The organism is Enterococcus mundtii, assembly GCF_003957375.1.
In the GTDB taxonomy this organism is placed as follows: Bacteria; Bacillota; Bacilli; order Lactobacillales; family Enterococcaceae; genus Enterococcus_B; species Enterococcus_B spodopteracolus.
In genome coordinates this window covers 1-230,686 of record NZ_CP025473.1, presented here as the reverse complement: position 1 = coordinate 230,686, position 230,686 = coordinate 1, and the positions used below count along the sequence as shown (strand labels likewise).

At 39.0% G+C, this 230,686-nt stretch carries 214 protein-coding genes, 9 pseudogenes and 1 riboswitch; of the genes and pseudogenes, 49 read left to right on the top strand and 174 right to left on the bottom strand.

Translation table 11 applies throughout. The features are described from left to right. The first annotated feature begins 811 nt into the window (after positions 1–811). The gene (locus tag CYK55_RS01450) at positions 812–2,173 is read left to right on the top strand and encodes a lytic polysaccharide monooxygenase (protein ID WP_034689167.1); all 1,362 of its coding nucleotides are present in this window, start codon (positions 812–814) and stop codon (positions 2,171–2,173) included. A gap of 132 nt (positions 2,174–2,305) precedes the next feature. Here the strand turns inward: CYK55_RS01450 and CYK55_RS01445 are convergent, their stop codons facing one another. Further along, on the bottom strand, positions 2,306–2,962 hold the full coding sequence (locus CYK55_RS01445) for a deoxynucleoside kinase (protein ID WP_126133824.1): 657 nt from the start codon (positions 2,960–2,962) through the stop codon (positions 2,306–2,308). A 296-nt stretch (positions 2,963–3,258) separates the two neighbouring features. On the opposite strand from CYK55_RS01445, the gene mvk reads away from it, so the two are divergent. Genes mvk through fni form a run of 4 tightly spaced genes read left to right on the top strand, consistent with a single transcriptional unit; the run spans position 3,259 to position 7,314 of the window. Next, positions 3,259–4,206: a mevalonate kinase gene (gene mvk, locus CYK55_RS01440; protein WP_034689171.1), complete on the top strand. Its 948-nt coding sequence runs from the start codon at positions 3,259–3,261 to the stop codon at positions 4,204–4,206. Next, on the top strand, positions 4,199–5,176 hold the full coding sequence (gene mvaD, locus CYK55_RS01435) for a diphosphomevalonate decarboxylase (RefSeq protein WP_034689174.1): 978 nt from the start codon (positions 4,199–4,201) through the stop codon (positions 5,174–5,176). Before mvk ends, mvaD begins: the two co-directional genes overlap by 8 nt. Before the next feature lie 12 nt (positions 5,177–5,188). Further along, positions 5,189–6,274 (top strand): phosphomevalonate kinase, encoded by a 1,086-nt coding sequence (locus CYK55_RS01430; RefSeq protein WP_034689176.1) that lies wholly within the window; start codon positions 5,189–5,191, stop codon positions 6,272–6,274. Further along, on the top strand, positions 6,271–7,314 hold the full coding sequence (gene fni / locus CYK55_RS01425; RefSeq protein ID WP_034689178.1) for a type 2 isopentenyl-diphosphate Delta-isomerase: 1,044 nt from the start codon (positions 6,271–6,273) through the stop codon (positions 7,312–7,314). Before CYK55_RS01430 ends, fni begins: the two co-directional genes overlap by 4 nt. Before the next feature lie 41 nt (positions 7,315–7,355). Here the strand turns inward: fni and CYK55_RS01420 are convergent, their stop codons facing one another. The 15 genes from CYK55_RS01420 to tgt form a co-directional block, all read right to left on the bottom strand. Next, positions 7,356–8,159 (bottom strand): gluconate 5-dehydrogenase, encoded by an 804-nt coding sequence (locus CYK55_RS01420; protein ID WP_034689180.1) that lies wholly within the window; start codon positions 8,157–8,159, stop codon positions 7,356–7,358. 15 nt (positions 8,160–8,174) lie between these two features. Continuing rightward, positions 8,175–9,017: a 5-dehydro-4-deoxy-D-glucuronate isomerase gene (gene kduI / locus CYK55_RS01415; protein ID WP_164546234.1), complete on the bottom strand. Its 843-nt coding sequence runs from the start codon at positions 9,015–9,017 to the stop codon at positions 8,175–8,177. Positions 9,018–9,033: 16 nt separating this feature from the next. Beyond that, positions 9,034–10,041, bottom strand: coding sequence for a sugar kinase (locus CYK55_RS01410; protein WP_126133823.1), 1,008 nt, complete (start codon positions 10,039–10,041; stop codon positions 9,034–9,036). Positions 10,042–10,047: 6 nt separating this feature from the next. After that, the gene (locus CYK55_RS01405) at positions 10,048–10,692 is read right to left on the bottom strand and encodes a bifunctional 4-hydroxy-2-oxoglutarate aldolase/2-dehydro-3-deoxy-phosphogluconate aldolase (protein WP_034689186.1); all 645 of its coding nucleotides are present in this window, start codon (positions 10,690–10,692) and stop codon (positions 10,048–10,050) included. A gap of 93 nt (positions 10,693–10,785) precedes the next feature. After that, the gene (locus CYK55_RS01400) at positions 10,786–11,547 is read right to left on the bottom strand and encodes an IclR family transcriptional regulator (RefSeq protein WP_034689189.1); all 762 of its coding nucleotides are present in this window, start codon (positions 11,545–11,547) and stop codon (positions 10,786–10,788) included. Positions 11,548–11,598: 51 nt separating this feature from the next. Continuing rightward, the gene (locus CYK55_RS01395; protein WP_034689190.1) at positions 11,599–12,510 is read right to left on the bottom strand and encodes an AraC family transcriptional regulator; all 912 of its coding nucleotides are present in this window, start codon (positions 12,508–12,510) and stop codon (positions 11,599–11,601) included. A 56-nt stretch (positions 12,511–12,566) separates the two neighbouring features. Further along, on the bottom strand, positions 12,567–13,409 hold the full coding sequence (locus CYK55_RS01390; protein ID WP_080693160.1) for a sugar phosphate isomerase/epimerase family protein: 843 nt from the start codon (positions 13,407–13,409) through the stop codon (positions 12,567–12,569). Between the two features lie 10 nt (positions 13,410–13,419). Then, positions 13,420–14,715, bottom strand: coding sequence for a TRAP transporter large permease (locus CYK55_RS01385; protein WP_034689193.1), 1,296 nt, complete (start codon positions 14,713–14,715; stop codon positions 13,420–13,422). Between the two features lie 10 nt (positions 14,716–14,725). After that, positions 14,726–15,205 (bottom strand): TRAP transporter small permease, encoded by a 480-nt coding sequence (locus tag CYK55_RS01380; protein ID WP_034689194.1) that lies wholly within the window; start codon positions 15,203–15,205, stop codon positions 14,726–14,728. Between the two features lie 3 nt (positions 15,206–15,208). Then, a complete protein-coding gene (locus CYK55_RS01375) occupies positions 15,209–16,228 on the bottom strand; it encodes a TRAP transporter substrate-binding protein (RefSeq protein ID WP_126133822.1) in 1,020 nt (339 codons plus the stop codon). 16 nt (positions 16,229–16,244) lie between these two features. Continuing rightward, positions 16,245–17,351, bottom strand: a complete 1,107-nt coding sequence (locus CYK55_RS01370; RefSeq protein WP_126133821.1) for a glycoside hydrolase family 88/105 protein — start codon at positions 17,349–17,351, stop codon at positions 16,245–16,247. Between the two features lie 199 nt (positions 17,352–17,550). Beyond that, complete coding sequence (locus CYK55_RS01365; RefSeq protein WP_034689198.1) at positions 17,551–17,805, bottom strand: hypothetical protein; 255 nt, start codon at positions 17,803–17,805, stop codon at positions 17,551–17,553. 277 nt (positions 17,806–18,082) lie between these two features. Continuing rightward, positions 18,083–20,680, bottom strand: coding sequence for a bifunctional acetaldehyde-CoA/alcohol dehydrogenase (gene adhE / locus CYK55_RS01360; RefSeq protein ID WP_019722420.1), 2,598 nt, complete (start codon positions 20,678–20,680; stop codon positions 18,083–18,085). Positions 20,681–20,994: 314 nt separating this feature from the next. Continuing rightward, on the bottom strand, positions 20,995–21,372 hold the full coding sequence (yajC, locus tag CYK55_RS01355; protein ID WP_010736590.1) for a preprotein translocase subunit YajC: 378 nt from the start codon (positions 21,370–21,372) through the stop codon (positions 20,995–20,997). A 93-nt stretch (positions 21,373–21,465) separates the two neighbouring features. Next, positions 21,466–22,611, bottom strand: coding sequence for a tRNA guanosine(34) transglycosylase Tgt (gene tgt / locus CYK55_RS01350; RefSeq protein WP_010736591.1), 1,146 nt, complete (start codon positions 22,609–22,611; stop codon positions 21,466–21,468). 206 nt (positions 22,612–22,817) lie between these two features. On the opposite strand from tgt, the gene CYK55_RS01345 reads away from it, so the two are divergent. After that, the gene (locus tag CYK55_RS01345) at positions 22,818–23,510 is read left to right on the top strand and encodes a DUF975 family protein (RefSeq protein WP_023518956.1); all 693 of its coding nucleotides are present in this window, start codon (positions 22,818–22,820) and stop codon (positions 23,508–23,510) included. Positions 23,511–23,574: 64 nt separating this feature from the next. Here the strand turns inward: CYK55_RS01345 and CYK55_RS01340 are convergent, their stop codons facing one another. After that, on the bottom strand, positions 23,575–26,235 hold the full coding sequence (locus CYK55_RS01340) for a calcium-translocating P-type ATPase, PMCA-type (protein WP_034689200.1): 2,661 nt from the start codon (positions 26,233–26,235) through the stop codon (positions 23,575–23,577). Positions 26,236–26,804: 569 nt separating this feature from the next. Further along, positions 26,805–27,836, bottom strand: coding sequence for a tRNA preQ1(34) S-adenosylmethionine ribosyltransferase-isomerase QueA (gene queA, locus CYK55_RS01335; protein ID WP_034689201.1), 1,032 nt, complete (start codon positions 27,834–27,836; stop codon positions 26,805–26,807). Between the two features lie 261 nt (positions 27,837–28,097). Between queA and CYK55_RS01330 the strand changes: the two genes are divergently transcribed. The 4 genes from CYK55_RS01330 to CYK55_RS01315 are packed head-to-tail and all read left to right on the top strand — an operon-like array spanning position 28,098 to position 31,494. Further along, a complete protein-coding gene (locus tag CYK55_RS01330; RefSeq protein WP_034689202.1) occupies positions 28,098–29,267 on the top strand; it encodes a betaine/proline/choline family ABC transporter ATP-binding protein in 1,170 nt (389 codons plus the stop codon). Between the two features lie 3 nt (positions 29,268–29,270). Continuing rightward, positions 29,271–29,912, top strand: coding sequence for an ABC transporter permease (locus CYK55_RS01325; RefSeq protein ID WP_034689203.1), 642 nt, complete (start codon positions 29,271–29,273; stop codon positions 29,910–29,912). Next, positions 29,909–30,826, top strand: coding sequence for an osmoprotectant ABC transporter substrate-binding protein (locus CYK55_RS01320; RefSeq protein ID WP_034689204.1), 918 nt, complete (start codon positions 29,909–29,911; stop codon positions 30,824–30,826). Before CYK55_RS01325 ends, CYK55_RS01320 begins: the two co-directional genes overlap by 4 nt. Before the next feature lie 5 nt (positions 30,827–30,831). Then, positions 30,832–31,494, top strand: a complete 663-nt coding sequence (locus CYK55_RS01315; RefSeq protein ID WP_034689246.1) for an ABC transporter permease — start codon at positions 30,832–30,834, stop codon at positions 31,492–31,494. 419 nt (positions 31,495–31,913) lie between these two features. Here the strand turns inward: CYK55_RS01315 and CYK55_RS13985 are convergent, their stop codons facing one another. From CYK55_RS13985 to CYK55_RS01265, 10 genes and pseudogenes are all read right to left on the bottom strand, one after another. Further along, complete coding sequence (locus CYK55_RS13985; RefSeq protein WP_318036064.1) at positions 31,914–32,048, bottom strand: hypothetical protein; 135 nt, start codon at positions 32,046–32,048, stop codon at positions 31,914–31,916. Further along, positions 32,048–32,266: pseudogene (gene mazE, locus CYK55_RS01305) on the bottom strand (type II toxin-antitoxin system PemI/MazE family antitoxin); the annotation flags it as partial. The gene CYK55_RS13985 and the pseudogene mazE, both read right to left, overlap by 1 nt. Before the next feature lie 284 nt (positions 32,267–32,550). After that, positions 32,551–34,374 (bottom strand): APC family permease, encoded by a 1,824-nt coding sequence (locus CYK55_RS01300; protein WP_010736602.1) that lies wholly within the window; start codon positions 34,372–34,374, stop codon positions 32,551–32,553. Positions 34,375–34,674: 300 nt separating this feature from the next. Further along, entirely contained in the window at positions 34,675–37,380 is a 2,706-nt protein-coding gene (locus CYK55_RS01295) for a YhgE/Pip domain-containing protein (protein WP_126133820.1), read from the bottom strand. 651 nt (positions 37,381–38,031) lie between these two features. After that, positions 38,032–38,394: a type II toxin-antitoxin system PemK/MazF family toxin gene (locus CYK55_RS01290; RefSeq protein ID WP_019722700.1), complete on the bottom strand. Its 363-nt coding sequence runs from the start codon at positions 38,392–38,394 to the stop codon at positions 38,032–38,034. Between the two features lie 10 nt (positions 38,395–38,404). Continuing rightward, positions 38,405–39,523 carry an alanine racemase gene (gene alr / locus CYK55_RS01285; RefSeq protein ID WP_034689207.1) on the bottom strand — a complete coding sequence of 373 codons (1,119 nt, stop codon included), beginning with the start codon at positions 39,521–39,523 and terminating at the stop codon, positions 38,405–38,407. A gap of 15 nt (positions 39,524–39,538) precedes the next feature. Beyond that, positions 39,539–39,889, bottom strand: a complete 351-nt coding sequence (acpS, locus tag CYK55_RS01280) for a holo-ACP synthase (RefSeq protein WP_034689208.1) — start codon at positions 39,887–39,889, stop codon at positions 39,539–39,541. A gap of 612 nt (positions 39,890–40,501) precedes the next feature. Beyond that, a complete protein-coding gene (cshA, locus tag CYK55_RS01275; protein ID WP_164546233.1) occupies positions 40,502–42,037 on the bottom strand; it encodes a degradosome RNA helicase CshA in 1,536 nt (511 codons plus the stop codon). 311 nt (positions 42,038–42,348) lie between these two features. Continuing rightward, the gene (locus CYK55_RS01270) at positions 42,349–43,701 is read right to left on the bottom strand and encodes a UDP-N-acetylmuramoyl-tripeptide--D-alanyl-D-alanine ligase (RefSeq protein ID WP_034689210.1); all 1,353 of its coding nucleotides are present in this window, start codon (positions 43,699–43,701) and stop codon (positions 42,349–42,351) included. A gap of 197 nt (positions 43,702–43,898) precedes the next feature. Beyond that, positions 43,899–44,966, bottom strand: a complete 1,068-nt coding sequence (locus CYK55_RS01265) for a D-alanine--D-alanine ligase (protein ID WP_034689211.1) — start codon at positions 44,964–44,966, stop codon at positions 43,899–43,901. Between the two features lie 179 nt (positions 44,967–45,145). Between CYK55_RS01265 and CYK55_RS01260 the strand changes: the two genes are divergently transcribed. Continuing rightward, positions 45,146–46,891: an ABC1 kinase family protein gene (locus CYK55_RS01260; RefSeq protein WP_126133818.1), complete on the top strand. Its 1,746-nt coding sequence runs from the start codon at positions 45,146–45,148 to the stop codon at positions 46,889–46,891. A 180-nt stretch (positions 46,892–47,071) separates the two neighbouring features. Here the strand turns inward: CYK55_RS01260 and CYK55_RS01255 are convergent, their stop codons facing one another. The 8 genes from CYK55_RS01255 to CYK55_RS01220 all read right to left on the bottom strand — a co-directional run bounded on the left by CYK55_RS01255 (position 47,072) and on the right by CYK55_RS01220 (position 53,439). Beyond that, positions 47,072–47,437 (bottom strand): DUF2512 family protein, encoded by a 366-nt coding sequence (locus CYK55_RS01255; RefSeq protein ID WP_034689215.1) that lies wholly within the window; start codon positions 47,435–47,437, stop codon positions 47,072–47,074. Positions 47,438–47,612: 175 nt separating this feature from the next. Next, the gene (locus CYK55_RS01250) at positions 47,613–48,059 is read right to left on the bottom strand and encodes a YaiI/YqxD family protein (RefSeq protein WP_034689216.1); all 447 of its coding nucleotides are present in this window, start codon (positions 48,057–48,059) and stop codon (positions 47,613–47,615) included. Further along, on the bottom strand, positions 48,040–49,413 hold the full coding sequence (locus tag CYK55_RS01245) for a hypothetical protein (RefSeq protein ID WP_034689218.1): 1,374 nt from the start codon (positions 49,411–49,413) through the stop codon (positions 48,040–48,042). Before CYK55_RS01245 ends, CYK55_RS01250 begins: the two co-directional genes overlap by 20 nt. Before the next feature lie 433 nt (positions 49,414–49,846). Continuing rightward, a complete protein-coding gene (locus tag CYK55_RS01240; protein ID WP_200868967.1) occupies positions 49,847–50,335 on the bottom strand; it encodes a GNAT family N-acetyltransferase in 489 nt (162 codons plus the stop codon). Positions 50,336–50,360: 25 nt separating this feature from the next. Further along, positions 50,361–50,963: a TVP38/TMEM64 family protein gene (locus CYK55_RS01235; RefSeq protein ID WP_034689220.1), complete on the bottom strand. Its 603-nt coding sequence runs from the start codon at positions 50,961–50,963 to the stop codon at positions 50,361–50,363. A 331-nt stretch (positions 50,964–51,294) separates the two neighbouring features. Then, the gene (udk, locus tag CYK55_RS01230; RefSeq protein ID WP_010734363.1) at positions 51,295–51,924 is read right to left on the bottom strand and encodes a uridine kinase; all 630 of its coding nucleotides are present in this window, start codon (positions 51,922–51,924) and stop codon (positions 51,295–51,297) included. Between the two features lie 83 nt (positions 51,925–52,007). Next, a complete protein-coding gene (locus tag CYK55_RS01225) occupies positions 52,008–52,703 on the bottom strand; it encodes a YjjG family noncanonical pyrimidine nucleotidase (protein ID WP_010734364.1) in 696 nt (231 codons plus the stop codon). A gap of 19 nt (positions 52,704–52,722) precedes the next feature. Continuing rightward, on the bottom strand, positions 52,723–53,439 hold the full coding sequence (locus CYK55_RS01220) for a 16S rRNA pseudouridine(516) synthase (protein WP_034689222.1): 717 nt from the start codon (positions 53,437–53,439) through the stop codon (positions 52,723–52,725). A gap of 321 nt (positions 53,440–53,760) precedes the next feature. On the opposite strand from CYK55_RS01220, the gene CYK55_RS01215 reads away from it, so the two are divergent. From CYK55_RS01215 to CYK55_RS01205, 3 genes are all read left to right on the top strand, one after another. Further along, a complete protein-coding gene (locus CYK55_RS01215) occupies positions 53,761–54,369 on the top strand; it encodes a 50S ribosomal protein L25/general stress protein Ctc (RefSeq protein ID WP_034689223.1) in 609 nt (202 codons plus the stop codon). 325 nt (positions 54,370–54,694) lie between these two features. Further along, the gene (locus CYK55_RS01210) at positions 54,695–55,018 is read left to right on the top strand and encodes a DUF960 domain-containing protein (protein WP_034689224.1); all 324 of its coding nucleotides are present in this window, start codon (positions 54,695–54,697) and stop codon (positions 55,016–55,018) included. Between the two features lie 217 nt (positions 55,019–55,235). After that, on the top strand, positions 55,236–56,612 hold the full coding sequence (locus CYK55_RS01205; RefSeq protein ID WP_034689225.1) for an MATE family efflux transporter: 1,377 nt from the start codon (positions 55,236–55,238) through the stop codon (positions 56,610–56,612). 47 nt (positions 56,613–56,659) lie between these two features. On the opposite strand, the gene CYK55_RS01200 is transcribed toward CYK55_RS01205, so the two are convergent. Further along, on the bottom strand, positions 56,660–57,958 hold the full coding sequence (locus tag CYK55_RS01200; protein ID WP_034689247.1) for a hemolysin family protein: 1,299 nt from the start codon (positions 57,956–57,958) through the stop codon (positions 56,660–56,662). Between the two features lie 260 nt (positions 57,959–58,218). Between CYK55_RS01200 and pepG1 the strand changes: the two genes are divergently transcribed. Next, positions 58,219–58,362 (top strand): type I toxin-antitoxin system toxin PepG1, encoded by a 144-nt coding sequence (gene pepG1, locus CYK55_RS01195; protein WP_126134420.1) that lies wholly within the window; start codon positions 58,219–58,221, stop codon positions 58,360–58,362. A 142-nt stretch (positions 58,363–58,504) separates the two neighbouring features. Here pepG1 and CYK55_RS01190 read toward each other — a convergent pair whose 3' ends face one another. The 4 genes and pseudogenes from CYK55_RS01190 to rpsO all read right to left on the bottom strand — a co-directional run bounded on the left by CYK55_RS01190 (position 58,505) and on the right by rpsO (position 63,588). Beyond that, positions 58,505–60,499: a KUP/HAK/KT family potassium transporter gene (locus CYK55_RS01190; protein WP_126133817.1), complete on the bottom strand. Its 1,995-nt coding sequence runs from the start codon at positions 60,497–60,499 to the stop codon at positions 58,505–58,507. Between the two features lie 100 nt (positions 60,500–60,599). Beyond that, the gene (locus CYK55_RS01185) at positions 60,600–60,857 is read right to left on the bottom strand and encodes a GlsB/YeaQ/YmgE family stress response membrane protein (protein WP_010734373.1); all 258 of its coding nucleotides are present in this window, start codon (positions 60,855–60,857) and stop codon (positions 60,600–60,602) included. A gap of 173 nt (positions 60,858–61,030) precedes the next feature. Further along, positions 61,031–63,141 (bottom strand): annotated as a pseudogene (gene pnp, locus CYK55_RS01180) (polyribonucleotide nucleotidyltransferase). A 177-nt stretch (positions 63,142–63,318) separates the two neighbouring features. Further along, positions 63,319–63,588 (bottom strand): 30S ribosomal protein S15, encoded by a 270-nt coding sequence (rpsO, locus tag CYK55_RS01175; protein ID WP_010734375.1) that lies wholly within the window; start codon positions 63,586–63,588, stop codon positions 63,319–63,321. Positions 63,589–63,830: 242 nt separating this feature from the next. Here rpsO and def point away from each other — a divergent pair, with 242 nt between their 5' ends. Further along, complete coding sequence (gene def / locus CYK55_RS01170) at positions 63,831–64,394, top strand: peptide deformylase (RefSeq protein ID WP_034689228.1); 564 nt, start codon at positions 63,831–63,833, stop codon at positions 64,392–64,394. Between the two features lie 876 nt (positions 64,395–65,270). On the opposite strand, the gene CYK55_RS01165 is transcribed toward def, so the two are convergent. The 5 genes from CYK55_RS01165 to CYK55_RS01145 form a co-directional block, all read right to left on the bottom strand. Beyond that, entirely contained in the window at positions 65,271–67,712 is a 2,442-nt protein-coding gene (locus CYK55_RS01165) for a hypothetical protein (RefSeq protein WP_126133816.1), read from the bottom strand. Positions 67,713–67,806: 94 nt separating this feature from the next. After that, positions 67,807–68,037 carry a hypothetical protein gene (locus tag CYK55_RS01160; RefSeq protein ID WP_241234783.1) on the bottom strand — a complete coding sequence of 77 codons (231 nt, stop codon included), beginning with the start codon at positions 68,035–68,037 and terminating at the stop codon, positions 67,807–67,809. A 206-nt stretch (positions 68,038–68,243) separates the two neighbouring features. Further along, positions 68,244–68,771, bottom strand: a complete 528-nt coding sequence (locus CYK55_RS01155; protein ID WP_034689232.1) for a transcription repressor NadR — start codon at positions 68,769–68,771, stop codon at positions 68,244–68,246. A gap of 4 nt (positions 68,772–68,775) precedes the next feature. Then, positions 68,776–69,612, bottom strand: coding sequence for a chorismate mutase (locus CYK55_RS01150; protein ID WP_034689233.1), 837 nt, complete (start codon positions 69,610–69,612; stop codon positions 68,776–68,778). After that, entirely contained in the window at positions 69,609–70,325 is a 717-nt protein-coding gene (locus CYK55_RS01145) for an NAD-dependent protein deacylase (RefSeq protein WP_034689234.1), read from the bottom strand. Before CYK55_RS01145 ends, CYK55_RS01150 begins: the two co-directional genes overlap by 4 nt. 176 nt (positions 70,326–70,501) lie before the next feature. Here CYK55_RS01145 and CYK55_RS01140 point away from each other — a divergent pair, with 176 nt between their 5' ends. The 4 genes from CYK55_RS01140 (at position 70,502) to brnQ (ending at position 75,549) form a co-directional block, all read left to right on the top strand. Beyond that, positions 70,502–70,798: a hypothetical protein gene (locus CYK55_RS01140; RefSeq protein WP_010734383.1), complete on the top strand. Its 297-nt coding sequence runs from the start codon at positions 70,502–70,504 to the stop codon at positions 70,796–70,798. Between the two features lie 269 nt (positions 70,799–71,067). Then, positions 71,068–71,242, top strand: a riboswitch (Lysine riboswitch). Between the two features lie 212 nt (positions 71,243–71,454). Then, a complete protein-coding gene (locus CYK55_RS01135) occupies positions 71,455–73,050 on the top strand; it encodes an ABC transporter permease subunit (RefSeq protein ID WP_034689235.1) in 1,596 nt (531 codons plus the stop codon). A 12-nt stretch (positions 73,051–73,062) separates the two neighbouring features. Further along, positions 73,063–73,806 carry an amino acid ABC transporter ATP-binding protein gene (locus tag CYK55_RS01130; protein ID WP_034689236.1) on the top strand — a complete coding sequence of 248 codons (744 nt, stop codon included), beginning with the start codon at positions 73,063–73,065 and terminating at the stop codon, positions 73,804–73,806. A 378-nt stretch (positions 73,807–74,184) separates the two neighbouring features. Next, a complete protein-coding gene (gene brnQ, locus CYK55_RS01125; protein WP_034689237.1) occupies positions 74,185–75,549 on the top strand; it encodes a branched-chain amino acid transport system II carrier protein in 1,365 nt (454 codons plus the stop codon). 295 nt (positions 75,550–75,844) lie between these two features. On the opposite strand, the gene CYK55_RS01120 is transcribed toward brnQ, so the two are convergent. The 6 genes from CYK55_RS01120 to treP form a co-directional block, all read right to left on the bottom strand. Continuing rightward, entirely contained in the window at positions 75,845–76,219 is a 375-nt protein-coding gene (locus CYK55_RS01120) for a hypothetical protein (protein ID WP_034689238.1), read from the bottom strand. Between the two features lie 136 nt (positions 76,220–76,355). Further along, positions 76,356–76,820, bottom strand: a complete 465-nt coding sequence (locus CYK55_RS01115; protein WP_034689239.1) for a low molecular weight protein-tyrosine-phosphatase — start codon at positions 76,818–76,820, stop codon at positions 76,356–76,358. Between the two features lie 47 nt (positions 76,821–76,867). After that, the gene (locus CYK55_RS01110) at positions 76,868–77,470 is read right to left on the bottom strand and encodes a TetR/AcrR family transcriptional regulator (RefSeq protein WP_404830918.1); all 603 of its coding nucleotides are present in this window, start codon (positions 77,468–77,470) and stop codon (positions 76,868–76,870) included. A gap of 48 nt (positions 77,471–77,518) precedes the next feature. Continuing rightward, complete coding sequence (ruvB, locus tag CYK55_RS01105; protein ID WP_034689241.1) at positions 77,519–78,520, bottom strand: Holliday junction branch migration DNA helicase RuvB; 1,002 nt, start codon at positions 78,518–78,520, stop codon at positions 77,519–77,521. Between the two features lie 12 nt (positions 78,521–78,532). Beyond that, a complete protein-coding gene (gene ruvA / locus CYK55_RS01100) occupies positions 78,533–79,135 on the bottom strand; it encodes a Holliday junction branch migration protein RuvA (RefSeq protein ID WP_034689243.1) in 603 nt (200 codons plus the stop codon). A gap of 151 nt (positions 79,136–79,286) precedes the next feature. Further along, complete coding sequence (gene treP, locus CYK55_RS01095) at positions 79,287–81,266, bottom strand: PTS system trehalose-specific EIIBC component (protein WP_034689244.1); 1,980 nt, start codon at positions 81,264–81,266, stop codon at positions 79,287–79,289. Positions 81,267–81,498: 232 nt separating this feature from the next. Here treP and treR point away from each other — a divergent pair, with 232 nt between their 5' ends. Together treR and msrB are read left to right on the top strand one after the other, a co-directional pair. Next, positions 81,499–82,212, top strand: a complete 714-nt coding sequence (treR, locus tag CYK55_RS01090) for a trehalose operon repressor (RefSeq protein WP_034689245.1) — start codon at positions 81,499–81,501, stop codon at positions 82,210–82,212. Between the two features lie 385 nt (positions 82,213–82,597). After that, positions 82,598–83,044, top strand: a complete 447-nt coding sequence (msrB, locus tag CYK55_RS01085; protein ID WP_126133815.1) for a peptide-methionine (R)-S-oxide reductase MsrB — start codon at positions 82,598–82,600, stop codon at positions 83,042–83,044. A gap of 138 nt (positions 83,045–83,182) precedes the next feature. Here msrB and CYK55_RS01080 read toward each other — a convergent pair whose 3' ends face one another. The 6 genes from CYK55_RS01080 to CYK55_RS01055 all read right to left on the bottom strand — a co-directional run bounded on the left by CYK55_RS01080 (position 83,183) and on the right by CYK55_RS01055 (position 90,812). Continuing rightward, positions 83,183–84,127, bottom strand: a complete 945-nt coding sequence (locus tag CYK55_RS01080) for a tocopherol cyclase family protein (RefSeq protein ID WP_126133814.1) — start codon at positions 84,125–84,127, stop codon at positions 83,183–83,185. Between the two features lie 174 nt (positions 84,128–84,301). Further along, positions 84,302–84,868 carry a Maf family protein gene (locus CYK55_RS01075; protein ID WP_034689351.1) on the bottom strand — a complete coding sequence of 189 codons (567 nt, stop codon included), beginning with the start codon at positions 84,866–84,868 and terminating at the stop codon, positions 84,302–84,304. A gap of 28 nt (positions 84,869–84,896) precedes the next feature. After that, entirely contained in the window at positions 84,897–87,005 is a 2,109-nt protein-coding gene (gene mutL, locus CYK55_RS01070; RefSeq protein ID WP_126133813.1) for a DNA mismatch repair endonuclease MutL, read from the bottom strand. 17 nt (positions 87,006–87,022) lie between these two features. Beyond that, positions 87,023–89,611, bottom strand: a complete 2,589-nt coding sequence (gene mutS / locus CYK55_RS01065; RefSeq protein ID WP_404830917.1) for a DNA mismatch repair protein MutS — start codon at positions 89,609–89,611, stop codon at positions 87,023–87,025. Positions 89,612–89,624: 13 nt separating this feature from the next. Continuing rightward, complete coding sequence (locus tag CYK55_RS01060; RefSeq protein ID WP_034689355.1) at positions 89,625–89,999, bottom strand: YlbF family regulator; 375 nt, start codon at positions 89,997–89,999, stop codon at positions 89,625–89,627. Positions 90,000–90,014: 15 nt separating this feature from the next. Next, on the bottom strand, positions 90,015–90,812 hold the full coding sequence (locus CYK55_RS01055; protein WP_034689357.1) for a TIGR00282 family metallophosphoesterase: 798 nt from the start codon (positions 90,810–90,812) through the stop codon (positions 90,015–90,017). 450 nt (positions 90,813–91,262) lie between these two features. On the opposite strand from CYK55_RS01055, the gene CYK55_RS01050 reads away from it, so the two are divergent. Further along, on the top strand, positions 91,263–91,919 hold the full coding sequence (locus tag CYK55_RS01050; protein ID WP_126133812.1) for a hypothetical protein: 657 nt from the start codon (positions 91,263–91,265) through the stop codon (positions 91,917–91,919). A 157-nt stretch (positions 91,920–92,076) separates the two neighbouring features. Here the strand turns inward: CYK55_RS01050 and CYK55_RS01045 are convergent, their stop codons facing one another. The 3 genes from CYK55_RS01045 to CYK55_RS01035 are packed head-to-tail and all read right to left on the bottom strand — an operon-like array spanning position 92,077 to position 94,328. Beyond that, positions 92,077–92,850 carry an HAD family hydrolase gene (locus CYK55_RS01045; RefSeq protein ID WP_034689358.1) on the bottom strand — a complete coding sequence of 258 codons (774 nt, stop codon included), beginning with the start codon at positions 92,848–92,850 and terminating at the stop codon, positions 92,077–92,079. A 14-nt stretch (positions 92,851–92,864) separates the two neighbouring features. Further along, complete coding sequence (locus tag CYK55_RS01040) at positions 92,865–93,497, bottom strand: DNA alkylation repair protein (RefSeq protein ID WP_034689361.1); 633 nt, start codon at positions 93,495–93,497, stop codon at positions 92,865–92,867. Positions 93,498–93,530: 33 nt separating this feature from the next. Beyond that, positions 93,531–94,328: a formate/nitrite transporter family protein gene (locus CYK55_RS01035; protein WP_010734405.1), complete on the bottom strand. Its 798-nt coding sequence runs from the start codon at positions 94,326–94,328 to the stop codon at positions 93,531–93,533. Positions 94,329–94,651: 323 nt separating this feature from the next. Between CYK55_RS01035 and rpsD the strand changes: the two genes are divergently transcribed. Both rpsD and CYK55_RS01025 read left to right on the top strand, forming a co-directional pair. Further along, the gene (gene rpsD / locus CYK55_RS01030; RefSeq protein WP_010734406.1) at positions 94,652–95,263 is read left to right on the top strand and encodes a 30S ribosomal protein S4; all 612 of its coding nucleotides are present in this window, start codon (positions 94,652–94,654) and stop codon (positions 95,261–95,263) included. A gap of 879 nt (positions 95,264–96,142) precedes the next feature. Further along, positions 96,143–96,685: a biotin transporter BioY gene (locus CYK55_RS01025; protein WP_034689363.1), complete on the top strand. Its 543-nt coding sequence runs from the start codon at positions 96,143–96,145 to the stop codon at positions 96,683–96,685. A gap of 128 nt (positions 96,686–96,813) precedes the next feature. On the opposite strand, the gene CYK55_RS01020 is transcribed toward CYK55_RS01025, so the two are convergent. From CYK55_RS01020 to CYK55_RS01005, 4 genes are read right to left on the bottom strand one after another with little or no spacing between them, the layout of a single operon-like run. Continuing rightward, entirely contained in the window at positions 96,814–97,452 is a 639-nt protein-coding gene (locus CYK55_RS01020) for a DUF998 domain-containing protein (RefSeq protein WP_034689365.1), read from the bottom strand. A 28-nt stretch (positions 97,453–97,480) separates the two neighbouring features. After that, a complete protein-coding gene (locus tag CYK55_RS01015) occupies positions 97,481–98,242 on the bottom strand; it encodes a 3-oxoacyl-ACP reductase (protein WP_034689367.1) in 762 nt (253 codons plus the stop codon). After that, on the bottom strand, positions 98,239–98,460 hold the full coding sequence (locus tag CYK55_RS01010; protein ID WP_010734410.1) for a DUF2829 domain-containing protein: 222 nt from the start codon (positions 98,458–98,460) through the stop codon (positions 98,239–98,241). The genes CYK55_RS01015 and CYK55_RS01010 overlap by 4 nt, the downstream gene beginning before the upstream one ends. Then, positions 98,450–99,979: a helix-turn-helix domain-containing protein gene (locus CYK55_RS01005; protein ID WP_034689369.1), complete on the bottom strand. Its 1,530-nt coding sequence runs from the start codon at positions 99,977–99,979 to the stop codon at positions 98,450–98,452. The genes CYK55_RS01010 and CYK55_RS01005 overlap by 11 nt, the downstream gene beginning before the upstream one ends. Positions 99,980–100,412: 433 nt before the next feature. Between CYK55_RS01005 and CYK55_RS01000 the strand changes: the two genes are divergently transcribed. Beyond that, positions 100,413–101,147, top strand: coding sequence for an MIP/aquaporin family protein (locus CYK55_RS01000; protein WP_019723412.1), 735 nt, complete (start codon positions 100,413–100,415; stop codon positions 101,145–101,147). Positions 101,148–101,556: 409 nt separating this feature from the next. Here the strand turns inward: CYK55_RS01000 and CYK55_RS00995 are convergent. The 5 genes and pseudogenes from CYK55_RS00995 to CYK55_RS00975 form a co-directional block, all read right to left on the bottom strand. After that, positions 101,557–101,799, bottom strand: a pseudogene (locus tag CYK55_RS00995) (type II toxin-antitoxin system RelE family toxin); the annotation flags it as partial. Between the two features lie 19 nt (positions 101,800–101,818). Then, on the bottom strand, positions 101,819–102,052 hold the full coding sequence (gene relB / locus CYK55_RS00990) for a type II toxin-antitoxin system RelB family antitoxin (protein WP_034689371.1): 234 nt from the start codon (positions 102,050–102,052) through the stop codon (positions 101,819–101,821). Between the two features lie 312 nt (positions 102,053–102,364). Beyond that, positions 102,365–103,261, bottom strand: a complete 897-nt coding sequence (locus tag CYK55_RS00985; RefSeq protein ID WP_034689372.1) for a metallophosphoesterase — start codon at positions 103,259–103,261, stop codon at positions 102,365–102,367. An 18-nt stretch (positions 103,262–103,279) separates the two neighbouring features. Beyond that, positions 103,280–103,639, bottom strand: a complete 360-nt coding sequence (locus CYK55_RS00980; protein ID WP_010734414.1) for an iron-sulfur cluster biosynthesis family protein — start codon at positions 103,637–103,639, stop codon at positions 103,280–103,282. 47 nt (positions 103,640–103,686) lie between these two features. Further along, positions 103,687–104,265 (bottom strand): GNAT family N-acetyltransferase, encoded by a 579-nt coding sequence (locus tag CYK55_RS00975; protein ID WP_034689374.1) that lies wholly within the window; start codon positions 104,263–104,265, stop codon positions 103,687–103,689. Between the two features lie 219 nt (positions 104,266–104,484). Here CYK55_RS00975 and CYK55_RS00970 point away from each other — a divergent pair, with 219 nt between their 5' ends. Together CYK55_RS00970 and CYK55_RS13920 are read left to right on the top strand one after the other, a co-directional pair. Further along, complete coding sequence (locus tag CYK55_RS00970) at positions 104,485–104,781, top strand: hypothetical protein (protein WP_034689375.1); 297 nt, start codon at positions 104,485–104,487, stop codon at positions 104,779–104,781. A gap of 67 nt (positions 104,782–104,848) precedes the next feature. Continuing rightward, complete coding sequence (locus CYK55_RS13920; protein ID WP_268745025.1) at positions 104,849–104,971, top strand: hypothetical protein; 123 nt, start codon at positions 104,849–104,851, stop codon at positions 104,969–104,971. Between the two features lie 68 nt (positions 104,972–105,039). Here the strand turns inward: CYK55_RS13920 and CYK55_RS00965 are convergent, their stop codons facing one another. The 4 genes and pseudogenes from CYK55_RS00965 to CYK55_RS00950 form a co-directional block, all read right to left on the bottom strand. Then, positions 105,040–105,993, bottom strand: a complete 954-nt coding sequence (locus tag CYK55_RS00965; RefSeq protein WP_034689376.1) for a siderophore ABC transporter substrate-binding protein — start codon at positions 105,991–105,993, stop codon at positions 105,040–105,042. Between the two features lie 21 nt (positions 105,994–106,014). Next, positions 106,015–106,769, bottom strand: a pseudogene (locus tag CYK55_RS00960) (ABC transporter ATP-binding protein). Further along, a complete protein-coding gene (locus CYK55_RS00955; protein WP_126133811.1) occupies positions 106,766–107,725 on the bottom strand; it encodes an iron chelate uptake ABC transporter family permease subunit in 960 nt (319 codons plus the stop codon). Before CYK55_RS00955 ends, CYK55_RS00960 begins: the two are co-directional and overlap by 4 nt. Beyond that, on the bottom strand, positions 107,718–108,668 hold the full coding sequence (locus CYK55_RS00950) for an ABC transporter permease (protein WP_126133810.1): 951 nt from the start codon (positions 108,666–108,668) through the stop codon (positions 107,718–107,720). The genes CYK55_RS00955 and CYK55_RS00950 overlap by 8 nt, the downstream gene beginning before the upstream one ends. 383 nt (positions 108,669–109,051) lie before the next feature. Between CYK55_RS00950 and CYK55_RS00945 the strand changes: the two genes are divergently transcribed. Next, positions 109,052–109,492, top strand: coding sequence for a YueI family protein (locus CYK55_RS00945; protein WP_034689381.1), 441 nt, complete (start codon positions 109,052–109,054; stop codon positions 109,490–109,492). A gap of 141 nt (positions 109,493–109,633) precedes the next feature. Here CYK55_RS00945 and gshAB read toward each other — a convergent pair whose 3' ends face one another. From gshAB to CYK55_RS00865, 16 genes are all read right to left on the bottom strand, one after another. Further along, complete coding sequence (gene gshAB / locus CYK55_RS00940) at positions 109,634–111,919, bottom strand: bifunctional glutamate--cysteine ligase GshA/glutathione synthetase GshB (protein ID WP_034689383.1); 2,286 nt, start codon at positions 111,917–111,919, stop codon at positions 109,634–109,636. Positions 111,920–112,316: 397 nt separating this feature from the next. Beyond that, positions 112,317–113,315, bottom strand: coding sequence for a signal recognition particle-docking protein FtsY (ftsY, locus tag CYK55_RS00935; RefSeq protein ID WP_034689385.1), 999 nt, complete (start codon positions 113,313–113,315; stop codon positions 112,317–112,319). Positions 113,316–113,327: 12 nt separating this feature from the next. Continuing rightward, a complete protein-coding gene (locus tag CYK55_RS00930) occupies positions 113,328–114,137 on the bottom strand; it encodes a Cof-type HAD-IIB family hydrolase (protein ID WP_034689386.1) in 810 nt (269 codons plus the stop codon). An 8-nt stretch (positions 114,138–114,145) separates the two neighbouring features. Next, a complete protein-coding gene (smc, locus tag CYK55_RS00925; protein WP_034689387.1) occupies positions 114,146–117,727 on the bottom strand; it encodes a chromosome segregation protein SMC in 3,582 nt (1,193 codons plus the stop codon). A 12-nt stretch (positions 117,728–117,739) separates the two neighbouring features. After that, positions 117,740–118,432 (bottom strand): ribonuclease III, encoded by a 693-nt coding sequence (gene rnc, locus CYK55_RS00920; protein WP_034689388.1) that lies wholly within the window; start codon positions 118,430–118,432, stop codon positions 117,740–117,742. 818 nt (positions 118,433–119,250) lie between these two features. Further along, on the bottom strand, positions 119,251–119,451 hold the full coding sequence (locus tag CYK55_RS13650; RefSeq protein WP_241234781.1) for a hypothetical protein: 201 nt from the start codon (positions 119,449–119,451) through the stop codon (positions 119,251–119,253). Positions 119,452–119,943: 492 nt separating this feature from the next. Further along, a complete protein-coding gene (locus tag CYK55_RS00910; RefSeq protein WP_034689389.1) occupies positions 119,944–121,725 on the bottom strand; it encodes an oligopeptide ABC transporter substrate-binding protein in 1,782 nt (593 codons plus the stop codon). Between the two features lie 25 nt (positions 121,726–121,750). Then, positions 121,751–122,665: an ABC transporter permease gene (locus CYK55_RS00905; RefSeq protein WP_010734434.1), complete on the bottom strand. Its 915-nt coding sequence runs from the start codon at positions 122,663–122,665 to the stop codon at positions 121,751–121,753. 28 nt (positions 122,666–122,693) lie between these two features. Next, positions 122,694–123,656, bottom strand: a complete 963-nt coding sequence (gene opp4B / locus CYK55_RS00900; RefSeq protein ID WP_010734435.1) for an oligopeptide ABC transporter permease — start codon at positions 123,654–123,656, stop codon at positions 122,694–122,696. Beyond that, positions 123,656–124,600, bottom strand: a complete 945-nt coding sequence (locus CYK55_RS00895; RefSeq protein ID WP_010734436.1) for an ABC transporter ATP-binding protein — start codon at positions 124,598–124,600, stop codon at positions 123,656–123,658. The genes opp4B and CYK55_RS00895 overlap by 1 nt, the downstream gene beginning before the upstream one ends. Next, positions 124,601–125,605, bottom strand: coding sequence for an ABC transporter ATP-binding protein (locus CYK55_RS00890; RefSeq protein WP_034689391.1), 1,005 nt, complete (start codon positions 125,603–125,605; stop codon positions 124,601–124,603). Positions 125,606–126,192: 587 nt separating this feature from the next. Then, positions 126,193–126,435, bottom strand: coding sequence for an acyl carrier protein (acpP, locus tag CYK55_RS00885; protein ID WP_023518907.1), 243 nt, complete (start codon positions 126,433–126,435; stop codon positions 126,193–126,195). Between the two features lie 119 nt (positions 126,436–126,554). Further along, positions 126,555–127,556: a phosphate acyltransferase PlsX gene (gene plsX / locus CYK55_RS00880; RefSeq protein WP_034689393.1), complete on the bottom strand. Its 1,002-nt coding sequence runs from the start codon at positions 127,554–127,556 to the stop codon at positions 126,555–126,557. A gap of 46 nt (positions 127,557–127,602) precedes the next feature. Next, positions 127,603–129,639: an ATP-dependent DNA helicase RecG gene (gene recG, locus CYK55_RS00875; RefSeq protein ID WP_126133808.1), complete on the bottom strand. Its 2,037-nt coding sequence runs from the start codon at positions 129,637–129,639 to the stop codon at positions 127,603–127,605. A gap of 109 nt (positions 129,640–129,748) precedes the next feature. Continuing rightward, positions 129,749–131,431: a DAK2 domain-containing protein gene (locus tag CYK55_RS00870; RefSeq protein WP_034689397.1), complete on the bottom strand. Its 1,683-nt coding sequence runs from the start codon at positions 131,429–131,431 to the stop codon at positions 129,749–129,751. 51 nt (positions 131,432–131,482) lie between these two features. Continuing rightward, positions 131,483–131,845 (bottom strand): Asp23/Gls24 family envelope stress response protein, encoded by a 363-nt coding sequence (locus tag CYK55_RS00865; RefSeq protein WP_010720424.1) that lies wholly within the window; start codon positions 131,843–131,845, stop codon positions 131,483–131,485. A gap of 271 nt (positions 131,846–132,116) precedes the next feature. Here CYK55_RS00865 and rpmB point away from each other — a divergent pair, with 271 nt between their 5' ends. Both rpmB and CYK55_RS00850 read left to right on the top strand, forming a co-directional pair. After that, a complete protein-coding gene (gene rpmB / locus CYK55_RS00855) occupies positions 132,117–132,305 on the top strand; it encodes a 50S ribosomal protein L28 (RefSeq protein ID WP_010734442.1) in 189 nt (62 codons plus the stop codon). Positions 132,306–132,751: 446 nt separating this feature from the next. Further along, on the top strand, positions 132,752–135,424 hold the full coding sequence (locus tag CYK55_RS00850) for a YfhO family protein (protein ID WP_034689398.1): 2,673 nt from the start codon (positions 132,752–132,754) through the stop codon (positions 135,422–135,424). A gap of 43 nt (positions 135,425–135,467) precedes the next feature. Here the strand turns inward: CYK55_RS00850 and truA are convergent, their stop codons facing one another. The 37 genes from truA to rpsL all read right to left on the bottom strand — a co-directional run bounded on the left by truA (position 135,468) and on the right by rpsL (position 158,084). Continuing rightward, a complete protein-coding gene (gene truA, locus CYK55_RS00845; RefSeq protein WP_126133807.1) occupies positions 135,468–136,214 on the bottom strand; it encodes a tRNA pseudouridine(38-40) synthase TruA in 747 nt (248 codons plus the stop codon). 35 nt (positions 136,215–136,249) lie between these two features. After that, complete coding sequence (locus CYK55_RS00840) at positions 136,250–137,047, bottom strand: energy-coupling factor transporter transmembrane component T family protein (protein WP_034689400.1); 798 nt, start codon at positions 137,045–137,047, stop codon at positions 136,250–136,252. Further along, the gene (locus CYK55_RS00835) at positions 137,037–137,906 is read right to left on the bottom strand and encodes an energy-coupling factor ABC transporter ATP-binding protein (RefSeq protein WP_034689401.1); all 870 of its coding nucleotides are present in this window, start codon (positions 137,904–137,906) and stop codon (positions 137,037–137,039) included. The genes CYK55_RS00840 and CYK55_RS00835 overlap by 11 nt, the downstream gene beginning before the upstream one ends. Then, positions 137,882–138,721: an energy-coupling factor ABC transporter ATP-binding protein gene (locus tag CYK55_RS00830; RefSeq protein WP_034689402.1), complete on the bottom strand. Its 840-nt coding sequence runs from the start codon at positions 138,719–138,721 to the stop codon at positions 137,882–137,884. Before CYK55_RS00830 ends, CYK55_RS00835 begins: the two co-directional genes overlap by 25 nt. A 268-nt stretch (positions 138,722–138,989) precedes the next feature. Then, on the bottom strand, positions 138,990–139,370 hold the full coding sequence (rplQ, locus tag CYK55_RS00825) for a 50S ribosomal protein L17 (protein WP_010734449.1): 381 nt from the start codon (positions 139,368–139,370) through the stop codon (positions 138,990–138,992). Positions 139,371–139,396: 26 nt separating this feature from the next. After that, on the bottom strand, positions 139,397–140,335 hold the full coding sequence (locus CYK55_RS00820) for a DNA-directed RNA polymerase subunit alpha (protein WP_005880735.1): 939 nt from the start codon (positions 140,333–140,335) through the stop codon (positions 139,397–139,399). Positions 140,336–140,414: 79 nt separating this feature from the next. Then, complete coding sequence (gene rpsK / locus CYK55_RS00815; protein WP_010734450.1) at positions 140,415–140,804, bottom strand: 30S ribosomal protein S11; 390 nt, start codon at positions 140,802–140,804, stop codon at positions 140,415–140,417. A gap of 27 nt (positions 140,805–140,831) precedes the next feature. Further along, positions 140,832–141,197, bottom strand: coding sequence for a 30S ribosomal protein S13 (gene rpsM, locus CYK55_RS00810; RefSeq protein ID WP_010734451.1), 366 nt, complete (start codon positions 141,195–141,197; stop codon positions 140,832–140,834). A 17-nt stretch (positions 141,198–141,214) separates the two neighbouring features. Next, a complete protein-coding gene (gene rpmJ / locus CYK55_RS00805) occupies positions 141,215–141,331 on the bottom strand; it encodes a 50S ribosomal protein L36 (protein WP_002288710.1) in 117 nt (38 codons plus the stop codon). A gap of 32 nt (positions 141,332–141,363) precedes the next feature. Next, positions 141,364–141,582 carry a translation initiation factor IF-1 gene (gene infA, locus CYK55_RS00800; RefSeq protein WP_002288695.1) on the bottom strand — a complete coding sequence of 73 codons (219 nt, stop codon included), beginning with the start codon at positions 141,580–141,582 and terminating at the stop codon, positions 141,364–141,366. A 190-nt stretch (positions 141,583–141,772) separates the two neighbouring features. Continuing rightward, positions 141,773–142,420, bottom strand: coding sequence for an adenylate kinase (locus CYK55_RS00795; protein WP_010734452.1), 648 nt, complete (start codon positions 142,418–142,420; stop codon positions 141,773–141,775). Between the two features lie 59 nt (positions 142,421–142,479). Then, on the bottom strand, positions 142,480–143,775 hold the full coding sequence (secY, locus tag CYK55_RS00790) for a preprotein translocase subunit SecY (protein ID WP_126133806.1): 1,296 nt from the start codon (positions 143,773–143,775) through the stop codon (positions 142,480–142,482). Continuing rightward, the gene (rplO, locus tag CYK55_RS00785; protein WP_010734454.1) at positions 143,775–144,215 is read right to left on the bottom strand and encodes a 50S ribosomal protein L15; all 441 of its coding nucleotides are present in this window, start codon (positions 144,213–144,215) and stop codon (positions 143,775–143,777) included. The genes secY and rplO overlap by 1 nt, the downstream gene beginning before the upstream one ends. 48 nt (positions 144,216–144,263) lie before the next feature. Continuing rightward, positions 144,264–144,443: a 50S ribosomal protein L30 gene (rpmD, locus tag CYK55_RS00780; protein ID WP_010734455.1), complete on the bottom strand. Its 180-nt coding sequence runs from the start codon at positions 144,441–144,443 to the stop codon at positions 144,264–144,266. Between the two features lie 14 nt (positions 144,444–144,457). Then, complete coding sequence (rpsE, locus tag CYK55_RS00775; RefSeq protein ID WP_034689405.1) at positions 144,458–144,958, bottom strand: 30S ribosomal protein S5; 501 nt, start codon at positions 144,956–144,958, stop codon at positions 144,458–144,460. Between the two features lie 20 nt (positions 144,959–144,978). Next, entirely contained in the window at positions 144,979–145,335 is a 357-nt protein-coding gene (rplR, locus tag CYK55_RS00770; protein WP_034689408.1) for a 50S ribosomal protein L18, read from the bottom strand. A 163-nt stretch (positions 145,336–145,498) separates the two neighbouring features. Continuing rightward, positions 145,499–146,035, bottom strand: coding sequence for a 50S ribosomal protein L6 (rplF, locus tag CYK55_RS00765; protein ID WP_034689409.1), 537 nt, complete (start codon positions 146,033–146,035; stop codon positions 145,499–145,501). Positions 146,036–146,066: 31 nt separating this feature from the next. Continuing rightward, positions 146,067–146,465, bottom strand: coding sequence for a 30S ribosomal protein S8 (gene rpsH, locus CYK55_RS00760; RefSeq protein ID WP_010734459.1), 399 nt, complete (start codon positions 146,463–146,465; stop codon positions 146,067–146,069). A gap of 36 nt (positions 146,466–146,501) precedes the next feature. Then, entirely contained in the window at positions 146,502–146,687 is a 186-nt protein-coding gene (locus CYK55_RS00755) for a type Z 30S ribosomal protein S14 (protein WP_002356214.1), read from the bottom strand. An 18-nt stretch (positions 146,688–146,705) separates the two neighbouring features. Next, the gene (rplE, locus tag CYK55_RS00750; RefSeq protein ID WP_034689410.1) at positions 146,706–147,245 is read right to left on the bottom strand and encodes a 50S ribosomal protein L5; all 540 of its coding nucleotides are present in this window, start codon (positions 147,243–147,245) and stop codon (positions 146,706–146,708) included. Positions 147,246–147,273: 28 nt separating this feature from the next. Next, positions 147,274–147,582, bottom strand: a complete 309-nt coding sequence (gene rplX / locus CYK55_RS00745) for a 50S ribosomal protein L24 (protein WP_010734461.1) — start codon at positions 147,580–147,582, stop codon at positions 147,274–147,276. 36 nt (positions 147,583–147,618) lie between these two features. Then, on the bottom strand, positions 147,619–147,987 hold the full coding sequence (rplN, locus tag CYK55_RS00740) for a 50S ribosomal protein L14 (protein WP_010734462.1): 369 nt from the start codon (positions 147,985–147,987) through the stop codon (positions 147,619–147,621). 57 nt (positions 147,988–148,044) lie between these two features. Then, on the bottom strand, positions 148,045–148,311 hold the full coding sequence (rpsQ, locus tag CYK55_RS00735) for a 30S ribosomal protein S17 (protein ID WP_010734463.1): 267 nt from the start codon (positions 148,309–148,311) through the stop codon (positions 148,045–148,047). Between the two features lie 24 nt (positions 148,312–148,335). Next, complete coding sequence (rpmC, locus tag CYK55_RS00730) at positions 148,336–148,524, bottom strand: 50S ribosomal protein L29 (protein WP_002288664.1); 189 nt, start codon at positions 148,522–148,524, stop codon at positions 148,336–148,338. Then, positions 148,514–148,948: a 50S ribosomal protein L16 gene (gene rplP / locus CYK55_RS00725; protein ID WP_010734464.1), complete on the bottom strand. Its 435-nt coding sequence runs from the start codon at positions 148,946–148,948 to the stop codon at positions 148,514–148,516. The genes rpmC and rplP overlap by 11 nt, the downstream gene beginning before the upstream one ends. A gap of 2 nt (positions 148,949–148,950) precedes the next feature. Further along, complete coding sequence (gene rpsC / locus CYK55_RS00720; RefSeq protein WP_010734465.1) at positions 148,951–149,607, bottom strand: 30S ribosomal protein S3; 657 nt, start codon at positions 149,605–149,607, stop codon at positions 148,951–148,953. A 13-nt stretch (positions 149,608–149,620) separates the two neighbouring features. Then, complete coding sequence (gene rplV, locus CYK55_RS00715; RefSeq protein ID WP_010734466.1) at positions 149,621–149,968, bottom strand: 50S ribosomal protein L22; 348 nt, start codon at positions 149,966–149,968, stop codon at positions 149,621–149,623. Positions 149,969–149,990: 22 nt separating this feature from the next. Beyond that, positions 149,991–150,269 (bottom strand): 30S ribosomal protein S19, encoded by a 279-nt coding sequence (rpsS, locus tag CYK55_RS00710; RefSeq protein WP_034689411.1) that lies wholly within the window; start codon positions 150,267–150,269, stop codon positions 149,991–149,993. Positions 150,270–150,311: 42 nt separating this feature from the next. Further along, positions 150,312–151,142: a 50S ribosomal protein L2 gene (gene rplB, locus CYK55_RS00705; RefSeq protein ID WP_010734468.1), complete on the bottom strand. Its 831-nt coding sequence runs from the start codon at positions 151,140–151,142 to the stop codon at positions 150,312–150,314. A 38-nt stretch (positions 151,143–151,180) separates the two neighbouring features. Beyond that, positions 151,181–151,471, bottom strand: a complete 291-nt coding sequence (gene rplW, locus CYK55_RS00700; protein WP_034689412.1) for a 50S ribosomal protein L23 — start codon at positions 151,469–151,471, stop codon at positions 151,181–151,183. Then, positions 151,471–152,094: a 50S ribosomal protein L4 gene (gene rplD, locus CYK55_RS00695; protein WP_034689413.1), complete on the bottom strand. Its 624-nt coding sequence runs from the start codon at positions 152,092–152,094 to the stop codon at positions 151,471–151,473. The genes rplW and rplD overlap by 1 nt, the downstream gene beginning before the upstream one ends. A 27-nt stretch (positions 152,095–152,121) precedes the next feature. Then, a complete protein-coding gene (rplC, locus tag CYK55_RS00690) occupies positions 152,122–152,751 on the bottom strand; it encodes a 50S ribosomal protein L3 (RefSeq protein WP_010734470.1) in 630 nt (209 codons plus the stop codon). 31 nt (positions 152,752–152,782) lie between these two features. Further along, the gene (gene rpsJ, locus CYK55_RS00685) at positions 152,783–153,091 is read right to left on the bottom strand and encodes a 30S ribosomal protein S10 (RefSeq protein ID WP_010734471.1); all 309 of its coding nucleotides are present in this window, start codon (positions 153,089–153,091) and stop codon (positions 152,783–152,785) included. A 494-nt stretch (positions 153,092–153,585) separates the two neighbouring features. Beyond that, positions 153,586–154,773 carry an elongation factor Tu gene (gene tuf / locus CYK55_RS00680; RefSeq protein WP_034689414.1) on the bottom strand — a complete coding sequence of 396 codons (1,188 nt, stop codon included), beginning with the start codon at positions 154,771–154,773 and terminating at the stop codon, positions 153,586–153,588. 172 nt (positions 154,774–154,945) lie between these two features. Beyond that, positions 154,946–157,030: an elongation factor G gene (fusA, locus tag CYK55_RS00675; RefSeq protein ID WP_010734473.1), complete on the bottom strand. Its 2,085-nt coding sequence runs from the start codon at positions 157,028–157,030 to the stop codon at positions 154,946–154,948. A 78-nt stretch (positions 157,031–157,108) separates the two neighbouring features. After that, a complete protein-coding gene (gene rpsG / locus CYK55_RS00670) occupies positions 157,109–157,579 on the bottom strand; it encodes a 30S ribosomal protein S7 (RefSeq protein ID WP_010734474.1) in 471 nt (156 codons plus the stop codon). 91 nt (positions 157,580–157,670) lie between these two features. Further along, positions 157,671–158,084: a 30S ribosomal protein S12 gene (gene rpsL, locus CYK55_RS00665; protein WP_010734475.1), complete on the bottom strand. Its 414-nt coding sequence runs from the start codon at positions 158,082–158,084 to the stop codon at positions 157,671–157,673. A gap of 305 nt (positions 158,085–158,389) precedes the next feature. Here rpsL and rpiA point away from each other — a divergent pair, with 305 nt between their 5' ends. The 3 genes from rpiA to CYK55_RS00650 all read left to right on the top strand — a co-directional run bounded on the left by rpiA (position 158,390) and on the right by CYK55_RS00650 (position 160,732). Then, on the top strand, positions 158,390–159,073 hold the full coding sequence (gene rpiA, locus CYK55_RS00660) for a ribose-5-phosphate isomerase RpiA (RefSeq protein ID WP_034689415.1): 684 nt from the start codon (positions 158,390–158,392) through the stop codon (positions 159,071–159,073). A gap of 111 nt (positions 159,074–159,184) precedes the next feature. After that, positions 159,185–159,769: a recombinase family protein gene (locus tag CYK55_RS00655; RefSeq protein ID WP_019723066.1), complete on the top strand. Its 585-nt coding sequence runs from the start codon at positions 159,185–159,187 to the stop codon at positions 159,767–159,769. 276 nt (positions 159,770–160,045) lie between these two features. Next, positions 160,046–160,732, top strand: a complete 687-nt coding sequence (locus CYK55_RS00650; RefSeq protein ID WP_010734478.1) for a 2,3-diphosphoglycerate-dependent phosphoglycerate mutase — start codon at positions 160,046–160,048, stop codon at positions 160,730–160,732. A 346-nt stretch (positions 160,733–161,078) separates the two neighbouring features. On the opposite strand, the gene CYK55_RS14045 is transcribed toward CYK55_RS00650, so the two are convergent. From CYK55_RS14045 to CYK55_RS00585, 13 genes are all read right to left on the bottom strand, one after another. Continuing rightward, positions 161,079–161,333 (bottom strand): CPBP family glutamic-type intramembrane protease, encoded by a 255-nt coding sequence (locus CYK55_RS14045; protein WP_418922059.1) that lies wholly within the window; start codon positions 161,331–161,333, stop codon positions 161,079–161,081. Between the two features lie 816 nt (positions 161,334–162,149). Beyond that, on the bottom strand, positions 162,150–162,857 hold the full coding sequence (gene deoD / locus CYK55_RS00640) for a purine-nucleoside phosphorylase (protein ID WP_019723069.1): 708 nt from the start codon (positions 162,855–162,857) through the stop codon (positions 162,150–162,152). Between the two features lie 23 nt (positions 162,858–162,880). Next, positions 162,881–163,696 (bottom strand): purine-nucleoside phosphorylase, encoded by an 816-nt coding sequence (locus CYK55_RS00635; RefSeq protein ID WP_010734482.1) that lies wholly within the window; start codon positions 163,694–163,696, stop codon positions 162,881–162,883. A gap of 85 nt (positions 163,697–163,781) precedes the next feature. Beyond that, positions 163,782–164,948: a phosphopentomutase gene (gene deoB, locus CYK55_RS00630; RefSeq protein ID WP_034689417.1), complete on the bottom strand. Its 1,167-nt coding sequence runs from the start codon at positions 164,946–164,948 to the stop codon at positions 163,782–163,784. 94 nt (positions 164,949–165,042) lie between these two features. Then, positions 165,043–165,999, bottom strand: coding sequence for an ABC transporter permease (locus CYK55_RS00625; RefSeq protein ID WP_034689418.1), 957 nt, complete (start codon positions 165,997–165,999; stop codon positions 165,043–165,045). Further along, positions 165,999–167,132, bottom strand: a complete 1,134-nt coding sequence (locus tag CYK55_RS00620; RefSeq protein ID WP_034689419.1) for an ABC transporter permease — start codon at positions 167,130–167,132, stop codon at positions 165,999–166,001. Before CYK55_RS00620 ends, CYK55_RS00625 begins: the two co-directional genes overlap by 1 nt. Continuing rightward, positions 167,125–168,687 (bottom strand): ABC transporter ATP-binding protein, encoded by a 1,563-nt coding sequence (locus CYK55_RS00615; protein ID WP_034689421.1) that lies wholly within the window; start codon positions 168,685–168,687, stop codon positions 167,125–167,127. The genes CYK55_RS00620 and CYK55_RS00615 overlap by 8 nt, the downstream gene beginning before the upstream one ends. Before the next feature lie 249 nt (positions 168,688–168,936). Beyond that, the gene (locus CYK55_RS00610; RefSeq protein WP_034689422.1) at positions 168,937–170,022 is read right to left on the bottom strand and encodes a BMP family lipoprotein; all 1,086 of its coding nucleotides are present in this window, start codon (positions 170,020–170,022) and stop codon (positions 168,937–168,939) included. A gap of 63 nt (positions 170,023–170,085) precedes the next feature. Then, complete coding sequence (locus tag CYK55_RS00605; RefSeq protein ID WP_019724046.1) at positions 170,086–170,484, bottom strand: cytidine deaminase; 399 nt, start codon at positions 170,482–170,484, stop codon at positions 170,086–170,088. A 17-nt stretch (positions 170,485–170,501) separates the two neighbouring features. Continuing rightward, on the bottom strand, positions 170,502–171,164 hold the full coding sequence (gene deoC, locus CYK55_RS00600) for a deoxyribose-phosphate aldolase (RefSeq protein ID WP_126133804.1): 663 nt from the start codon (positions 171,162–171,164) through the stop codon (positions 170,502–170,504). Between the two features lie 13 nt (positions 171,165–171,177). Further along, positions 171,178–172,479 carry a pyrimidine-nucleoside phosphorylase gene (locus CYK55_RS00595; protein ID WP_034689424.1) on the bottom strand — a complete coding sequence of 434 codons (1,302 nt, stop codon included), beginning with the start codon at positions 172,477–172,479 and terminating at the stop codon, positions 171,178–171,180. A 140-nt stretch (positions 172,480–172,619) separates the two neighbouring features. Then, entirely contained in the window at positions 172,620–173,636 is a 1,017-nt protein-coding gene (locus CYK55_RS00590) for a LacI family DNA-binding transcriptional regulator (protein ID WP_034689425.1), read from the bottom strand. A gap of 501 nt (positions 173,637–174,137) precedes the next feature. Further along, positions 174,138–174,743: a class I SAM-dependent methyltransferase gene (locus tag CYK55_RS00585; protein ID WP_034689427.1), complete on the bottom strand. Its 606-nt coding sequence runs from the start codon at positions 174,741–174,743 to the stop codon at positions 174,138–174,140. Positions 174,744–175,032: 289 nt separating this feature from the next. On the opposite strand from CYK55_RS00585, the gene coaA reads away from it, so the two are divergent. Together coaA and guaA are read left to right on the top strand one after the other, a co-directional pair. Next, complete coding sequence (coaA, locus tag CYK55_RS00580) at positions 175,033–175,956, top strand: type I pantothenate kinase (RefSeq protein WP_019723173.1); 924 nt, start codon at positions 175,033–175,035, stop codon at positions 175,954–175,956. 58 nt (positions 175,957–176,014) lie between these two features. Next, the gene (guaA, locus tag CYK55_RS00575; RefSeq protein WP_034689428.1) at positions 176,015–177,580 is read left to right on the top strand and encodes a glutamine-hydrolyzing GMP synthase; all 1,566 of its coding nucleotides are present in this window, start codon (positions 176,015–176,017) and stop codon (positions 177,578–177,580) included. Positions 177,581–178,054: 474 nt separating this feature from the next. Here guaA and yicI read toward each other — a convergent pair whose 3' ends face one another. The 4 genes from yicI to CYK55_RS00550 are packed head-to-tail and all read right to left on the bottom strand — an operon-like array spanning position 178,055 to position 183,356. Further along, positions 178,055–180,313: an alpha-xylosidase gene (gene yicI / locus CYK55_RS00565; RefSeq protein WP_126133803.1), complete on the bottom strand. Its 2,259-nt coding sequence runs from the start codon at positions 180,311–180,313 to the stop codon at positions 178,055–178,057. 11 nt (positions 180,314–180,324) lie between these two features. After that, positions 180,325–181,164, bottom strand: a complete 840-nt coding sequence (locus CYK55_RS00560; protein WP_034689639.1) for a carbohydrate ABC transporter permease — start codon at positions 181,162–181,164, stop codon at positions 180,325–180,327. After that, the gene (locus CYK55_RS00555) at positions 181,161–182,027 is read right to left on the bottom strand and encodes a carbohydrate ABC transporter permease (RefSeq protein ID WP_126133802.1); all 867 of its coding nucleotides are present in this window, start codon (positions 182,025–182,027) and stop codon (positions 181,161–181,163) included. Before CYK55_RS00555 ends, CYK55_RS00560 begins: the two co-directional genes overlap by 4 nt. A 48-nt stretch (positions 182,028–182,075) precedes the next feature. Continuing rightward, positions 182,076–183,356, bottom strand: coding sequence for an ABC transporter substrate-binding protein (locus tag CYK55_RS00550; RefSeq protein ID WP_126133801.1), 1,281 nt, complete (start codon positions 183,354–183,356; stop codon positions 182,076–182,078). Positions 183,357–183,469: 113 nt separating this feature from the next. On the opposite strand from CYK55_RS00550, the gene CYK55_RS00545 reads away from it, so the two are divergent. The 5 genes and pseudogenes from CYK55_RS00545 to CYK55_RS00525 all read left to right on the top strand — a co-directional run bounded on the left by CYK55_RS00545 (position 183,470) and on the right by CYK55_RS00525 (position 186,315). Continuing rightward, positions 183,470–184,408 (top strand): AraC family transcriptional regulator, encoded by a 939-nt coding sequence (locus tag CYK55_RS00545; protein ID WP_126133800.1) that lies wholly within the window; start codon positions 183,470–183,472, stop codon positions 184,406–184,408. 339 nt (positions 184,409–184,747) lie between these two features. Then, positions 184,748–184,981: an addiction module antitoxin gene (locus CYK55_RS00540; RefSeq protein ID WP_034689648.1), complete on the top strand. Its 234-nt coding sequence runs from the start codon at positions 184,748–184,750 to the stop codon at positions 184,979–184,981. Further along, positions 184,978–185,384 (top strand): annotated as a pseudogene (locus CYK55_RS00535) (type II toxin-antitoxin system death-on-curing family toxin). Before CYK55_RS00540 ends, CYK55_RS00535 begins: the two are co-directional and overlap by 4 nt. A 94-nt stretch (positions 185,385–185,478) precedes the next feature. Next, positions 185,479–185,931 (top strand): annotated as a pseudogene (locus tag CYK55_RS00530) (GHKL domain-containing protein); the annotation flags it as partial. Positions 185,932–185,944: 13 nt separating this feature from the next. Continuing rightward, a pseudogene (locus CYK55_RS00525) lies at positions 185,945–186,315 on the top strand (LytTR family transcriptional regulator DNA-binding domain-containing protein). A 150-nt stretch (positions 186,316–186,465) separates the two neighbouring features. Here the strand turns inward: CYK55_RS00525 and CYK55_RS00520 are convergent. From CYK55_RS00520 to CYK55_RS00475, 11 genes are all read right to left on the bottom strand, one after another. Beyond that, complete coding sequence (locus CYK55_RS00520) at positions 186,466–186,936, bottom strand: TspO/MBR family protein (protein WP_126133799.1); 471 nt, start codon at positions 186,934–186,936, stop codon at positions 186,466–186,468. Positions 186,937–187,312: 376 nt separating this feature from the next. Continuing rightward, on the bottom strand, positions 187,313–190,315 hold the full coding sequence (locus CYK55_RS00515) for a WxL domain-containing protein (protein ID WP_126133798.1): 3,003 nt from the start codon (positions 190,313–190,315) through the stop codon (positions 187,313–187,315). Between the two features lies 1 nt (position 190,316). Continuing rightward, the gene (locus CYK55_RS00510; protein ID WP_062805918.1) at positions 190,317–191,372 is read right to left on the bottom strand and encodes a DUF916 and DUF3324 domain-containing protein; all 1,056 of its coding nucleotides are present in this window, start codon (positions 191,370–191,372) and stop codon (positions 190,317–190,319) included. Between the two features lie 112 nt (positions 191,373–191,484). Continuing rightward, positions 191,485–192,276: a WxL domain-containing protein gene (locus CYK55_RS00505; RefSeq protein ID WP_062805919.1), complete on the bottom strand. Its 792-nt coding sequence runs from the start codon at positions 192,274–192,276 to the stop codon at positions 191,485–191,487. Between the two features lie 11 nt (positions 192,277–192,287). Next, on the bottom strand, positions 192,288–192,650 hold the full coding sequence (locus CYK55_RS00500) for an LPXTG cell wall anchor domain-containing protein (RefSeq protein ID WP_126133797.1): 363 nt from the start codon (positions 192,648–192,650) through the stop codon (positions 192,288–192,290). Positions 192,651–192,939: 289 nt separating this feature from the next. Further along, entirely contained in the window at positions 192,940–193,518 is a 579-nt protein-coding gene (locus CYK55_RS00495; protein ID WP_010734523.1) for a recombinase family protein, read from the bottom strand. A 565-nt stretch (positions 193,519–194,083) separates the two neighbouring features. Next, positions 194,084–194,257, bottom strand: coding sequence for a hypothetical protein (locus CYK55_RS13405; protein WP_153830001.1), 174 nt, complete (start codon positions 194,255–194,257; stop codon positions 194,084–194,086). Positions 194,258–194,812: 555 nt separating this feature from the next. Next, positions 194,813–195,979 (bottom strand): carbohydrate binding domain-containing protein, encoded by a 1,167-nt coding sequence (locus tag CYK55_RS00490; RefSeq protein ID WP_126133796.1) that lies wholly within the window; start codon positions 195,977–195,979, stop codon positions 194,813–194,815. 393 nt (positions 195,980–196,372) lie between these two features. Next, complete coding sequence (locus CYK55_RS00485; protein ID WP_034689658.1) at positions 196,373–197,188, bottom strand: MetQ/NlpA family ABC transporter substrate-binding protein; 816 nt, start codon at positions 197,186–197,188, stop codon at positions 196,373–196,375. 10 nt (positions 197,189–197,198) lie between these two features. Beyond that, on the bottom strand, positions 197,199–197,870 hold the full coding sequence (locus CYK55_RS00480; protein ID WP_126133795.1) for a methionine ABC transporter permease: 672 nt from the start codon (positions 197,868–197,870) through the stop codon (positions 197,199–197,201). After that, a complete protein-coding gene (locus CYK55_RS00475) occupies positions 197,845–198,588 on the bottom strand; it encodes an ATP-binding cassette domain-containing protein (protein WP_126133794.1) in 744 nt (247 codons plus the stop codon). The genes CYK55_RS00480 and CYK55_RS00475 overlap by 26 nt, the downstream gene beginning before the upstream one ends. 560 nt (positions 198,589–199,148) lie before the next feature. Here CYK55_RS00475 and CYK55_RS00470 point away from each other — a divergent pair. The 4 genes from CYK55_RS00470 to CYK55_RS00455 all read left to right on the top strand — a co-directional run bounded on the left by CYK55_RS00470 (position 199,149) and on the right by CYK55_RS00455 (position 203,499). Next, the gene (locus tag CYK55_RS00470) at positions 199,149–199,409 is read left to right on the top strand and encodes an ATP-binding cassette domain-containing protein (protein ID WP_268745030.1); all 261 of its coding nucleotides are present in this window, start codon (positions 199,149–199,151) and stop codon (positions 199,407–199,409) included. Between the two features lie 414 nt (positions 199,410–199,823). Beyond that, positions 199,824–200,570: a MurR/RpiR family transcriptional regulator gene (locus CYK55_RS00465; RefSeq protein WP_034689665.1), complete on the top strand. Its 747-nt coding sequence runs from the start codon at positions 199,824–199,826 to the stop codon at positions 200,568–200,570. Positions 200,571–200,715: 145 nt separating this feature from the next. Beyond that, positions 200,716–202,026, top strand: a complete 1,311-nt coding sequence (locus tag CYK55_RS00460; protein ID WP_034689667.1) for a PTS sugar transporter subunit IIC — start codon at positions 200,716–200,718, stop codon at positions 202,024–202,026. Between the two features lie 33 nt (positions 202,027–202,059). Beyond that, positions 202,060–203,499: a 6-phospho-beta-glucosidase gene (locus CYK55_RS00455; RefSeq protein ID WP_034689670.1), complete on the top strand. Its 1,440-nt coding sequence runs from the start codon at positions 202,060–202,062 to the stop codon at positions 203,497–203,499. Between the two features lie 52 nt (positions 203,500–203,551). Here the strand turns inward: CYK55_RS00455 and CYK55_RS00450 are convergent, their stop codons facing one another. Next, positions 203,552–204,580 (bottom strand): FUSC family protein, encoded by a 1,029-nt coding sequence (locus CYK55_RS00450; RefSeq protein ID WP_034689673.1) that lies wholly within the window; start codon positions 204,578–204,580, stop codon positions 203,552–203,554. A 471-nt stretch (positions 204,581–205,051) separates the two neighbouring features. On the opposite strand from CYK55_RS00450, the gene CYK55_RS00445 reads away from it, so the two are divergent. Beyond that, the gene (locus CYK55_RS00445) at positions 205,052–205,501 is read left to right on the top strand and encodes a hypothetical protein (protein WP_034689676.1); all 450 of its coding nucleotides are present in this window, start codon (positions 205,052–205,054) and stop codon (positions 205,499–205,501) included. 637 nt (positions 205,502–206,138) lie between these two features. Here the strand turns inward: CYK55_RS00445 and CYK55_RS00440 are convergent. Then, positions 206,139–206,717, bottom strand: coding sequence for a TMEM175 family protein (locus CYK55_RS00440; RefSeq protein ID WP_126133793.1), 579 nt, complete (start codon positions 206,715–206,717; stop codon positions 206,139–206,141). Between the two features lie 194 nt (positions 206,718–206,911). Here CYK55_RS00440 and CYK55_RS00435 point away from each other — a divergent pair, with 194 nt between their 5' ends. Next, the gene (locus CYK55_RS00435) at positions 206,912–207,109 is read left to right on the top strand and encodes a hypothetical protein (protein ID WP_034689681.1); all 198 of its coding nucleotides are present in this window, start codon (positions 206,912–206,914) and stop codon (positions 207,107–207,109) included. Positions 207,110–207,188: 79 nt separating this feature from the next. On the opposite strand, the gene CYK55_RS00430 is transcribed toward CYK55_RS00435, so the two are convergent. Together CYK55_RS00430 and CYK55_RS00425 are read right to left on the bottom strand one after the other, a co-directional pair. Then, the gene (locus CYK55_RS00430) at positions 207,189–208,007 is read right to left on the bottom strand and encodes a ZIP family metal transporter (protein ID WP_034689684.1); all 819 of its coding nucleotides are present in this window, start codon (positions 208,005–208,007) and stop codon (positions 207,189–207,191) included. A gap of 97 nt (positions 208,008–208,104) precedes the next feature. Then, entirely contained in the window at positions 208,105–209,082 is a 978-nt protein-coding gene (locus CYK55_RS00425; protein ID WP_034689687.1) for a Gfo/Idh/MocA family protein, read from the bottom strand. A 159-nt stretch (positions 209,083–209,241) separates the two neighbouring features. Between CYK55_RS00425 and spxB the strand changes: the two are divergent. Then, a pseudogene (gene spxB / locus CYK55_RS00420) lies at positions 209,242–210,984 on the top strand (pyruvate oxidase). A gap of 169 nt (positions 210,985–211,153) precedes the next feature. Here spxB and CYK55_RS00415 read toward each other — a convergent pair. After that, positions 211,154–211,675, bottom strand: coding sequence for an HdeD family acid-resistance protein (locus CYK55_RS00415; RefSeq protein ID WP_126133792.1), 522 nt, complete (start codon positions 211,673–211,675; stop codon positions 211,154–211,156). Between the two features lie 235 nt (positions 211,676–211,910). Here CYK55_RS00415 and CYK55_RS00410 point away from each other — a divergent pair, with 235 nt between their 5' ends. Next, positions 211,911–213,533: an ABC-F family ATP-binding cassette domain-containing protein gene (locus CYK55_RS00410; RefSeq protein ID WP_029594258.1), complete on the top strand. Its 1,623-nt coding sequence runs from the start codon at positions 211,911–211,913 to the stop codon at positions 213,531–213,533. Positions 213,534–213,605: 72 nt separating this feature from the next. Here CYK55_RS00410 and CYK55_RS00405 read toward each other — a convergent pair whose 3' ends face one another. The 14 genes and pseudogenes from CYK55_RS00405 to dnaA form a co-directional block, all read right to left on the bottom strand. Continuing rightward, positions 213,606–214,469, bottom strand: a complete 864-nt coding sequence (locus CYK55_RS00405) for a DegV family protein (RefSeq protein ID WP_034689724.1) — start codon at positions 214,467–214,469, stop codon at positions 213,606–213,608. Positions 214,470–214,811: 342 nt separating this feature from the next. Further along, on the bottom strand, positions 214,812–216,104 hold the full coding sequence (locus tag CYK55_RS00400; protein ID WP_034689693.1) for an adenylosuccinate synthase: 1,293 nt from the start codon (positions 216,102–216,104) through the stop codon (positions 214,812–214,814). 376 nt (positions 216,105–216,480) lie between these two features. Then, a complete protein-coding gene (dnaB, locus tag CYK55_RS00395; protein ID WP_126133791.1) occupies positions 216,481–217,848 on the bottom strand; it encodes a replicative DNA helicase in 1,368 nt (455 codons plus the stop codon). A gap of 189 nt (positions 217,849–218,037) precedes the next feature. Further along, on the bottom strand, positions 218,038–218,490 hold the full coding sequence (gene rplI, locus CYK55_RS00390) for a 50S ribosomal protein L9 (protein ID WP_010734553.1): 453 nt from the start codon (positions 218,488–218,490) through the stop codon (positions 218,038–218,040). A 5-nt stretch (positions 218,491–218,495) separates the two neighbouring features. Beyond that, positions 218,496–220,468 (bottom strand): annotated as a pseudogene (locus CYK55_RS00385) (DHH family phosphoesterase). Between the two features lie 166 nt (positions 220,469–220,634). Beyond that, positions 220,635–220,871: a 30S ribosomal protein S18 gene (rpsR, locus tag CYK55_RS00380; RefSeq protein ID WP_010734555.1), complete on the bottom strand. Its 237-nt coding sequence runs from the start codon at positions 220,869–220,871 to the stop codon at positions 220,635–220,637. Positions 220,872–220,896: 25 nt separating this feature from the next. After that, a complete protein-coding gene (gene ssb, locus CYK55_RS00375; RefSeq protein ID WP_010734556.1) occupies positions 220,897–221,418 on the bottom strand; it encodes a single-stranded DNA-binding protein in 522 nt (173 codons plus the stop codon). A 47-nt stretch (positions 221,419–221,465) separates the two neighbouring features. Beyond that, positions 221,466–221,765: a 30S ribosomal protein S6 gene (gene rpsF / locus CYK55_RS00370; protein WP_019723039.1), complete on the bottom strand. Its 300-nt coding sequence runs from the start codon at positions 221,763–221,765 to the stop codon at positions 221,466–221,468. Positions 221,766–222,003: 238 nt separating this feature from the next. Then, positions 222,004–224,499 carry a DNA gyrase subunit A gene (gyrA, locus tag CYK55_RS00365; RefSeq protein ID WP_034689696.1) on the bottom strand — a complete coding sequence of 832 codons (2,496 nt, stop codon included), beginning with the start codon at positions 224,497–224,499 and terminating at the stop codon, positions 222,004–222,006. Positions 224,500–224,518: 19 nt separating this feature from the next. Next, a complete protein-coding gene (gene gyrB, locus CYK55_RS00360) occupies positions 224,519–226,465 on the bottom strand; it encodes a DNA topoisomerase (ATP-hydrolyzing) subunit B (RefSeq protein ID WP_034689697.1) in 1,947 nt (648 codons plus the stop codon). A gap of 6 nt (positions 226,466–226,471) precedes the next feature. Next, positions 226,472–227,587 carry a DNA replication/repair protein RecF gene (recF, locus tag CYK55_RS00355; protein ID WP_034689700.1) on the bottom strand — a complete coding sequence of 372 codons (1,116 nt, stop codon included), beginning with the start codon at positions 227,585–227,587 and terminating at the stop codon, positions 226,472–226,474. Further along, positions 227,574–227,816 carry a S4 domain-containing protein YaaA gene (gene yaaA, locus CYK55_RS00350; RefSeq protein WP_019723041.1) on the bottom strand — a complete coding sequence of 81 codons (243 nt, stop codon included), beginning with the start codon at positions 227,814–227,816 and terminating at the stop codon, positions 227,574–227,576. The genes recF and yaaA overlap by 14 nt, the downstream gene beginning before the upstream one ends. 207 nt (positions 227,817–228,023) lie before the next feature. Further along, a complete protein-coding gene (dnaN, locus tag CYK55_RS00345; protein WP_034689702.1) occupies positions 228,024–229,154 on the bottom strand; it encodes a DNA polymerase III subunit beta in 1,131 nt (376 codons plus the stop codon). A gap of 197 nt (positions 229,155–229,351) precedes the next feature. Then, complete coding sequence (gene dnaA, locus CYK55_RS00340) at positions 229,352–230,686, bottom strand: chromosomal replication initiator protein DnaA (RefSeq protein WP_034689704.1); 1,335 nt, start codon at positions 230,684–230,686, stop codon at positions 229,352–229,354.

The following is a 230,686-nucleotide window of genomic DNA, read 5'->3' as shown; positions in this document are numbered from 1 at the left end:
TGCCTCCTTTGCTACTACCTCATTTACGTTTTATATCGTTTTGTTTCTTTCGTTTTAAAAGAATAAAAATAAAATCTGATCAAATCATTCATTTCTTCATTCCAAAAAAGTTGCTGAAAACCTTAAAAACAACGTTACAGCACATCTTATTTTCTATGTTCCTACTATGTTTTCACCTGCACATCGTTATAAACTAATTCGTAACTCTTCTTTTTTTAACCTTAATTTCAGATAACACTAATTACGAAACTCATCTTTTGATATACGTTGCCTAAATCTTATTTACATAAAAATAGAGAGAATTGCTTGAGATATTTATTTAACAACCTCGAAATTCTTGTATCTAAATTAACGAGATTCTAAATCGTTTTTTTCGATAATTAGGTGAAACACGCCTAACATAATCTAAGCGCAAAAAATTGCTGGTTGCATCCATAAAAAGAGATTAAAACAATCAACGAAAAGGTATATATGTGAATAACCATGAAAAAACAACTATGAATGATCAGCTAAGCTTCCTCATTTAGAAAAAAATTGTTTGTTATTTTTTATATACAGAATAAAAAAACAAATAATCAATAAAAAACACAACAAAAACATCTCTAAAAGCAATATTTATTCATATTTCCAATAATTATTTTCCAATTTGGTGTCAAGTCCCAAATTTACCTAATATCTGGTATAAACAGATTATTCAATAGTAAAATTCTCTGATAGTATTACATAAAGATAACAACGAAGCACATCGAACGAGTCATACTCATCGACCTTATTAGTTATCTAAATTATCATTTTATCTATGGAGGGAAACATGAAAAAACAAATTTTAGCAACAGTTCTATGCTCTAGCGTTTTAGTAGGAGTAGGTTTATCTATTGGAGGACAAGACACTTCAGCTCACGGTTATGTACAATCACCGATCAGTCGTTCATACCAAGGAAGCCGCGATCGCTCAATCAATCATGATGCAGCATTAGCAAAATACGGTCCTGTGATTTATGAACCACAATCTTTAGAAGCGCCAAAAGGATTTCCATCAGCAGGTCCTGCTGACGGACAAATCGCTTCTGCAGGCGGTGCTGTTGGAAACAACTTCAACTTGGACCGTCAAACTGCGACAATGTGGACAAAACAAGACTTAAACACAGGTCCTAACACATTCACTTGGCGCTATACCGCAACTCACCCTACAACTAAATGGCATTACTACATCACAAAAGCTGATTGGAATCCAAATGATCAATTAAATCGTAGCGATTTTGAATTGTTAACAACGATCAACCATGGTGGCGCTCAAGCTGCAACCAACCCATCACACTCAGTGAATATTCCTAGCGACCGTCTTGGTTACCATGTTGTTTTAGCTGTTTGGGATGTCCACGATACAGCAATGGCATTCTATCAAGTAATCGACGTAAACTTGAAAGGTGACTCGGTAATTCCAGTAGCACCTACAGCACCACGTAATGTTCGTGCAACTGACGTGACTTCTTCAACTGTTCAATTGACTTGGGATGGACAAGCAAATGCTTCATCATTCAACGTTTACCGTGACGGTCAATTATTAGGAAATACAGCTTCACCAGATTTCAGCGATCAAAACTTAACTGCGGAAACTACATACACATACGAAATCGAGGCAGTAGGCCAAACAGGATTAGTTTCTGAAAGAACATCTTTATCTGTAACAACTTTATCTGAAACGGCAGAAGAAAAACCGACTGCACCTAGAAACTTACATTCAATGGGTCAAACAAGCTCAAGCGTTTCATTGATGTGGGGAGCTTCAACACACTCGAAAGGAATCAAACAGTATGATATCTTCCGTAATGGCGAGTTGATTGGTTCAACTGCTGAAACTGTTTTTGAAGTAGAAGGTCTAACTCCTGAAACGCAATACTCATTTGTCATTCGCGCAATCAGCAATGAAGGCGATGTTTCAGATGCAAGTAACACATTAACAATCACAACTGATCGCGATGAAAACGGTGGCGGTGAAGTCGTTACTGGACGTCAATGGACAGTAGGAAGCTTCTTCTCACCTGTGTCTTATACAGCCGGTGAAGAAGTTGTACACAACGGTGTGACTTACATTACTTGGCAGTCTCACTTGAACTACGGTGATACAAACTGGGCACCAGGAATTGCTCACTCATTATTCTATCCTAAATAAATCACTCACTCCCCTTTGTTCGACTAAACAGCGATTGAAATAAGCAAGAGGCAATCACTCATTTGTGGTTGCCTCTTTTTTGTGATTTTTTATTTGGACAATTCAAAGTTCCATTTAAGTCAGAACATTTTTTTATACGCTGATTTCTTCGCGGATCTCCGTTAGTTTTTCTTCAATCATTTGTAACACTTGCACTCTAGCTGCTTCATCTTCCACAAAGTTCAAGCAGTCCCCGTCGATTTGAAGCTTAGGACTTTCACTATAAGCTTCATACCATTCATCATAACGGCGATTCAATTCTTGATAATACTCATAGAGACTAGGATCAAAAGAAAGTTGCTCATATGCCCGTCCTCTTTTTTCGATCCGTTCTAACATGGTTGAAAAAGATACGCGAATATGAACCAATAGATCGGGATGTTTTTTCGATGCCGCATAGGGCAATTCTTCCATCATGTTCGTCAATAATTCATCGTAGACTTGGACTTCTGTTGCTGTCGCTCGACCAAGATCTGCATTTAAATGAAATAATAATGAATCTTCATAGATCGAACGATCTAACACATTGTTATCCTCTTGCATCGCTTGCTTGATGCTTGCAAATCGCTTATTCAAAAAATAAATTTGCAATAAAAACGCATATTGTTCAGGGTTTGCATAAAACAAAGGCAATACTTCGTTGTCATCGATTGATTCGTAAAATGCCTGACTCTTAAAATGGTCAGCAATCATTTTTGTTAAGCTTGATTTCCCTGCTCCTATCGTTCCTGCTAAAACAATCACACTCATTTCCCTCCAGCTCACTTCTCCCACTAAATACAGTGTTTTTTTCTCATATTTCTAAATATAACCCCAATATCTTGTGGTGTCAAACGAAATCAACAAGATTCTTTCCTATGAAAAATCAAAATTTTATTAAGAAAATCACGTTTTTTATCGAGAAATCGTATTCTTTATTTTACTTCTTGACTGGTTTTAGTAAAATAAAGAAGGACTGTTTTTTTGGACAAACATTGCGCACATAGTAATAGGCGCTTTATTTTTTGTTAAAAAGCTACTCTTAGAGGAAAAGAAGGAGTTGTATTATGGCAATTCATGGCCAAGGGGAATCGAGTGGAAAACTGATTTTAATGGGTGAGCATGCTGTCGTTTACGGCGAGCCTGCCATTGCCTTTCCGTTTTATGCAACAAAAGTAACAGCTACACTTGAAGCACTCCAATCATTCAATAAAGATCAACTTATTTCTTCCTACTATATAGGAAATTTACATGATGCACCACATGCGTTGAATAATATCAAACAGCTGATTGCTGGTCTGAAAACTCACTACCATGTGCAAGACACCTTGCGTTTAACGATTGACAGCACCATCCCTGCAGAACGTGGGATGGGTTCCAGTGCAGCCGTAGCCACTGCGATCACACGAGCTTTTTATTCCGCCTATGAGTTGCCATTATCACGAGAACAATTATTGGCACATGTGCAAGTTTCTGAAAAAATCGCACATGGAAACCCCAGTGGAATCGATGCTGCCGCAACAAGTGGATTCGAACCGATTTATTTTACAAAAGGCCATCCTTTTGATTATTTTGCGTTGAATGTCGATGCTTTCTTGATTGTCGCTGATACGGGAATCAAAGGACAAACACGTGCAGCGGTGAAAGATGTCGCACACCTTTTTGAGAAAGATGCGCAGAAAACTGGACAAAAAATCCAACAACTAGGATACTTGACGAAACAAGCTAAAAAAGCAATTATCGACAATTCACCAGAAAAACTAGCTGAAGCAATGAATGATGCCCAGCGCATTCTAAAAAGTTTGACGATCAGTAATGACTTTTTAGATACTCTGATCGCTACCGCACTTGCTGCTGGCGCTTTAGGTGCAAAATTGACCGGTGGCGGACGTGGTGGATGTATGATTGCCTTAGCACAAACAAAAACAGAAGCTCAAGAAATCAGCCACGCACTAATACAAGCAGGCGCAGCTGAAACTTGGATTCAAGGATTAGGAGTACATACCTATGCTTAGTAGTAAAGCCCGTGCTTATACAAATATCGCCTTGATCAAATATTGGGGCAAAAAAAATGAAGAATTGATTCTTCCGATGAACAACAGTTTATCTCTCACACTCGATGCTTTCTATACAGAAACCGAAGTGATTTTTTCAGATTCGTTCACAGATGATCTGTTTTATTTAGATCATGAATTACAAACAGAAGCAGCCACCAAAAAAATCAGTCACTTCCTTGATCTTGTACGCATACAAGCGAATACCAACAAACGCGCAAAAGTGATCAGCCATAACTTTGTTCCAACAGCCGCAGGGTTAGCTTCCTCTGCAAGCGGTCTAGCTGCGTTAGCTGGCGCCTGTAATGAAGCCCTAGGACTCGAATTGGATAAACAAGCCTTGTCCAGATTGGCTCGTCGCGGCTCTGGCTCTGCTTGTCGTAGTATTTTTGGTGGCTTCGTGGAATGGGAAAAAGGGCATGATGACCAAACTTCATATGCGCAACAAATCTCTTCTAATGGATTTGAAGACGAACTCGCCATGGTATTTGTATTGATCAATGATCAACAAAAAGATGTATCTAGTCGTGATGGGATGCGTCGAACAGTGGAAACTTCGCATTTTTATCAAGGGTGGCTTGATTCAGTCGAAACAGATCTACGGGAGCTGAAACAAGCAATCGCTGAAAAATCGTTCCAAAGAATGGGTGAAATCATGGAGCGAAATGGGTTAAAAATGCACGGCACCACGTTAGCGGCTAATCCACCCTTCACCTACTGGTCTCCGGATAGTCTGAAGGCGATGCAAGCAGTTCGTGAACTACGTGCTTCAGGAATCCCTTGCTATTTCACCATGGATGCGGGGCCAAATGTCAAAGTGTTAGTTGAAAAGAAAAATCAAACGGCAGTTCAAGAAAAATTCATTGAATTATTTAGCCGTCAGCAAGTGATTCTTGCTCATGCTGGGCAAGGAATCACGATTATTGAATAAAGGGAGATTGTTATGGTTGAAGTATCTGCACCTGGAAAACTTTATATCGCTGGAGAATACGCAGTTGTCGAAACGGGGCATCCTGCAATTATCGTGGCAGTCGATCAATTCGTCACAGTAACAGTAGAAGCTGCTCGGAAAGTAGGGAGTATCCAATCTGCACAATATAGCGAGATGCCTGTGCGTTGGACAAGACGAAAAGGCGAACTCGTTCTAGATATCCGTGAAAACCCGTTCCATTATATCCTTGCTGCTATACGTTTAACTGAGAAATATGCACAGGAAAAAAATATTCTTCTTTCATTTTATGATTTGAAGGTAACCAGTGAATTAGATAGCTCAAATGGCAGAAAGTATGGACTAGGTTCTAGTGGCGCAGTAGCGGTAGCGACTGTTCGAGCATTGAACCAATTTTACGCACTGCATTTATCTCAGCTTGAGATATTTAAAATTGCAGCTTTAGCTAATCTAGCTGTCCAAGACAATGGTTCTTGTGGCGATATTGCGGCTAGCTGTTATAGTGGTTGGATCGCCTTCTCCACTTTTGACCACCAATGGCTCAAAGAACAAGAATCAAGTAAAACGATCAGTGAATTATTAGCGCTCGATTGGCCTGGTTTATCTATTGAATCCTTACACACTCCGGAAGATCTCCGTTTATTGATTGGTTGGACTGGTAGTCCTGCCTCTACTTCCGACTTAGTGGACCAAGTACATCGCTCTCGTGAAGATAAAATGGCGGCGTATCAACAATTCCTTGAAGATAGTACGCTTTGCGTCAACACGATGATCAAAGGTTTTAAAGAAAACGACGTGGCTTTGATCCAAGAAATGATTCGTAAAAATCGTGAATTATTGCGTGATCTGTCTGCCATCACTGGCGTGTTGATTGAAACACCGGCATTAAATAAACTATGTTGTTTAGCTGAACAATTCGAAGGCGCGGCGAAATCTTCTGGCGCTGGGGGTGGGGATTGTGGCATCGTGATCGTCGACCAAAAATCAGGTATCCTTCCATTAATGAGTGCTTGGGAAGAAGCTGAGATCACCCCGCTTCCATTACATGTCTACCATCAACAGAAAGAGGCCAAATTATGAATCGAAAAGATGAACATGTATCATTAGCCAAAGCATTTCACAACAAACAGCTAAATGAATTTGACTTCGTTCGACTTGTCCATCGGCCACTTCCACAAAGCAAGGTTGATGAAGTGTCTTTGCAGACTGAAGTTGCAGGTTTTACTCTTTCTAGTCCTTTCTATATCAATGCCATGACTGGCGGTAGCGAAAAAACAAAAAAGATCAATCATGACCTTGCACAGATTGCTAAAAGTGCTGGATTGATGGTTGCTACCGGTTCTGTCAGTGCTGCCTTGAAAGATCCTTCCTTGTCAGATTCTTATACGGTGATGCGCGATGTCTATCCCGAAGGGAAGATTTTAGCGAATGTTGGTGCTGGCACCTCCGTCTCACGTGCCCAAGAAGCCGTACAGCTCTTCCAAGCGGATGCGTTACAGATCCATTTAAATGCACCACAAGAATTAGTCATGCCTGAAGGAGATCGCGATTTTTCGCAATGGAAAGAACTGATTACAGAAATCCAACAAACCCTTGATGTACCAGTAATCGTAAAAGAAGTGGGCTTTGGGATGACAAGGGAGACCATCATTGAATTATCTGAACTAGGTATCAAGACGATTGATATCAGCGGGCGTAGCGGTACGAGCTTCACACAAATCGAAAATGCTCGCCGTAAAAAACGTGAATTGGCGTATTTGACGGATTGGGGGCAATCCACTGTGTCCTCCTTACTTGAAGCAAATGAAGCAAATACAGCTGCCGAAATCATCGCTTCGGGTGGCATACGAAATGCTTATGATATCTTTAAAGCGTTGTGCCTTGGTGCGAATGCTGTAGGGATTTCCGGAACAATCTTGACGCACTACATGACACACGGGATCGAGGAGACGATTGCTCTTATGGCACAGTGGCAAGAAGAACTACGAATGCTCTATGCCATGGTCGGTGCAACAAAAACAAGTGATTTAACAAAACAATCCTTGATTTTGTCTGGCCCTGTCAAAGAATGGTGTGAAGCCAGAGACATCCCAATATCAAAATATGGTCGACGCAAATAAAAATGACGAGTGCATCGTATGCACTCGCCATTTTTTGTTTATTATGGTTGTTTTCCAATATAAGCTAAGATACCGCCATCTACATACAAGATATGTCCGTTAACAAAATCAGAGGCACGTGATGCTAGGAAGACAGATGGGCCAGCTAAGTCGATCGGGGCGCCCCAACGAGCGGCTGGTGTACGCCCAACGATAAATTGGTCAAATGGATGACGCTCCCCGTTTCCTTGTGTTTCTCTTAAAGGTGCTGTTTGCGGAGTCGCAATGTAACCTGGTCCGATCCCATTACATTGGATGTTGTATTGTCCATATTCTGAAGCAATGTTTTTCGTCAACATTTTCAATCCGCCTTTAGCAGCAGCATAGGCACTTACTGTCTCACGGCCAAGCTCACTCATCATTGAACAAATATTGATGATTTTCCCGCCACCTTTTTCAATCATATCAGGGATAACTGCTTTCGACATGATAAACGGTGCATTTAGGTCCACGTCGATAACTTGACGGAAATCTGCCGCATCCATTTCGATCATCGGTGTCCGTTTGATGATTCCTGCATTGTTGACCAAAATATCGATTGGACCAACTTCTGATTTGATTTGTTTGACCATTGCTTGTACTGCTGACTCATCCGTCACGTCACAAACATAGCCTTTTGCTTCGATGCCAATTTCTTTGTAGTTGGCAATTCCTTCATCTACTGATTCCTGAGTTAAATTATTGAAGACGATCGTTGCTCCAGCTTCTGCTAATGAGCGAGCGATCTCAAAACCGATTCCGTATACCGCACCGGTGATTAAAGCGACTTTATTGTCTAAGCGAAACATATCCATCTTGAATGACATTTTTATCTTCCTTTCTTATTTCAATTGATCCATTGCTACCATGTCCATATCTGTGTACGTGATATTTTCACCGCACATTGCCCAGATAAAGGAATAGTTACTTGTACCAACACCTGAGTGGATCGACCAACTCGGTGAAATCACGGCTTGTTCATTATCTACAACTAAATGTTTTGTTTCATCTGGTTTACCCATCATATGGAACACCCGAGTATCTTCATTTGCATAATCAAAATAAACATAAGCTTCCATCCGGCGTTCATGTGTATGACAAGGCATCGTGTTCCAAGAACTACCCGGTTCTAAAATGGTATAACCCATCTGCAATTGACAGCTTTCACATACGTTTGGATGGATATATTGGTAGATTTTACGCTCATTCAATGTGACACCTTCGCCGGTTTCCATTGGCTTCACTTGATCGATGCTGATTTTTACATTTGGATATTTATGATGTGCTGGCACAGAACTAATATAAAATTTTGCAGGATTTTCTGGATCTACAGAGGAAAAGACTACATGCTCCGTTTCTTTACCGATGTAATAGCCATCTTGTTTCTTCATTTCTTCTTTTTTGCCATCGATTTCAATCAATCCAGGTCCGCCAATGTTGATAACACCAAGCTCGCGACGTTCTAAGAAATAAGTAACACCTAGTTCTTTATCTAGTTTGATTTCTAATGGACTAGTGGTTGGTGTTACGCCGCCGAAGATCATACGATCATTGTGTGTATAAGTAAGACTGATTTTTCCTGGAACAAATACTTTCTCTACTAAAAATTCATTTCTCAATTGTTCTGTTGAATAATGACGAATATCCTCTGGGCTATGTGTATAACGTGTTTCCATTTCTTGCATGTTGATAGATTCTCCTTTATCGAATGATTTTTCCAGAATCGCTAGTAATAAAACTAGCAACTTCTGCTTGATTGAATTGATTGCAATCTCCATGGATCGTGTGTTTCAACACAGAGGCTGCTGTCGCAAAATCAATGATTGTTTGTGGTTCCATCTCTGCTAAAATTCCATGAAGCAATCCTCCAGCAAATGCATCTCCTCCACCCACACGATCAACGATCGAAGTGATTTGGTGAACTGGTGATTCAAAATATTGACCATTCATCCATAAGGTACCTTGTAGATCATTTTCACTTGCTGAATGCACCGTACGTTTGGTTGAGTAAAACGTTTGGATGTTGGGAAATCTTTCTTGCATTTTTTCGTAATAATAGATAAGTGGATTTACTGTCGTTTCAGGTGCTTTTGCTATCCCTAACAAATAAAGCGCATCCATCTCACCCGCTGAACAAATATCCACGAGTGGTAATAATTGTTCTAACACTTTACCCGCTTCTTGTTGTGTCCACAGCTTGCCCCGATAATTGATATCAAAACTGATTTGACAGCCTGCTTGTTTGGCTGCTTCCATAAGTTCTTTTGTCAGCCATCGCCAATTTTCTGTTAATGCCGGCGTGATTCCTGAAACATGGAAGAGATCGACTCCCTTGAAACAGTCCTCTAATGACCATTCCAAGCCATCCATCACCGCGAAACTGGAACCGGCACGATCATAAATGACTGAAGCCGCACGTTCGCCGATGCCTGTTTCCATATAATATGTGCCGAGCCGAGGGCCGCCTTTTAGCAGTAGACGAGTATCTACTCCATAGCTTCGTAAATGTTTTTCGACTGCCAGACCCAGTGAATGTTCTGGGACTTTTGACATGAACGAAACCGTATGTCCATAATTGGCTAATGAGATCGCGACATTCGCTTCCCCACCGCCATAATGCGCGCAAAAATGATCACTGTCTTGTAACCGATATCCTTGTTGTGTCGATAAACGTAACATGATTTCTCCAAGTGTCACTACTCTTCCCATCAGCGGTTACCTCGTAATTTCTTTCATTTTTGCCGCATATTTTTGTGCGACTTTTGTCACTTCCTCAAAATCTCCATGAGCTGCTGGTGCCAACAAGTTCCCACCAATACCAACAGTGATCACGCCTGCCTCAAACCATTCTTGCATGTTTTCTAAACTGACCCCACCAGTAGGCATGATATTGACATGGGGCATCGGCGCTTTGAATGCAGAGATGATACTTGGACCGAAAGCACTTCCAGGAAATAGTTTGACGATGTCTACGCCACTTTTTAGCGCTGTTTTGATTTCATCGATCGTCATACATCCTGGCAAATAAGGGATTTGGTATAAATTGCATAGTTCTGCGGTTTCCTGATCAAAACAGGGGCTGACGATATACTCAGCACCTGCTAAAATCGCTAAACGCGCAGTAATAGCATCCAACACGGTCCCTGCACCGATTACCACATCCTGTTGGTCTTTGTAGGTTTCTACTAGTTCTTTGATTACTCGATCTGCTTGTGGCACGGTAAAGGTCAATTCAATGCCTGTTAGTCCGCCTTTGATAATCGCGTGACAAGCATTCAGCGCTTCTTCATTTGTTGCTCCTCGTACGACTGCAATAACTCCCGCTTGTTTCAAACGAGATAAGATATCCATTTTTTTCATCTTCCCACCCATTTCTCATTTGGAAATTATATTTTACAATAAAGAAATTTATATCTTCATTATACGGCAGGAAGAAAATATTGCAAACGCTTTTTAGCTTTTTTCAAAAGTTTTTTCGATTTCTTCTTTCGTTTGCAGGATCGTTTGAATGATTTGATTCTTGATTTCTTCACTCAATCGATACTTCGGCATACTGACACTGAATGCTCCAACCACTTGGTTCTCATGAACTAAAGAGGTACCGATGCAAAAGATATCTTTTTCGACTTCTTCATCATCGAAAGCAACTTTTGTTTGTTTGACTTGCTGGATCTCTTTTTTTAGTTTTAATGGATTGGTAATCGTATATTCAGTAAATGGAATCAGAGGACATTGTTCGATATACTGTTGATATTGCTCTTCCGTAAAATGCGCTAAGACGGCTTTTCCCATTGCTGAACTATATAAAGGTCTGGTAATACCGATTTTTGAAGACATGCGGATCGTTTGATTTTTAGGGTCCAACTTATTGACATAGAGAATCTCGTTGTTGTCTAAAATACCTAGATGAATCGTTTCATCAATTATTTGCTGTAATTTTTCCAAGAATGGTAAAGTACGCTCCACCAAATCGATTTGATCAATATTTTTGTTTGCATATCGGACCAGTTTCCCACCTAAACGATAATTTTTTTCTTGATTTTTATTTACATAACCAATCATGGATAACGTATCTAAAATTTTTAATGTAGTAGATGACGTCATGTCGATCCCTTTTGCAATTTCTTGTAATGAAGCGTCTGGATGTTCTGCTAGATAATCTAAAATACGCGAAGCTTTGATTAAAACGGTCCCATAAGGTTTTTTATTTTCCATATTCCACTCTCCTATTTCTATATAGGAAATTATATCTGAAAGAACGATAATTTAAAAGGAATCTTTGTTTTCTTCTTCATAATGCGTATAATGAACAAACTCTCCTGCCAGATCTTTTTTCAAAAATTCTTTGGGAGTTACGCCAAATTCGGTTTTGAATGCACGTAAATAATGAGGATAAGAAGCGAAACCACATTTACTATAAACGGAACTTGAGCTGCCATACTCTCTTAATAATTGTTTTGAATAAAGTAGTTTTTTCTTCATCACGTATTGATGAAAGGTAAAACCAGTATGTTTTTTGAATTCGCGAGTCACGTGATATTTACTGATGAAAAATTCTTTTTCCATTTGTTTGAGGGAGAGGGGCTCACTCAAATTCTTTGCGACAAATTGGAGCATTTTTTCTAACCGTTCATTCGGCACAGTGAAATGTTCTTCCGAAATATGTTCTTCGACCTGTACCATACGATTGAGAAAAATCAAATATTCGACTAGCGCTTGTTCATAACGAATATCTGTCCCATAATCTTTACGATCCAACGTTTGATCGATAAAAGAAAGTTTTTCTTTTAATACTTGTGGTTCGATATGTAATATCCGGCTTCGGCGTTCACCGATCGGCCAAAAACAGGCGGATAGATTGGACCATTTAGTGGAACGACTTTCCAAGAAGGCTGGAGTGATAAACATGTAGACCCGCTCAAATATGTCGGTTGATTGTCGGACGATCCGATGAAGATCTCTAGAGTGGATCAATAAGACATTTCCTGATTCGATCGTAAATTGGCGACCATCTAAATAAAAAATGGCTTCTCCTTCTAAAGTAGCATGAATCTCATAGAAGTCATGATGATGATAAACCGTTTTATTTTGGCTAACGATATCTTTCACGTGATAAATCTCATATTGATCAGAGATCATCGTGTTGACTTCTTTTCCATTGATGTGTTTTTTCTCCATCCTATCTCCCCTTTCGCATTGATCAATAGTGAGCAAATGCACATTCCTTCGTTTTCTTATCTAATAACGTGATTCAGTATCGAGACAGCGTGCTTTAGCGCATCGTCTTTTGTTTCTTCTAAAACGATATAAAGATACGGACGATGCTTCTGCGCGATGTTTACGATTGCTTCATAATCAATCAGTCCCGTACCTAAATCAGCCGGGATAATCTTCCCTTCATCAGAAAAGAGGTAGTCTTTTAGATGTAATCCGCAAATTTTTTCTCCAAAACGTTCAAAGGCTTCTTCAACTAATCCGACTTGTTGGTGATGACTTTCTGCAGTGATCAAATTGGTCGGGTCTAAAATGATGCCTAGATAATCCGAATCGATTGTTACAACTAACTCTGCTACACGATCAACTGAATACAACGGATGATTCAATCCTGGTTCGATCCCTACCATCATTCGATGCTTTTCTCCAGCCCGCACTAATTGGTCAATAGCTTCAACGATCTGTAAGAAGGCTTCATCTGAAAAGTTCTCTTCTGTATAACCCGCTTCACTCACGCTCCCCGTCTCGGTTGCGACCATCGTCGCCCCAAAACTAGCAGCATATTGGAGATACCGTTCAAATTGTCTCAGTACTGTTTTCCGAACAGATAGATCAGGATGGATCATGTTGATATAACAGCTCAAGATACCGACGCTTACTCCTTCTTTTGCTAAAGACTGTTTTATATAATGCCCCATGCCGGGATTGATTGCATGTCCATTAGACGCGAGAACAGGAAAAGATCGACTTAATGCTAATTGTAGCGTAGAAATTTCTTGTCCGCTTGCTTTTTTTGCTAGGTCATCTACGTTTCGTACATGGGTCAAATCATGTCCTCTAGCAACTAGATTTAGTTTCATCATCGATTCTCCTTTATCCTAAAAGATCCGGTAACCACATCACGATTTGTGGAAAATACGTAATCAAAAACAAAACAGCTAATATGATGCCATAAAATGGTAACAACGGCTTCAACATCGATTCTGCTTTCACGCCACCGACACTTGCGCCTACATAAAGACCTGTGCCAACCGGTGGAGTAATGGATCCGACACAAAGATTCATGATTGAAAATAACCCATAATGCACAGGATCGACTCCAACACTTGTTGCGATAGGTAAGAATATCGGAGTAAAAATCAAAATAGCCGGAGCGACATCCATAAACATCCCAACAAGTAGCAAAATAATATTTATCAATAATAAAATAATGAAGCGATTATCAGTGACCCCAATGATCAGACTGCTGATTGCTTGCGGTATCCCTGTAAATGCCATAGCAAACGACATCATGGAAGAAGTCGCCAGTAAAAACATGATCGTCCCCGACATCGCGACGGATTGGATCAACATTTTTGGTATGTCTTTCAGTTTCACTGTCTTATAGTAGAACAAAGAAATCAACAAGGAATACAAAACTGCAATCGCTGATGCTTCGATAGCTGTAAAGACCCCAGTCAAAATACCACCGATGATGATTACGATCAAAGCTAAGCTTGGGACTGCTTCTTTTAACACTTTACCAACTTGCTTCCCTTGCCCTTTCTGTACTGTCGGGTACTTATTTTTTTTCGCAACCACAAATGCAACCGCCATGATCCCTAACGACCAAAGGGCACCGACTAAATAGCCCCCCATGAATAATGCGGAGATTGAAGCACCTCCAGCAACTAAAGAGTACATGATGAACGCAGTACTTGGTGGAATCACCATTCCTGTAGGTGCCGAAGCAATGTTGACTGCTGTCGCAAATTTACGATCATAACCTTCCTCTACTTGTTGTGGGATCAATACTCCACCAATCGCTGTTGAAGCAGCAATCGCCGAACTAGAGATCGAACCGAACAACGCATTTCCTAAAACATTCGTATGTGCTAAAGAGCCTGGAATCCGTCCAACAAACAACATGGCAAAATCAACTAACTTCTTGGCGATCCCTCCATGGTTCATGATAATTCCTGAAAAGACGAAAAACGGAATAGCAATCAGTGAGAAACTGTTGATACTACCGACCATTTTTTGTGCGGAACTAAATGCTGCTACATCAAAAGGTATCACTAATAACAACGTGAGCATCGATGAAAAAGCGATGCTAATTGCAATTGGCATGCCAACAAACAACAAAAAGACAAAAACAAAAAATAAAATTGCACCTGCTTCTAAAACCATCAAATTCCTCCTATCCCTTTTCCTGAACGACAGACTTCCTATTCATTGCTTCAATCAAATTGATCAAACTGTAGATAATGAGCAAAATACCTGAGACCGGCACCGATAAATAGACATAGCCCATCGGAATCCCTAACGAAGGTGAGAGTTGGCCCATTGTCAAGGTGACAGCATTCCAACCACCATAAACCATGATCGTTACGGCAAAAGCTAAAAATAGACACTGAACGATGATCTCCAATATATTGGCTTTCTTACCAGTTAATTTTTCACTTAGTAAAGTGACCGCTAAATGACCTTTTTGTCCAACGACATAAGCAGAAGATAGCATCGCAAACCAGACTAATCCAAAACGCACTAATTCTTCTGTTACAGTATTTGGATTACCCAAAATCGTTCGCGAGAATATTTGCCACAAGACAATGATGATCATACCAATCAACAGACATGCTCCTAGAAATTCTAACAGCCGACTGATTCCTTTTTTCATCGTTTACACCCCTTCTTCTTGGATCATTCGGTACAGCGTTTGAAAATCTGGATGATTTTTGAATTCATCATGCAACGGTGCGACTGCTTCACGAAATGGCGTATTGTCCACTTCATTGAACTGGACGCTATATTCTTCCGTTGCCACTCTTTTTTCTTCTTCGATTGCTTGAGCGAATACTTCGATTTCAAAAATCGTTGATTCTTTTGCTGCTTCTTCGATTGCTTGTTGTTGTTCCGCAGTCAAACGTTCTTTGATCGCATCGTTCATGATGATGATATCTGGTACTCGTGTATGTTCATCATAGGAATAATACTTTGCGACACCGCCATGCCCGGCTGTATACAAAACAAATTCATTGTTCTCTGATCCGTTGATCAAGTTTGACTGTAGCGAAGTATATACTTCGTCACTGCCCATCGGTACAGGTGATCCACCTAGTAGTTCCACCATTCGAATGGCCGTTTCACTTTGCATCACGCGGATTTTTTTCCCTTTTAGATCATCCAGTAGATGGATCGGTCCATCGACCATGTAAAAACTACGTTGACCTGAATCATAATAGGCGAGTCCAGAAAAACCTAAATCCGTTGTCGATTGATAGATTGGTTGCATGATTGCTTCATTCTCCATAACATCGAAGAAATGTTGCTCACCATTGAACAAGTAAGGAACTGAAAAAATCGAATAGACTTTAGAGAAACTTTCTAACGCAGAAGCACTGACTTTCGTAAAATCAATCGCCCCTGATTGCGTCAGTTCGATCAATTCACGTTCTCCTCCCAATTGACCATCAGGAAAATATTTTACTTTGACTGAGCCAGCTGTTTTTTCTTCTACTAACTCTCCAAATTTGTTCATTGCATCAATGACTGGCTGACTATTGCTGGCATAAGCAAAACGTAAAGTGATCGTTGCTTCTTCCTCTGCATTTGCGACAACACCAACACTTGACTGACTACTACAACCACTCAAACCGATGATTCCCAGTAAACAAAAAGCAAAAGCAAGTGTTTTTTTCATTTTTTTCTCCTTTCGATTAACAATATGACACAAGTAATTCTGTCAGACATAATACAAGTAACGATTGGCCATAAGGCATCGCTGTCTTGCCAATCGTACGGTAAAACTCTAAATCATCGCCCATCCCCGTACCTACCGAAACATTTTGAACTTCGCCAGTTTCATCTACTTGCTCAAGCAACCCTTGGATCGCACGATAGGCGGTTTCTAAATATTTCTTTGGTAAATAGCGCTCATGCACTGCTTTTAAAATACCGTAAGCAAAACCTGCTGTAGCAGATGACTCTAAGTAAGAAGTTGGATCATCAATCAAGGTATGCCATAAACCGCTTTCTGATTGATATTCTGCTAAGGTTTGCACTTGTGCTTCTAACGTTTCGATCAACAATTTACGGAAAGCATCACCTTCTTTCAGTTCCAGAATCGCGATGATTTCAGGAATCGCAATCGTCAGCCAACAATTTCCACGCCCCCAAAATGCTTCCGCATAATTATGATTCCCTTCAAAGGTCCATCCATGGTACCAAAGGCCTGTACGTTTATCCAGCAAATATTTGATATGGATCATAAATTGGTATCTGGCTTCTTCTAGGTATTCTGGACGATTTAGGAGCTTGCCGATTTTGGCTAATGGTAGTACAGTCATCATCAAGGTGTCATCCCACAATTGATTCTTATTTTCTGGTCCATATGTCGCGTGCTGTAATCCGTCTTCCTCTGTCCGCGGCATATCATTTATGACCCATTCCGCCCATTGCTTCAAGTAAGGCAAGTAGCGTGAATCTTGCGTCTCCTCATATAAATACGCCATCGTGAGGATTGGTGCCATCGTATTGACGTTCTTCGGCGGTGCACCTTCTTGCATCCTTTCTTCAAACCATTCTTTCACCACTTCCGCCGCACGAGGATTTTTAGTCAACTGATAATTTTTGTAGATACCGTATAGACCTATACCTTGTGGCCAATTCCAAATAGACCAACTTTTGTCATCCACCTTTAACCCCTCAAAATCCAATAAAAATTCCCCTGAATCATCGTTGATCGTCGTCAAATTCTCCACTAATCGATCGATTGTTTCTTCCACAACTTCTTTCTGTACAAATAGTTCCTCTTTAATAATCAATTTTCCCTCTCCTTTTTAAACGCTCTCATTCTATGCTGTTAATATATCAGTAAACGCTTTCTCAAAAAATAGCATCATTTGAACAAAAACTATCTAAAATTGACATAACGAGATTATTTATGGGGTTCCTGTAAAAAATAGCCCTATCAAAAGAAAAACCATGACGTTTACCACTCGTCATGGTTTCAAAATCCACAGTTCATAAAAATGTATACACCATAAAAAATGGCAAACAAGCAATTAATGGAAACAAAAAGTAGTTCTTACGAAAACCCAACTCACTATTTTCCTGATTCACTCGCATTCGATCCCCTGAAACTGCTGTTCCGGAAAGCGCAATACCGGTCAAAAGTAAGCCGATGCCAATGTTCCGTAAGATTTCTCGTTCCAAAAGAAAGGATAATCCAAGAGAAACGACACATACAATCAACAAAGTAACAATATATTTCTTCAAGATCTCATCTCCTTTTTTATAGAAAAATAGTAGCATAGCATATTCATCAAAATACCTATTATTCGAGTTATCTAATACTTCTTTTTTAGATATTAGAAAAAAAAGCTACGACATTTTTCTCTTCTAACAACATGTTGAGCGATTCTACAAAAATTATTTCCGGAAATTCTTCTGGTGTATCGCTTGATAGACATTATCTTAAAAAGAAAAAACAACGAACCAAGTGAGAAGCTTCTCTCATGCTTGATTCGTTGTTGGGACAACTTTTAGTTATGACTTACGCATTATATGCGTCGATAATGATTTGTTTCAATTCACTGATCAATGGTTCTTTTGGATTGGCTGTTGTACATTGATCTTCATACGCTAATTCAGCCATGCGATCAACTGTTGTGTCTAATGTTTCTTGCGTCACGCCTTGCGCTCTCAAGCTCATGTCGATGCCTACAGATTTTCCTAAGTCGCTAACAGCTGTTGCTAATGCTTCTACAAGCTCTGCTGTTGTTTTCCCTTTCAAACCTAAGAACTTCGCGATATCCGCGTAGTCTGTATCTGCACGGAAGTAGTCATATTTAGGGAACATCGCATGTTTTTGTGGATCTTTCGCATTATAGCGGATGATATGCGGCAATAGGATCGCATTTGTACGTCCATGAGGGATACCGTATTCTCCACCGATTTTATGCGCAACTGAGTGACAAATTCCTAAGAAGGCATTTGCAAAGGCCATACCAGCCATTGTTGACGCATTATGCATTTTTTCGCGTGATTCCATATCTGGTGTTTTCACTGATTTTTCCAAGTAGTCAAAGACTAATTTGATGGCTTGTAAACTCAACCCACGAGTGTAATCAGAGGCCATAACAGAGACATAAGATTCGATAGCATGTGTCAAGACGTCCATACCTGTATCCGCTGTAACAGAAGCGGGAACTGACATCACAAATTGTGGATCAACGATTGCCACATCTGGTGTCAATGCGTAGTCAGCTAATGGATATTTCACATGTGTTTCGCTATCTGTGATTACTGCGAATGGTGTCACTTCTGAACCAGTTCCTGATGTTGTTGGGATACATACAAACTGTGTTTTTTCAGGTTTGTCGATCTTATACGTACGTTTACGGATATCTAAGAATTTTTGTTTTGCGCCAAAGAATGAAGTATCTGGGTGCTCATAGAACATCCACATGCCTTTCGCCGCATCCATTGCTGATCCACCACCAAGAGCGATCACTGTATCTGGTTTGAAGTCCGCCATCATTTTTGTACCAGCGTAAACTGTGTTTGTTGAAGGGTTTGGTTCAACATCTGAAAAGATCTCGATTTTCACATCATTTTTACGACGTGCTAATACTTCTCTTACAGTGTCACAGTAGCCGAATTGAACCATACCTGGGTCACAAACGATCATGACACGTTCAACGTTTTCCATTTTTTCCAAGTAAAGCAAAGAATTCTTTTCAAAGAAGATTTTTGGTGGTAATTTGAACCATTGCATGTTATTTCTCCGTTTCGCTACAGTTTTGACGTTGATTAAGTTGACTGCTGATACGTTTCTTGAAACAGAATTCTTTCCGTATGAACCACAACCTAGTGTCAATGATGGAATCATTTCGTTGTAGATATTTCCGATTCCGCCTTCTGCTGATGGTGTGTTGACTAAGATACGGCAAGCTTTCATGCGTAGTCCAAATTGAACATGCAACTCTTCGTTTTCTGAATGGATGACAGCTGTATGCCCTAATCCACCAAGGTTCAACATTCCTTCACATAATTCGAAAGCATGTTCTGTACTGTTTGATTTGACCATTGCTAAAACCGGTGAAAGTTTCTCACGTGAAAGTGGATAATCAGGCCCTACGCCTTCTAATTCTGCCACTAATAATTTGGTTCCTTCTGGTACATTGATCCCTGCTAATTTTGCAATATCCATTGCTGAATGTCCCACGATTGCAGGATTTACAGCGTATTTACCTTCATTCATGACAGCATCTTCTAATTTTGAAAGCTCTGCTGGTTTGACGAAGTACACTTGGTGCGCTTGGAATTCTGCTTTTACGGCTGCATAGATTTCTTTATCTACGATAACTGCTTGCTCAGAAGCACAAATCATGCCGTTATCGAATGTTTTTGATACGATCAAGTCATTCACTGCACGTTTTACTTTTGCTGTTTTTTCGATATATGCAGGAACGTTACCCGGTCCAACACCTAAAGCTGGTTTACCAGTTGAATAAGCGGATTTTACCATGCCTGCGCCACCAGTTGCTAATACGATTGCAATTCCTGGGTGGTTCATCAACATTGAAGTCGCATCGATCGATGGATGCTCGATCCATTGGATACAGTTTTCTGGCGCACCTGCTGCGATGGCTGCATCACGAACGACTCTTGCTGCCTCAGCGGAACATTTTTGAGCGCTTGGATGGAAAGCAAAAACGATTGGGTTTCTGGTTTTCAAAGCGATCATTGATTTAAAGATCGTTGTTGAAGTTGGGTTTGTTGTTGGTGTTACGCCACAAACGACGCCGACTGGTTCAGCAATCTCAATCAATCCTTTTTGAGTGTCTTCATTGATTACTCCGACAGTTTTGTCATATTTGATACTGTTCCAAATATATTCTGAAGCATACATATTTTTGATTGCTTTATCTTCATAGATTCCACGGCCAGTTTCTTCGACAGCCATTTTTGCTAGAGGCATGTGCTGATCTAATGCAGCCATTGCCATTTCATGCACAATGTGATCTACTTTTTCTTGATCAAAACTTTCCATTTCTTTCAACGCAACATTTGCTTTTGTCGCTAAATCGTCGATCATCGCTTGTACATCAACAGTTTTTGTCTCTTCTTTTTCCATTATTTTAGCCATTATGTTCCTCCTACTGAGTCATGGTTATTTGTTAATTATTTCACATACACATCATACAACACTTTTTTTTCGATGTAAATACTTTTTTTGTGATTTTTTTCACAGTTATATTTTTCTTTAGAAACAGAGCGTTCCACAAGAGAGATTATCGAGTAACCGCTCCATAATGGCAGATGTGATTTATTTAGCAAAGTCACAAAAAAAGACTGATCGCCTTCTTATCTCTATACGAGATAGGAATGACAACAGTCTTTTTGATAAAGAATGATCGAACTCCGTATACATTTAGCCAACGCGTGGCAAACAACCGGTGTCTATAATTCTTTTTCTTCTTTTTTCTCTTCAGGTGTTTCTGGAACTTCAACAGTTTCAATTACTTCTGGTTCTGTCGGTTCTTCTACTGGTGCGATTGGTGTGCTTGTCATCGCGCCTGTACCTGGTTTTACCGTTTTGATGGCTGCTCGATCGTATTCTAAAAAGATCCCTTCGCAGTCTAAAACAACTGTACGATTTGTCTCGTCGATTTCTGAGACTACGCCATGAAGTCCACCGATCGTGACTACTTCATCGCCAGCTTTCATACTATCAAGCAAGTTTTGACGTTCTTGTTGTTGTTTCTTTTGTGTACGTGACATAAAGAACCACATCCCTAATAGGGCAACGAACATCACTAACATTGGTAATGAACCCATTTTTTTCACCTCACTAACTAAATATCTACACTAAACACTTTAGCAGAAAAAGGCGCTAGAAACTAGTTTTTTAACTAAATTTCACAAATCCTGCTAGAAACTTTTTGCGTTTTCTTTATTGAACCCATACTCTTCGAAAAAGGCTGCACGAAACTCTAATAAGTTATCATCCATAATCGCTTGTCGAACTTGTTTCATCAAGTTTAATAAGAAGTATAGATTGTGATAAGACGTTAAACGGATGCCAAATGTTTCATCACATTTGATCAAGTGACGAATATATGCTCTCGTATAATTTTTACAAGTATAGCAATCACATTTTTCATCGATTGGACGGAAGTCCCGGGCATATTGCGCATTTTTTACGACTAATCGTCCTTGCGATGTCATACATGTTCCGTTACGAGCGATTCGGGTTGGTAGAACACAGTCGAACATATCGACTCCACGAATCACGCCATCAATCAATGAATCCGCAGCTCCTACCCCCATCAAATAACGTGGCTTATGATCTGGGATCAATGGCGTCGTAAATTCTAAGACACGGTTCATCTCAGCTTTTGGTTCACCGACAGATAAACCTCCGATGGAATACCCAGGGAAATCCATACTGATTAAGTCTTTCGCACTTTGTTTACGTAAATCTTCAAAACCAGCTCCTTGGATGATACCAAATAATCCTTGACGATCTGGATTCGCATGAGCTTTCAATCCACGTTCTGCCCAACGAGAAGTTCGTTCAACTGATTTTTTCACATAATCATAGCTCTCATCAAATGGAGGACATTCATCAAAACTCATCATGATATCAGAACCTAATTTATTTTGGATGTTGATGGCTTTTTCAGGAGACAAGAACATTTTTGAGCCGTTCAAATGGTTTTTGAAATGCACACCTTCTTCAACGATGTTACGCATATCACTTAATGAGAAGACTTGGAAACCACCAGAATCAGTCAAGATTGGCTGGTCCCAATTCATAAATTTATGCAAGCCACCTGCTTCTTCGACCAAATCTTCTCCAGGACGAAGCCATAAATGATAGGTATTACTCAAAATCACGCCTGCACCCATTTCTTTTAGTTCTTCAGGCGACATAGTTTTAACGGTAGCTAGTGTACCCACAGGCATAAACATCGGCGTTGGAAAAGTTCCATGGGGAGTAATCAATTCACCAAGGCGGGCGCCTGTATGTTTTTCTTTTTTTATTAAACGATAACGAATGGCAGGTTCTGTCATTCAATTCCCTACTTTCTTTTATAGAATCGCGTTTGCAACTCCCACCATCATAATCTTTTCAACTACTTTTTGCAAGAGCTTCTCTTTTTTTATAGTTCTTTTTAACCTGCTTTTTTTGCGAACCTTTCAATAATGAAAGAGTAATCCCTGAGCTAATTCGGCCCTTCTTTGATATACTAAGGGTATCAAAAAAAGGAGTGGAGTGTATGGTATCTTCTGGGGAACTAAAAAAACAAGCAAAGGATAGCTTAAAGGGGCGCTGGGGGCAAGCAATTTTGTTGAATCTGATTCCAACATTGATCACAATTGCTATTATTCTTATTTTAGCTTTGCCTACCGCTTTACTGATTGCATCGATGCAAGACAGTAGTTCAATACAAGAAATGGTGAATGGCTCAAGTAGCAGTAGTTCAGGTGGAGGGATCGTTTCTACGATCATCAGTGCATTATTCATGAGTGGGATTTCTTGGACCTATTTAGACATTATCCGTGGGAAACGAACAACGATCGAACCATTCAAAGATGCTTTCCGAGGTTTTTCAGGCGTATTCTTCGGTGGCGTTCTATTGTTAGCACTAGTGACAACAATTTTCACTACGTTATGGGCATTGCTTTTAGTCATTCCTGGGATCATCAAAGGGTATGCCTATTCTCAAAGTTATTTCATCTACTATGATGTCGTAACAGAAACAGGTGAAAAACCAAAAATCCTTGATACGATCACTGCAAGCCGTAAATTGATGGATGGCTACAAAGGAAAATTATTCTGGTTAGACTTATCGTTTATCGGATGGCACATCTTAGCAATTGCCACAGTCGGTATCGGTTATCTATGGTTGAATCCATACATCACTGCAACTAAAGCTGCTTTTTACGAACAATTACCAAAACAAGTTTAATCAGCTTTTTCACCATAATAAAAAGGATTGGAAAATCTCCAATCCTTTTTTGGTGTTTATTTTTTTACATTTCAGATTCTGGTTCTTCTACTGTCTCTTCCTCATCTGGCAATTGGTGGAACTTGATCAATTCATTGACCCCAATCGGTATGAGCGACAAGATTCCTACTAAGAACCAATGATTCAAACTAATATGAACTAACCCAAATAATTCTTGCGTGAATGGTAATAAAGCGACTGCTGACGTGATAAGAAGGGAAAGGATCGCCATTTCCACTAACGATTTATTCGTTGCTAAGTTCACTTTGAAAATCGATTGACTGCTACGAACATTAAAGACATGGATGATCGAAGAGTAAGCCAATACTAGGAATGCGACGGTTTGGCCAACTTCTTGACTAGCATCAACCCATGGGCTGATCGTATCGACGAAGCTTCCTAAGTAATAACCAAATAAAGTAACTACCGTAAATATCCCTGCATTGATGGCAATTTTCTTCATTAGACCACGAGCGAAAATCCCTTCATTTTTAGGAATTGGCGCTTCATTCATGATCCCTTCCTCTGCTGGTTCTCTTCCTAAAGCAAATCCAGGTAGTCCATCAGCGACAACGTTTACGAACAACAGTTGAACGGCTGTAAATGGTGCCCCCCAACCAACTAACATCGCAATCAATACGATAAAAATCTCAGAGATATTACAGCTCAATAAGAAGTTAATTGCTTTTCGAATATTTTGATAAACGGAACGTCCTTGGCTAACTGCATCTACGATCGTAGCGAAATTATCATCGGTCAAAATCATGTCAGCGGCACTTTGCGCCACATCTGTACCGGTGATCCCCATCGCACATCCAACGTCACTCGCTTTCAATGCTGGCGCATCGTTCACACCATCACCTGTCATTGCGACCACGGCACCTGTTCGTTGCCATGATTTGACGATTCGGATTTTATCTTCTGGGGTTACGCGAGCATAAACGGATAAATCTTTTACTCGATCATCTAATTCTTCATCAGATAACGCACGGAGTTCCGCACCTGAAAGAGCTTCGTTACTATTGGTCAAAATTCCCAATTCTTTGGCAATCGCACTGGCAGTGACGACATGGTCCCCAGTGATCATCACTGTTTTGATACCAGCTTTTTTCGCACGCTTGATTGCACCTTTACTTTCAGGACGTGGCGGATCGATCATACCAATCAAGCCAATCAAACGCAGATCTTTTTCTAAAGCTTCTGAAGTGATTTCTTGTGGTTTTTCGTCATACGTTCGATAACCTACTGCAATTACACGCAAGGCACGTTTCCCAAAACGATCGTTGACCACTTCTGCTTGTTCAACATCTCCAGACGTAAATTTTGGTGCTAAAACATCAAATGCGCCTTTTGTGATAGAGATATACTTATCACCCATTTTATGGACAGTCGTCATCATTTTTCGATCAGAGTCGAATGGAAGTTCGTCAACCCTTGGGTATTTTTCTTCTAATTCTTCTTTTGTATGATAGTTTTCCTCAACTGCACGTACAATTGCTGCTTCCGTTGGATTACCTTTGACGATCAATTCATCGTCCTCTTTTTCAACCGTCACATCTGTACATAATGCAGCCATTTTTAAAATTTCCATAGCACTATTTGTCATTGAATCTTCGACATCTGTTACTTCATCTTCTTTACTCCACACACGACGGACGCGCATCCGGTTTTGTGTCAGTGTACCGGTTTTATCCGAACAGATGACATTCGCAGTACCGAGCGTTTCAACAGCTGGCAGCTGACGAATAATCGCATGTTTTTTCGCCATTTTCTGCACACCATAAGCAAGTGTCAACGTAACGATAACCGTTAATGTTTCTGGTACTGCGGCAACAGCTAAGGAAATCGAAGTCATGAACATTTCAAGTAACGGTTCCCCTTGAAGTTCACCAATCAAAAAGACTAAGGCAGCAGCTGCTAATGCAATCACACTGATTCGCTTCCCTAATTGATTCAAACGGACTTGCAGTGGTGTTTTCTGCATTGTATGGTCATTTAATAATCCGGCGATTTTTCCCATTTCGGTCTGCATACCAATCGCTGTGACGATCGCTTTCCCACGACCAGCAGCAACGGTACAACCTTTAAAGACCATGTTCAATTGGTCACCGAGAGAGTCATCTTCTTGACTTATGTAACCTGCGTCTTTTTCGACAGCCTCACTTTCACCGGTTAGAGCTGATTCTTCTACACGTAATTGTGATGTTTCAACTAAGCGAGCATCTGCAGCAATTGCTGATCCTGCTTCTAATACCAGCACATCCCCGACAACTAGATTCTCAGCATCTACTTTTTCTACTTTACCATCTCTGAGGACCGTAGCGGTCTGTTTATTCATATCTTGTAGGGATTCTAATGCTTTTTCTGCATTTCCTTCTTGAACAATCGCTAGAACTGAATTGATGATAACAATCGCAATGATCAAGAGTCCTTCGAAAAGGTCTCCATGTTCAGTTGCAAATGCGGTGTAAAATGAAATGACTGCGGCAACTAACAAAACAATCGTGGTGAAATCTGAAAGACTTCGTATAAATTTTTTGAAGAGTGATTCTTTGGGGGCTTCTTCGAATTGATTTTTTCCTTGTTGTTGACTTCTTTTTTTTGCTTCAGTCATCGACAAGCCTTGATCTATATCTACTTTTGTTTCTTCTGCTATTTCTTCTATTGTTTTTTTGTAACTATCCATCCTATACCTCCTTCAAAAATCATACGTTATGTATAACGCACTATTTTAGTATAACATCATTTTTTTAATTAATTCAACTATATCGCATATATATATGAAGAGAAATATTTTAAAATAATCAATACATATTGATTGCAAACGTTACCAAAATGTGGTAAGATTTAACCATAAGGAAGGAGGAAAAGACAAATAGATAGAAGAATTTCTCGATAGAGTAGTATAAGCAAATAAAGTTGTTAGAAGTACAAGTTTCACCTTAACGAGCATGTGAAGTAACCATTATAAATAGTGAATGCGTATGACTGTTTGAAACGAAAATCGTTCAAAAAAAGAAGTAGTGGGATACGTAACAATTAAATAACATGAACATCTGAAAATTGAATAGGAACAAGAGATGATTCAACTGTTGAAGATGTAAAGAAAACAAGATTTTTTGTTTATCAAGAAGAAATTCAACACCGTACTTTGCATGTTCTATGGAAAGTTACACTAATTCTATTTATTTGTTTCCTTCCGAAGCACAAAAGCCCCGACTAATCGAGAGTCGGGGCCTTTTTTATCTTAAAAAGTTACTTTACAAACATCGCATCTCCAAAACTGAAGAAACGGTAACGTTCCTCAATGGCATGCTGATAAGCTGATAATGTTAATTCTCTACCAGCAAACGCACTGACTAGCATCACTAAAGTGGATTTCGGCAAGTGGAAATTCGTAGAAAAAGCTTCAACTATCTTAAAATCATACCCTGGCGTAATAAAGATATCGGTCCAACCACTATCTGCTTTGATCTCACCAGCAAATTTCGTACCGATCGTTTCTAACGTGCGGATCGAAGTCGTTCCTACTGCTACGATTTTTCCGCCGTTTTGGCGAACTTGATTCAAACGAGCAGCAGCTTCTTCGGTCAAACGATAAAATTCACTGTGCATTTCGTGCTCTTCGATTTTATCGACACTCACTGGACGGAAGGTTCCTAGCCCAACATGAAGTGTCAAATACACAAGCTCCACGCCTTTTGCTTTGATTTCATCTAATAATTCTGTCGTGAAGTGTAAGCCAGCAGTTGGTGCAGCTGCTGAGCCATTCTCTTCTGCATAGACAGTTTGATAGCGATCTGGATCTTCTAAACGTTCTTTGATATAAGGAGGTAAAGGCATTTCACCAAGCGCTTCTAGATTCTCTAAGAAAATCCCCTCATAGGCAAATTCAATGATTCGTCCACCATGATCTAGCTCTTCTTTCACAACTGCTTTTAAACGGCCGTCACCAAAAATGATTTTTGTTCCTACTTTGGCACGTTTGGCTGGTTTAATCAGTGTTTCCCATGTGTCACCTTCCGTATTGGTCAAAAGCAATACTTCTAAATGGGCACCCGTCTCTACTTTTTCACCGTATAAACGCGCAGGTAGTACGCGTGTATTATTCATCACTAACGCATCACCAGGGTTTAATTCCTCAATGATTTCATGGAAATGTTTATCCATCATCTCACCCGTTTTACGGTCAACTACAAGCAATCGGGAATGATCCCGGTCTTTTAATGGTGTTTGGGCAATCAGTTCTTCGGGTAACTCAAAATCGAAATCTTCTGTTGTTAACATATCGTCACTCACTTTCTCTCTTTGGCCCTTTTATTTTACCATTTTATGCTGACAATGCCAAAAAGCAAAAATCTTATCCTTCCATTCATTTATGATTAGTTACGTTATCTTTTCAGCTATATTTTATTTATAATCTCAAAAAACGCCTACTAGTCTAGTTATTAGTATAGTAAATAAATCATCAAATTTGTATTCCTTAGTTATTTTAGGCATACTATTATAAGAACATTCTTTATGGAAAAGAAAAGAAGAGGTGCAAATATGATCGAATTTCAGAATGTATCAAAAATTTATAAAGGCGGAAAAGTCGCGGTCGAGAACGTCAATATTTCTTTTGAAAAAGGCGAATTCATCTGTTTTATCGGTACAAGTGGTAGCGGAAAAACCACTACGATGCGGATGCTTAACCGCATGACGGATCCGACAGAAGGTCAGATTTTGATTGATGGAAAGTCGATCCAAGAAATCAACCCCGTTGAACTCCGACGACAAATCGGCTATGTGATCCAAAGTATCGGTTTGATGCCTCACATGACGATTCGGGAAAATATCACTCTTGTCCAAAAATTATTAAAGGTCAGCCAAGAAGAACGAAACAAAACAGCAGAGAAAATGATCGACCTGGTGGAACTTCCTCGTGAAATGCTTGATCGTTACCCACATGAATTATCTGGTGGTCAACAGCAGCGTATCGGTGTCGTTCGCGCATTAGCGGCAAATCAAGACATCATTTTGATGGATGAACCTTTTGGAGCATTAGACCCTATCACAAGAGATTCCTTACAAGATTTAGTCAAGGATCTACAAGAACGTCTAGGAAAAACCATCGTCTTCGTGACACATGATATGGATGAAGCAATCAAATTATCCAGTCGTATCGCGATCATGAGTGAAGGTAAAGTCATTCAATTTGATACGCCACAAAATATTTTACGCCACCCTGCCAATGAATTTGTCGAAGAATTGATCGGTGAAGATCGCTTACTTCAAGCCAAACCAGATACCACAAAAGTAGGCGAAGTCATGCTGAACCAAGCCATCACGATCACGCCAGAGAAATCATTGCAAGAAGCCATCAAATTGATGCGTGAAAAACGCGTCGATACGCTTTTAGTGACTGATAATTCAAATACCTTAAAAGGATTTATCGATGTTGAAACAATCGATAAGAAACGTGGAAAAGTCTCGAGTGTTGGCGATATCTTGAACAAGGATGTTTTTTATGTAAAACAATCTGCTTATTTACGTGATACCTTACAACGAATCTTAAAACGTGGTTTAAAATATGTGCCAGTAGTTGATGAACAAAACAAAGTCGTTGGTATTTTAACTCGAGCATCTCTTGTCGACATCGTCTATGACGTGATCTGGGGCGAAGAACCATCGCTTACTGATGCAATTGGTACGCCAGCTGAAACAAAGGAGGTTTAACCAATGGCCGAATTTTTTCAACAACATGGCGCTGAGATCCTCTCAAAAAGTCTCGAACATCTCTATATTTCAGCAATTGCATTGATCATCGGGATTGCCGTTGCTGTTCCTTTAGGCGTTCTTTTGACGCGTTTTCCTAAAGTCGCAACGATTGTCATTGGACTGTCCAGTGCGTTACAAACGGTCCCTTCTCTTGCCCTATTAGCACTTATGATTCCTTTATTCGGTGTCGGTAAATTGCCTGCAATCATTGCCCTATTTATCTATTCCCTTTTACCTATTTTAAGAAATACCTATATTGGGATGAAAAATGTGGATTGGAATTACCGCGATGTCGCAAAAGGCATGGGGATGACAAATAGCCAATCGATTTTTTCTGTCGAATTGCCGATCGCTATGCCGACGATCATGGCAGGTATCCGCTTAGCAGCAGTCTATGTGATTGCATGGGCAACCCTTGCCTCTTATATCGGCGCAGGCGGGCTAGGCGATTTGATTTTTAGCGGTTTGAATAATTATCAACCCGATTTGATTTTCGCTGGAACGATCCCTGTAACGATCTTAGCATTGCTTGCAGATTTCTTATTAGGACTATTGGAGAATCGGTTAACTCCGATCGCATTGAGGGAGGAGAATGACGAATGAAACGAATCAGAAATAGTGTCGTTCTCGTATTGACCGTCTTATTACTTGCAAGTTGCTCCTTCCCAGGATTGGCAAGTAATACGGATGAAGATACGATTTCTATCACGGGTGGAATCACTTCTGAAGCTCAGATCATTGCCAGTATCGTTGCTGGGATGATTGAACACTATACGGAAAAAAATACAACGATCATCAATAACTTAGCAACGACGACGATCAATCATCAAGCGATGATGAACGGCGACGCGTCTATTTCTGCCGCTCGCTATACAGGAACAGATTTGACTACTACCCTTAATTTACCGCCTGAGAAAGATCCTGAAAAAGCATTTGATATCGTAAAACGTGAATTTGAAAAAAGGTATGATCAAACCTGGTTCCCTTCTTATGGTTTCGAGAACACCTACGTTTTTCTTGTCCGCAAAGATACTGCGGAAAAATACAATCTAAAAAAAGTCAGTGACTTGAAAAATGTCGCCGATGAACTTGTTGCTGGTGTGGATACTTCCTGGATCAATCGTAAAGGAGATGGCTATGACGGCTTCAAAGAAACATATGGCTTTTCATTTGATTCCATCTTGCCTATGCAGATTGGACTAGTCTATGACGCTGTAGAAGCTGGGAGAATGGATATCGTTTTAGGTTATTCGACAGACGGACGTATTGCTAGTTATGATCTAGTCATGCTAGAAGATGACTTGAGTTTTTTCCCACCTTATGACGCTGCACCGGTTGTAGATAATCAACTATTAAAAGATACGCCAGGTTTAGCAGAAGCACTAACAAAATTAAGCAACACGATCAGCACAGAAAAAATGCAACAATTAAACTATGAAGCAGACAATAATCTGGTTGAGCCTTCTGTCGTCGCAGAACGCTTTTTAAAAGAAAACCAATACTTTGGAGGGGAGTGACGATGATGGAAAACATGAATTGGCTTGAACAATTTATTTATTATTTTCAAGAGAATGGTACGTATGTCTTTTCACAGTTTCTACGTCACTTTCTCATTTCGATCTATGGCGTACTTTTTGCAGCAATCGTCGGTATCCCCGTTGGTATTCTCATTTCACGAAAACGTAAGTTAGCCAATTGGGTGATCCGTTTTGCAAATATCATCCAAACGATTCCTTCTTTAGCGATGATTTCGATTTTGATGATTGGTTTAGGTTTAGGGGTCAATGTCGTGATCGTCACGGTGTTCTTGTATTCGCTGTTGCCGATCATCAAGAACACGTACACTGGGATGATCCAAGTCGATAAAAATATCCTTGATGTCGGCAAAGGCATGGGAATGACAACCAGCCAACGTCTCTTTATGGTGGAACTACCGCTGTCTGTGTCAGTCATTATGGCAGGCATTAGAAATGCTTTGGTCGTTGCTATCGGGATCACCGCCATTGGTGCCTTCGTCGGAGCTGGCGGATTAGGAGATATCATCATTCGTGGGACCAATGCCACAGATGGTACATCGATCATCTTAGCTGGAGCCTTACCAACAGCCTTCATGGCAATCATCACCGACTGGGTCTTAGGAATCATCGAACGCCGTTTAGACCCTGCGGCAAAGCATTCAAGATGACGAACAGCGAGAATTCAGATTGAACCCAATGGATTTCTATTTTTAAATAGTTGAAAACACCGCCAGTTCAAGAGATAAACTCTTGATTCGGTGGTGTTTTTTTATTTAAAATTCTGATAAATAATCATTGACTGAATCTTCTGGTATGTACAGTTCTATATAAACTATAAATAAATGAGTTGCTCCTTACTCTGACAATCATGACGAAAAATCAAATCCCATATCAATGATTTGCGCCACTTCACCTAATTCAGCCAGAGTGGCTTTCTCTACAAAGCGTATATTTCTCTGCTTTTCCATCAAATCAAATGTTTTGCTTTGAAAGTGATTGATCTATCCTTGTAGTTTATGCCTCCTATCTAATGCAAAATGTTTTTTATATTTCGTATCAGTAAATGGACAAACCGCACACATTCCTGTTACTGCATTAAAATGGTTCGCACTGCCAACAATTGCAGGCCTTCTTTTTTAATCTCTCTACCTCTACTGGGATTGAAATTAATAATCACAAAATCTCCTTGTTTAGGCGTATAGCCATTAATATCAAATGCCATTAAATAATTTCCTTTCCCACAAGTGAATCCTTAGGAAATCCAGCACTCACATCAATTGTTTCATCATTTTCAAAGGCTTCATCAAAAATATTTTTTTTTTTTATCAATGTGATTGTATTGTCTTCTCCCTTAATAGCAATGTACTCAACATTTTCTTCTATGCCAAATTTAGTAGGTACAGTTAAAACAATCACATCCCCTTGTTTCCTAGTCTTCGCCCACCATTCTAACTATTATCATCATACTATAAATACAACGTGAATACATTTGTCGTAAAATTGAATACCCAACCCAATTTCACATAACTATAAAAAAGGGAGTAGAACATCATTTCTCTACCATCACCTAAAACCGAATAAACGGCAGGAACAGAAGTAATCTCTTCGGAAATAAGGCGCCACCCACAAAAAATTGGAAAACAATTTTCGTGGATGGCGCCTTATTTCTCGAGGCTGAACACTTCTGTCCCGACCTTTAAAAGTTGTTACTCACTATCATATGCTTATTTTTTCAAATGATAACTATACGTACTTACGACGATATTTTCACGCCAAGAAAGGCGTAAACGCAATCTCAGACTTGTCTGATTATGCAAGATATTCTGCCATCTGCGATTTGGGACAAATTGTGGAATCAATACGGTCGTCGTATAATTTTGTTTTGCAGCATTTTTGCTGACTATGTCCACATAACGCAAAATCGGATTTTGGATCGACCGATAAGAAGAATGCACGATTGAAAGACGAACATCTGGAAAATGCTTTTTAAATTCTGCTTGGATCTCTTTTTCCTTTTCGATATCCTCATCTAATGAAACATGCATAGCAACAACATAATCACCGATCGAACGCGCATAATTCAACGCTCCGGTATTTACCCGCGTAACGTTCCCTACAAGTACCAAAACCGTATTTCCTTCATACTCATGTAAGTTTACTTCGTCTTCTAATCGAAGTTGTTCTGCTACTTTTTTATAATGATCATGGATTTTATAGAAGACGAACATGACGATTGGCATGATGATGAAGAACGGCCAAATATCCCCTAAGCGGTAAACAAATAAAATTGCGATGATAGCATAAGAGATAAATGCACCCGTAATATTCGCAATTGATTTCGTCCACCACTTTTTGCCTTCTTTTTTCCATTTGATGACCATTCCTGTTTGCGATAATGCAAATGGGATAAATACACCAATGGAATACAATGGAATCAATCGTTCAGTAGAGCCATTGAAAATAAACAATAGCACAATCGACCCTAATGCAAGCGTGATGATCCCATTTGAGTACCCTAAACGATCACCACGATCTTGGTACATATGAGGCATAAATTTATCTTTTGCTAAGTTATAGGCTAATACTGGAAAGGCAGAAAACCCTGTATTTGCTGCCACTGCCAAAATCAAGGCTGTCGCAAATTGCAAGATATAATACAAGATCCCATGTCCAAAAACAGCTTGTCCGATTTGTGAAAGAACAGTTACTTCTTTTTCAGGAACGATTCCATACCAATAGTTGATAAACGTGATCCCTACAAAAAAGAACCCTAAAATCAATGCCATCATCGTCAAGGTCATCGCTGCATTTTTCGCCCGTGGCTTTTTGAAGAACGGGACCGCATTACTGATTGCCTCTACACCTGTCAATGAAGAAGAACCAGAAGAAAAAGCCCGTAAGATCAATGCGACAGAAACCCCAGGAACAACTGCACCAGGCAATGCTGTTGCTTGTAATGGTACTGCCCCAGTCACGATATTAAACAAACCAACGACAATCAATAAGGAGATGACGAGAATAAATGTATAGACTGGGAATAGTAAAAACGAAGCTGACTCTCTCAGTCCACGTAAGTTCAACATCATCAACAAGAGGACGATAGTCACTGAAATCGCTACTTGATGCCCATATAGAGCTGGTATAGCAGAAGTAATCGCCTCTGCACCGGCTGAGACGGAAACCGCAACAGTCAGCATATAATCGATTAATAAAGACCCGCCCGAAATCAGTCCAGCATTTTTACCGAGGTTCTCACTACTAACAACGTAAGCCCCACCCCCGTGTGGATATGCGTGAATGATCTGCCGATAAGAAAGAGTTAATGAAATCAATAAAATAATAACAAATGCAGCAATTGGCAATGAATACCAGATCGCAGCAGCAGACAACGCCACTAATACCACAACGATTTGTTCTGTTCCGTACGCAATCGATGACAACGCATCGGAAGATAGTAGTGCTAACGCAGCAAACCTTGTTAATTTATGCTCGTCGTTTTCCGCCGACTTCAACGGCTTCCCTACTAACAACCTTTTTAAGTAATCCAATTTCTATGCTCCTTTACACACCTTTTCCCCTACGAATTACAGGTGTCATTTTTTATAGTAAACAAGATGTTATAGTACGCCCTTGACCTTTAAATGTCAACAAAATTCAGAAAAAATATCGATAGAAAATCCCCATATTTTTTTAATTCATTTTTAGAGTGATTTCCATAATTAAACCACTTGCTTTCTCTGGTATAGAAAAAAGACGAGTTTAGGAAAATAACGTTATCCTAAGCTCGTCTTCACTTAAAAACTGAGACTTAAAATCTTTACGAGAAACAAATAGATGGTATCACGTTTCTAGTGGAAGATTCGACTTTCATGCGCAGCTTCTTTGAATTTCTTCATTTTTTCACTCACAAATGGATAGGATACTGTACCAACGATCCCTACGACAATAAATATGCCGACTAATATCAAAATCGCATGTAGCGCATTTGGCCAATAGATACCACCAGCTGATTCACGTAAGAGGTTGACTGCATGAGTGAATGGCAAGAAAGGATTGATCATTTGGAAAAATTTCCCTGAAACTTGAATTGGATAGTTCCCACCACCACCAGATATGGACAAGACAAGAATAATGATGGCTATCCCTTTGCCGACATTGTCAAACAGTGCTGCTAAAACATAGACGATCATCATAAATGACAAAGCAATCAAAACAGCAAACAGTACACTGTAGACTGGATTCACTACATACACACCAAGCAAGAACATGTTCCCTAAAGTAACGATCAAGCTTTGAGCGATTGCCATCGTCAAGAAGGTCAACATGCGGGCGCCAAACTGTTCCCGTTTTGTATAGTTTTTACGCGCTTTTTTATCTAAATAATAATCTGTTGTAGCGACACTTGAAAGTAAGACCGCACCTACCCACAAACATAGCGCAGTATAGAACGGTGTACTTGCTGATCCATTATTAGGGATTGGATACAACGAATTAGTTTGCAGTTCCACAGGCATCGTAAAGAATTCACTTTCCTTTGTCGCATCTAATTTCAAGAGTTTGATGACTTCCCCAAGATCAACCTCTTCTTCTCCTTTACGGATCGCGTCTGCGGCTTTTTGGATACCAGCTTTGATGTTTGGCCAGTCGTTCGTGATCAAGTCTGCCGCAGCATTCACTGCTGTTTCGACTTCTGGCATTTTATCGTTGACGGTGGTCATTGTGGTATTGATTTCATTTTTGATCGTTGGCCAATCATTTTGGATAAAATCAGCAGCTAAACCAAGTTTCTCTTCTAATACAGGTAAGTCGTTATTGTATAGGTCAGCTCCCTTATTGATTCCATTTACGATCGTTTCCATATTACCATTTAGCATCGTATTTGCATCATGGACCTCTTGACCGATTGCAGGCATTTCTTTTTGATATTTCTCTAAGATCGCCACCGCATTTGTCACGGTTGCTTTGGTTGAATTTAATAGCGAATCAAAGTCGATTTGATCTGCTTTACTCAACGCACCTTGCGCCGTACTGATCGTATCGATCACTTGAGTCAAGATTGATTCAACGGTGGTGCTGACTTCATTTACATTGATACTACTGATCAATCTGTTGACAGAATTAGCAGCAGCTTGTACTTCTTCTAAAAGGCTAGTAACTTGAGAAATATCTCCTGCTTGAACAGCTTCATTTAATCGTGTTAAACGATTTTGTAAATCAGTTAATACTGGTTTAACACTCTTCAATGTATCAATAATAGGTTGTAGTTTTGTATTACCAGCGTTGGCTTGTAAATCTTCCAAAAATGAAATCAACTTGCCAGTTGCTTGTTGTTGCTCATTAATACTGTTGATAAAATTAGTTAACAAGTTATTGATATTCGTTTTTTCATCATCTGTCAATTGCCCATCTTTGACAGCATTTTCGATTGTTTTCGCTAATGAACCTGTTGTGGTCGCTACTTGCCCAATCGAATCTAACGTCGTCTTCACGCTTGTCGTGATACCTGGTACTGCTTCTTTTAATTGTTCAGCGCCCGTTTTGGTATCCTCTGCGAGATTCTTCGCTTGTGATTCTAAATTTTTCACATCAGGTAAGATGTCTTGGACTTGTTGGATGATGGTCAATCCTTGTTTTGCTTCCTCGATTCCTTGATTCATCGTTTCTTCGATTGATGAAAAATCGTTGTCGATTTCAGCAATTTGTCGTCCAGCATCTTGGATCTCTGGGATTTTTTGTTGAAGGTCAAGAATGATTTTGGCTTGTTCCTTTAATTCTGGCATTTTATCGTTCAATTCAACGACCTTTTGTCCCATCTCATCCACTTCTGGGAGATAATCAACAAATTCATTTGCTTTCGCTAATTTGTCTTTGATATCTGGTAGTTGTTTTTGTAGATCAAGTACTTGTTGGGTATAGCCATCGATCGTATCTAAGTTTTCATCTGTTGATAAAATCATTGATTTTACTTTATTGATACTTACCAGATTTGTATCGATATCGTACCCAATTTCATTAAAGACTTTTAGTAAAGTTTCGCTCGCCGTCCGAATAAATTCACTGGAGATTTGTGATTGGATCGTAGATGCACCTTTATCTGTGATTTTTGGTGCAATGGCATTGATTTTTTCATTGACTGTATATTCAATTTCCGGCTTTTTGATATCACCACTCGTAAAGCTTAATAAATCCTCCGAGAAATTCTCTGGCAAATAGATACCAGCATAATATTCCCGAGACCGTACACCGTCTTCTAATTCTTTTTTAGAGTCAACAAACTGCCAACCTAAATCTTTATTTTCATGTAATGAGTTCAGTACTTCTTTTCCGATGGCAACTTCTTGTCCTTCAAACTCAGCCGGCTTGTCTGCACTATAAACAGCAATCGGTAATTCCCCTGTATTGCCATAAGGGTCCCATAATGCTTTGATATTGAACCAAGCATATAATGAAGGAATGATCATAATTGCGATGATCAAAAGAGTCGCAACAGGATTTTTAAAAATTCGTTTCCAATCAAGTAAATATAAGTTTATTGTATTTTTTATTGATTTCATATTCATCACCTTTTTTTGTTTCAGCTGCATCACTTTATCATGAAAACCATACGATTTTCAATCCTATTTTCAATCCAGCAACTAATTTTTTGACAGTTAAATCAAACTGTCCGAATGTTGTCATCTTTTGCTTAATAAATAATTAATCTTCTTTTATCCACTAGTCCACTACCAAATGTAGCATCCCGATAATTTTTTTATGTGTAGTCAAATAAATCTGTTATAAAAAGCTTACCATAGTTTCTAAAAAAATGTCTAAATTGGTTACTCATAAAAATATAATCTTATTTCCAATATATATATATCGTTATTTTATAAACTAAATCTTCCAATAGAACTGGAAAACCCGGCAAAACTGAACCACACAAACAAAAAAAGGCACGACAGCCCGAGGTCGGGATAGAAATGTTTAGCTTCGAGAAATAAGGCACCATCCACGAAAATTATTTTTCAAATTTTTGTGGATGGCGCCTAATTTTCGAAGAGGTTACTTCTGTTCCCGCCGTTTATTCGGTTTTAGGTGGTGCGATAGGACGAATGTCCCAGACCGTTGAAGTTCCTCTTTTTTGTTGTTGCCAAGCGCTGAATCGCGCAATGATTGACTAAACACACGGTGCTATTTTTTATGTATAAACGTGCTGTTTTTGTCTTTTATTTTGACACTGGGACAAGCGCTTCGATACCAACACTGATTTTCAATGCACGATCGACATCTAACATGATCGATCGTTCCAAATGACAGACTTTTTCTTTTAATCTGGACTTATCAATCGTTCTGATTTGTTCAAGTAAAATGACTGAGTCTCTTTCGATCCCTGTTCCGGTCGCTTTGATTCCTATATGTGTGGGCAATTTAGGTTTCGCCATTTTCGCAGTAATTGCTGCTACGATGACCGTTGGACTAAAATGATTACCTAAATTGTTCTGAATCACTAAGACCGGTCTTGTCCCACCTTGTTCTGATCCTACCACCGGAGAAAGATCAGCAAAATAAATATCTCCTCTTTTTACCATACGCCTCTCCTCACTCTTGATATTCTCTAGGTATACGGGGCCCTAGCACACATGCGACTTCGTAATGGATCGTACCCAATTGATCTGCTACATCTTGCATCGTGATTTTAGCCTGTTGATTTTTCCCTATCAATGTAACTTTAGTTCCTACTGGCATTTGATAGGGTAGACGGATCATCAATTGATCCATGCATACACGACCAATGATCTCACAATAATTTCCCTCCACTAGTAATGAGAAACCTTGCATTTTTCGTAACCAACCATCTGCGTAGCCGATTGGTACAGTTCCGATCCATTCTGAAGCTGAAGTCGTATAGGTTTTCCCATAACCTACACCTTCTCCTGTTGATAACTCTTTCACTTGGATCAATTCAGATACAAGTTCAAGCGCTGGCTGTAGGGGATACACTTCCGCTAACGCGTGACCGGATGGATTCAAGCCATACATCGCTACCCCATAGCGGATCATATTGCCTATAGCTTTTTCGTGCCATAATGCAGTAGCACTATTACTGCTGTGGACATATCTTGGTAAAGTAGGTAGACCTTCAATGATCTCACTGAATTTTTGGTTCTGATGTTCCCAATAGGTAGTATCTGCTTGATCTGCTGTAGAAAAATGAGTATAGATCCCTTCCCATTCTAAATTGGGACTATCCTTGATGATTTCCACTGCCTCATTCACTTCCGCACTATTGAGAAAGCCAATTCTTCCCATTCCGGTATCGACTTTCAAATGCAATTTCAATAAATATTCTAAATGTCGTTCTGCTATATAAGTAGCCGCAGCTTCCAACCATTCTTTTGTTCCCGCGGTAATGGATAAATCGTGGATGACTGCAAGTGTTAACGCATCGATCGGAACCATATTCAATACAAGAATAGGTTGTGTGAAACCTGCCTCTCTCAGCTCGATTCCCTCATCTAAAGTAGCTACGCAAAAACCAGAAGCTCCACCTTTTTTTGCAGCTTCTGCTGTTTCGATTGCTCCATGACCATAACCATCTGCTTTGACAACAGCAAACAATTCTTTCCCATTCAATCGAGCTATTTCATTTGCTACATTTTCTGTAATTGCCTTTTTATGTACAATTGCTTTTGTCGGACGATGCCAAGCAATAACCATTGTTCTTCCTTCTTTCTAGTCTTCTAAAATAATCTGTGCAAAAGCTAACTCGTCTGTATGTGTGATGCTGACCCAGACTGCTCCTTCATGTGGAGATTTCGTTACAATTGGTTGTCCTGATCCATTTTTTAAAATTTCGATCTCTTGAAAGGTAACTTTACCGATCCCTGTTCCCCAAGCCTTTGAAAAAGCTTCTTTACATGCATAACGACCGCCTAAAAACTCGACCTGACGATGAAATGGCAGCAAACGAAATATTTCGATTTCACTTGGTGTCAGTACACGATCAATAAAGTTTTGCTTTTCTTTAATGATCTTAGCAATCCTCGACAGTTCAACTGCATCAATCCCAATCCCTTTTATCATACACGATTCTCTTTTCAAAAAATTTTAGAACACTCTAATTCTACCAAATTTTAAACAATTTACCACCAATAAGTCTAGAAATAACAAAAATGAAAGTTGTTTCTTAGTGAAAAACCATCTCTTCCTTTTCTCCAATTAAAAACCATTGAGAATTGACTGATAAAAATCTCTGATACAAAGAAAACTGTCCAAGTCACTTCATTTTTTTTACGAATGTTTTTCAAAAAAAATAAGACTTACAATTCGAAAAAACAGCTGATATCTAAATAATTTTTTCCCTTGTTTGTTTGTAAAATCATTTTATTGGTATTAATCCTAATTTACCATGGAACACAAACAAAAAAAGAAATTATTTTTACTTTATAAACAAAAAAAACAATAATTTGCTTCTAACTACTTAAAAAACCAAATATTTTATTTTTTTAAATAACATTTCCAATAAAGTTATCTAAAGGGCCCGCTAAAGAGAGGCTATGTCTGTTTTTTATTATCTATCAATTCCAAATAAACAATTCAAAATAAGCCCGTCAAGGCCAAAAAATAGGTAAGCTATTTTTTGATTTGACGGGCTTATTCGGATAGTCCTTCTAAGACCACCACTTTACATGTGGATTAGTCGTTGTTCGTGCGGATCACGAAACCACGTTTTTTGTCATTTGTACGTTTTCCACCGTTGTCTTTTTGCTTGTTATGGTTTTTGCTGTAGCTACCGCTACCTTTCGAATTTTTGTTACCTCGGTAGTTGCCATTGTCATGGCGATTGCGGTTGTTTCCGCCACCACTTCCGCCACCACGTTTACCATTTTTGTTGTAGCCTTTTTTCTGCATTGGTAATGGACGTTCTGGTGTGATTTTCACTGGTGTCGCATCTGATGGATCTTTGGCTGTTGTCTTTAATAATAAAGCGACTAAATCTTGAGCAGAGTATTCTTCTAATAATTTATCCGCAGTTTGCAAATATTTATCTAAGCCATTCTCTTCAAGTTTTTCTTCGATTTGTTCAACGGCAGCGCCTAGTTGTCCTTTGAATGCTTCTTTTTCAGTTGGTGGACGTAATGTCGTCATGCGTTTTTTCGTTAAGTTTTCGATGACATGCAAGTAACCCATTTCGTTTGGTGTAACAAAAGTGACTGACATACCGCCTTTACCTGCACGGCCTGTACGACCGATACGGTGAACATAGCTTTCTGGATCTTGAGGGATATCGTAGTTGTATACGTGCGTTACTCCTGAGATATCTAATCCACGAGCGGCTACGTCTGTAGCAACTAAAATATCTAAATGACCACTCTTGAATGAACGTAACACACTCATACGTTTTTGTTGAGAAAGGTCACCATGGATACCTTCTGCACGATAACCGCGAGCTTCTAGTCCACGTGCTAATTCATCCACACGGCGTTTTGTACGACCAAAAACGATTGTTAACTCTGGTGTTTGTACGTCTAATAAGCGAGTCATGATATCGAATTTTTCATATTCTTTTGCACGAACGTAGTACTGATCGATCAAGTCAGCAGTCATTTCTTTGGTTTTGATTTTCACGTGTGTGGGATCTTTCATAAATTTCACACCGATATTTTTGATTGCTGGTGGCATTGTTGCTGAGAACAATAGTGTTTGACGTTGGTCTGGTACTTTAGAGATAATACTTTCGATATCTTCTAAGAAGCCCATGTTCAACATTTCGTCTGCTTCATCTAATACTAATGTTTCAACAGTTCCAAGTTTCAATGTGTGACGGTTGATATGGTCTAACATACGACCTGGTGTACCAACAACGATATGTGGACGATCTTTCAATCCCCGGATTTGGCGACCAATATCGGCACCACCATAGACAGCTTGGACACGGACACGTTTGTCACGTCCTAAACGATAAAGTTCTTCTTGTGTTTGGATTGCTAATTCACGTGTTGGTGCAATAACTAATCCTTGTAATTCTTGGCGACTTGCATCGATTTTTTCTAACATCGGTAAGCCAAACGCAGCAGTTTTACCTGTTCCTGTTTGTGCTTGTCCAATCACATCTTTACCTTCTAATGCAAGTGGGATCGTTTCTGATTGGATCGGTGTCGCTTCTTCAAATCCTGCACGCTCTACTGATTTTAATAATTCTGGTGATAATTCTAGTTCTTTAAATTTCAAATGAATCCTCCTATATGGTTGTTAACTGAGGATGTAGCGATAAATTGCTACCCCGTCTCTTGTTCGGTCAAAGTGTCTGTTTCTTTTGACAGTGGCCACGCACGTTTTCCATCCATTCCTAGCCCTGTGGCACCACCGAAAAATCACTTTGCGAAGTTTAGGCATTAGAAAAGCCAAACGGGTCGCGTTCAGCTTTATCATTGTTATGACATCTGGCTTCACATTCATCTTCAAGCCAGTCCAATTTCTCTTCATCTTTCGGCAATAGGTTATTCTAGCATAATTTATTGTTTTCTGCAAGTTTACAGTTTTTATTTCATTTCTTGTAGTCGTTCGACTACTTCAATCAAGCCCATACTATTACTACCTTTTAATACAATCGTGTCATCTGGCTGGATCTCAGCAATCACCGCTGCAATCAATTGCTCTTTATTTTCTTCGATATAATAAACTGGCAAATCAGGATATTTCTGAGCCAAGGCATCTTTTAACGCCTGCATCTCTTTTCCATACAAAAAGATCATTGAAAACACTTCTGGAGAAATATGTTCACTCATTGAAGCGTGCATGTTGGATGAATCTGCGCCTAGCTCCAACATATCAGCTAAAACGGCAAGTTTTCGTCCCGTTGCTGGGAGGCTTGCTACAGTATCTAAGACTAATCCCATAGCTGTAGGATTGGCATTATAAACATCACTTAAGATCGCTGCCCCGTTTCCAGCTGTCAACCATTCTGTTCGGTTTTGTGTCACGGAAACAGTTGCTAGACCTCGTCGGATTTCCGACAGAGACAACTCGAAAAACTGCCCGATCGCATAAGCAATCAGTGCATTCGTTACATTATACTTACCAGGTAAAGGGATCGTGAATGATTTGCCTTCAACGATAAATGTCGTTTGTTGCTTTTCTTCGATGATTTGTTGTGCAGAAATATCGCCTTGTTCGATTCCAAACGTCTTGATTTTTTGAGACAACGGAGCAACCAACGGTTCTAATAATGGTTCATTATTCGGTACGATCAATAATCCGTCTGGTACCAACCCGTCAGCAATTTCCATTTTTGCTTTGGCGATGCCTTCTCGTGAACCTAAATTCTCGATATGAGCCTCACCGATCATCGTGATTGCTGCAACTTTTGGTTGTGCCAGTAACGAGAGTTCCGTAATTTCATTGGCATGATCCATTCCCATTTCTAAAACGATTATTTCAGTATCTTGAGGCATATGCAAGATCGTATAAGGCATGCCAATATTATTATTGTAATTTCCTTGTGTTTTATAAGTTTTATATCCTTGCGCTAAGACAGAAGCTGTTAGATCCTTTGTGGTCGTCTTCCCATTACTACCGGTAACAGCCACCACATCCGCCCCAACTTTTTTCAAATAGTATTGTGCGAACTCTTGCATTGCTTTTAAAGGATCAGAAACTGGTATGATCTCGATCCCCTCTGGTGCCTTTTCGGCTGCCCAACTCCAAAAAGAAGCAACTGCTCCATTTGCGATAGCTTGTTCAATAAATTCATGCCCATCTCTTGCGCCAGCTAAAGGAACGAATAAATCGCCTTCTTTGATTTTGCGGCTATCAAATTCTACCCCTGTGATTGATTGAGTTGACTCATGATGACTTCCAACTGCTTGAGCAATTTCTTGTATTGTTATGTTCATCCATTCTCTGTCCTTTCGATTTAGACCAGTAGTCCTATAGGAATAGGAACAAAAAAGGTGGTGGAAATCGCCAATACTGATAGCGTCGAATAGTAAAAATCTTTCGCTTTCAATCAGTACCAGATGATCATCCACAACCTTTATTTTGATATACATACTACTTCGACACATTCATACTTGTGCTGATTATGTTTCAATTAGTCAAAGAAACTTTGTCTTTGATTATAACGGTTCAAGCCTAATTGGATCAACTCTTCAATCAAGTCACCGTATTTCAAGCCCATATTTTCCCATAGCAATGGGTACATGCTGAATGCTGTAAAGCCAGGCATTGAATTTAATTCATTAAGGAATAATTCATTTTTATTCGTCAAGAAGAAATCACAACGGCTCAAGCCACTTCCACCTAACATCGTATACGCTAATTTTGCGTACTCTTGTGCTTTTTGATGGACTTCTGCTGGTACTTCTGCTGGAATCTGCATCTCGATGCGATTATTGATGTACTTCGCATCATAATCGTAAAATGCCACGTCTTTTACCACTTCACCAGGCAAGGTCGTGCGGACGTCTTCATTTCCTAAAACAGCGACTTCGATCTCCCGTGCTTCAATTCCTTGTTCAACGATGGCACGTGAATCGTATTGGTAAGCTGTTGCTAAGGCATTCTGTAATTCTTCTCGATTTTCAGCCTTAGTGATCCCTACGCTTGACCCCATGTTTGCTGGTTTCACGAACATCGGATAAAGCAATGAGCCTTCACATTGGTCAAATACCTTTTTAGGATTTTCTTTCCATTGATTCTTCAAAACTGGAACATAAGGTACTTGCGGTACACCGGCTGCTTGTAAAATATATTTTGTCATGATCTTATCCATGGCACAAGCACTCGTCAATACACCCGCACCAACATAAGGCATATTCAAGGTTTCCAAGAATCCTTGGATCGTGCCATCCTCGCCATTTGGACCGTGAAGAACTGGGAAGACGATGGTTCCTTCTTCTTTGATCTCTCCTGGATTGATGACAGTGCCGGTAAATCCTTCTGTCATTTTCCCACTTGGGTCCCACGTCAAGTGCAATTCTTCTTCACTTGTAGGTTTTTCAGTCAACAACGGGCCTTTGACCCATTGGCCGTCTTTACTAATAAATACGAGCTGTACTTGATAATAAGCATAATAAATAGCATTTAAAACGGAAAACGCTGAAAGAATCGAAACTTCGTGTTCCGCACTGCGTCCACCATATAATAAAGTAATCTTCAAAAGATTTTCCTCCTGTATTCGATATCATTCATTTTTACTTCATATTTTAGCACAAAAACAAAAGATGCAAACAGCTTATTTGAAAAAAGGTGAAGTACATGTCATTTTATTCAAAAAAACAGCGGAATAGTTGTCGCTTTTTTTCTTTATCGTTATGATAAGAGAAAGGAGGCATAGTTATGACCAAAACTACTTCTCGAAGCCGCTTAGCAGAAATCATTCACGTATTCATCAAAGAAAATGTTCTGCCAAATCTGATCCAACAAAAAAATCCTGAACAAGTAAAAAAAGCCTTTGAAGAACTTGGCTCAACCTTTATAAAAATTGGGCAAATGCTTTCTGTACGTGATGACTTACTCTCTGCTGAGTTTACTAAGACATTCAAAACATTGCAAGACAATGTACCAAGCGATCCCTTTGTCACGACGAAAAAAACGATTGAACAGGAATTAGACGCATCCTTAGAAACGATTTTTACTAGCTTCAATAAAGCACCTTTCGCTTCTGCCTCTATGGGTCAAGCCCATCGTGCAACGTTAAAGAATGGTGATGCAGTCGTTGTAAAAGTCCAACATCCAAATATTGCGAAGGAAATCATGATGGATTTACAGTTATTCGAACGGGCGATTCCTTTGATCAAATATATTCCTGAAACAAGCGTCATCGATTTAAAAGGTGTGTTGCAAGAAGTCAAACGTTCATTGACAAACGAATTGGACTTCTACAAAGAAAGTCAAAATGGCGCACGTTTCTATGACCTAAACAACCATTGGTATGAAATTAGATCCCCTAAAATCTATGAGGCACTTTGCACAAAAAAAGTCATTGTGATGGAAGAAATGTCTGGAAAGAACTTCAACCAATTGATGAATCTTGAAGAAACAGATGAACGTCTCATTGAGAGACTTACGAATACTCAATTGAAACAACAAGTGGCTAAACGATTGATCGAACATTTTATGAAGCAAATCTTTGACGATGGCTTTTTCCATGCCGATCCACATCCTGGGAATTTATTGTTCCGTCCTTTAAGCGTTGAAGAACTTTCAGAAAATGTAACGACAGACACAAAAGAACACCAAAAACAACTAGGCTCGATTTCTTTCAAAACGACTGCTACTGTCACTGAACCATTGCAACCATATACAATCAGTTATATTGATTTCGGTATGATGGGTAGTCTCTCCGCTTCGCTAAGACAAAAGCTGATGGAAATCGTTTTAGCGATTTATACACGAGATATTTACCGTATTGAAAAAGCCGTCATCAACTTATGTCAACAAGAAGGGCCTTTTGATGAAGGTGAATTCCATCAACAACTCGCTAACTTTTTGACGCAATATTTAGACCTCTCCCTTGAAGAAATCGACTTGCAAGAAGTCTTTGCGCAGATCGTCTCGATTTGCCACCAGAACAACTTACAAATCGATCGTGATATCACGTTATTGCTTAAAGCGTTTAGCACATTAGAAGGAGTGATTCGTGTCCTTGATCCTGAAGTTTCTTTGATGGAAGTCGCCACGCCCATTGCACAACGTTATTTCTTGGCACATCTCTCTGTCGAAGAAACCTTGAAGCAAGCGGGCTTAGATATACTCGATGGTATCAAAACCGTACCGAAAATCCCGCAGCAAGTCTATCACCTTCTAGAAAATTGGCGTTCTGGACAAGGAAAAATCAATTTGGAACTAAAAAAGCAAGACCAACTGATGAACCGGATCGAAAGTATGGTGAACCGTTTAGTATTTGGTGTGATACTCGCCGCATTGATCGTCGGCTCTTCGTTGCTTGTCCAAGCTGCACCAGACGATCAAATCAATTTTATTACACTATTAGGTATATTCACGTATACGATCGCAGCTGTGGTCATTCTCTTTTTAGCCATTGATACACTGATCAACTATTATAAAAAAAGACGAAAATAAGCGAAAACATCCCAAAATATGAAACTATTTTCGGATGTTCTCGTTTATTTTTTAAGCTGTGTACTTTTGACACAACCTCATTGCTGGATGATTAGAGTTAAGGATACGCACTATTCCTGTTTTTTAGTCTGTAGCCTTTTGCTCGCTATCTATTTGATAATGTTAGTTTTTTTTGTTTGATTATTTCATTTTTCGTTCATCTGGTACGATTCTTTGTGAGAGCAACCACTTATGGAAGAACCATTCAGCAATCCCGATCAATACCGCCGGTACTAAAGCCTTCATCCAAATATCCGTCATATCGTTCATAAAATAAAGATATAACCATAGAATGGCTGCAGCTGAACCAGCATCTGCAATTGTAGCCGCGATATTTCCTACTTTTCGTAAAATCAACAAATCACCTACTACATAGATCATGACAACAATGATTACTCCGACAATCGTTGAATCCATGAAACTAACACCATACAGTCCCGTTAAAACGATCCACAAAATCGCCCAGATCATGATTGCTTTTACCACCAACGCCTTCACATGTTTCATTTTCTGCACTCCCTTCTTTTTGGTTAAAAATATATGATTATATAATTAAATAATCTTCATAATTATATCTTTTGTTATAGAATCAATCAAAGATATCGTACTTATTTTAGCAATAAAAAAGATGAACTCCGCTTCTGTTTAGTTAGAAACAATGTTCACCTATTTTATATTCTATTCAAATTTCTTCAAGCGCTCGGATCAACACTTCTTTAAACCTTTGGTGATCTTCATGAGTGAAAGGCTTCGGCCCTTTCGTCCGAATGCCCGCTTTTCTCAACTTACTGCTCTGATAACGTTGTTCTAATAATCCATCAATGTTCGTGGCATCAAATTCCTTTCCCGATTGATGAAAGACTCGAACACCTTTAGGTAAGACCAATGAAGCTAAGCCATAATCTTGAGTGATCAAAAAATCACCTTTTTTGATCAGTCCGACGATTTTATAATCTGCACTATCTGCCCCTTTATCGACGTATACAAACTGTACATCGCTTGGATACTCTTTATTGGTATAGTGATCGACACTTGTCACGATCATCACCTCTAATTGAAAAGATGCCGCAATTTCAATCACGTCATTTTTCACTGGGGAGCCGTCACCATCAATGAATATTTTTTGCATGTTCTTTCCTCCATAAAAGATAAACAGTGATTACTCCAAGGATCAATACACTGACATTTATCCATTTTACGTAAACTAACAATTGGAGCATCGCATTTGGTACGCTCAGACTCCCAGTCAATTGGAGCAATACACTCACAGGTTCGTCCAACCATCGTGCCATCACTAACAGCAATGACATCAATAAAAATTGATGGGTCACACTTCCTTTATTTTGTGTCGTAAACTTTTTGATCACACGATTATCCATCGGTATTTCTGTATCGATCTCATAATACGTACGATTCAACCAACTGCCTACTACCGCGTGCCAAAAACTTAATAAGAATAAGCCAACCACAAAGCCGATTTGCGGAAGTAACAGAACCATCAACGAACTAAATAATCCAGCTAATTGAATGAGGACTGGTTCGATCGTGGGAATCTGGATTGCTTGATTGCCAATGATTTTGGCTAACACCATGCCTGCAATATAAGGTAAATACATATATACGCCTAAATAGTCGAAACCATAGACGCGGCCGATATAAAGTGTCCCGAATAAAAAAAGAAAATTACCTAACATGCCATTCAGAAAAGTAAAACTATTTAACCAAGTGGGTAATTTCCACTGCTTTCTAGCCCTTCCCAGATAAAAAGCTGCAAATAGAAACAACAGCATAAATCCATAGATTGCTACATCAAATAATGCAGGATCAATCAACAAACGAGCATTTCTCAAAAGAAACAATAAAACGAAAAAGCCAATAAATAAAAGCAACTCTTTGGTAGCTACCACATTCGACTTCATCTCTTTAAAATCCAATTCATAGCGAGGATAATGACTGATCGTATGGTATGCCATAATGTAGAACAATGTATATAACGCTAATGTCATCACGACTTGTGTCGGCCCGGGAAGCTCGATCACCCGAAACAAAACAAGCAACAACAGGATCGCAAATGGAAATTTATTTGCTGACATGTTCGTGAATCCCTGTTGTTTTTCATGGTAATTCACTGTGATATTTGTGGGGATCAGCCATGCCGCACTTAGTCCTAAAAGTACACTTGACAGATAATACAACGGGAAATAAAGGACGCCAAAAATCCCGATCAACGAACCTGCGCCACCCATCAATAAAGAAATCATCAACAAGGTATAACTATCCAAACCAAAGCGAATACTACTAACTAAAAACAGACCTGTCATCCGAAAGGTATAGAACAAAGTGAAGGGTAAAATCGATAACCATTGGTTCCCATCACTCAAACTTAAAAATAACAGATACGGCACCAAGATAACCGTATTACTCAAAATAAAAGGTGTCGTCTGGGTAAAGTTCCGCCCAAATCGTTTGATTTTATCAATCATATAAAAACTCCTTACGTGTTAAACATGAGTTACTTGTCATGTCAACGTATCATCTCTATAGGCATACTCACATGTCTGTAGGTACAAAACTGATTATACCATAGGAGCAAAGCAGCCAACACCCTATAGAGGTTGTGGAAGCAGCACACTGATCCGCAGCCAACCGATAGACAAAAAAGCAGGAACTCCACAAAATTTGACTAGCAAATTTGGGAATCCCTGCTTTTTTTGAGTGCTGAACATTTCTGTTCGCCACTCACTGGTGCCTGAAAGAATCAGACAGACAAGTCCTTCTCCACAAAAGTCTTGTCCAGCACGCCTACATCCGGTAGGTGATCCGTGGATCATGTGCCGCCAAAATCAATTAGACCTCTAACGTTCAGAGATCTTCTCGACCCGTCGCATAACGTATACTTTAACACAAGCAACCATTTTATGCGAGTCTTTTTTTCATTTTATAATCAACCATTTGAAATCCTTCGCCAATATCGCTGATCAATTCTCCCTCAATGACAAATCCCTGATGTTGATAGACTGCGATTGCTTGTTGATTTCCTTGATTGACACGCAAGAAAATCTCCTGTGCTTCTGTTTCTTTTGCTAGTTGTTCGTACCAATGAAAGACTTCAGAGGTCAAACCTTTCCCTCGTACTTCTCGAAGAATATAGAGTTTACTTAAATAGATCGAAGAACCCATTTTTTCATAAGCAGTATAGCCAATCGTTCTCCCCTCTAGCTTCAATAAGAAATAGTTGACCCCTGCTGCACATTCTTTTCCGATCTGTTTTTTCGATTGATACGTCTCCAACATATAAGCGACTTGCTTTTGACCGATAATCGGCGTAAAGGCTTCGGGCCATATTTCATGGATCACTGTCACGAGTTCATCGAGTTCTTTTTCAGTTACTACTACTTTCTCCAACATTTTACTTCCTCCATTCAATGAACTAAAAATGCCCTTGTGCTTGCTGGAATAAAAACAACATGATCATACTATATACAGCGACCGACCAAGGTTTTAAAAGAATAACAATTTGCATGTATTCTCTAAATGAAAGCTTCGTCAATCCAGCAACGAGACAAATCAAATCATCTGGCGCAAAAGGTAAAAGTAAGGTAACGATCAATACCTTTTTGATATTGTTTGTTTTTTCAATGACTAGCTGTTCAAATTTCCGGAATTTTTTTGGTGATAAGATAAAACGGACAAAACTCGTACCATAATAACGCACAAATAAAAAGCCGATTGCTTCACCAATAATCAAGCCAATACAACTATACAGCAACCCAAAGACATTTCCAAACATCAACATCCCTGCAACAGAAGAAATCCCTCCTGGCAGAATCGGAATGATCACTTGGATGATTTGGATAAGAATAAATAAAATGATCGCATAGCTCCCAAACTGTTGCATGAATTGTTGCAAAGAATCTGCTGATTGAAAGATGCCATGTCGATAGCCATACATGATCAATATGAAAAAAATACTTAATCCAACGAGTGGTGCGACTTGGATGGTTCTATGTACCCATGTTTTCTTCTCAGCCATATGCTTCTCCTACACTTTTCATTTTTCTATGTTTTATAAAAGAACAAGTAACGAACAACTACAAAATTGTCGTATGTAACTTCGAGCAACAGAAGCTTGATCCTCTGGTGCCTCCTAATCCCGAATAAACAACGTGAAGTAGCTCCTTCAGAAATAAGCGTAAAACCCCAAAAATTCAAAGGAAATTTTCGGTTTTTCACGCTTATTTCTCGGATTTGAGCACTTCCTTTATGGCTTGTTACCCACAGAAGTTACTTATAAAACACCGTTTATTTGGTTTTAGAAGATAGGCATAACAGCTACTTCAGTTCTAACATCTGTTCTCATCTTTTTACTGATGATTCAAAAAACTAGCAACTTTCGTTGTGATCAAGTCGATAGCTACGTGATTTTCGCCACCTTCTGGGACGATAATATCAGCGTAACGTTTTGTTGGTTCAATAAACTGATGATACATCGGCTTAACGACTGTTAAATATTGTTCGATCACAGAATCTAAGGTACGGCCGCGCTCTTCCATATCACGTTTGATCCGGCGAATGATCCGAATGTCATCGTCTGTATCTACATAGATCTTGATATCCATCAAATCACGTAAACGCTCGTCTTCTAAAATCAAGATACCTTCCAAAATAATCACTTCTTTTGGTTCTTGGATGATTGTTGCTTGACTTCTCGTATGGGCAACATAATCATAGACTGGTTTTTCAATGGCTTCATAGTTCAGTAGTTTTTCAACGTGCTGGATCAGCAGTTCATTATCAAAGGCAAAAGGATGATCGTAGTTTGTATTCAACCGTTCTTCAAAGCTAAGATGACTTTGATCTTTATAGTAAGAATCTTGTTCAAGCATCATGATGGAGTGGTCTGGAAAGTGACTAAAAATCCCTCGGCTGACGCTTGTCTTTCCGCTTCCCGATCCGCCCGTCACACCAATGATAATTGGCTTGCTTTTTGTCATTGACTAAAACCTCTTTCATATCCGTTTTTTCATTCTAATCTATTATAGCGAAAAAAAAGGAAAATGCACTATTTTTCTGAAAATTAATGAGGTGAGATTTCCAAGAGCGGGTAAAGTTCTTCTAAAGAATCAATCCGATAGGTTGGTTGGATCTCTGGTATTTCAGGCAACTTATTTTTATTGAACCAGATCGTATCGATCCCTGCTTCATTTCCACCTTTGATATCAGAAGTCAGTGAATCACCGATAATAACCGTTCGTTCTTTGTCCAACTCAGGAATATTAGCAAACACGTGATCAAAAAAAGCCTTCATTGGCTTTTGTGCGCCAATCGCTTCTGAGACAAAAATTTCTCGAAAATAATGAATCATCCGAGCATCTGTTAATCGTTGATGTTGGGTTTGAGAAACTCCATTCGTCACTATATAAAGTTCTGCTTCACTTGACACTGCTTCCAGTAATTCATGGCTTCCAGGAATCCAATGATGGCCCTGATTCAAATAATGTCGATACCGTTGATCCATCGCTTGGCTATCTACGGTCTTGCCGAACTGTTGGAACAACAGACCAAAGCGGTTGCCTGTCACTTCATCTCTTGTCATCTGCCCCTTTTCAAATTCTCGCCATAAATGATGATTCAATGCTTTATAACTTGTTCTGATCTCTGGTGTCAGTTCAATGCCTTGTTCCGCAAAGAGTTGGTGCAAGGCTTCTGTTTCTGTTTGTTGAAAATCTAACAACGTATCGTCTACGTCAAATAATAATGTATGATATTTCATCTGATTCTCCTATTTTCTTCTATTTAAAATATTTTTTCAGTTTTTTTAGTTCGTCTAACGTCAATGAACGATATGAACCTTCAGCTAAATGTGGATCTAACTGTAATGGGCCCATGCTGATACGTTGTAACGCAGTCACTTTTTTTCCATAAGCCAAAAACATTTTTTTCACTTGGTGGAATTTTCCTTCTTGGATCGTCAGGCGTACGATACTTTGACCTTGTTGGATATCCAAGACTTCTAGATGGGCTGGCAAACACTGATAGCCACTATCAAAGATGATCCCTTTTTCAAAAGCAACTTGATCATCTTCTGTCACTTGTTCATTGACGACTGCTACGTATGTTTTCTTCACTTTCTTCTCAGGCAGTAACATTTCATAGCCTAATTGTCCATTTGAAGTGATTAGCGATAACCCTGTTGTATCACGATCTAATCGCCCCACTGGATACAAAGGCTGGGTGCGGTCGGCTGAAGCCAACAAATCGATAACAGTCGTTTTGTGCATGTCTGTCACCGCTGTTACTGCTCTTTTCGGTTTATTCAGCATAAAGTATACTTCATTTGTATGTAGCTTTACGCCATCCACTTCGATACAGTGAAGCAAACTATCCACATTACGATTCTGTTTCTGTTCCACTTTACCATCGATACGTACGAGTTTCATCGCAAAAAGTCGTTTCATTTCTTTACGTGACGTTTCTAATTCTTTTTCTATTAATTTATCTAACCGCATAACTGCTTCCTCTCCTAGCTACATACGCATTATAACCTTAAACTTACACCTTGCAAAATGGAAACGCTAAGTTGTTTCCTTGACTTACTTAGAAATTCGCGTTACGGTTAAAGAGTAAAGTGAATTGGATTTCTCATACACAGCGTAATGACCTGGTGGAGAAAAGTTGAATTCTGACTTTTTAAGGGCAGATGCGCGCATCTGCCTTTTTGCGTTTTTTCGCGCTACCTGATAATGTGCAAGAGACCATGTGACATTCACTTAAATAAAATCTGTCTGACACCAAAGCAGACAGTCACATTTTAAGGAGGAATTTTGGTTATGTCAGTATCATTAGAAGTAAGTAAAAGAGAAGTACGTCCCCGTTCGTTGAGAAACAAATTGCGTCATGAAGGAAAAGTTCCTGCAATCGTTTATGGCTACAATGTAGAAAGCACGCCAATCTCATTTGATAGTGCGACATTTAGTAAAGTATTGCGTGAGAATGCCGCAAACACAGTTATCACAATGAACATTGAAGGAAAAAAAGTCAACACACTTGTTCATAAAATCCAATCAAACACATTTACCAACCAATTAGAACACGTGGAATTCCTATCTGTTAATATGACAGAAGAAACAGAAGTCGAAACAGAAGTTGTCCTTGTCGGTGAATCTACTGGTGTGAAATCTGGTGGTGTATTGGCTCAAAACCTATATACTGTGATTGTTTCTGCTACACCAGATCAATTACCAGAAAACATCGAAGTGGATATCACTGATTTAGCATTAGGTGATTCGATCACTGTAGCGGATCTACCGAAAAATGACGCATACACGATCATTACTGATGGAGAAGAACAAATCGCCGCAGTTGTTGCACCAACAGAAGAAGAAGAACCAACTGGTGAAGCAGCTGAACCAGAAGTGATTGGTTCAACTGAAGAATAAACGTCTTTTGATCAACGAAGCGATGACTAGTGTCATTGCTTCGTTTTTTATTTCTCTCTTAAAAAAGTATTTCAAAGACCAGTAGTTTCCTATTTATTACCCCTTATTTGTATTTCCCTACAAGCTTAAAAAACCTTATATAATAAGGTTTTTGCATGACCTCTTAAAAAATTCTTATACTTTAAAAAAAAGTATGCAAATATTGTTGCATTTTGTATAAATGTTTATTAGAATGAACCAACGTTAAAAAAGTATAACTCGTTTATCCTGATAATAATATGTTGTTCTCGTCATTTCGGTTTTTTAGACAAAGGAGGCTAAGCCGATGTTTGAAAGTTTTGATAATAACCGTAATCGATACGCATCATTAGGTGTGGTATCAAGTTTACCAGATGAACTGATCGATAGTATTTGGTTCATTATTGATTTAGACCTTAAGGGTGTTATTCCATTAGATAATATTTTAGCTTTTGATTTAATTAATAATCATGGGAAAGTAACCTTGCATTTTTCTCAAGCAGGCAGTACCGTTGAGATGGGGATCGATTTGCCATTCCCTTATTCTCCACAGTATCCGGCGCAAGTATTTGCCTATGATGATGGGACCAGAGAAACCATTCTTCTCCCAAGTGAAATTAAACAGTACTAAAATAAACCCTTTGTTTTGCACGATAGCCAAGTAGTTGACTCTTTGATTTTCATCGCAGACTCACTTCTTGGCTACTTTTATGATGACCTTCTCTGAAAATTTCCAGAAAACATAAAGCATTTTAGCTATTTATTTATCATGAGATTCTAATTGGTATTCCAAGGGTAAACACTATATACTACTAACTAAATTTTAAAAGAAATAAGGAGTTTACAAGATGCGCGATTTAACAAAAGGAAGCCCAGCCAAACTGATTTTGCTATTTACTGTCCCTTTATTGATAGGCAATGTTTTTCAGCAGTTTTACAACATGGTTGATATGATCATCGTTGGGCAGACATTAGGGAAAAACTCACTAGCTGCTGTAGGAGCTACCGGTGGATTAACTTTCTTGATTATTGGCTTTGCTCAAGGTCTAACCGCTGGTTTAGCCATTATTACCGCACAACGATATGGTGCGAAAGACTTCCGTGGTTTGAAAAAAAGTTTTGCTACAAGTGTCATGATTAGTGTCATTATTACTGTGATTTTAACCGTCCTTAGCTTAGTATTTATTCGTCCGATGCTTCAGTTGATGCAAACACCTGCAGATATCATTGATGAAGCACAAACATTCATCGTGATCATCCTATGGGGAATCTTTGCTGCCGTCAGCTTCAATTTATTGTCAAATGTTATTCGCGCACTTGGTGATAGTCGAACGCCTTTACTCTTTTTGATCGTTGCGGTAATTATCAACGTTGTCTTGGATTTGATCTTTATTATCAACTTCGGTATGGGAGTAGAAGGTGCTGCTATTGCAACAGTGATTGCGCAAATTGCTTCTAGTCTATTATGTATCGTCTATATCAAGAAAAAGATTCCGATGCTTCAGTTACGTAAAAAAGATTTTTCGTTCGATAAACAAGAGATCCGCACACATTTAAATGTTGCTTTACCAATGGCTTTCCAATCTTCGATCATTGCGATTGGTGCAATCGTCCTGCAATCTGCATTAAACAGCTTAGGTACAGATGTCGTCGCTGCCCAAGCCGCAGCTGGTCGAATCGATCAATTTGCTGTTCAACCTATGATGTCCTTTGGGATTGCGATGGCGACTTTTACAGCACAAAACTATGGAGCGAAACAATATGGACGTATCTTAAAAGGCGTTCGTCAAACATTAGTCATGAGTATTGGCTTTAGTTTCTTAGCCGGAGCAATTGTTATTTTCCTTGGCCGACCATTGGTAAGCTTGTTTGTCAGCGCAAATGAAACTGTCGTTTTTGATTTGGCGCAAACGTATTTCAACATCAATGGCTCTCTTTACTGGATCTTAGCTATCCTATTCATCTTACGTTACACTTTACAAGGACTTGGTCAAAGTAAAGTACCGACGATTGCAGGGATGATGGAACTGATCATGCGTTCTTTTGCTGCAATTATTCTGACTGGAATCTGGGGCTATCCAGGAGCCGCTCTCGCTTCACCACTTGCTTGGGCTGGTTCTGTAATCGTCTTGCTCTACTCTTATATCCGCGCTGTAAAACATTTGAAACAGTTAGATGCCGAACAACAGCAATTTTCAATTGAAGATGCTGAAATCAGTTATTAGATTCAGAAAAAGTGTTCCTCCTATACTTATTGGAAGAACACTTTTTTTTATGGATTCATTGGTAAAATAATCAAGCTGAAATAGTCGATATGCGCATGATCATATTCCAAAACGGTGAATTGAAATTGACCGATCGTAATCACTGTACCTGCCTCGATATCTTTTTGATAGCTCGACATAAAACCAGCGAGAGTGATGAAATTCGTCTCTTCAAATTCTGGAACATCCTCATTGAAGTAGCGCTCAAAATCATCTAAGGTCAATTTTCCTGAAACAATATAGCTACCATCTTCTTGTTTCGCAATCAAAGCTTGATCCACGTCTGTTTCGTCTCGAATTTCGCCGACGATTTCCTCTAAAATATCTTCAATCGTAACAAGACCGCTTGTTCCACCATATTCATCCTTTAAGATCGCTATATGTTTTCCTTTTCTTCGCATGATCGTCAATAGTTTTTTGATGGGGATAGTTTCTGCTGTCACGATTGGTTCTTCAATCAGAGACTCCACCGTTATCTGGTCATCCTCTAAAGATTGTTTGATCAACGCAGGTAATGTAACGTATCCTAACACATTATCTTTGGATTCCAGTATGACAGGATATCTCGTATGCCCGCGTTCAATCGATTCCTTGATGGCTTGTTTGACTGTATCTGACGCATCAAATACTTGCATCGATGTCCGATCGACTTGAATGTCTTTTGCCAGCGTGTCATCAAACTCAAAGACATTTTCTAAGTACTGGTATTCATCCTTTGTCAACTCACCTTGCTGGTAAGAGTTGAGGGCAACTAAAGTCAATTCTTCTTGTGAGAGTGTTTCTTCACCTTCTGATACTAGCTTCACGCCTAGCAATTTACCTAAGCTTGCTGCCGAATGATTCAATACCCAGATGAAAGGAAACATCGCCAGATAAAAATAATGCAAGGGTCTGACTACGAATAACACAACTTGTTCCGTATTGACGATACTATAACTTTTCGGCAAAAGTTCTCCCACCACAACGTCGACATATGTCACCAGAATGAACCCTAATGCGACAGAGATCGTTGCACTTATTCCCCGTCCAATCGGAAGTTGACCGATCCAGGGTTCCAATAATGCTGCCACAGAACCTTCGCCAACCCAACCAATGATCAAGCCTGTTAATGTGATACCCAACTGACTTGCAGATAAATAATCGTCTAAATGGTGGGTCACATGTAACGCTAGTTTAGCGTTCTTCACGTCGTCTTTTTCCAATTGCTCTAAACGGGAACGTCTGATTTTTACTAAAGCAAATTCACTCGCAACAAAAAAAGCAGTGATTGCTATCATCAAAAATAATATGACAAAATTTACTACCATTTGTTTCGCCTCACTTTTCCATTTTAATTGTACAACTTTTCGTAAAAAGAGTATAACTAGGAGGCTTTTGATTTCTGCTTCTCCCACTAGATCACTCTAAATAATGGAAGGATTTATTCACTTGTGTCACTAACATTCAACAGCTATTCAATAACAAGAAATTTATTAATTAAGGTTTAAAATGTGCGCATGTGCTATGCTATTATGTGACAGTACAGTTCAATGAAAATGGCTATCCTTCCGCAAGTGAGGTGGTGCGTATGCCCATACTTTCTAACTCTTATGAAAGGAGACGCCTTTTGTCGGCACTCGATACAGTCCAATTGATGCTCAGCTTTGGTATGTTTACCGTCGCTCTGGTCACGTTGGTTGTAGCATTGCTTAACAACGACAAAAAGAAATAACCGTCCTCGGCTTAAGACGGTTATTTTTACAACAATTAACTAAACCTATGCCGCTGTTTTTTAAACAACGCTATCAAAAGAGAGTTGTTATTGCAACCCCTCTTTTCAGTTTTAGTATAGCATAATCTAACGCTTTATCTACTTATTTTTTCCGTTCTTTCAACCATGTTTTTCTTGTTCCACCAATCAGCAAAGGTACTGTTTCATGTTTGACTTCACTGTATTCTAAACCAAACCATGTTTCTGGCGTCGTAGCGATTTTCTTGATGGCAAGTTTAGCTTGCATGATTTGTCGTTCCCATTTCCCAAGAGTTGTTACATTGGAAACTACTTCGTCGATCAAGATGAATTGGAAATCGCCGACTTCTCTTCCTGGAGTCAATGAATACGTCTGTGGTTGTTTTGGTAGACGTCCTTGTTTCATTAAATCGTGGATGATTTGTCGAACGTAGACATTGATTTCTTGTTGCACGCGGAATCCTAAGAATAGGTTCACTTGAATAACGAAATCGGTCCCCATCATATCCACTTGATATTCTTTCGTATAGGGTTCATCGGTTACTTCTACATGGACAAACCAATAGGCCTTCGCCCGCTTTGGTCGTTTATCTAAAATGGAATACACAAACTGGCGACCGACCTTCCCATCTGCCATATCCGGCACTAAGAAAACCACATTAGTTTGATACATTGGTAAGGTCTTGTCCTCTTTCAATGCTTGAAGTTGTGGAATATATTCTTTTAATGCCACTTCTTCTGCGACCGATTCACGAATGATATTTCCTTGTTCCCAAACAAACATGACTGCTAGAATGACTAAAGCAATCAACACAGCGACAAAACCGCCATGGAAGAACTTCACGATACTTGAAATAAAGAAGACGACTTCGATTGCCCCAAAGAAAAAGGTAATTGTATGAGCCAACCACTTCGGATAGCCAGTTTGGAGCAAATAGAAATAAAGTAAGGCAGTCGTCATCAACATCGTTACGGTAATGGACAGTCCGTACGCAGCTTCCATATGATGTGAGGTTCTAAAGGTAACGACAACCAGTGAACAAGCAATCCATAGAATCAAATTCACTGCCGGAATGTACATTTGTCCGATGCTGCTTCCAGGATACATGATTTTCAATCGAGGCAATAATTTCAATTTGATTGCTTCTGAAACTAGAGTAAATGATCCAGTAATTAGTGCTTGCGAAGCGATAACAGCTGCAATCGTTGCAAATCCTACTCCGATGACTGTAAAACTAGCCGGCATCATTTTGAAAAATGGATTCAAGTTTTCGATTGCTTGTGTTTCTGGATTTTGATAGACATTCAACAGCCATGCTGCCTGCCCAAAATAATTCAAGACCAAACATACTTTGACATACGGCCAGCTTAAACGGATGTTTCGTTTTCCGACATGTCCTAGGTCAGAATAAAGCGCCTCCGCCCCAGTAGTAGCCAAAAAGATATTTCCTAGAATGAATAAACCTAGCTTATTATCAGGACTAAATAGCAACTGGATTGCATAATAAGGATTTAAGGCACGGATCACTGTCCAGTCTTGACTGAAATTAAACATGCCCATAGCACCTAAAAAGGTGAACCATAAAAACATAATCGGTCCAAATGCTTTCCCAACGACTTCTGTGCCAAATCGTTGGACCATGAATAAAACAAAAATAATAACTAAAGTAATAATAACGATGATGTTCTGGTCATTGCCGAAACGGTCAAAGAATTGTGGAATCCCACGTAATCCTTCAATAGCGGTCGTAACCGTTACAGCAGGTGTCAGTACGCCATCTGCTAACAATGCTGCGCCACCGATCATTGCAGGTATGATCAGATATTTACCGCCTTTTCTAACCAAAGTATATAAAGAAAAGATACCACCTTCCCCATGGTTATCTGCATTTAATGCAATCACGACATATTTGATCGTTGTTAATAATGTCAAAGTCCAAAAAATCAAGGAGACTGCTCCGATAACAAAATCTGGGTTGATCCCTCGCAAGCCGCCATTGTCTTCTACGATTGCTTTCATTACATAAAGCGGACTTGTACCAATATCTCCATAAACAACTCCCATGGCTACTAGTAACCCTGCCATCGAGATTTTTTTTGTGTTATGCTTTGTTGTCACTGTTCCCCCTCATTTCTCCAATCCTATGATTGACCTAAATTTCACCTAATTATCCAAGGATTCAACCTTGGTGTCAATCAATTCGATAAAAATAACTAAGTCAACGATGCCTTCTTAAATAATCAGCAGTAAATGAGTAGAGAGCTAAACAAACGAGTGCCCCGATCAAGGATGGGATAAGATAAAAGCCACTGATAGATGGACCTAGATCGCCTAACACAAATTCACCTAACCAACTTCCAAAGAAACCAATAATAATATTTCCAGTGACGCCTCCTGGTACATCTTCATTAAGAACAGCTCCAGCAACGAATCCTAATATGCCACCTACTATTAATGAGAATAAAAAATGGATCATTTCCATTCCTCCTTTTGCACTTTAAATAACTAAGTGTTTTTTAAGAAAATTTAAATTGACCCTCTATGCCTTTTCTTTAACGATTAAAAAAATAAGCGTACTACTTTTGAAAATATAAAATTATTTTCGTAGTAGTACGCTTATTAAAAAACTTTTATCTTAAAATGATAGAATTACTTCTTGTCCTCTTCGTTCAACATTGCTTTTCTTGAAAGATTCACCCGGCCTTGTTTGTCGATCTCTGTCACTTTCACCAACACTTCATCGCCTAGTTTTACAACGTCTTCTACATTGTTTACACGTTCATTCGCTAATTGAGAAATATGGACTAAGCCGTCTTTCCCTTTGATCAAGTTGACAAATGCACCGAATTTTTCGATACGAACAACTTTACCAAGGTAGACTTCGCCAACTTTGACTTCTTTTGTCAAATCTTCGATGATCTTGATTGCTTTTTGGATCATTTCTTTATCAGAAGAAGCAATACTTACTTTACCGTCTTGATCGATATCAATCTTCACGCCTGTTTCATCAATGATTCCATTGATCGTATCGCCACCTTTACCGATGACATCTTTGATTTTCGCAGGATCGATTTGGATCATTTCGATTTTCGGTGCATATTGGCTAAGCTCTTCACGTGGTGTAGCAATCGTTGAAGTCAATTCTTCTAAGATTTCCATACGTGCTTGTTTTGCTTGTGCCAATGCTTCTTTTAAGATTTGTTCCGTGATACCTTGGATCTTGATATCCATTTGTAGTGCTGTGATCCCATCTTTTGTTCCGGCAACTTTGAAGTCCATGTCGCCTAAATGGTCTTCTAGACCTTGGATGTCTGTTAAAATCGTATAGTTTTCACCATCAGATACTAATCCCATAGCAATACCAGCTACAGGTGCTTTGATTGGCACACCTGCGTCCATCAATGCTAAAGTACCTGCACAGATACTTGCTTGAGAAGATGAACCATTCGATTCAAGTACTTCTGCCACTAGACGGATCGTGTAAGGAAACTCTTCTTCTGAAGGAATCACTTGTGCTAATGCACGTTCACCTAATGCACCATGACCGATTTCACGACGACCTGGTGATCCGGCACGACCAGTTGAACCCACAGAAAATTGTGGGAAGTTATAGTGATGGATGAATCGTTTGCTGACTTCTACACCTAAGCCATCAATGATTTGGTGTTCCCCTAAAGGTGCCAATGTACATGATGATAGTGCTTGTGTTTGTCCACGAGTAAATAATCCAGAACCATGAACACGTGGCAACAAGCCAACTTCTGATGCTAAAGGACGGATCTCATCTAATTTACGACCATCAGGACGGATTTTGTCAATCGTGATCAACTCACGAACGACGTCTTTTTCAAGATCTTCCGTAATTTGTTTTACTTCTTTTAGTAATTGCGCTTCCTCTTCATGACCCGCAAATTTCTCTGCATAAGCTTCGCGAATATCGACTTTTACTTGGGCGATATTCTCTTCACGAGCTAATTTTTCTTCTGTCATGACCGCTTCTTTCATCGTGCCATACGATGCATCAAAAATTTCTTTTTTCAAATCAGCATCGACTTGTAATAAAGAAACTTCCATTTTTTCTTTGCCGACAGCTTGAACGATTTCTTCTTGGAATGCGACTAATTCTTTGATTGCGTCAAATCCAAATAATAATGCGCCCAGCATATCTTCTTCAGAAACTTCTTTCGCGCCACTTTCAACCATGTTGATTGCTTGTTTTGTACCAGCTACGCTTAATTCGATATCGGTAGTCTCTGCTTGTTCAACTGTTGGGTTCAAGACGTATTCACCATTGACACGACCAACTTCAACACCTGCGATCGGTCCATCGAAGGGATATCTGAAATCGATAAAGCTAGGGAAGAACCTAACATTGCTGCCATTGCTGGGGAACAATCTGTTTCTACACTCATCACGATATTTGTGACTTGGACTTCATTACGGAAACCTTCTGCAAACATTGGACGGATCGGACGGTCGATCAAACGAGCAGTCAGGGTTGCTTCCGTACTTGGACGACCTTCACGTTTGATAAATCCTCCTGGGATCTTACCAGCTGCATACATTTTTTCTTCATAATTGATCGTCAATGGGAAGAAATCTGTATCTTTCGCTTCTTTTGAAGCAACTGCCGCACTTAATACGACCGTATCCCCATAACGAACTAATACTGCTCCATTGGCTTGTTTGGCTAATTGGCCAACTTCGATCTCTAAGGGACGTCCGCCCCATGTCGTTTTAAAAACTTGTTTTTCTGACATAAATACTCCTTTTCTTTCTCGTGAACGCTAGACGCTACTAAACAAACGAAAACCGCGAAAGCGAGCTTTTGCACCTTTCATTTGGTTAGTAGGAGTCCATCGAGCTGATTCACAGAAATGTTTGATAGTTTAAAGTAAAAAAGTGAGATTCACGCGAACCCCACTTTCTGTTAAAAATTAACGGCGTAAGCCTAGACGTTGGATCAATTCACGGTAACGTTGAACGTCAGTTTTACGTAAGTAAGCTAACAAGTTACGACGATGACCAACTTTTTTCATCAAACCACGGTATGAATGATGATCTTTTTTGTGAACACGTGCATGTTCGTTCAAGTGGTTGATTTCTTCAGTTAATACAGCGATTTGTACTTCTGGAGAACCAGTATCTCCTTCATGACGTGCGTAATCTTTGATGATTTCGTTTTTACGTTCTTTTGAAATTGCCATTTCTTTCACCTCGTTTAATTATTCCCCTGTGACTGAGTAAAACGTTGGTGATTCGTTTAACCAAGTAACAGGACATATGCTTTAAACATACAGCTATACTTTACCTGAATCTTTCTAATAAATCAAGTGTAGAATCCTTAAGAAAATCTAGTTGATTAAACAATCAGGCTACTACTTTTTCAAATTTATGGTAAACTATTAACCGAAAAGAGAGTGTTTGATAAGAAAGGGGTACATATTCCATGATCACAATGGATGATATTATTCGAGAAGGCAATCCAACATTACGTGAAGTCGCGCAAGAAGTCACTCTTCCACTCAGTGAGGAAGATCTTTTATTAGGAGAAGAAATGTTGGAATTTCTTAAAAATAGTCAAGATCCAATCAAAGCAGAAGAATTAAATTTACGTGGTGGTGTCGGCCTAGCTGCGCCCCAGCTTGATATTTCAAAACGGATCATTGCGGTCCACGTACCAAATCCAGATCCAGAAATCACAAAACCGACGTTGAGTACGGTCATGTATAACCCAAAAATCTTGAGCCATTCCGTCCAGAATGCTTGCTTGGGTGAAGGTGAAGGCTGTTTATCAGTCGATCGTGAAGTTCCTGGGTATGTTGTGCGCCATGCAAAAATCACGCTTTCGTATTATGACAAAAATGGGGAGAAACAAAAAATCCGTTTAAAGAATTACGAATCAATCGTGGTGCAACATGAAATTGACCATATCAATGGCGTAATGTTCTATGACCATATCAACGACCAAAATCCTTTTGCCTTAAAAGAAGGCGTCTTGGTGATCGAGTAATAATGGATAATCACAAAAATGAACAGAGAAAAGCAACTTCATTTGCTTTTCTCTGTTCATTTTTTCTACCGTAAAAGATCATCTCTGATTCCAGCATTTTACGTCCGTGGATATCAATCATTTATAGTCAGCTATCTGGACAAACTCTTTGTCCTTTGTCTCTAAAGTTAACAATAATGCGAGCATAGTCACTCTTTTTTCAAACTCAAGCTTCTTTTGTTTGTCTAACATCTTCTGTTTTATTCTCTCTACAAGAGGGATTTCGCTTATGTTCGTAGAAGTTATTTATCTTGTTGAAGAAGAACTTGATTACACGTTTTTAGTTGTGCGCTCACCTCAGCTACATTAAGTTTTCCATCGATAATTGACTGTTTCGGGATTTCCTACTTGTTCAATTCTCATTTTCAAAAAACCTTGCATTGGCACAGACATCAGCGTTGCTCGATCTTTCTTGCTTTGCTTATCTTATTGTTGTCTTATAAACTTTTTACTATAGTCTTCATAGTCTTTTATTCTTTTTCTAAAGAAAAAAACAATGCAAGCATCTCTGCTTATTTGTTGAAATCATTACCACTTTCAGTCATCTTGTCCTTCGGATTTTGGTTACTCAACGTTCCGACATTGTTTTTTGTTGGTATGTTTTTTTCTGGGGTATCCCGAAATTCTTTCCAAATTTAGTTGGTCGGAAATCAGTTAACAATGTAGCCATCCTAACGTTTTCTGGATTGGTTTGTTTGGTTGTCTCATTTTCTGCTGGAATGCTTCTCCCTTTTTTAAATAGATTATTGAACCGAGTCACAATACTACTAAAGCAATGGGATTTACTTTTAGCTTTCTTTCTAGTGTTCGTGCTTCGATCATTCGTTTCTACCATTCTTATTTGATACGTTTGACTTTTTTTTGAATTGATTGATCAGTCGCTTGATCAACCACTCGTTTTATTGGTTTTTGTAGTGGCTCTAGCTTCATTTTGCCTCTGGTTTCAGGCACTATCTGTTCAAATAGCGTACTTACATTTTTGCACAGCTTAAGCTCATCTAAGGATTCCTTTATAACCCCTTCCTTATTTTGTGAAGTTTCTTTTCCAAATAAGCATCTTTTAAGATTGTCCAATTCACTCTTCTGTTCATTTGAACGAATTTTGGCCACTATAACTTGGTCTTCTTTTACTATCGTGCTTAATTGGGTAACGACACTCTTGAAATCCTTAAGGTTATCATTGACTACTACCTTAGCTTTTTGTGGTTCGATCGTATCTAGCGAAGTGAATGTCCGTTCATATTTCTTTGTCTCTTCATTTAACGGTGGAAGCACATCGATAGTTGCTTTTTTGGTTACCTCTATAGGAAAGGTGTTATTTTTGATAACTGATTTTGGCACACGATTTGCCCATAATTCTGGCTCACGCTCCCATGGCGCAACTACTCTTTGCTCATTTTTCCAAAAAACAAGTCTACCTTGTAGTTGATTTCTTTGAAGATACAAAACTCGCAGAGCATGATCAAACACATCATTTCTAAAACCGTCCATTATTTGATCCATTTGCTGATGAAGCGAATCTAATGGTACCCATATCTCAACCTCTTCTCTTTTTTTTACCGCTTCAATCAGGATCAATTCAGAATGATGGAGCAATAGGTTTTGGATCCCCGCATCTGCAATCTCTTCAAGGATTTGATTATCAGGTTCCATTGTTTGTGCATATTTTTGGCTCTCTTCCAATAATTGCATTGGATAAACAGCATTTAAGTTCAAATCTGTACTTTCTCTTATTACGTGAATGATTTCTTTAAGTAGAGGATTGTCTTGTATTGCTCTTTCTAAATCCATGGAATTAAATGAACGCTTTTTTAAGGCATGAAAAATCATTTCTATGTAGACTTTCGGATCATAGGGTATCTTTTTTTGTCTATGATCTAAATGATCCAATTTTTCAATTAAGCCTTTTCTATTCTTATCTTCACCAAAAATCAATATGTGTTTTAAGTTCTCGACATTTTTTTCTATTGGAGAAATCATTTTCTGCGGGTCATGGATCGATACAGGTTCGCTCAGTTTCTGTTCTATCTTTCTTTCTTTTGATACTTTGCGTTGGTGTAATTCCCCTTGTACTTCCTGTTTTTTCTTTTCTAAACTAGCTATCATTCGTTGGATCATTTCCTTAGCTATCGGAACCTGGATAAATGGTAAACGACCATTGATTATATTGGTTATGTACTTTTTTCGATTAAGATATTCTATTAAATCATCAGCAGAAAACTCTGCAAGCTTACTCGTAGAATGAATGCCCAGTGACTTAATGATATTGTTGGATTTTTCTTGGATCAGGTTCTCATCTATAGTTGGGAGTTGTCCAGGATTATTGAATATTGCTGAAATATATGGATCTTCCTTAAAAAGAAACTGAATTTGTAGATGCCATCGACGATTTTTAGTATAAATATTTTTTAAAAATTCACTTTTGAGCTGCCCTTTTTTACATAAATAATAAAGGTATATATAATCCAACTGCCGATTTAGCTCTGGATTCTTTCCTTTTAAAGCAATCAGAAATCGATTACGCATTTCCAAAATTGATTCAGCATGTTCTGAATGCCATTTAGGCGTCACTTGCTCACTCGTATCTAAAGAAAAGAGATCTTTTCTACAATTATATAAAATTGTTTTTAAAGAAGCATCGACTTCGCTAACGGAACAATTTCCACTCTTTTGTCCTTTCATCGTGATGGCCGGTATACCGATCGATTCGTTTTGGATGGAAAGAGTTGCTAATCTGTTCAATACAAAATAGGGTTTTCGAACTTCATGAAATCGCTCATCAAGAAATAGTTGACTTAATTTCAAAATATTTGTTGGAGGAATCTCAAAATAAGAAACAGTTTGATCATCGAATCCTTTCTCTTTATCCACCTTCATAATTACAAAAGAGTTATTCTTTTTATAGACTGTTAATCCACATGTATGCGACGAAATCTCTCCATACTCCCCTGGATAAAATGAAGAGGGAATAAGTATGAAATCTGTTGGATCATTATTTCTCAATTTTTCCAAGATCATTTGAACTTGTTCTATTTTCTCAAAATCATAAAAATCTATTGTCCGATTTAGCGATTCAATGATATTTTCTTTTTGTCTCTTTTCAATAAAAAAATCATCTTGATCATCACGAATCATTTGAATATACGTTGAGAATAATAATTGATAATCTTTATTTAAACCAAAATTATTGATATTTTCTTGTAGTGATAAAGACAAAGCTAATATATCCAATTTTTTTCTAAATTCATTCGTTGAGTCAGTTGTTGTTTGATCTAACATCGTTGACCTCCAAATAATTATTATTTTTTATCCATTCGTTTTCGAATACGTATTTTTAACTTAGTCAGCGAGAAGGCTCCTTGACACGGACCGTTTACTTGCTTTGCAATTGAAACCTTGGGTCCTCCATCATGATGGCTTGAATCTCTTCCCATAGTGGATATTTGCTACCTGCTTTTATTTGGTCAATCAACTCTTTAGGTTGAAGAGAGAAATTCTCAAAAGGTTGTTGAATGAGATCGTCGACTAACCCGTCCATATAAACCAATGGGTCATATGGATTTGTTTTTTTCCTGAGTTCTCTATCATTCAACTGTTGTTCCAAATTGCTTTCAGCTACTCCAAAGCAAAGAATTTTTTTGATTTGTTCCTCGAAGCATTTTTCTCCCTCTTTCAATAAAAGTATTTGTAGCATTTCTGTTCAGTATAGTTAAAGTTTTGCCATAGCATAAATCAATTATTTTATAAATAAAGAAAAAATGAGATTGAGATAGAAGTAAAAACACTCCTATCTCAATCTCATAAAGTAAATTATTGATTCCCTTCGAACAAGATACCTGCTTCTGCCAAGCCTTGTTTGATTTGTTGCAATACTTCCTTATGTGAGTAACGGATCGTATGCAGATGGATCCCATCCGTTAATTCAGACAATAACGAAGCCTGACTTTTCCGATAACGTTTCATAAATGAACGAATATCTTCTGCTGTCTTGATATGAAGCATTCCTGTCAGTTCGCCATACAAGGGATGCTCAACGATAACGTCTAGTATCTCGCCACCATGAGCAACGATCAACTGTAATTCTTCCTCTGTTTGTTCTCTCTGATGTTGTACTGCGATTTTACTGATGAACCCATTTTTGGCTTGTTCATCTTCCAAAAGATATCCTCTGGCCGTCGCCACGATCGCTTCTCCTGCCGCTCGTAGCAACGCAATGTCTCCTACAATGATTTGGCGGCTGACACCAAAACGAGTAGCAAACTTACTGGCACTGACAGGTTTCTCTGCATCAACTAGCGTTTCAATAATTTCTTTTCGGCGAGTTTCTCCTTCAATCATTTATCTACTCCATTCGTTTCTTTTGATAGTTTCGTGAGTGCTTCATGATATCTGCATAAGTAGCTAAGATCGTCTCACTGTATTCTGGTGTTTTCAACCAACTAGCAACTTTATCCAACACTTGTTGTTCTCTTTTTTTATCATAAACCGCTTGGTTAGTTGCTTGTTTGACGTCACCGATCTTCGTGACGGTAGTCATTCTTTTTTCAAGTAGTTCTACTAATTGGTGATCGATTTGATCAATCGATTGTCTCAACTCTTCCAATGCCTCTTCAGGCATTGGTTCATCGATGCGTTTGATGATCCGTGCCGGATTCCCTGCGATTACTACATTATCTGGGAACGATTTGGTCACGACTGCTCCCGCCCCGACCACGACATTGTCTCCTAAAGTCACTCCAGGTGTGATGATCACTCCACCACCTAGCCACACATTATTGCCGATCTCGATTGGTTTAGCAAATTCTAACCCACTATTTCGCTTCACTGGATGTAGTGGATGTGTGGCAGTATAAAGCTGAACATTAGGGGCAAACATGCAGTTATCACCAATTTTGATCGTACTGACATCTAAGAATGTACAATTAAAGTTCGCATAAAAATTCTCACCTACATAAATATTATAGCCGTAATCAAAATTGATTGTCGGTTCCATATAAATCTTCTCGCCGGTAGCACCAAATGTCTCTTTAAGTAATTGACTGCGAAGTTCACTTGTTTCCGCTTGGTTGATGATCTGGCTTTGACTTCGAGCAAATTTTCTATCGGCTGATAATTCTGGATCACCCGCAAAATAAAGTTCGCCTGCAATCATTTTTTCTTTTTCTGTTTTAGCTGTCATTTTACACTCTCCTGTACTTTTTTGAACACCTTCGTTCCATCTGTTTGGACAAATCGGTACGCCTCTGATAGATAGACAGGGGTCTGATTGATGACTAATAGTTTCGCTTGTGGTGAGCGAAACTGGATCAAATCACAAAAAGGATGGACTTGGAAACTTGTCCCTACAATCACAATCAAGTCGGCCTGACTGACAGCAAAAGCTGCTTGCTCTAATACTTCATCCTGGAACCCTTCTCCATATAACACAATATCTGGGCGAATTTGGCCACCACACAGTTGATGCTTATCACTGGTAAGATAATCTTGCCAGTCAACAGGTTGATGGCAGTTTCGACAATAACAATGATACAGATTCCCATGAAAATTAACTAGTTTTTTACTTCCAGCTTTCTCATGTAACCCATCGATATTTTGCGAAACGACCCATACCTCTTTTTCTTTAGCCAACTCTACGATTTCTCGATGGATGATATTCGGGCGTGCTTCGGGATGATAAAGATGTTTGAGAAACGAATAAAATTTTTGTGGTTCTTCATCCATCGCTTGATGACTCAATAAATATTCTGGACGATCCAGCCCTTGATAAACACCTGTTAGTGAACGGTAATCAGGTATTCCAGAAGGTGTGGACACACCTGCCCCTGTTAGAAAGGTCAGTTTTTGACTTTCAATTATCGCTGTCGCTGCTTCTTCAATTGTTTGTTCCAACATTTATCACTCACCTCTCTTCTATTATAATCGAAATAAAATGAAACATACCCTCAATCGAATGAAAATTCAGAGATTTTTTTTGAGAAAATACTCACAAACATCACTGACAAAACAATGAAAACGTGCTACAATACCAATGATCTGTATATTTTTAGTATGAAATGAGGTGAATCAATATGGTTGCATTCTTAATTTATTGGGGCGTTATTTTAGCATGTATCGCTTGGTTAGCATTAAGTATTTATTTCTCTATCTTCTATTTAGTACGTAAAGAAAATGGAAATCTATGGGCGTTTGCCTTTTTCAATGTATTGGCAGCAATTGTTCTAGCAATTACATTAGTTGTTTATCGCACATGGGGCTGGGGGATCACACAATACTCTAGTTTGATCTATCTCGTTTTAGCTATTTATGGGGTAACAGTTATTTTACAAGCCATTCTTGGTCGTGAACCTAAGAAAGCTACAGCTTAAAATATTTTTAGATAAAAAAGAAAACAGACTGCGTGATTTTGCAGTCTGTTTTTCGTTATTTTACTATCATTTAAGTTTTGCATAAAATGTATAATTATTCTTTTTTTGAAAACATTCTCTTTTCCTTTTTTCATGAAAGAAATTAAATAAACAGTATTTTTCTTTATTTATCAACTTTTTTCTGCAAAAATGTAGTTTCTCATTGACAAAGTGGCTACTCTATCGTAGACTATTTTTTGTATAAATAACTGAATACGAGATGCCTCAATCAATGAGGTAGAGGTCGCGAGAATCATTAAACCTGTGGAGTGGAGCAAACATGTGGAAGCAGGGCTAGGGAGGATCGCCGAAATGTACTTTTTTTTGCTTAAAAAGTATGTTGGGACGTAAGTTAACAGCTTACGGACTGTCTTAGCAGTGATGCTAAGTTGCGCTATGTTTTGTGAGAGGTTTATCACTCTGTGAAATTTAGCGGCCCTTTTGTACCTACAAAGTGGTCGTTTTTTATTTCTCCTTGATAAGCAACTGCAATGCATGTATTCGACCACTCGTGTCAAAGCGCTTTGGTTACCAGCCAAAGAAGCTGAGCGAACGTTGGTCTTATCAGTATATGTCTGAAGGACCACGTACGTGAACAAACAAAAAGGAGAAGACAGATGAAAAAAAATTCAGTTACACTCACTCTAATTTTTACGTTTATTCTATCGATCTTTAGCTTGACCACTTTGGCTCATGCAGATGATAAAACACCGAGCGATCAATTTCGTGTCGGAATGGAAGCTGGTTATGCGCCCTTTAACTGGTCTCAACAAACAGATGCAAACAATGCCTATCCAATTCAAGGACAAAATAGCTTTGCTGGCGGATATGATGTTCAAATTGCCAAAAAGGTAGCTGAAGGTTTAGGTAAAGAACTAGTCATTGTCCAAACGAAATGGGACGGTTTACCGCCTGCCCTTCAATCCGGAAAGATCGATGCAATCATTGCCGGCATGAGTCCAACGGCAGAACGCAAAAAGGAAATCGACTTTACTGATCCATACTATGAATCAGAACTTGTGATCGTCGTACAAAAAGATGGTAAGTTTGCGAATGCGACTAGTTTAGAAGATCTTTCTGGCGCAAAAATCACTGCACAATTGAATACATTCCACTATAACGTGATCGATCAGATCCCAGGAGTGGACAAGCAACAAGCAATGGATAACTTTTCAGCCATGCGAACAGCACTAGCTTCTGGCATGATTGACGGTTACGTCAGCGAACGTCCAGAAGGCGTAACAGCCACAAGCGTTAACCCAGCCTTGAAAATGCTCGAACTAGATGAAGCAAATGGCTTTCAAACAAATCCCGAGGATGTCCAGATTGCTGTAGGGATGCGTAAAGGTGATCCTGATCTCCAACAAGTCAACCAAATATTAAGTGGCATTTCTCATGATGATCGTATTGCTATCATGGACCAAGCCATTGAAGACCAACCTGCGTCAACGGATGGAGATGCAGAAGAAACTGGCTTGCTCCATGATTTCAAGACGATCTGGGATCAATATGGCAACATGTTCTTACGAGGAGCTGGTTTGACACTATTTATCGCATTGATCGGTACAGTTGTAGGAACAACATTGGGTTTATTGATTGGCGTCTTTCGCTCAATTCCAGAATCTGATAATAAAGTGACACGCTTCTTCCAAAAAGTAGCTAATTTCTTGTTATCTGTTTATATCGAAGTCTTCCGTGGTACACCAATGATGGTTCAAGCCATGGTCATCTTCTATGGATTGGCTCTAGCCTTTGGTATTTCTCTGGATCGCACGATTGCTGCGTTGTTCATCGTTTCGATTAACACTGGTGCATATATGACTGAGATTGTACGTGGTGGGATTTTTGCAGTAGATGGCGGACAATTTGAAGCAGCCCAAGCGATCGGCATGACACACAGTCAAACGATGCGTAAAGTAGTGATTCCGCAAGTATTGAGAAATATTTTACCGGCTACTGGAAATGAGTTTGTCATCAATATCAAAGACACCGCCGTATTAAGTGTCATTGGTGTAGCAGATCTATTCTTCCAAGGGAACTCTGCCTCTGGTGCCAACTTCCAATTCTTCCAAACATTCACGATCGTTGGGATCATCTACTTGATCATGACCTTCACGATCACAAGAATCTTACGTGTGATTGAGAAGAAAATCGACGGACCTACTGCGTATACAAAAATTGAAGAAGTCAACAACGCGAACCTACAGGAATAAGGAGGCAGTCCTATGAGTGAGAATATCATCAAAATCAATCATTTAAGTAAAAAATTCGGCGACAATGAAGTGCTGAAAGATATTAGCATGACCGTCAATAAAGGGGAAGTCGTAACCATCATCGGTTCCTCTGGTTCAGGTAAATCAACATTCTTACGTTGTATCAATTTACTAGAAAAACCATCAGGCGGCGAGATCATTTACAACAACGAAAACGTCTTAGCACCAAAATATAATTTACCAAAGTATCGGACAAATGTCGGTATGGTTTTCCAATCTTTCAATCTTTTCAATAATATGAATGTTTTAGAAAATTGTATTTCTGGACAAACTACTGTCTTAAAAAGAGAGAAAGAGCATGCCCGTAAAGTGGCAATCGAAAACCTAGAAAAAGTCGGTATGAGACAATACATCGAAGCTCGCCCTTCTCAACTATCTGGTGGTCAAAAACAACGGGTCGCTATCGCTCGTGCTCTATCAATGAACCCTGATGTGATGCTCTTCGATGAGCCAACTTCTGCCCTTGATCCTGAAATGGTTGGTGAAGTTTTGAATACGATCAAAGATCTAGCCCATACTGGATTGACAATGATCATCGTAACCCATGAAATGGAATTTGCGAAAGAGGTATCTGACCGAGTGATCTTCATGGATAAAGGTGTGATTGCGGAAGAAGGAAGTCCTGAAGATATCTTCGTTCATCCAAAGGAAACACGTACGAAAGAGTTCTTGTCACGCATTTTGAATAACCAATAAAGTATCAAATCACCCTTAGTATTCAAACTACCGCAACTTGATTGAGCAAGGTCATCCTACTCAAAAAGTTGCGGTTCTTCTTTTTATTTATTGTTTTTGTTCCGATCGCTTTATCGGTTGAACTTTTGCGCAACCTCACGTAACATGTGGTTGTGAGAAACTTCTTCAATTAAGAAGATTCAGATATTGGAGTAATCTTTTGACTAACATTTTTTCGAGGCAGTGAAAACACGCTACTTATTGCTATCACAGGGTTAGCAGTCATTTCGTCAATGTGTAGCATCATTCTAGAGAATTCGATAATTTTCAGAAAATTGTTGCAATTCATCACATAATTTGTTACTTTTAACAAAATACAAAAAAGTAAAGGAGTTTTCTATGTCAAAAAAATTATCATTCAAAGAAAATCTATTCATCGGTTCCATGCTATTTGGCCTATTTTTTGGAGCTGGTAATCTTATATTTCCTGTCCATATGGGGCAAGAAGCTGGTGCGGATATCTTCTGGGCAAATCTTGGCTTTTTAGTTACAGGGATCGGTTTACCATTCTTAGGTGTTATTGCGATCGGTGTTTCAAAGACCTCTGGTGTCTACGAATTAGCACAACGAATCAATAAAACTTATGCACTTATTTTTACTGTCTTACTTTATTTAGTCATTGGTCCATTTTTTGCCTTACCACGTTTGGCAACTACTTCTTTTGAAATTGGCTTAGCACCTTTTATTCCAGCAGAAAATCAAACATTATTTTTAGCTATTTTTAGTTTCTTATTCTTTTTAGCTGCTTGGTGGTTATCCAAACGTCCAACTAAAATCTTGGATTATGTTGGTAAATTTTTGAATCCCGCATTTTTAGTATTACTAGGCATCTTGCTATTACTTGCTTTTATCAACCCACTTGGCTCAGTGGCGGATGCGCCTGTACAACCTCACTACCAAAACCAAGCATTCTTCACTGGTTTTACACAAGGATACAACACGTTGGATGCGTTAGCTGCCTTAGCTTTTGGGATCATTATCGTCACAACGATTCGTGGCATGGGTGTCACAAAGCCTTCTGATATTGCAAGAGATACGATCAAATCAGGCGCGATCAGCATCGTTTTGATGGGGATCATCTATACCCTACTTTCTTATGCAGGAACAATGAGTTTAGGAACATTCCCTATGAGTGCGAATGGTGGTATCGCTTTGGCACAAATTGCTGATCACTATCTAGGAACTTACGGGAGTATCCTATTAGCCTTTATCGTGATTCTTGCTTGTTTAAAAACAGGTATCGGACTGATTACTGCATTCGCAGAAACATTCACTGAATTGTTTCCTAAAAGAAGCTATCTATTCTTTGTAACCGGAACAAGTTTATTGGCATGTTTAGTTGCAAACGTGGGCTTGACGAATATTATTCAGATTTCTTTACCGGTCTTGATGTTTATTTATCCGTTGGCAATGACCTTGATCTTACTTGTGTTGTTTGGCCCATTATTTAAACAACGTACTTCTGTTTATCGAATGACCACATATTTCACATTACTCGCTTCCATCGTGGATGGACTGAATGCTTGTCCTGATTCAATTAAGCAAACAAGTTTCGTCAAAGGAATTTTAACATTCGCTGATTCCTATCTTCCATTCTTCTCATTAGGAATGGGCTGGATCACACCAGCATTGATTGGCTTTATCATCGGATTACTCTGGAGTTTCTTCAAAAATGAAAAAAAGTCTGACTTGATTGTTAGCTAACAAAACAAAGAGATGTTTAACTTTTTCTATAAAAAAATTAACAACTTTGGTAAACTTTCGTCACAAAATATTCACAACTCACCTTTAATATATAAGTATACCAACAAACAACCCTAACAACACTTTTTCATTTTTAACTCCTTTCCTGCTAGCTCCCCGGCTAGCAGGTCCTTTTTTTATTCATACCTATCCAACAAATCAAGTTCTTTGAGAATCTTTAGATCCGCTCTCTCTAGTAAGGAAAACATATAAAAAAGCTATGAAAAAGCAATCTACTTTTTCATAGCTTTTATTCTTATTTAGATAATCGCTCTTGGTCTCCCGTAGGTGAAAGACTAGTGATTTTTTCGATTTGTTCAATTGGGACGATTCGGATTTGTTGCTCTTGGTTTTGCAAGCGGATCATCACTCGCTCGTGTTCAACTGTTTTCGTTGCTACCCAACCGGAAAAGGTTTCGTACTTATTGCTTAATGGTTTCTCGCGCACTTGTAGAATCACTAAACTATTCTGAGCTGCAGCTTTCTGGAGTTCTAGAATGAACTCACCTTGTAACCGTACATTCTCAGCTTTTTCTTCTGTGTCATTCACAAATGAATCAAAAAGTTGAAACGAAGTATTAGTCACTAACTTTGTCAGCTTCTTCATTGGTGATACTGTTTCTTCATCCATTGAATGTACCCCTCCCCTAGCTAAGAATATGTTACTTAATTACTCTTATTTTATCCAATTTTTCTTAAAAAAACAAGAATATAGTTTAATTTATACCAACTTTTATCTAAAACATAAAAATAATACAATTGTTATTTTATTTCACTTCCATCCATAATTCAAGCCATTTTTCCAAGCCTTCATTGATCAATCGATAGGTTTCTTCAAAGTTATTTGTGTAATATGGATCAGGGACATTTTGTGCTTCCTTACCCATGACCGGACTCAAAAATAGTTGGATTTTGTCTTGGGCCTCAATAGGCGCTAATTGCCTCAAATCGGCAACATTTGATTGATCCATGCCAATGATCCAATCAAAATTCTGGAAGTCTTCTCGACGTACTTGGCGGGCAATCATTTGACGTGTATCCACGTGCTCTTTTGCCAATATCGCTTGGGTACCAGGATGAGGGGCACTACCTACCTCATAAGTACTCGTTGCAGCAGAATCAATGACGAAAGAATCTGCCAAATCCTTTTCTGCCACTTTCTTTTTTAATAACCCTTCTGCCATGGGTGAACGACAAATATTTCCCAAACAAACAAATAATACTTTCGTCATAACATTCTCTCCTTTTTGTTCCTACTTGATGGAATCGATGAAAAAGGTCATTCGTCTCTTGTCTCCATTTCTTCTTCTAGTGCGTACAACCGATACGAATACAATTCAGTATCTTTGGCTAAACGAAAGAACTGCATGGCAACTTCTAAGGGTGTTTCTTTATAACCTTGTGTGATCCAATTGACTAAGACTCCACTACAGCCATAAGAGAAAAAACGCGCATAAAATAATTTATCTTTGGAAGTTAGTTGTTTTTCTTCATCCATTTGCTCAAATATTTTAATAAATGAGGGTTGGATCAACGCAGAAAATTGCTTTTGCAGAATCTCCTGTTCTGAACTAACGGTACTTGAATAGAACTGTTTATTTTCGGCAATGGCTTTTAACATCAGCAATGCTTGCTCTTCCCAATTATCGAGAGAAAGCGATTCTGTTTTTAGGTAATGCAATGAATCTTCATAGTACACCCAACGCAATAAATCATACTTATCGGTGAAATGATAATAAAATGTTTGTCGGTTGATGCCTGCTTCGTGTGCGATCTGTTGCACACTGATTTTGCGAAAAGGCTGTGTTTCGCAAAGCAACACCAAGACTTTTTTGATCATTTGTTTCGTATGTGAAGCGTCTCCCAAAATGATCCCTCCCATCTCTTCAATCAATATTCTACTATTTGCTCTTTCAATAGAAAAGAGTGATCACACTTGGTAGTCATAGCCAAAGTGTTCATACGCATAGGCGGTAGCGATCCGCCCGCGAGGAGTCCGTTTCAAAAAGCCTTTTTGGATTAAAAAAGGTTCATACATATCTTCGACTGTTTCTCGCTCTTCTCCAATATTAACGGATAATGTGCTTAGACCGACTGGGCCCCCACCATACAGCTCGATCATCGTACGTAGCAATTTCTGATCGACATAATCCAATCCTGCTTGATCGACCTGTAAGAGTGTCAATGCGCGGTCAGCAATCAACTGATCGATCTTGCCATTTCCTTGTACTTGGGCAAAATCACGCACTCGTTTTAACAAGCGATTAGCGATCCGCGGGGTCCCACGGGAACGTCGTGCGATTTCTAAAGCCCCTTCGGTGATGATCTCCGTTTGAAAAATATCGGCAGATCGTAAAACGATTTCTCTCAAATCTTCTTCTTCATAGTATTCCATATGCGAAATGATCCCAAAACGGTCACGTAAAGGTGCAGACAGCATCCCTGCTCGAGTCGTTGCACCGATCAACGTGAAAGGTGGTAACGGAAAATGAACGGGGTGAGCGGTCGGCCCTTGCCCTACCATGATATCTACATAAAAATCTTCCATCGCCGAATAAAGCATTTCTTCTGCCACGCGAGGTAAGCGATGGATCTCATCAATAAACAAGACATCTCCTGCTTCTAGTTCATTCAAAATTGCCACCAGATCTCCGGGTCGCTCAATGGCTGGTCCACTTGTCGTACGGATATTGACTTGCATCTCATTTGCAATGACCATAGCCATCGTTGTTTTCCCCAAACCTGGAGGACCGTATAACAAGACGTGGTCTAGCGGTTCTTCACGATTACGTGCCGCTTCGATGTAGATACTCAATTCTTGTTTGACTTTATGTTGACCGATATATTGCGCAAGCAATTGAGGGCGTAAAGATTTTTCTAAACTCAATTCATTCTCACCAGGTTCTGGTGAGAGAAGATATTCATCTGTCATCAAGAATCCTCCTTACTTTTTCATCATCAATTTCAATGCTTGCCTTAGATACTCATCCGTTGTTTGATTGTCGATTTCTTTGAGTTGTTTCTCTACTCGTTTGATTTCACGCTCACTGTAGCCGAGAGCAACTAAAGCTTCCATTGCCTCTGACAAGGCACTTGCATCTTGCACCGTTGCTTCATCAAATAAAGAAAATGGCGTATCGATACTCAACTCGCCAAACTTGCCTTTTAGATCCAAGATCATTTGTTGTGCTGTTTTTTTACCTACACCTGGGAACTTCGTCAAGTAAGTCACATCGCCAGTTTCCACCGCTTGGATCAAGCCGGAATGATCGTCACTCGCCATGATCGCTAAGGCACTTTTCGGTCCGATCCCTGAAACACTGACTAATCGTAAAAACAATTGTTTCTCTTCGAGTGAATCAAAACCGTATAGTAAATGTGCATCTTCACGAATAACTTGATGAACATAGATTTTTACTTCTTTATCTAACTTACTACTATAGCGATAAGGGTTACCTAACGCAATTTGATAGCCCACCCCTTGCGTTTCTACAACGATATAATACGGACTGATAAAAGTCACGATGCCTCTTAGATATTCATACATTGAAATTTCCTCTTTCTTTCGCACACATACGTTCCCATATTTCTATCCATTGTAGCATACTTTGCGATTTAAAAAAAGTGTTCCCAAAAACAGAACTACGAGCTTAAGTCTTTGATAAAGACCCAAACTCGTAGCATATTTTCTCTGTGTATTAGCGATTGATAGATGCTTGACCAATCATTTCTTCATGTTGTACTTGACCTGATTTACTTAATGAGAAATCAGCCACTTTGTCCGTATTCGTTAGAACAACTAAGACATCTGTTTGTTTACCTGCTTGTTCAACAGCACTGAGATCCATCTCTGCTAGTTGTGTAGTTGGCGAGACCTGATCGCCTTCTTTTACAAGAACATTGAAAGGTGCACCTTTTAATTCGACAGTATCAAGTCCCATGTGAACAAGAACTTCCATACCGGTTTCACTTAGAATACCGATTGCATGTTTTGTTTCAAATACACTAGTTACTTTACCATTTACTGGCGAATAGATTTTTTGATTGTCAGGAACGATCGCATAGCCTTCACCCATCATTTTTTGTGAGAAAACTGGATCATTCACATCTGTAATTACTTTGATTTGTCCATCTGCAACGGCGAATAACTCTTCATTGGCAGTGGCTACAGCAGTTGTTCCTGCGGTTTCAAAGTTTTGTGTAGGAATAGATACGCCTTCCGCAGTTTGTAAAACACTTACTTCTTCTGGATTGACTGGATCTAATTTGTTCAAAATCCCTTTACGTCTAAACACTACAGTTAAACCAAAGGGTACGATGATTGCGATGATCATTGCAATCGTGAATGGTAACCACGTTTGTGCTTGGATTGCTAAGATTCCTGGCAAACCACCAACACCAATCGCATTTGCTCGAACATCCATCAAGTTCGCAAACATTCCTGCTACACCAGAACCGATCATTGCAGCTACAAATGGATACACATATTTCAAGTTGATCCCAAACATTGCGGGTTCCGTTACCCCTAGATAACAAGAAATCATCGCTGGGATAGAAACTTGTTCTTCTTTTTTATTGCCACGATGCAAGAAGATGATTGCAAGTACGGCAGATCCTTGCGCAATATTTGACAATGCGATCATTGGCCATAAATTGGTTGAACCAAAGTCAGCAATCAACTGCATATCGATTGCATTTGTCATATGGTGTAATCCCGTAATAACCAGTGGGGCATACAAGAAACCAAATAACGCACTGAATAACCAACTGATCGATGAAGTCAATCCAGTATTCACGATTGATGAGATCCAGTTACCAATTGCCCAACCGACTGGACCTAAGACTACATTAGCCGCGATAACAGTTGGTAATAGTGAAAACAGTGGGACAAAAATCATTGAGATCGATTGTGGGATATACTTACGGAAGAAAATCTCTAAATAAGCAAGTAAGAATCCGGCAAGCATCGCTGGAATGACTTGCGCTTGGTAACCAATCATTTGTACTTGTGCAAAGCCAAAGTCCCAAAATGGGATATCTGCAGCGGCAGTTGAAGCGACACTATAGGCATTTAATAATTGCGGTGAAACCAAAGTAATCCCTAAAACAATTCCTAAAATCTGTGTCGTTCCCATTTTCTTTGCAATACTCCAAGTGATCCCTACAGGTAGGAAATGGAAAATCGCTTCCCCAGGTAGCCATAAGAATGAATTCACACCATTCCAGAATGTTGAACTTTCTGCAATCGTTCCACCTAAACTCTCGAACTGAATGCCTTCCAACACGTTACGGAACCCTAAAATCAATCCCCCAACAATGATTGCTGGAATCAATGGTGTGAAGATCTCAGCTAGAACTGCAATTGCTCGTTGCAAAGGATTAAGATTCTGTTTCGCAGCAGCTTTACTTTGTTCTTTTGAAACGCCTTCAACTCCTGATACCGCAACAAAGTCGTTATAAAATGTTGAGACATCATTCCCGATAATCACTTGGAATTGACCGGCATTGGTAAACATTCCTTTTACACTGTCAATCTCTTCGATCTCAGCTTCATTTGCTTTTGCAGGGTCATTTAAAACAAAGCGCATTCGTGTTGCACAATGGCTAACCGCAGCGATATTTTCTTTCCCGCCGACTCCTTTTAACAGCTTCTCGGCATCTGCTTGATATTTCCCCATAACATAAACCCCTTTCATTTTACTTGTTTATACAAGTTGCTTTGTACTCACACTATAATGTTTTTCTCAATAAATTGCAAGCGTTTTATGCTAAAAACATAAATAACTTGTAATCGTTATTATCCTTGCCCTAGAAACATCTTCCTTCTATCCAACTCCAGTTTGAAATCTCCATATAGCTATAGTATAGTTTATAAGCGAAGAACGAACGATTGCCCAAAGGAGAGGACCGATGAACAAATTCAATGAAATTTTTTTAGACTTAGAAAAGAAAATCTTAGACAAAGAATATCCTCCTCATACTTTACTACCCAGTGAAAATCAATTGATCAAAATTTATGGTGTTTCACGGGAAACAATTCGTAAAGCACTCAATCTATTGACAACAGAAGGATATATCCAAAAGAAACAAGGAAAAGGCTCAATCGTTTTAGACCGTAACCGCTTTGATTTTCCCATTGCTGGATTGACAAGCTATAAAGAACTTCAAGAAAACCAACATATCCCCAGTGAAACGATCGTGCAAACACTTGAAGAAACAGTAGTCGATAAAGAATTGCATAAAGTTACTGGTTGGCCGATCGATACACCTGTCTGGCATTTAGTCCGCCAAAGGAAAATCAATGGCGAAGTCGTCATTTTAGATCGAGACTATTTGTTAAAAGAAACCATTCCTACTTTGACTAGCGAGCAAGCAAGTAACTCGATTTATGAATATTTTGAGAATGAATTAGATCTCTCGATTGCCTATGCCCAAAAAGAAATCACCGTCGAACCGATCGACGATAGTATTTCAGAAGCAATGGACCTCCATGACGATCCTTATGTCGTAATTGTTCGTGGACTCGTCTATTTAGAGAATACCGAATGCTTCGAATACACTGAATCAATCCACCGCCTCGACAAATTCCGCTTCGTAGAATTTGCAAGGAGAAGAAGGTTGTGAAGGAAGCGGTTAACACTAAGGCAGAAGCCAAAAAAATCAAAAATGGCTGTTTCATTTTTGATTTTTTTGGCTTGTGACCGAAGTGTTGCTTCTTGAACACCGTTTATCTAGGTTGTAAGAAAAGCGTCCTGACCTGAACAGTAAGAATAGGAAATTTGAAATAGCTTCTCATATTTTCAAATTTTTTAGCTTAATGTTGAAGGTCAGCTTTTCGAACACTGTTTATCAGGTTGTGAGAAAGCCAAGTAGCTCGACGTAATTAGGCAGCAAGTAAGTCCTATTCTTTAAAATTCTGCTAAATCGCTTGGCTATCCCCTCCCAAAAGCAGATTGTTTGCTTCTATTTCATATGCCAGTATGATTAGGAAACAAAGGGGGCATTATCAATGAGTAAACCAACCGAAACAAACGAAGAGAATTTAAAAGAAACGTTATCACCAATTTCTTACGCTGTTACACAAGAAAATGCAACGGAACGTCCATTTACCGGCGAGTATGATGACTTTTATGAAAAAGGGATCTATGTCGATATTGTCAGTGGCGAACCGCTTTTCAGTTCTGCAGAGAAATATGATGCCGGCTGTGGCTGGCCAGCTTTTAGCCAACCCATCAGCAGAAAAGACATCAAAAAAAAAGCGGATTTTTCTCATGGGATGCACCGAGTCGAAGTAAGAAGTAATGAAGCCGACTCCCATCTTGGACATGTTTTTAATGATGGACCCGCAGATAAAGGTGGCTTACGCTATTGCATCAACTCTGCTGCCTTGAAGTTTATCCCTTATGAAGAAATGGATGCTGCTGGTTACAGTGAATATAAATCAATTGTCGAATAAGTCGAATGTGTTAAAGTCGCATCGCTCCGAAAAATAAGCCTGAACCTCCGAAAATTGTTCTAATTTCTGGAGGTTCAGGCTTATTTTTGAAGGTGCGATATAACTGCTCTCTCTATTTCTTTTTTATAGTCAAGATCCTTAATATGTGTGCCCGTGTAGATTGCCCACTTCTTCAAATCCAGCAGCCTTCCCCTTTTGATGAAAGATTTCTTGCTTGTTTTTTCGGACAATCAAGGTCATCTCTGTACTCGCTTTTTCACGGATGATCCGACTCATTTGACCTTGTTGTGGTGCCATCAACGCATGCCCTTCTTTTGCTAACACTTGCATTTCTAGTTCAATATCTTTTTGTTGTATTCGAATGATCAGATGGTTTTCTTCACGAAAAATCTCCGAGATTTTGGCGCCATCATAGGTGGACAAGCGATACTCTTCCTCGCCGACTTGAAAAACCGAAATGATTCCTAAAAAACGGAACCCTAAAAACGGGATCTCAGCTGCGGAAAAGAAGAAACGCGCATCTGAACTAGTAAACTGATTGCATTGGACCCATAAATAGGTTGCAGGAAATGAACTTCCCCAGTCCTTTTCTAAATATCCTATTCCATTCGTAAAATCGATGAGTTGACCGTTCCAACTCATCGATCCTTTTAATGAATGCTTCATGCTTAAAATTCCATGATAGCATTCCATAAAAGATAAATAAGAGAAAGGTCCCATGATACTTGGGGCATAGCGGCTCCTTTTTAACGGAGTAAACTCTCCATAAGAAATCTTTCCTTCAATCGTCAATGAGGGGCTACGTAAAGCGAGTGTGATTCCTTCCTCGCTAAATGTGTTCTCACCGATTTTCACAAACAAACGATCTTCGCTTGCCATAAAGACTTCACTATCAAAATGGAAGACTTCCGAAGACTCATGATTGATCACTTGGATAAACGGGCACTTTTCTCCTTGTTCTCCAATGGAGTACCCCGGAATAAATGCGTAGACTTCATCGCCGATTTGATGCTTAAAATACCAACCTTCAAAGAACGGCGCTTTTTTCGTTTCACCATGATAAAACTTATCCGTTGTAATCAACTCGTCCACTCCCTTCAGATAGATTAAGTGTACCATGTTTTTTTATAGCTTCTAGCCGATACGCTTGAATCTAGGTCATGAACTAATGTAAACAGAAAAAACACATGATCCGTTTCTTGCTACTCGGATCATGTGTTTTTGATTTTATTCACCTAGATACAGATGTCCACAATTTTAGGACAAAAGATCTGGCCATTTTTTCAACGCCTGATTGACTGCGCCGATCGGAAAGCCGACAATACTATAGTAATCTCCAGAAATCGACTCTACGAAAGCCCCTGCGTAACTTTGAATGCCGTAGGCCCCAGCTTTATCGCGGTGATCGCCAGTTGCTAGATAGCGCTCGATCTCTTCATCGATCAATTCATAAAAAGTGACTGATGCATGGGAAAGAATGCATTCTTCTTGAGTCCCATCAGTTATTACAACGGCTGTGTAGACGTCGTGTGTCGTACCACTGAATTTGCGTAACATCCGTTTTGCCTCTTCATCATCTTCCGGTTTACCAAGGATTTCGTTTCCTAGAACTACGGTAGTATCACTAGCAATAACTAACGTTTCTTCGTTGTCCTTTTGCACAGCAGCCGCTTTTTCTGCTGCCATTCGTTGGACGTAGGCAATTGGGTCTTCATTTGGCTTAGGCGTTTCATCGATATCTGCCGGTTGGATTGAAAATACTGGCACTAATCTTCCGAGTAATTCTTTTCTTCTAGGCGACTGTGAAACCAATACTATTTTCATCAAAAACTTCCTTTCCGAAGCTCGCGGATCAATGCGGATCTTGGATTCGTTTAAACATTCGTTCCATGTCTGAATTCGTAAAGTGGATCAATACCGGACGACCATGAGGACAGTTGAACGGATTCTCACATTTTGCTAAGTCTTTTAATAAGACCCTCGCTTGTGCTTCGTTCAAGTAGTGATTCGCTTTGATCGAGCGTTTACAGCTCATCATGATTGCTGTGGCTTCTCTGAATTTCTTCACACTCACTTCACCAGTCGCCAACAACATATCGATCATCCCTTGAATAATCGATTCTTCTTCCCCGCTTGGGTACCATGTCGGATGCGCTCGAACGATAAAACTATTCTGACCAAATTCTTCCAGATAAATGCCTGCTTCTTCCAATAGTTCTTTCTTCTCTTTTAGCTTGATTGCATCACTATTGGGATAATCTAAAACAAAAGGGACAAGTAATTCTTGCAAATCATTTGAAACATCCCCGATTTTTTCACGGAAATACTCATATTTGATCCGCTCTTGTGCTGCATGTTGGTCAATGATGTATAAGCCTTCATTGCTTTGAGCAAATAGATAGGTCCCGTGCATTTGGCCAAAATATTCAAGATGCGGGAAACGTTGCGTTGGTACTTCCTGCTTCACTTTACTGATTGCTTTCTCCAAACTTCGGCTATCTTGACTCATGTCAAACTCGGGATGCAACTTGCTTTCTTCTTGCTCAAAACTGGGTTCTTCCTCGATGCTTTTCTCTTCTACTGATGCTGTTCGTTCTTCTTGTACTGAGTAGTTATCAACAGTGGATAAATGATTTTGCTGAAAGTTATCCACTGGTTTTTCTACAAAGTTATCAACACTTTCACCAGAGTTATCCACCGTTTTTTCCTCTTTTTCTGGATAATTCAACGTATCTTCAGAAAATGCAGAGGAGTTTTCAACATTTTCCACAGACTTATCAACAGGACAGGTTGATTTTTGTGGATTTTCTTCCACGTAAAATGTACCTGTCTGGCGATCAAAATTTAAACTTTGGGGTTTCTTTGGTGGTTCCTCAAACGCATAAGAAAGATCGATTTCGATTTGTTCCGTTTTAGGTTGATCGGCGATTTTTTTCTTGAAACGCAAATTGTCTGCTGCACTAGGAATCAGATTTTCTTGACTTAGTGCTTGTTGAATCGCTTGTGCAATCAATTCAGTCAATTCTTTTTCCTTCGATAGACGGACTTCTTGCTTCGTTGGATGGACATTCACATCGACAAGCAACGGATCCATTTTGACTTCTAAAACAGCGATTGGAAAACGACCAACCATCAGTTTAGAACCATAACCTGCCACGATTGCTTTGTTCAAGGAAAAGTTCTTGATAAAACGACCGTTGATGATCGTTGAAAGATAATTACGACTCGCACGAGTGACTTCTGGTAAAGAAATGTAACCAGAAACTTCAAAGTCTAGATCTTTTGCTTCAACCTTCAACATTTTTTTCGCTGTCGCCAAACCATAGATTCCGGCAATCGTTTGTTTCAACTCTCCGTTACCAGCTGTTGCTAACATCTTGTTGCCATCATGGATTAAACGAAAGGCGATGTCGGGATGGCTCAACGCTAGTCGATTGACGATATCGCCTATATTCGCCAATTCCGTTTGTAATGTCTTGACGTATTTTAACCGTGCAGGCGTGTTGAAAAACAAATTACTCACTGTGATTTTCGTTCCTTGTCTCAATGGAGCAGGCCGATGTGTCAACACTTCCCCACCTTTTAATTCAAGATAGGTCCCTTGTGTTTCATCTTGATTGGCTGTCTCGATCGTCAATTCAGAGACAGAAGCAATACTAGGAAGAGCTTCCCCGCGGAACCCTAATGTCCGAATGCGGAACAAGTCATCACGGTTATGGATTTTACTCGTCGCGTGACGTTTGAACGCATTTTCAACGTCTTCTGCTAAGATTCCTTCACCATTATCGATGATTTGGATTTTTCGTAAACCGGCTTCTTCTACGAGAATATCGATTTGAGAGCTATGGGCATCAATGGCATTTTCAACAAGTTCTTTCACCACAGAAGCAGGTCGTTCAACGACTTCTCCTGCGGCGATTTGATTGGCCAAGCGTTCGGATAATTCTTGGATCTTCGCCATCGATCAGCACCTTCTTCCTATAATTGTTTTTGCAGTTCGTACAATTTATTCAACGCATCCATTGGCGTCATTTCTAGTAGGTTCAACTGTTTCAATGCAGCAATGATTTGCGTTTCAGCTTCCGTTGCTTCACCAAATAAAGATAGTTGTTGACTCTCTTCATTGACCTGCTGGCTTGGTTGAGTTGTTTGGATCATTGGATAATCGCTTTTTTTCGTGACAGATGCTTCAAGTGCCGAGACATGGTGTGTCGTTTCTCCTGATTCTAAAAAGGCTAAGATCGCAGAGGCACGTGACAATAATTCATCTGGTAGACCCGCAATTTTAGCGACGTGGATCCCGTAGCTTTTATCTGCTGGACCATCCATCATCTTGTGTAAAAATACCACATCGCCATCTTTTTCAACTGCACCAACATGGACATTTTTCAATTGCGGCAATTCCGTATCAAGCACTGTCAACTCATGATAGTGCGTAGAAAACAATGTCTTGGCTTTAACGTGTTGATGGATATACTCAATAATAGCTTGTGCTAATGCCATACCATCGTAAGTGGCTGTTCCTCGACCGAGTTCATCAAATAAAATCAAACTATTCGGTGTCGCATGGCGCAACGCTTGGTTGGCTTCCATCATTTCTACCATAAAGGTACTTTGTCCTGCAATCAAATCATCACTTGCACCGATTCGAGTAAAGATCCGATCAAAAATCGGCAGCACTGCTTTTTGTGCCGGAACAAAACAACCCATCTGTGCCATCAATACCGTCAATGCTAACTGTCGCATATACGTACTTTTACCAGACATATTAGGACCAGTGATCAACAAGATCATTTCTTCTTCCGACATGATCACGCTATTTGGGATATATTCTTGATGCCCTAACACTTTTTCTACAACCGGATGACGACCTTCTTCGATCACCAATGTTTTTTTGTTCGTTAATTCTGGACGAACATATTGATAACGCTCACTGATCGTTGCAAAACTTTGTAAGACGTCTACAGTACTCAATGATTTTGCTAAGGTTTGCAATGGTTGGATTGCTTTTTTCACTTCTTCTCTAACAGCTAAAAAGAGTTGGTATTCTAGATCTACTGATTTTTCTTCCGCTTCTAGAATCTGTGTTTCTAATTCTTTTAATTCAGGTGTGATAAATCGTTCTGCATTAGCTAACGTTTGTTTACGTTCATATTTTTCCAGTTCAGCATTCATCAAATTCGCTTTCGTGATTTCAATATAATAACCAAACACTCGATTAAACCCAACTTTTAAATTTTTGATTCCTGTACTTTGACGTTCTCGTGCTTCCAATTCCGCTAACCACTGTTTGCCATTCCTCATCGCAGAACGATACGTATCTAGCTGTTCATTGAATCCATCTTTGATGACGTTTCCTTCAGTGATTTGTAAAGGTGCATCTTCTTGGATCGCTTGTTCGATCAGTTCCACTAATGAATCCATTGGTTGCATATCTGTTAATAACTCTGTCCATTGCCCTTGATCGATGCCTTCAATCAGCCCGCGAATCATCGGTACTTGTTGTAGCGATGTTTTTAACTGGATCAAATCTCGACCATTGACGTTACCAAATGCGACACGTCCAGCTAAACGTTCTAAATCATAGACTTTCGTCAACGCACTCTGTAAATCAAGACGTTCAAAATAACTATTGATCAGCGATGCCACCATTTCTTGCCGAGCATTGATTTGATGGGATTGGATCAGCGGACGATCAAGCCATTGTTTTAGCAAACGTCCCCCCATTGCTGTTTTGGTTTCATCTAATAACCACAGAAGCGTGCCATGTTTTTTTCCAGTACGGATCGACTGGCTTAATTCTAAATTGAATTTAGAATAATAATCCATCTTCAAGAAATGATCTGGTTGGTATTCGACCGCTTTTTGGATATGTGCCAAACTTCTTTTTTGCGTGACTGCTAAATAAGTAAGTAACTTTCCAGTCGCTTCCTTTTCTAATTCATCCGTCAACTCACTCGTTAGAAAATTGAATTCCGCATTTTCTTCTACACTTTCTTGTTTTGAAAAGACTAAGCCAAGTCTTGTACTTAGTTGCTCATATAACGTTTCACTGATCTCTGTACCTAGAATCAATTCTTTTGTTTGTAACGCAGAGGTTTCGTTCAAGACAGCTTCTTCGTCAAGTAAGCGGGCCGTTTTTAATTCGCCTGTACTTAAATCGGCATAAGCAAACCCAAAAGCGGAACCTTGATTGACTACCGCCGTCAGAAAGTTGTTGTCTTTGGCTGATAATCCTTTACTGTCCATCACTGTTCCAGGAGTCACTAATTGTACGACTTCTCGTTTGACCATGCCTTTAGTCGTCTTAGGATCTTCTACCTGTTCACAAATCGCTACTTTGTATCCTTTTTCGATCAAACTGTCGATATATCCTTGTGCAGAATGATGCGGTACCCCACACATCGGGATTGGATCATCCGCATTACGATTTCTACTAGTTAGTGTCAGTTCTAAGATTTGTGCTGCCTTGACAGCATCTTCATAAAATAATTCATAAAAATCTCCGAGACGATAGAACAAAAAAGCATCTTGGTATTGCGCCTTGATGCTTAGATATTGTTCCATCATTGGAGTGTTCTTAGTTTTTTGAGGCATTATGCTCCTCCTCTATATACTCATTGATTTCATTTTGGATCATTTGAGTCAAGTGTTGCAATAACTCATTTGCTTCCACCAGTTGACGGCGGTAAGCAATCACTAAAGGATAGCCGTCGATTGATTGTGTTAAGACTTCGATCCGTTTGATCGCTTCTTTTTCTGCTTCTTTTTGTCCATATTGCGCATATTGTACTGCATCTTTTTGCGCTTGCTTCAACGTTTCTGTTTGTTGATTCAAGTAACGACTATGTTTCACTTTATGTTCCAATTCTTGATAACGTGTGATCGTTTCATTCTTCTTTAAAAGAGTCGCCAATTGGTCGACTTCTAATTGGATCGTCGTTTTGTCCTGCACATTCCCTCTCGCTTTCTATTCTCTGTAAGGGCGGTCATCGTTGATTTGGATCAATTGGATATTTTTTGCCTGTCCCGTCTGGTCGTCGATGTCCAAGATACAACCACTTAAAAGACCTCGACCTTGTTCCACCACTTCAAAACGCTTTGGTAAAGCCGTTAAAAATTTTTCAATCACTGGTTCACGGCGCATCCCTAAAATCCCATCATATGGACCCGTCATACCGACATCCGTCAAATACGCCGTTCCTTGTGGCAAAATTCGCGCATCGTTTGTTTGAACGTGCGTGTGTGTACCGACTACAGCAGATACTTTTCCATCTAAAAACCAACCCATTGCTTGTTTTTCACTCGTCGTTTCTCCATGAAAATCAACAAAAATGATTGGTGTTCTTTTCCGAGCTTCTTCGACTAACTCGGTCATTTTACGAAATGGATCATCTAAATCAACCATAAATGAACGAGCTTGCATATTGATGACAGCCAGTTCCAAGTGATTGACTTTGACAAAAACGATTCCTTGCCCAGGGGTTCCTTCTGGGAAATTTGCTGGACGAACCATTTTTTTCGCATCATCGATAAATTCAAAAATATCACGATTGTCCCACGTATGATTCCCCATCGTCACGACATCTACGCCATCTTGCAGAAACTTCTTATAGATTTTCTCTGTGATCCCACGACCTGAAGCCGCATTCTCACCATTCACGATCGTCATTTGTGGACGATATTTTTTCTTCAAGCGAGGGAGATATTCTGTGATCATTTCTCTACCCATCGCACCTACTACATCACCAATAAACAATACCCGCACACGATTTCCTCTTCTCTTCTAACGTATCTTATATTATAAGTGTTTTAGTAAAGAAAGGAAAGAGGTTGTAAAAGAAGCTCTTTTCTAGAATATTAGGAAAGGTCATTTGGAACTAACTAGCAACAGCTTTTTATAACTTTATTCTCTAACTATGTAAATTGACCAAAATTTATTTTTTTATTTTTTTACTAAGTAAACAATACATAGTGCTAAACCTGTGAAGAGCATAAACCAAAACAGAAATTAAAAAACTAAAACAACGTGTACAACAATGTCCCCCATGATATCACCTCCAGAATAAGAAAACATTCACCATCTAAAGAAAACGTTTTCTAAAAAGTTCACTAATGATAAAATATATAAGAATATAATAACATACTATTAAGGAAGTAACACTATGTTTTTTAAAAAAGTTTATACAGATTGGTTTAGCAACAACTATTTTATCAGTTGGGGGGAAGTACTGGTACGCCTCTAGTATCAGCTATTGAAATTAATAAAAATTCAACTCCTTTAGAAACAAATATCCAACAAAAGCAAGACCCTTTAGCTTTCGATAAAAATACAACAAGGATGAGTAAATATGTATTTGAAACTCTGAAATCAAATGCAAGCAAGTCAATAGGAGATTTGGAAAGTATTCGTGTAGATTTTACAGATGCAACATTTTATGATGAAAATGGTATCGAACTAAATAAAGATATTATTATTGAAAATATTAGCAAAGAAATTGAAGAATCTAAAAATCCTATTATTGGTATTTCTACTTGGAGAGAAGGAGGAAGTTGGACTAGTGGTTCCGGCTATTCAAGTTGTAAAGGTACAGCAATTCATGGTTTCTACTCTGGTTTTGAGCTTGTTTTCACAGCTGACTATACCAATCTACAAGGAAATTATGACCAAATTGATAGAATTTACAACGTAAATTGGGCTGGACTTGGTAATTTTTCTCTTATTTCTCAAGGTATATTCCGAGCAAAAGAACAATCTGGATATTCTGCATACGGTGGCGTTAAAGGCGGTTGGAATTTAGGAAATGTATCTAAATCATTATATTTATACTTCAGAGTAGGAAATGATACAGCTTGGATTGATAGCAATATGTAAAAGAATTATTACATAATTTAATTAGAAAAGAATAGTCACTTTAGTAATTCCTGTATCCTAACAGAAGAAAGAAAATAAACACAGAGGACATCCAATCAGAAAATTCTGTTGCATGTCCTCTGTTTTGTTAAGCGGATTGTCGAAGTATTTATTTGACCTAAATCAACGCTAACTCTTTCAATGCCTTCCAAATACCATCTTGATCATTCGTATCTGTCACCATTTTTGCTTCCGCTTGGACTTCTGGTACGGCATTCCCCATTGCCACCCCAATACCAGACATACGAAGCATTTCGCGATCATTTTGTCCGTCACCAAAACTGATGACGTCTTCTGGCGCAATCCCTACTCGATTGGCTAGGTTCATGATCGTTACCGCTTTGGAACCATCGTGTGGCACCACATCGACACTATTTTCGTGCCAGCGCACAAAACGGATACGATCGTAAGCACTGAATTGTTGGTCATAAGAGTGATCAAAGAAAGCTAATGCTTGATACACATCCTGTTTTTCAACAAAGTATTCGTCCAATTCTGGTAAGTGTGCACCAAATGAATGCATCGCATCTTCCATCATATCGATACGATTAGATGAAAAGCGTTTGATTGAATCTAAACTAACAAATGCTGTATCGATAGCCTTTTCTTGTGCTTCTTGAATAAATTGGTGTAATTGTTCTTGATCCAGCAAATTTTTATAGACTTGTTCATGATCCAAAAATCCGGCTGCACCGTTACATAGAATATAATTGCTAAATGCTAGATCACGGATAACTTCTTGTGCGTGAAAGCGACTACGCCCTGTAGCAATCGTCACTAAATGTCCATCTTTACGCAGTTTTTCCAAGGCTTCCCTCGTACTGTCCAATGCCTGTTTGTTGGAATCTAACAACGTGCCGTCGATATCAAAAGCAATTAATTTGCGTGTCATTCTATCTCGCCTCTCTATAAATACTTACTTGCTTCTCTCGTTGCAAGCTTACTTAATTCTTTTGTCAATTGTTCTTTTACCCAAAGTGGATTTGTTTTGCTATAGTCCCGCAACGCCCAACCAATAGCCTTTTGAATAAAAAATTCCTTTGTTGAACGATCTGCATGAATCGCTCGTTCGAGTAGAGCGACATCTGTCTGTTCTTTAAACCCTAGTTGCAGGGTAATCGCAATTCGTCTTAACCAAAAGTCTTCTTGACCTTCAAATAATTTGAAAACCGCATCAACTTCTTGGTGAAGTTTTCCCCACGTGCTGTAGACTTTTTGCCAAGAATCGATACTGTCCCACCATTCCTTCTGTGAGACAAGCTCAAGTAACCATACTAAGTTATCAAAAGAAAGACGTTTGACGTTCTTTTGGACTAAATCGATCGCTAAATACTGATACTCACGTTCTTCCTGCATATAATAATCTTTTACTAATAAAAGTAAGTCTGAAATAGGTATCTTCTGGCTTTCTTTTAAAAGAGCCTTTTGTAGTAACACTCTTTCTGGCTTAGGAACTCCCGCAAATCGGAAATGATGCTTCATGTAAGCTTCCATCTGCTGAGCTTTTTCTTTATTATTTGGAAAAACAATTGTCTCCAAGGGATGGCCTCCTTCGATTTTTAAAGGAACGAACTAGTCAACATAGGATGATTTTGATTGATTCAACCATGCATAACCTAACCCAATGACTAAACCACCGCCAACGTAATTCCCAATCAACGCAAAGGATAGATTGTGGATCACATTACCAACAGTCATCGCATCCATCTGCCCACCTGAAACAAAATAAGCTAATGTAAATGCCGGGAAGTTGGCAATAACGTGTTCATAGCCTAAAAAAGCAAAAATGAAAATAATGAAAACAATCGCTAAGACTTTCCCTGCATCATCTTTCATTCGCATACTAATCAATACCGCTGTATTTACTACAATGTTGGCAAACATTGCTTCTACCAAAATAGTTGTTGTCGGTTTCGTCAATTTGACCGCAATCGACTCTAACATATAATTATCCATTGGCAGATCTTGGAATGGTGTTGTCAAGGAAATTAAAAAGCCAAATAATACCCCACCAATCAAGTTAAATAAAATACAAGTAAACAGAATTTTTGCAGCTAGACCTAATTTTAACCGCTTACGTTGGACCCCGACCGACATATAAAGCATATTTGAGGTACCAAGTTCAGCATTCATGTATAAAATCATGACTAACGACCAACTAAACATAAACGCATAAAGTATTTTTCCAAATCCATGAGCGATATGCTCACCTTTGATCGCAATCGAAAAAGCAACAGCAGTTCCAAGTGTCAAGAACAAACTGGCTAATAAAGCACGCACGGCATAACGGGCGTAACTATTTCCGATCAAATCAACTTTCTTTTCGATTGATGCCTCAATCTTTTCAAACAACGGTGATACTGGGTTCATCTCTTTTCTCCTTTAAGATTTGTTCAATTATTTTCATGCTTTTGGCATATACCCTCTTATTCTATAGACAGAACTGGGGTTTGTAAAGCTTTTTTGCTACTTATTCTCTTGACATTGATAGGTCATATCGCTTATACTGTAATTCGTGTAAAATAATGCAGCAGAAAAATAATAACTCGTCCCTAGTTTGTTGCCCCGCTTCGGGTTCAATTGCGTAACCGCGGCTGCAAAGGTGAAGATTGAAGAACAAACTATACGATTATGAATTTTTTAACGGATTATTTTACTCCAAAAAATATAGTTATCTATTGGAGGAAATTTTAATGTCTCGTTATACAGGACCATCATGGAAAATTTCTCGTCGCCTAGGTATTTCATTATCTGGCACAGGAAAAGAATTAGCACGTCGCCCTTACGCTCCAGGTCAACATGGACCAAACAGCCGTGGCAAACAATCAGAATACGGTATGCAATTAACTGAAAAACAAAAATTACGTCATATGTACGGTATGAACGAACGTCAATTCCGTAACTTGTTCGTTAAAGCAAGCAAAATCAAAGAAGGTAAACACGGGGTTAACTTCATGATCTTACTAGAACAACGTTTAGACAATGTTGTTTATCGTCTAGGTCTTGCAACTACTCGTCGTCAAGCACGTCAATTAGTTAACCATGGTCATATCATGGTTGATGGCAAACGTGTTGATATCCCTTCATACCACGTTGCAGTTGGTCAAGTGATTTCAGTTCGTGAAAAATCACAAAACATCTCAACTGTAAAAGAAGCAGTTGAAGCAACTGTTGGACGTCCAGCATTCGTAAGCTTTGATGCTGAAAAATTAGAAGGTTCATTGACTCGTTTACCAGAACGTGACGAATTGTACCCAGAAATCGACGAAGCACTTGTCGTTGAATACTACAACCAAAGCCTATAATTCAACAAACTTTGGTACAAAAAAGCCGGCTATCTTTTGGATAGCTGGTTTTTTTAGATTGTGAAAAAGATGGATAGATCTAAGTAATAAGAAATAATGTCCCCGTGTCTTTTCTTCGCTCGGACATACATAAAAAGATAGAACTCAAAAAAACATACGTATTGCGTTGAGTCGAGTGCTATCTTTTTATGTTGGCTTTAGCAGGTTCAGGTGCATCCATGACTCGAACAATAGCAAGAGAAATCAATTTGTATTCGCTACTTGGGTGATAAAACAGCGAAGTTTTTGATATTCTCAATTGTTCTCTGAAGATACAGCTTTTAACTGCCACTTCCCAATTGGTTTAGATGAGGAAAAGAACATGTCCTCTACAGTGTGATGCTTCAAAATTCATAAACTGTCTTGCATCATTGCTTTTTCAATGAAATGTTTCCTCTAAGCAAGCAACTGCTTAATTTCTTCCTTTATCAATGGTGGATAGACATATTAACTTCTCACTTTCACAGTTGTTGATTATTGGCACATTCATTCGTCAAACAGCTTTTTGTTACCCATGGCAAAACGATGAATGTTCACTGGCCTTTTCAAGCAACAAACCAGTTCATTGACTAGGTTGGGCACCTATCTGTAGAAAGATCATGAATGATCATCCTCATTTTTCTATGTGCTTAAATATAGTTGATTATGTTATATAAAAATTATATCACGTATCAAAACACTTGCTATTCATACTTTTTCTCACATTTGGAAATTTTTTTTGTACGCTTACTTCTTATGTGCTTTTTCAAAATATACCATAAAGAGACTTTACATTTATTTTCTCTTCCTCTATAATTTCGTTAACCATAAAAATAAAAAAGGTTAACAAAAGGAGAACGGATGACAAAATCATTAAAAGAACTTATACTCGTTGCCGAATTTGCCGCAATCATTGCAATTCTTTCACAATTTGTTATTCCATTAGGATTGATTCCACTTACTGGTCAGACTTTTGCGATTGGCTTGACCGCCACTTTTCTTGGGAAACGTGCTGGTACTCTCGCAATTTGTCTGTACCTCTTATTAGGCTTGATCGGACTTCCCGTCTTTTCTGGCATGACTGGGGGAATGGGCATCTTATTTGGACCAACAGGTGGCTACCTTTTTGGTTTTATTCTTCAGTCTTTCGTCATTGGTTGGTGGATTGAGAAGACCAATTCTCGCTTTTTCCATGCTTGGTGTGCCAATCTATTCGGCTCTCTTCTTGCTTTAGCTGTAGGAACTCTTTGGTTATCGTTTAGTAGTCATTTGCCTGTTCAAACTGCTCTATTGAGTGGGTTCTTCCCCTTCTTGTTGCCAGAGTTGATCAAAAGTACTGGAGCGGCTTGTGCTGGCACTACTTTAAGAAAAAGATTACGATTCAACATTCAAAAATTAGTTTAAAAAATTAATAGGATAAAAAAGACAGACTTTAAAAATAAGCGATATCCGCCAAATAGAGCAACTACTTTTTGGCGAATATCGCTTATTCTCATAGCCAGACACTTCTATCATCATCTAGCTATACCATTTCATTTTTTCACTATCAGCTTATTATTCGTCGTATAGATGAAGGACAGAAAGAAAACAAAGGCTTGCAGTGGAAAGATCGCCATTCGCTCCGTCAACCCTAAAATATGCCATTCTTGTGCCATTCCAATTGGATTCAATGCGCCAAAGAAAGTGATCAATATGGCGGTTGCAATACATATTTTTCCTAACGTACGTAGTTTTTCTTGTTTAAGATAACCAAACCCAATAAGGAATAAAGAAGATATAGTAGTAAATACAACAAGGATCGTCACAACGATATGCATCATATTTTGGTAATTCATATCCACCTTATCGCCTGTCAATGGAAATAGTTTATAGCCTACCACTGTGGTGATTGCCATTGCAAGAAAGATCAGATAACCGATTCGAGTCATCCCATGATACTTTTCAAAGGCTTTCACGACCATTCCAATGACAAACAGTAAAAAGCCTATGCCATAGATAAGCAAGATCATATTCAATAAATTCGTATTTGGCGCACCAACGGCGGTTAAAGAACTGATGTCTGTCGTGATTGGATCATATGATCCCCAAAGGTATTGCCCAAGAAACACATGTACAAAATAAGCAACTGCACTAACCATTCCAAGAGGCATCAACCAATCGATCACTTTCATACGTTTCCCCCACTTATTTTTCTTTCAGCTATTTAAGCAACCATCCACCATCGATTGGAACGATTGCTCCATGGATATAACTCGCTTGAGGCGTCGCAAGAAATAACGTCAATTCTGCCACTTCTTCCGGCTGTGCCCAACGCTTAACAGGCGTTTCTTCTGCGACCCATTTGGCCATCTCTCCGTCACCTGCAAAATCAGCTGCATTCATCGGTGTTTGGATGGCACCTGGTGCGATGGCTTTTACACGTATCCCTTGCGCAGCATAATCAAGAGCTAACTGTTTCGTGAAGCCGATGATTGCGTGTTTGGCGCTCGTATACGCGATTCCACCACCGCCAGCCACCATACCTGCAATGGAAGCCATATTGATGATCGTTCCCGTTTGCTTTTCGAGCATATCAGGCAACACTTGTTTTGTTAATCGAAAGAGGCTTTTTACGTTGACCTCATAGATCCGATCCCAAAGTGTTTCGTCTGTTTCTAATAAAGGCTTGTAGCCATCAAGAATCCCTGCGGTATTCAATAAGATAGAAATAGCACCAGCTCTTTCATGACACGTAGTGACCGCTTGTTCAATCACTTCTTTTTGTGAAATATCACCGAGAAATGAGATAAAATGCGTAGGGTATTTTATGGCTAGTTCTTCCATCTTACCTAATTTCAGATCCACACCAAATACTTTCGCTCCTTGATTTAAAAAAGCTTCTGCTTGTGCAGCACCGATTCCTTGAGCGGCGCCTGTCACAAAGACGACTTGATTCGCTAAGTCCGGATAATGATTCGTCATTCAACGATCATCCAATCTTCTGCCAGAATATCGCAAACGGTTGGCGCAAAGCTAGAAAATCCTTCGTCGCTCGTTTTGATCAGAAAATAAGGCGTTACTGGACAACCATCAAATTCATCATCGGATACTAGAACAACATACAATTCAAATCCACTCCAACCTTTTCTAATAACCTTTGCACCTGTTTTTAACTGTGGCAATACTTCTTCAAATGTCATGATTTTTTCTCTCTTTCTTTATTTGGATTTCTTTGATTTTATCAAATAAACGGATATAATCCGAGAGTTCAAGTTCATCTGTGACGATGAAATAGTCTAGATCCGCCCAAGGTTTGCGATGGATCTTGCTTGTAGATAGTAGTAGATCGACCTCTCTTCCTCGATAATCCGCTGGTAAAAAGTACAACTGATACTCCTCTCTGAAAAAGTGCCTTAGGTTATCTTTTAGTAATTCTTCTTCAAAAAGAGGAAAGTCCGTCATCAGTAAAATAGTGACTTTTGGTAATTGTCGATCAAAAACACGCATCGTTTTTAACACGGTTAGATACCTTCGCATCAAGAATGTCGCATTCTCATAGACCCACTCGTCTGCACGTTGTGTCGCTCGATTGAAAAAATCCAACAACCATTGTTTCAATGACTCATTTTCACTAATGAAGTGTCTAGAAAAATTGCTACCTTCCCCATCAACCATTTCCTTCGCATGAGGAAACAAGTACGCGAACAGGTGACTACTAAGCAAATAGTTCTCTGCTTCTTTGGTGAATGATTCCTCTGCCAACTGCTTTTCTTCACAGTATGCTGCTAACGCATTCTTCATTTCTAATAGAGCTATAAAAGGCGCTGTTTGTTGTTTTCGGTGAAAAGCAAAAATCTGCTGACGGATGCCTGACGATTGATAATATTCTTCTCTGGTCATCAGCACTAAAAATAGTGCACCTAATTCTTCTTTTCCTTGGAAATAGTTTGGAAAAAAAGGCGCCATCCACTGACTAAATGCTTCAAAGAGTGGATTTTTTTCAATCAACTGTCGTTTTTTATTATTTAAAACCACAAAATGTTTTTGGGATTTACGTAAGAAAAATGCACCTAGCATATACTCTAATCGCCGTTTCTTGATCTCATTCAACCGAATATCAAAAAACTTTAAAATCTGGTCAGCAATTTGTTTGACGTCCTGTTGTGGAATAGTTTCGAAAGGCCAAACTTTGCCACGAAATAACTGCCAAAAAGTCATATGTAGGTATAATCGAATAATTTCTTCTTCTCCACACGCAATATAGCTTCCTCTTTTGAGTTGGATACCATACCTCGAAAATTGTTCTTTCCAATCATTGATTTTCCGATGAGCAGTTGACTCACTGATATAATGCTTTTGTGAGAATTGATAGAGCGTATGAAATTCTTCAAAAAAAATGTCGTGCAATAGCTGGTATTTAAGCGTACTTTGCACGAGGTAAATCAAAAAGCGTTCACGTTCAATAGGATCCAGAAAATCATAAAAATGATAACCCGATCGATGATTCTTCGTAAATAAAGATTGCTCTTTTCCACTGAATAATTGATAATTTTTGATCAATTCAACTAAATATCTGGTTACACTTCTTGCGTCTAGTTGAACCTTTTGTGCAAGTTGTGCCGCTGTGTGCCCGACCTGATCCTCAAAGCTTTCGAGTAAGAGCACTTTGTAATATAAGTCTTTGTCAAAACGTTTTAAGTACTCAGAAGACAAATACAACGACTTCACCCCTTATCGACTATTTTCCTCATTGTAGCATATAATCCTTATTGAAACACCAAAACAGGCAAGCTAATGAGGCATTCAATTAAAGTAATTCCCTTCTTTTTGTAGACGATTCACTCACAGTACATAGTGCGATTATTCGTTCCATTTCAGTTTCATTTTTTCTGAAATTTTCAAAAAATGTTTGTTGATAGCGACAATATTTGATAAAATCCACTATTTATTTTTGATATATTTATAGTTAGGGTTGGTGTTTTGTGTCATAGGGTTTTATCAATGTGTCGACTGTTGCTCGGATTTCTTTCTATAAAGAAGTCGTTTTTTATTTTGCACTTATCACGACAACAGAAGCACACCTCTTACGGAACACTTCACCCGCTGTGTTGTTGTTTCTTTTTTATATTTCAATAAAATTATGGAGGGTATTATGGATTATTCACTTATGACCCGTCTAGCGGCGGAACTACTTGGTACAGCATTATTGATTGTTTTAGGTAATGGTGCTGTCGCAAATGTAGATTTAAAAGGAACAAAAGGATATGGCAGTGACTGGATGCTGATTGCTGTTGGTTATGGTTTTGGCGTTATGATGCCAGCAATGATTTTTGGTGGCATTAGCGGAAATCATATCAATCCGGCATTTACGATCGCCTTAGCCTCGAATGGTTTATTCCCTTGGGCAGAAGTCGTACCTTATATCGTTGCACAATTACTTGGAGCAGCTCTAGGACAATTGATCGTGGTCGCTTGTTATAAACCTTACTATGATCAAACTGAAGATGTAAACCATGTCTTAGGAACTTTCTCAACGATCAACAGTGTTGGTTCTAAGTTCAATGGTTTCGTCAACGAATTCTTCGGTTCATTCGTTTTATTCTTTGGCGCATTAGGTATCACAAAAGCACCTTTCTTCCAAGATAACTTAGGAACAGCTCACTTAGCTCTTGGTTTCTTAGTTTGGACATTGGTCGCTTCACTAGGAGGCCCTACAGGTCCTGGATTGAACCCAGCACGTGACTTTGCACCTCGTTTGGTCCATGCACTTTTACCATTGAAGCACAAAGGTTCTTCACAATGGGATTACGCTTGGGTTCCAGTCGTTGCACCAATTTGTGCCGGTGTTGTAGCAGTATTTGTCTACAAAGCATTATTTATGGCATAAAATTAATGAGTACTATAAAAACGGGAATCTTTGGAAGCAATTCCTTAGATTTCCGTTTTTATTGATTTCAAAGCTAAAATCATCCTCTGATTGGCTTAATATCCTTTGAATCATCTTTATGCCAATTTCTATATTTATCGGATATCTTTCAATACTTGTTTTTAATCAAGTACAGGTAGCACCTTATCCAATCGGCATCACTCATACTTTACTTTTTGGCTTGGTACTCTTCGTGATTGGCGTGATAAGTTTTATCATTATCAAAAATAAGAATAAAATCTCGGGTAGATAAATCAATACAAAAGCACCTCATTCCTTTTTGAATAAGGTGCTTTTTGATTTGACTTTTAAAACATATTTGAATACAAAAAACCGAAGTGTATAACCGTTCACTTCGGAGCAGATTCTACTATAGATATATATTTTTTCTATGTCCTACTTCTAATGTTAAAACAATCAACTTTTCATCATCAATCTTTGCAATGACGCGATAATTTCCTATTCTGTAGCGCCATTTAACTGTGTAGTTCCCCACAAGTGGCTTACCTGAATATCCAGGATTTTTTGTGCCTTCGTTCTGTTTATGTAACCATCTTAAAATAGTTGTTGCTTCGAATTTGTCTAGTTTTCTTATTTGTCTATCGAAGGTAGGCGTTGTTCTTACAAGTAGCTCATTTTTTTACACCTATCTCATACTCCTCTAAAAGAACAGATAAATCATTTGATTTTTTATCTTTCAAATACTCTTCATAGGCTAAATCTCCTATCTTTGCATCATACGCATCTTCTAAAACATTTAATATTGTTGTTTTAAGTAATGCAGAGAGACTTTTTCCTTCAAATTTAGCCATTTCATCCAAAAATTTTTTCTCATCTTCTGTCACACGAACTGTAATTGTTACCATAATATCCCCTTAAATAAGGGTAGGATAGGGTCGTAGTTTGTAAATCAAAGAGAGAATTGAATCATTATGGACACAAATAAGACAAATGAACGATTAAGTATCAATTTAGACAAGTGAATTGAAAAAAGAAATTGCTAGCTTATTATCTGATGTAGCATTAGATTACATGATCGATGAAGTTGCCGAGTAGGATTGACGGAATAAAGTAGCGGAGATCAAAAATGAATGGGGATGATTGATGAAGTAAAACCAAAAAATACATAAAAGACCACCAAGTGTCATCTAAATCGATACTTGGTGGTCTTCAAATTTTCAGTAAGCAATCACTGTTACTGCTTGTTCAAACTCTTTTTTTAAATGTTGTAACTGGTATTCTTTAAATTCTGGACGATGTGTTCGTAATAATACGCGTAATTTCATTGGATTGTAGCGATCAATCAATTGATATTCATCGATAAAATCTCGTGTTAATTGCCATTCGTAATAATAGCCAAATGGTCGACAACTATAGGTCGTCCCTTGGAGTACTTTATCCTCAAACCGTCGATGCGTATGCCCAAAGACGACTTGTTGAAGATTATCGTATTGATCGAGTAGTTTTCCAAATGAAGCTGAACCTAAGAACGCATTGAGTTGGTTCCAACGTTCATAAGGCGCGTTTTGGTAAACAATGAATTCTTGTTTTGGAACAAAATGTGTTGATAAAATCACGTTCAATTTCTTTTTGTGTAGAGTATCCAATAATGATCGTGTTGCTTCCAATACTCGATCATTCACTTCTAGATCCGTTCCATCTCGCTCAATCAAGCGGTCATACCAGTACAAACGCTTCATCCGCACGATTTTCCTCACGTCTTTTTCTTCTGAGAATTGGTAATCATACCAACCATTGATGCCTAATAACACAGTTTTCTCATTTAATGGAATATAGCGCTCATTCAAAAAATGGACGTCTGGAAAATGACTGATCATTGCTTCGCCAGTAACATCAGCTAACTCATGATTGCCAAAATGGAAAGTCGTTGGTAGCCGCTCAGCAAAAAAGCCAACAACTGCGACACAGCGATCGACTTTATTGGCGGTATCCCCAGCCAGATGAAGTCGAGTAATCTTTTTTTGTTGTAAGACTTCCCATAAGAGCATTAATTCAGCTTCGCCAAATTGATTGATGTCCACATGTAAGTCACTAATGATTGCTAAATTTCCCATTCTTTTTCCTTCTAAATCTTAGATAGTTGATGTGACGATTTGGAGGTTATTTTTGATGATTCCCCCTGGTCCTTTCAGTTGCAGACTCTTGTAAGTTGGTTCTACTGCTAACGTTGTCGGGTTATCCAAATAAACAAGTGCGCTTTTCTTGATTTTGATTGGTCCCATTTGGGTATCGACTACTTCAGAATATAAGCTTAGATCTGCCGATGTTTCTTTTTCTACAATAATCAGACGAAAAGAAGTATCGATTTGGCAAGTGATCCGGCTATTCGCAAATGGTCCATCTCCGTCTTCAACATCTAGCAATAATTGTTCATTGTCATTCACTTTTCCACGAAGCAGTTCTTCCGCTTCTTTTGATACGATAAATTCCATCTTAATCACCTCAATTTTAGCTTAATGATTTTTGTACGAAGTTGCAACTAACTTGTTTTTGGGTGACCTTCCAACCAAGCTTTTTTGGTAATTCCTTTAAGAACGATTGAAATGATTTCTCCTTTTTCTCGTTTTGCATCAGGAATCATAGCTTCTTCTCTCATTCCTAACTTGTCCATCACTCGTCCCGATTTACTATTTTTTGTATTATGATAAGCAAAGATCCTTACGAGATCCATTTTTTCAAAGCCCAATTTCAGAAGCGCTTTTCCAGCTTCCGGCATGATTCCTTGTCCCCAATACTTTTTATTTAAAGCGTAACCTAATTCAGCCGTATCATCTCCTTCTTGTATCCGCAAATCAATCGTACCAATCATCTTGCGGTTTTCTTTCCATTCAATAGCATATTTTCCAAGCGGTGATGCCATAAAAAAATTCGCAACACTGATTTTTGTATCTTCGATCGACTGATGTCGAGGGAAAACAAAGCGGGTCGTTTCTACATCATGGGCATATTCAAATATGTCTTCTACGTCTTCCAATGTGATTGGCCTTAAAATCAGACGTTCCGTTTCTATGACACGATTTTCTGCAAACACTAAGTTTCGATTGATCAATAATTCCATGTGCCTCCCCTACCTTTTCCTTTAGTTTAAATTACTGTATCGAAATTCACGGAAAGAAGCAAGACAAAACTTAATATCTCCTTAAAATAACAGATCAACTATAGAAAAACGAAAAAACTTAAATAATCACTGAAAAAGAATAATTTTTTGTTCACGATTTAGTAACAAATTTTAGCTATTGTTATCTTAACAACTAAACAAGCGCTGGAGGTCTTACTTATGACAGAGTATATAAAAAGCATTTACTTTATTGAAGAAACACAGAACATCGAAGGATCTTATATTGAAGTTAAAACATTATTTGTTGATGAAGACAAAGAAAAAGCATTATCGATCTATCACAAATTAGCAAAGAAAAAACCAAACTACTTCGGATTGATCTTAAGTGAGTACAAAATCAAAGCGGAAGATAGTTATTTTTATCAACTTTTGAAACGTTGGTCAAAACTACCAGCTGACTTTTATCGTCAAGTCAAAATCGTCAATTATCAAACATTAGCCGAAACACACGCTTGATTCTATACTTTAAGCTTTTTCTAAGGTTCGCCTTGTATCCTTTTGTCAAATCAAAGGAGGCGATCTTATGTTCCGACAATGGCTTGCTCACTTGTTCCATGACCCTACCCCACGAATCGATCCTTATGAAGTCGATAATGAATTTACCCTTACACTAGATTTTCCTAATGATCAAACAATCACCCATTGAATAAGAAATGAACGAGTACTTATCTAGTTGATAGGCACTCGTTCATTTCTTGTATATTCATTGAAAAATTATTTTAGCGCTTGCTTGACGTCTTCAATCATCAAGTTCATTGATTCAAGTCCACCACCGCTCAAATACCATACATCTGATTGCAATGAAATTACTTGATCATTTTTACCGGCATCTGTTTGTGCTACTAATTCATTTGCAGCTACATTATCGTTGCTTGTATCTCCACCAATTGCTTGGGTACGATCAATCACAAATAAAATCCCTGGGTTCTTCTCTAAAACATATTCATAAGAAACACTTTGACCATGTGTAGACGCTTCGATTCGATCATCAGCTTGTTTAAAGCCAAATAAATCATGAACTAGTCCGAAACGTGAACCTGAACCATATGCCGAAAGTTGCCCTTCATTCACTAAAGTAACTAAAGCAGTTTGATCAAGCGCATTGGCTTTCTCTTTTACTTCATCGATTTGTTTAGTTAAATCTGTTAATTTTTCTTCTGCCTCTTTTTCTTTATCAAAAATCTTTGCCAATGTTGTCACATTTTCTTGCATAGATTTCCATGGGTTTTCTGCATCCATTGCTAAATACAGTGTTGGGGCAATTTGGCTCAACTGTTCCTGATAATCACTTTGACGACCTGAAATAATAATCAAATCTGGTTGCATCTCATTGATTTTTTCCAAATCAGGTTCTTTGATTCCTCCAGCAGATTCAACTTCTTGATATTTTTCTAAGTAAGCAGGTAAATTTTTAGTTGCCGCTCCTATGACTTTGTCTCCAACACCTAATGCATCAAGCGTATCTAATGATCCATTGTCGAACACTACAACTTTCTCAGGGTTTTGTTGCACTTCCACAGATTCCCCGTTGCTATCTTTGACTGTCAACATTGTATCCGTTGCGATAGTACTTGATGCTGTTGTTTCCCTCGTTTGTGCTTCGTTATTTCCACATGCTGCTAATCCTAAAGATGCCATGACTAAAAATCCTAAAACTATTTTCTTCATTTTGATGCTCCTTCGTAGTTTTTAGAAATAAAGACAAAATCTGCGTCCTTCGATTTCACAGATTCGAATGTCCATTTCGTATAATTGATCTAGTACTTCTTTTTTAATAATATCGTTCGTTTTGCCTTGTATAAATAACTTTCCTTGTTTCATTGCGACGATCTCATCGGCATAACTCGCCGCAAAATTGATATCGTGTAACACAATGATGATCGTTTTTCCTAATTCTTGTACAAGGCGCTTTAAAATTTGCATGATTTGTACTGCAAAATTCATATCGAGATTATTGAGTGGTTCATCCAGCAAAATGTAATCAGTATCTTGCGCAAGAACCATCGCAATATACGCTCGTTGCAACTGCCCCCAGAAAGCGTGTCGATCGTTTGGTCCTTCAGTTCTTCCAATCCTAGATGCTGGAGTGATTCTTCGATGATCTGATGGTCTTTCGTTGTCAGCTTTCCTTTCGAATAAGGAAAACGCCCGAACGATACAAGCTCCTCGACTGTGATTTTCATACTGATCTCATTGGATTGTTTCAAAATAGCTAGTTTTTTTGCCATCTCTTTGGACTTCCAAGCTTTTACTTCATTATGATCCAAGTAGATCTCACCTGCATCTTTAGGAATCAAGCGACTGATCATGGAAAGAACGGTTGACTTTCCCGCGCCGTTTGGACCGATAAAGGCTGTCAATTGTTGATCCGAGATTTCCAGTTGCAAGGCCTCGACGACCGTTTTTCCTTGGTAAGACTTCTCGACACTATTCAAATTGATCATCCCAGTTCCTTCCTTTCTCGAATCAATTTTGTAATAAAGTAAATACCACCCGTGAACTCCACAACCACACTGAGCGTCGTGTTCCAACCAAACACTTGCTCAACGATCAGTTGTCCCCCAGTCAAAAACAAGAAAGCAATCAAAAAACTTCCTAGTAGTAAAACACTATGACGATACGTTGCAAATAAACGATAGCTGACGTTTGCAACAATAAATCCAAGAAAAGTGATTGGTCCCACCAAAGCAGTGGCTGTTCCTGTCAACAAGCTGACACAGCAAAGAATAGAAAATTGAAAACGCTCTGTCTCAATCCCAAGGTTCGTTGCTTGATCCTTCCCTAGATGAAAGACATCCAGAAAATGTCTTTTATAAAAAAGGAACACCCAACAACAGCCAATCAACAATGCAGCAGGTAGGAGATAGGCAGTCTGGACATTACCGAAGCTAGCAAACAACTTCCCTTGCAACAAATCATATTCATTCGGGTCCATCACCACTTGTAAAAACGTACTGATACTATTGAAAAGTGTCCCTAAAATCATCCCCGTCATCAATAATAAGAATAAGTTAGGTGCTTCTTTTCGCAATAAAAAGAAAAACAATAACTGGCTTAAGCCAACCATCAATGCCACGTTGACTAAGAAAAAGCCTGTACCTGTTTGCTGAAGCATCGTCACCCCACCAATCAAGAAAAAGAGGAGGGTTTGAACAAGTACATAGAGGGAATCGAGCCCTAACACAGAAGGTGTCAAAAATTGATTTTGGGTAATCGTTTGGAAAATAACGGTCGCACTGCTTGTCGCAAATGCCACTAAAATGAACGCCATGATTTTTTTGCTTCGTAAGGCCCATGCAAAAGCCCAATTACCATACGTGTTGATTGTCAAATAGCCGATCGTCACGCCAATCACGAGTAGCGACAAAATAAAAAATAGACCAGTGATCTTTTTACCCATGCTTGCGCCCCCTTACTAACAAGTAAAGGAAAATCAAACCACCTATGATACCTACGATGACGCTGACTGGGATTTCATAAGGAAAAATCACAAGACGAGCGATCATGTCGCAGATAAGCAAAAAAATACTACCAAAAATGGCTGTGATCCCTAATGTTTTATGTACCTGATCCCCATAGAGCTTTGCTGTGATATTTGGAATGATCACTCCTAAGAAAGGAATCGTCCCAACCATGATCAAAGTGATCGCACTGGCTAAAGAAACTAGGCCAATCCCTAATAGTTGCATGTTGCGATAATTCATCCCTAAATTCACTGCGAACGATTCACCTAAGCCTACGATCGTAAATTGATAGGCAAAAAAAGACAATATAAGTAATAAAGGAATCGTTACATACAGTAATTCATAATTTCCCCGCATGACTGTTGCAAAATTTCCTTGTAGCCATGAAGACATGTTTTGTACTAACTGAAACTGATAGGCGAAAAATGTTGCAGCAGCCCCGATAATATTTCCTAGCATCACGCCGATCAATGGTAACATCAACTGATTTTTTTGTGGAAAAAATCGTGCAAAAGATAAAAATAAAAGCGTACCTGCAAAAGCAAATAAAAATGCAGTTGCTGAACGAATCCACAAAGAAGCATTCGGTAAAAAGAGCATCACCACTAAGATACCCAATCTTGCACTATCCATCGTGCCAGCTGTCGTTGGTGAGACAAATTTATTTTGAGTCAGATGTTGCATGATCAACCCACAAATACTACTCGTTGCCCCTACCAGTACTAAACAAATCGTTCGCGGAAAACGTGTCGCCAACAACAATTGCATACTCTGTCCTTCAAATCGGATAATCTCCATGAATTCAACTCGAGACACGCCAATAAATAGCGAACATATACTTAAAATAACTAACAAAACCATCAAGCGTCCCACGCGCATTTTCCTTTACCTCACTAACTGAGAATGATTCTCATTCTTATTCTAAGTGAAACATTGAACAAAAGCAACCGTTTTTTAATGAAATAAGAACAAGCTATGCAAATTTGAGAGTACGTGTACGGGACAAAAATAAAATTCCTTTTTGTTTCTGACCTTAAAAATGTGGGAAGTTATTTCTCAATTTCTGCCTTAATGCTTAGAGCTAAACGACTTTCTCACAACCTGGTTAAATCGTGATCCAAAAGCTAACCTTCAACACTAAGCTAGAAAATTACAAAATATGAAAAACAATTTTTTGATTTTCTAGCTTACTTCTCAGATCAAAACGCTTCAGTCACACCCTCTATGTTATAATGACTTAAAACAACAAAGGAGGAAATTGGATGGCATCAGATGAATTGAAAAATCATTTGGACAAAGGAATGTATGGCACGCCCTTGGTCAACCCAGAAGAACAGCATAAATACCTAGGTACCTTTCGTGAACGTTGCTACCTCAGTATGACCGTTGCTGAAATGAATGAGCCGACAAATAAAGAAAAGTTCCTAAAAGAACTCGAGAAACGACCAGAAGCATTTATTCTGATAAACGGAACCCTACCTCTGGAGATCCAGAATCAATACATCCAATTAGCAACGAAAAATCAAACGAAATTCACAGTTGTAAACGATCATGTTTCCGAAGATCCACAAAGCATTGGTCTACTGATTGCGACCAAAGAAGCGGTGAATGAGCCCGTTATTGACATAGAAGAAAAATATCCAACAAAGCCTGAGAAGGAAGCCCCAAAGAAAAAAAGCTTTTGGACGCGATTATTCAAGTGATTTCTAAAGGTAAACTAAATTTTTGTGTTTTTAATCAAAACTTGTCAGCGTTCGTATGTAGCTGTGGCAAAACAAAAAATCATTCACAAACTAGATAAATCTAGTGATGTGGATGATTTTTTTGTCCTACGAGTTCATGATTTATTTAGCCTCTTTTTGTCTGTTGATCACTTCAGGATACAACAGCTCTAAGACATTCATTGTCAGTCTTCTGCCTTGACCAGCAAATGGATAAACGTGCATGTGCATCGCTGGATTGAAGTTCGCTTCAATGATGCCGTAGGCTTGGTCATCTGTTTGAGGATCAATATCTTTATCAGGAATGATCAAATCGATGCCGCTGATTTTCGCTCCTAGGGCTTCCACTGCTTGCTGTGCAATTTGTTTATACGCGTCTGAAAATTCATCTGTTACGTCGATTGAATCGCCACCTGTACTGATATTGGAATTTTCGCGTAAATACACGATTTGATCTTTTTCAGGTACAGAATGGATGGTTAGTCCTTGCTCTTTTAACATCAACTGCTCAAGTTCACCTAACTGGATCAATTCCAATGGTGCACGATGGTGACTGCCTCTTAATGGATCTAGGTTTTTTTCAGCGACAAGTTCTTCCACCGTTCGTTTTCCGTCACCCACAACATTGGCAGGAACTCGAAGTAAGATGGCTTTTACTTGCCCATCGATCACAAAGAAGCGATATTCTGTTCCAGGCATGAATGCTTCAACTAGTACAGAAGTATCTTCGCGAAAGGCGATAGCTAAACCAGCATGGTAATCTTCTAAAGATGCTCCTTCTTTGAAGATCGTGATCCCTAACCCGTAATTTGTCGATTTAGGTTTAATAACAAAGGCTTGTTCTGCAAATCGTGGATAAGCGTTCAAAGCCTCTTCGATTGAAGTAAATTCGGCTCCTTCAGGTACACGGAATCCGGCCTCTTTTAGCACTTTTTTAGTGACTGTTTTATTTTCCATGATCAATGGCACAATGTAGCTGTCTTTACTTGTCATATTGGCATTTTTCACATATTCGATATGCTCTTGATGCTGCAGACGTAAAAATTGATCTGATTCATCTATGACCTGTACTTCGATGCCCTTTTGGATCGCATCAAACATCAGAATCTGTGTCGACAGTTCCATGTCACGAAATCCCGCTAATTGGTACGAACGTTCATGACTTTCTTCTTCATACTGTTTTCCTAGAGTATAAGCAAAGTCATGCTGGCTTGTTTGTTGTGCTTGCTGATAAATCTTGCCTGCCAATGTTTCACGTGGTTCATTCAATTGTGCGATCATGTCATCGATCAATGGTAGGCGTTCGGATTGTCCTAAAGCTCCAAGCATCTCTTTCATTCCTTGAAGAAGCAGCATTCCTTCATCATAAAAAGCAGTTTGATCCATAGGATTTTCTAAAGCTACATGTTCATTTCGCTGCTCGCCTTCTTCGACCCATGCATCGACTGCTACATCATGTTCCATCCATAGCATATACATTAAGAACGATTGTAAAAACTGAACTTGTGCTTGACTGATCCCTACACGTGCGTAAGGATTTAAATCAATATTTCTCAGTTCAATATAGCGAATACCTGATTTTGCTAAATCAGCTACACGTTTTCCACCACGAAAACGGATCGGTGCATAGAATTCTTTTTCTTCGGATAACTTGCCTTCTTCCACCATTTTTTCAATATCGGTTAAATATTGTTGCATTGACGCATAGGATACTTTGACATTCGGATGGTTCGTATAACCATAGGAACTATTACGAATACTGCGTACCGGTTCTGCTGGTGCTGGCTTGCCTACAAAATAGTGGTCTTCACTTAGAGGTGACGCCCCAAACAAATAAGTGATCAACCAACGATAACGCAAGAAGTTCTGTGCTGTTTTAAAATATAATTCTGTTTTAAATGCTGCAAAGTCGGTAAACTCTGTTTGTTGTACAAACAAGGATTGTAAAAGATCATCACCAAACTCAAAGTTGAAGTGAATGCCGCTGACCATTTGCTTGCGTTTGCCATATTCCTTTGCTAAATAACGACGATACAAGACATCTTCAAAATTAGAAAGCTTCGCAATCATGATCTCTTCGTCTTTTTCAGGTAAAGCCGGAGGCATGCTTAAAGGCCAGATCATTTCATCATCTGCCATTGAGCGTGAAGCAACGTCGTAGATTGCTTCCAAGTATTTGAAAAGTTCGTTGATAGAATCCGTGACCGGAGTAATCAATTCGACTTGAGTTTCACTAAAATCTGTCTGGATGTATGGATGATACGTACGATCCCCAAAAATCTCAGGATGATCGGTTGTTGCCAACTTTCCAGAGAAGTTCACACGTTGCCCTTCACGTTCAACCCCAAAACGAGCTTGACTAATGAACGGCAGTGAACGAGGATGCAATAATAATTCTTTATAGTTCATGGTTAAATGTCCTCCAATTCATATGTTACATTATAGTAAAAACCGCCAAGAAAAAGAATGAAATTGTTTTAAAATGAGAAAAAAGGGGGTGTTTTTTTTTTTTACAGCTGATATTGTAGGAAAATGACTTCAAACTGAACAATAAGATAGCACATAGCCAGACAGGATAGTCAAAAAAATCACTGGTTCATTTTTGATTTATACTCGAAATATTATTCCTTAAATATCGCTATTCCATTGGAAGGAGAATAAAGAGCCTGAAACAAACGGAACCTCTTCAAAAATAAAGGAAAAACCACGGAAATTTAACGAACGATTCCCGTGGCTTCTTTTTTATTTCTTGAAGTTGAACACCTTTGTTACAAGCTCTTTAGATGAACTTATGCTCATATATTTTTTATTCTTCTTTCAATAAGCCCTTAAATAGACCGATGACAAAGTCATTGGGATCAAAAGCTTCCAAATCATCGATTCCTTCACCCAAACCAACAAGTTTGACTGGAAGGTGCAATTCATTACGAATGGCTAAGACGATTCCACCTTTAGCTGTACCGTCTAATTTTGTTAAAACTAGCCCTGTCACATCAGAAGTTTCTTTGAACTGTTTCGCTTGGACCATAGCATTTTGCCCTGTCGTCGCATCTAACACAAGTAAGATCTCATGTGGTGCTTCTGGTAATTCTCGTTGGATCACACGTTTGATCTTCTCTAATTCATTCATCAAATTGACTTTGTTTTGCAGACGTCCAGCTGTATCAACAAGTAAAATATCTGCTTGTTGTTCTTTAGCTTTTTCGATGGCATCGTAAACGACTGCCGCAGGATCACCACCAGCTTTGCCTCGAACCACTTCAACTTCTGCACGTTCTCCCCAAACGACTAATTGATCGATCGCACCCGCACGGAAGGTATCTGCTGCGGCTAACAATACCTTTTTGCCTCCCGTTTTGTATTGATGTGCTAATTTACCGATACTCGTCGTCTTTCCTACGCCATTGACACCAACAAAGAGGATCACCGTTAAGCCTTCTTCTTGAATATTCAATGTATTGACTTCATCGATGCCTTCTTGCTCATAAAGCTCAACTAATTTTTCGATGATCGCATTTTGGATCTCAGCTGGTTTCTTGGCGTTTCTTAGCTTCACTTCTTGGCGTAACGCTTCAGTGATCTTGATGGCTGTTTCAAAGCCGACATCTGCACCGATCAATGTTTCTTCCAATTCTTCGAAGAAATCTTCATCGACCGTACGGAAATTCGCAAACAGTTCATTCATTCGTTCACCGAACGTTTTACGGGTCTTTTCTAGACCCTTGTCATATTTCTCTTGTACTTCTACTTCTTCTGGTGCTTCTTCACCAGTAAAGGCTCGTTTGATCTTATCAAAAAATCCCATAGTATACCTCCTTTACACTAAAACAAATTGTTGGATCGCTTTTGCTACCCCATGTTCGATGTTACTTGCCGTGACATGATCAGCGGCTTCTTTGACAAAAGGCACCGCATTTTCCATGGCTACACCAAGTCCTGCGTATTCGATCATCGGTAGATCATTTTCCTCATCTCCGATTGCCATGATCTCACTACGTTCAAGTCCTAAATCTTTTGCTAATAAAGAAATGCCATATGCCTTAGTAACGCCTTTTGGCATAAATTCTAATAAAACATTGCGCGTTTTGATAATCTCATATGACTCATAATAAGCGCTTGGAATGTCCTTGATTTTTGCATCTAGTTCTTCTTGCTCATAGGCAATGACTGCTTTGTTCAACACAAACTCATCTGTGATATCAGCTAGTACTGCTGGTTGGAATTGCAATAAGCTGTTTAATACATTGTACAACGATTGCTTTTGAGGCGCACTAGGTAATTGCAAGACAACATTATCTGATAAGACGTCTAATGGCAAGTCTAGTTCTTGTGCCAACGCATAAAGACGATGGATATCAGACACAGACATCGCTTTTTTCTCTATAATTTCACCTGTATCATTTTTCTGGACTAAGCCACCGTTGAAGGTAATGCTATAATCGCCTTCTTCGATTAAACCTAATTCTTGTAAATAGTGAGCCATTGCTGCTAAAGGACGCCCCGTGCATAAAACGATTTTTATCCCTTGTGCTTTTGCTTGAGCCAAAGCTTGTTTATTCTCAGATGAGATTTTCTTTTCTTCGTTCAATAGTGTTCCGTCTAAATCGATAGCGATTAATTTAATCATTTCGTCCCCTACACTTTCGTTTCACTCATTCTTCCTTCTTCATTGATGTCTTCCATACGGACAGAGACGATTTTTGAAACCCCAGACTCTTGCATGGTTACACCGTATAAGACATTCGCAGCAACCATCGTCCCTTTACGATGCGTCACCACAATAAACTGTATATCGTCTTGGAACTCGCTGAGATAGCGACCAAAGCGTTTGACATTGGCTTCATCTAGCGCAGCTTCGACCTCATCAAGGATACAAAACGGTACAGGGCAGACACGAATAATCGAAAAGAGCAACGCAATAGCAGTCAATGCACGTTCTCCTCCTGAAAGTAAACTTAAACTTTGTAGTTTTTTACCTGGAGGCTGAACTTCGATTTCAATCCCTGTCTGCAACAAATCCGTCGGATCAGTCAACACAAGCTCTGCGCGACCGCCACCAAACATATTTGGGAAAACGATTTTGAATTCTTGACGGATTGCTTCAAAAACTTCTTTGAAACGAGTCCGTACCTCATCGTCCATTTCATCCATTGTTTCAAATAATTGATCCTTAGCCGATAATAAGTCATCCCGTTGCGTAGCCAAGAAGGTATGACGTTCATTCACTTGCTCATACTGCTCAATGGCGTTCAGATTTACTGGGCCTAAACGATCGATTTGTTGTTTCAACGAAGCAACTTCTACCCGGCTGTTCGCTACATCCGTTGTTTCTTCATAAGCTTCACAAGCTTTTTCATAATTCATCTGATACTCCATTTGAAGATAATTCAAATGATTATCCAAAATCATTTCCGCACGATTCTTTTGGACCTCTAACTGTGACTGCTCTGTCAAAAGTTCTTTTTGTTTACGGTTTTCAGCTAATAGGTCGGCATCCAACGCATCGATGGTCGCTTGCATTTCTTCACGTGACTGTTTGGCGTCTTCTAGAGAAGCTTTTAAGCGATCTCTTTCTGTCGCTAAATCAGCGATTCGTTGATCTAAACTTTCTTCTGTCAGTTCGTGATCAGAGAAGTCCGCAGTCAATGCATGCAGTTGTTGTTCTAGTCCTTCTTGTTTGGCTAATGCCTCATTTTTTTGTACGCGTGCGCCACGTAGTTGGATCTGTAAATGATTGAATTGCTCTTTCAATACGGCTAATGAGGCTTGCTCCTGTGCTTGTTTTTCCTGGATCTGCGCGCGACGTTCTTCCATCTTGTCACTTTCTTGACTCAATGAACTGATTTCAGTATCGATCTCTTGGCGTTGTATTTCGAGTTCTTGCTGTTTTGCCAAAAGCTCTGCCTGTTGTTTTTGATAATTCTCCATGAATTGTTGCAGTTCACGCGTTTCATAACTTGAGATTTGCTGTTCTTTTTCAAAACGAGTGAGTTCGTTGGCCACATTTTGTCGTTGATTTGCTACTTCTTGTTCTTCAAAGCGTAACTGTTCTCCTTGTGTTCGAAGAAGTTCTTGTTCTTCTGCCAAAACCGTGATTTCTTGTTGCAATGCTTGGACTTTCTTTTCTTGACTTTGCAATTCCTGATCGGCTTGTTGAAACTCACTAGTCAATTGTTTTAATTCTTGATTTTGTGCAAATAAACTTCCTTGATTGCCTCGCTTCGTCGCCCCACCAGTCATTGAACCACCGGCATTCATGACATCACCTTCTAACGAGACCACACGATACTGGTAACGGATCTGTTGGGCAATGGCATTGGCACTTGCTAAGTCTTTTGCTAATAGAATCGTCCCTAATAGATTGTGGACGATTGTCTGGATCTGTTCGGGATAAGTCACTTGTTCGCTAGCGATCCCGATAAACCCGTCAACTGTTTGCGCTTGTGCAAAAATATGAGCAGGTAATTGACGAGGCTTGATTGTCGTTAATGGTAGAAACGTTGCTCGGCCACCTTTTTGTTGTTTCAAATAAGTGATGGCTTGACGTGCATCGCCTTCATTTTCAACAATGACATGTTGCGCCGAACCACCCAAAGCTGTTTCGATTGCCAATGTATAATCCGCTGGAACATCGATCAATTCAGCAACCGCTCCAACGATACCTGAAAGACGTTGTTTTTGTTGCAAGATCAAACGAACACCTTGATAAAAGCCAAAGTAATTTTCTTGGATTTCTTGTAAACTTTTCTGACGTGCTCGTAATTGTTGGACTTGGTTCATCAGTTGATACATTTTAGGCTGTTCTTTTGCCAAGCGCTTTTGTGCTTGTTTCCCTTTTGTTTGCACAAGTTCAAGTGACGCTTTGACCTCATTCAAAGCTTGCTGTAGCTTTTCATGTCGCTCTGTCAATTCGATTTGCTTGGCGGACATTTTCGCAACATTAGCTTCCACTTCAGATTGTTTGGCTAGTGTTTGCTGACTTTTAGATGTCTCTTGGACATATTGACGCTCCAAGTACTTCAATTCATTGCCGACAGTTGCTTGTTCTTGCATCAGATCAACATACTGATCGCGCAATTCTGCCAACAATTCTTTTGTTGATTTTTGGTATTTCTCCAATTCTTGTTGCGTACTCATCAGTGCTTTTTCAGCCTGTTGGATCTCTGCTTCTTTTTGACTGACTTCTCGTGTCAAAGTCGCTTTTAATTCTTCAAAATGAGCCACTTTTTCTTGTACTTCAGTTAAAGAAGCTTGGTATTCTTTTGTGCTCTTTTGGGTATGCTTCGTTCGCTCAAGTAATACTTCTTTTTGTCCTTCTGTTTGTTTCAATTTTTCTGACAAGGCTAACAAGGTTTGTTGATTTTTTTCGATCATGCGATCGGCTTGATTGTTTTGTTTGCGTTTGTCTGCTAATAATTGTTCTTTCGTTTGGATCTGCGTCGTTAATGACGTCAACGATTGATTGAACTGATCCAGTTGTATTTGGCGTTCATCCCACTCTTTTTTTGCAGCCTTGATTTCCGCAATCATTAAGGAGATATCCGTCTTTGTCAATGTTTCTTTTAATCGTAAAAACTCCTTAGCTGCCTCACTCTGGGCGGCCAAAGGAGTTAATTGCTCTTCAAGTTCATAGATGATATCTTGGACACGGCTTAGATTATCCTCTGTTTCAAAAAGCTTTTGCTCCGCCTTTTTCTTGCGCTGTTTGTATTTCAAGACTCCGGCTGCTTCTTCAAAAATCCCTCGTCGATCTTCTGGCTTACTACTAAAAATCGCTTCGACTTTTCCTTGAGAGATGATCGAAAATGATTCTTTCCCTAAGCCAGAATCCATAAATAATTCTTGGATATCTTTCAAACGGCAAGGTTGTTTATTGATGAAAAAGTCGCTTTCACCTGTTCGACGGTAACGACGTGTCACACTGATCTCACTATACTCTAGTGGCAAGTAATGATCAGAGTTGTCTAATACGACGGTTACTTCAGCGACATTCAATTGTTTACGGGAATCAGAACCGGCAAAAATAATATCCGGCATTTTCCCACCACGAAGGCTTTTCGCAGACTGTTCTCCTAGTACCCAACGGATGGCCTCGGTAATATTACTTTTCCCGCTACCATTTGGTCCAACGACCGCTGTGACACTATTTTCAAACTCAATGATTGTTTTATCTGCAAATGATTTAAAGCCGGCTATTTCAATGCGTTTTAAATACACGAAGCCTTTCCCTCACTTACTTAGTGCTGCTAAAGCATTCTCAGCAGCAGCTTGTTCTGCTAGTTTTTTCGATTTTCCTTGTCCAGTTCCAATCAACCGATCATCAACGTATACTTCGATCCAAAAAATACGTTCGTGTGCTGGACCTTCTTCATTGATCAAACGATATTCGATCAACACGTCTCCTGCTTTTTGCAATACTTCTTGTAATCTTGTTTTATGATCCATCTCATGGGAAAAAGCACCGGCACGTACCTTTGGAAAAATCACCATTTCAATAAACGCATGTGCTGCGTCAAATCCTTGATCAAGGTACAATGCTCCTAAAAAAGCTTCAAACAAATCACAAAGAAGTGCTGGACGTGTGCGTCCACCAGAGTTCTCCTCACCTTTTCCTAACAGGATATACTGATCAAAATGACATTCCTTGGCAAATTTGGATAAACTATCTTCACGTACGATAGCTGCACGAGTTTTGGTCAATTTTCCTTCCGGAATATCTGGATACAAACGATACAGATATTCTGAAACCATCAACTCTAATACAGCATCTCCTAAAAACTCAAGACGTTCGTTGTCTGACAATTGCAAATTGCGATGCTCATTCACATAGGATGAATGGGTAAAAGCTTGTTCAAGTAAGTTTAAATCGTGAAAAACGATGCTATACTTTTCTTTCAATTCTTTTGTTAGCTGATTGTCCATTTCCCACATTCCTTTATGGCTATTTTTTCAATACTTCCTTATTATACTGGTTTTTTATAAAATATGAAATGGTTGAGACAAAAGGTATGAAAAGCTTTATAAACCATGTTGAAGATTCTTTTTCATAAAAGTATACTAAACCTTGTAATATTCCTAAATCCAGCTCATTACTTATCAAAGAACAAAAAAAGCACTTTCCAAAAAACAGAAAATGCCTTTTTAAAGTTATATTAATTGTAGTTGGAATCAGCGATTATTCAGTCAGTATAATTTAGCACACGTATATTTAAACAATGTCCAAATATTTTAATAGGAGTACTTTCATTACAATATAAGCACTGAACAAATCTTGCTCTTTTTCATTTCTATGTAATCTAAAAAAATAAGTAACAACATCAGATTTTATAGGTGTTAAAGTATATCTGATCTGATTAATGCATCTTGTTAAATCGACAAACTAATTTATGTATGATCGCCCAAGATTGTTCTTTCAATATCCAAAAAGTTTTCTGCCTCTTCTTCATATCCAAGCAGCCTTAGCATCTCAATAGTTATCGAGCCATCAAATTCCAAATCCCCAACGACAGACTGATACAAAGGAAACTTAACACTGTAACTATAAATAACCCTCGATAGATTTTTTCATAATGAAAGAAAAAAAGGACCTAAAATATGTTTTCAAATATTTAAATACCCGAACTGTATTTGAGATATCACTGAAGAGATTGTTGACTTCTAGTAACAACCTGACCGTAGCAGTAATCTCTATATAGCTCGGGTAATACTGTATAAAAAATTTGTCTTAGGTTCTTAAATCTCTATGCCCACCACCATCCAGAGGTATTTCCCGTAAATGCACGTGGAGCTTCTGCTCTTACTTCTACTCTAGGTCCTCCTGTGACATTAACAGTTTTTGTTCCCTTCGCCTGAACTGTGACTCTTCTACTAGATGGCGTAAATTCTCCCCATACTGTACCAAATCCAGGAACACCGGTTACTCCACCATAAAATGTAGCCATTGTGATTTTCTGCTGAATCATTACTGCTTGTTCTTGCACAATATCCATATCAAATATATTTGCATAGTTTGATATAATCAAAGGTTCATTCATTTCTGACGCACTTACTTGATCGATTGAGACAAATACTCCTATACCAGCAAAAGTTCCATAACACTAATAACTAATTTTTTGTTTTTCATAAAATTCTCCTTTGTATGTTTTATTTTTGATTTAGCATTTCAAAATGTCGATAAAGTAAGTATATATATGAAACGCACCCTCCCCTCTCTCCTATTTCATTTATTCTCATATCTATTATATATTTTTTTCATTATCAAAAAACAAATGTTTCCTTGTTTTTCCTAATTAAAAAACACCCATAGTTTATTTGTTATGTATTAATGATTGATGGTGACAAAACTTTCACAGACCTACACTTATTAAAAAAACCGAGCCAGCCGAGAATAGGAGAATCCTATCTCGAACTGATTCGGTTTTATCATTTGTTGATTATGAACGTGAATCGGAAGTTACAGATACAACAGCCCATGGATTGACAGCATCATATGCCCAGTTCCAATCTTTGACGCGGTCGTTTACTGGTAATACTTCGTTACGGAACAATGTTGGAATAGCAAAAGCTTCTTCAAATGCGTATTCTTGCCATTTTTTGTAAGCTTCTTTTTGGTAATCTGCATCAAATGCTGCACTTGAATTGATATCATTGATCAATTTTGTGTTTTCTTCTGACTCAAAACGAGTGTAGTTGAACGCTGCATTTGCACCCCATAGTCCACTTGGGTTTGGATCTGTTCCTGTGCTCCAAGCTGCTTGGTAGATATCGATTTCTGGATCATCATTTTCCAAACGATCATAGAATGAGTTGAATTCGATCAGACGACCTGTTGTATATTGAACATCTAAACCAATCTCTTTCCATTGTTGTACGTAGTAATCTGCTAATGGTTGTGCTGTTTCGCCACCTGCCATTGACGCAAAGTTGATTGTCAACTTGTTACCATCTTTGTCTTCACGGATACCATCGCCATCAACATCTTTATATCCTGCATCATCCAATAATTTATTGGCTTTATCAAGATCTTGTGTGAAGCCTTTTAGATCTGCATCGTGGAATGATTCAAATACTGGTGGAATCAATGAAGTCGCATTGCTTCTTAAACCAGCATAGAAACGTTCGCCTACTGCAGTGTTGTCTAACGCGTAACCCATTGCTTGACGTAATGCTTTGTCAGCCATTTTTGAGTTTGGATCATATTCAACACTTCCACTTTCAGCATTCCATTTACCTAGTTTGAAACCTAAGTAAGTGTATGAAGTTTGCTGACGTCCTAGATTCGTATAACCAGCGATATCTTTGTATGTGTCATACGTATCTGTTGGCATTTGGAAAATCATGTCATATAATTTTGAATTTAATGCTTCTGTTGCACTTGCTGTTGGTAATGATTTCATTGTGATTTTTTTCAATTGTGGTGTACCATTCCAGTAGTATTCATTTGGTAAGAACTCTACTGATTCACCAGCAACGATGTTACTCATATAGTAAGGACCAAATGTCACAGGATTCTTACGAACTTGGTCACTTGATTCCATGTCTTTGATAGCAATTCCTTCAAGTGTGTGTTTTGGTGCTGCATATGTCCAAATTCCACCACCTGCTTGAAGCATGCTTGGGTTCATTTCTTTATATTCGATTTTAACAGTTTTGTCATCTACTTTTGTAATTCCAGAAATCGTATCTGCACTACCGCTGTTATATTCTTCCATACCAACGATATTACGGAATGTATCATCGTAACGGATACCAGTGTATTCAGAGTTTCCGATGATTTCATAAGGGAAAATAACATCATCTGCTGTGACATCGACACCATCAGACCATTTTACGTTGTCTTTAAGTGTGATTGTTGCTGTTTTTGCATCTTCATCTAATTCTAATGAGGCTGCACCATCGTTTGTGATCGTGAAGTTATCATCATTTGAAAACAATGGTTCATGTGAAGGCGCCATAAATGCTGCATCAAAGGCATCTTGATAAAATTCCCATTGGAACAATCCTTTAAACTGACTGTCTGTTGCTACTGCCACATCTAACTGTCCATCTTCGATTGCTTCATCATTATTCGTTGTAGCTAATGGGAAAGTCAATTCACTTTTATCCCCATTATCTGCTGAATTATTACCTGACGAGCTAGTTCCGCCGCCATTTCCACACGCTGCTAATGCTCCCACAGATAGCAGTGTGACAAATCCAAAAATCGTTTTCTTCATATCCTATTTTCCCCCTTCACTTCTCTTATCCTAAACGTTGTCGCGCATCTGCAGAACGCTTAAATGCTTGTCCAACGTAGTTTATACTCAACATCAACACTAAAATTAGAATTGACGCGGGTAACCAAATCCATTGTCGATTCACTAAAACTTCACCATTACTTGCATAACCGATCAATGTTCCTAAACTAGGTACATTAGCTGGCAATCCAAAGCCTAAGAAAGTCAAAGTGGTCTCGATCCCAATATTTGCCGCAAAGTTCATTGTTAAGTTGGTGATGATCAATGAACTAAGGTTTGGCATGATTTCACGGAACATGATTTTGAAATCACTTGTTCCCATCGTTTTTGAAGCACTGACATAATCACGTCTAGCTTCTGATAACGTCTTACTTCTGAATAATCGGGCTTTAGCTACCCAATAAAATGCACTCATGATAAAAATAAATGACCAAACGTTATAGCGCGAAATGATCGAAACAAACACGATAATGATCAACATGATCGGTAAAATCATAATAAAATCAACAATACGCATCAATACGTTATCAATGATCCCACCATAAAACCCTGAAAGAATTCCAAGCCCTACTCCGATGATCGACGTAATGATCGTAATCGCAAAACCGATCATCACAGAGTTTCTTGCTCCGATAATCAATTGACCGAAGACATCACGTCCACCTTCATCTGCTCCTAAAAGGAATTTTGATCCTTGAGAAGAGATGGCGCCAGGTTCAGCATACTTATCAAAAATACTAACAAACATTACTTTATCTTGATCAATAAAGATCGCCCCGATAAAAATAACTAATAATAAAACAACTAACAAAGCCAGTGAAAAAATGGCTACTTTATCTTTTTTGAATTCTCGTGCAATCATTCGTATACCCATCGGTGGGATACTTTCTTGCGCAACTTCTTTGTTTTTATCACTCATGATCGATTCTCCCTTCTGTTTGATTTTTTTATTGGATTCGTATACGCGGATCAACAATGCTCATGATAATATCTGACAGCAGTGTTCCGACGAGCGTTGCGATTCCTAAAATCAAGACTAAGGCTGTGATTACGGTATAATCACGTTGACCGATTGAGTCAATAAACAATTTTCCGACACCAGGATAACCAAAGATTTTTTCGATAACGACAGAACCAGCAATCAATGAAGTAATTTCATACCCCATTTGAGATGCCATCGGCAATGCTGCATTACGGAAAATGTGACGACTGAATACTTTGTTTGTCGGCACCCCTTTGGAACGAGCTGTACGTACAAAGTCTAAGGATTTCGAATCAATGACTTCACTTCGTAAATACTGGATCGTTACTGCTGTGGCTAAAAAGGCCTGTGTGATCGATGGTAATAAAATGTATTGCAATCGATCCATCCATTGAGCGAAAAATCCTCCCTGGAAACCTAAAGTCTGAGAACCACTTGTTGGGAACCAACCTAAACGATAGCCAAAAACAAACAACATGATCAATCCGAAAATGAATAATGGAACAGCAAAACTGAAGAAGTTATAAATAACAACAGCTTTGTCCAAAATCGAATTTTGGTATCGACCAGCTAACATACCTAGTGGTACAGCAATCAAGTACGTAATAATAACAGTTAAAATAGATAAATATAAAGTATTGACGATTCGTTCCCCAATCAAAGAGGAAACCGAACGCTTATATAAGAAACTTTGTCCAAAATCACCTTGTAAGGCATTTCCGACCCAGCGGAAATATTGTTCATACCAAGGATCATTCAAGCCCGCTGCCTGACGCATCTGCTCGATCACAGCTGGATCTTGGTTTGGGTTGATCAATCCTGTAAACGGATCTCCAGGCATGGCTTGCGCTAGCATAAAGATCAACACACTAAGAATGATCACTTGTGGGATCATCAAAAGAACTCTTCGTAGAATCGTTTTCCACATTAGCTAGCACCTCCATCTTTCAACGCTACTTTGTGTGTAGTGGTTAGTGTACGTAAATCATACACTCGACCTGCTGTATCGTAGTAATCTTTTTGATGTTCGATATACTCACGTTCAACATTTCGTCGGTTTTGTTTTTGTATTTCCCGATTGTCTACATCGATGCGTGGAATCGCAGATAGTAAGCGTTTTGTGTAGATGTGGCGCGGATCATTATAGATATCTTCTCGTGTACCGATTTCAACAAATCGACCTTTATACATGATCGCGATGTTGTCACACATGTGTTTTACGACACCCAAGTCATGAGAGATGAATAAATAGCTCAAGCCAAATTCTTGTTGGATGCGTTTCATAAAGTTCAATACTTGTGCCTGAACAGATAAGTCTAGGGCAGATACAGGTTCATCAGCAACAATCAATTTAGGATTCGTTGCTACTGCTCGGGCAACGCCTAAACGCTGTCTTTGTCCACCAGAAAATTCATGAGGATATTTGTATAACGCATCTTCTGGCATCCCAACGATGTCCAATAAGCCTTTGACTTTTTTCTTTTCTTCCTGATCGCTCAAGCGTTCAAAGTTACGGATCGGCTCAGCGATAATGTCCAATACTCGTTTTTTAGGATTCAAACTAGACATTGAATCTTGAAAGATCATTTGGACGTCTTTGTTGTAGCCGATTTTTTTTCGGTTACTTCTTTTCGTGACGTCTTTTCCTTCATACATGATTTGGCCAGAAGTCACTTTTTCTAGACCGACAACCGCTTTTCCGGTTGTGGATTTCCCAGAACCTGATTCTCCAACTAATCCGTATGTTTTTCCTTTTTCAATAATAAAATCGACACCGTCTACTGCATAGACATGGTCTGTCACTCGGTTGAAAAACCCACTGCGAATAGGATAGTGAACTTTCAAATCTTTGATTGTAATTAATTCTGACATCTACACCTCTCCTTTTTCGTCTCTAAAGTGGAAATGTTTATAACATGAGCAACGTACCATATGATTCGGTGCGATTTCATGTAAGACTGGATTTTCTTCGTGAGCGCTCGCTGGGATCCAAGGAATCCGTGGCGCAAATCGGCAACCTGTTCGTGGCATATTTTTTAATGAAGGGACTACACCTTCAATCACATGTAACTCTGCCTCGTGATTTCCTTCTTGTGGAATTGAATTTAGCAATGATCGTGTATATGGGTGTTTTGGATTTTCAAATAACTCTTTGACTCCTGCAACTTCAACAAATTGTCCCCCATACATCACAGCAACACGATCCGCCATTTCAGCTACGACACCTAAATCATGTGTGATCAAGATGATCCCAGTTTTAGTTTCTTCTTGTAAATCTTTCAGTAAGTCAAGAATCTGTGCTTGAATCGTTACGTCCAAGGCAGTCGTTGGTTCATCCGCGATAATGATCGGTGGCTTACATGCAATCGCAATCGCGATGATCACCCGCTGTCTCATCCCACCTGACAACTCATGAGGATACTGACGTCCAACTCGTGCAGGATTCGGAATCCCTACTTGTTCTAGTAATTCTAATGCACGTGCTTGTCTTTGCTCAGCAGTCATTTTTGTATGGTAAGACAAACCTTCTTTGATTTGGTCTTCAATTCTCATCAAAGGGTTTAGTGCAGATAATGGATCTTGAAAAATCATCCCAATATCATTTCCGCGGATCTTGTTATACAATGTTTCATTTAATTCAATCAAATTTAAATCATTGTACATGATTTCCCCTGTGATCTTTGTATTGTTAGGATCTAATAATCCCATAATCGTTGTAGCTAACGTACTTTTCCCGCAACCAGACTCACCAACGATGGCTAAGATCTCGTTTTTATCTAAAGTAAAAGAAACGTCGTCTACTGCATCGTAGTATTCATCTTTTAGACGGAAGCCTGTGTGTAGGTTCTGAACATCTAATAATTGGTTATCTGACAATCGAATACCCCTCTCTGCTCCCTCGATGGAAGTTTTTAATAAAAAAAATAATCCTACACTGAATAACAACTTAGCAAAAAAAAATTAAATAAGTAGCATTCTAAGGAGTGTGTAATTAATTATTAATAATTATATAGAAAACCGTTTTATATTGCAAGATTATTTCACACTGTTGCCAGAATTGTCTGAAAAATCTTACGTAGCTATGTCAGCTCCTAAAGAAGATTAAAAAAAAATGAGGTATGTGGCTAACCTTCTCTTTATCCTACTATTTTTATAAATTAAGAATCATTATAAAAATCTGCAAAAATCACTTTTTATATGAAAAACAGTTTTAACCTAAGAGGTGTCCCATTTTAAAAAAGCATAATTATACAGTATATACGAAATAGAAATGTTGTGTAACTACCTCTTTCTATCGAATGTTGTGACATAATTCTTCTCTTTAAAAAAACTCTTTTTATTTAAATAACTATGATTGAAAAAGCCAAGAAACCATGAAATAGCTAAACTATTTCTGGCTTCTTGGCTTGAGTTGAAATTGGCTTTCGCCAATTCATTCATCAGTTGATGTGTATTTATTCAATTTATTTCAAGTGTTTGCTGATATAATCCACGGCACCGCCGACTGTTTCGATTTGTTCAGCATCTTCATCAGAGATCTCTGTACCAAACTCATCTTCCAGTTCAAGAACAAATTCCATGATACTAATTGAATCAGCTTTCAGATCATCTTTAATGTTCAATTCATCTGTCACTTTGTCTGTATCCATTTCAAAGTGATTTGAAATGATTTTAGCTACCTTATTAAATACTTCTTCGCGCGTCAATTTTTTCACCCCCACAATTCTTAGAACTACTACGTTTTCTTCACCATAGCTAATTTTACTGACAATTTTTTGGAATGTCCACCCTTTTTTCTCCATCAGCTTGTCAATTCGTAGAAAATTTAGTCCTCTTTTTTCTCAAATTGTTCCACCAGTTGTCCTACAACATTGGTTTCAAGCATCGTATGGATTTGACGGATCGTGTAGCGAACTGCATCTGGTCCAGTTGCACCATGCGTTTTGATAACTGGTGCTTTCAATCCAAATAAAACAGCTCCTCCATGTTTAGAATAGTCCATTTCAGATTTCAAAGAGCGCAAACCATCTTTTAGCAGTAATGCCCCCATTTTACCTTTGATGCCTTCATTCAAGATGGCAGATTTCAATAAGGTCATCATATTCATCGCTGTGCCTTCAATGGATTTCAACACTGCATTTCCGGTAAAGCCATCGGTTACTACGACGTCTGCCACACCATTTAGTAAGTCACGCGCTTCCACATTGCCAATGAAGTTCAAGCTTGTTTCATTTTGCAAGAGTTCAAATGCTTGTTTTGTTAATTCGCTTCCCTTAGTCTCTTCCGTCCCATTGTTGAGCAATGCTACGCGAGGTCGTCCGATACCACGAACTTTTCTCGCATAAAATGACCCCAAAATACCATATTGTAAAAGATGCTCTGGTTTGTTTTCTGCATTTGCACCTAAGTCTAGCATATCAAACCCTTCGCCTTCTTTGCCAATAACTGGCAATGTGGACATTAGTCCAGGGCGTTCGATGTTTTTTATGCGTCCAACAATAAACAAGCCAGCTGCTAGCAAGGCTCCTGTATTTCCTGCTGAAAAAATAGCATCTGCTTCCCCATTTTTAACTGCCTGTGCAGCTAAAACCATTGAAGCAGTTTTCTTGCGACGGATCGCTTTAACTGGCTCATCATCACTATTGATTTTTTCGTCAGTGTGGACGATCGTGATATTTGTTTCGTCTGCCAAATATTTCTTGATCTCTGATTCTTTACCGTAAAGAACAAATTCCAACTCAGGGAAATCTTTTTGTGCTAGAGCGATTCCTTCCACAATGGCTTGTGGTGCGTGATCTCCGCCCATTGCATCTACTGCAATTCTCATTATTATTTCCACTCCTTGTCATCATTTTGAAAGTGTTGATAATCTGTTAATCAAAATAACGATTATCTTGTTCGCCTAATTGCAACTTGGCTGTTAATGGTTGATATTCAGGTAATAACTGCCAGTCTTTGATTTGCCAGATTGCCGCAGCTTCTTCACGGGCAACCTCTAAGACATTCCCATCTGTTACTAGATCTGCGATCGCAAATTCTGGCAACCCGGATTGACGGAAGCCAAATACTTCTCCAGGACCTCGTAATTCTAAATCCTTTTCACTCAAGATAAAGCCATTTGTGGTTTCTGTCATGATTTTCATTCGTTCGACACCCAGTTCATTTTTCGGATTTGCCACGAGGATACAATAAGAAGCCTCACTTCCTCGACCGACACGCCCACGCAACTGATGCAGTTGCGCTAAGCCAAAACGATCCGCATCCATGATCAGCATGACCGTTGCATTCGGCACATTGACACCGACCTCGATCACTGTAGTTGACACTAAAATCTGGAGTTGATTTTCTTTGAATGTTTCCATGATTTGATCTTTTTCTTGATTCTTCATTTTACCATGCAATAAGCCAACTTCATATTCTGGTGCAAATAACTCACGAAGTTTTTCGTAAATTTCCACTGCATTTTTCACATCTAAAGCTTCGGACTCCTCGATCAATGGACAAATCACATACATTTGATGCCCTCTGCGCAATTCTTTATAGGTCCATTCTAGCACGCTATCTAATTGAGGTGTTCGGACCCATCTTGTTTCGATCGGAATCCGTCCAGCGGGAAGCTCATCGATCACAGATACATCCATTTCGCCGTATGCTGTAATTGCTAAGGTTCGAGGGATAGGGGTGGCCGTCATGAACAACACATCCGGACGCCAACCCTTCTCACGCAATACTTTTCGTTGGTTCACTCCAAAACGATGTTGTTCATCGGTGATCACTAAACCTAGATTTTGGAAGGCTACACCCTCTTGAATCAGTGCATGTGTTCCCACGACGATATCGATCTCCCCATTTTCTAACCGTTCTAATCGCTCGCGACGTTCTTTTGCTTTCGTTGATCCGGTCAATAACGCAACAGTCACTTCATTTGGGTCAAATAGTTGGGATAAACTTTCCATATGTTGTTGCGCCAATATTTCTGTTGGGACCATCAACGCTCCTTGAAAGCCAGCAGTCACTGTCGCATATAAAGCAATCGCAGCAACAACGGTCTTCCCACTTCCCACATCCCCTTGCAACAAACGCTGCATATGATGTGGATTACGGAGATCACGGCAAATTTCATTAGTGACACGTTTTTGTGCCATCGTTAATTCAAACGGCAATTTTTTCGTAAATTGTTTTAATCTTTCAACATCATAAAGGATCTCTAAGCCATTCTTTTCAGACTTTTCGGCTTTTTTCAGTCCTTGTAACTGCATCTGGAAAAAAAAGAATTCTTCAAAAACCATCCGTCGTTTGGCTTGATGATTTTCCTCATGATTTTGCGGAAAATGCATACTTCTTACAGCAGTTGGACGATCAAGCAAACGGTATTTTTCAATTAAAGATAGTGGTAAGTTTTCTTCAATCAAATCACCATACTCACTAAACCCTCGACGGATCAGATCGACCAATGTCGTTTGGCGAATGGATTTGTTGACATGATAGATCGGAGAGAAATCATCTGGACTTTGCGAACCAAGGATCTTCATCCCATTTAGTGCTTTACGTTTCGCATCCCATTTCCCATAAACTGCGATTTCTTCAGATAAAATGACTTTATCTTTTAAATAGGGCTGATTGAAGAAAGAAACATTGAATACTTCATGTTCTTGCATCATTCGAAACTGCAGACGGCTTTTTTTGTAGCCAAAACGACTCATTACTGGCGGCGAGACAACTAACCCTTTTAATGTAACTTTTTCTTGGTCTTGGATTTCGTTTAGATTTCTTTCTTGGATATCTTCATAACGAAAAGGATAGTAAGTTAACAAGTCTTCGATTGTATGGATGCCTAGGCTAGCCAAGCTATCCGCTCTTTTTTGACCAACACCTGCCAACACTGTGACTGGATCTGCTAACGAACGCATAAGATTTCCCTCCTTTAACAAAAAAAGGAACTTGGTCAACGATTCGCGAATCGTTGACCGAAGATCCTTTCAAATGATTTTCTGCTTTATCTATTGGCTTCAGGCTGTATTATTCAGCAGAAAATAAATAAGGATAGACAGGTTGATCTCCTTGATGGATCTCGATTTCTAACTCAGGATATTTGTCGCTCAGTTGATCCGCAAATGCTTGTGCTTGTTCTGCAGACCCGTCTTCTCCGGTTAATATCGTGACGATCTCAGTATCCTCGTTGATCATTTGCTCTAATGTAGCAAGTGATGTCGCTAAGATATCTGGATTAGAGATCACGATTTTCCCATCGATCATCCCTAAGAAATCACCTTCTGTGATTTTCACTCCGTCAATCATCGTGTCGCGGATCGCATGTGTCACTTGACCACTGACAACACTTGAAAGCACATCTGTCATCGTTTCTTTATTTTCTTCTAACGTTGCTTGTTCATTGAAGGACAACATCGCTGTTAATCCTTGAGAAACTGTTTTTGATGGAACAACAGCAACTGGAAGTTCAGCCACTTCAGCCGCTTGATCAGCTGCCATAAAGATATTTTTGTTATTCGGTAAGATGATGACTTTATCTGCATTCACTTCATTGATCGCTTTCACGATATCTTCCGTACTTGGATTCATCGTCTGTCCACCACTGATCACGTAGTTTGCTCCTAGACTTTCAAATAACTCTTGCACACCTTTCCCGGCTGCGATGGCAACGATCCCGTAAGGTACACGAGGCTTCGTTTGTGCAACCGGCGCTGAAGGGGCTTGATCATGTTCTAAGATCGTTTCGTGTTGCAAACGCATGTTGTCCACTTTGACTTTCACTAAGGAACCAAATTTCTGTCCGTAATTCATGACTTCCCCAGGGTTTTCTGTATGAACGTGTACTTTGATGATTTCATCGTCATTGACCACTAACAGGGAATCCCCAAGGCCATCTAGATAGTTACGAAACTCTTCATAATCAAATGTACTATCTACAGTTGGACCTTCACCGATCTTCACCATGATTTCTGTACAGTAACCATAATGGATATCCTCAGTTGCTAACTGACCTTGCACACTACGATGATGCTCTGCATTTACCATATCGTCCATTTGAGCAGGAGATGGTTCATAGACCTCGTCTGCTTGGTATTCACCATTCAACGCAGTTAAAAAACCTTCGTATACGAATAATAGTCCTTGACCGCCACTATCTACAACGCCTACTTCTTTTAATACAGGCAACAAATCAGGTGTTTTTGCTAACGCACGTTTTCCACCTTTAACGACCGCAGTCATGACTTCGATCACATCATCTGTTGATTTTGCTTTTTTCTCACCAGCTTTGGCAGCTTCTCTTGCGACTGTCAGGATCGTTCCTTCGACAGGTTTCATTACTGCTTTATAAGCTGTTTCGACCCCATGAGTAAAAGCTGCAGCTAAATCTATTGCTGTCAAAACAGTCACATCAGGGATTTGTTTTGAAAAACCACGGAACAACTGAGATAAAATAACCCCAGAGTTTCCTCTTGCCCCCATCAATAAACCTTTAGATAACAGCGCTGCTAATTCTCCTACCTTTTCAGAGGTAGAATCGACAACGGCTTTTGCACCACTTGTCATTGATAAATTCATATTGGTACCGGTATCTCCATCGGGAACCGGGAATACATTTAGGGAATTGACGTATTCTGCATTTTTTTGTAGCCGATTCGCACCGGACTGAACCATTTCCTGGAATTGGCTTGCACTAATTTCTGTTACACTCACCTAGATAATCCTCCTTCAGATCGACTGCTGAACAGTCAGCAAGTCTCCTGCCTAGTCTGGCAGTACACGAACACCTTGCACGAAGACATTTACTGAATTGGCTGTAACACCTAGTAAAGTCTCCAAGTTATATTTCACTTTTTCTTGGACATTACGAGAAACTTCTGAAATTTTTGTGCCATAACTAATGATTGTATAAACATCTACTGCGATCCCATTAGCTTCTTGGCGGACAACTACTCCTCTTGAGTAATTTTCTTTACGTAAAATTTCAGTGATATTATCTTTGATTTGATTCTTGCTAGCCATTCCTACAACACCAAATACATCTGTTGCGGCACCACCAACAACTGTTGCGATGACATCATTGGTAATTTCAATGGTTCCAGCTGACGTTTGAATTTTTACAGCCATGAATGAGCCTCCTTAACGGGTAAAATATTCCCATTTTTCTACTATCACATTTTATCATAGCGTCAACCGAAATAAAAGGTTGTTCCCTTAAAGTACTCAAAAACCATTGAAAAAAATTAGGAAAAGACTTTGTTCACGTTACAATTAATCACTGAAAATGTCAATCAATTCTATGAAAATATGCTTGCAAATTCCTACGCCATATGATATGTTATTCTGGTATGAGCTGAAGTTACTATTGCTCCAAATCAAGGCAAAGGAGGAAATTTACATGGCAAAAGTTTGTTACTTTACAGGTCGCAAGACAAAAAGTGGAAACAACCGTTCACATGCGATGAACTCAACAAAACGTACAGTTAAACCTAACTTACAAAAAGTTCGCGTATTGATTGACGGCAAACCTAAAAAAGTTTGGGTGTCAACTCGTGCGTTGAAATCAGGAAAAGTTGAACGCGTATAATTGAATAAAATGATTTGAACCGTTCAACAAAATGAACGGTTTTTATTTTTTGCAAATCATTATCAAATGTGAGACATTTCCTCAACTACATGAAACTTAAGAAGAAAAAATAAAAAAGGCTTAAAACAATCAATCACCCAGATAATTGTTTTAAGTCTTCTTTTATGTGCCACTACCTCTCAGATAGTGATAAGTATATGTTTTTTTATAATTGTTACAAATAAAACATAACGTATTTGCAAACGCCTGTCAACACTTTATTTTAAAGTATAAAGTGTTTTCTTATTTTGTGCTATTTTCTTGATGTAAATGTAATTTTAACTCACGAATGTTATTTAATTCCAAATGTAATTTTTTTATGAATTTGGTTGTATTTTCAGCAAGTAAAATCATGAATGTGATAAACTAATTATAACTTCAAATAGAAATTTGGTGACTGAATTGTAATGAAAAAAACATTGAAAAAATTCTTAAAAGAAAACGGCCGCTATGCAGCTGCTAGCTTTTTTATCCCTTTGCTGATTCTTTTATTGGTTTATTTAAGTATCGGTATTTATCCAGGAAGTGATCGGAGCATCTTGGCTAGTGATGCTTTCTCACAATTTTCAAACTTTCATGCAAGCTTCCGTAATATGTTGTTAGGGAAACAAAGCATTTTTTACACGTGGAATGCCTCACTTGGTTTAAATTATCTATCATTGATTTCTTATTATTTAGGTGGACTTTTCACACCACTCGTTTTATTGTTCCCGAATCAATTGATGCCAGATGCCTTGTATCTCATCACCTTACTAAAAGTTGGTTCAGCAGGTTTATCCTTCTGGTTTCTAGCACGTACCTATCGTATTCCTCATTGGGGGCAAGTCGCATTAAGTATCAGTTATGCGTCGATTTCATTTATCACTGCCCATTCAGAGATCATCATGTGGTTAGACACCTTTATCTATCTTCCTCTGATCATTTTAGGCATCCATCGTGTGATGGATCAAAAGAAACCTATTTTATTGTTTGTTAGTTACTTGCTTTTGTTCTTATCCAGTTTTTATATGGGCTTCATGGTCGGGCTTTTCTCCTTTTTATACTTTGTTACACGACTACTGACGAATTGGCGGAGGTACAAAGGAACGATTTTACCTTATGGGATCACCTCTTTATTAGCAGGAGGTGCATCGATGGTGATCATCCTGCCTGCCATTCTCGATCTACGTGCCAATGGCGAAGCGTTGACGCAGATCACTTCATTGAAGACGGAAGCAACTTCTTATTTAGATTTATTGATGAAAAACATGGTGGGAGTTTATGACACGACGAAATATGGATCGATCCCGTTTATCTATGCTGGATTGTTTCCTTTAGCATTATGCCTCTTGTATTTTGTCAGTCGCAAATTCCCCTTGAAAAATAAATTGTTGTTCGGTGGGCTATTCACGATCTTGATTGCTAGCTTCTATTTCGTCCCTTTGAATTTATTCTGGCATGGGATGCACGCACCAAATATGTTCTTATTCCGTTATGCCTATCTCTTTTCGTTTCTCGTACTCTTGTTAGCAGCCCATAGTTGGGAACAGTTACAGGAGAAGGATCATAAACGATTGCTAGGCGTCATTATTGTACTAGCGGCTGCTTTTGCTACAGCTTGGGGAATCAAACCAGATGGCAGTTACACGTATGTCACGCTCACATCCTTTGTTTTGACATTAGTCTTTTTAGCACTCTACGCATTGACGATTGGTTTATTCCAACAACACCCATTTGATCTGAAACGTTTGAGTATTCTTCTGTTACTATTGATGACAGCAGAAGCCGCAGTCAATACTAACAGTATGATACATGGCATTCTCGATGATTGGAATTATGCCTCAAGAAGTTTGTATACCGAACCTTATCCTGAGATCAAAACGTTAGTTGATGCCTCGAAAAAGGATTCCGATACGTTTTATCGATTAGAAAACCTTGATCCTGTTTCACCGAATGATTCGATCAATTATGGTTATAGTGGAATCAGTATGTTCTCCTCAATCAGAAATCGAAACTCTTCCTCTTACTTGGATACTTTAGGATTCCGTTCTAGAGGAACAAATTTGAACATTCGCTACAATAATAATACCTTGTTGATGGATGGATTTACGGGAATCAAATACAATATTGCTAAAAACGACAGTAGTTTTAATAAATACGGCTTCCAATCCGTCGAACAAACGGACAACTATACTTTGTACGAAAATAGTAATGCTGTGCCATTAGCCTTTAAAGCACCTTTGACGATCAATAAGATCGAACAGCCGATAGGTGATAATCTAACCAGTCAAACAAATTTGATGAATGCTCTTTCTGGGTTGAATCAATCATTCTTTACGTTTTACAAACCAACCCTAAAAAGTCAACAGAACACGAAGATCACAACAACGACAAATGGGGTCACTTATAGTGAAACAGCGAATAATCAACCAAAAGAATTGACTTGGGAAGTCCAAGTACCTGCGAATACCCAAGCATATCTCAGCCTGTTTCCAACGAATTTCGCACAATTAGAAAGCTCTACAGCAACTATTACTGTCAATGGTGTATCTAGAAAATCTCAAATTAACATTACTGGTCAATATTATGATTTAGGATATTATCCGCAAGACACAACGGTTACCTTCACTGCAAGCTTCTATGGGACCAAAGAAGTTAGCTTTATGGAACCTCAAGTGGTCGGACTTGATGTCGTGGCATATCAAGCCGCAATCAACCAGATCAGAAATAATAGCGTAGAGATGACTACTACCGGTCGAACAGCTACAGGAACCGTTCATGCGACTGAAAAAACGATGGTAGTCACGACTATCCCTTATGATGGTGGTTGGACTGCTAAAATCGATGGCGAAAAAGTCCCTGTGAAGAAATTCCAAGATGCCTTTTTGATGGTGGAAGTTCCTGAAGGTGAACATACGATTACTTTTAGCTACATGCCAAAAGGATTCATTCCTGGATTACTTCTCTTTATTGGATGTATTTCCTTTTTTATCTTGTATCTATGGTACCTTCGTAGACGTCAGTCGTTTCGCGGCGTCATTGATCCTATAAACGAAAGCGATGATCACCGTCCAAGACGTGAACGTCGTCGTACAAGATAAAAAAAGCGTTTCGGTGATTGCCGAAACGCTTTTTTCTTGTATGCTATTCATATTTTACTTCGTATAGGTATAACCCTTCCGGATGAGCAGTCGGACCCGCTGCATTGCGGTCTTTTTTTGCAATGAGTTCCGGCAGACAATCCTCTGGTAAACGATCGTTGCCTATTTTTAACAACGTACCAACTAAAATACGGATCATTTTATAAAGGAAGCCATCACCACGAAATGTAAACGTCAACTCATCGCCTGCTTCATTGACCTGTAAGCTGGCTTCATAGATAGTCCGTACTTTATCCTCAACGGAACTTCCAGAAGCACAAAATGAAGTGAAATCATGCGTACCAAGTAAATCAGGCAATGCTCGTTCAATCTTTGCTACATCTATTGGATAAGGAAAATAGCTCGCATAGTGTCTACGAAAGGGACTACGTGGTTTTCCGATATCTACTTTGAATTGATAGGTTTTTTCTTTCACTAGATAGCGTGCGTGAAAAGTTTCTGGCACAATCTCCACACTTTTTACTGCAATATCTTCTGGCGACTGCGTATCTAATCCAAAACGCATACGTTCCAAAGGTCGCTCTTCTGGATAATCAAAGTGGATGACTTGCCCGATTGCATGAACCCCTGCATCTGTCCGTCCAGATCCGAAAATCGTGATTTCTTTTCCATTTGCCATCTTTTTTAAGGTTTTTTCCAGTTCTTCTTGGACCGTTCGTCCGTTAGGTTGTTTCTGAAAACCATTGAACTGGGTACCATCATAGGCAATGATTGCTTTATAGCGTACCATTCATCTTCCCCTGTTCTCATTCATCTTTGATAGGTTTAGCTACGGATAAACACTAGTAGGATGGTCATGAGCCCAAAAGCAACCATAACAACAGTGTCTTGTAAGTGCCAGTGAAGGATACGGTATTTTGTCCGACCTTCTCCACCTTGGTAGCCTCTTGCTTCCATCGCTGTAGCCAGATCTTCCGCACGATTGAAACTGCTGACAAATAGCGGAATCAGTAAAGGAATCACCGCTTTCATTTTTTGCACTAGACTTCCTTCGCCAAAGTCAACACCACGTGCGCGCTGTGCATTCATGATTTTTTCGGTTTCGTCCATCAATGTCGGCACAAAACGTAAAGCGATCGAAAGCATCAATGATACTTCATGCACTGGAAAGCGAACAACTTTCAATGGTCGTAACAAATATTCGATCGCATCGGATAATTCTAAAGGTGGCGTTGTCAGTGTCAATAAAGTAGACATAAAAATAATCAAAACAAACCGACAAAAAATGAATAGCCCGTTCATTACACCAAATTGAGTGATATTGAAAATCCCCCAACTCCAATACGTTTCTCCACCACTTGTAAACAGTACTTGTAATCCTACAGTGAATAGGATCAACCAGATCAACGGACGGATGCCTCGAATAAAGAATTTGATATCTACTTTTGACAAGAAAACAGCAAATAAAGTAAACGCCGCTAATAAGGCATATGTCTGCCAGTTATTGGCTAAGAAGATAATGCCAATAAAATAGAAACTTGCTAGTAACTTTGCACGTGGATCTAACCGATGGATAAATGAGTCGCCAGGCATATAACGACCAAAAATCAATTTATTCATCATGAGCAGTACCTCCCACCAGTTTGACCAATTGGTCCGCTAATGCGTCTGCGGTGATCGGCAATTCATTAAAATGAATGCCTTTTACTCGTAGTTCCTCTGCAAACTCAGTGGCTGTTGGTACGCCTAACTGCCGTTCTTTTAACCATTCAAGGTGTTGGAAGACTTCTTTTGGTTCTCCACACTTAACAATGCGACCTTTCTCCAATACATAAACAAAATCGGCATAGTTTGCCACATCATCCATCAAATGGGTGACTAAAACAATCGTGATTTGCTGTTCCTTATGCAACCGCCAGAACATATCCATCATTTCTTTTCTTCCTTGTGGATCTAACCCAGCTGTCGGCTCATCTAAGACGAGAACTTCGGGTTTCATAGCTAGAACACCGGCAATCGCTACACGTCGCATTTGACCACCTGACAGCTCGAAAGGCGAGCGTTCTAAATACGTCTCATCTAAGCCGACTTGTTCTAAGGTCTCCTTTGCTAGTAGAGTCGCCTCTTCCTCACTTACACCAAAGTTTTTTGGGCCAAACGCAATATCTCTTGCGACCGTTTCTTCAAACAACTGTGCCTCTGGAAATTGAAAAACAATACCGACTTTTTTTCGAATCGGTTTCAAATTTTTATTATCGGTATCTGGTTTGATCTGACGATCGCCGATTTTGACGGTTCCTTCCGTCGGTTTGATCAACGCATTCAAATGCTGAAGTAAGGTGGATTTCCCACTTCCAGTATGACCCACTAATGCAGTGTAGCTATTTTCTTTGATCAACAAGTCAATATCAAATAAAGCTCGTTGCTCGAATGGTGTGTTCGGTTGGTACGTAAAGTTTACTTTTTCAAAACGGATGTCCATAACCAATCCACCATCCTTTCTTCTGTCATGTATTCTTTAGGCACATCAATGCCACGTTCTTTCAAGGCACTTTTTAGTTTTTCAGGAAAAGGCAAATCTAACCCTAGATTGATTAGTTCAGGTCCGGCAGAGAAAATCTCCTTCGGTGTGCCTTCATTCACTAGTTCGCCTTCTTTCATCACGAAAATACGATTTGCATTGGCTGCTTCATCAATATCATGCGTGATTGAAATAACGGTCAGTTGACTTTCCTCTTTGATTTCTTTGATCGTTGTGATGACTTCTTCACGACCTTCAGGATCTAACATACTTGTTGCTTCATCCAAGATGATGATTTCTGGTCGGAGGGCTACAACACCGGCAATCGCCACACGTTGTTTCTGTCCACCGGAAAGACGAACCGGTTCTCTTGTCGCAAAATCAGACATTCGAACTTTTCCAAGAGCATCTTTCACTCGAACGATCATTTCTTCTCGAGGAATGCCTTGATTCTCTAAACCAAAGGCCACATCATCCTCTACTGTTGACCCAACAAATTGATTGTCCGGATTTTGAAAGACCATGCCGACTTTTTGGCGGATCATCCATATATTCTCTTCATTTAGTATTTGATTACCAACCTTGACCGTCCCAGACTCAGGAAGGAGTAAGCCATTAATCGTTTTTGCAAGCGTTGATTTACCAGAACCATTGTGCCCGATAATCGCGATCCATTCTCCTTTATTGATCGTAAAAGAAACATCTTTCAATGCTGGTCGTAAATCTTCTGGTTGGTATTTGTAATTAATCTTTCCTAATTCAATAATCGGCTCCATAAGTACTCCCTCTTCATCCTAAAGTTCCTATTAACCCTATCAAAAAACTGCTTAGTTTTCAATCATTTCTAATTTTTAAAATGTTTTTTTATACCCTCAAGACTGTCTTGACAGTTAATTGAAGGTACAAAAAAACACTTTATGATGAGTGCATACTCCCCAAACGAATCGCTTGGGGAGCAGCGCTGAGCTAGACTCGGAATAAGTAACTTCCAACATCATAACACTCTAAAAGAATCATCCATAAAGTGATGTTATTAGTGTGATTTTAGACAAGTTCTAAGACAACCATTGGTGCTCCGTCTCCGCGTCTTGGTTCTGTCTTCAAGATACGAGTGTAGCCACCTTGACGTTCAGCATAACGAGGTGCAATATCGTTGAATAACTTTTGTAAAGCTGATTCGATAACGATTTCCTCATTTTCTTCACGCACGCTAGCAACTTCATTACGTACGAAAGCCGCAGCTTGACGACGTGCATGTAAGTCTCCGCGTTTGCCTAAAGTGATCATTTTTTCAGCAGTTGAGCGAACTTCTTTCGCACGAGCTTCTGTAGTCACAATACGTTCATTAATTAATAAGTCAGTTGTTAAATCACGCAACATCGCTTTACGTTGGCTAGATGTGCGTCCTAGTTTACGATAACTCACGTTGGTTTCCCTCCTTCGTAAAAGGTTTAATCTTCTTTACGTAAACCTAAACCTAAGTCATGCAATTTTGCTTTAACTTCTTCCAATGATTTACGTCCTAAGTTACGGACTTTGATCATTTCTGGCTCAGATTTATTCGTAAGTTCTTGTACAGTATTGATTCCTGCACGTTTTAAGCAATTATAAGAGCGAACAGATAAGTCTAATTCTTCAATCGTCATTTCTAACATTTTTTCTTTTTGTGTTTCTTCTTTTTCGACCATGATTTCAGCGTTTTTCGCTTCATCAGTTAGGTTGACAAAGATGTCTAAATGTTCAGTCATGATTTTTGCAGATAAACTCATTGCTTCCAATGGTTCGATTGAACCATCTGTCCAGATCTCCATTGTCAATTTATCAAAATCTTCACGATGTCCAACACGTGTGTTTTCTACTTGGTAGTTGACACGACGTACAGGCGTGTAGATTGAATCGACGGGAAGAACACCAATTGGCATGTCTTCTTTTTTGTTTTCATCTGCTTGAACATAACCACGTCCTGGTTTCACCGTTAGGCGAGCATGGAACGTAGCACCTTCAGATACACTGCAGATGTACATATCTTTGTTAAGAATTTCTACCTCACTATCAACGATAATATCGCCAGCAGTTACTGTAGCAGGTCCGGTAATATCGATTTCAAGGGTTTTTTCTTCTTGACCATACATTTTCAGTGCTAAACCTTTAATGTTCAAGATGATTTGAGTGACGTCTTCTCTAACACCTTTGATGGTAGAGAATTCATGCAGTACACCATCGATTTGAATATTAGTGATGGCAGCACCTGGCAAAGAAGATAATAAAATACGACGTAGGGAATTCCCTAAAGTAGTCCCATACCCTCTTTCAAGAGGTTCAACGATGAACTTGCCATAATCTTTTTCTTCATCAATTTTTGCGATTCTTGGTTTTTCGAACTCAATCATTCTTATCTTTACCCCTTTCAAAACGAAAAGTGTCTTGTTCAATGACGTTACTAATAGAACTCAAAATGAGAGGCACTCATTAAACACGACGGCGTTTTGGAGGGCGGGCACCATTATGAGGAACTGGAGTCACGTCACGAATTGCAGTCACTTCTAAACCTGTTGCTTGTAATGAACGAATTGCTGCTTCACGTCCAGAACCAGGTCCCTTAACTGTTACTTCAACAGTTTTTAATCCGTGTTCCATTGCTGCTTTTGTAGCTGTTTCTGCTGCCATTTGAGCGGCAAAAGGAGTTGATTTTTTGCTTCCTTTGAAGCCTAATGAACCAGCTGATGACCACGCTAAAGCATTTCCGTGAGTATCAGTGATCATGATGATTGTGTTGTTGAATGTAGAGTGGATATGTGCAATCCCAGCTTCTATATTCTTTTTCACACGGCGTTTACGATTCACTTTTTTTGCTACCATGAAGATTTAACCTCCTTCACTTAAGAATTATTTTTTCTTGCCAGCGATAGCGCGAGCTGGGCCTTTACGAGTGCGTGCATTGTTTTTCGTGTTTTGTCCACGAACAGGCAATCCACGACGGTGACGGATTCCACGGTAAGAACCGATTTCCATCAAGCGTTTGATGTTTAAGTTCACTTCACGACGAAGATCCCCTTCAACTTTTAATTTATCTACTTCTGCACGGATAGCATCTGTTTGTTCATTCGTTAATTCACGAACGCGAACATCTTCAGATACGCCAGCATTAGCTAAGATTTGTTTCGCAGTAGTGTTACCAATACCATAGATATAAGTAAGTGAAACTACTACACGTTTATCACGAGGAATATCTACTCCTGCAATACGAGCCATATTTAGTGCACCTCCATTTATCCTTGACGTTGTTTATGTTTTGGATTTGCTGGGCAAATCACCATAACGCGTCCTTTACGACGAATTACTTTACAATGTTCACACATTGGTTTTACTGATGGTCTTACTTTCATGATAATACCTCCTGTAGTTTTACGGAGTACAATTATTTAAAGCGATAAGTAATACGGCCACGGTTTAAATCATATGGAGACAATTCAACCGTCACTTTGTCACCAGGTAGAATACGAATGTAGTGCATACGAATTTTACCTGAAACAGTAGCAAGAACTTGGTGTCCGTTTTCTAGTTCAACTTTAAACATTGCATTCGGCAAAGTTTCGACGACTGTACCTTCGACTTCAATCATATCTTCTTTTGCCACGCACAGTACCTCCTTGTACTTGTTTCGCATTTTCACACGATAAAATGGCGGAAACTGCAGTTCCCACCTCAAAATTCTCAAAATGGATCATCTAGAGGATTCTCTAGAAGTCGGACTGACATATTCTATCATAATTTATTGAACTTGACAAGAGTAACTGCTTAATGCAAGTCGGCTACGGGCAATCGTGCTATTTTTCAATGATTTTTTGGACATCAGTAAATACAGCATCGATTTCACGATCACCATCGATAGTGTGTAGCAAACCTTGTTCTTTATAATAAGCCAAGATTGGTTCACTATTTTTGATGTTGATAGCCAGACGATTTTTAACCGTCTCAGGTTTATCATCTTCTCTTTGATAGAATTCATGCCCACCACAACGATCACATGTGTCTTCAACTTTTGTAGGGTTGAAAATTTTATGGTAAGTTGCTCCACAGTTACGGCAAATGAAGCGGCCTGCTAAACGCTCAACCAAGACTTCTTCACCCACGTGGATATCGATGACAGCATCAATTTGTTTATTTAAATCTTTTAACATTGCATCTAGAGCTTCTGCTTGCTCGATTGTACGAGGAAAGCCATCTAATAAGAAGCCTTTCTCTGTATCGGGTTCTGCTAAACGCTCTTTTACGATTCCATTTGTTACTTCATCAGGAACTAATGCACCTTTATCCATATAAGACTTTGCTTCCAGGCCAAGAGCTGTTTCATTTTTGATAGCTGCACGAAACATATCTCCTGTTGAGATGTGAGGAATCCCATAAGCGTCAATGATTTTTTCAGCTTGTGTTCCTTTACCTGCACCTGGCAGCCCCATTAAAATGAGGTTCATTGCTTTCCCTCCTAATAAATGTGAGAACGTGTGTTGAGGAAAAACCTCAACACGCTTTCTTACTCAATAAAGCCAACATATTTACGTTTCAGCATTAAGCCTTCTAACTGTTTCGCAGTTTCTAAAGCCACACCGATCACGATCAACAGACTTGTACCACCTAATCCGATTGATTGTGGCAGATCCCAAATCATTTGTGCAATGATTGGTAATAATGCCACTAAACCAAGGAATAGTGCTCCGACTGTACTTAATCGCATCAATAAGCTTGAGACATACTCTTCAGTCCCCTTACCAGGGCGTACACTTGGTATATAGCTTCCTTGCTTTTGTAAGTTCTCCGCTAATTTCTCAGGGTTTACTTGAACAAAGGCATAGAAGAATGTAAATGCGACGATCAATACCGTATAAATCGTTGCGCCAGGCACCGTATTATAGTTAAAGATCTCCATCATTATTTTATACCAGTTTTCAGATCCGAATCGGCCACTTAACGCTTGTAACACAGCATTTGGTGTCGCAATAAATGAACTTGCAAAGATAACCGGAATTACCCCAGCAGCATTTACTTTCAACGGTAGATAACTACTTGTTGGCGCACCTGCTATACGTTTTGTGTACTGAATCGGGATCTTACGTTCAGCTTGTTGGAAAAATGTTACGAATGTCACGATTGCTAGAACCGCAACTAGTAAGATGGCAATGAAAATCGCAGATCTCCAGATATCGGAAGAATTGATATTTACGAAGTAATCTTCATAAATTTCACGTACACTTTCCGGTAATCTTGAAATGATCCCTGCAAAGATGATCATTGACACACCGTTACCAATACCTTTTTCAGTGATTTGTTCACCCAACCAAGTAACAAACATCGTTCCTGCAGTTAAGATCAAACCGATCGTTACATAAGTAGAGACATTTGGATTGTTGACAAAACCTAATTGAGCGTATTGGTTAAATCCTGCTGTGATACCGACAGATTGGATAAATGCCAATACTAATGTCAAATACCTTGTTGCCTGATTCAACTTTTTACGACCAACTTCACCTTGTTTCGACCATTCCACAAAACGTGGCACGATATCCATTTGTAATAATTGGATAACGATCGAAGCAGTAATGTAAGGCGAAACCCCCATCGAAAAGATCGAGAAGTTTTGCATTGCACTACCACTTACCAAGTTCAACATGTTGAAAAACGGTAAGCTAGATAGATCTTGTAATGAGCTTGCATTTACGCCGGGAACAGTGATATGTGCCCCTAAACGAAAAACAAAGAGAACAAATACAGTAAAAAGGATTTTCGATCTAATATCTTTGACCTTAAAAGCGTCTTTTAATAGTTTAAGCATTAGATCACCTCAACAGAGCCACCAGCCGCTTCGATTGCTTCTTGTGCTGCTTTAGAGAATTTAGCTGCTTTCACAGTTAACTTTTTGTTCAATTCTCCGTTAGCTAAAACTTTGATTCCAGCTTTTTCGTTTTTCACGATTCCAGCTTCTACTAAAGCAACAGGAGTTACTTCAGCTCCGTCTTCAAAGCGATTCAAGACATCTAAATTAACGACTGCGTAGTCCTTACGGTTAACATTTGTAAATCCACGTTTTGGTAAACGACGGAACAATGGTGTTTGTCCCCCTTCGAATCCTAGACGTACACCACCGCCTGAACGAGCTTTTTGTCCTTTTTGACCACGTCCGGCAGTTTTTCCGTTACCTGAAGAAGTACCACGACCAACACGGTTACGTACTTGGCGTGAACCTTCAGCGGGTTTTAATTCATGAAGTTTCATAGGTTTGGCACCTCCTTAATTGTCCTAATTCTTATTTTATTTGTTTAATTAAACTTCTTCAACGTCCACTAAGTGAGAAACAGTGTTGATCATGCCTTTGATTGCTTCATTAGCAGGCTTAACCACAGAACTGTTAATCTTTGTAAGACCTAACGCTTTAACAGTATCGCGTTGGTTTTGAGGACGTCCGATAATACTGCGTTTTAAAGTTACTTTTAATTCAGCCATTATGTTTGTCCTCCTTATCCGATTAATTCTTCCACTGATTTGCCGCGTAGAGCTGCAACTTCTTCAGCACGTTTTAATTGTTTCAAACCTTCAACAGTTGCGCGAACAACGTTGATTGGTGTGTTTGAGCCTAAAGATTTAGAAGTGATATCTGCTACCCCTGCTAATTCTAATACGGCACGAACTGGTCCACCAGCAGCAACCCCAGAACCTTCAACAGCAGGTTTCATTAGGATTCTACCGCCACTAAAAGCACCAATTACTTCGTGTGGGATTGTTGAACCAACCATAGGTACTTCAATTAAGTTTTTCTTCGCATCTTCAATTGCTTTACGGATCGCTTCAGGTACTTCTTGTGCTTTACCAGTACCAAATCCTACGTGTCCGTTTTTGTCACCGACAACAACTAAAGCAGCAAAACGTAGACGACGTCCACCTTTAACAACTTTTGTTACACGGTTAATTGCAACAACGCGGTCTTCTAATTCCAAATGTTTTGGATCGATATAAACCATGAATGGTATTCCTCCTTCTTCTAAAATTCTAGTCCATTTTCGCGAGCAGCTTCAGCTAAAGCTTGCACACGGCCATGGTAAAGGTATCCACCACGGTCAAAGACTACGACTTTAATGCCTTTTTCAGCTGCGCGTTCAGCAACTAATTTACCGACAGCTTGTGCTGCTTCTGTTTTTGTTCCACCTGAAATTTCTTTATCCAAGGTAGAGGCACTTGCTAGCGTTACACCCGCTACGTCATCAATAAGTTGCGCGTAGATGTTTTTGTTAGAACGAAAAACGTTCAAGCGTGGGCGCTCAGCAGTACCAGAGATAGTGTTACGTACACGACGGTGTCTCTTTTGACGTGTTTTGTTCTTATCTGGTTTTGTAATCACAATTGTCACCTCTTTATTTTTATTTTTCTACTGTCAGACAGTAGAAATGATCAGTTTTGAAAAAATAGAAGCTGCGGCACAAGTAAACTCTCTCTTAATGAAGAAATACTTCAGCAAAATCCTTTTTTCCTGCTGCTGGCTTCTATGAAATTTTTCGAAACGATTATTTACCAGTTTTACCTTCTTTACGGCGTACGAATTCGCCAACATAACGAATACCTTTACCTTTATAAGGTTCTGGAGGACGAGTACCACGGATGTTCGCAGCTAATTCGCCAACTTCTTCTTTGTTCGCACCCTTCACAATTACTTGTGTGTTAGATGGTACTTCAACAGTCACGCCAGCTGGTGGTGTGATTTCTACTGGATGTGAGTAACCAACGTTCAATACAAGTTTTGTTCCTTGCATTTGCGCACGGTACCCAACCCCGATTAATTCTAATCCTTTTTGGAAACCTTCACTAACACCTACAACCATGTTGTTGAAGTTAGCACGAGTTGTTCCATGGATAGTTTTCATTTCTTTACTGTCATTTGGACGAGTGAATGTCACTTCATTTCCTTCGATATTCATTTTGATATCAGCAGAAAATTCACGAGTCAATTCCCCTTTTGGTCCTTTAACTGTAACGTTGTTTCCATCTTGAGTGATAGTTACTCCTTCAGGGATCACAACGATCTTATTTCCAATACGGCTCACTTAAAGACACCTCCTTGTAGATTCTACTTGATTACCATACGTAAGCGATAACTTCGCCGCCGATGTTTTTCTCACGAGCTTCTTTATCAGTGACAACACCTTCAGAAGTCGAAATAATAGCGATACCTAAGCCATTTAAAACTTTTGGCACTTCGCCAGCTTTAACATAAACACGTAAACCTGGTTTAGAAATACGTTTTAAGTTTGTAATAACACGTTCGCCGCTTTTACCGAATTTTAGGAAAACACGGATCACGCCTTGCTTGTCATCTTCGATATATTCAACATCACGGACGAAACCTTCACGTTTCAAGATTTCAGCGATGTCACGTTTAATTTTTGATGCAGGAACTTCTAAAGCCTCATGTTTAACCATGTTTGCATTACGGATACGAGTTAGAAAATCTGCAATTGGATCTGTCATGACCATTGAACTTTTACCTCCTTCTTATGCGAATTTACTTTTTTACCAGCTAGCTTTCTTCACGCCGGGAATTTGACCTTTATAGGCAAGTTCGCGGAAGCAAATACGGCAAAGATGGAACTTACGATAAACTGAATGTGGACGTCCGCAACGTTCGCAACGAGTATAAGCTTGTGTTGAATGTTTTGCAGGACGTTTGTTTTTAGCAATCATTGATTTTTTAGCCACGTAGTTCGCCTCCTTTAATTATTTTTGGAATGGCATGCCTAATTGTGTCAACAACTCACGAGATTCTTCATCTGTGTTCGCTGTCGTTACAATGACGATGTCCATACCACGTACTTTATCTACTAAATCATAATCTACTTCTGGGAAGATCAATTGTTCTTTAATACCTAAAGTGTAGTTTCCACGACCATCAAAGGCTTTTTTACTTACACCATGGAAGTCACGTACACGTGGTAGAGAAACTGATACTAATTTATCTAAAAATTCGTACATTCTTTCTCCGCGTAAGGTAACTTTTGCTCCAATTGGCATTCCTTCACGTAAACGGAATCCAGCGATTGATTTTTTAGCTTTTGTAATCATTGGTTTTTGTCCAGTGATCAAAGTTAGTTCTTCAACTGCTTTGTCTAAGTTTTTAGCGTTTGATACCGCATCACCAACACCCATGTTGATGACGATTTTTTCAACTTTAGGTGTTTGCATAACAGAGCTATAGTTAAATTTTTCCATCAATGATGGAGTTACTTCTTTAAGATATTTTTCTTTTAGGCGGTTCATTCAGTAAGACCCTCCTTCCTTAAACTTTTTATTTATCTAAAACTTCACCGGTTTTTTTAGAAACACGGACTTTTTTTCCGTCTACTTCTTTGTAGCCAACACGGCCAGCTACACCAGTAGAGTCGATGACCATCACGTTAGAAACGTGAAGTGGCGCTTCCATCTCAACAATCCCACCTTGAGGAGCAGCTTGAGAAGGTTTTTGGTGTTTTTTGATCATGTTCACACCTTCGACAACCACTTTATCTTGTTTAGGAAACGCTGCTAACACAACGCCTTCTTTGTTTTTGTCTTTACCGGTGATCACTTTAACTTTATCGCCTTTTTTAACAAACATAACTGTTTCGCACCTCCTTTGTTAAGTGTCTCAAGATTATAAAACTTCTGGTGCTAAAGAAACGATCTTCATGAAGTTGTTTTCACGTAGTTCACGTGCAACTGGCCCAAAGATACGTGTTCCACGAGGGCTTTTATCATCACGAATAATCACTGCAGCATTTTCATCAAACTTGATGTATGAACCGTCTGCACGACGAGCTCCTGATTTTGTACGAACGATAACGGCTTTAACGACGTCACCTTTTTTGACAACCCCACCTGGCGTTGCTTGTTTAACCGTAGCAACGATCACATCACCGATATTCGCAGTTTTGCGACCAGATCCACCAAGGACTTTGATCGTCAAAATTTCACGTGCGCCTGAATTATCAGCGATTCTTAAACGACTTTCTGCTTGGATCACGTTGTGTATCCTCCTTTCAGATTTTGCATTCAATCTACATAGGAAAATCTCGTGTTATTAGATAATAACTGCTTCTTCGACTATTTCCAACAAACGGAAACGTTTTGTAGCTGATAATGGACGAGTTTCCATAATTCTCACGATGTCGCCAACTTTTGCTGTGTTGTTTTCATCATGTACTTTGTACTTCTTAGAGTAGTTCATGCGTTTACCGTAAATAGGGTGGTTTTTCTTTGTTTCGACAGCAACGGTAATTGTTTTATCCATTTTGTCTGATACCACGCGACCTTGATAAACTTTGCGTTGATTTCTTTCTTCAGTCATACGCTTAATGGCCTCCTTCCATAATTACTTAGCTTGTTCACGCAAAACTGTTTTGATGCGTGCAATCGATTTACGTACTTCTTTAATACGTGCAGTGTTTTCTAATTGACCTGTTGCTAATTGGAATCTAAGATTAAACAATTCTTCTTTTAATTGTTTTTCTTGATCAAGCATTTCGGCAGTGGTTAATTCTCTGATTTCTTTAACCTTCATTCGATTCACCACCCATTTCCTCACGTTTTACGATCTTAGTTTTCATTGGTAATTTGTGAGAAGCTAAACGTAATGCTTCACGAGCTACTTCTTCAGATACGCCTGCGATTTCAAACATGATTTTACCACGTTTTACTGGTGCAACCCATCCTTCAGGAGCCCCTTTACCTTTACCCATACGAACGCCGATCGCTTTAGATGTATATGATTTATGAGGGAAAATTTTGATCCATACTTTCCCGCCACGTTTCATGTAACGAGTCATAGCAATACGAGAAGCTTCGATCTGACGGTTTGTGATCCAGTGTGATTCAACAGCTTGTAAGCCGTATTCACCGAATGCTACTTCTTTTCCGCCTTTTGCTTCACCACGCATTTTTCCGCGGAATTCACGACGGTGTTTTACACGTTTAGGTACTAACATGTTTATTTCCCTCCTTTCTCAGTGTTTTTTTTAGTTGGAAGAATTTCTCCACGATAGATCCACACTTTAACTCCTAGTTTTCCGTATGTTGTATCTGCTTCTTCCCATGCGTAATCAATATCCGCACGCAAAGTGTGAAGAGGAACTGTTCCTTCTGAGTATCCTTCTGAACGAGCGATATCCGCTCCGTTTAGACGTCCAGATACTTGAGTTTTGATCCCTTTAGCGCCAGAACGCATTGAACGTTGGATGGCTTGTTTTTGAGCGCGACGGAATGCAACACGGTTTTCTAATTGACGTGCAATTCCTTCACCTACTAATTTAGCATCTAAATCTGGTTTTTTGATTTCCACGATGTTGATATGGATTCTTTTACCAGTTAATTTGTTTAATTCTTTTCTTAGGTTTTCGACTTCAGATCCGCCTTTACCAATAACCATACCTGGTTTAGCTGTGTGGATTGAAATGTTTACGCGGCCAGTTGCGCGTTCGATTTCAATTGTTGATACAGCAGCATCAGCAAGTCTAGTTGAAATAAATTTACGGATTCTTAAATCTTCGTGTAAGAACTCTGCATACTCTTTTTCAGCAAACCATTTTGCATCCCAGTCGCGGATGATGCCTACACGCATTCCAATTGGATGTACTTTTTGACCCACAGATTATCCCTCCTTATTTTTCTGATACGACTACCGTGATATGACTTGTACGTTTGTTGATTGGTGAAGCTGAACCTTTTGCACGAGGACGGAAACGTTTCATTGTTGGTCCTTCGTTAACAAATGCTTCAGATACTACCAAGTTCTCAACATCTAAGTCAAAGTTATTTTCTGCATTTGCAATTGCTGACATCAATACTTTCTCGATGATCCCAGCAGATTTGTTTGGTGTGAATTTCAAGATTGAAATTGCATCCGCAACACTCTTACCTCTGATAAGGTCAATTACTAGACGCGCTTTACGAGGTGAAGTGCGAACTGTTTTTGCAGTTGCTTTAGCTGATGTGATTTGTTCTGCCATTTGCTTTTATCCTCCCCTCGAATTAGCGTTTCGTTTTCTTATCGTCAGCGACATGCCCACGATAAGTTCTAGTTGGTGCGAATTCGCCTAATTTGTGTCCTACCATATCTTCTTGGATGTAAACTGGTACGTGTTTACGTCCATCATATACTGCGATGGTATATCCAACAAAACTTGGGAAAATTGTCGAACGACGAGACCAAGTTTTGATTACTTTTTTCTTACCGACCTTAGCTTGAGCTGTAACTTTTTTCATTAAATGCTCATCAACGAAAGGTCCTTTCTTTAAACTACGACCCATGGTGAACCTCCTCTCAAAATGTGCGACACATGGTCAAAGTAATTATTTATTTTTACGACGAACGATAAGTTTGTCTGATTTAGCTTTCTTGTTACGAGTTTTGTAACCAAGCGCTGGTTGACCCCAAGGAGAAACTGGAGCTTTACGTCCGATTGGAGCTTTACCTTCACCACCACCGTGTGGGTGATCGTTAGGGTTCATTACGCTACCACGTACAGTTGGGCGTTTACGCATCCAACGAGAGCGGCCAGCTTTACCAATATTGATAAGTTCGTGTTGTTCGTTACCTACAGAACCGATTGTTGCACGGCATGCAGCTAAGATCATGCGAACTTCACCAGAGTTCAAGCGGATCAATACGTATTTGCCTTCTTTACCAAGTACTTGAGCACTTGTACCAGCAGAACGGATCAATTGTCCACCTTTTCCAGGTTTCATTTCAATATTGTGGATCACAGTACCAACTGGAATGTTTTCTAAAGGAAGAGCATTTCCGACTTTGATATCTGCTTCTGGACCTGAAACAAGTTTCATTCCAACTTGTAGTCCTTTTGGTGCTAAGATGTAAGCTTTCACTCCATCTTCATAATGTACTAACGCGATGTTAGCTGAACGGTTCGGATCATATTCGATCGTTTGAACAGTAGCAACAACGTTGTCTTTGTTACGTTTGAAATCGATCACGCGGTATTGGCGTTTGTGTCCGCCACCTTGATGACGTACAGTGATGCGGCCGTTGTTATTACGTCCAGCATGGTTTTTCAATGGTTGTAACAATGTTTTTTCAGGTGTTGATGTTGTGATTTCAGCAAAATCAGAACCTGTCATGTTACGACGGCCATTTGTGGTAGGTTTGTACTTTTTAATCGCCACGTTTTCCCCTCCTAATTTAATCAGTTAACGAACAGTGCTTATTCAGCAGCGTCGAATAATTGGATTTCTTTTGAATCTTCAGTTAATGTAACGATCGCTTTGCGACGTTTTTTCGTATATCCTGCATATTTGCCCATACGTTTGAATTTCGCACGTACGTTCACGATGTTCACGTTTTTGACTTTTACGTCAAAAGCAGCTTCAACCGCTTGTTTTACTAAAGTTTTGTTTGCGCGAGTGTCTACTTCGAAAGTATATTTCTTGTCATCCATGGCAAGCATTGATTTCTCAGTGATCACTGGGCGTTTGATTACGTCTAGTAAGTTCATTATGCAAGCACCTCCTCAATTTGAGTAAGAGCAGTTTGTGTTGCTAAAACTTTTGTATTTGATACAACATCTAGAACGCTAACGTTATCAGAAGTTACTACAGAAACGTTTGATAAGTTACGTGCAGATAAAGCTGCAAAGTCGTTACCAGGTTCTAGTACAACCAATACTTTAGAGTCAATAGATAATTTAGCAAGAACTTCTTTGAATTCTTTTGTTTTTGGTGCATCAAAGTTTAATCCTTCGATTGCTACCAAGTTGTTTTCAGCAACTTTTTCTGACAATACAGATTTCATTGCTAGACGACGAACTTTTTTAGGAAGTTTGTAGCTGTAAGAACGTGGTGTTGGTCCGAAAACTACGCCACCTCCACGCCATTGTGGTGAACGGATTGATCCTTGACGAGCACGACCAGTTCCTTTTTGGCGCCATGGTTTACGGCCACCGCCTCGAACAGCGCTACGGTTTTTAACCGCATGAGTTCCTTGTCTTAATGATGCGCGTTGCATAACGATTGCGTCGTAAACAACACTTTCATTTGGTTCAATTCCGAAGATTTCTTCGTTAAGAGTGATTTCACCGTTTTGGCTTCCATCTTGTTTGAATAATGCTACATTCGGCATTCCTTAGTTCCTCCTTTCTTCCTACTATTATTTAGCTTTCACAGCTGATTTGATAGTGATTAATGATTTTTTCGCTCCAGGAACGTTACCTTTGATCAAGATTACGTTTCTTTCAGCATCTACACGTACAACTTCCAAGTTTTGGATAGTTACGCGGTTGCCACCCATACGGCCAGCAAGACGTTTGTTTTTGAATACACGGTTAGGTGCAACTGGACCCATTGACCCAGGACGACGATGGTAGCGAGAACCGTGAGCCATTGGTCCGCGGCTTTGGCCGTGACGTTTGATAACCCCTTGGAATCCTTTACCTTTCGTAGTACCTGTTACATCAATAATGTCTCCTGCTTGGAAAACATCAACTGTAATTTCTTTTCCTACTTCATATTCTCCCAGCTCAACATTTTTGAATTCACGAATGAAGCGCTTAGGAGCCGTGTTTGCTTTTGCAACATGACCTTTCGCAGGTTTGTTTGATAAAACTTCACGTTTGTCTTGGTAACCAACTTGAATAGCTTCGTAGCCATCAGTTTCCATTGTTTTTACTTGTAGTACTACGTTTGGCGTAGCTTCTACAACAGTAACTGGAATTAATTCGCCAGATTCAGTGAAGATTTGTGTCATTCCCACTTTTTTCCCTAAGATTCCTTTGGTCATGAGTACACCTCCATTATTATTAGTTTAGTTTTTATAGTTTGATTTCGATGTTAACACCTGATGGTAAGTCAAGCTTCATTAAAGCATCAACTGTTTTTGGTGTTGGGTTCACAATGTCGATAAGACGTTTGTGTGTACGCATTTCGAATTGTTCGCGTGAATCTTTGTATTTGTGAGTTGCACGAATAACTGTGTAAAGACTGCGTTCAGTTGGTAATGGAATTGGACCAGAAACGCCAGCTCCAGTTCTTTTTGCAGTTTCCACGATTTTATCCGCTGATTGATCTAAAATACGATGTTCATACGCTTTTAAACGGATACGAATTTTTTGTTTTGCCATCTTGTTCCCTCCTTCGCCTATTTTGAAAAGTAGACATAGCTCCACGAAAATTTCCGTCACGCTCGTTCGTGGCAAAGCGTCCGGGCGTGTCGCAACCTCTCGTTTCTTAGCCGACAAAATCATTTTGATTTCGTCTGTGCCATTCACCTAAGGTAAACGCACCTTTGTCATTATAATATATCTAAATGTACAACGCAAGGTTTTTTTGCTGTAAAAACCAATTAATTTTCATAAATTTTCATTCAATTAAAAAAAGAGAAATCATTCTCTTTTTTATAGAAGGATTTATTGTTTCCCCTTGCGATCTCCATTCGCTTATTTAGAGAAAAAACAATTCACTACCTATTAAGAATATTTTGGATATTCCTCTCTTTCATAGCCTCTTCCTTAATCAATTGTTTGCTGAAATGAAAAAAGTTCGAGGCAAAGGATCAAGATCCTCACCTCGAACTTCAACGTCCGAATAAATGTTACTTTGTTAGGCTTAAAATGAATTAAGCTTTGATTTCTGTAACGACACCGGCACCAACTGTACGTCCGCCTTCACGGATTGAGAATTTAGTACCGTTTTCGATAGCGATTGGGTGGATTAATTCAACTTCCATTGTTACGTTGTCGCCAGGCATAACCATTTCAGTTCCTTCTGGTAATTCAACAACACCAGTTACGTCAGTCGTACGGAAGTAGAATTGTGGACGGTAGTTAGTGAAGAATGGAGTATGACGTCCACCTTCTTCTTTAGTCAACACGTATACTTCTGCAGAGAATTTTGTATGAGGTGTGATTGTACCTGGTTTAGCTAAAACTTGTCCACGTTGGATTTCTTCACGTGAAACACCACGTAGTAACGCACCAATGTTATCGCCTGCTTCAGCGTAGTCTAATAATTTACGGAACATTTCAACACCAGTTACAGTTGTTTGAGCTGTTTCTTCTGCGATACCAACGATATCGACAACGTCACCAACACGAACTTGTCCACGTTCAACACGTCCTGTAGCAACAGTACCACGACCAGTGATTGAGAATACGTCCTCAACTGGCATCATGAATGGTTTGTCGTTATCACGTTCTGGAGTTGGGATATATTCGTCAACTGCAGCCATCAATTCAAGAATTTTTTCTTCGTATGAAGCGTCGCCTTCTAAAGCTCTTAAAGCTGAACCAGCGATTACAGGAACATCGTCACCAGGGAATTCGTATTCTGTTAATAGGTCACGAACTTCCATTTCAACTAATTCAAGTAATTCTTCGTCATCAACCATATCTACTTTGTTCAAGAATACAACGATGTATGGTACACCCACTTGACGAGATAATAGGATGTGTTCACGAGTTTGAGGCATAGGGCCGTCAGCAGCAGAAACAACTAAGATTGCTCCGTCCATTTGAGCAGCACCAGTGATCATGTTTTTAACGTAGTCCGCGTGTCCTGGGCAGTCAACGTGAGCATAGTGACGTGCGTCAGTTTCGTACTCAACGTGAGCTGTTGAGATAGTGATTCCGCGTTCGCGTTCTTCAGGAGCACCATCGATTTGATCGTAAGCCATTGCTTGGCCGCCGTTTTTCTTAGATAGTACAGTTGTGATTGCAGCTGTTAAAGTTGTTTTACCATGGTCAACGTGTCCGATAGTACCAATGTTAACGTGTGGTTTCGAACGGTCAAATTTTTCTTTTGCCATTTTAAAATATCCTCCCTAAAATTACAGTTTAATTTTTATTTGTCTGATAGGTATGTGATAGACAAAATTGCCGATCACATGCCCGTATCATCAAAAGTTATTTTACACGAAACTGCATAAAAAATACAGTCTCTAGATAAATCTCTTCACGAGACTACCTTGCCTTAAGAAATTATTCAGCTTTTCCGCCGTTTTTCTTAATGATTTCTTCTTGAACAGATTTCGGTACGTCTTCGTAGTGGTCAAATACCATCATGAATGTACCACGACCTTGAGTTGCTGAACGCAATGTAGTCGCGTATCCGAACATTTCTGCCAATGGAACGATTGCATTAACGATTTGTGAGTTACCGTGTGCTTCCATTCCTTCAACACGTCCGCGTCGGCTTGTTACGTGTCCCATGATATCACCTAAGTAATCCTCTGGTACAGTAATCGTAACTTTCATCATTGGTTCAAGGATCACAGGACGTGCGTGTTTTGCAGCAGCTCTTAGAGCCATTGATGCAGCAACACGGAACGCTGTTTCATTTGAATCGACGTCATGGTATGAACCATCGTAAAGTTTTGCTTTGATATCCACTAATGGGTATCCAGCAAGAACACCGTTATTCATTGATTCTTCTAATCCTTTTTCAACTGCTGGGATGTATTCACGTGGAACCACACCACCAACGATTGCGTTTTCGAATTCGAAGCCTTTTCCTTCTTCGTTTGGTGTAAATTCAACCCATACGTGACCGTATTGACCTTTACCACCAGACTGACGTACGAATTTACCTTCCGCTTTTGTTGCTTCACGGAATGTTTCGCGGTAAGAAACTTGAGGCGCACCAACGTTTGCTTCAACTTTAAATTCGCGTTTCATACGGTCTACTAATACGTCCAAGTGCAACTCACCCATACCTGAGATAACTGTTTCACCTGTTTCAACGTTTGTTTCAACTCGGAATGAAGGATCTTCTTCTGCAAGTTTTTGCAACGCAACACCCATTTTATCTTGGTCAGCTTTTGATTTAGGCTCAACAGCGACTTGGATAACTGGTTCTGGGAATTCGATTGATTCAAGGATAACTGGTGCATCTAATGCACACAATGTGTCCCCTGTTGTTGTATCTTTCAATCCAACAGCAGCGGCGATATCACCTGAATATACTTTGTCGATTTCTTGACGTGTGTTTGCGTGCATTTGTAGGATACGACCGATACGCTCTTTTTTGCCTTTTGATGCGTTCAATACATATGAACCACTTTCAAGGACACCAGAGTAGACACGGAAGAAAGTTAGACGACCTACGAATGGGTCAGTCATTACTTTAAATGCTAATGAAGCAAAAGGAGCTTCGTCATCTGCAGGACGAGTTGTTTCTTCGTCTGTTTTTGAGTCAATACCTTTGATTGCTTCAATATCTAGTGGTGATGGCAAGTAATCAAGAACAGCATCCAACATCAATTGGACCCCTTTATTCTTGAATGCTGAACCAGCTAACACAGGGAAGAACTCAACATTGATTGTTGCACGGCGGATACCGGCAATCAATTCTTCTTGAGTGATTTCTTCACCTTCAAGATATTTCATCATTAGTTCTTCGTCTGTTTCAGCAACAGCTTCGACTAATTTTTCACGCCATTCTTGCGCTTGTTCTGCATATTCTTCAGGGATTTCAGTTTCTTGGATGTCTGTGCCTAGATCGTTTGTATAGATCTCTGCTTTCATCGTTACCAAGTCAATGATACCTGTGAAGTTATCTTCAGAACCGATTGGCAATTGGATTGGATGTGCGTTCGCTTGTAGGCGATCGTGCAATGATTTTACTGAGTATAAGAAGTCTGCACCGATTTTATCCATTTTGTTACAAAATACGATACGAGGTACTCGGTACTCAGTTGCTTGACGCCAAACAGTTTCAGTTTGAGGTTCAACACCTGATTGTGCATCAAGTACAGTTACAGCACCATCCAATACACGTAGAGAACGTTGAACTTCGATTGTGAAGTCTACGTGTCCTGGTGTATCGATGATATTTACGCGGTAACCTTTCCACTGCGCAGTAGTGGCAGCAGATGTAATCGTGATACCACGTTCTTGTTCTTGTTCCATCCAGTCCATCTGTGAAGCTCCTTCGTGAGTTTCACCAATTTTATGGATTTTACCAGTATAGTACAAGATACGCTCTGTTGTTGTAGTTTTACCTGCATCAACGTGGGCCATGATACCAATATTACGAGTTTTTTCTAGCGAAAATTCTCTTGCCATTTTCTTACTCCTCTCTTTGTTTAAATCGATTGTAAATTGACTTTCTGCTGTGGGTTTAGCCGACAGACAGAGAGGATCTTACCAACGATAATGAGCAAATGCGCGGTTCGCGTCTGCCATTTTGTGTGTGTCTTCGCGTTTTTTAACAGAAGCTCCAGTGTTGTTTGCAGCGTCCATGATTTCTTTTGCTAAGCGTTCTTCCATTGTGTGTTCTCCGCGCAAGCGAGCGTAGTTAACTACCCAACGTAGCGCTAAAGTCGTACGACGTTCAGGGCGAACTTCAACTGGTACTTGATAGTTTGAACCCCCAACACGACGTGCTTTAACTTCAAGAACAGGCATAACATTGTTCATTGCTTGTTCAAACACTTCTAATGGATCGTTACCTGTAGATTCTTTGATCAAATCAAAGGCATTATAGATAATATTAGCAGCAACACCGCGTTTTCCGTCAACCATTACACGGTTGATCAAGCGAGTTACTAATTTTGAGTTATAAATAGGATCTGGTAAAACATCACGTTTTGCAACAGGACCTTTACGTGGCATCCGTAACTCCTCCTTCCGAAATATTCTTCATAGTTGATCGAACGACTATTATATTGTAGGTTCGATTTTCATTTGTAGTAAATAATTAAAATTAAGCTTTAGGTCTTTTCGTACCGTATTTAGAACGGCTTTGTTTACGGTCGTTCACACCAGCAGTATCTAGTGCACCACGAACGATATGATAACGTACCCCTGGTAAGTCTTTTACACGTCCACCGCGTAATAGTACCACGCTATGCTCTTGTAAATTGTGACCAATCCCTGGGATATAAGCAGTAACTTCAATTAAGTTTGACAAACGAACACGAGCATATTTACGTAAAGCTGAGTTCGGTTTTTTAGGTGTCATTGTTCCCACACGTGTAGCTACCCCACGTTTTTGAGGAGAGTTCACGTTTGTTTGAGTTTTCTTAAAGCTGTTATATCCTTTGTTCAAAGCAGGTGAATTAGATTTTTCCACCTTTGATTTACGAGGTTTACGTACTAATTGGTTAATTGTAGGCATTCCTAGTTCCTCCTTCCCACGATTCACATCTAGTTCCACACATCCAGGTGGTTCTTTTTTTGCGATAAAAAATAAATGCAGTATGCATCTTTATCAAATATGCTTTGATAAACAGTCAGCACGCCTCTTAACAGAGACCTGTAGATAAAGCACCTTGGTTAGAATATCACGGATAAAAAAGAATGTCAACTAAACATATACATTTTTTTCTATCCTATAAAAATTGTGTTATGTTCTCTATCTTTTTCGATTAAATCAAGCTAAAATAGCAGTTAAAGAGCTATAAAAATGCTGGAGGGATAGAAATGAACTTAAAGCAATTAGTAGGCATTAAAGCTGCAGAATTTGTTGAAGATGGTATGATCGTTGGACTTGGAACTGGTTCTACTGCCTATTATATGGTAGAAGAAATTGGCCGACGCATGCGCGAAGAAGGATTGAAAATCACTGGTGTCACTACTTCTAGCGGTACAAAAGCACAAGCAGAAAGCTTAGGTATCCCTTTGAAAAGTATTGATGAAGTCCCAGTCGTCGATTTGACGATCGATGGTGCCGATGAAATCAGTGCCGATTTTCAGGGAATCAAAGGTGGCGGTGCTGCTCTTTTATTTGAAAAGATCGTTGCATCTTATTCAAAACAAACGATCTGGATCGTCGATGGATCAAAAATGGTGGATCAACTTGGGCGCTTTCCACTCCCTGTCGAAGTCATCCCTTATGGTTCTCAACAACTGATGCGTCTTTTTAAAGAAAAAAACTATCAGCCTGTCTTACGTCAAACAGAAACTGGAGAGACCGTCGTAACAGATAGTGGGCATTATATTATTGACCTTCATTTAGAACGAATTGAAGATCCCGAAAAATTAGCGACTTATTTAGACCAATTAGTCGGTGTCGTCGAACACGGTTTGTTTTTAAATATGGTCTCAAAGGTTGTCATTGCCTCTGAAAATGGCGTGTCTGTACTCGATACTCCCTTTCAAAAATAATGCGAAAGAGATTCGTTGAAAATGCCTAAAAAAACTATCTTTTTCAGTTACTTTATGCTACATTTTTACTTGTCTCAAACACTTAGAAAACTTTGCTAGAAAGGAATCACCATGAAGATTATCGGTTATGCACGTACAACTATCAATGATGTCGATTTGACGGCTCAAATGCAAAAACTCTCTGATTTTGGTTGTCACGAAATTTTTCACGAAACGTATGGTCAAAAAGACAGTTTATCTGACGCCATTTGTTTAGAAAAAGTCATCGAAAAAATGGAGCAAGGCGATACATTAGTGATTTGCCAGCTTCATCATCTAGGAAAATCGACAAGACAACTAACAGAATTCACGAAATTATTTAAAGACCGTGGATTACATCTAGTCAGCATCACAGAAAAAATCGATACTCGCGAACCTATGGGGACGGTCTACTTCCAATTAATGGAAGGATTAGCTGAGATGGAGTGTGCATTGATCAAAGAACGCACGCTGATTGGATTAGATGAAGCACGCAAAAAAGGAAAAATCGGCGGACGACCAAAAATCGATGCCAAAACAATCAAAAAAATTCGTCGTCTCTACTATGAAAAGAAAGAAACGATCCAATTTATTTCTTCAAAATGTGGCGTTTCAGTTGGCACTTGCTACAAATATATCAATTTACCTGAAAAAGAGCTTCAGCAATTATTCAATTAATTAGCAAGTACAACCTCGTTGATTTCAATAATTGATCGAAAGAACCTACACTAACCCAACAGAAATTATTTTACTTAATAGATAAAAAAGGTTGTCAAACAAGTTTTTTGAGTGAAAGCTCTGTAATAACGCTTGTTTCCAGCCTTTTTTTAGTTCGTCTGTGGTCTTTTAAACAAACAGCTTTCATTTTACAATGGAAATCTTATGAAAAACATTGTACAATAAGGCAGAACTGAAATTTTCAGAAATAACACTTATTTTAAAGGAGAGTTAAACATGCCAAAATTAGTTTTTTCTCGTCACGGTCTTAGCGAATGGAATGCATTGAACCAATTTACTGGTTGGGCAGATGTAAACCTAGCACCAGAAGGAATCGAAGAAGCAAAAGAAGGCGGACGTAAAATCAAAGAAGCTGGAATCGAATTTGATGTTGCTTATACTTCTGTATTAACTCGTGCCATCAAAACTTGTAACTTGATTTTGGAATACTCAGATCAACTTTGGGTACCACAAATCAAATCATGGCGCTTGAACGAACGTCATTATGGTAAATTACAAGGATTAAATAAAAAAGAAACAGCGGAAAAATATGGTGACGAACAAGTTCACATCTGGCGTCGTTCATACGACACTCTTCCTCCATTAATGGAAGCAACTGATGAAGGTTCAGCAGCAAACGATCGTCGTTATGCAATGTTAGACAAACGCGACGTACCTGGTGGAGAAAACTTGAAAGTTACTTTAGAACGCGCATTGCCATTCTGGCAAGACGAAATTGCACCAGCTTTGTTAGACAACAAAACTGTCTTAGTGGCTGCACATGGTAACTCTTTACGTGCGTTGGCAAAACACATCGAAGGAATCTCTGATGAAGACATCATGGATCTTGAAATCCCAACAGGTCAACCACTTGTTTATGAACTAAACGACGACTTGACTGTAATCAAAAAATACTACTTATAATAGATCCTCTATTGTAAGTATGACAGCCCCCTCACCTCCTATTATTGTAAGAGATGAAGGGGCTGTTTTTTTAGATATTGGATCGACGGCAGTCTTAGCTATCAAATGCGAATGACACCAATTTACATAACAACTAACGATCATAATAGTAAGTACTGTTTGAATAAACAAAAAGTTAAGAGAGAAGGTGTAGCATTGAGAGAAAAAAGAACGTTTAGTTTATTCCCTATCACACCTAATGGCACATGAACCAATCAGTAATCATTTCTAAATAACTCGAAAGATTCGTTATGTAAGAGATTTTTAATACCTTCGCAGCCTAGGCATTCTTTCTAGGACGGGCTGTTTATTGGACAATAGCTAGCGAGAGGACAAATAGATTATATAAGCTATGTAACATCATGGCAGGTAATATATTGTTGGTTCTCACGTATAGATAGGCTGTAGCTAAAGTCAAAAATAGAACCTGAACCATTGCGCATAGATTTCCACCATATGTAAAGCCACGCCTATAGAAAAAGAATCCTGTTGAAAACAAATCAAATACTATTTTTAACCAATTGGACTCAGTTATACTCAAAAATAGGTAGCGGTAAACTATTCTCTTATTAGGGCAGTCACTATGACAGAAAATAGAACAATACTATCGTAATTTTGTGAGACACTGCAAAACTGTCAAATACAAGTACTATATATATGAAATTCGTCACTAACAAACGTAGTAAAGTGAATCCAGCTTGTTTTATCATTGACAGATTCATACCTTGTAATGCTCGATTTAATTCGATCATGCAAAGTAAGTAAATAAAATCATTATCAGATTTAGACCCAATTGGTTATTTTATAATAATATGAGAATGGTCTTACTTCTTGATGTTCTGAAATTTGTTATACAAAAAATGGTTATCCAGACAGTTACAATGATACTTTTATTTAGAGTTAACCGAATGTGATCTACCTTCATCTTGACCACCAATTAATCGAAGAGGAGTCATCTTGCCTCCCTTCTCACCGTCTCCTGAAAAAGCAAGTAGTAATCCCTTAGATAATTAAAACACTTAAAATCTCTATCTGATCGCATTCCCAACATACAATGCTTATGTTTATTAAATAAACAATATCTTTTGGTATCTCCCTTTCAATTTATCAACTTGCTATGTAAAAATACTCTTTGTTATTTTCATCACCACTTTCTCAATTATCTCAAAACAACAACTATTACTTTTTCATTATATCTCCTCCTTTTTTTGTATAGCAAGGTGCAGAGAAAGAAACCTATTAGTAAAATCTTGCACAGATAACATTTGTATTTGTTATCTACTAGTAACCTACAGTAACAATTACGCAAAAAGCGTAAAAGCCAAAATAGTTCCCTATTATGACTTTTACGTTTAATCAAATTCTTTCATTCCAATTACTACCCTTGAATCGCCGTTTCCAATCCTACTTCAATCATATCATTGAATGTTGTCTGACGTTCGCTGGCAGTTGTTTCTTCACCGGTGATCAGATGGTCACTGACAGTCATGATCGCTAGTGTTTGCACATGGTATTTTGCACCTAGATAATACAACGCAGCAGCTTCCATTTCAACGCCCATTACCCCAAGTTCAGCTAACTTGAATGTCTCTGTCAAATCGTCTTTGTAGAAAGAATCTTCTGATAGCACATTGCCGACGTGAGTCGTAAAGCCTTTTTCTTTCGCCACTTCATATGCTTTTAACAACAGGTCAAAATCACAGATTGGTGGAAAATGGAACGCATTGAAATCCTTCTCAATCATGGAAGAACTAGTCGCAGCTCCTTGTGCTAATACCAAGTCACGTACGTGCACGTCTTTTGACAATGCACCACATGTCCCAACTCGAATCAATTTTTTCACGTCATAGGAATTCACCAACTCATGCGCATAGATCATCGCTGATGGCATCCCCATCCCTGTTCCTTGAACAGAGACTCTTTCCCCTTTATACGTGCCTGTATACCCAAGCATGCCGCGTACTTGGTTGTAACATACTGGATTTTCTAAAAAAGTTTCTGCAATATACTTCGCTCTTAGTGGATCGCCAGGAAGTAAAATCTTGTCTGCAATCTCTCCTGGTTTTGCTTCAATATGAACACTCATTTTCGGACCTCTCAATCAATTTTTTATAGTAAAGAAAGTGTTTCTTTGATCAATGATTTAAATGTTTGTTTGACTCTCTCAGTTGTTTCAACGACTTCTTCATGATTTAAGTTTGCCTGCATACCAGCAGCCAAGTTGGTGATACAAGAAATCCCTAAGACCTTCAACCCGCTATGCGCTGCCACAATGACTTCTGGTACAGTCGACATGCCCACTGCATCTGCCCCCATCACGCGAGACATGCGAATCTCAGCTGGTGTTTCGTACGTTGGACCAGAATAGCCCATATACACGCCTTCTTTTAATTCTACGTCTAATGATGTCGCTGCTGCTTTTGCCATTTCGCGATACGCTTTTGTATAAGCTTCACTCATATCAGGGAAACGAGGCCCCATTTCTTCATCATTTGGTCCAATCAATGGATTTTGACCTGTAAAATTGATATGATCCGTGATCAACATCAAATCTCCTGGTGCAAATGATTCATTTACTCCACCACACGCATTTGTCACGACAACTGAATGTGCGCCTAATGCAGCCATTACACGTACTGGATAAGTGACGGTTTGCATCGAATGACCTTCATAAAAATGGAAACGTCCTTGCATCGCCAATACTTTTTTGCCTGAAAGTGTCCCATAGACAAGCTGCCCCGCATGTCCAACAACTGTCGAAGTTGGGAAGAAAGGAATCTTGTCATAAGGAATCACGATTGCTTCTTCGATCTCCTCTGCTAATTCTCCTAGTCCTGAACCGAGGATCATCCCGAAATCAATGGTGCCTACACCTTTACTTTTGATAAACGCTGTCGTTTCTTGTAACATCTCATTTAATTTCATTGTTTTTCTCCTATATATAAAATTTTGATTGTTCGATCTTACATAATAAAGTCAATGATGATTTTCAAGTGGAGGCTGCTCTTGATTATTTCAATAGCTTCAAGAAGCTTTCGCCATTTTCAGTAGCTGCAACGTCAAAGTTTTCAGCAATCGTTGCAGAGATATCCGCATAATAGCCTTGTGGTAAACTGCCTTGCTCGTTCATCTTTTTACTATAAGCAAGTAGCGGCACATATTCTCGCGTATGATCGGTACCAGTGAAGGTCGGATCATTCCCATGGTCAGCGGTGATCAATAATAAATCATCCTCAGCCATTGCATCTAATAATTCCGGAATACGCAAATCAAAATCTTCGATGGCACGCGCATAACCAACCACATCACGGCGGTGTCCGTATAACGCATCAAAGTCTACCAAGTTAGTGAAACTTAAACCATGGAAGTCTTGTTTCATTACATTCAATAATTGATCGACACCATCCATGTTACTCTTCGTACGGACAAAATCGGTGATGCCTTGACCATTAAAAATATCATTGATCTTACCTACCGCAATGACATCTTTGCCGGCTTCTTTCAATGAGTCTAATACTGTATGACCAAATGGATCTAATGCATAATCGTGTCGGTTACTTGTTCGTGTAAAGTTGCCTGGTTCTCCAATATATGGGCGTGCAATGATTCGACCGATCATATACGGATCGTCTTTCGTAATTTCACGAACGTATTCACAAATGCGGTAAAGTTCTTCTAAAGGAATAATTTCTTCATGTGCAGCAATTTGTAATACCGGATCAGCTGACGTATAAACGATCAAGTCACCTGTTTTCATTTGATGCTCACCAAAGTCATCAATGACGGCTGTTCCGCTATAAGGTTCGTTACAAACAATTTTACGTCCAGAGAAGTCTTCGATTTTCTTCAATAATTCATCAGGGAAGCCATTTGGAAAAACACGAAATGGTGTTTTGATATTCAAGCCCATGATTTCCCAATGTCCTGTCATTGTATCTTTGCCGACAGAAACTTCTTCCAATTTTGTCGCATACCCTTGATGATCTTGCACTGCTTCGACCCCTTCTAAAGGACGAATCGTTCCTAATCCAAGTTGCTCCAAATTCGGTATCGTCAACCCAGCTTCTTTAGCAATATGACCTAATGTATCCGAACCTTTATCTCCGAATTTTTCAGCATCAGGTGCTTCTCCGATTCCGACTGAATCCATGACGATCAAATGTACGCGTTTAAACATGAGTATTCCTTCTTTCTATTTATTTTCTTTATAAAGTAAAAAGAGCGAGCCGAAAAAAACTTCCCGTAACCCGCCCTTTTTAATCACTAAACGATTATTTGGATTTTATATAATTCTTACCGTTGGCTTTTGGTCCAGATGCTTTCCCTAAGAATGCGACTAAAACGATAATCGTTAATAGATAAGGCGCAATCTGTAGTAAAACTGGTGGGATTGAAGAAATCACTGGTAATTGCGCGCCAATGATACTCAAACTTTGTGCAAAACCAAAGAATAAGGATGCACCCATCGCACCTAGTGGATTCCACTTACCAAAAATCATTGCAGCCATTGAGATGAATCCTTGACCGACAATCGTTCCTGCTGAAAAGTTTCCAGAAATCGATTGAGCGAAAACAGCTCCACCCATTCCTCCAAGAAGACCAGAAATCAAGACACCTGAATAGCGCATCGCATATACATTGATCCCTAGTGTATCTGCAGCTTGAGGATTTTCCCCAACAGAACGTAAACGTAAACCAAATTTAGTTTTGAATATGACGAACCATGCAATAACAGCAATTAAAATCGCACAATACGCTGGTAAAAATGTATTTCTAAAGAAAATTTGACCAATCACTGGAATCTCAGATAATCCAGGAAATGAAAAGTAACCTAAGTTTTGTGAGATATTGTCAGTTTGTCCTTTACCATACCATGCTTTGATCAAAAATACACCTAAAGCAGGTGCCATCAAATTGATGACCGTGCCACTGATGATATGGTCTGCGCGCAAGCTGATCGTTGCGACTGCATGGATCAAAGAAAAGAGAACACCAACCACGCCACCGACTAAAATAGCAATCCAAGGAGTCATTGAGCCTAATGTGTCACTCATCGTCAAGTTGAAGACGACCGCACTAAACGCCCCCGTCACCATGATGCCTTCTAACCCAACGTTGACGATCCCGCTTCGTTCAGAAAACGTTCCGCCTAAGGAGGTTAAAATCAACGGTGTTGAATAAACAAGGGTTGATGTAAGGATCAAGGAAATCAGTTCTACTGTTGACATTACAGCTCTCCTCCTTCTTGATTTTGATGATTTGGTTTCGTTTCAATCGTTGCGACGATTTCCTCTTGTTTTTTCCCTTGGAAGAATTTCGCCATAAGGAAACGAATCAAGAAGTTGATCCCCACGAAGAAGATGATCAAGGCAATCGATACATTGACGATTTCAAACGGTACCCCAGCACCGGTCTGCATCCCTAATCCACCGATTTTTAGGACACTGAATAATAGCGCAGATAACAAAATCCCAATAGCAGAACCAGAACCCAATAATGACACGGCCATACCATCAAACCCGATGGATAATGAGGTTGTCTGTACGAAGAAGTTTTGGTATGTTCCTAGTCCTTCGACCACACCACCTAGTCCAGCTAATCCACCAGAGATAACCATGGATAAGACAATTGTTCGTTTACTACTCATTCCCGCATATTCAGAGGCGTATGGATTCAATCCAACAGAACGGATCTCAAAGCCTAGGGTTGTTTTCTTCATGACGATCCATACAACAACTAACGCAATCAGTGCCAAGAAGAGTCCGCCATTCACGCGAGAGCCTCCAAACATCTGCGTTAGCCAAGGAATACGTAAGGAAGCATTCTCACTGATCATATTGGAAGAGTCTAAACTTGAACGATAAGATTCAGGCATTATTTCATGAAGTGTATACGTACTTAAATAAAGCAAAATATAATTCATCATGATTGTTACGATCACTTCACTTGTTCCAAAGAACGCACGTAACAATCCTGGAATAGCTGCGGCCATTGCCCCAGCAAGAGCTCCTAAGATCACGCACATTGGTAATAGAACGATTTTTGGCAAATCAGGAAATGCTAATGCGGTCCAAACACTTACGATCCAACCACAGAGTGCTTGTCCTGAAAGCCCGATATTAAAGAATCCGGCTGAATTCGCAACAGAAAAGCCTAATGCCGTAAAAATCAAAGGCGTGGCTTGTCTTAATGTTTCACCGATACTTCGTTGTGAACCTAATGAAGCATTCAACATGGAAGAATAGCCTTGGATTGGATGGTACCCAAACGCGACCATCAAAATAGCACCTAAAATCAATCCTAAAATTACCGAAAATATAGGCACTAGCAGATTACGAAATTTTTCGCTACGATCATTCATGTGCCTCACCCACCTTTTCTAACTCTCTTCGTGCTTCTTCTAACGTATAGCCCGCCATCAATAGACCTAGCTCGTTTTCAGATGTTTCTTTTGGATCAACAATCCCAACGATTTCCCCTTGATGGATCACCGCAATACGATCTGATACATTTAAAATTTCTTCTAATTCAAAACTAATCAACAAGACTGCTTTGAATTTATCACGTTGTTCGATCAAACGTTTATGGATAAACTCGATCGCGCCAACATCTAAACCACGCGTCGGATTTGCAACAATCAGAAGATCAGGATCACGATCAATCTCACGTGCAATGATGGCTTTTTGTTGGTTCCCACCAGATAAAGCTTTCGCTGGTACTAATTCGTTCGTTGTCCGCACATCATACTCATCGATTAAATCTCTAGCATGTTCATTTATCACACCATAGTTCAACAGACCATTTTTGCTATACGGTTTTTGATAGTAGGTTTGCATGGCAATATTTTCAGATAACGTCATATCAAGAACCAAGCCATATTTATGTCGATCTTCTGGCACATGTCCTAGCCCAGATTCAGTGATTTTACGTGGTTTTTTATTCGTGATCTCTTCGTCTTTCAAACGAATCGTTCCACTTTCTACTTTACGTAAACCGGTTAACGCTTGAATCAACTCCGATTGTCCATTTCCATCGATTCCAGCAATACCCAAGACTTCACCTGCTCGGACTTCCAGACTTAGATTTTTCACCGCTTCTAAGCCACGGTTTTCCTTGACCACAAGATTTTCGACAGAAAGTACGACTTCTTGCGGACGTGCTTCTTTTTTCATTGTTTTGAATGAGACGGTTCTTCCAACCATCATATCGGCTAACTGTTGCGAAGAAACATCCTTCACATTGACCGTTCCAATCCCTTGACCCCGACGAATGACCGTACAACGATCGGCAACTGCTTTGATCTCATCTAATTTATGTGTGATCAAAATGATCGACTTTCCTTCTTTGACCAACTCTTTCATGATTACGATCAACTCATCGATTTCTTGCGGCGTCAGTACGGCTGTTGGCTCATCAAAAATCAAGACATCTGCACCACGATAGAGTGTTTTTAAAATCTCCACACGTTGTTCCATACCGACAGAAATATCACGAACATACGCATCCGGATTCACTGCTAAGCCATATTGTTCAGATAATCGTTTGATTTCTTCACGGGCTTTCTTACGGTTCAAGATACCACCTGTACTTGGCTCACTACCTAGTACGATATTTTCTGTTACTGTGAATGCATCAACTAACATAAAGTGTTGATGTACCATTCCGATCCCTAATTGATTGGCTTTCGTCGGGCTCGTGATGTTTACTTCTTTGCCGTGCATCAAAATCTCACCTGATGTTGGCTCTAAAAGACCCGATAAAACATTCATTAACGTTGATTTACCTGCACCATTTTCACCAAGCAAGGCATGGATTTCTCCTGCTTTCACTTGAAGGTTGATGTTGTCATTTGCTTTGAAAGTACCGAATTGTTTCGTGATATTTCGCATTTCGATGACAATATTTTCTTGATCCACATTTTTCACATCCTAACAATTTATATCCAGACGACATTGTTTAAAAAATAAAAGGGACGATGACGATCGCTCACAAAACGTCGCTCATCGAGCAACTAAAATCCAAGGAACTAAGCTACTTGTTACAAGTTGTTCCCTTATCCAAATCGGGATACCTAGCAACTTGCATAAAAAAACAACATATAAGTAGATAACTAAACGATAGCCCTGTTAAACAATTGTCCAACAAGGCTATAGAAATGGTATTTATTAGCTTTCAGGAGTTTCAGGAACTTCGATGTCACCTGAAATGATTTTTTCTTTTGCTTCATCTACTGCTTTTTTCGCTTCCTCAGAAAGTTGGCCTTCAGTGATCCCTACACCGTCTTCTTTCAAACCATAAACAGTGTGTTCGCCACCAGGGAAGTCACCATCTGCTGATTGTTGTGCTAAATCTTTTACAACTGTTCCTACACCTTTAAGTGTTGATGTCAATGTGAAGTTTTTATCTTCACCATTCAATGTGTAGTTCCCTTCGTCAGATTGGTCACGGTCAACACCGATTACCCAAACTTTTTTGTCGCCTGATTCATTTAATGATTTTGCTTCTTGGAAGACACCGTTACCTGTACCACCTGAAGCATGGAAAATGATGTCAGCGTTTTGTGCGTACATACCTTGTGCAATTGAACGTCCTTTATCTGGAGCTGAGAAATCACCTGCGTATTGGTTCAATACTTCGATGTCTTTGTTCAACGCTTCAGCGCCCGCTTTAACTCCAGCATTGAAACCAGCTTCAAAACGGTCGATTACTTCACCTTTAACGCCACCGATAAATCCAACCACATTTGTTTCAGTTGTGTAAGCTGCTGCAACTCCAGCAAGATAAGAAGCTTCGTTATCTTTGAATGTTGCTGAAACTACGTTGTCTTTTCCTTCGATCACATCATCAATGATTGCAAAGTTTGTTTCAGGGTTACTTGTTGCTTGTTCTTCGATTGCAGGTTTCAATTTAAAACCAATCCCAAAAATTGTTTTAAAGCCAGCGTTTAACGCTTGATCGATATTTGGAATATAATCTGATTCATTGGCAGATTGGAAATATTGGAAGCCATCGTTTCCACGTGACAAGCCTTGCTCTTTACCCCACTCTTCTAACCCTTCCCAAGCTGACTGGTTGAATGAACGGTCGTCGACGCCACCTGTATCTGTAATCAATGCTGCAGTTGCTGTTCCTGATGCACTGTTTCCACCGGTTGAATCAGTAGAATCTGAACCGCCGTTACCGCATGCGCTTAAAAGTAAGCCTGCTGATAGTGCGATAGCACCTAAACCAAATAATTTTGCTTTTTTCATTTCTGTAAAGCCCCCTAAAAGTAGTTGTTTTTTCAACAGTCAGCTGACTGAATTGAACATAATTTATAAATCTTTTTCTGAAAATGCGTAAGGTAATAACTCTCTTACGGTCATCGTTTTCGTCACACCGTTGTCGCCTACCAAAGTGACTGGCATCTCTGGCTCACAAAATTCTGCCATTACTTGGCGACAAGCACCACATGGAGAAATCGGCTCAGGTGTATGACCTGCAACGACTAGATGTGTAAAGTCCATTTCTTTTTCAGATACTGCTTTAAAAAACGCAGTACGTTCTGCGCAATTCGTTAAGCCAAATGACGCATTTTCGATATTCAATCCTTGATAGGTTTTCCCAGATGCTGTCACTAAACAAGCACCTACTGGAAATTTGGAATAAGGCACATACGCTTTATCCAAAGCGTCGATAGCGATATCGATCCATTCTTGTTTGATTTCTGACATCTTTTTCTCCTTAGAAATTAATAGCCTTCGCCAGTTGAACCAGACATGATTGCGACACCTGCACTTGTACCGATTCGTGTGGCACCAGCTTCGATCATCGCAACGGCTTCTGCTTCATTGTGGATACCACCTGAAGCTTTAACGCCCATTTCTGGACCAACCGTTTCACGCATCAAACGGATATCTTCCACTCTTGCTCCACCAGTTGAAAAACCAGTAGATGTCTTAACAAAATCAGCTCCTGCAGCTTTCGCTAATTCGCAAGCTTTGATGATTTCCGCTTGTTCTAACAAGGCTGTTTCAATGATTACTTTAACTAACGCGCGATCTTTTGCAGCTTCGACTACGGCTTCGATATCTTTTTTCACGACATCATCTTGTTCAGTTTTCAAGGCACCGATATTGATGACCATATCCACTTCATCTGCGCCATTTTCGATCGCATTCTTTGTTTCAAATGCCTTTGTTTCAGCCGTATTTGCTCCTAATGGGAAACCAATAACGGTACAAACAGCGACTGGCTCACCTTGTAATTCCTCTTTCGCCAAGGCAACCCATGTTGGATTGATACATACTGAATAGAAATGATGTTTTTTTGCTTCCTCAATAATGCGCATCACATCTACTTTTGTTGCATCTGCTTTTAGAATTGTGTGGTCGATCATTCGATTTAATTCCATGTCTCTTCTCCTTCTACTCTGTAATGATGTCATGAATCAAGATAGGCTTCTCCGCCGTATCACCGATTTCAATATTTTTATATAATAAGTCGATCACTGGCGAAATGTCTTCTTCATTACTATAGATCGTCAATAGCGATTCGCCAGCTTCTACTTTATCACCGATTTTCTTATTCAATCGCAAACCAACAGCGTGATCGATCGAATCTTCTTTCGTTTTACGTCCTGCACCAAGCATCATTGCTGCGATCCCGAATTCGTTTGCAACGATTTTGGTCACGACACCCGTTGTCTTAGCTGGCAGTTCATAAATATAACGAGCAGTTAACAACCGCGCAGGTTCATCGACGATTGTCGGATCCCCCCCTTGGTTTTGGATCATCTCTTTGAATTTCGCTAAAGCTTTTCCAGATTCGAGTGCTTCTTTAAGCAATGTACGTGCTTCTTCGATCGTTGTTGCTTTACCTGCTAGCACCACCATCTGACTGCCTAAAGCATAGCACATTTCGACTAAATCTTCCGGTCCGTTCCCCTGTAGTGTCTCGATTGCTTCAATGACTTCTAAGCTGTTGCCGATCGCTTCACCCAATGGTTCAGACATATCAGAAATCACTGCCACTGTTTGACGATTAGCCAACTTGCCGATCCTTGTCATGGTCTTAGCTAAACGTCTTGCATCTTCGATATTTTTCATGAAGGCACCGTCACCCGTCGTCACATCTAGCACGATCGCATCCGCTCCTGCGGCGATTTTTTTACTCATGATCGAGCTAGCAATCAATGGGATCGAGTTGACCGTTGCTGTCACATCACGCAAAGCATACAATTTTTTATCTGCTGGAGCGAGATTGCCCGATTGGCCGATCACCGCTACTTTACTTTCGTTCACGATGCGGATGAATTCTTCATCTGATAGTTCGATCCGAAATCCAGGAATAGCTTCTAACTTATCTAATGTGCCACCTGTGTAGCCAAGACCACGCCCTGACATTTTTGCCACAGTTGCACCTACACTTGCTACTAAAGGTGCTAAAATCAAGGTAGTTGTATCCCCCACACCTCCGGTAGAATGTTTGTCGACTTTTATTCCTTCTAATGAGCTCAAATCGATCACATCGCCAGAATGAGCGATCGCCAACGTTAAATCTGTGATTTCTTCATCGGTCATATCTTGATAAAAAATAGCCATCAATAATGCACTGATTTGATAATCAGGGATTTTATCGTTTGTGTAGTTCGTGACAATATACGAAATCTCTTCTTTTGATAACTGGTATCCATCTCTCTTTTTTTCAATCAAATCGACCATCCGCATGACGTAATCCTCCTCGTCTTCATTCGGTATTATACAGGAAATCTGAAAAAGGTAAACCACTTTAGTAAACCGGTTTACTATTTCCCCGCAATGTATCTCACCAACTTTGTAAACACTTACATAAGCAATATAACGCCCAACTAGACCTTTGTCAATGTTTTTACGCTCTCACGAATAATTAATTTTGTTTCGAACACTTTGTTCGGAACTTTTCTTTGTGGAAATTCAATCGTATCAATCAAAAAGCGAGCCGCGTAAAAACCAATATCGAAACTCGGTTGCTTGACCGTTGTCAGCTTAGGAATCATATACTCAGACAATTTTAATCCGTCAAAACCAATCACTGAAATATCCTCTGGAATCTGCTTGCCCATTTCATGAATAGCTTGGTAGCAACCAATTGCCATCGCATCATTGCCACAAAATACCGCTGTCACATCTTTATGACGTAACAAGCGCTTACTTGCTTCGTACCCTCCTTGGACAGTCAGGTCTCCTTCTTCGACAAACTTACCGTTGAACGCCAGTCCATGGTCTTTTAGTGCATGACGATAACCATTGAACCGCTCCTCTAACTGATAGTAGCCAGTTGTCTCTTTTAGCATACCAATTTTAGTATGACCATTTTTGATCAGTAACGAGACAGCTTGATAAGCGCCTTCATATTCTTTCACGATCAAGCGACCGTTATCTCGACGATTCAACCCACGATCGATCAGGATGATCGGCATGTTGTTATAAAAACTACTATCAAGTGCATACTCTTGCGGCAACACATTCGGCGTCGCTAACAATAAACCATCTACGGATCGATGAGAAAGCTCCCTTAAATACTTCAGTTCATTGTCTTGACTATGTCTGGAGTTACAAAGAATGATGACATATCCTAAGGGGTTTAAATAACTTTCAACCCCTTCGATCACTTTGGAAAAGAAGAAATCTGTGACATCTGGCACAATCATGCCAATCGTTTTTGAGTGGCGATTGATCACATTGGAAGCAAAATAATCGGGCTTGTAATGATGTTCATTTACGATCGATAACACTTTTTTTCGTGTCTTTTCACTAAAACGGCTGCCTTTATTATTTAAAATCTGTGACACAGTCGTCACTGAAACACCTGCCATCTCAGCAATATCTCGAATTGTCAGTTTCACTTTTGTTCCCCCTTTATATATGTAAATTCCCTAACAGTGTACCAAATGGTTTTCGAAATGGATAGAGGGAATGAGGTTAGGCCAAAATTAAATGAGTCTCATATAGTGATTCACTAGATAAATTTTATAACAATGTCTTATGTTTCATGGTTCACTCTCACTTCACCTCATCCTACTTTATTTACCCATCACCGATGACTATTCGTTTATTTGGTGTAGTAACATCTATATTCTAAAACTCGACCGACCCACACTAGTATATTTAAATTGCTTTGATTTTATAGACTTTTAAAAAAACTCGATGTGCTTTTTTACTGTTATTTTAGCTATGTAAAAGCATTAAATAATATGTTATTTTTCTATCTTGCATTACTTATTTATTACTTTATTTGTATTGTCATTTTCCTTTCACATCCATTGATCAACTTCTTGTACAAACAAAAAAAGTCAAAGAAATACTGCTTATTTCTTCGACTGTTTCGTTGCTTACATTCAGTTTTTTCAGTCTTCTTTCACACTCCGGATAATATAATAGCCTTTATCTTTGATCACGATTTCTGCGTTGCCAAATGTTTCCTGCATTTTCTTTTGTGCGCTAGGTGCCCCTTGTTTTTTCTGAATAACGATCGTTAAAGTACCGCCCGTACGTAAACGAGGATACGCACCTGTCAAGATTTCATGTACGACTTTTTTGCCTGCACGAATCGGTGGATTGCTGACGATTGCAGCATAATCTGTTTCTGTCACCTCTTCATAAATGTTTGACTGGTAAATCGCTACATTTTTGATTCGATTTCGCTTCGCATTTCCTTGTGCTAAATCAACCGCTCTAGCATTAATGTCTACCATCTCCACGAAACGCTCACTCGCATAGGCAAGAGAAAGCCCGATTGGACCATAACCACAGCCAACATCCAAAATTTTGCCTTCTGGTAGCTGTGCCCAGTCAAAGGCATCGATCAATACACGTGAGCCATAATCGACTGTTTCACGTGAAAACACGCCCGAGTCTGTCACAAACTGAAAGATTTTTCCTCTTAACTCAAATGACCATTCGTCAAACTCATGAGCAGTCTCTGGGTGTTCGGAATAATAATGATTCGTCATAGTTTCCATCCTTCTCAATTAGATGTTCATAGTCTAACGTGTTCCTGGAGAAGGTGCAAGCGAAACTGTACCTATCAGAGATTTTAACCATTCACTACTTGAAACTTTTGCTGTACTGCTATGATTTGATTCAATCTTTCCATTTTTTTTATTTCTCAAAAAAAAGCCTACTTTCATCGTATTACTTATTTAATCAAGAAAATAATACGATATCCCTTCTTAGTGGTAGGGTTCGACACGCATTTATGTTAAAATAGGTCCATTGATGGGAGAATCCAGGAGGCTATGTATGAATGATCCAATGAATTATTACCGTGTGGCAAGAGAAGAGTGGCGCGAATTTTACCGAAATGGTCAAGCTCCATTGACACAAGATGAACTAGATAGTATAAAAAGTTTGAACGACCGTATTTCCATGCAAGATGTTCGCGACATTTATGTACCACTTGCACACTTGATTTTTCTGCATATGAAAGAGTTTGAATCCCTCTCTCTGAGCAAAGGGTTGTTCCTTCATAAATACACTCAAGTCCCACCGTTTATTATTGGGATTGCCGGAAGTGTCGCAGTTGGTAAAAGCACCACCGCACGCTTATTACAAATGATTTTATCTCGGACATTCAAGCGTAGAAATGTCCAACTGATCACGACAGATGGTTTTTTATATCCGAATAAAGTCTTAAAAGAACGTGGTATCATGGACCGAAAAGGATTTCCGGAAAGCTATGACATGGAAAGGTTGATCGATTTTCTTAATCAAGTGAAATCCGGTCAAGAAACAACCAAAGTTCCAGTCTACTCTCACGATGTCTATGATATTATTCCCGATGAATACGAACTGATCCAACAACCGGATATTTTGATCGTCGAAGGAATCAACACGCTTCAACTACCAGCTAATCAACAAATTTACGTCAGTGACTTTTTTGATTTCTCTGTCTACGTTGATGCAGATTCTGAATTGATCGAAAAATGGTATTTGGATCGCTTTGGCGCGTTACTTGATACAGCTTTTCAACATCCACAAAACTATTATTACCAATTTGCCATTGGCAATCGTGAAGATGCGTTTAAAATGGCAAGAGATGTATGGAAAAATGTGAATTTGAAGAATTTAAACGAATATATCTTGCCTACTCGTGGAAGAGCCGATATAATTCTCCATAAAACTGAAAATCATATTATTGATTCGATTTTCATGCGAAAATATTAGCATTTTAAAATAGTTCAACTATTTTGAGATAAATTTTAAAGGGATAGGGGTAATAAATGTGACGAACGTTGCCGATATGACAAACGTTGAAAAAATTATCGTACTAGATTACGGTAGTCAATATAATCAATTGATTACACGACGCATCCGTGATTTAGGTGTTTTTTCTGAATTATTGAGCCACCGCATTACAGCTGAAGAAGTGAAAGCCATGAATCCGAAAGGAATCATCCTTTCTGGAGGACCAAATAGTGTCTATGATGAGAATGCTTTTGGCATTGATCCTGAAATCTTCAATTTAGGAATTCCAGTGTTGGGTATTTGTTATGGTATGCAATTGATTACGTACAAACTAGGCGGTTCTGTTGAGCCTGCAAAAAATCGTGAATACGGCAAAGCATTGCTTGAAGTAACAACCGACGATGCGGCGCTATTCAGCCAAACACCAAAACAACAAACCGTTTGGATGAGCCATGGGGATCTAGTAACCAAAGTACCAGAAGGTTTTGAAACTGTTGCTACAAGTAGCGATTGCCCAATCGCATCGATCCAAGACAAAGAACGTAACTTCTACGGTATCCAATTCCACGCAGAAGTCCGTCATTCAGAATATGGGATCGAATTATTACGTCATTTTGCTTTTGACATCTGTCACTGTGAAGGCAATTGGACAATGAACAATTTCATCGATATGCAGATCGAAAAAATCCGTGAACAAGTTGGCGATAAAAAAGTCTTACTTGGTTTATCTGGCGGAGTGGATTCAAGTGTCGTTGGTGTCCTTTTACAAAAAGCGATCGGTGATCAACTAACATCGATTTTCGTTGACCATGGTCTATTGCGTAAAGGTGAAGCAGATCAAGTCATGGAAAGCTTAGGCGGAAAATTTGGCTTGAATATCATCAGAGTAGATGCAAGAGAACGTTTCTTAAATAAACTTGCAGGTGTCTCTGATCCTGAAGAAAAGCGTAAAATCATCGGTAACGAATTCGTATACTTATTTGACGACGAAGCAACAAAGCTTGCCGGCGAAGAAGGTGTGTCTTTCTTAGCCCAAGGAACACTTTACACCGACGTAATCGAAAGTGGAACAGAAACTGCCCAAACGATCAAATCACACCACAACGTAGGTGGCTTGCCTGAGGACATGCAATTTGAATTAATCGAACCATTGAACACATTATTCAAAGACGAAGTCCGCGAACTAGGCACACAGCTTGGTATGCCTGACTCAATCGTTTGGCGCCAACCTTTCCCTGGACCAGGTCTTGGTATCCGTGTCTTAGGTGAAATCACTGAAGAAAAATTGGAAATCGTCCGTGAATCAGATATGATCTTACGCGAAGAAATCGCCGCTGCCGGTCTTGACCGTGACATCTGGCAATACTTCACTGTTTTACCTGGTATCCGTTCTGTTGGCGTCATGGGCGATGGTCGTACGTATGACTACACTGTCGGTATCCGTGCGGTCACATCAATCGATGGCATGACAGCTGACTTTGCACGTATCCCATGGGATGTGCTACAAAAAATCTCTGTACGTATCGTCAATGAAGTCGCACACGTGAATCGTATCGTGTACGATATTACCTCTAAACCACCTGCAACTGTGGAGTGGGAATAGGATAATCAAAAAAACCGTGAATCCTTTGTTAATGAAGAGATTCACGGTTTTTTTGTTTTGTAACTAATGGAATACAAAACAGGCTCTTTGTCAATAAAAGTTGAAATGAATAACAAAAAGACTGAGGGGTATCAAGGCTCTCAGTCTTCAATCATTTTTAAAGTTTCTCACAAAGCACCCCAATCACTTCAACTATCTACTTTTTTACATAAAAGGTGAATCTATACGTATCAGTAGTACATTTATCTCTTCTAATACTTCGTAGATGTTGATCAAAATCGCGTAAGAAATCGAACCTGTCACGTCATGGTGATGGGCGAGTCGTTTCTCTCTTTCGATTTTCCATTTGCTCGTAACCACCATGGCTGGCTAGACAAAACAGACGAAACAACACGCACACTCTACCTTCTCTCATGGGTTGATGTTAAGATGTCGTTTCGTCTGTTTTGTTGTCTAACACCAGCACCTTTTTTTCTATTCAACTAGCATGGAGCAGCCTAGTGGATGTTCAGTCCATCCTTGTACTTTCCGGTTTCTAAGCACGACTTGGACATGTGATAACCCTTCTATTTTGACATAATAGCTATTATCTTCAGGGATAATCGTGATCATACCCACTGGAAGTCCTTTTTGATCCACCACTCTCTGTGATACTTTTTCAGTCACTTCAAAGGCATGCACAGTTAAGTCTTTCGTATAATCATATGCAGCGGTCGTATCCACGGAACCTTCAATAATCAATGAATTAGGACGGACCATGAGTGGTAAGTGGAAGTAATCATAGGTCTGTGTGTGCCATTGTTGACCTTCAAATACTCGATTATCTAAATAATTCGTCCAACGTCCTTCTGGTAAATAAAAAGTGACCATTCCCTGCTCATTAAAAATCGGTGCAATCAACAACCGTTCACCGAACATATACTGTTTATCGATCGTGTGCGTCGTATAGTCTTCTGGAAATTCCAGCATCACCGGGCGCATCATCGGGATACCTGTTTGCGCTGTTTCTACCGCTTGCTCATAGATATAAGGCATCAAGCGATTTTTTAATTTTGAAAATCGTTGGCTGACTAACACAGCTTCTTCCCCAAAGTTCCACGGTACTCGATATTCAATATTACCATGGTAGCGACTATGAGTAGATAGTAATCCGAATTGTGTCCAACGTTTATAAATATCCGCTGTCGCATTCTCTTCAAATCCACCAATGTCATGGCTCCAGAAGCCAAAGCCGGATAACACAAATGAGAGTCCACCCCTTAATGATTCTGCCATGGACGGGTATTCCGATAAGTTGTCCCCACCCCAATGAACTGGAAATTTTTGTGAACCAACCGAAGCAGAACGAGCAAATACGACCGCTTCATCTGGGCGTAATTCTGCTAATAATTCAAAGACGACTTCGTTATACAGATACGCATAATAGTTGTGCATTTTTTGTGGATCAGAACCATCGTGATAATTCACATCCGTAGGTATACGTTCACCAAAATCCGTCTTGAAGGAATCGACACCGATTTCTATGAGTTCCTTCAGCCTTTCTTTATACCAATGACGCGCTTCTGGATTGGTAAAGTCAATGATTCCTTGACCCGCTTGCCAAAGATCCCACTGCCAAACTTCGCCATGTTTATCTTTGATGAAATACCCTTTCTTTTTACACTCTTGAAAGGCTGCCGCTTTTTGTCCGATATACGGGTTGATCCATACACAGACCTTCAAGCCCTTCTGGTGGATTTTTTCAATCAGTTGTTGCGGATCTGGAAACCGCTCGCGATTCCATTCAAAACCGCACCACTCGAATTCTCTCATCCAAAAACAATCAAAATGAAAGACATCAAACGGAATCTCTCGTGTCTGCATTTCTTCAATAAATTGCATGACTGTTTCCTCCCGATAATCCGTCGTAAAGGAAGTCGATAACCACAAACCAAACGACCATGCAGGTGGCAAGGCTGGTTTGCCAGTTAAATCAGTGTATTTCTTTAAGATCGTTTTCATATTGGGTCCATAGATGATATAGTATTCTAATCGTTCACCTGCTACACTGAATTGTGTCCGTGAAACATTCTCCGAACCGACTTCAAATGAGACATTTTCAGAATGATTGACAAAGACACCATACCCTTGATTCGTTAAATAAAAAGGGATATTTTTATACGCTTGTTCACTACCAGTACCGCCATCTTGATTCCAACAATCAATGATTTGCCCATTTTTGATGAAATGGGTAAATCGTTCACCTAATCCATAAACATATTCATACGGATCTAATGACAATTGTTCTCGCATGTAATACAGCCCGTCACTACTTTTGACCAACGCCTGTGCTTTTGGCAAAGAAGAAGTCAAACGTTTCCCTTCCGCGAGAAAATCAATTTGGAATGCGGCGTTTTTCGGCACTCGTGCGACTAATTGTCCTGATTGAAATGTATAGAATTCTTCATTTTCTGTATCGATCATAACAGAAGTTAATTGTTTGTTTAGTTGGAAATCAGGTCCAGTTTGTACTTTGTCATGATGCACCAGTTGTACTTTGATAATATCTTCTCTTGGTGATTCAAAAGACAAGGTCGTCATCCCTAGATTCAAGGTATCTCCTCTTGTCTGGATCGGTTTATAAGGCAAGAAAAGAGTTAAGTTGTCCTCCTTCACTTGAGCTTCATAGACATGATTCGAGTGTTCAAGGTGAAATCCTTCTTTTGCCAACCAATAGCCGTTTGTAAACTTCATTTATTTTCCTCCTACTTCACTGCGCCATCTGAAATGCCTTTTACGACATATTTTTGCAAGACAACAAATAAAAGAATAATCGGTAAGACGACGATCACTAGCGCAGCCAGTGCGAAGTGCCACTGCTTATTGAATTCGCCGAAGAAATAAAACATCTGTAAAGGAATTGTATACATCCCTGCTTTGTTGATGCTTAATGAAGGCAACAGATAATCATTCCAAAACCATAAGGCATTCAATACGATCACTGTCACTGTTGTAGGCTTCAGCAAAGGAAAAATGACTTGCCAATAGATTTGAAAGGTATTTGCCCCATCGATCAATGCCGCTTCATCTAATGATTTCGGAATGCCTCGTAAAGCACCATAATATAAAAAGGTCGACATACTTGTTGCTAATCCTAGATACATCACCATCAAGCCTGGTTGGTTCAGCATACTGACTTGCCCAAAAAGTGAAATCAAAGGGATCATGATTCCCTGAAAAGGAATCAATAAGCCAATTGCAACAAAGAAATATAGAAATGAACTTAAGCGACTCGTGTTTCTTGATAACGCGTAAGCCGCCATTGAAGAAACGAACACGATCAACACTAATGATCCGATCGTTATCAGTAACGAATTAGCTGCACTTTTGAAAAAATCCAATCGCTCGAACGACTCGATATAGTTATCAAGTATTAACCCAGTTGGTAAAGTGAGTGTGTTTTGGAATATCTCTGCTTTGGTTTTGAATGAATTGATTACCACCAAGAAAAAAGGATAAAACCACAAACTAGCAAGCAATATCCCGCCTAAAATCAGTAAAGCCTTCTTAAACTGTCGTGGATGTTTCGCTTTGGATTGCTTCATGCACTGACCTCCTTTTTTCTTGTCAGTGAGATTTGAACCACTGAAATGATCACGATAATAACCAGAAAAATCACCGCTTTCGCCTGTGCATAGCCCATCTTACGCATCCTAAACGCTTCATTATAGATATTCATCGCCACCATTTGTGTGGAATTGAATGGGCCACCTTGTGTCAGCGCTAAGTTTTGATCATAGATTTTAAATGCATTGGACAACGTCAAGAACAACGTGACGGTGAAAGCTGGCATCAACATTGGTAATTTGATACGGAAAAAAACTTGCAAAGGATTTGCCCCATCTATATCTGCCGCTTCCAAAATCTCTTCTGGAATGTTGTTGAGAAATGAGATATAGATCAGCATCATGTAACCACTCATTTGCCAAACAAATAAAATAATGAGCCCCCAAAACCCCGTTTCTGGTGTGTTCAACCAACTGGCAAAAAAATCGATCCCCGTCATAGTGGCCAGACTTTCAAATGCTTTATTGAAAATAAACTGCCAAATAAATCCTAGGATGATCCCTCCAATCAGATTTGGCATGAAAAAAATCGTACGGAAAAAAATCGTCCATCTACCTAATTTTTGTGTCACGAACATCGCTAGACCTAAAGCCACGACGTTGATCAATAGTACACTAAAAAATGAAAATTTTGCGGTAAATAGTAAACTGTCGATAAATCCTTGATCAATCAATGCCCGAAGATAGTTTTCAAATCCAACGAATTCACCGACTGTATTGCCATTCCAGTTTGTCAGTGAATAATAACTACCTGTCAGTAATGGAATGAACAAAACGATTGTTAACGCGAGTAATGCTGGTGCAAGTAACAACCAAAAAGCTTTTGTACGATTTGTTAACATGAGAACCCTCCTTGTGTCTCACTAGGTAGAAACCAGCAGTTAGCCACTTTACTTCCTCTCTTGTCCCCAACTGGTCTGCACAGTATCAATAAATTCTTCCCAAGAGATTCGATTGGCTGCATACGCTTGGATCTGAACACCAAATATATTTTGTCCAAATCCATCTGGATAGGAATTATGGACCCATGGAACGGTTTTACCTTTGCTTAAATACGTATAAATTTCCTTGGATAACGGATCATTGATCGTTTCGCTCGAAAAGTTGGTATACGCCGGAATAAATTGAAACTCATCGACGATTGCTGTCATCGCCTGATCATCCGTATACATCCATGTTAAAAATTCGATCGACGCCTCAATGACTGCTTGATCTTTATCCTTATTGACCCCCCAATACCAAGCTGGCCCCGCCACGATGTTGCTTTCTCCCGATGCTTCGATTTGCATAGGAAGAATCCCTAGTTTTTCTTTCGTGAACGTCTCATCTAAGCTATCTAATGTTGGTACGATCCAATTTCCTTGATGGATGATAGCCACTTTTTCACTGGCAAATAATTCTTCAACAGATGTACTGTAATCCATTGCCTCCATTGGTTGTGCATTGTACTTAATGACCAAGTCGGTGTAGTTTTTCATTTGCTCGGCATAATCTACGCTTAATTCCGGTGCTTCATAGGTCATTTCTAAGCTGTTCTCAAACTCCGGAGCAAGAAAATTTGAACTATATTGACTGGATACCCACGTTTCTGCCCCGCTAAAACCAAATACGCCTTGTAGCCCAAGTTCATCTTTTTTACTATCCAATAATTGAACGGCTTCTTCAAATGCCTCAAATGAGTTGATCGATCCACTATCGATCCCAGCTTGTTTAAAAAAATCCTGGTTGATCAACCAGCCATATCCTTCGATATTCATCGGTACCCCATAGACCGTCTCGTCGAGTGTAGCCCCCTCTAATGTCCCCTCAATTGCTTGTTTTGCTAACGTCGTTTCCCCAAGATCATAGAGTTTATGTTGCCAAATCTGCGTATCTGCTAATCCACCTAACATAAAGATATCCGGTTCATCTCCTGAGGAAAACTTCGATTGTAATGCTGCCGTCGCATCAGTTCCTCCCCCAACCGTCGTCAAGTTGATCTTGATTTGTGGATGGTCTTTCTCGAAAGCCTCCACTAAGACATCCATTTGCTCGGCTGTTTCTGTCTTGATATTGAAAATCTCTAATGTTACACTACCATCATCTGAAGACCCGCTTTGTGCCGTCCCGCAGCCAGTAATTCCTAACACCATGATAAAAGCAAGTATTAAAAATCCTCTTTGTTTCTTCATGATTATTCCTCCTCTTCTTATTCACAAATTGATTATATTGATATTTACAACGGTATGTAATCGCTATCTTAATCAAAATACTTTGTAATATTGATCAAAATGGAGGAAATGTGATGTTTAGACCAAACGATATTTTTACCCCCAATCCTAGTCAACAAGATATTGATACCACGCTAAAGGAAATGACCGAACATGGGAATAGTTTGTTTCCAATTGCCGTTCACTATACGAATCACCCAGCCTATCAGGAAAATATGATCCACCCCCATTGGCATCGAGAACTAGAGATTCTTTATGTCTATCAAGGACTCATGGAAGTGAAAATAGAAGGAGTATCTTACGTTGTTCACGAAGGAGAGGTTGTGTTTATTCCTGCGAATCAACTACATGAAGCACGCAATCACCAAGTGAATGCCTGCGCTTTTTTTGCCATCGTGTTTGATGCTTCATTCGTTGAAAGTCGTGTTTCCGATCATATCCAGCAAACTTATCTTGATCCATTGCTTCATTCAACAGAGCAAGCAGCGATCCATTTTACAAATGATTGCTCAGATATTTTGGAGATCCAACAACTTGTTATCACGATCATTGATACATTTGCCTTGAAAGAATCTCGCTTTGAACTGACGATCAAAGCACAATTATTCTTACTGCTCAAACATTTTTCGCGCTGCAGTGCTCAGGTAAATCCTACAAAATTAGTTGCTAGTAAAAACAAACTCAACACCTATCGCTGTAAAAAAATCATTCTATACCTTGAAGAAAATTACCAAAACACCATCACTCTTGAAGCAATCAGTGGTCATATTGGCTATAGCAAAGAGCATTTCTGTCGTTTCTTTAAAAAACATTTCCGTATGACTTTTTTTACGTATCTAAATCAAATGCGCATCAAAAAAGCCGAATACCTGTTACTGCATACTGAGTTGAAAATCATCGATATTGCCTTGGAAGCTGGTTTTGAAGACGCGAATTATTTCAGTAGCCTTTTTAAACGTGAGACCCAAATGACTCCGTCAAATTATCGAAAAAAAAACGCAAAAAATCATTGATTTTGCGCTTGATTTGTTAGTTGAACAATGGTTACGAGAAAAGATCTATTCTAAAACAGCAACATCTTGTATAGACGATATCTTTGATTTATTTGTCAACTCTTCTTACTTTCACTGTCAATAGAAACTAATTCATCTTGTTTCGCTAATTTGAAATATTTTCTTATCGTATCAGCTATATTCCACTCACGGAATAAGCGACTTTGTATTTCACTTACTTTGCGAACTGAGCTGAAAATAACAATATAAAGAAAAACTCATCTTTCTATAGAGTTAGATATAAGAGTGACTACGATTGGTTTAAAATCAATAAGCGTATATACTAAAGGGGAGAAGACTATGACAATTAAAGAAAGAAAATTCAGAGAAGCGGGGAACTCAGTAGTGTTAACTATTTCAAAGGAGTTTCTCAAAGAAAATGGGTTAAATCCTGGAGATGCGGTTTTTTTAGATGAAGAGAAACTTCGAGCAGCAATTATAAAAAAACAAACCTTATCTGATGAAATTGATGTAGTTATATCTCAAGCATTCACTGAATATGATACTACTTTTAGAGAGCGTGTTGATACATAAGTATTTATTACCTGGAAGCCAAAGATATTATAAAAATGAATGTGATCCAAATAAAAAAATACTCTCCTAATGAACCGATTGGTGTAAAGGACGCAAATGCTTTAGAAATGTGTGTAGGGCAACTTCAAGCCTCAGCTTTTGGTGAAGAGGTGTGTCCTTCGATTTATGAAAAAGTAGCTATCCTACTTATACAATTGATAAAGAAACATCCTTTTCACAATGCAAATAAACGTACTGCTTTCTTAGCTACTTTTGTTTTTTGAAAATCAATAGACAACTGTTAGCTATTGATCAAAAAGATGCTGTAAATTTAGTGGTATATATTGCTACATATGATAAGGATGTTGACCAACTAAAATATCAAGTGATTAACACTATAAAGACACATACGAAACCCATTTAAGGAGTGGCTGTATGTGTTTTTATAAGTGTTATTAGCTGCTATAGCGAAAGGATTGTAGTAAATTACAAATCGCTATAATTCCAACTATAGAGAACTTAGTTTATTAGATAAAATAAATGTAACGGAAATAAGAAGCTTATTGTCATTAAAATTAATGATAGCAATAGAGAAAGGTATCTCTCTACAGATAACCATACCTGCAGAAGTCAAAATTGATTCCAAGCATACGGTTAATTTAGTTCGTATACTTGGTATTGTCTTAGATAACGCAACAGAAGGAGCTGCTGTGACAAAAAAGAAAAAAATTGAATTGTTAATTTTAAAGAAGAAAAATTCGTTAGTTATTCGAGTAGTTAATACAACTATCAATAAACTTCCACTTAACCAATTAAAACAAAAGGGTTTTTCTACGAAGAGCAATCCTAAAAATGAAGGACTGGATCTGCATATCCTGGATAATTTAGCAAAAACGAACCCTTATCTATTGATTGAAACTTCAATTGAAAATCAGCGTTTTTCTCAAACAATTTATATACAAACACATTAAAAGGAGCTTTTTAATGATTCCAATATATATATGTGAAGATGATCCGAAACAACTTGAGATGATAACTACTGTCATCAAGAATCGAATCATGATCGAAAACTTAGGTTGCTATATCCATTTCGTTACTTCAAATTCCCAAGATTTACTCACAAGTGTTCAAATAAATACATCTCCTTTGAGTATTTATTTTTAGATATCGAATTGAAAGACAGTGAATTGAATGGGATTGAAGATAGAAACCATCACTTTATTCGTTGCCATAGATTATTTGTAGTAAATACCCAGAATATCCAAATGATTAATAAAAAGATACGGGAAGTTACTTTAGAAAACGGGGACATTATTCCAGTATCCATTCGTGGTCTGAAAAAACTAATTACTTGAAAATTAAATTCAATTGACTATTTACATATTTACAGAAAATACCACACAGACTGAAGTGATCATTCAGTCTGTGTGGTATTAGTAATTTCAACAAAAAAATTTTATTATTTAGAGCCTAATATTAGTATATTTCCTGTGAATTATTGCGAATTAATTCAAAAAATAAATTGAATAATTTAATATAGTAGCAAATATTACCCATAGATAGTAGGGAATCATTAATAGCATAGCTTTCCGACTATTCATCCACAATTGATAGAGTAAAATCGTTAAGAAAACTAAAAGTAAGCTGATATCAATAGCTGCAATAAAGCTATTCTTCAAATTAAAGAATAATATCGTCCATAAAAAATTACAAATAAACTGAATCGCAAATAGGAGTAATAATCTGCCTTTCATTTTTGTAGAAGGTAGATTGATTATTAAATACAACGCGCCTCCCATCATAATATATAGAAGGGTCCACATCGGTCCGAATATCCAGCTAGGCGGTGCAAATGGCGGTAACTGTAAAGAATAATAATAGTCTTCTGGGTTGCCACTAAAAATACTTGATAAAAATCCTAACCCAACGATTCCTACAAGACATAACCATAAACGATAATCTTTTAAATAATTCATGTTTGAGAAAATTCCTTTCTATTATTTAATCACTTTCTATCAACTTTTTTTCATCATCTTATCTTTATTGAGTAGAAACTTCAGCGGTTAAATGATATATGTTTCTTTTAACCTATTCACAATATTTCCTTCCTTTAAGAAAATTATAATATGAATATAAAAGGATAAACTATTTTTTTCATAAAGTGTTCTTTTTAGAGCATAATCGTATCTTACTCAAAATTTCATTCATTAAATATGAATTATCCTACTAAGTAAAAATGATTTATATTAATGATTTATGTAAGTTCAAACTTGAACCTTCTAAACAAACTAAAACGAGTTTCCCTGAATCTACTCCTATACAAAGAAAGGAAAGAGAACGATTCTCTTTCCTTTAATTACCAGGAACTGCACTTAATTCCCATGTCAGCTTGGTCGAATAACTAGTTGCTTCTGGATTTGTCCCTCCAGGGACATAGAGACCGACACTTTTATCTGCCGTTTGTTGATCCCCAAAACGATAGATCCACGTTCCTGTACCAGATTCTCCGTTTGCTTGTATGAGTACTTTCCTTGTATTTGGTACGATTCTTTGTACAGGTTCTTCCTGTAGTTCAGGTTTAGTCCCGCCTTGTGCAGTCACTAGTTCTTGATTGAATAACTGGATTTCAGACCCAATCAATTCATGTCCGCTTTCATTACGGAATTGTCCGTTCTGAGTAACTGATAATTGCCATCCATTGCGCTCATTGGCGACACGACGGTCACTGATCTGCACATAGTTTGGACGCTCTTTCGTCTCGTTAACCGTTCCATCTTCATTTAATAACCGTTGTGGTTGGGCGTAATACGTTTGATCACTAACAGATATTTTTTGTGTCTCAAAGTTAAATTGGGACACAAAATCTAGACTCAAACGTCCTTGATCTTCTGGGATTTCTGGTTTATTCTCCGGTTCAACTTCCGTTTCAGGATCTAATGGATCCACAGGTGCCACCACAATTTTTTCCTCTACCATTGTACTAGCGGTATCATTTTTCCCATTCAAAAAAGCATAGGCTGTCACGGTATTTCCAGCAGTGAATCGTCGATCTTCCGGTAATTCATAGCGATAATCCCCATTCTCATCTGCCGTTGTATGATACTTTTCACTTTCAGAAATATCCGGTGAAGTAATAGAGCCTGCAGGAATCGCCGGATCGCCTGAGAAGCGGATCACACTATTAGGATTCGCCTTTCCAGTAATCGTATGAGAATTCACTTCCTTCGGATCTTCTGTTAACGGATCAATCGTGACTTCGACATCTGGTATTTTTTCAAATAAAATACGTTGGACATTTTGCGTAGTGAAATATTGCTTAAAACTATCTGCTGTTTCTTGTGCAATCGAAGAAACAGTCTCAATTCGAGGAACTACTCCTGTATAGCGTAGATTCAAATTGAAGATAGGTGTCCATGAATGATCGGGTATCACTTCAAAATTCCCTCTTGCCCATTGTTTTACTGATTGAACATCGATATCTAATAACCCAGTGTTTCCTGCGATATTAATCAATCCGTTGGCGGTTGACGTTCCGGCAATCGTTCCAGTTCGTTCCAAATTGACTTCTTGAGCATCAGAAAATTCAAAGGTTGAACCAGTAGAAGCGAAGTACATTAAATTTTGAGCGTTTGAAGTACTGTCACTTTTTATATTCAAGGTAGCATCTTTGCCGATGGATACCGTTGCATTTCCATTAACATGTAAAATATTCGATGGTGAGGCAGCCATTTCAGTGGCAACAATATTCAGTGTACTCCCGCTTTCTACTAGTAGATTACTTCCTGCCGCCATCCAAATAATATTATATAGGGCACCATTAGCATTCGCCTTTGTTCCTTGAGAATCGATGGTAAGGACGCCTTTTTCTTTTATTCTGAGCGATGAGTTGGCAGTACGTAAAGAAATTGCTGATCTTAAATTTTGTGGCACTAAGTTCAGCTTTGCGCCCTCATCTATTTCAACACTGCCTCTTCGAACGAGTAAACTTGTGCCATCAGCTTCGCCAGCATTTCCTTTTGATACAGCATTTAAAGATGAATTTTTTTCCATTCTAAAGTTGTTATTGGGGTGTACAACTCCTCCTAAATCTAAATTACCTGCGCTAATTGTTTCTAATTCAACCTCAGCATCTTCAAGTATCGTTAAATTTGAAGCATAGATATTCGTTTGATCTAGTGCATTGATGCGCCACGTACCAAAAGCGGAGGTATACGCTGATACCTGTTTACTACTTGATTTACCTGAAAATTTAATACTACTATAAGGTGAATGAATCAGTTGATTTCCGTAGTTCGTAATATTATGGTAAGTAATTTGACTAGCAGTTTGATTCGTCACGTTCAAATCATTGAAAGTCAACGGTCCATAATAGTTTCCGTGGTATATCTCTAAATCTTTTAACGTGATATTCCAAGGAGTTGAAGAATTAGCCGTAATATTGTTAAAACATAAAGTGATTGCGCGAAAATCAATTTGATGACCATTTCCTTCGACCGTTAGATTTCTAGAGATATTAGCTACATTAAGATAGACAAATGCTGTCCCACCATTAGGGTTACTCGTTCCACCTGTTGTAATATCCGTTAGATTGAGTCGAGGATTATCTGGTGTTTGGAAATCAGAAACAACATTAATCGTTGTTATTGACGGATCTACAAATGCACGGATAAACTCTTCCCAATTCGCCACATCTTGGACACTCGCTTCTTTTGTTGAACGAGCGCTTTCTGTTACTTGTTCTGGATCATTTTGCGAATTATCTATGGTTGATGATTTTTCATCACTTGATACACTCGCTTCTTCTTCGACTGTTGATTCTTCGGTCTTCGCTGTTTCTTTTTCTTCCGAGGAAGTGACTTCTTGTTCACTGGGTTGTTGGCTCTCCTCTGATTGAATGTTAAGCGTCATTTTTGATTCTCCGACAGCTATCTCATAGGCTCCTGCTTTTTCTACAACTAGTGGAATGGAAAAGATCATTTGTGGAGAATTCGTCCGTACTTGCCACTGGCTTCCTTCTATATTAGTGAACTTACTATCAGCAGATTGCTTGTCTTCTACGATACTGACTCCCTCTGGGAGATTCAACACAAATTCGGAAACATCTTGACTGGAACGTACGACTAATTGAAACTGTTTATTTGCTATAGATGGCTCTTGATTTTCTTCGAATGAAAAAATAGGCGCCTTTGTTTCTGTTGTACTGGTCAGTGGATCCATCAATTCTGATTCTCTCGATAGTTCCACAGAATTCTCAATGGCAGACACAGGCATACTCGTTGAAATCACTGAGAAAAAGAGCGAAGGAAAACAAAGAAGACTAACACTTGCCACAATCAAGACTTTTTTAATTTTCATCTCACTGGTCCTCCTTATTTTTAGCTCTTTGCTTCTTAATAAGTAACCAAACAATAATCAACAATAAGAAAAGAATCAGGATGACCGCGGCAACGAGCCACCAATTAATACTCGTATCAATTGTGACATCTTGCTGATTCAACGCTCGGGCTGTATCTGCTTCAATGGTAAATTTCCGTTCCCATTGCCATTCCTCTTCTCCTGAACGTGCCGTCATTTTCAACACGTAGTCGCCACTTCGAAAGCGATCCCCTTCTAAAGAGATGGGGAAGTTGAAATTAGAATTAGGTGCCATTTGCATCTGTTCTTGCTTAGCTCGATAGAGAATATCGTTCTCCCCTTCTTTTTGTACCGTTGCTTCTACTTCTAAATGATTGACAAAGGTAGGTGTAAAGTTCTGTAAGTTCGCACTGATAACATTGCGATAGTTGAGTTGATCGGCAAAGACATCCAATAAATCTAAATCAGGTTTTACGGCAGAGCGATCATTACTCACCACCACACCTATGACATAGGCAAATTCATTTTTGATCGCCACTCCTTCTCCACTTGTTTCTGTTTCCTGTGGCTTTTCTTTCACCTCTGCAATTCTTAAGCCTCCCGCTAAAAATCCTGAAAAAGCTTCTTTAGGCATATTTAGCATTACTTTGACAGTCTTTGTTTCGTTTCCTGCAAGCTCAATAGGGACTGGGGGTTCAATTAAGTCTGCCAAAGAATAGGGTAAGGTTGGGTCTGCCTTTTCGGCATCTTTACCATATTCCACCACTCCTTGGACATTAGTAAATGCCGTATGAGCCGTGATTTCAATCGTCTTTGCTTGATCATTAGCATTTTGAATTTTCAGTGTCAATTCCTCTGTACTTCCAGGTTCACTGTTAAGGTCGAAGTAACGGCCACTTCCTTCTACTTGACTCTCTGGAAACTCTGGGGTGACATAAAAACTTAAATTTTCTTCTGCAGAAACAAGAATTGGAGAGAACAAAAACGCTAACATAATAAGTAATAGTCCACTCCATTGAATCCTCCTCTTTATTTGATATGTCGTACTTTTTATCATCAAACACACTCCTTCGATGTTTCATTCAAAAAAGCAGCGCTACATATTTATGTAACGCTACTTTAGTCATGTGCGACTTACGCCCTAATCCATCATTAGATACATAAATCTATTAGGCTCCTACATCGCTACCTGGTGTAGTCGTTAATTCCCATGTCAATGTTGAGGTATAGGTGGTCGCGTCTTTGGCTGACGCGCCGGGTACAGATAATTGAATGGCATTATTTGTCACAGGTGCTTTTGGATCTGCCTCAAATTGGGCATCTAAGTCTGCTTGATTTCCCCAAACAACAGATGAACGCCCCGCTCCTTTACTTGACTCAGCGGTCATAACTGAAACTGCACCACTATTAGGCAACAATTCCAAATTATTTGCATGTGCAGCTGGAGCTAACTCCTGATTGTTCCCCGTGTATTGAATTTGGGGATCCTTTAAAGTGACTTTGGCTCCTCTCAAGACAGCGTTTTGCGTATTTTCCGCTTGAAAGTCACTTAGACTGACTTTCAAATCCCAGCCTGCATTGCTTCCTCTAGTATCAGAAACTTGTGCAAAACTGATAAAAGGAACTTTATTTTCCTCACCAGTCGTCCCGGTCTTCTGTTGTCTTTCTGCTACCATATTGTACGTTTGATCTTGATTTGAAATCACTTGTGAACCAAAATTCATTGTCGCAGCCTTTACAATTGACAAAGGACCCGTGGTTCCGGGTACTTCTGGTTCAATCTCTACATCTGGTTCTTCTACTGGTGGAACAACGATTTCTGGTTCGTCTGTACTAGGTGTAAATTCGATATTTCCGTTGGTCGTCACTTGACGAGTCTCGTCGGCAAACGCAGAAATTGCTCCTCCGGCGAAAATAGTAGTTGATAATGTTGCAATAGTTGCTAATCTAACGAATTTCATATATTTAAATCCTACTTTCTTTGATTGTTTTTTTCTTTTTGTTTTTTCCAAAACCAAAAGCCAAGTATGACTACGATGATCAGAATGCCCAATATTTTCCAAGCACTCATCTGACTCTCGTTCGTTTGAGGGAATTTTTTATGTTCACTCTTTCGCACTTCTGATGGTGATTGAACAATTTCTTTGGGAAAGCTTGGTTTTACCTCAACTTCTGGTGCTGGCTCTGGTATTCCTGGTGTTTCATATACCCCAGTAAAACCAATTGTTGCTTCAGTTTCCACCGAGTGTACTTCTGTCCCATGAACAACTAGTGGTGCATAAACTTGAATCAATACTATACCTATACTTAATATGCATCTTTTTAAGTGTTTCATACCCCTCCTCCTATATTCTTAGATGTCTCAAAAATCTTCGTTTTTAAGGAGACGAAAAAAAAGACATCCGATCGCATCAGATGTCTTGAAAAAGTGATTAAATTAGGTTTCCTATTAAAGAAGATAAATAACATGTTATCATTCTTAAAAACGAAGGTTTTTGAGAATTAAAAGTTAAGCCAATAACTATTATACATGACTTATACTTACATCATACTATACCAGAAATATTTTTCAAAATAAAGTGATATATTTCTTTGGTCACTTAAAAAATACTGGGCCATAAGAACTAACTCAATTCAGAAAGATTCCTCTCTAGTTTTAAATAGCGATAAAAAGTTGATTGTTTAATCCCAGTTTTTTTACAAACTTCTGAGACAGATAATCCTTTTGTAAGGTGTAATGAGAGTGATTCTTGAAGAACGTCTTGATCTACCTTTGGCCGGCCACCAACCTTACCTCTTGCACGTGCAGAGTTTAATCCTTCAAGGGTCCTTTCAACAATAATATCTCTTTCAAATTGACTAAAAGCTTGGAAAACAGTGATCATTAATTTTCCCTGAGGAGTTTGAGTATCAAAATTTTCTTTTATACTGATTATTTTAACTCCTTTTTTTTCAAAAAAATAAACAAGGTTAATTAAATCTTTTGTGCTACGTCCAAATCGTGAGAAGCTTTCAATGACTATTTGATCACCGGTCTTTACACGTTTTTTTAGTTTATTTAGTTCTGGACGACTTGCACGGACACCACTGATTTTTTCAGTATATATTTTTTCGCAATGATAAGTTTCTAATAAATCTAACTGTCGCGAAAGATCTTGTTGTTTAGTTGAAACTCGAGCATAGCCGTAAATTTTTCTAGTCATATAATTCCTCCAATAAGTTATCTAATAAAAAACTCATAATTATCAATAATATATTTATAGAATAGATATGAGTAGAGCCAATTATACAATGACTTAACTGTAAAAATGACTACTGTAATAAAAAAAGCATGCAACGAGTCGCTTATGGTTATCATAACTTTCTAAATTACCATGAATATTTTCCTTGATCTAGGGCTTAGTTTGCCAAAATCAATTCAGAACAAAAAATAATCAATCGAAGTTTACTTCTACTTCGATTGATTAACTTTAAATTAGCATCGATTCCTCGAATTCGACTTTAGCTTTTTTGAAATCAAAGTACTTTTCAGATATCAAATCTTCGTAATCGTTTTTTTCTACCTGTTAAAGCTTCCAAGCATCTCTAGCTCCTGAGGACACTGGAATATCATTTGATAAGTCGTATAATTGAAAAAAGACCTCATTTTGTACAATCGTCATAATCAGAAAAGATACAAAGGCCCAAATGATTTAGTTTATTCAATAATAAAGTATTGGTATGAAGCATTAGTAAATTCTTGAGTAACTCAATATTTCTACCTCCAAATTAAAGTCCTCTGTGGCTTAATACTCGCTGTTCATGATTATTGATCAATCGATAGGCATCCCCTTTTTGTGGATCTGTCATCATATGACGAATTTTCCATTGTCGTCCTTCAATTGGATTAGCTAATGGTCTCGCTCCTACCAGTCTATCACTATTTTGATCACAACCGGACAAAGAATGTAAATTTCCATATTGAATCCCATTAACATTTACATAAGGTAGTTTACTTTGAACTATGTGGGTACCTGACGCATCATCATACTTCAAGATTCATTTTCGTCTATCATGTTCAGTATCCTTAGTCATTTTAACTTCATCCCAATTTGTCTCCCATGTCCACGTGAGAGCATAAGTAGGATCATCTACACTTTTAATTTTTATTTCTCTGTTATCAAATAGTTCTCTATAGTCGATTCCACCGTTAGCCGATACAGTACCTGCATCTACATCATTACCTCCGGAGAATAAGCCGAAACTTGCACATGCCGCTGCACCTAATAAAAATTTTACACTAATTTCATTTTTTCTTTCCCATCTCGTTTGTATTGATAAATACTATTTGTATACTATTGCAACATGTTTTTTCTTAAAAGAAAAAACATCAAAACCAAGATATTCTAGGGGATTTATCAGGCAATGGATTAGCTCCTTGAGACATAATACCGTTTATCGTATCAAAAAAAAGATCAAAAACTTTTTAAGTTTTTGATCTTTTTTCTTATGATCGATTTATTCTACTTCATACGTTGCTAATACTTGCAACGAATTCGATGAACCACCAGGTGTTCCACTGCTTAATTCGACGGAGATCACATCGCCAGATTTATAATCAATTGTTTTACTAACTTTTACGCTGTCCTCTGCTTTTTCACGTACCGATGCATAATAAACTTTGCCTTTATGGATTTCTGCGACATAGGCACCATTTTTACGAATGATCATTCGGTTGTTCCCTTCGAAGCTTGCACGATCAAAATCAACGTCTAGTCTGTTTCCTGTTAATTGAATATTCTTCACCGCATGTTCTAATAAAGAAGAATCCACTGCTAAATCTTCTTCTAATGTGATCGATTCTAACAAGCGCTTGCCTGTTGAGCTGTGTCCAGGTGAATTTGGTGCGGTATAGACTTCGATTACTTGTCCTTTGACACCGGAAATGCTACGACGTACTTGAATACCTTCATCGGTTTTGCTTGTAAATGAATAGTAAGCTTTGCCTTTGTAAGTTTCAAAATGGTAACGACCATCAACATAGACCATCAATCGTTCTGAACTGTTAAAACGTTTTGCATCTAGATTTAAATACGCATAAGATTCACGATCTTGTGTTCCTACAGTCAATAAACTCGTTTCTGTTTTTTCTGGTTCTACTTGGATATTGTCAAATTTCGCCCAGCCATTTCCTGTTGAAGAGAAACGAATAATGTATGTATTGTCTGTTTCAGGTGTAGTAAATGTAAATTCTCTACGTGTCCAGTTTTCATTGTTGTGTGATGTTTCTTCTAACGAAATAAAACCCTCATCATGATTCATCTTACCAAATTCAATTTTTGCTGGAAAATCAGCGCTACCTGCCACATCATAGCCGAATGTATACGTCGTGTTTGGTTTCAATGCCAAATATTGATGAATGTTTTCTCCGTAAGTGGCAACCACATATTTATTCCCACTTAGCTCTTCGATTGTTGGATTCTGTGTACCTGGACTTGACACGATCCAATGGTTCAAACCAGCATTGAAATCACCGTTTTTAATCGTTAACTCTTCTTCTACCTGATTACTAACATTCGCCGAATCATCTGTTGATTGGCTTGTCGCAGAAGTCACGACCGGACCTCCTAACGTAAGAAGTAACATGCTTGTTGCCGCAATTTTTTTCAAATTATTTTTTTTCATCTCAAGCTCCTTATTTATTTTTTTAGCGGATAGTTCGTTATATAGTGAACTATATAACATAATCTATCTCGCTCTTTAAAAAGAATAACTGATAAATATCTCAACAAGAAAACACTTTTTTCTGGAAAAATATTTTTATGGAAACATAACAATAGAAAAAATGTGTAATGTATAATAACTGCAAAAAATAATGAAGACTCAGAAAAAAATCACTGAGCTACTAGGTTTATCAAATGATTTTAATTATTCCTCTGCTTGGATAAAATAAAAGAATACAGCACAAGGCTGTATTCTTTTATTTTATTTTAGAAATCATCTGATACGATCAATCTATCAGAACATAACACCCGAAGGCGTCAGTCATAATATTTTTTGTTATGGTTAGCACATTGTTTAAAATGCTGGGATATTTGAGCCTTTTGAATTATTTTTGATGTAGTCAGCGACTTCTGGTGTCGTCATCGCTTCTTTCAACACCTTGATTTTCTCGCTATCTTTTTCTTCCTCTCGAGTGACTAATTGCAACGCATAATGTTTGCTTGCTGCTTCGTCTTCAAGTAACAAAGCATCTTCTGTCGTCAAATTGGCTGGCTCCAAATATGCTGGATAACAAAAAACCATCGCAATATCACTTTCGTCATAAGCTTTTACTAGATTCAAAAGATCAATACTTTCAAAAGTAAGATTTTTATGATTCTCTACAATATCTGCGACTGTACCATCAAAACCAATTCCGTCTTTCAATTGAATGATCCCATTCTCATTCAAAATCGCTAACGCACGACCTTCATTTGTTGGATCGCTCGGAATGCCCACTTTTGCGTTTTCTGGCAAATCATTGACATCATCATATTCTTTTGAATAAAATCCGCCAGCAAAATAATAGATTGGTTGGACTGCTACTAAATCAGCATCTTTTTCTTGATTGAATCGTTCCATAAAGGGTTCGTGTTGCGCAAAGTTTGCATCTGCTTCCTTATGTTGGACGGCATCATTATAAGCAACATTATCACTGACTTCCATGATGTTGATCGTGTAGCCTGATTTTTCTACCTCTTTTTTGGCAATTTCTAGAATATCTTTTGAGGACTCCAATTGAACTGCTACAGTGATTTCTTTTTTACTTTCTGCGGTTTCATTGCTTCCACCACAGGCTGCTAAGACTAGAACTCCAACTAAAGCAAACGCAAATAAATAAAACTTTTTCATAACTTTTCTCCTACTTTCGTTTATCTAATGATTGTGCAACAAAATTTCCAAACATTTGTAAAATGAAGACCAAAGCGATCATGATCAAAATAGCAACATACATGACCCCATACTCATACCGTTGGTAGCCGACACGAACAGCAAAATCACCGATCCCACCACCACCTACGACACCCATGACGGTGGAATAAGAGATCATACTTACTGTTGTCGTAGTATAAGCCAACACTAAGCCACTTCGCGCTTCAACAAATAAGAAGTGCCAGATGTATTGAAATCTGGAAGCGCCTAAAGAATTCGATAAGGCATAGATCTCTTCAGGTACATCTAACAACACTTGCTCAACTAAGCGAGCGAAAATCGCGACCGCCACAATACTGAGTGGTATGGATGAAGGAACAGGACCAAAGGCCCTTCCTAAAATCGAGCGCGTGACTGGAATCAAAGCGATCACTAATAAAAGATAAGGAAACGAGCGAACGACTGTCACAATAAAGTTGAGCAACCAGTATAACCAAGGATGGGCCCCTCTGACCTTGGGATTTGTCAAATATAGACCTAGTCCTACTGGCAAACCTCCCAATACACAAACAAACATGGAAATCGCCATCATGATGCCCGTTTCTTTCAAACTATTGATTAGAGACGGCCAATATTCAATCAATGCTGTGGGCAAGTTCATCAGTCAAACTCCTTTTTATTTTTTCAAAATAGGTTAGTTCCTCTTCCTCGTAGTGCTTTGGGTCATTCGTCAATTCACCGATCAGATGACCGTTTTCCATGACTAAGATTCGTTTACATAAGCGTTTGACGGTTTCCAGTTCATGACTAACAAAAAAAATAGTCGGTTGAAACTCGGCATGTGTTTTATGTAATAAACGAACCACGCTTTCTGTATTTTCTTCGTCTAAAGAACTCGTTGCTTCATCACAAAGTAACAAATGTGGATCTCTACTTAACGCTCTTGCAATAGAAACCCGTTGTCTTTCTCCGCCAGAAAGTTTGACTGGATAGCTTTCTGCTTTATGTTTCATGCCAACAAAATCGAGTAGATCATTGATTTTTTTAGGATCTTTCTTCCTCTGTAGCTTTAAAGGTAATGCGATATTTTCATAAACACGTAAATTTTCAAGTAGATTATGATGTTGAAAAATCATGCCTATTTTTTGTTGTTGCTGCCGGCGCTCTTTTTTTGATAATGACTGAACATCTACACCATTTAGTTTGATTGTGCCTTCAGTAGGCGTTTCCATCAAATTCAATAAACGTAACAAGGTCGATTTTCCAGAACCACTTTTCCCAACGATCCCGATCACTTCCCCTTGTTTTACAGTAAAACTAATCTTATGCAACGACTTGGTCTTTTCATACTGCTTCGACACATTTACTAGCTCGATCACATTTTTCCTCCAGTCTATACATGCAATTAATAGATTAACACAAAGAAAAAAACTGTATTAATTTTATTGCCAATAAAAGATTTATCTGAATTTTTAAAAGAGTAAATAAAGTACAAAAATATCTATTTTTATAATCCATTAAAAGAAAGGAAAAAGCAACTTTTTTACTCACAGATAAATAAGCACTGTTTTTATTTCTGTACTAGTAAATTTAGAAAAGATAGCTTGGTTATTCATTTTCGACCAGTCTATCTTGCGCTTAAAATATATTTTTTATGGTGAACTCAATAATTTATCAAATCTAAAAACAAATTGATTTAGTATACTATTTTTTTTAATTTGAGAAAAAATAATAAATAGAACGGAAGGAAAAAGATGTTATACTCTGGATAATGGATAGCTCAGTAATACAATATAGATTGGTTCGTTATCTTATATTGTATCAAAAATTAGATTATTGATAAACGAACGAATGACAGCTATCCTGGATACAATTATTGTGGATGAAACAATTGGGACTAAAAATTGTTTGGGGAAGTAGTTTTTAGTACTTTTCGTCCATACGTGTCAATGGCGCCAATCTCTCAGGAGGAGAAAAGCAACGTGTGTTTATTGCTCGCATGATGCTCCAAGACAGCAAGATATGGATTCTAGATGAAAGTACTAGTAGTATCTACAAAGACTCTGCGGATGCCATCTTTGACACACTCATGAACGTAAGACAAAGCAAAATCATTTTATTCACCTCTCACGACAAGGAAAATAAAAATTTTGCCAATAAATTCATTCAAATCTCTTCTCGTGTAGAAACGATTGTATAGATCTATCCTCCGTCCTCTTCAAAAAACAAGTAAGGATCCACAAAAATCCAATGAACGTCTTTTGTGGATTCCTGCTTTTATTTGCGTTAAATATTTTTCTTTCGGACTAATAATAAAATTGTTATTCTTTCTTTTCTAACACTACTGCTGGTGTTGGCGAGTTCTTATCGGCGAGTCTTATCGGCGAGTTCTCATCATAAGGACTTCCTTTTACATCCCCGTAAAACCTACTAACAACAAAACCAGCAGCTTCCATTTCTTTTTGCAGAATTTCTTTGGTAAAATACGTCATCCATAGATAATAATTTTTATTTTCATTATATGTAGTTTTCTCATGATGCCATTTCCAATTTTTTTAGAAAAACCCTTTCCATCGTGCTATACTCTAAAGAAAAAGAATCTTGAGGTAAATACATGGCTATCTTTGAAAGTCTTAACTTAAATAAATTGTCGGCCGTTGAACAAGAGATTTACCGGTTTATCGTTAACAACCTTGAGAAAATTCCTTATATGCGGGTACGAGATATTGCGACGGATGCGCATGTTTCTTCAACCTCTGTCTTTCGTTTTATCCAAAAAGTCGGCTTTGATTCATTTCCAGAATTTCGTTTTTATATTAAAAATCATTTGGAAAAAGCCCATTATGAAACAGATGACAAGCAATTAGTGTTAGAAGAACGAATCAATCAGTTGAACATGACTATTTTTCATCCCGATATTGAATATCAAATCAAAAAAATGGCAACCACATTGCGTCAAGCTGATTTTATCCTATTTATGGGTATGGGGGCTTCGGGAGCATTAGCGCAATATGTGGCACGAAAATTAGCGAACATCGGTTACTTTTGTATTAGCTTAGATGAACTGACTTATCCGATTCGTAGTTTTTTGCGTCCAGATCAAAAAAATGCGTTAGTCTTTTTGAGTGTTTCAGGTGAAACAAAAGAACTGATCGAAGTAATTTCAGGTTTAGCTCATGCTGATAGCGTGCATAAGTATTGTATTACCGCTCATAAAGAAAGTTCATTGGCCCAATTATGTGATTACTCAATTGACTATGCCATTAAAGAAGAACGGAAAGACATCTTTCTTGATTTGACTAGTCAGCTACCTTCCATGGCGATCCTTGAAACATTGATCGGTTATTTAAAGGATGAATGATTCACCACTCAATTTGGAACGCTATGTTCCTACCACGAAATAATTTTCATTGTTCCAAATTTTTATCCTAAATAAGAATGCGCTTACTTTTCTTTCACACCTTTCGCTATAATGAACCTATCATATAGCGAAAGGTGTTATTCTTATGCAAAAATTCAATGATTTATTAGATCGAAGCCTTGTTCCTATTGCAACACGGTTAAACAACCAACGACATATTGCAGCCGTTCGAGATGCGTTCATGCTTATTTTCCCATTGACGATTTCGTCTTCATTAGTGATCTTAGTCAATAATATTTTATTTTCAAAAGACAGTTTTATCGTGCAATTATTTCAACTTTCACGTATCTTTCCAAATTTAGAAAGTGCGCAACAAGTCCTTGCTTCTGTAGCAAATGGCACAATCAATATCATGAGTTTGTTTATTGCTTTTTTAGTCGCTCAGCTTTTGGCAAAACATTTCGAAGCTGATGCAACCTTAGTTGGACTAACTAGTGTCGCTTGCTTTATGATCTTTTACCCTACTTCTTTTGCAGTCGATGAAATGAATGTCATCTCGACGCAATATTTGGGTGCTCAAGGTTTATTCGTTGCGATGATTGTCGCTTGCTTGGTTGGAGAATTCTTACCAAAATTATTCAAAGTCAAGAAATTACAAATCAAGATGCCTGAACTCGTTCCACCAGCTGTTTCTCGCTCTTTTTCTGGGATGATCCCAATCATTATCGTTGTTTCTATGTCAGCTTTGATCAACTTCTTCGTTTTGATGATCGCGCCTAAAGGAATCAACGAGTTGATTTATGCCGGTATCCAAGCACCTTTACGTGACTTAGGTGGGAATGTGTTTGGTGTCCTACTCTTAGCTTTTATTCAGACACTGCTATTTTCTATTGGTATTCATGGTCCAAACACATTGAATGCTGTTCGTTCAGCAATTTTTACCGAGCAAGACTTAGCCAATCTTCAATTCATCAATGATGGTGGTTCGCTGTGGGATGTCCCTTACAAAGAAACTTGGGGCATCTTGAATGATATGTTTGCAAACATGGGTGGAACGGGTATGACCTTAGGCTTGATCATTGCGATTTTTATTGCTTCACGACGACCTGAATATCGCGAAATCGCCAAACTATCTTTTGTACCAGGCATTTTCCAAATCAATGAGCCGATGATTTTTGGACTACCGATCGTCTTAAATCCAATTATGATCATTCCTTTTGTCTTAACACCGATGGTCAATATTCTGGTCGGTTACTTCGTCACAGTCGTCTGGCCAATCATGCCATCACCAGCAATTGGTTTACCTTGGACCACACCAGGGATCATCAATTTGTTTTTAGGAACTGGTGGGAATATCATGGGAATTGTAATAGGCGTACTTTGTTTAGTGATTTCCGTTTTGATTTACCTACCTTTTGTCATGGCTTCCAACCGCGCACAACGCACAGAGATATAACTTAAGAATCAATGAAACTTAGGAGGAATTTGTATGAATAGAGAGTTACCCAAAGATTTTTTATGGGGAGGCGCAATTGCTGCTCATCAAGCAGAAGGTGCTTGGAATATTGATGGACGAGGTCCGAGTATCGCTGACGTTATGTCTGCTGGCGGAAATGGGATTCCGCGGAAGATCACTAAAGGCGTCGTCGAAGGTGAATATTACCCAAACCACGAGGCCATTGATTTTTACCATCGTTACAAAGAAGACATCCAATTATTTAAAGAACTAGGCTTAAAATGTCTACGCACTTCTATTTCATGGAGTCGGATCTTTCCTACTGGTCAAGAAGAAACACCGAATGAACAAGGATTAAAATTTTACGATGATCTTTTTGATGAATGCTTAAAAAACGGGATCGAACCGGTAGTCACGTTGTCTCATTTTGAGATTCCTTATGCCATTTATGAAGATTTTGGTGGCTTTGCCAATAAAGCGGTCATTCCTTTATTTGTCAAATTTGCTCAGTGCGTATTTGACCGTTACAAAGACAAAGTAACTTACTGGATGACCTTCAATGAAATTAATAATCAGGCGGACGGACAAGAGCCCGTTCATGTTTGGACCAATTCAGCCATGATCATTGAAGATGACCAAGATAAAGAGGCCTTAGTATTCCAAGCAGGGGTCAACGAACTGATTGCCAGTGCTTGGGCTGTCAATGAAGGGAAAAAGATCAATCCCGATTTTCAGATTGGTTGTATGATGGCTTACGTTCCAATCTATCCCTACTCCTGTGCGCCAGAAGATATGATTGCTTCAGTCAAAGCAAATGAACGTCGTTTCTTCTACAGTGACGTCCATGTACGCGGAGAAATCCCTACCTACACAGAAAAGTATTGGGAACAAAAAGGGCTCACAATCGATATTAGCGAGAAAGAACGACAAATTTTACGTCAAGGAACTGTTGACTATATCGGTTTTAGCTATTATATGTCGGGAACGATTACAACTCTTCCCGATGTTGAGGGTAGACAAACAGAAGATATTCCTTCAGCAAAACTAGTTAAAAATCCTTATATTACTGCTTCTGATTGGGGCTGGCCGATTGATCCTGTTGGGTTGCGTTATGTATTGAATACGGTGTACCAGCGTTATGATCTTCCCCTGTTTATCGTTGAAAATGGTTTTGGTGCCTATGATCAGTTAACTGATTCAAATGAGATCCATGATGACTACCGGATCAATTATTTAAGAGAACACATCGAACAAATGAAAAAAGCAGTAGTTGAAGATGGCGTACCATTAATTGGTTATACACCTTGGGGAATCATCGATATCGTCAGCTTTGGCAGTGGTGAAATGGAAAAACGCTATGGCATGATCTATGTCGATAAAGATAATACCGGTAAAGGAACCTTACAACGTTTGAAAAAAGATTCCTTTGCTTGGTACCAACAAGTGATTGAAACAAATGGTGAACAGCTTTAGTAACGAACAAAGAAAGGCGATCCGACTTCATTGTCGTGATCGCCTTTCTTTGTTATGTTTCATATTTTTCTTTAACAACTGCTAAGTAATGTTGCAGACCAATATTCATTACCCAGGCTACGCCTAGACCAATGAAACTACCGATGACGATACCAATAAAACGATACTCGATCAATGAGATCAAGTACGTGTTCCTAACCAATGTCGAAAGCATTAATGCCATGGGGTTCAAGAAAATATTCGCCACTGCATAATTTCGGGCAACTAAAAACTGAGAAATACCATAGAGAAACGTAATTAAAAAAATCGTTTCAAGCTGGGAAAAAGGAATCAGTGATAAGACAGCCGATAGACACAACCCTAACATCGAACCAATCAAATATTGCACTTGCCGATGTTTCATCGCATCTAAATTCTCAGCCAATAAAATCGAGGCACAAGACAGTGTCAGCCAATAAGGATTTTTCATGTTCAAGCCATGGCTCACATAAACGGAAAGGAATAATGCAGCGCTGTAAAAAATCGAATCAATGATCACTAAAGGTTCTTGGTGAAAACGCTCCTTCAAGGATACCTTTATCACATCCTGTTCCGGACGTGAATCCATTTTTTTCGTTAGAAATGCAGCAATCAAAGCAAACACAACACCCATAAAGAAAAAAGAAGCTACTGTTGGCAAATGGGAAAATGGAACGGACATACTCGTTCCCATAGCCGCTAACATCGCAAAGAATAAGCCCCCTGGTTTAGAAATATGGAACAAACGCAAAATAAATCGACTGAAAAAAGCAACTGCTCCAACAGCAAATGGTTCAAGCCAGATGACATACGTCGACAATAGTCCTAATGTAAAGGCCAGTAATAGACCGCAACCAATCAAAAATAGGCGCTTTAGTAATTGCTTCATTGGAATGTTCTGGTAGTAAAAGAAGGTAAAGATACCTAGAGAAGAGAAACTTGAAATCAAAAAATTATGATTGATGTAACCGATCCATAAAACGAGAAAGATCAGCACCATCAGATTCATGATACGAAATGGATTTTCTTGAATTTTGTTAAATGTAAAATAAGATTTAACCATAAAAAACCTCCTTATTTTGAAATGTATATAAAAATCGTTTTCGCCTTAAGGATGTCTTGTCTATTTATATGAAGTATCAAAGAAATCAACTATTAGAAGTAAAAGGAGAGTTTTCCAGAGAAAAATTTAAACGAATTTACTTTATCTAGTATAACACCAATTTTCATCACTTAAACAAACAGAAATTCCCATCAAACATTAAATAACTAATTAAATATTATAATTGATTAATAATAACCACCATTATTTGTAATAATATAGATAGTTTTAGCTATCTAAAATTAAAAGCTTTTCATCTAGTCAAAGAATTTATGAAATCTACTTTATTTTTTTGTATTTTAAATTTATACTATGAAAGAAATCATTTTTAATAACAAAAAAAATTAAAAATTTATTGTTAAATAAAGTTTTTTTAATTTTAACATCAGGCATATACGTTGGAGAACACAGAAAGGACAAAAAGTAAGGAAAATGAAGAAAATTATTTTAATGATCAGTAGCTTGTTTGCATGTGTCGGTTTATTTTCTTTTATTCATTTTTTGAATTCTCCTGTTCGAGATGTTACCTCCAAAGCTGAAATGATCCAAACAGACGAAATTAAAATGGAATATGTTCCTACAAAAAATCAGTTATTGAAAAGCATTGGTGACTCGGTCGATTTTTTAGGCATTTACGAAGTAACAGAAATCAATTTTAATGATACACCCCATATCGTGCTAACAAAAGAAGATGAAAATGAACTATCGTTTGAAATCAGAGTAACTGATCCAAAAGAGCAATCGTTCTCGATTCCAGCAATAAAATTCTCTCCACAAAATATTCATGTTTCTGATACATTTGGTATTGCGAAAAAAGATGATCGCTACTTTGCCTATAAAAACAATGTATCCATTGAAGGAGAACCTTACAACACACACTGATATACCCGGCAGGGGTAAATATAAATTTATATTTAGACTACAAAAAAGCAAACTGAAACGAAGGAATTCCTCTTCCTTTCAGTTTGCTTTTTTTGAGATCCAATGAATATCTGTCCATCCTCTAGTATCGGTTTATCTATGTTATTTAAAATAACAACAACAAGCAAATGCGATTGTTATCTAAATTCTTGATCTAATAATGAGTTATCCACTGTGGATAACTCATTGACTCTTCTATTTGTCCACAAAATCCGTCATCTTTGACCTTGTGACTGATCGAGCTTAGGTTTTTTTACTTCTTTGTATCGTCTACCCTTTAATCGTGACGATGACAGTAAGTAAAACTGACAACAGGAGAACGAGCAAATTACACCTCGATTGCTCTACATAAATAAGTACGGTAATAAAACTTGTAATGATTGCTGGATAAAATTTTTTTCGTTTTCTCATATGCATCCCTCTTTGACTATCATTGTGCCTAAAAAATTCGATTGTTTTTTTATTTTTTACTTATGTTTCTGTTAAATTTTTTTATAATCGTTAAACGAGTCGAGAACATACAAGAAAAAACACAGAACAGGAAAGGAATGTTCCCTAACTATTCTGTGTCTTTTGATTGACTATTTTATTCAAGTATTTAGCGATAGTACGCTTCAATTTTACGACTTGGGATCAACCAAGTAACCAAAATCAAGATATTGACAATTAACACGGAGATGGGCGCGATCAAATATCCGAGAATCAATCCCACGACATTCAAACCAACAGATACGTAGGATTTACGATAATTGCCAAACAACTCTTTGATAGATACATTCTCGTCTTCATCTGAGGCAACTAATGTCCTTGCTAACAAATAATACGTGAGATTAGCTCCTAATATCACTATACCATAGGTCATTTCGGGGACAAAGCTGTTACTGTATTCGCTGATCCATGAGGTAACGAAAGGAAGCAGTGACAGGAAAAAAATAAAAAAGCTATTCACCCAGAGCACTCGCCCATTCACTTTGTGGACGGCTTGAAACAAATGATGATGGTTATTCCAATAAATGCATAGGGTAAAGAAACTAATGATATAAATAAAAAAACGTGGCGCAAGTGCAACTAGCGCTTCTAGGGTATCTGAGTGTGGTTCATGTAGCTCCAAAACTAAAATCGTCATAATAATAGCGATCACGGCGTCTGTAAAGGCTTCTAATCGATTTTTCGGCATGACTTTCCGCTCCTTTCGCTTCATTTTATTCGTAACAAGGGCAAAAAAGCAACCTTTTCACACCAAAGTAGCAAGTAGAAATCGGGCTCTGGGTGGAGGCTAAGTCAAGCAATCCTTGCTATACTTACTATATAGAAAACAGCAAGCGTAACTTCTATTGAGAAGTTTATCAAACGAGAAAAGAGGCGATCATCATGCAAAAAAGAAATACGTTTCAAACAATCATTCTATTAGTGATAGGTTTCGTCGTAGCTAGCTTTGTCCTTAATCTATTCGTTGGCGTGATCAGTGGTTTATTATGGTTAGGTATTAAATTATTGATTCCAGCAGCAATTGCGATTTGGTTAGTCCGTTGGATCACTCGCACCACGCAACAAAGAAAATACTACTAATAGTAAATTCCTATATGAAAAGTAAAAAGAGACAGAAATTTTCTGCCTCTTTTTTTATATCTTTCAAATGATATATCATTTATCCTAATGCAACATCTAAGATCATCATGATAATAAAACCAGTCATAACACCAAAAACTGCATAGTGTCGTTTACTTGAAAGTGTTTGTTGCGCTTCAGGAATCAATTCCTCCACGACGACGTAAATCATTGCACCTGCAGCAAAAGCCAAAGCATAAGGTAGTAAGACTGCAACTTTTGTCACTAAGATTGCCCCGATGACTCCAGCAATCGGTTCGACCACTCCTGAAGCTTGCCCATAGACAAAGGCTTTTGTTCGACTTAATCCTTCTTGTCGAAGAGGAATCGAAACAGCCGCACCTTCTGGAAAGTTTTGAATACCAATCCCTAAAGCAACGGAGATCGCTGCTAGCACCGCAGTCGTTGGATTATCTGCAGTGGCCGCTGCACCAAATGCTACACCTACTGCTAATCCTTCTGGAATATTATGCAAGGTAATGGAAAAGACAAGCAAAATCGTGCGTTTTAAATGTGTCGGTAAGCCTTCTTTTTCGTGTGCTGGACCAAAATGCATGTGTGGTAAGGTTTTGTCGGCAATGTATAAAAATAATCCTCCTAGCCCAAAACCAATACTCACCACAAGCCAAGCAATATCACCATTTTCTTCTGCTTTTGTGATTGCCGGATCTAATAAAGACCAAAAACTGGCGGCGATCATCACTCCCGAAGCGAAACCTAACATCAAATTGAGTACATCTTTTTTGATTTCTTTAAAGAAAAAAACTAAGCCAGCCCCAAGCGCAGTCATAAAATAAGTAAACGCCGTACCCATCAACGCTTGCTGCCAAGGTTCTAGCTTCAGTAACCAATCAACCATACCATTCCCCTTTCACCTTTTTATTCTTACTCTAGCATATTGCCAAAAATGTGACTACTATTCTACTATTAATCTGATGATCCTTTATTCTAAGCGGTTATCCCCTCACGCTTTTCCAATCATCTCCAAACCACTTATAGTAAAGATCATCAACGACTTGAACATTTGTAATAGTCATGTTTGGATCGACCACCGTATCTTGCTTCTTACCTGAGGAAAGTAAATCGGCGACATGACGGATCTCAAAGACAAATTCACTATCCATTGGAAAATCTTTTGTTAACACTTCTCCGTTGTTCATCTGGATCGTATAATGGTCTGTTTTCCAATAGTTTGGGATGATGATCGTGCCTTTTTCTCCAACGATGGTATACGTACTAGTAAAATCCATTTTTGTCGTAAGGAATAAACTGATTAAAAGGTCTTTCTTCTTCAGGTTGACCATACACTCTTCGTCGGTCAGTCCTTCTCCATGGTCTACACATAAGCCGTTATATTCATCAAATCCTGTACCAAATAAATATTGACTGACACTTAATGGGTAAGAGGCGTTGGAAATCAATACGCCACCTCCTTGTTCCATCTTCCAAAACCAAGGAATCTTCTCCGATCCTGGTCTTGCATCACGGATCTCCACCAATTGTACTTTACCGATTTTTCCTGATCCAATAGTTTTTTTTACGTCTTCGATCGCAGGTAGAAATAGGGCTTTTTGCGCTTCCATGAGAAAAACCTTGTGTTCCTTAGCCAAGGCATAGAGTTCTTGTGCTTGCTCCGAATGTAGCGTAAAAGGCTTCTCTAAAAGCACATGTTTTTTCGCTTGGATCGCGGCTTTCGCGGCTGAAAAATGCAAGTGATTGATCAATGGAATATAAATCAGTGCTATCTCGTTATCAGAAAGTAACGCTTCGTAACTGCCATACGCTTTTGGAATACCTAACTCTGTGGCTAACTGTTGCGCCTTTTCTAAGCGACGTGTCGCAATTGCGACAGCTTGTGCCACGCCACTTTCATTGATCCCCTCCACAACACGTGGCACGATCGAAGCACCGCTCATAATACCGATTTTCAGCATACTCTTCCTCCTAACATTTTGAATCCACTATAACATAGTTTCACACATTACTGGCAATTCACTCTACTTAGTTGAAAGTCGCTTTAGTTGGGCTTTTGATAAGGAAGATTTATACTTTAGACAATAAATATAATTTGTTTTTTTAAGGAGTGGATCAAAATGTCAACGATAAATGCCGGTATTGCCATGGTAAAAGTGCTTGAAAGCTGGGAAGTTGATCATATTTATGGGATTCCGGGTGGTTCGTTCAATTCCATTATGGATGCGTTGTACCATGAAAAAGACCAAATCGATTATATCCAAGTACGTCACGAAGAAGTGGGCGCGTTAGCTGCCGCAGCGGATGCCAAATTAACAGGAAAAGTCGGAGCTGTCTTTGGCTCAGCTGGTCCTGGAGCCACTCATTTGATCAACGGGCTTTACGATGCCCAAATGGATCACGTCCCAGTTGTCGCCCTTTTAGGACAAGTGGCTTCGACTTCTATGAATTATACTGCCTTTCAAGAATTAAATGAAAATCCAATTTTCGCTGATGTTAGTGTTTATAATCGGACAGTCATGACACCAGAAAGTTTACCTTATGTCGTTGATGAAGCTATCAAGGCAGCTTATGCACATCAAGGAGTCGCTGTTGTGACGATCCCAGTTGATTTTGGTTTTGAAGAAATCGAGTAGCAGGATGTTTCTAATGCTTCCACGTACAAAACAGGAGTGATCCTCCCTGAGATTGAAGACGTGAAAGCAGCCCTTCCTTATCTCGAACAAGCTCAAAAACCTGTCTTGTTCATCGGTCAAGGTGTTCGTCATGGCTATGATCAGATCAAGAAATTTACCGAATATTTCAAAATGCCAGTGGTTGCTTCTGTTTTAGCAAAAGGAATCGTGCCAGATGAAGACAAAAATTTTCTTGGATTTGCAGGTCGGGTAGCGACAAAACCTGCGAATGAAGCATTGGCAGAAGCCGATTTGATTTTATTTGTAGGAAGTGATTTCCCTTTTGGGCGAACCTTTTTCAATCCAGAATCAGCCTTTATCCAAGTCGATATTGATGCCGCTAAATTCGGCCGCCGCCACCACACCGATTTAGCGATCTTAGGTGATGGAAAAACAACGTTAGAAAACCTAGTTGAATTGGGGAAAGAACGCTTAGAAGATGCTTGGTATCTAGCCAATCAAGAAAATCTTCGCAATTGGCGGCGTTGGTTAACGTCGTTTGAAGAACCCACGGAGCCATCGATTCGACCAGAAACGGTCTATAAAGAAATCAACCGAATTGCCGAACGTGATGCTATTTTTGTGACAGATGTTGGAAATACGACTATTCATTCGATTCGTTTACTGAACATGACTGGTGAGCAGTTACACACTACTTCTGGTTGGTTTGCGACGATGGGCAACGGTGTACCAGGAGGAATTGCTGCTAAATTAAGCTTTCCGGAGAAACAAGTCTTTACTTTAAGCGGAGACGGCGGTTTTGCAATGGTGATGCAAGATATCTTGACCCAAGTCAGCTATCAGTTGCCAATCATCAATGTCGTTTTCTCAAATGATTCATTCGGATTTATCGAAGCAGAACAAGAAGACACTGAACAACAAAAATTTGGTGTTTCTCTTGAACAAGCTGATTTTGGGAAAGCCTGCGAAGCCTTAGGTGCCGATGGCTTCACGATCACGCACTACGAGCAATTACGCCCTGCCTTCAATGCTGCGGCGAAATCTGATCGACCAGTAGTGATCGACGTCAAGATCCCCAATAAACGGCCCTTACCTGTCGAAGACTTACACTTAGACCCAAGAAAGTATAGCGAAGACGAAATCGAACGCTTCAAAGAAAAATACGAAGTACATGGTATGCCGGTGCTTCATGAAATATATACGCAACTTTTGTCTAATCAGTTGTAAAAGCCCTTCGAAAGGGCACACCCCAATGAAAAAAGAGCCACTCCCGATTCTATGTATTGATAGAATCGAGAGTGGCTCTTTTTCAAATACCATATACTTACTTTATTACTAATCTGCTAATGTTTTACAAAACCTACCATTAAAAAACGTAGATATTTTCTTTTATCGGTTAGCTAAATGCATACACGATCTGATTGATCCCAACGACCATAAAGTAAAATCCAACTAAGAAACTTAGCGTCAACGCAGAGGATAAAGGATTGAATAATAACATGGTACCTAGTAAGATACCCAATACATTAATGACCACCGTAAACCAATAATGTCCTTCACTTATTCCTCTGAATAAATCAGCAGTAAATAAAGCCAAAACAGAATCAATAATAAACCAAACAGCGAATACATAAGGTAGTGCAACTACCCCAGCACTAATATTGAAAATGAAAAAGATCCCAATCAATAAATCGATAATCCCAATCACCATCGGCATCTTACCTTTATATCCTGTCAGTTCTTTTACTCGACTACGTAGAAATAACTCAAATAATCCTTTTAGGATCGCAAAAATAGCAAATACAATAACGATAGCAACTAAGTTACCTACTGGATCGCGAAAAGAAATCAAGGAAACTAAAACAAATAATATCCCTAAAACGAGTGAACCCCAATCAATTTTTCTACTTTCTTTCATTTTAATCCCTACTTTCTTCTAATCTATTTCTATCTTACGCTCCTATTTAAATAACTTCAAAAATTTAGCATTTATGAAAATGCTTTAGTTGTAAAAAAACGGTTTATCCCTTTTATTCTTTTGCTTGTTTCACGTGAAACGTAAAGAATTACTGATTTCCTTGAAACTTTCAACATTCCCCTATATAATTCTAGAAGACTTGGCAAATATTATAAACATAAAGTGAGGAAAAAAATTGATTACTGTAAATGATGTAAGTTTGCACTTTTCAGATCGCAAACTATTTGATGATGTTAATATAAAATTCACTCCCGGCAATTGTTATGGCTTAATTGGAGCAAATGGCGCAGGTAAATCAACATTCCTTAAAGTATTATCAGGTGACTTGCAACCTTCAACAGGCTCTGTCACATTAGGACCAGATGAACGTATGGCTGTTTTGAAACAAAACCACTATGACTATGAAGAATATACTGTGATGGAAACAGTGATCATGGGCCATAAACGTTTATATGAAGTAATGAAAGAAAAAGATGCCATCTATATGAAAGAAGATTTCACAGATGAAGATGGGATTCGCGCCGCAGAACTAGAAGGCGAATTCGCAGAATTAAACGGATGGGAAGCAGAGCCAGAAGCAGCGGTTCTACTTCAAGGATTGAACATTCCTGAAGAATTACATCATCAATTGATGAGCGAACTAACTGGTGGACAAAAAGTAAAAGTGTTGCTTGCGCAAACGCTATTCGGTAAACCAGATGTTTTACTTTTAGATGAGCCGACAAACGGACTAGATATCCAATCGATCAACTGGTTAGAAGAATTTTTGATTGAATTTGAGAATACAGTGATCGTTGTTTCCCATGACCGTCACTTCTTAAATAAAGTATGTACCCACATGGCAGATTTAGACTTTGGAAAAATCAAGCTTTATGTAGGAAACTACGATTTCTGGTTAGAATCAAGCCAATTAGCGACTAAGTTACAAGCGAACGCCAATGCGAAAAAAGAAGAACAAATCAAAGAATTACAAGACTTTATCGCACGTTTCAGTGCAAATGCGTCAAAATCAAAACAAGCAACATCCCGTAAAAAAATGTTAGAAAAAATCACATTGGATGATATCCAACCTTCTTCACGTCGCTATCCCTTCGTTGGATTCAAACCAGAGCGTGAAATTGGAAATGACTTACTACAAGTAGAAAACGTTAGTGTCACAATAGATGGTAAAAAGATTTTAAATGATATATCATTTACATTAAACAAAGAAGACAAGGTAGCATTCGTTGCTGAAAACGATATAACAACCACAACGCTATTTAAAGTCATCATGGGTGATTTAACACCTGATACTGGTACTGTCCGTTGGGGTGTAACAACAAGCAATGCTTATCTACCAAAGGATACAACGAAGGAATTCGATACGGACTTAACGATTCTTGATTGGTTACGTCAATATGCAAGTAAAGAAGAAGACGACAATACGTTCTTACGTAGCTTCTTAGGCCGTATGTTGTTTTCTGGTGAGGAAGTACTAAAACCAGTGAATGTTCTTTCTGGGGGCGAAAAAGTTCGTTGCATGCTTTCTAAATTGATGCTTTCAAAAGCAAACGTCCTTGTCTTAGACGACCCAACGAATCATTTAGATTTAGAATCAATTACTGCATTGAATGATGGTTTGATGGCATTTTCAGGTTCGATCCTGTTTGCTTCTCATGACCACCAATTCATCCAAACGTTAGCAAATCGTATCATTGCTGTTTCTGATAAAGGCGTGATCGATCGTGCAGATACGACATATGATGAATTCTTAGAGAACAAAGACATCCAAAAACAATTAGAACAATTGTGGAACTAAATATTCCAAAAATAACTATAAAAACAGCTGTACAACGTGAGTACTCTTACGTTGTACAGCTGTTTTTCTTTTTTACCGACTCACACCCATTGAAAAGATGGCGATACACCCGTAGCCTGTATGACTGGCGATCGTTGGTCCTAAGGGATAGAGTTTGATTTCTTTTGTTTTGATATTTTCTTCTAATAATTTTTTGGCTTTCTCAGCACTTTCTAGGTCTCCGGCATAAGCGATATACACCGTTTGTTCCAATGGTGCTACGATCGTTTTGACCGTTTCCTCCACGATTTTTTGAATGGATTTGTTTCTGCCACGCACTTTATCGACATTCTTTAAATGACCACTTGGTTCAACGGTAATGATCGGTTTCACGCTTAACAGACTACCAATAGCAGCACTTGCTCTAGAGATGCGTCCTCCTCGTTCTAAATGCTTTAAATCATCAACGGTTACCCAAGAATGAACTTTGAGATAATTATTTTGTAACCAAGCCAATGTTTCTTCCAAAGAATAACCCGATTCTTTCAAACGAACAGCTTCTAATACAAGTAGTCCTTCCCCGATACTTGCGGCTTTCGTATCAAACACATGAACTTGCGGGTCCTCATAGGTTTCTTTCAATAATTCGACTGCTTGTAAGGCACTGCTGTAAGAACCACTCATGCCACTCGAAAAAGCAACGTACAAAACTGGGATACCTTTCTCCACATAACTACGGAAGAACTCCAAATAGCGACCCACATTGATTTGTGAGGTCGTAGGCATTGCTCCTTCACGTAACTGTTGGATGTACCCTTCATAATCAAATGTTTTTCCCAGATCATCGATTCGTATTTCCTCACCAATCTGGATCTCCATGGATAAAAAATCAACATTTGCATTTGCTAACACTTGATAGGGCAGATCGCAACATGAATCTGTGACTATTTGATACATTCGTTCCAACTCCTTTTTTTCTCCACTTTTCATCGCAGTCTATTATAGCAAACTCCTTTAATTTTAAATAACTTCAGCTCTTATATTCGTTGTACTTGGTACAAGTAAATCAAGCGAACGCTTAAATGAACACGATAAGTCTAAAACAAAAGTCACATTCATTTTTGTGTGTCACCCTAAAACCGATAAATAGTGGTAACAGGAGTAATCTCTTGGGAAATAAAGCGACAACCACAAAAATTAGAAAAACAATTTTCGTGGTTGTCGCTTTATTTCTCGTGATTTCAGTGGTCCACTCATTCTTAAAAGAATGTTCCTGTTAGCGAATCATCACTGAAAGGCCTAGATTTGCGCCCACACGCTTTCTAGGATATTTGTTTGGTTTCGGTCTGGACCTACTGAAAATGTTGAAATACGCACGCCTACAAGCTCTGAGATACGTCTTACATAGTTACGTGCATTTTCTGGTAATTCAGCTAGTGTACGACAAGCAGTAATGTCTTCTGACCAACCTGGCAATTCTTCGTAGATTGGTTTGCAACGGTTCAATTCTTTCAAACTCGCTGGATAATGATAGATTCGTTCACCGTCTAATTCGTATGCTGTACAGATTTTCACTGTTTCTAAACCGCTCAAGACATCGATCGAATTCAATGATAGATTCGTGATACCTGACACACGTTTTGAGTGACGCATCACGACTGTATCAAACCAGCCGACACGACGTGGACGTCCAGTTGTTGTACCGTATTCGCGACCAACTTCACGAATTTGTTGACCTGTTTCATCAAACAATTCAGTAGGGAATGGGCCATCTCCCACACGTGAAGTGTAAGCTTTACATACACCGACCACTTTATTGATTTTTGAAGGTCCGACACCACTACCGATCGTCACACCACCAGCCACTGGATTCGATGAGGTAACAAACGGATACGTTCCTTGATCGATATCCAACATCACACCTTGTGCGCCTTCAAATAAAACACGTTTTCCTGCATCTAACGCATCATTTAAGATAACTGATGTATCCGTCACGTATTGTTTGATTTGTTGGCCATATTCGTAGTATTCTTCAAAGATTTCTTCAAAGTCGATTGGCTCAGAATCGAACATTTTCACAAATTGACGGTTTTTATCGTCTAGATTCACTCGTAAACGCTCTTCAAAAATTTCTTTATCTAATAAATCGGCTACACGGATACCGATACGAGCGGCTTTATCCATATAAGCAGGTCCGATCCCTTTGATGGTCGTACCGATTTTATTGTCTCCTTTTGCATCTTCTTGCAATTGGTCTAATTTGATATGATACGGTAAAATCACATGCGCACGATCAGAAATACGTAAATTATCTGTCGTCACATTTTTTTCATGTAAATAAGCCAATTCTTTGACTAAAGACTTCGGATTGACTACCACACCATTCCCGATCACGCTGATTTTATCTTTGTAAAAAATCCCCGAAGGAATCAAATGCAGTTTATACGTAACACCATCGAATTTAATTGTGTGTCCCGCATTGTCGCCACCTTGGTACCGTGCGATCACTTCAGCATTTTCACTAAGAAAGTCAGTAATTTTTCCTTTCCCTTCGTCGCCCCATTGTGTACCCACTACTACTACAGATGACATTTGAACACCTCATTTAATATTATTTAATCCTGAATTATTGTAACAATACTTCAAAGTTTATTCAACTAAAATCGAATGATATTTAATATATTTTAGAGAAAACGTTTAAAAGGCGAACATTATGATTTGCTATGTTCCATTAGTTACTAACAAGTAGGAGCCTGACCTGACTGAGTTTGAAAAAAACATGTCCGGAGATTCGTCCTCTCGCACCACCTAAAATCGAATAAACTTTGGGAATAGAAGTAACCTCTTCGAAAAATAAGGTGCCAGCCACAAAAATTTGAAGAACAATTTTCGTGGCTGGCACCTTATTTTTCGAGGCTAAACACTTCTGTCCCGACCTCGATGTTTGATTTATTCAGATTTATTCATTCTAATATTCTTCTCGCGGAGAAAGCGAGGAAAATTTATTGTATTCTTTGATAAAGAGCAATTCGACCGTTCCCCTTGCTCCACTCCGGTTTTTTTCAATGATGACTTCGATCACATTATCGTTTTGTGGTTCTGGCGCATCACCATCTTCGCCACCTTCACGTTCGTAGTAATCATCACGATATAAGAATGCCACGATATCCGCATCCTGCTCGATCGAACCAGACTCACGGATATCACTTAAGACAGGTCGTTTATCTTGGCGTTGTTCCACTCCACGAGAAAGCTGGGAAAGAGCAATGACGGGAACTTTTAATTCTTTCGCTAGTTTTTTCAATTGACGTGAGATATCGGATACTTCTTGTTGACGGTTTTCTTTCCCATTTCCTTCGATCAACTGCAAGTAATCGATGAGTATCAAGCCTAGATTTCCTTTTTCTTGTGCAAGTTTCCGACATTTTGCTCGTATCTCAGAGATTTTGATCCCTGGTGTATCATCAATAAAGATATTTGCTTTAGATAAACTACCCATCGCAACAATCAAATTGGACCATTCTTCTTCGGACAGCTGTCCCGTACGTAAGTGACTCGCTTCAATCGAACCTTCTGCACAAAGCATCCGGTTGACCAGTGATTCTGCCCCCATTTCCAAACTGAAGATCGCTACAGAACGATCCGTTTTTGTGCCAACATTTTGGGCAATATTCAAGGCAAAGGCTGTTTTTCCTACTGCCGGACGTGCAGCCAAAATAATCAGCTCTTCTGCTTGGAAGCCAGCAGTCATTTTATCTAATCCTTGGTAACCAGTTGGCAAACCTGTGATCTCTTCATTGTTTTGCGCGAGTTGGTCAATATTTTCAATCGTAGAATTCAAGACTTCCGCAATGGATAAGAACCCGCTACGGTTACGTTTTTCTGATACTTCAAGAATGCTACGTTCCGCATCATCTAAGATGGATTGGACTTCTTCTCCTTGTTCAAATCCTCTAGTAACGATCCCTGTTGCTGTTTGGATCAAATTACGGAGCAATGATTTTTCTTCCACGATTTTTGCATAGTAGACAATGTTTGCTGCCGTTGGTACAGCTAAAGCTAAATCAGATAAGTAACTGACTCCACCAGCATCTTCCAAGAGATTTCGTTGCTCCAAACGATCTTTGACGGTCACGACATCAATCGCTTCACTACGGTCATTCAATTCGATCATGATTTCAAAAATGATTTGATGTCCCCGACGATAAAAATCTTTCGGTTCTATGTACTCCATGGCATCGATGATCGTTTCAGCGTCTAGAAAAACAGAACCTAGAACCGATTGCTCAGCTTCAATATTTTGCGGTGGAATTCGATCCTGCCACACTTCACTCATATTCTATCGCTCCTTGCTTTCAATTGCTTCATTTTACAAGAAAATGGCAGAAAAGTCATCCCTAAAATGAACATCTGTTCCAAAAGCTCTTCCTTCGAAAATAGGCCGCAAAAGTCAAAAATAATCGAAAGCGATTTTTGTCCTCTGCGGCTGATTTATCGAAGTGATTTCGTCACATGTTCTTTTCGTTTATTCAGAGACAACGTGTACCTTGATCGTTGCAGTTACTTCATGGTGTAGTTTCACAGGTACGTTGGTATAACCTAACGTACGAATTGGGTTATTCAACTCGATTTTACGTTTGTCTAATTTTACTTTGTATTGCTTATTCAAGCCTTCAGCGATTTGTTTTGATGGAATCGAGCCAAATAAACGGCTATCTTCTCCCGCTTTGGCTTTTAATTCCACGACTGTTTCTTCTTTTTCAAGAAATTCTTTTAATTTTTTGGCTTCTTCAAGAATTTCTGCTTCTTGTTTTTCTTGGGCTTTTTTCTGTCCTTCTAACTGACTGATGCTACTTTTATTTGCTTCTTTTGCCAGATTGTTTTTGATTAAATAATTTTGCGCATAGCCTGTAGGAACTTCCTTGACATCGCCTTTTTTGCCTTTGCCTTTAACATCTTGTAAGAAAATGACTTTCATCTCATCTACTCCTTTTTATATAATTGATTCATATTTTCTTGGATAGCAGCGAGCAGTTGTTGTTTTGCTTCTTCTACAGTCACATTTTCCAGTTGTGTTGCCGCGTTGGTGAAATGTCCGCCACCGCCTAAGGATTCCATGATCAATTGGACATTGATCGTTCCTGTGCTGCGGGCACTGATACCAACTAAGCCATCCGTCCGTTTCGTAATGACGAAAGCGCCGTTGATATTGACCATTGATAGCAATGTATCTGCTGTTTTTGCTGCGATAACACTATTATACTCTTTTTCATCCGTCCCTGCTGCCACCACAATATCCTCCGTCACTTGTTCATTGTGGGCGATCAAGTGGCTGATTTCTAAATAAGTGGCTAAATCAGAGCTCAATAAATATTGTACTAAGGATGCGTCCGCACTACAAGTCTTTAAATAGCTTGCAACATCAAACGTACGTGCTGTCGTTCGCACATTGAAGTTATTCGTATCAACGGTCATGCCAGCTAACAACAACGTCGCTTCTAAACGGCTGATCCGATTGGTTCGGCTACTTTGGTATTGGATCAATTCTGTGACTAATTCAGAGGCAGAAGACGCAGAAGATTCAATATACGTTAAGAGCGGTTTGCTTGGAAACTCTTCGCCTCGACGATGATGGTCAATGATCACGATTTTATCAAATTGCTCGTAAAGGCTCTGAGAGATCGATAGCGATGGTTTATGGTAATCGACCATTACAAGTAGATCCTTGGCTTTCTTAAGCTCCATTGCACGTTCTGGCGTAATCAATTGCATCTCCAACTCTGGTTCTTTATGGATTTCTGTTAAACAGCGTTCCACATCTGGAATGATTTCTTTTTCATCGATGACGATATAGGCTTTTTTCTGATTGAAGCGCGCCAGACAACTGACTCCAACGGCTGAACCGATAGCGTCCATATCAGGGAAGCGATGCCCCATAATAAATACATCGCCTGTTTCATCAAAGATTTTGCGTAAAGCAGTACTCATCGCCCGTGAACGAACGCGCGTACGCTTGATTGTTGTCGCTGATTTCCCCCCATAATAAGTGGGTTTTGCACCTTCGCGAACTTCTTTCACCACAACTTGATCCCCCCACGAACTAAGGCAATATCTAAGTTGTTTTGAGCTTCACTGCCGATTTCTTCTAGCGACTGTTGCCCATAGGCGATCCCCATGCTAAGTGTCAACGGATGATTTTGTCTTTCAGCTTCAGCTCGTAAGCGATCTAAGAGATCAAATTTCTTATCCATCATTTTCTTTAAGTCGCTCATCTGTCCAAAAAAGAAAAAGCGCTCTGAATTGATTCGTTTAAAAAACACATGATATTCATTCATCCAATCAGAAATCAGTGTCGTAATGAAGGAGTTCAAATAAGAAACTTCTTTTTCATCCAATTTATCGACCGTATCTGCATAGTTATCGATTGAAAGAATACCGATGATTGGCTGGCTATTCACTTGATGAATCTTCAGTAATTGGTTCTGGGTCACGTCAATAAAGTAAACGACCCCTTTCACCGTATCCAATTCAAATTGAAACGTTTTGTCAGCTAAATAGACTTGATTTTTCTTTTTTTCTTTTGCTGAAAAAAAAGTTTCTAACAAGTCTGTTTCCAATAAAGAGCTTTGGTCTTTCACATTCAATGCGAAAGGATTCAGCCAATCAATGGTTTGTGTCGCTGGTTGGTAAGAAATGATTCCGACAGGCATGATCTCAGAAACATAATTCAAATTGGATTCCGCAACTGTGGAAGCTTGTTGGATCTTGTCACGATTCCTTAGAGTCAACCACCGTTTCATCTTTAAACCATAACGAATACAAAATAGATTCACGATCAGGATGAATAACGCACTGATCAATCGAAATGGCATCAATAATACAACCAAAACTTCTGCAAGGATCAATAAAAGAATGAGCAGAGGGCTCGGGCTTACTTTTATTTTTTCTTTATCCATGTCTTTCCTCCCGTAACTGATTAGCCTAATTTTACCATAACTCATGTCATGTAAGCGACTAAACACCTAAATGGAACAAAAAGAGGAAGTCACGACAGTAGTCATAACTTCCTCTGTAATGGTTTGAAACGATTGGGTATTCCTACAGAATCATTCCTAAAGCGAATTATTCTTCGCCAACGAATGGTAGTAATCCCATGATACGTGCGCGTTTGATTGCAATCGTAATTTTACGTTGGTTTTTAGCGCCTGTACCTGTTACACGACGTGGCAAAATTTTACCGCGTTCTGAGATAAATCTTTTTAGTAATTCGATATCTTTATAATCGATATATTCAATATGGTTAGCAGCGATGTAGTCTACTTTACGACGTTTACGTCCGCCTCTTCTTTGTTGTGCCATTCTATTTCCCTCCTATCAAATTCGTTTAGAATGGTAAATCATCGTCTGAAATGTCGATCGTTGAGCTTGATCCGAATGGATCAGAAGAATCACGATCAAAATCAGGCATACCGTTGGATGATTGAGATGTTTGATTATAGTTATTGTTTCCGCCGTTTCCGCCAAAATTATTTGTCGATTGACCAGTGTCTTGGTAGCCACCGCTTTGTTGACGGTTTTCAGATGCTGCACGACTTTCCAATAATTGGAAGTTTTCAGCAACTACTTCTGTTACGTACACACGTTGTCCTTGTTGATTATCATAAGAACGCGTTTGAATACGACCAGTTACACCTAAAAGAGTTCCTTTATGTGCATAGTTTGCTAGTGTTTCTGCTGATTTTCGCCAAATCACACAATTAATAAAATCCGCCTCACGGTTGCCGTTTTGGCTCGTGAAGTTACGATTAACAGCTAAAGTGAACGTTGCTACAGCAGTGCCACTTGATGTATATCGTAAATCCGGATCTTTTGTCAGACGTCCAACTAGTACAACGTTATTAATCAAAATGGTCATCTCCTCTCATCGTTTGATTGTTCCATGTGAAACAATAATTAAGCTTCTTCTTTTACGATCATATGACGAACGATATCGTCATTGATTTTAGCAAGACGATCAAACTCGTTGATTGCATCTGCTGATGATGGAGAAGATACTTTAACGATGTGATAGATACCTTCACGGTAACCGTTCATTTCGTATGCTAAACGGCGTTTTTCCCAATCTTTTGATTCGATAACTTCAGCTCCGTTATCTTTCAAGATTGAATCGAAACGTTCGATTAAAGCAGTTTTTGCTTCTTCATCAATGTTTGGACGAATAATATACATGATTTCATATTTCGTGTTTTCCATTGATTTTTCACCTCCCTATGGACTTTCGGCTCTCAGCTTTCCCAAGAGCAAGGAGAGTTTTCTAATAAATTAGACTACTCACAATCCTCGATTATACACGCAACGCACTAAAAAAGCAAGCTGCTGTTCTTTGTTTTCCAAATTTTTCTTTTAAGACGACCAAAAACTCCCAAAGATAGTTTTACCTATTCTTGGAAGTTTTGATTTTAGACCTTCACTTTTGTTTTACGCCTATTTTCTATTCTTCTGTATGACCTGTTTCCACATCAACTGTCTCTGCTTCGACAGTCGTTTCTTCCGCAGGTTCTGGTTCTACTGCTGCCATGGTCACCACTTTCGTTTCTGCTTCCATCTTGATCAAGCGTACGCCTAGCGTTGCCCGACCTGTCTGAGAAACCGTTGAAACGTTGAAGCGGATGATGACACCTTTGTCTGTGATCAACATAATATCTTCTTCGCCTGTTACCGTGGTCAATCCAGCTAATGGACCATTTTTCTCAGTGATATTCGCAGTTTTGATCCCTTTACCCCCACGTCCTTTGACAGGATACTCAGAAACCTTGGTACGTTTTCCATAACCTTTTTCTGTGATGATCAAGACTTCATGATCCTCGTTCATCAAGGCTGCTCCAACGACATAATCGTCTTCTCTCAAACGAACCCCACGAACCCCAGAGGCTGTACGTCCCATATCACGAACGGCATCTTCTGCAAAAGTCACAGAATATCCATCGTGTGTACCAATGATGATGTTTGATTTGCCATCAGTCAATAAGACGTTGACCAATTCATCATTTTCTTTCAAACCAATCGCAATCAACCCATTGCTACGGATATTGGCAAAAGCAGTGACAGTCGTACGTTTGACTGTTCCTTGTCGCGTAGTAAAGAACAAGTAATGTCCTTCCTCTGCTTCACCAGTTACTGCGATGATTGCTTGGATCTTCTCACTTGAATCAATGCCAAGTAAGTTGATGATCGGAATCCCTTTTGCTGTACGTCCGTACTCTGGGATCTCGTATCCTTTCGCACGATACACTTTTCCGTTATTGGTAAAGAAAAGCAATGTATCATGTGTTGAGCAAGAAACAAGATTTTTCACGAAATCATCGTTATGAACACCCATTCCTTGGATGCCTCGGCCCCCACGACGTTGTGCGCGGAATTCGTTGTTGGCTAAACGTTTGATATAGCCATTATTCGTCAATGTGATCACGATTTCTTCTTCTTCGATTAAATCTTCGTCTTCTAAACTCAAGACTTCACCGACCAGTAATTCTGTACGACGTTTGTCGCCAAATCGTTGACTCAATTCAGCAAGTTCAGTTTGGATGATTTCTGTTACGCGTTCAGGGCGAGCAAGAATATCAGCTAGATCTTCAATGAGTTTCAATAATTCTTGGTATTCATTTTCGATTTTTTCTCTTTCCAAACCAGTCAAACGGCGTAAACGCATATCTAAGATTGCTTGCGACTGACGGTCAGAAAGTTCGAAGCGTTCGATCATCGTGTTTTTCGCTTCTTCATCTGATTTGGACCCACGAATGATCGCGATGATTTCATCAATATGATCTAAGGCGATGCGTAGTCCTTCTAAGATATGTGCTCTTGCTTCTGCTTTATCCTTTTCAAAGACCGTACGACGTGTAATAACTTCGCGTTGGTGTTCGATATAATTTTCAAGGATCTGCTTCAAGCTTAGAACTTTCGGTACGCCTTTTTCGATTGCTAACATATTGAAACCAAATGAGTTTTGTAAGGATGTCAATTTGTAGAGATTGTTCAAAATGACAGAGGCACTCGCGTCACGACGCACATCGATCACGATACGCATTCCTTCACGAGAAGATTCATCTCTTAGATCCGTGATACCTTCAATTCGTTTGTCACGGTGCAATTCTGAAATTCGCTCAATCAATTTCGCTTTATTGACCATATATGGCAATTCAGTGACTAAGATCCGCTCTTTTCCATTTGGCATTTCCGTGATTTCTACTTTTGCTCGAACAGTGATCGAACCTTTTCCTGTTTCATACGCTCGACGAATACCAGATTTCCCCATGACTAATCCGCCTGTAGGAAAATCAGGACCAGGTAAGACTTCCATCAATTCATTGGTTGTCACATCTGGATTTTCCATCAATAGATCAATCGCTGCTACAACTTCTGTCAGATTATGTGGTGGGATATTCGTCGCCATCCCAACCGCGATCCCTGTCGTACCATTGACTAATAAGTTAGGAAAACGTGCCGGTAAGACAACTGGTTCTTTTTCCGTATCATCATAGTTGCTTTGGAAATCGACCGTATTTTTATTGATATCACGTAACATTTCTGTCGCGATCTTACTCATTCTGGCTTCAGTATAACGCATCGCTGCTGCGCCATCTCCATCAACTGACCCAAAGTTTCCATGACCATCTACTAACATGTAGCGATAGCTAAAAGGCTGCGCCATCCGAACCATTGACTCATAGATCGCACTATCACCATGGGGATGGTATTTACCCATGACGTCCCCCACGATTCTGGCTGATTTCTTGTGTGCTTTGTCTGGTGTGACACCTAGTTCATTCATCCCATATAAAATACGGCGGTGAACTGGTTTTAATCCATCTCTAACATCTGGTAGAGCCCGAGCGACAATGACACTCATGGCGTAATCTATGAAGGAGTCTTTCATTTCGCTAGTTAGATTGACATCATGGATGTTTTCTCTGATTTCTTCACTCATTTTTCTTCCTCCTTCATGATTAAATATCTAGATTTTTAACATAGTGAGCATTTTCTTCAATGAATGCACGACGAGGTTCCACTCGATCGCCCATCAACATTTCAAATACTTCATCGGCAGCAATTGCATCATCGACACTGACACGAGCCATCATACGTTTGCTTGGGTCCATCGTCGTTTCCCATAGTTGATGATCATCCATCTCACCAAGCCCTTTGTATCGTTGAACGCTTGGTTTTGGTGTTGCTGGTAATGATTCGATGACTTTTCTCAACTCTTCTTCGGCATTTTTCCCTGGTTGGACATACGTGATTTTCTTTCCTTGTTTAACGCCATATAGCGGTGGTTGCGCGATATAAACATAGCCAGCTTCCACGATTGGGCGCATATAACGATAAAAGAGCGTCAATAGCAATGTACGAATGTGGGCACCATCGACATCGGCATCGGTCATGATGACTAATTTATGGTAACGTGCTTTGGACACGTCGAAATCTTCACCAAACCCTGTCCCCATCGCTGTAAACAATGAGCGAATTTCTTCGTTCGCTAAAATTTTATCCATACTCGCTTTTTCTACGTTCAAGATTTTCCCACGAATCGGTAAAATTGCTTGGAATTCGCGACTTCGTCCTTGTTTCGCTGAGCCGCCGGCAGAATCTCCTTCGACGATGAATAATTCGCATTTTTCAGGATCATTACTTGAACAATCGGCTAATTTACCTGGTAAATTACTGATTTCCAATGCCCCTTTTCTCCGCGTCACTTCGCGCGCGCGTTTAGCCGCTAAGCGGGCTCTAGAGGCAAGTAGTCCTTTTTCGACGATCTGACGGCCCACACTTGGGTTTTCCAATAAGAATTTCATGAAATGCTCACTGAACAAACGATCAGTGACCGTACGTACTTCTGAGTTTCCTAATTTTGTTTTCGTTTGTCCTTCAAACTGAGGATCTGGATGCTTGATCGAAATGACTGCTGTCAATCCTTCACGCACATCTTCACCTGTCAAATTATCATCATTTTCTTTCATCAATTTTTGCTTACGTGCATAATCATTGATGACCCTTGTCAAAGCTGTCTTAAATCCTGATTCATGTGTTCCGCCTTCGTACGTATGGATATTGTTGGCAAAACTCATGATATTGGAATGATAACCGTCTGTATATTGCATCGAAACTTCGACAGTGATTTCTTGTTGCTCCCCTTCTAAATAAACAGGTTCTGGGAAAATCACTGTTTTGCTCGCATTTAAATATTCGACGTAGCTTTTGATTCCACCATCATAATGGTATTCTTTCACGACAGGCTTTTCTTCGCGACGATCTTCAATTGAGATTTTCATCCCACGATTCAAGAAAGCCAGCTCACGAATACGAGTCGCCAATTTATTAAAGTCGAAAGTTGTCGTTTCTGTAAAGATTTCTGGGTCTGGAATGAAGTGAACGGTCGTTCCACTTAAATCAGTGTCACCGATGACTTTCAAATCATCGACTACCGCTCCACGACGATATTCTTGGTAATAGATCTTGCCATCTTTGTACACTTTGACATCTAATAGTGTCGATAGTGCATTCACAACGGACGAACCAACCCCATGAAGACCACCGGATACTTTGTAGCCGCCTCCGCCAAATTTACCACCCGCATGCAAGACAGTAAAAACTGTTTCTACAGCTGGACGACCGGTCTTCGCTTGGATATCGACCGGAATCCCACGACCATCATCAATGACAGTGATACTGTTGTCTTCCTCAATGATGACTTGGATCTTTGTCGCAAATCCTGCCAAGACTTCATCGATCGAATTATCGACGATTTCCCATACTAAGTGGTGAAGTCCTTCTGAACTTGTTGAACCAATGTACATCCCCGGACGTTTCCGAACGGCTTCAAGACCTTCAAGCACTTGAATCTGACTGGCATCATATTCTTTTGCGCGCTCGACTAAACTTCTTTCTTCTGTCATGTATGTTTATTCTCCTTTTATTTCTCCCTGCTGAACATAAAAAATCTCAGGTTCAACAGTCATTTTATTTTTAACGTGATCCAGGGAAGTAGTAGTTAAGAATGTCTGTACTTTCCCTTCGATCGTTTCAAGTAAATGGAGTTGACGCTGGTCGTCTAACTCACTCATTACATCATCCAGTAATAGGATCGGATACTCGCCTGTTTCTTCTTTGATCAAATCGATTTCTGCTAATTTGACACTTAATGCCGTTGTTCGCTGTTGACCTTGAGAACCAAAATTTTGCACGTTTTTTTCATTGACAAAAAAAGAAAGGTCATCTCGATGGGGACCCACAGTCGTTGTCCCTCGAAAGAGATCTTTCTTTTTGTTTTGTTCGAGCAACGTTAAAAATTGTGACTGGATCTCTTGAACTGTCATAGTGTCTAAAGAAGAGAGGGCGGTCACATATTCGATTGCCAACTGTTCTCTTTGATGCGTGATTTGTTGATGTAAAGAATTTGCCCAATATTCTAAACGTTTGATAAACTGCGCTCTTGCCTTTAGTACTTTGCTACCAAATTCTGCTAGTTGTTCAGATAAAATATCAAGATAAAGTAAATCCGTTTGTTTTTTCTCATTCAATTGCTTCAAATATTGATTTCTCTGCTTTAGGATTGCTTGATATTGGACAAGATCGTAAAGATAGATTGGATTGATTTGACCTAATTCCATATCTAAAAATTTGCGTCGGATCTGTGGGCTTCCTTTCACTAAAGAAAGATCTTCAGGAGCAAATAAAATGACATTCAATTGTCCAACATAACTACTCAACTTCTTTTGTTCGATATGATTGATCTTTGTTCTTCGTCCTTTTTTAGACAGTTGGATCTCTAATGGGATCTTAGTGGTTCCTCTTGTAATCTCCCCTTGGATCATCGACTGCTCATCGTTCCATCCAATCAACTCTTGTTCACTATTTGTACGATGACTTCTTGTCATTGCAAGCACATAAATACTTTCCAAAAGATTCGTTTTTCCTTGGGCATTTTCTCCTAAAAAAATCACGAGGTTTTTGGAAAAATCAATTTGCAATTCTTGATAGTTTCGATAATTTTTGAGGTGTAGCTTATTCAGCCTCATTATCGTTATTCCCTTTTTTTACCATAAAAAAAGTTCCTGCTTCTGGAACTTCGATCATCATACCGGGATAAAGCTTTCGTCCACGACGATTTTCTGGCTCGCCATCAACCAAAACCGTGTTTTCTGCTAAATACCATTTTGCTTGTCCACCACTGCCGATGACGGTGACTTCTTTCAGCATTTGACCCAACGTCATAAACTCAGTTTTTAGAATGACTTGTTGTTTCACTCTTCATCCCTCATTTTCATTATTAAAAGTATACTTTATTATACCCTTTTTTTCGCAAGAAAACAAATTTATCCATATATTTTTCCATATGAGCGGATTTAAATGAAAAAAGGTGATTTGAACAAAAAGAAACAGAAAGCCTTAAAATTGATTTTAGGGCCTTCTGTTTAAAATGGTTTATTTTTCAGTTTATTTTCAATTAGTATTTTAGTTTGTACGTACTGGAGTGATCAATTGGATGAATTGTACCCCATCTTCCGTTGGTTCTAACGTAAATGGACGAATGGCAGAAATAAATTTTACTTTGATACTCATGTCACCAAATGCACGCAAAGCAGCTTTCATATAGTCTGGGTTGAATGAAATATCTAATGGATCACCCGTGCTAGTCGTAAAGTTCAAGCTTTCCTCTACTTTCCCGATTTCAGGAGAATTACCGTATAGAACAACAGAATCAGGCTGGATCGACAAACGAACGATATTGTTGCGTCCTTCATGTGAGAGCAAGGAGGCACGCTCAATCGCTGCTAAAAAGCTTGGGACAGAAAATTCAACTTCGGTATTGAAACTTGAAGGAATCAAACGATTCGTATCGGGATAATTCCCTTCTAACAAGCGTGAATAAAAATACATATTTTCAGTTTTGAACAATACTTGGTTTTCCATAATACTGATTTCTACGATATCTTCTTCATTTGTCAATGAACGTGATAATTCAGTCAAACTTTTTCCAGGAATCACGATATCGAATTGATCAGCTGATTGTTCGATCGGGATTACTCGTTGACTCAAACGATGTGAGTCAGTTGCTACTGCTAATAACGAGTTGTCTTTCAAAATGAAATGGACACCTGTAAGAATTGGGCGACTTTCATGTTGAGAAACAGCAAACACTGTTTCATTGATCAATTTTGTCAATACATGTACAGGTAATTTCATCTGGTTGTGACTCTCTACAACAGGAAGATGAGGGTAATTATCTGCATCTAACCCATTCACTAAGAAATTCGCTTTCCCTGAAGTAATGGCCACTTGTTTGTTCTCTAACACTTCTAGCGTAAAGATTTCTTCGGGTAATCGACGAATGATTTCACTGAAGAAGCGAGCTTGTAGCACAATGGCTCCTGTTGCTTCAATTTGCATTTGTGCTTTTTCATTTTCAACAGATAGAAACGTTTCAATTGAAATATCTGCATTACTACCTGTTAAAGTCAGTCCTTCTTGATTGAGGGTGATTTTAACCCCTGTCAAAATAGGGATTGTCGTTTTACTTGAAATCGCACGCTGAACAGTTTGCAATTCTTGCATAAATGTTGCGCGGTTTAAGGTTACTTTCATTGTAGATCTCCTTTGCCATATATTTATTTTATTATTAGTAAATAAAGTAATAAAAGTATTAGGTACTGTTGATACTGTGGAAAACTATAAAAATGCTAGAAGAGAAAAGAAAAAACGGTTGTGGAAAATATGTGTATAACTTTTGAATAATTTCTACTTTTATCCACAAGGTGTTTTTCTTCCTATCAATCATCTTTTTAGTTTAATAGGAAATTTTTGATTTCTGATACTTCATTTTGCATGCTGACACTTGAATCGATCAGCTGCTGGATTTTTTCGTGCGCATGGATGACAGTTGTATGATCTTTTCCACCAAATTCAGCGCCGATTTTAGGAAGAGAGCTATCGGTTAATTCCCGAGCCAAGTACATAGCGATTTGCCGAGGAACAACGATCGATTTGACGCGTTTCTTTCCTTTTAGATCCTTTAATTGAATATGGTAATACTTTGCAACTTCTTCTTGGATCTGCAAAATCGAGAGTTGCGGGTGACCTTTGCCAGATTTCAATGTTTTTAAGGCATCAGCAGCTAAACTAGTTGATATATCTTCACTGTTCATCGTAGCAAATGCTTGAACACGTACAAGAGCGCCTTCTAGTTCACGAATGTTGGAATCGATTTGTCCCGCAATATAACTTAAAGTATCATCAGGGATTTCTAAGCGTTCTGCTGCGGCTTTTTTTCTCAAAATAGCTGTTCTTGTTTCAAGGTCAGGTGGCGTGATATCTACTGAAAGTCCCCAAGCAAAGCGAGAAACGAGACGTTCCTGCAATTTTGGGATTTCGTTTGGTAAACGATCACTCGTTAGGACGATTTGTTTTCCTTCATTGTAGAGCGCATTGAAGGTATGGAAAAATTCTTCTTGAGTTGCTTCTTTTTCAGCAAAAAATTGAATATCATCGACTAATAATAAGTCGACATTTCGATATTCTTGGCGAAATTCTTCGGCCGTTTTATTTTGGATCGAATTGATAAAATCATTGGCAAACGTCTCACTGCTTACATATTTGACCTTCGCATTTGGCTGACTTAACAACATTTGATGACCAATCGCGTGCATCAAGTGAGTCTTACCAAGTCCGACACCACCATAGAAGAACAATGGATTATAAATCGAACCAGGATCTTCAGCAACGACCAAGGCAGCGGCATGAGCCATCTGGTTACCTTTTCCGATCACAAAGGTATCGAAGGTATACTTAGGATTCAACATCGCTTTTTTGATTGGTGTGATTGGGAGAACTTTCATTGTTTTGATTTCTTCTACTTCTTCTTGTTCCGCTTCTTCACCGGTCACAAAACGTGGAATGATTTCTTTTCCCGTTAACATGTAGCCGACCTCAACAATCTTTGTTGCGAGATTTTTTTCCCAATATTCCTTATGGATCTTGCTTGGAACAGTTACCACTAATTGGCTTTGTTCTAAGGATTTAGGTTGTGCTGTCTCAATCCAAGTATTGTAACTTGCTGGAGACAGTTCTTTTTGATAAGTCGTTTTTAATTCAGTCCATAAAGCATCGAGGGATACCAT

Bases quoted from the DNA above. Each gene is read 5' to 3' on its own strand.
- CYK55_RS01450 (WP_034689167.1), top strand. From the start codon at position 812: ATGAAAAAACAAATTTTAGCAACAGTTCTATGCTCTAGCGTTTTAGTA.
- CYK55_RS01445 (WP_126133824.1), bottom strand. From the start codon at position 2,962: ATGAGTGTGATTGTTTTAGCAGGAACGATAGGAGCAGGGAAATCAAGC.
- mvk (WP_034689171.1), top strand. From the start codon at position 3,259: ATGGCAATTCATGGCCAAGGGGAATCGAGTGGAAAACTGATTTTAATG.
- mvaD (WP_034689174.1), top strand. From the start codon at position 4,199: ATGCTTAGTAGTAAAGCCCGTGCTTATACAAATATCGCCTTGATCAAA.
- CYK55_RS01430 (WP_034689176.1), top strand. From the start codon at position 5,189: ATGGTTGAAGTATCTGCACCTGGAAAACTTTATATCGCTGGAGAATAC.
- fni (WP_034689178.1), top strand. From the start codon at position 6,271: ATGAATCGAAAAGATGAACATGTATCATTAGCCAAAGCATTTCACAAC.
- CYK55_RS01420 (WP_034689180.1), bottom strand. From the start codon at position 8,159: ATGTCATTCAAGATGGATATGTTTCGCTTAGACAATAAAGTCGCTTTA.
- kduI (WP_164546234.1), bottom strand. From the start codon at position 9,017: ATGCAAGAAATGGAAACACGTTATACACATAGCCCAGAGGATATTCGT.
- CYK55_RS01410 (WP_126133823.1), bottom strand. From the start codon at position 10,041: ATGGGAAGAGTAGTGACACTTGGAGAAATCATGTTACGTTTATCGACA.
- CYK55_RS01405 (WP_034689186.1), bottom strand. From the start codon at position 10,692: ATGAAAAAAATGGATATCTTATCTCGTTTGAAACAAGCGGGAGTTATT.
- CYK55_RS01400 (WP_034689189.1), bottom strand. From the start codon at position 11,547: ATGGAAAATAAAAAACCTTATGGGACCGTTTTAATCAAAGCTTCGCGT.
- CYK55_RS01395 (WP_034689190.1), bottom strand. From the start codon at position 12,510: ATGGAGAAAAAACACATCAATGGAAAAGAAGTCAACACGATGATCTCT.
- CYK55_RS01390 (WP_080693160.1), bottom strand. From the start codon at position 13,409: ATGATGAAACTAAATCTAGTTGCTAGAGGACATGATTTGACCCATGTA.
- CYK55_RS01385 (WP_034689193.1), bottom strand. From the start codon at position 14,715: ATGGTTTTAGAAGCAGGTGCAATTTTATTTTTTGTTTTTGTCTTTTTG.
- CYK55_RS01380 (WP_034689194.1), bottom strand. From the start codon at position 15,205: ATGAAAAAAGGAATCAGTCGGCTGTTAGAATTTCTAGGAGCATGTCTG.
- CYK55_RS01375 (WP_126133822.1), bottom strand. From the start codon at position 16,228: ATGAAAAAAACACTTGCTTTTGCTTTTTGTTTACTGGGAATCATCGGT.
- adhE (WP_019722420.1), bottom strand. From the start codon at position 20,680: ATGGCTAAAATAATGGAAAAAGAAGAGACAAAAACTGTTGATGTACAA.
- yajC (WP_010736590.1), bottom strand. From the start codon at position 21,372: ATGGGTTCATTACCAATGTTAGTGATGTTCGTTGCCCTATTAGGGATG.
- tgt (WP_010736591.1), bottom strand. From the start codon at position 22,611: ATGACAGAACCTGCCATTCGTTATCGTTTAATAAAAAAAGAAAAACAT.
- CYK55_RS01345 (WP_023518956.1), top strand. From the start codon at position 22,818: ATGGTATCTTCTGGGGAACTAAAAAAACAAGCAAAGGATAGCTTAAAG.
- CYK55_RS01340 (WP_034689200.1), bottom strand. From the start codon at position 26,235: ATGGATAGTTACAAAAAAACAATAGAAGAAATAGCAGAAGAAACAAAA.
- queA (WP_034689201.1), bottom strand. From the start codon at position 27,836: ATGTTAACAACAGAAGATTTCGATTTTGAGTTACCCGAAGAACTGATT.
- CYK55_RS01330 (WP_034689202.1), top strand. From the start codon at position 28,098: ATGATCGAATTTCAGAATGTATCAAAAATTTATAAAGGCGGAAAAGTC.
- CYK55_RS01325 (WP_034689203.1), top strand. From the start codon at position 29,271: ATGGCCGAATTTTTTCAACAACATGGCGCTGAGATCCTCTCAAAAAGT.
- CYK55_RS01320 (WP_034689204.1), top strand. From the start codon at position 29,909: ATGAAACGAATCAGAAATAGTGTCGTTCTCGTATTGACCGTCTTATTA.
- CYK55_RS01315 (WP_034689246.1), top strand. From the start codon at position 30,832: ATGGAAAACATGAATTGGCTTGAACAATTTATTTATTATTTTCAAGAG.
- CYK55_RS13985 (WP_318036064.1), bottom strand. From the start codon at position 32,048: ATGGCATTTGATATTAATGGCTATACGCCTAAACAAGGAGATTTTGTG.
- CYK55_RS01295 (WP_126133820.1), bottom strand. From the start codon at position 37,380: ATGAAATCAATAAAAAATACAATAAACTTATATTTACTTGATTGGAAA.
- CYK55_RS01290 (WP_019722700.1), bottom strand. From the start codon at position 38,394: ATGGTAAAAAGAGGAGATATTTATTTTGCTGATCTTTCTCCGGTGGTA.
- alr (WP_034689207.1), bottom strand. From the start codon at position 39,523: ATGGTTATTGCTTGGCATCGTCCGACAAAAGCAATTGTACATAAAAAG.
- acpS (WP_034689208.1), bottom strand. From the start codon at position 39,889: ATGATAAAAGGGATTGGGATTGATGCAGTTGAACTGTCGAGGATTGCT.
- CYK55_RS01270 (WP_034689210.1), bottom strand. From the start codon at position 43,701: ATGAACATAACAATACAAGAAATTGCTCAAGCAGTTGGAAGTCATCAT.
- CYK55_RS01260 (WP_126133818.1), top strand. From the start codon at position 45,146: ATGACCAAAACTACTTCTCGAAGCCGCTTAGCAGAAATCATTCACGTA.
- CYK55_RS01255 (WP_034689215.1), bottom strand. From the start codon at position 47,437: ATGAAACATGTGAAGGCGTTGGTGGTAAAAGCAATCATGATCTGGGCG.
- CYK55_RS01250 (WP_034689216.1), bottom strand. From the start codon at position 48,059: ATGCAAAAAATATTCATTGATGGTGACGGCTCCCCAGTGAAAAATGAC.
- CYK55_RS01245 (WP_034689218.1), bottom strand. From the start codon at position 49,413: ATGATTGATAAAATCAAACGATTTGGGCGGAACTTTACCCAGACGACA.
- CYK55_RS01235 (WP_034689220.1), bottom strand. From the start codon at position 50,963: ATGGCTGAGAAGAAAACATGGGTACATAGAACCATCCAAGTCGCACCA.
- udk (WP_010734363.1), bottom strand. From the start codon at position 51,924: ATGACAAAAAGCAAGCCAATTATCATTGGTGTGACGGGCGGATCGGGA.
- CYK55_RS01225 (WP_010734364.1), bottom strand. From the start codon at position 52,703: ATGAAATATCATACATTATTATTTGACGTAGACGATACGTTGTTAGAT.
- CYK55_RS01220 (WP_034689222.1), bottom strand. From the start codon at position 53,439: ATGCGGTTAGATAAATTAATAGAAAAAGAATTAGAAACGTCACGTAAA.
- CYK55_RS01215 (WP_034689223.1), top strand. From the start codon at position 53,761: ATGTCAGTATCATTAGAAGTAAGTAAAAGAGAAGTACGTCCCCGTTCG.
- CYK55_RS01210 (WP_034689224.1), top strand. From the start codon at position 54,695: ATGTTTGAAAGTTTTGATAATAACCGTAATCGATACGCATCATTAGGT.
- CYK55_RS01205 (WP_034689225.1), top strand. From the start codon at position 55,236: ATGCGCGATTTAACAAAAGGAAGCCCAGCCAAACTGATTTTGCTATTT.
- CYK55_RS01200 (WP_034689247.1), bottom strand. From the start codon at position 57,958: ATGGTAGTAAATTTTGTCATATTATTTTTGATGATAGCAATCACTGCT.
- pepG1 (WP_126134420.1), top strand. From the start codon at position 58,219: ATGCCCATACTTTCTAACTCTTATGAAAGGAGACGCCTTTTGTCGGCA.
- CYK55_RS01185 (WP_010734373.1), bottom strand. From the start codon at position 60,857: ATGATCCATTTTTTATTCTCATTAATAGTAGGTGGCATATTAGGATTC.
- rpsO (WP_010734375.1), bottom strand. From the start codon at position 63,588: ATGGCAATTTCAAAAGAACGTAAAAACGAAATCATCAAAGATTACGCA.
- def (WP_034689228.1), top strand. From the start codon at position 63,831: ATGATCACAATGGATGATATTATTCGAGAAGGCAATCCAACATTACGT.
- CYK55_RS01165 (WP_126133816.1), bottom strand. From the start codon at position 67,712: ATGTTAGATCAAACAACAACTGACTCAACGAATGAATTTAGAAAAAAA.
- CYK55_RS01155 (WP_034689232.1), bottom strand. From the start codon at position 68,771: ATGATTGAAGGAGAAACTCGCCGAAAAGAAATTATTGAAACGCTAGTT.
- CYK55_RS01150 (WP_034689233.1), bottom strand. From the start codon at position 69,612: ATGACAGCTAAAACAGAAAAAGAAAAAATGATTGCAGGCGAACTTTAT.
- CYK55_RS01145 (WP_034689234.1), bottom strand. From the start codon at position 70,325: ATGTTGGAACAAACAATTGAAGAAGCAGCGACAGCGATAATTGAAAGT.
- CYK55_RS01140 (WP_010734383.1), top strand. From the start codon at position 70,502: ATGGTTGCATTCTTAATTTATTGGGGCGTTATTTTAGCATGTATCGCT.
- CYK55_RS01135 (WP_034689235.1), top strand. From the start codon at position 71,455: ATGAAAAAAAATTCAGTTACACTCACTCTAATTTTTACGTTTATTCTA.
- CYK55_RS01130 (WP_034689236.1), top strand. From the start codon at position 73,063: ATGAGTGAGAATATCATCAAAATCAATCATTTAAGTAAAAAATTCGGC.
- brnQ (WP_034689237.1), top strand. From the start codon at position 74,185: ATGTCAAAAAAATTATCATTCAAAGAAAATCTATTCATCGGTTCCATG.
- CYK55_RS01120 (WP_034689238.1), bottom strand. From the start codon at position 76,219: ATGGATGAAGAAACAGTATCACCAATGAAGAAGCTGACAAAGTTAGTG.
- CYK55_RS01115 (WP_034689239.1), bottom strand. From the start codon at position 76,820: ATGACGAAAGTATTATTTGTTTGTTTGGGAAATATTTGTCGTTCACCC.
- CYK55_RS01110 (WP_404830918.1), bottom strand. From the start codon at position 77,470: ATGGGAGGGATCATTTTGGGAGACGCTTCACATACGAAACAAATGATC.
- ruvB (WP_034689241.1), bottom strand. From the start codon at position 78,520: ATGACAGATGAATATCTTCTCTCACCAGAACCTGGTGAGAATGAATTG.
- ruvA (WP_034689243.1), bottom strand. From the start codon at position 79,135: ATGTATGAATATCTAAGAGGCATCGTGACTTTTATCAGTCCGTATTAT.
- treP (WP_034689244.1), bottom strand. From the start codon at position 81,266: ATGGGGAAATATCAAGCAGATGCCGAGAAGCTGTTAAAAGGAGTCGGC.
- treR (WP_034689245.1), top strand. From the start codon at position 81,499: ATGAACAAATTCAATGAAATTTTTTTAGACTTAGAAAAGAAAATCTTA.
- msrB (WP_126133815.1), top strand. From the start codon at position 82,598: ATGAGTAAACCAACCGAAACAAACGAAGAGAATTTAAAAGAAACGTTA.
- CYK55_RS01075 (WP_034689351.1), bottom strand. From the start codon at position 84,868: ATGAAAATAGTATTGGTTTCACAGTCGCCTAGAAGAAAAGAATTACTC.
- mutL (WP_126133813.1), bottom strand. From the start codon at position 87,005: ATGGCGAAGATCCAAGAATTATCCGAACGCTTGGCCAATCAAATCGCC.
- mutS (WP_404830917.1), bottom strand. From the start codon at position 89,611: ATGGAACAATATCTAAGCATCAAGGCGCAATACCAAGATGCTTTTTTG.
- CYK55_RS01045 (WP_034689358.1), bottom strand. From the start codon at position 92,850: ATGACACGCAAATTAATTGCTTTTGATATCGACGGCACGTTGTTAGAT.
- CYK55_RS01035 (WP_010734405.1), bottom strand. From the start codon at position 94,328: ATGAACCCAGTATCACCGTTGTTTGAAAAGATTGAGGCATCAATCGAA.
- rpsD (WP_010734406.1), top strand. From the start codon at position 94,652: ATGTCTCGTTATACAGGACCATCATGGAAAATTTCTCGTCGCCTAGGT.
- CYK55_RS01025 (WP_034689363.1), top strand. From the start codon at position 96,143: ATGACAAAATCATTAAAAGAACTTATACTCGTTGCCGAATTTGCCGCA.
- CYK55_RS01020 (WP_034689365.1), bottom strand. From the start codon at position 97,452: ATGAAAGTGATCGATTGGTTGATGCCTCTTGGAATGGTTAGTGCAGTT.
- CYK55_RS01015 (WP_034689367.1), bottom strand. From the start codon at position 98,242: ATGACGAATCATTATCCGGACTTAGCGAATCAAGTCGTCTTTGTGACA.
- CYK55_RS01010 (WP_010734410.1), bottom strand. From the start codon at position 98,460: ATGACATTTGAAGAAGTATTGCCACAGTTAAAAACAGGTGCAAAGGTT.
- CYK55_RS01000 (WP_019723412.1), top strand. From the start codon at position 100,413: ATGGATTATTCACTTATGACCCGTCTAGCGGCGGAACTACTTGGTACA.
- relB (WP_034689371.1), bottom strand. From the start codon at position 102,052: ATGGTAACAATTACAGTTCGTGTGACAGAAGATGAGAAAAAATTTTTG.
- CYK55_RS00985 (WP_034689372.1), bottom strand. From the start codon at position 103,261: ATGGGAAATTTAGCAATCATTAGTGACTTACATGTGGACATCAATCAA.
- CYK55_RS00980 (WP_010734414.1), bottom strand. From the start codon at position 103,639: ATGGAATTTATCGTATCAAAAGAAGCGGAAGAACTGCTTCGTGGAAAA.
- CYK55_RS00975 (WP_034689374.1), bottom strand. From the start codon at position 104,265: ATGGAATTATTGATCAATCGAAACTTAGTGTTTGCAGAAAATCGTGTC.
- CYK55_RS00970 (WP_034689375.1), top strand. From the start codon at position 104,485: ATGACAGAGTATATAAAAAGCATTTACTTTATTGAAGAAACACAGAAC.
- CYK55_RS13920 (WP_268745025.1), top strand. From the start codon at position 104,849: ATGTTCCGACAATGGCTTGCTCACTTGTTCCATGACCCTACCCCACGA.
- CYK55_RS00965 (WP_034689376.1), bottom strand. From the start codon at position 105,993: ATGAAGAAAATAGTTTTAGGATTTTTAGTCATGGCATCTTTAGGATTA.
- CYK55_RS00955 (WP_126133811.1), bottom strand. From the start codon at position 107,725: ATGGGTAAAAAGATCACTGGTCTATTTTTTATTTTGTCGCTACTCGTG.
- CYK55_RS00950 (WP_126133810.1), bottom strand. From the start codon at position 108,668: ATGCGCGTGGGACGCTTGATGGTTTTGTTAGTTATTTTAAGTATATGT.
- CYK55_RS00945 (WP_034689381.1), top strand. From the start codon at position 109,052: ATGGCATCAGATGAATTGAAAAATCATTTGGACAAAGGAATGTATGGC.
- gshAB (WP_034689383.1), bottom strand. From the start codon at position 111,919: ATGAACTATAAAGAATTATTATTGCATCCTCGTTCACTGCCGTTCATT.
- ftsY (WP_034689385.1), bottom strand. From the start codon at position 113,315: ATGGGATTTTTTGATAAGATCAAACGAGCCTTTACTGGTGAAGAAGCA.
- CYK55_RS00930 (WP_034689386.1), bottom strand. From the start codon at position 114,137: ATGATTAAATTAATCGCTATCGATTTAGACGGAACACTATTGAACGAA.
- rnc (WP_034689388.1), bottom strand. From the start codon at position 118,432: ATGGACAATCAGCTAACAAAAGAATTGAAAGAAAAGTATAGCATCGTT.
- CYK55_RS13650 (WP_241234781.1), bottom strand. From the start codon at position 119,451: ATGGCTACATTTTATGGTGGAGTAACCGGTGTTCCTGGATTTGGTACA.
- CYK55_RS00910 (WP_034689389.1), bottom strand. From the start codon at position 121,725: ATGAAGAAAACGATTTTTGGATTTGTCACACTGCTATCTGTGGGAGCA.
- CYK55_RS00905 (WP_010734434.1), bottom strand. From the start codon at position 122,665: ATGAGTGATAAAAACAAAGAAGTTGCGCAAGAAAGTATCCCACCGATG.
- opp4B (WP_010734435.1), bottom strand. From the start codon at position 123,656: ATGTGGAAAACGATTCTACGAAGAGTTCTTTTGATGATCCCACAAGTG.
- CYK55_RS00895 (WP_010734436.1), bottom strand. From the start codon at position 124,600: ATGTCAGAATTAATTACAATCAAAGATTTGAAAGTTCACTATCCTATT.
- plsX (WP_034689393.1), bottom strand. From the start codon at position 127,556: ATGAGAATTGCAGTAGATGCAATGGGCGGAGATCACGCACCACAAGCC.
- recG (WP_126133808.1), bottom strand. From the start codon at position 129,639: ATGCGTTCGTTAGCAGATCCAGTCACAGTGTTGGCAGGTGTTGGTCAA.
- CYK55_RS00865 (WP_010720424.1), bottom strand. From the start codon at position 131,845: ATGGCTGTAAAAATTCAAACGTCAGCTGGAACCATTGAAATTACCAAT.
- rpmB (WP_010734442.1), top strand. From the start codon at position 132,117: ATGGCAAAAGTTTGTTACTTTACAGGTCGCAAGACAAAAAGTGGAAAC.
- CYK55_RS00850 (WP_034689398.1), top strand. From the start codon at position 132,752: ATGAAAAAAACATTGAAAAAATTCTTAAAAGAAAACGGCCGCTATGCA.
- truA (WP_126133807.1), bottom strand. From the start codon at position 136,214: ATGGTACGCTATAAAGCAATCATTGCCTATGATGGTACCCAGTTCAAT.
- CYK55_RS00840 (WP_034689400.1), bottom strand. From the start codon at position 137,047: ATGATGAATAAATTGATTTTTGGTCGTTATATGCCTGGCGACTCATTT.
- CYK55_RS00835 (WP_034689401.1), bottom strand. From the start codon at position 137,906: ATGGACATCCGTTTTGAAAAAGTAAACTTTACGTACCAACCGAACACA.
- CYK55_RS00830 (WP_034689402.1), bottom strand. From the start codon at position 138,721: ATGGAGCCGATTATTGAATTAGGAAAGATTAATTACAAATACCAACCA.
- CYK55_RS00820 (WP_005880735.1), bottom strand. From the start codon at position 140,335: ATGATTGAGTTCGAAAAACCAAGAATCGCAAAAATTGATGAAGAAAAA.
- rpsK (WP_010734450.1), bottom strand. From the start codon at position 140,804: ATGGTAGCAAAAAAAGTGAATCGTAAACGCCGTGTGAAAAAGAATATA.
- rpsM (WP_010734451.1), bottom strand. From the start codon at position 141,197: ATGGCTCGTATTGCAGGAGTAGATATTCCTCGTGATAAACGTGTAGTA.
- rpmJ (WP_002288710.1), bottom strand. From the start codon at position 141,331: ATGAAAGTAAGACCATCAGTAAAACCAATGTGTGAACATTGTAAAGTA.
- CYK55_RS00795 (WP_010734452.1), bottom strand. From the start codon at position 142,420: ATGAACCTCATTTTAATGGGGCTGCCAGGTGCAGGTAAAGGAACACAA.
- secY (WP_126133806.1), bottom strand. From the start codon at position 143,775: ATGCTTAAACTATTAAAAGACGCTTTTAAGGTCAAAGATATTAGATCG.
- rplO (WP_010734454.1), bottom strand. From the start codon at position 144,215: ATGAAACTTCATGAATTAAAACCCGCTGAAGGTTCACGCCAAGTACGT.
- rpmD (WP_010734455.1), bottom strand. From the start codon at position 144,443: ATGGCTGAATTAAAAGTAACTTTAAAACGCAGTATTATCGGACGTCCT.
- rpsE (WP_034689405.1), bottom strand. From the start codon at position 144,958: ATGGTTTATATCGATCCAAAACATTTGGAATTAGAAGACCGCGTTGTT.
- rpsH (WP_010734459.1), bottom strand. From the start codon at position 146,465: ATGGTCATGACAGATCCAATTGCAGATTTTCTAACTCGTATCCGTAAT.
- rplE (WP_034689410.1), bottom strand. From the start codon at position 147,245: ATGAACCGCCTAAAAGAAAAATATCTTAAAGAAGTAACTCCATCATTG.
- rplX (WP_010734461.1), bottom strand. From the start codon at position 147,582: ATGTTTGTTAAAAAAGGCGATAAAGTTAAAGTGATCACCGGTAAAGAC.
- rpsQ (WP_010734463.1), bottom strand. From the start codon at position 148,311: ATGACTGAAGAAAGAAATCAACGCAAAGTTTATCAAGGTCGCGTGGTA.
- rpmC (WP_002288664.1), bottom strand. From the start codon at position 148,524: ATGAAGGTTAAAGAAATCAGAGAATTAACCACTGCCGAAATGCTTGAT.
- rplP (WP_010734464.1), bottom strand. From the start codon at position 148,948: ATGTTAGTACCTAAACGTGTAAAACACCGTCGTGAATTCCGCGGAAAA.
- rplV (WP_010734466.1), bottom strand. From the start codon at position 149,968: ATGGCAGAACAAATCACATCAGCTAAAGCAACTGCAAAAACAGTTCGC.
- rpsS (WP_034689411.1), bottom strand. From the start codon at position 150,269: ATGGGTCGTAGTTTAAAGAAAGGACCTTTCGTTGATGAGCATTTAATG.
- rplW (WP_034689412.1), bottom strand. From the start codon at position 151,471: ATGAACTTACTAGACGTAATCAAACGCCCAGTGATCACTGAGAAATCA.
- rplD (WP_034689413.1), bottom strand. From the start codon at position 152,094: ATGCCGAATGTAGCATTATTCAAACAAGATGGAAGCCAAAACGGTGAA.
- rplC (WP_010734470.1), bottom strand. From the start codon at position 152,751: ATGACCAAAGGAATCTTAGGGAAAAAAGTGGGAATGACACAAATCTTC.
- rpsJ (WP_010734471.1), bottom strand. From the start codon at position 153,091: ATGGCAAAACAAAAAATTCGTATCCGTTTAAAAGCGTATGAACATCGT.
- tuf (WP_034689414.1), bottom strand. From the start codon at position 154,773: ATGGCAAAAGAAAAATTTGACCGTTCGAAACCACACGTTAACATTGGT.
- fusA (WP_010734473.1), bottom strand. From the start codon at position 157,030: ATGGCAAGAGAATTTTCGCTAGAAAAAACTCGTAATATTGGTATCATG.
- rpsG (WP_010734474.1), bottom strand. From the start codon at position 157,579: ATGCCACGTAAAGGTCCTGTTGCAAAACGTGATGTTTTACCAGATCCT.
- rpsL (WP_010734475.1), bottom strand. From the start codon at position 158,084: ATGCCTACAATTAACCAATTAGTACGTAAACCTCGTAAATCAAAGGTG.
- rpiA (WP_034689415.1), top strand. From the start codon at position 158,390: ATGAACTTAAAGCAATTAGTAGGCATTAAAGCTGCAGAATTTGTTGAA.
- CYK55_RS00655 (WP_019723066.1), top strand. From the start codon at position 159,185: ATGAAGATTATCGGTTATGCACGTACAACTATCAATGATGTCGATTTG.
- CYK55_RS00650 (WP_010734478.1), top strand. From the start codon at position 160,046: ATGCCAAAATTAGTTTTTTCTCGTCACGGTCTTAGCGAATGGAATGCA.
- deoD (WP_019723069.1), bottom strand. From the start codon at position 162,857: ATGAGTGTTCATATTGAAGCAAAACCAGGAGAGATTGCAGACAAGATT.
- CYK55_RS00635 (WP_010734482.1), bottom strand. From the start codon at position 163,696: ATGAAATTAAATGAGATGTTACAAGAAACGACAGCGTTTATCAAAAGT.
- deoB (WP_034689417.1), bottom strand. From the start codon at position 164,948: ATGTTTAAACGCGTACATTTGATCGTCATGGATTCAGTCGGAATCGGA.
- CYK55_RS00625 (WP_034689418.1), bottom strand. From the start codon at position 165,999: ATGTCAACAGTAGAACTGATTTCCTTGATCCTTACATCAACCCTTGTT.
- CYK55_RS00620 (WP_034689419.1), bottom strand. From the start codon at position 167,132: ATGAATGATCGTAGCGAAAAATTTCGTAATCTGCTAGTGCCTATATTT.
- CYK55_RS00610 (WP_034689422.1), bottom strand. From the start codon at position 170,022: ATGAAAAAAGCAAAATTATTTGGTTTAGGTGCTATCGCACTATCAGCA.
- CYK55_RS00605 (WP_019724046.1), bottom strand. From the start codon at position 170,484: ATGTCAGAAATCAAACAAGAATGGATCGATATCGCTATCGACGCTTTG.
- deoC (WP_126133804.1), bottom strand. From the start codon at position 171,164: ATGGAATTAAATCGAATGATCGACCACACAATTCTAAAAGCAGATGCA.
- CYK55_RS00595 (WP_034689424.1), bottom strand. From the start codon at position 172,479: ATGCGGATGGTCGATTTGATTGAAAAAAAGAGAGATGGATACCAGTTA.
- CYK55_RS00585 (WP_034689427.1), bottom strand. From the start codon at position 174,743: ATGACGAATCATTATTATTCCGAACACCCAGAGACTGCTCATGAGTTT.
- coaA (WP_019723173.1), top strand. From the start codon at position 175,033: ATGAATGATCCAATGAATTATTACCGTGTGGCAAGAGAAGAGTGGCGC.
- yicI (WP_126133803.1), bottom strand. From the start codon at position 180,313: ATGAAGTTTACAAACGGCTATTGGTTGGCAAAAGAAGGATTTCACCTT.
- CYK55_RS00560 (WP_034689639.1), bottom strand. From the start codon at position 181,164: ATGAAGCAATCCAAAGCGAAACATCCACGACAGTTTAAGAAGGCTTTA.
- CYK55_RS00555 (WP_126133802.1), bottom strand. From the start codon at position 182,027: ATGTTAACAAATCGTACAAAAGCTTTTTGGTTGTTACTTGCACCAGCA.
- CYK55_RS00550 (WP_126133801.1), bottom strand. From the start codon at position 183,356: ATGAAGAAACAAAGAGGATTTTTAATACTTGCTTTTATCATGGTGTTA.
- CYK55_RS00545 (WP_126133800.1), top strand. From the start codon at position 183,470: ATGTTTAGACCAAACGATATTTTTACCCCCAATCCTAGTCAACAAGAT.
- CYK55_RS00540 (WP_034689648.1), top strand. From the start codon at position 184,748: ATGACAATTAAAGAAAGAAAATTCAGAGAAGCGGGGAACTCAGTAGTG.
- CYK55_RS00520 (WP_126133799.1), bottom strand. From the start codon at position 186,936: ATGAATTATTTAAAAGATTATCGTTTATGGTTATGTCTTGTAGGAATC.
- CYK55_RS00515 (WP_126133798.1), bottom strand. From the start codon at position 190,315: ATGAAAATTAAAAAAGTCTTGATTGTGGCAAGTGTTAGTCTTCTTTGT.
- CYK55_RS00510 (WP_062805918.1), bottom strand. From the start codon at position 191,372: ATGATAAAAAGTACGACATATCAAATAAAGAGGAGGATTCAATGGAGT.
- CYK55_RS00505 (WP_062805919.1), bottom strand. From the start codon at position 192,276: ATGAAATTCGTTAGATTAGCAACTATTGCAACATTATCAACTACTATT.
- CYK55_RS00500 (WP_126133797.1), bottom strand. From the start codon at position 192,650: ATGAAACACTTAAAAAGATGCATATTAAGTATAGGTATAGTATTGATT.
- CYK55_RS00495 (WP_010734523.1), bottom strand. From the start codon at position 193,518: ATGACTAGAAAAATTTACGGCTATGCTCGAGTTTCAACTAAACAACAA.
- CYK55_RS00490 (WP_126133796.1), bottom strand. From the start codon at position 195,979: ATGAAAAAAAATAATTTGAAAAAAATTGCGGCAACAAGCATGTTACTT.
- CYK55_RS00485 (WP_034689658.1), bottom strand. From the start codon at position 197,188: ATGAAAAAGTTTTATTTATTTGCGTTTGCTTTAGTTGGAGTTCTAGTC.
- CYK55_RS00480 (WP_126133795.1), bottom strand. From the start codon at position 197,870: ATGAACTTGCCCACAGCATTGATTGAATATTGGCCGTCTCTAATCAAT.
- CYK55_RS00465 (WP_034689665.1), top strand. From the start codon at position 199,824: ATGGCTATCTTTGAAAGTCTTAACTTAAATAAATTGTCGGCCGTTGAA.
- CYK55_RS00460 (WP_034689667.1), top strand. From the start codon at position 200,716: ATGCAAAAATTCAATGATTTATTAGATCGAAGCCTTGTTCCTATTGCA.
- CYK55_RS00455 (WP_034689670.1), top strand. From the start codon at position 202,060: ATGAATAGAGAGTTACCCAAAGATTTTTTATGGGGAGGCGCAATTGCT.
- CYK55_RS00450 (WP_034689673.1), bottom strand. From the start codon at position 204,580: ATGGTTAAATCTTATTTTACATTTAACAAAATTCAAGAAAATCCATTT.
- CYK55_RS00445 (WP_034689676.1), top strand. From the start codon at position 205,052: ATGAAGAAAATTATTTTAATGATCAGTAGCTTGTTTGCATGTGTCGGT.
- CYK55_RS00440 (WP_126133793.1), bottom strand. From the start codon at position 206,717: ATGCCGAAAAATCGATTAGAAGCCTTTACAGACGCCGTGATCGCTATT.
- CYK55_RS00435 (WP_034689681.1), top strand. From the start codon at position 206,912: ATGCAAAAAAGAAATACGTTTCAAACAATCATTCTATTAGTGATAGGT.
- CYK55_RS00430 (WP_034689684.1), bottom strand. From the start codon at position 208,007: ATGGTTGATTGGTTACTGAAGCTAGAACCTTGGCAGCAAGCGTTGATG.
- CYK55_RS00425 (WP_034689687.1), bottom strand. From the start codon at position 209,082: ATGCTGAAAATCGGTATTATGAGCGGTGCTTCGATCGTGCCACGTGTT.
- CYK55_RS00415 (WP_126133792.1), bottom strand. From the start codon at position 211,675: ATGAAAGAAAGTAGAAAAATTGATTGGGGTTCACTCGTTTTAGGGATA.
- CYK55_RS00405 (WP_034689724.1), bottom strand. From the start codon at position 214,469: ATGTATCAAATAGTCACAGATTCATGTTGCGATCTGCCCTATCAAGTG.
- CYK55_RS00400 (WP_034689693.1), bottom strand. From the start codon at position 216,104: ATGTCATCTGTAGTAGTAGTGGGTACACAATGGGGCGACGAAGGGAAA.
- dnaB (WP_126133791.1), bottom strand. From the start codon at position 217,848: ATGAGTGAAGTGTGGCAGGATCGAATTCCACCGCAAAATATTGAAGCT.
- rplI (WP_010734553.1), bottom strand. From the start codon at position 218,490: ATGAAAGTCATTTTCTTACAAGATGTTAAAGGCAAAGGCAAAAAAGGC.
- rpsR (WP_010734555.1), bottom strand. From the start codon at position 220,871: ATGGCACAACAAAGAAGAGGCGGACGTAAACGTCGTAAAGTAGACTAC.
- rpsF (WP_019723039.1), bottom strand. From the start codon at position 221,765: ATGGAAAACACGAAATATGAAATCATGTATATTATTCGTCCAAACATT.
- gyrA (WP_034689696.1), bottom strand. From the start codon at position 224,499: ATGAGTGAAGAAATCAGAGAAAACATCCATGATGTCAATCTAACTAGC.
- gyrB (WP_034689697.1), bottom strand. From the start codon at position 226,465: ATGACAGAAGAAAGAAGTTTAGTCGAGCGCGCAAAAGAATATGATGCC.
- recF (WP_034689700.1), bottom strand. From the start codon at position 227,587: ATGAGGCTGAATAAGCTACACCTCAAAAATTATCGAAACTATCAAGAA.
- dnaN (WP_034689702.1), bottom strand. From the start codon at position 229,154: ATGAAAGTAACCTTAAACCGCGCAACATTTATGCAAGAATTGCAAACT.
- dnaA (WP_034689704.1), bottom strand. From the start codon at position 230,686: ATGGTATCCCTCGATGCTTTATGGACTGAATTAAAAACGACTTATCAA.